Source organism: Phyllobacterium sp. RCAM01083 (assembly GCF_055685835.1).
In genome coordinates this window covers 115343-346028 of the sequence record NZ_JBVFZN010000002.1, presented here as the reverse complement: position 1 = coordinate 346028, position 230686 = coordinate 115343, and the positions used below count along the sequence as shown (strand labels likewise).

The 230686-nt window shown below is 60.8% G+C and carries 212 protein-coding genes and 1 pseudogene (2 of these 213 cut by a window edge); 92 read left to right on the top strand and 121 right to left on the bottom strand.

Going from position 1 to position 230686, the window contains the following annotated elements; translation table 11 throughout:
• Positions 1-622, bottom strand: the 5' portion of a protein-coding gene (locus tag ACZ25R_RS01575; RefSeq protein ID WP_472459790.1) for an ABC transporter substrate-binding protein. 968 nt of this gene lie to the left of the window's left edge; only the first 622 of its 1590 coding nucleotides appear in the window; the start codon lies at positions 620-622; its stop codon lies beyond the left edge, outside the window.
• 51 nt (positions 623-673) lie between these two features.
• Positions 674-1255 (bottom strand): helix-turn-helix domain-containing protein, encoded by a 582-nt coding sequence (locus tag ACZ25R_RS01570; RefSeq protein ID WP_472459789.1) that lies wholly within the window; start codon positions 1253-1255, stop codon positions 674-676.
• Positions 1256-1497: 242 nt separating this feature from the next.
• Here ACZ25R_RS01570 and ACZ25R_RS01565 point away from each other — a divergent pair, with 242 nt between their 5' ends.
• From ACZ25R_RS01565 to ACZ25R_RS01545, 5 genes are read left to right on the top strand one after another with little or no spacing between them, the layout of a single operon-like run.
• A complete protein-coding gene (locus tag ACZ25R_RS01565; protein ID WP_472459802.1) occupies positions 1498-2526 on the top strand; it encodes an ABC transporter permease in 1029 nt (342 codons plus the stop codon).
• Between the two features lie 9 nt (positions 2527-2535).
• Positions 2536-3441 carry an ABC transporter permease gene (locus ACZ25R_RS01560; RefSeq protein ID WP_472459788.1) on the top strand — a complete coding sequence of 302 codons (906 nt, stop codon included), beginning with the start codon at positions 2536-2538 and terminating at the stop codon, positions 3439-3441.
• Positions 3438-4274, top strand: coding sequence for an ABC transporter ATP-binding protein (locus ACZ25R_RS01555; RefSeq protein ID WP_472459787.1), 837 nt, complete (start codon positions 3438-3440; stop codon positions 4272-4274). Before ACZ25R_RS01560 ends, ACZ25R_RS01555 begins: the two co-directional genes overlap by 4 nt.
• Positions 4271-5011, top strand: coding sequence for an ABC transporter ATP-binding protein (locus tag ACZ25R_RS01550; RefSeq protein WP_472459786.1), 741 nt, complete (start codon positions 4271-4273; stop codon positions 5009-5011). The genes ACZ25R_RS01555 and ACZ25R_RS01550 overlap by 4 nt, the downstream gene beginning before the upstream one ends.
• Positions 5012-5034: 23 nt before the next feature.
• Positions 5035-5535: a GAF domain-containing protein gene (locus ACZ25R_RS01545; protein ID WP_472459785.1), complete on the top strand. Its 501-nt coding sequence runs from the start codon at positions 5035-5037 to the stop codon at positions 5533-5535.
• 23 nt (positions 5536-5558) lie between these two features.
• On the opposite strand, the gene ACZ25R_RS01540 is transcribed toward ACZ25R_RS01545, so the two are convergent.
• From ACZ25R_RS01540 to ACZ25R_RS01510, 7 genes are read right to left on the bottom strand one after another with little or no spacing between them, the layout of a single operon-like run.
• A complete protein-coding gene (locus ACZ25R_RS01540) occupies positions 5559-5957 on the bottom strand; it encodes a RidA family protein (RefSeq protein WP_472459784.1) in 399 nt (132 codons plus the stop codon).
• 29 nt (positions 5958-5986) lie between these two features.
• On the bottom strand, positions 5987-7612 hold the full coding sequence (locus ACZ25R_RS01535; RefSeq protein ID WP_472459783.1) for an AMP-binding protein: 1626 nt from the start codon (positions 7610-7612) through the stop codon (positions 5987-5989).
• A gap of 5 nt (positions 7613-7617) precedes the next feature.
• Entirely contained in the window at positions 7618-8772 is a 1155-nt protein-coding gene (locus ACZ25R_RS01530; protein WP_472459782.1) for an acyl-CoA dehydrogenase family protein, read from the bottom strand.
• Position 8773: 1 nt separating this feature from the next.
• Positions 8774-9586, bottom strand: coding sequence for an enoyl-CoA hydratase family protein (locus ACZ25R_RS01525; protein ID WP_472459781.1), 813 nt, complete (start codon positions 9584-9586; stop codon positions 8774-8776).
• The gene (locus ACZ25R_RS01520) at positions 9579-10082 is read right to left on the bottom strand and encodes a MarR family winged helix-turn-helix transcriptional regulator (protein ID WP_463013472.1); all 504 of its coding nucleotides are present in this window, start codon (positions 10080-10082) and stop codon (positions 9579-9581) included. The genes ACZ25R_RS01525 and ACZ25R_RS01520 overlap by 8 nt, the downstream gene beginning before the upstream one ends.
• Positions 10079-10843, bottom strand: a complete 765-nt coding sequence (locus tag ACZ25R_RS01515) for an SDR family NAD(P)-dependent oxidoreductase (RefSeq protein ID WP_472459780.1) — start codon at positions 10841-10843, stop codon at positions 10079-10081. Before ACZ25R_RS01515 ends, ACZ25R_RS01520 begins: the two co-directional genes overlap by 4 nt.
• Positions 10844-13141: a bifunctional salicylyl-CoA 5-hydroxylase/oxidoreductase gene (locus tag ACZ25R_RS01510; protein ID WP_472459779.1), complete on the bottom strand. Its 2298-nt coding sequence runs from the start codon at positions 13139-13141 to the stop codon at positions 10844-10846.
• Positions 13142-13277: 136 nt separating this feature from the next.
• Here ACZ25R_RS01510 and ACZ25R_RS01505 point away from each other — a divergent pair, with 136 nt between their 5' ends.
• The 7 genes from ACZ25R_RS01505 to ACZ25R_RS01475 all read left to right on the top strand — a co-directional run bounded on the left by ACZ25R_RS01505 (position 13278) and on the right by ACZ25R_RS01475 (position 20083).
• On the top strand, positions 13278-14042 hold the full coding sequence (locus ACZ25R_RS01505) for an enoyl-CoA hydratase-related protein (protein WP_472459778.1): 765 nt from the start codon (positions 13278-13280) through the stop codon (positions 14040-14042).
• 1 nt (position 14043) lies between these two features.
• Positions 14044-15462: a 3-hydroxyacyl-CoA dehydrogenase NAD-binding domain-containing protein gene (locus ACZ25R_RS01500; protein ID WP_472459777.1), complete on the top strand. Its 1419-nt coding sequence runs from the start codon at positions 14044-14046 to the stop codon at positions 15460-15462.
• 70 nt (positions 15463-15532) lie between these two features.
• Positions 15533-16669 carry an ABC transporter substrate-binding protein gene (locus ACZ25R_RS01495; RefSeq protein WP_130272211.1) on the top strand — a complete coding sequence of 379 codons (1137 nt, stop codon included), beginning with the start codon at positions 15533-15535 and terminating at the stop codon, positions 16667-16669.
• 76 nt (positions 16670-16745) lie between these two features.
• Positions 16746-17666 carry a branched-chain amino acid ABC transporter permease gene (locus tag ACZ25R_RS01490; RefSeq protein ID WP_346305739.1) on the top strand — a complete coding sequence of 307 codons (921 nt, stop codon included), beginning with the start codon at positions 16746-16748 and terminating at the stop codon, positions 17664-17666.
• 8 nt (positions 17667-17674) lie between these two features.
• Positions 17675-18658: a branched-chain amino acid ABC transporter permease gene (locus ACZ25R_RS01485; RefSeq protein ID WP_472459776.1), complete on the top strand. Its 984-nt coding sequence runs from the start codon at positions 17675-17677 to the stop codon at positions 18656-18658.
• Entirely contained in the window at positions 18651-19400 is a 750-nt protein-coding gene (locus tag ACZ25R_RS01480) for an ABC transporter ATP-binding protein (RefSeq protein WP_472459775.1), read from the top strand. Before ACZ25R_RS01485 ends, ACZ25R_RS01480 begins: the two co-directional genes overlap by 8 nt.
• The gene (locus tag ACZ25R_RS01475) at positions 19400-20083 is read left to right on the top strand and encodes an ABC transporter ATP-binding protein (RefSeq protein WP_472459774.1); all 684 of its coding nucleotides are present in this window, start codon (positions 19400-19402) and stop codon (positions 20081-20083) included. Before ACZ25R_RS01480 ends, ACZ25R_RS01475 begins: the two co-directional genes overlap by 1 nt.
• Before the next feature lie 35 nt (positions 20084-20118).
• On the opposite strand, the gene ACZ25R_RS01470 is transcribed toward ACZ25R_RS01475, so the two are convergent.
• On the bottom strand, positions 20119-22383 hold the full coding sequence (locus ACZ25R_RS01470; RefSeq protein WP_472459773.1) for a heavy metal translocating P-type ATPase: 2265 nt from the start codon (positions 22381-22383) through the stop codon (positions 20119-20121).
• 70 nt (positions 22384-22453) lie between these two features.
• On the opposite strand from ACZ25R_RS01470, the gene ACZ25R_RS01465 reads away from it, so the two are divergent.
• Positions 22454-22876, top strand: coding sequence for a MerR family transcriptional regulator (locus tag ACZ25R_RS01465; protein ID WP_472459801.1), 423 nt, complete (start codon positions 22454-22456; stop codon positions 22874-22876).
• A 41-nt stretch (positions 22877-22917) separates the two neighbouring features.
• Here ACZ25R_RS01465 and ACZ25R_RS01460 read toward each other — a convergent pair whose 3' ends face one another.
• The 7 genes from ACZ25R_RS01460 to ACZ25R_RS01430 all read right to left on the bottom strand — a co-directional run bounded on the left by ACZ25R_RS01460 (position 22918) and on the right by ACZ25R_RS01430 (position 29118).
• Positions 22918-23634, bottom strand: coding sequence for a L,D-transpeptidase (locus ACZ25R_RS01460; protein WP_472459772.1), 717 nt, complete (start codon positions 23632-23634; stop codon positions 22918-22920).
• A gap of 192 nt (positions 23635-23826) precedes the next feature.
• On the bottom strand, positions 23827-24546 hold the full coding sequence (locus ACZ25R_RS01455; protein ID WP_464664382.1) for an MgtC/SapB family protein: 720 nt from the start codon (positions 24544-24546) through the stop codon (positions 23827-23829).
• Positions 24547-24567: 21 nt separating this feature from the next.
• On the bottom strand, positions 24568-25059 hold the full coding sequence (locus tag ACZ25R_RS01450; protein ID WP_464664383.1) for a DUF2493 domain-containing protein: 492 nt from the start codon (positions 25057-25059) through the stop codon (positions 24568-24570).
• A gap of 39 nt (positions 25060-25098) precedes the next feature.
• A complete protein-coding gene (locus tag ACZ25R_RS01445) occupies positions 25099-25401 on the bottom strand; it encodes a hypothetical protein (protein WP_472459771.1) in 303 nt (100 codons plus the stop codon).
• A 72-nt stretch (positions 25402-25473) separates the two neighbouring features.
• Positions 25474-28188 carry a magnesium-translocating P-type ATPase gene (mgtA, locus tag ACZ25R_RS01440; RefSeq protein ID WP_472459770.1) on the bottom strand — a complete coding sequence of 905 codons (2715 nt, stop codon included), beginning with the start codon at positions 28186-28188 and terminating at the stop codon, positions 25474-25476.
• 250 nt (positions 28189-28438) lie between these two features.
• Complete coding sequence (locus tag ACZ25R_RS01435) at positions 28439-28708, bottom strand: hypothetical protein (RefSeq protein WP_464664386.1); 270 nt, start codon at positions 28706-28708, stop codon at positions 28439-28441.
• Between the two features lie 71 nt (positions 28709-28779).
• On the bottom strand, positions 28780-29118 hold the full coding sequence (locus ACZ25R_RS01430; RefSeq protein ID WP_472459769.1) for a hypothetical protein: 339 nt from the start codon (positions 29116-29118) through the stop codon (positions 28780-28782).
• Positions 29119-29156: 38 nt separating this feature from the next.
• On the opposite strand from ACZ25R_RS01430, the gene ACZ25R_RS01425 reads away from it, so the two are divergent.
• Positions 29157-30914, top strand: coding sequence for an ABC transporter ATP-binding protein (locus tag ACZ25R_RS01425; protein ID WP_472459768.1), 1758 nt, complete (start codon positions 29157-29159; stop codon positions 30912-30914).
• Between the two features lie 62 nt (positions 30915-30976).
• Entirely contained in the window at positions 30977-32665 is a 1689-nt protein-coding gene (locus tag ACZ25R_RS01420) for an AMP-binding protein (RefSeq protein WP_472459767.1), read from the top strand.
• Positions 32666-32677: 12 nt separating this feature from the next.
• Here the strand turns inward: ACZ25R_RS01420 and ACZ25R_RS01415 are convergent, their stop codons facing one another.
• Both ACZ25R_RS01415 and ACZ25R_RS01410 read right to left on the bottom strand, forming a co-directional pair.
• Positions 32678-35803 carry an efflux RND transporter permease subunit gene (locus ACZ25R_RS01415; protein WP_472459766.1) on the bottom strand — a complete coding sequence of 1042 codons (3126 nt, stop codon included), beginning with the start codon at positions 35801-35803 and terminating at the stop codon, positions 32678-32680.
• The gene (locus ACZ25R_RS01410; RefSeq protein ID WP_472459765.1) at positions 35800-37044 is read right to left on the bottom strand and encodes an efflux RND transporter periplasmic adaptor subunit; all 1245 of its coding nucleotides are present in this window, start codon (positions 37042-37044) and stop codon (positions 35800-35802) included. Before ACZ25R_RS01410 ends, ACZ25R_RS01415 begins: the two co-directional genes overlap by 4 nt.
• A 207-nt stretch (positions 37045-37251) precedes the next feature.
• Between ACZ25R_RS01410 and ACZ25R_RS01405 the strand changes: the two genes are divergently transcribed.
• Entirely contained in the window at positions 37252-39516 is a 2265-nt protein-coding gene (locus ACZ25R_RS01405; protein WP_472459764.1) for a mechanosensitive ion channel domain-containing protein, read from the top strand.
• Here ACZ25R_RS01405 and ACZ25R_RS01400 read toward each other — a convergent pair.
• Genes ACZ25R_RS01400 through ACZ25R_RS01390 form a run of 3 tightly spaced genes read right to left on the bottom strand, consistent with a single transcriptional unit; the run spans position 39513 to position 42150 of the window.
• The gene (locus tag ACZ25R_RS01400) at positions 39513-40301 is read right to left on the bottom strand and encodes an ABC transporter ATP-binding protein (protein ID WP_472459763.1); all 789 of its coding nucleotides are present in this window, start codon (positions 40299-40301) and stop codon (positions 39513-39515) included. The two genes, ACZ25R_RS01405 and ACZ25R_RS01400, sit on opposite strands and share 4 nt — an antisense overlap.
• Entirely contained in the window at positions 40298-41293 is a 996-nt protein-coding gene (locus ACZ25R_RS01395) for a FecCD family ABC transporter permease (protein WP_472459762.1), read from the bottom strand. Before ACZ25R_RS01395 ends, ACZ25R_RS01400 begins: the two co-directional genes overlap by 4 nt.
• On the bottom strand, positions 41290-42150 hold the full coding sequence (locus tag ACZ25R_RS01390; RefSeq protein WP_472459761.1) for an ABC transporter substrate-binding protein: 861 nt from the start codon (positions 42148-42150) through the stop codon (positions 41290-41292). Before ACZ25R_RS01390 ends, ACZ25R_RS01395 begins: the two co-directional genes overlap by 4 nt.
• A gap of 177 nt (positions 42151-42327) precedes the next feature.
• Between ACZ25R_RS01390 and ACZ25R_RS01385 the strand changes: the two genes are divergently transcribed.
• From ACZ25R_RS01385 to ACZ25R_RS01365, 5 genes are all read left to right on the top strand, one after another.
• Positions 42328-43314, top strand: a complete 987-nt coding sequence (locus tag ACZ25R_RS01385; RefSeq protein WP_472459760.1) for an aldo/keto reductase — start codon at positions 42328-42330, stop codon at positions 43312-43314.
• Positions 43315-43564: 250 nt separating this feature from the next.
• Positions 43565-44419, top strand: coding sequence for a ferredoxin--NADP reductase (locus ACZ25R_RS01380; protein ID WP_223615424.1), 855 nt, complete (start codon positions 43565-43567; stop codon positions 44417-44419).
• 172 nt (positions 44420-44591) lie between these two features.
• Entirely contained in the window at positions 44592-45056 is a 465-nt protein-coding gene (locus ACZ25R_RS01375) for a MarR family winged helix-turn-helix transcriptional regulator (protein ID WP_105735155.1), read from the top strand.
• Entirely contained in the window at positions 45049-46269 is a 1221-nt protein-coding gene (locus ACZ25R_RS01370) for an HlyD family secretion protein (protein ID WP_472459759.1), read from the top strand. Before ACZ25R_RS01375 ends, ACZ25R_RS01370 begins: the two co-directional genes overlap by 8 nt.
• On the top strand, positions 46262-47809 hold the full coding sequence (locus ACZ25R_RS01365; RefSeq protein WP_223615426.1) for a DHA2 family efflux MFS transporter permease subunit: 1548 nt from the start codon (positions 46262-46264) through the stop codon (positions 47807-47809). The genes ACZ25R_RS01370 and ACZ25R_RS01365 overlap by 8 nt, the downstream gene beginning before the upstream one ends.
• A gap of 55 nt (positions 47810-47864) precedes the next feature.
• Here ACZ25R_RS01365 and ACZ25R_RS01360 read toward each other — a convergent pair whose 3' ends face one another.
• Together ACZ25R_RS01360 and ACZ25R_RS01355 are read right to left on the bottom strand one after the other, a co-directional pair.
• Positions 47865-48881, bottom strand: a complete 1017-nt coding sequence (locus ACZ25R_RS01360; RefSeq protein WP_464664398.1) for an amino acid ABC transporter substrate-binding protein — start codon at positions 48879-48881, stop codon at positions 47865-47867.
• An 85-nt stretch (positions 48882-48966) separates the two neighbouring features.
• Positions 48967-52020, bottom strand: a complete 3054-nt coding sequence (locus tag ACZ25R_RS01355) for an aminotransferase class III-fold pyridoxal phosphate-dependent enzyme (RefSeq protein ID WP_472459758.1) — start codon at positions 52018-52020, stop codon at positions 48967-48969.
• 123 nt (positions 52021-52143) lie between these two features.
• On the opposite strand from ACZ25R_RS01355, the gene ACZ25R_RS01350 reads away from it, so the two are divergent.
• The gene (locus ACZ25R_RS01350) at positions 52144-52596 is read left to right on the top strand and encodes an Lrp/AsnC family transcriptional regulator (RefSeq protein ID WP_223615429.1); all 453 of its coding nucleotides are present in this window, start codon (positions 52144-52146) and stop codon (positions 52594-52596) included.
• A 130-nt stretch (positions 52597-52726) separates the two neighbouring features.
• The gene (locus ACZ25R_RS01345; RefSeq protein WP_464664400.1) at positions 52727-52894 is read left to right on the top strand and encodes a DUF1127 domain-containing protein; all 168 of its coding nucleotides are present in this window, start codon (positions 52727-52729) and stop codon (positions 52892-52894) included.
• Here the strand turns inward: ACZ25R_RS01345 and ACZ25R_RS01340 are convergent.
• Genes ACZ25R_RS01340 through gcl form a run of 4 tightly spaced genes read right to left on the bottom strand, consistent with a single transcriptional unit; the run spans position 52891 to position 57716 of the window.
• A complete protein-coding gene (locus ACZ25R_RS01340) occupies positions 52891-54168 on the bottom strand; it encodes a glycerate kinase type-2 family protein (RefSeq protein WP_472459757.1) in 1278 nt (425 codons plus the stop codon). The two genes, ACZ25R_RS01345 and ACZ25R_RS01340, sit on opposite strands and share 4 nt — an antisense overlap.
• Positions 54169-54201: 33 nt before the next feature.
• Entirely contained in the window at positions 54202-55086 is an 885-nt protein-coding gene (locus ACZ25R_RS01335) for a 2-hydroxy-3-oxopropionate reductase (protein ID WP_346305692.1), read from the bottom strand.
• Positions 55087-55090: 4 nt separating this feature from the next.
• Positions 55091-55906, bottom strand: a complete 816-nt coding sequence (gene hyi / locus ACZ25R_RS01330) for a hydroxypyruvate isomerase (RefSeq protein ID WP_472459756.1) — start codon at positions 55904-55906, stop codon at positions 55091-55093.
• 25 nt (positions 55907-55931) lie between these two features.
• Positions 55932-57716, bottom strand: coding sequence for a glyoxylate carboligase (gcl, locus tag ACZ25R_RS01325; RefSeq protein ID WP_346305694.1), 1785 nt, complete (start codon positions 57714-57716; stop codon positions 55932-55934).
• 167 nt (positions 57717-57883) lie between these two features.
• On the opposite strand from gcl, the gene ACZ25R_RS01320 reads away from it, so the two are divergent.
• Positions 57884-58714 (top strand): IclR family transcriptional regulator, encoded by an 831-nt coding sequence (locus ACZ25R_RS01320; RefSeq protein WP_472459755.1) that lies wholly within the window; start codon positions 57884-57886, stop codon positions 58712-58714.
• Positions 58715-58757: 43 nt separating this feature from the next.
• On the opposite strand, the gene guaD is transcribed toward ACZ25R_RS01320, so the two are convergent.
• The gene (gene guaD, locus ACZ25R_RS01315) at positions 58758-60113 is read right to left on the bottom strand and encodes a guanine deaminase (protein WP_472459754.1); all 1356 of its coding nucleotides are present in this window, start codon (positions 60111-60113) and stop codon (positions 58758-58760) included.
• Positions 60110-61351, bottom strand: coding sequence for a urate hydroxylase PuuD (locus tag ACZ25R_RS01310; RefSeq protein WP_472459753.1), 1242 nt, complete (start codon positions 61349-61351; stop codon positions 60110-60112). The genes guaD and ACZ25R_RS01310 overlap by 4 nt, the downstream gene beginning before the upstream one ends.
• Positions 61352-61485: 134 nt before the next feature.
• Between ACZ25R_RS01310 and ACZ25R_RS01305 the strand changes: the two genes are divergently transcribed.
• Positions 61486-62400, top strand: a complete 915-nt coding sequence (locus tag ACZ25R_RS01305; RefSeq protein ID WP_472459752.1) for a LysR family transcriptional regulator — start codon at positions 61486-61488, stop codon at positions 62398-62400.
• Between the two features lie 3 nt (positions 62401-62403).
• Here ACZ25R_RS01305 and xdhC read toward each other — a convergent pair whose 3' ends face one another.
• From xdhC to uraH, 4 genes are read right to left on the bottom strand one after another with little or no spacing between them, the layout of a single operon-like run.
• Positions 62404-63264: a xanthine dehydrogenase accessory protein XdhC gene (xdhC, locus tag ACZ25R_RS01300; protein ID WP_472459751.1), complete on the bottom strand. Its 861-nt coding sequence runs from the start codon at positions 63262-63264 to the stop codon at positions 62404-62406.
• 7 nt (positions 63265-63271) lie between these two features.
• On the bottom strand, positions 63272-65608 hold the full coding sequence (gene xdhB / locus ACZ25R_RS01295; RefSeq protein ID WP_472459750.1) for a xanthine dehydrogenase molybdopterin binding subunit: 2337 nt from the start codon (positions 65606-65608) through the stop codon (positions 63272-63274).
• 9 nt (positions 65609-65617) lie between these two features.
• Positions 65618-67096 carry a xanthine dehydrogenase small subunit gene (gene xdhA, locus ACZ25R_RS01290; protein WP_472459749.1) on the bottom strand — a complete coding sequence of 493 codons (1479 nt, stop codon included), beginning with the start codon at positions 67094-67096 and terminating at the stop codon, positions 65618-65620.
• Positions 67097-67102: 6 nt separating this feature from the next.
• A complete protein-coding gene (gene uraH, locus ACZ25R_RS01285) occupies positions 67103-67471 on the bottom strand; it encodes a hydroxyisourate hydrolase (protein ID WP_472459748.1) in 369 nt (122 codons plus the stop codon).
• A gap of 181 nt (positions 67472-67652) precedes the next feature.
• Here uraH and puuE point away from each other — a divergent pair, with 181 nt between their 5' ends.
• On the top strand, positions 67653-69071 hold the full coding sequence (gene puuE / locus ACZ25R_RS01280) for an allantoinase PuuE (RefSeq protein WP_472459747.1): 1419 nt from the start codon (positions 67653-67655) through the stop codon (positions 69069-69071).
• Between the two features lie 9 nt (positions 69072-69080).
• Positions 69081-69584, top strand: a complete 504-nt coding sequence (locus tag ACZ25R_RS01275; RefSeq protein ID WP_472459746.1) for an ureidoglycolate lyase — start codon at positions 69081-69083, stop codon at positions 69582-69584.
• Here the strand turns inward: ACZ25R_RS01275 and ACZ25R_RS01270 are convergent.
• Positions 69571-70494 (bottom strand): LysR family transcriptional regulator, encoded by a 924-nt coding sequence (locus ACZ25R_RS01270; protein WP_472459745.1) that lies wholly within the window; start codon positions 70492-70494, stop codon positions 69571-69573. The two genes, ACZ25R_RS01275 and ACZ25R_RS01270, sit on opposite strands and share 14 nt — an antisense overlap.
• A 152-nt stretch (positions 70495-70646) precedes the next feature.
• Between ACZ25R_RS01270 and ACZ25R_RS01265 the strand changes: the two genes are divergently transcribed.
• Positions 70647-71525, top strand: a complete 879-nt coding sequence (locus ACZ25R_RS01265) for an arginase family protein (RefSeq protein ID WP_472459744.1) — start codon at positions 70647-70649, stop codon at positions 71523-71525.
• Between the two features lie 60 nt (positions 71526-71585).
• On the opposite strand, the gene ACZ25R_RS01260 is transcribed toward ACZ25R_RS01265, so the two are convergent.
• The 4 genes from ACZ25R_RS01260 to ACZ25R_RS01245 all read right to left on the bottom strand — a co-directional run bounded on the left by ACZ25R_RS01260 (position 71586) and on the right by ACZ25R_RS01245 (position 76399).
• Positions 71586-72191, bottom strand: coding sequence for a deaminase (locus ACZ25R_RS01260; RefSeq protein WP_223615446.1), 606 nt, complete (start codon positions 72189-72191; stop codon positions 71586-71588).
• 67 nt (positions 72192-72258) lie between these two features.
• Positions 72259-73551: an NCS2 family permease gene (locus ACZ25R_RS01255; RefSeq protein WP_223615447.1), complete on the bottom strand. Its 1293-nt coding sequence runs from the start codon at positions 73549-73551 to the stop codon at positions 72259-72261.
• Between the two features lie 345 nt (positions 73552-73896).
• Positions 73897-75153 (bottom strand): ATP-binding protein, encoded by a 1257-nt coding sequence (locus tag ACZ25R_RS01250; RefSeq protein ID WP_472459743.1) that lies wholly within the window; start codon positions 75151-75153, stop codon positions 73897-73899.
• Positions 75154-75211: 58 nt separating this feature from the next.
• Positions 75212-76399, bottom strand: a complete 1188-nt coding sequence (locus tag ACZ25R_RS01245; protein WP_472459742.1) for a serine hydrolase — start codon at positions 76397-76399, stop codon at positions 75212-75214.
• Positions 76400-76720: 321 nt separating this feature from the next.
• On the opposite strand from ACZ25R_RS01245, the gene ACZ25R_RS01240 reads away from it, so the two are divergent.
• The 6 genes from ACZ25R_RS01240 to ACZ25R_RS01215 all read left to right on the top strand — a co-directional run bounded on the left by ACZ25R_RS01240 (position 76721) and on the right by ACZ25R_RS01215 (position 82306).
• Complete coding sequence (locus tag ACZ25R_RS01240; RefSeq protein WP_472459741.1) at positions 76721-77557, top strand: metallophosphoesterase family protein; 837 nt, start codon at positions 76721-76723, stop codon at positions 77555-77557.
• Positions 77554-78708 carry an ABC transporter ATP-binding protein gene (locus ACZ25R_RS01235; RefSeq protein WP_472459740.1) on the top strand — a complete coding sequence of 385 codons (1155 nt, stop codon included), beginning with the start codon at positions 77554-77556 and terminating at the stop codon, positions 78706-78708. Before ACZ25R_RS01240 ends, ACZ25R_RS01235 begins: the two co-directional genes overlap by 4 nt.
• Positions 78701-79645, top strand: coding sequence for a carbohydrate ABC transporter permease (locus ACZ25R_RS01230; protein ID WP_472459739.1), 945 nt, complete (start codon positions 78701-78703; stop codon positions 79643-79645). The genes ACZ25R_RS01235 and ACZ25R_RS01230 overlap by 8 nt, the downstream gene beginning before the upstream one ends.
• Positions 79642-80478: a carbohydrate ABC transporter permease gene (locus ACZ25R_RS01225; RefSeq protein WP_288193878.1), complete on the top strand. Its 837-nt coding sequence runs from the start codon at positions 79642-79644 to the stop codon at positions 80476-80478. The genes ACZ25R_RS01230 and ACZ25R_RS01225 overlap by 4 nt, the downstream gene beginning before the upstream one ends.
• A 25-nt stretch (positions 80479-80503) precedes the next feature.
• On the top strand, positions 80504-81769 hold the full coding sequence (locus ACZ25R_RS01220) for an ABC transporter substrate-binding protein (RefSeq protein ID WP_472459738.1): 1266 nt from the start codon (positions 80504-80506) through the stop codon (positions 81767-81769).
• A gap of 195 nt (positions 81770-81964) precedes the next feature.
• A complete protein-coding gene (locus ACZ25R_RS01215; RefSeq protein WP_346307662.1) occupies positions 81965-82306 on the top strand; it encodes a PilZ domain-containing protein in 342 nt (113 codons plus the stop codon).
• A 6-nt stretch (positions 82307-82312) separates the two neighbouring features.
• Here ACZ25R_RS01215 and ACZ25R_RS01210 read toward each other — a convergent pair whose 3' ends face one another.
• From ACZ25R_RS01210 to ACZ25R_RS01040, 35 genes are all read right to left on the bottom strand, one after another.
• Positions 82313-82798 (bottom strand): hypothetical protein, encoded by a 486-nt coding sequence (locus ACZ25R_RS01210; protein ID WP_472459737.1) that lies wholly within the window; start codon positions 82796-82798, stop codon positions 82313-82315.
• Positions 82795-83232, bottom strand: a complete 438-nt coding sequence (locus ACZ25R_RS01205; protein ID WP_308526412.1) for a flagellar protein FlgN — start codon at positions 83230-83232, stop codon at positions 82795-82797. Before ACZ25R_RS01205 ends, ACZ25R_RS01210 begins: the two co-directional genes overlap by 4 nt.
• 26 nt (positions 83233-83258) lie before the next feature.
• On the bottom strand, positions 83259-83819 hold the full coding sequence (locus ACZ25R_RS01200) for a rod-binding protein (RefSeq protein ID WP_472459736.1): 561 nt from the start codon (positions 83817-83819) through the stop codon (positions 83259-83261).
• A 49-nt stretch (positions 83820-83868) separates the two neighbouring features.
• The gene (locus ACZ25R_RS01195) at positions 83869-84279 is read right to left on the bottom strand and encodes a hypothetical protein (RefSeq protein WP_472459735.1); all 411 of its coding nucleotides are present in this window, start codon (positions 84277-84279) and stop codon (positions 83869-83871) included.
• A 1-nt stretch (position 84280) separates the two neighbouring features.
• On the bottom strand, positions 84281-85039 hold the full coding sequence (gene fliR / locus ACZ25R_RS01190) for a flagellar biosynthetic protein FliR (RefSeq protein ID WP_223615458.1): 759 nt from the start codon (positions 85037-85039) through the stop codon (positions 84281-84283).
• Positions 85040-85050: 11 nt separating this feature from the next.
• Positions 85051-87141 carry a flagellar biosynthesis protein FlhA gene (gene flhA / locus ACZ25R_RS01185; RefSeq protein WP_464664419.1) on the bottom strand — a complete coding sequence of 697 codons (2091 nt, stop codon included), beginning with the start codon at positions 87139-87141 and terminating at the stop codon, positions 85051-85053.
• A 504-nt stretch (positions 87142-87645) separates the two neighbouring features.
• Entirely contained in the window at positions 87646-87912 is a 267-nt protein-coding gene (locus tag ACZ25R_RS01180) for a flagellar biosynthetic protein FliQ (protein ID WP_105735188.1), read from the bottom strand.
• Between the two features lie 16 nt (positions 87913-87928).
• A complete protein-coding gene (flgD, locus tag ACZ25R_RS01175; RefSeq protein WP_472459734.1) occupies positions 87929-88327 on the bottom strand; it encodes a flagellar hook assembly protein FlgD in 399 nt (132 codons plus the stop codon).
• Positions 88324-88764 (bottom strand): flagellar biosynthesis repressor FlbT, encoded by a 441-nt coding sequence (flbT, locus tag ACZ25R_RS01170; RefSeq protein WP_472459733.1) that lies wholly within the window; start codon positions 88762-88764, stop codon positions 88324-88326. Before flbT ends, flgD begins: the two co-directional genes overlap by 4 nt.
• A 5-nt stretch (positions 88765-88769) precedes the next feature.
• The gene (gene flaF, locus ACZ25R_RS01165; RefSeq protein WP_223615462.1) at positions 88770-89114 is read right to left on the bottom strand and encodes a flagellar biosynthesis regulator FlaF; all 345 of its coding nucleotides are present in this window, start codon (positions 89112-89114) and stop codon (positions 88770-88772) included.
• Between the two features lie 51 nt (positions 89115-89165).
• Positions 89166-90215, bottom strand: a complete 1050-nt coding sequence (locus ACZ25R_RS01160) for a flagellar hook-associated family protein (RefSeq protein ID WP_472459732.1) — start codon at positions 90213-90215, stop codon at positions 89166-89168.
• Positions 90216-90217: 2 nt separating this feature from the next.
• Entirely contained in the window at positions 90218-91690 is a 1473-nt protein-coding gene (flgK, locus tag ACZ25R_RS01155; RefSeq protein ID WP_472459731.1) for a flagellar hook-associated protein FlgK, read from the bottom strand.
• 28 nt (positions 91691-91718) lie between these two features.
• The gene (locus ACZ25R_RS01150; protein WP_403184563.1) at positions 91719-93005 is read right to left on the bottom strand and encodes a flagellar hook protein FlgE; all 1287 of its coding nucleotides are present in this window, start codon (positions 93003-93005) and stop codon (positions 91719-91721) included.
• A gap of 122 nt (positions 93006-93127) precedes the next feature.
• Positions 93128-93799 (bottom strand): flagellar transcriptional regulator FtcR, encoded by a 672-nt coding sequence (gene ftcR, locus ACZ25R_RS01145; RefSeq protein WP_105735195.1) that lies wholly within the window; start codon positions 93797-93799, stop codon positions 93128-93130.
• A gap of 238 nt (positions 93800-94037) precedes the next feature.
• Entirely contained in the window at positions 94038-94628 is a 591-nt protein-coding gene (locus ACZ25R_RS01140; protein WP_472459730.1) for a transglycosylase SLT domain-containing protein, read from the bottom strand.
• Positions 94561-95781, bottom strand: a complete 1221-nt coding sequence (gene fliK, locus ACZ25R_RS01135) for a flagellar hook-length control protein FliK (protein ID WP_472459729.1) — start codon at positions 95779-95781, stop codon at positions 94561-94563. The genes ACZ25R_RS01140 and fliK overlap by 68 nt, the downstream gene beginning before the upstream one ends.
• The gene (locus ACZ25R_RS01130) at positions 95778-96947 is read right to left on the bottom strand and encodes a chemotaxis protein (protein WP_464664426.1); all 1170 of its coding nucleotides are present in this window, start codon (positions 96945-96947) and stop codon (positions 95778-95780) included. The genes fliK and ACZ25R_RS01130 overlap by 4 nt, the downstream gene beginning before the upstream one ends.
• 38 nt (positions 96948-96985) lie before the next feature.
• The gene (locus ACZ25R_RS01125; RefSeq protein WP_472459728.1) at positions 96986-98245 is read right to left on the bottom strand and encodes a MotB family protein; all 1260 of its coding nucleotides are present in this window, start codon (positions 98243-98245) and stop codon (positions 96986-96988) included.
• The gene (locus tag ACZ25R_RS01120; RefSeq protein ID WP_472459727.1) at positions 98242-98895 is read right to left on the bottom strand and encodes a hypothetical protein; all 654 of its coding nucleotides are present in this window, start codon (positions 98893-98895) and stop codon (positions 98242-98244) included. Before ACZ25R_RS01120 ends, ACZ25R_RS01125 begins: the two co-directional genes overlap by 4 nt.
• Position 98896: 1 nt before the next feature.
• Positions 98897-100543, bottom strand: coding sequence for a flagellar basal-body MS-ring/collar protein FliF (gene fliF / locus ACZ25R_RS01115; RefSeq protein ID WP_464664429.1), 1647 nt, complete (start codon positions 100541-100543; stop codon positions 98897-98899).
• A gap of 139 nt (positions 100544-100682) precedes the next feature.
• Positions 100683-101633: a flagellin N-terminal helical domain-containing protein gene (locus ACZ25R_RS01110; RefSeq protein WP_223615471.1), complete on the bottom strand. Its 951-nt coding sequence runs from the start codon at positions 101631-101633 to the stop codon at positions 100683-100685.
• Between the two features lie 166 nt (positions 101634-101799).
• Positions 101800-102537: a flagellar type III secretion system pore protein FliP gene (gene fliP / locus ACZ25R_RS01105; protein ID WP_346307959.1), complete on the bottom strand. Its 738-nt coding sequence runs from the start codon at positions 102535-102537 to the stop codon at positions 101800-101802.
• Positions 102534-103022 (bottom strand): flagellar basal body-associated FliL family protein, encoded by a 489-nt coding sequence (locus ACZ25R_RS01100; RefSeq protein WP_288193890.1) that lies wholly within the window; start codon positions 103020-103022, stop codon positions 102534-102536. The genes fliP and ACZ25R_RS01100 overlap by 4 nt, the downstream gene beginning before the upstream one ends.
• 5 nt (positions 103023-103027) lie before the next feature.
• The gene (flgH, locus tag ACZ25R_RS01095) at positions 103028-103741 is read right to left on the bottom strand and encodes a flagellar basal body L-ring protein FlgH (protein WP_403184549.1); all 714 of its coding nucleotides are present in this window, start codon (positions 103739-103741) and stop codon (positions 103028-103030) included.
• Positions 103738-104178, bottom strand: a complete 441-nt coding sequence (locus ACZ25R_RS01090; protein ID WP_346307966.1) for a MotE family protein — start codon at positions 104176-104178, stop codon at positions 103738-103740. Before ACZ25R_RS01090 ends, flgH begins: the two co-directional genes overlap by 4 nt.
• 89 nt (positions 104179-104267) lie before the next feature.
• Complete coding sequence (locus tag ACZ25R_RS01085) at positions 104268-105485, bottom strand: flagellar basal body P-ring protein FlgI (protein ID WP_472459800.1); 1218 nt, start codon at positions 105483-105485, stop codon at positions 104268-104270.
• The gene (flgA, locus tag ACZ25R_RS01080) at positions 105485-105967 is read right to left on the bottom strand and encodes a flagellar basal body P-ring formation chaperone FlgA (RefSeq protein WP_472459726.1); all 483 of its coding nucleotides are present in this window, start codon (positions 105965-105967) and stop codon (positions 105485-105487) included. The genes ACZ25R_RS01085 and flgA overlap by 1 nt, the downstream gene beginning before the upstream one ends.
• 8 nt (positions 105968-105975) lie before the next feature.
• The gene (gene flgG, locus ACZ25R_RS01075; RefSeq protein ID WP_472459725.1) at positions 105976-106764 is read right to left on the bottom strand and encodes a flagellar basal-body rod protein FlgG; all 789 of its coding nucleotides are present in this window, start codon (positions 106762-106764) and stop codon (positions 105976-105978) included.
• A 9-nt stretch (positions 106765-106773) separates the two neighbouring features.
• Positions 106774-107094 carry a flagellar hook-basal body complex protein FliE gene (gene fliE, locus ACZ25R_RS01070; RefSeq protein WP_472459724.1) on the bottom strand — a complete coding sequence of 107 codons (321 nt, stop codon included), beginning with the start codon at positions 107092-107094 and terminating at the stop codon, positions 106774-106776.
• Entirely contained in the window at positions 107094-107513 is a 420-nt protein-coding gene (gene flgC / locus ACZ25R_RS01065) for a flagellar basal body rod protein FlgC (protein WP_105735210.1), read from the bottom strand. Before flgC ends, fliE begins: the two co-directional genes overlap by 1 nt.
• A gap of 5 nt (positions 107514-107518) precedes the next feature.
• Positions 107519-107899 carry a flagellar basal body rod protein FlgB gene (gene flgB, locus ACZ25R_RS01060; protein WP_346307955.1) on the bottom strand — a complete coding sequence of 127 codons (381 nt, stop codon included), beginning with the start codon at positions 107897-107899 and terminating at the stop codon, positions 107519-107521.
• Positions 107900-108014: 115 nt separating this feature from the next.
• The gene (locus ACZ25R_RS01055) at positions 108015-108590 is read right to left on the bottom strand and encodes a hypothetical protein (RefSeq protein WP_464664433.1); all 576 of its coding nucleotides are present in this window, start codon (positions 108588-108590) and stop codon (positions 108015-108017) included.
• Positions 108587-109963 carry a flagellar protein export ATPase FliI gene (gene fliI / locus ACZ25R_RS01050; protein WP_464664434.1) on the bottom strand — a complete coding sequence of 459 codons (1377 nt, stop codon included), beginning with the start codon at positions 109961-109963 and terminating at the stop codon, positions 108587-108589. The genes ACZ25R_RS01055 and fliI overlap by 4 nt, the downstream gene beginning before the upstream one ends.
• Positions 109964-109994: 31 nt before the next feature.
• Entirely contained in the window at positions 109995-110720 is a 726-nt protein-coding gene (flgF, locus tag ACZ25R_RS01045) for a flagellar basal-body rod protein FlgF (protein WP_223615519.1), read from the bottom strand.
• Positions 110717-111496 (bottom strand): DUF1217 domain-containing protein, encoded by a 780-nt coding sequence (locus tag ACZ25R_RS01040; RefSeq protein WP_472459723.1) that lies wholly within the window; start codon positions 111494-111496, stop codon positions 110717-110719. The genes flgF and ACZ25R_RS01040 overlap by 4 nt, the downstream gene beginning before the upstream one ends.
• A gap of 163 nt (positions 111497-111659) precedes the next feature.
• Between ACZ25R_RS01040 and motA the strand changes: the two genes are divergently transcribed.
• Genes motA through ACZ25R_RS01005 form a run of 7 tightly spaced genes read left to right on the top strand, consistent with a single transcriptional unit; the run spans position 111660 to position 116974 of the window.
• Positions 111660-112532 (top strand): flagellar motor stator protein MotA, encoded by an 873-nt coding sequence (gene motA, locus ACZ25R_RS01035; protein ID WP_319025573.1) that lies wholly within the window; start codon positions 111660-111662, stop codon positions 112530-112532.
• 8 nt (positions 112533-112540) lie between these two features.
• The gene (locus ACZ25R_RS01030) at positions 112541-113476 is read left to right on the top strand and encodes a FliM/FliN family flagellar motor switch protein (protein WP_223615480.1); all 936 of its coding nucleotides are present in this window, start codon (positions 112541-112543) and stop codon (positions 113474-113476) included.
• A complete protein-coding gene (locus ACZ25R_RS01025) occupies positions 113457-113957 on the top strand; it encodes a BAB2_0123 family type IV secretion system effector (RefSeq protein ID WP_463013915.1) in 501 nt (166 codons plus the stop codon). The genes ACZ25R_RS01030 and ACZ25R_RS01025 overlap by 20 nt, the downstream gene beginning before the upstream one ends.
• A gap of 25 nt (positions 113958-113982) precedes the next feature.
• A complete protein-coding gene (gene fliN, locus ACZ25R_RS01020) occupies positions 113983-114336 on the top strand; it encodes a flagellar motor switch protein FliN (protein WP_105735218.1) in 354 nt (117 codons plus the stop codon).
• Between the two features lie 53 nt (positions 114337-114389).
• Entirely contained in the window at positions 114390-115418 is a 1029-nt protein-coding gene (locus ACZ25R_RS01015; RefSeq protein WP_223615482.1) for a flagellar motor switch protein FliG, read from the top strand.
• Between the two features lie 20 nt (positions 115419-115438).
• Positions 115439-116503, top strand: a complete 1065-nt coding sequence (locus ACZ25R_RS01010; protein WP_464664438.1) for an EscU/YscU/HrcU family type III secretion system export apparatus switch protein — start codon at positions 115439-115441, stop codon at positions 116501-116503.
• A 30-nt stretch (positions 116504-116533) separates the two neighbouring features.
• Complete coding sequence (locus tag ACZ25R_RS01005; RefSeq protein ID WP_223615484.1) at positions 116534-116974, top strand: hypothetical protein; 441 nt, start codon at positions 116534-116536, stop codon at positions 116972-116974.
• Positions 116975-116982: 8 nt separating this feature from the next.
• Here the strand turns inward: ACZ25R_RS01005 and ACZ25R_RS01000 are convergent, their stop codons facing one another.
• A complete protein-coding gene (locus tag ACZ25R_RS01000) occupies positions 116983-117777 on the bottom strand; it encodes a helix-turn-helix transcriptional regulator (RefSeq protein ID WP_472459722.1) in 795 nt (264 codons plus the stop codon).
• 496 nt (positions 117778-118273) lie between these two features.
• Here ACZ25R_RS01000 and ACZ25R_RS00995 point away from each other — a divergent pair, with 496 nt between their 5' ends.
• Entirely contained in the window at positions 118274-119428 is a 1155-nt protein-coding gene (locus ACZ25R_RS00995) for a DUF3095 domain-containing protein (RefSeq protein ID WP_472459721.1), read from the top strand.
• A 272-nt stretch (positions 119429-119700) separates the two neighbouring features.
• Here ACZ25R_RS00995 and ACZ25R_RS00990 read toward each other — a convergent pair whose 3' ends face one another.
• Positions 119701-121044: a nucleotide sugar dehydrogenase gene (locus tag ACZ25R_RS00990; RefSeq protein WP_472459720.1), complete on the bottom strand. Its 1344-nt coding sequence runs from the start codon at positions 121042-121044 to the stop codon at positions 119701-119703.
• A gap of 494 nt (positions 121045-121538) precedes the next feature.
• Between ACZ25R_RS00990 and ACZ25R_RS00985 the strand changes: the two genes are divergently transcribed.
• The 10 genes from ACZ25R_RS00985 to ACZ25R_RS00940 all read left to right on the top strand — a co-directional run bounded on the left by ACZ25R_RS00985 (position 121539) and on the right by ACZ25R_RS00940 (position 135329).
• A complete protein-coding gene (locus ACZ25R_RS00985; RefSeq protein WP_223615488.1) occupies positions 121539-122876 on the top strand; it encodes an adenylate/guanylate cyclase domain-containing protein in 1338 nt (445 codons plus the stop codon).
• On the top strand, positions 122873-123835 hold the full coding sequence (locus tag ACZ25R_RS00980) for a polysaccharide lyase (protein WP_472459719.1): 963 nt from the start codon (positions 122873-122875) through the stop codon (positions 123833-123835). The genes ACZ25R_RS00985 and ACZ25R_RS00980 overlap by 4 nt, the downstream gene beginning before the upstream one ends.
• A 140-nt stretch (positions 123836-123975) precedes the next feature.
• Positions 123976-125865 (top strand): ABC transporter ATP-binding protein, encoded by a 1890-nt coding sequence (locus ACZ25R_RS00975; RefSeq protein ID WP_472459718.1) that lies wholly within the window; start codon positions 123976-123978, stop codon positions 125863-125865.
• Positions 125859-127766 carry an ABC transporter substrate-binding protein gene (locus tag ACZ25R_RS00970; RefSeq protein ID WP_472459717.1) on the top strand — a complete coding sequence of 636 codons (1908 nt, stop codon included), beginning with the start codon at positions 125859-125861 and terminating at the stop codon, positions 127764-127766. The genes ACZ25R_RS00975 and ACZ25R_RS00970 overlap by 7 nt, the downstream gene beginning before the upstream one ends.
• A gap of 2 nt (positions 127767-127768) precedes the next feature.
• The gene (locus ACZ25R_RS00965; protein ID WP_223615492.1) at positions 127769-128767 is read left to right on the top strand and encodes an ABC transporter permease; all 999 of its coding nucleotides are present in this window, start codon (positions 127769-127771) and stop codon (positions 128765-128767) included.
• Positions 128764-129939 carry an ABC transporter permease gene (locus tag ACZ25R_RS00960; RefSeq protein WP_472459716.1) on the top strand — a complete coding sequence of 392 codons (1176 nt, stop codon included), beginning with the start codon at positions 128764-128766 and terminating at the stop codon, positions 129937-129939. Before ACZ25R_RS00965 ends, ACZ25R_RS00960 begins: the two co-directional genes overlap by 4 nt.
• A 102-nt stretch (positions 129940-130041) precedes the next feature.
• Positions 130042-131256, top strand: a complete 1215-nt coding sequence (locus tag ACZ25R_RS00955; protein ID WP_464664445.1) for a glycosyltransferase family protein — start codon at positions 130042-130044, stop codon at positions 131254-131256.
• A gap of 10 nt (positions 131257-131266) precedes the next feature.
• Positions 131267-132514, top strand: a complete 1248-nt coding sequence (locus tag ACZ25R_RS00950; protein WP_472459715.1) for a glycosyltransferase family 4 protein — start codon at positions 131267-131269, stop codon at positions 132512-132514.
• A complete protein-coding gene (locus tag ACZ25R_RS00945) occupies positions 132511-133641 on the top strand; it encodes a glycosyltransferase family protein (protein WP_472459714.1) in 1131 nt (376 codons plus the stop codon). The genes ACZ25R_RS00950 and ACZ25R_RS00945 overlap by 4 nt, the downstream gene beginning before the upstream one ends.
• Positions 133642-133772: 131 nt before the next feature.
• Positions 133773-135329: an EAL domain-containing protein gene (locus ACZ25R_RS00940; RefSeq protein WP_472459713.1), complete on the top strand. Its 1557-nt coding sequence runs from the start codon at positions 133773-133775 to the stop codon at positions 135327-135329.
• On the opposite strand, the gene ACZ25R_RS00935 is transcribed toward ACZ25R_RS00940, so the two are convergent.
• Entirely contained in the window at positions 135326-136933 is a 1608-nt protein-coding gene (locus ACZ25R_RS00935; protein WP_472459712.1) for a CYTH and CHAD domain-containing protein, read from the bottom strand. The two genes, ACZ25R_RS00940 and ACZ25R_RS00935, sit on opposite strands and share 4 nt — an antisense overlap.
• Positions 136934-137236: 303 nt before the next feature.
• On the opposite strand from ACZ25R_RS00935, the gene ACZ25R_RS00930 reads away from it, so the two are divergent.
• From ACZ25R_RS00930 to ACZ25R_RS00910, 5 genes are all read left to right on the top strand, one after another.
• The gene (locus ACZ25R_RS00930) at positions 137237-138670 is read left to right on the top strand and encodes an esterase-like activity of phytase family protein (RefSeq protein ID WP_472459711.1); all 1434 of its coding nucleotides are present in this window, start codon (positions 137237-137239) and stop codon (positions 138668-138670) included.
• A 111-nt stretch (positions 138671-138781) separates the two neighbouring features.
• Complete coding sequence (locus tag ACZ25R_RS00925; RefSeq protein WP_472459710.1) at positions 138782-139300, top strand: SixA phosphatase family protein; 519 nt, start codon at positions 138782-138784, stop codon at positions 139298-139300.
• A gap of 151 nt (positions 139301-139451) precedes the next feature.
• On the top strand, positions 139452-139646 hold the full coding sequence (locus ACZ25R_RS00920) for a hypothetical protein (protein ID WP_464664039.1): 195 nt from the start codon (positions 139452-139454) through the stop codon (positions 139644-139646).
• A gap of 168 nt (positions 139647-139814) precedes the next feature.
• Entirely contained in the window at positions 139815-141341 is a 1527-nt protein-coding gene (zwf, locus tag ACZ25R_RS00915) for a glucose-6-phosphate dehydrogenase (protein WP_472459709.1), read from the top strand.
• A gap of 37 nt (positions 141342-141378) precedes the next feature.
• A complete protein-coding gene (locus ACZ25R_RS00910) occupies positions 141379-142545 on the top strand; it encodes a diphosphate--fructose-6-phosphate 1-phosphotransferase (protein WP_472459708.1) in 1167 nt (388 codons plus the stop codon).
• Positions 142546-142551: 6 nt separating this feature from the next.
• Here the strand turns inward: ACZ25R_RS00910 and ACZ25R_RS00905 are convergent, their stop codons facing one another.
• From ACZ25R_RS00905 to ACZ25R_RS00890, 4 genes are all read right to left on the bottom strand, one after another.
• Positions 142552-143151 (bottom strand): DUF922 domain-containing Zn-dependent protease, encoded by a 600-nt coding sequence (locus ACZ25R_RS00905; RefSeq protein ID WP_472459707.1) that lies wholly within the window; start codon positions 143149-143151, stop codon positions 142552-142554.
• A gap of 34 nt (positions 143152-143185) precedes the next feature.
• Entirely contained in the window at positions 143186-143707 is a 522-nt protein-coding gene (msrA, locus tag ACZ25R_RS00900; RefSeq protein ID WP_472459706.1) for a peptide-methionine (S)-S-oxide reductase MsrA, read from the bottom strand.
• Positions 143704-144153: a peptide-methionine (R)-S-oxide reductase MsrB gene (gene msrB, locus ACZ25R_RS00895; RefSeq protein ID WP_288194906.1), complete on the bottom strand. Its 450-nt coding sequence runs from the start codon at positions 144151-144153 to the stop codon at positions 143704-143706. The genes msrA and msrB overlap by 4 nt, the downstream gene beginning before the upstream one ends.
• Positions 144154-144287: 134 nt before the next feature.
• Positions 144288-145775, bottom strand: a complete 1488-nt coding sequence (locus ACZ25R_RS00890) for a carboxypeptidase M32 (protein WP_472459705.1) — start codon at positions 145773-145775, stop codon at positions 144288-144290.
• 268 nt (positions 145776-146043) lie between these two features.
• Here ACZ25R_RS00890 and ACZ25R_RS00885 point away from each other — a divergent pair, with 268 nt between their 5' ends.
• A complete protein-coding gene (locus ACZ25R_RS00885) occupies positions 146044-147540 on the top strand; it encodes an MDR family MFS transporter (RefSeq protein WP_472459704.1) in 1497 nt (498 codons plus the stop codon).
• Between the two features lie 22 nt (positions 147541-147562).
• Here ACZ25R_RS00885 and ACZ25R_RS00880 read toward each other — a convergent pair whose 3' ends face one another.
• Together ACZ25R_RS00880 and ACZ25R_RS00875 are read right to left on the bottom strand one after the other, a co-directional pair.
• Positions 147563-149335 carry an adenylate/guanylate cyclase domain-containing protein gene (locus ACZ25R_RS00880; RefSeq protein WP_472459703.1) on the bottom strand — a complete coding sequence of 591 codons (1773 nt, stop codon included), beginning with the start codon at positions 149333-149335 and terminating at the stop codon, positions 147563-147565.
• An 87-nt stretch (positions 149336-149422) separates the two neighbouring features.
• On the bottom strand, positions 149423-149890 hold the full coding sequence (locus tag ACZ25R_RS00875) for an ABZJ_00895 family protein (RefSeq protein ID WP_472459702.1): 468 nt from the start codon (positions 149888-149890) through the stop codon (positions 149423-149425).
• Between the two features lie 489 nt (positions 149891-150379).
• Here ACZ25R_RS00875 and ACZ25R_RS00870 point away from each other — a divergent pair, with 489 nt between their 5' ends.
• From ACZ25R_RS00870 to ACZ25R_RS00860, 3 genes are all read left to right on the top strand, one after another.
• Positions 150380-152647 (top strand): caspase family protein, encoded by a 2268-nt coding sequence (locus ACZ25R_RS00870; RefSeq protein WP_472459701.1) that lies wholly within the window; start codon positions 150380-150382, stop codon positions 152645-152647.
• Positions 152648-152713: 66 nt separating this feature from the next.
• Complete coding sequence (locus tag ACZ25R_RS00865) at positions 152714-154249, top strand: DUF1800 domain-containing protein (protein ID WP_472459700.1); 1536 nt, start codon at positions 152714-152716, stop codon at positions 154247-154249.
• Positions 154250-154279: 30 nt separating this feature from the next.
• A complete protein-coding gene (locus ACZ25R_RS00860) occupies positions 154280-155467 on the top strand; it encodes a DUF1501 domain-containing protein (RefSeq protein WP_472459799.1) in 1188 nt (395 codons plus the stop codon).
• 42 nt (positions 155468-155509) lie between these two features.
• Here ACZ25R_RS00860 and ACZ25R_RS00855 read toward each other — a convergent pair whose 3' ends face one another.
• Both ACZ25R_RS00855 and ACZ25R_RS00850 read right to left on the bottom strand, forming a co-directional pair.
• Positions 155510-156070 carry a DedA family protein gene (locus ACZ25R_RS00855; RefSeq protein WP_464664057.1) on the bottom strand — a complete coding sequence of 187 codons (561 nt, stop codon included), beginning with the start codon at positions 156068-156070 and terminating at the stop codon, positions 155510-155512.
• A 106-nt stretch (positions 156071-156176) separates the two neighbouring features.
• A complete protein-coding gene (locus tag ACZ25R_RS00850; RefSeq protein ID WP_472459699.1) occupies positions 156177-157502 on the bottom strand; it encodes a S41 family peptidase in 1326 nt (441 codons plus the stop codon).
• 308 nt (positions 157503-157810) lie between these two features.
• On the opposite strand from ACZ25R_RS00850, the gene ACZ25R_RS00845 reads away from it, so the two are divergent.
• The 3 genes from ACZ25R_RS00845 to ACZ25R_RS00835 all read left to right on the top strand — a co-directional run bounded on the left by ACZ25R_RS00845 (position 157811) and on the right by ACZ25R_RS00835 (position 161421).
• Positions 157811-158173, top strand: coding sequence for a hypothetical protein (locus ACZ25R_RS00845; protein ID WP_472459698.1), 363 nt, complete (start codon positions 157811-157813; stop codon positions 158171-158173).
• Positions 158174-158346: 173 nt separating this feature from the next.
• Positions 158347-160080 carry an ABC transporter permease gene (locus ACZ25R_RS00840; RefSeq protein ID WP_464664061.1) on the top strand — a complete coding sequence of 578 codons (1734 nt, stop codon included), beginning with the start codon at positions 158347-158349 and terminating at the stop codon, positions 160078-160080.
• A gap of 30 nt (positions 160081-160110) precedes the next feature.
• Positions 160111-161421 carry an ABC transporter ATP-binding protein gene (locus ACZ25R_RS00835; protein ID WP_472459697.1) on the top strand — a complete coding sequence of 437 codons (1311 nt, stop codon included), beginning with the start codon at positions 160111-160113 and terminating at the stop codon, positions 161419-161421.
• A gap of 25 nt (positions 161422-161446) precedes the next feature.
• On the opposite strand, the gene ACZ25R_RS00830 is transcribed toward ACZ25R_RS00835, so the two are convergent.
• Entirely contained in the window at positions 161447-161710 is a 264-nt protein-coding gene (locus ACZ25R_RS00830; RefSeq protein WP_472459696.1) for a hypothetical protein, read from the bottom strand.
• Positions 161711-162005: 295 nt separating this feature from the next.
• Between ACZ25R_RS00830 and ACZ25R_RS00825 the strand changes: the two genes are divergently transcribed.
• Positions 162006-162866 carry an undecaprenyl-diphosphate phosphatase gene (locus tag ACZ25R_RS00825; protein WP_464664067.1) on the top strand — a complete coding sequence of 287 codons (861 nt, stop codon included), beginning with the start codon at positions 162006-162008 and terminating at the stop codon, positions 162864-162866.
• Positions 162867-162935: 69 nt separating this feature from the next.
• On the opposite strand, the gene ACZ25R_RS00820 is transcribed toward ACZ25R_RS00825, so the two are convergent.
• The 3 genes from ACZ25R_RS00820 to ACZ25R_RS00810 all read right to left on the bottom strand — a co-directional run bounded on the left by ACZ25R_RS00820 (position 162936) and on the right by ACZ25R_RS00810 (position 166534).
• Complete coding sequence (locus ACZ25R_RS00820) at positions 162936-163643, bottom strand: DUF2076 domain-containing protein (RefSeq protein WP_472459798.1); 708 nt, start codon at positions 163641-163643, stop codon at positions 162936-162938.
• Positions 163644-163825: 182 nt separating this feature from the next.
• On the bottom strand, positions 163826-165382 hold the full coding sequence (locus ACZ25R_RS00815; RefSeq protein WP_472459695.1) for a B12-binding domain-containing radical SAM protein: 1557 nt from the start codon (positions 165380-165382) through the stop codon (positions 163826-163828).
• Between the two features lie 210 nt (positions 165383-165592).
• Complete coding sequence (locus ACZ25R_RS00810; protein WP_472459694.1) at positions 165593-166534, bottom strand: adenylate/guanylate cyclase domain-containing protein; 942 nt, start codon at positions 166532-166534, stop codon at positions 165593-165595.
• 179 nt (positions 166535-166713) lie between these two features.
• Here ACZ25R_RS00810 and ACZ25R_RS00805 point away from each other — a divergent pair, with 179 nt between their 5' ends.
• Complete coding sequence (locus ACZ25R_RS00805) at positions 166714-167346, top strand: PadR family transcriptional regulator (RefSeq protein WP_472459693.1); 633 nt, start codon at positions 166714-166716, stop codon at positions 167344-167346.
• 15 nt (positions 167347-167361) lie between these two features.
• The gene (locus ACZ25R_RS00800; protein WP_472459692.1) at positions 167362-168720 is read left to right on the top strand and encodes an FAD-dependent oxidoreductase; all 1359 of its coding nucleotides are present in this window, start codon (positions 167362-167364) and stop codon (positions 168718-168720) included.
• On the opposite strand, the gene ACZ25R_RS00795 is transcribed toward ACZ25R_RS00800, so the two are convergent.
• The 7 genes from ACZ25R_RS00795 to ACZ25R_RS00765 form a co-directional block, all read right to left on the bottom strand.
• Complete coding sequence (locus tag ACZ25R_RS00795; protein WP_472459691.1) at positions 168717-169385, bottom strand: DUF2161 domain-containing phosphodiesterase; 669 nt, start codon at positions 169383-169385, stop codon at positions 168717-168719. The two genes, ACZ25R_RS00800 and ACZ25R_RS00795, sit on opposite strands and share 4 nt — an antisense overlap.
• Before the next feature lie 100 nt (positions 169386-169485).
• On the bottom strand, positions 169486-170559 hold the full coding sequence (locus tag ACZ25R_RS00790) for an ABC transporter ATP-binding protein (protein WP_472459690.1): 1074 nt from the start codon (positions 170557-170559) through the stop codon (positions 169486-169488).
• 8 nt (positions 170560-170567) lie between these two features.
• Entirely contained in the window at positions 170568-171344 is a 777-nt protein-coding gene (locus ACZ25R_RS00785; RefSeq protein ID WP_464664462.1) for a carbohydrate ABC transporter permease, read from the bottom strand.
• A 47-nt stretch (positions 171345-171391) separates the two neighbouring features.
• Positions 171392-172294, bottom strand: coding sequence for a carbohydrate ABC transporter permease (locus ACZ25R_RS00780; protein ID WP_472459689.1), 903 nt, complete (start codon positions 172292-172294; stop codon positions 171392-171394).
• Positions 172295-172362: 68 nt separating this feature from the next.
• Positions 172363-173574: an ABC transporter substrate-binding protein gene (locus ACZ25R_RS00775; RefSeq protein WP_288194749.1), complete on the bottom strand. Its 1212-nt coding sequence runs from the start codon at positions 173572-173574 to the stop codon at positions 172363-172365.
• 122 nt (positions 173575-173696) lie between these two features.
• Complete coding sequence (locus ACZ25R_RS00770) at positions 173697-174593, bottom strand: sugar phosphate isomerase/epimerase family protein (RefSeq protein WP_472459688.1); 897 nt, start codon at positions 174591-174593, stop codon at positions 173697-173699.
• 11 nt (positions 174594-174604) lie between these two features.
• Positions 174605-175627, bottom strand: coding sequence for a Gfo/Idh/MocA family protein (locus ACZ25R_RS00765; RefSeq protein ID WP_472459687.1), 1023 nt, complete (start codon positions 175625-175627; stop codon positions 174605-174607).
• A gap of 164 nt (positions 175628-175791) precedes the next feature.
• Here ACZ25R_RS00765 and ACZ25R_RS00760 point away from each other — a divergent pair, with 164 nt between their 5' ends.
• The gene (locus ACZ25R_RS00760) at positions 175792-176826 is read left to right on the top strand and encodes a LacI family DNA-binding transcriptional regulator (protein ID WP_472459686.1); all 1035 of its coding nucleotides are present in this window, start codon (positions 175792-175794) and stop codon (positions 176824-176826) included.
• Here ACZ25R_RS00760 and ACZ25R_RS00755 read toward each other — a convergent pair.
• The 19 genes from ACZ25R_RS00755 to ACZ25R_RS00665 form a co-directional block, all read right to left on the bottom strand.
• Entirely contained in the window at positions 176819-177562 is a 744-nt protein-coding gene (locus ACZ25R_RS00755) for an ATP-binding cassette domain-containing protein (protein ID WP_223615246.1), read from the bottom strand. The genes ACZ25R_RS00760 and ACZ25R_RS00755 overlap by 8 nt on opposite strands.
• Before the next feature lie 10 nt (positions 177563-177572).
• Positions 177573-178772 (bottom strand): alanine racemase, encoded by a 1200-nt coding sequence (locus ACZ25R_RS00750; RefSeq protein WP_472459685.1) that lies wholly within the window; start codon positions 178770-178772, stop codon positions 177573-177575.
• 11 nt (positions 178773-178783) lie between these two features.
• A complete protein-coding gene (locus ACZ25R_RS00745; RefSeq protein ID WP_346306434.1) occupies positions 178784-179767 on the bottom strand; it encodes an ABC transporter permease in 984 nt (327 codons plus the stop codon).
• Positions 179768-179833: 66 nt separating this feature from the next.
• Complete coding sequence (locus tag ACZ25R_RS00740; protein WP_472459684.1) at positions 179834-180898, bottom strand: substrate-binding domain-containing protein; 1065 nt, start codon at positions 180896-180898, stop codon at positions 179834-179836.
• Positions 180899-180947: 49 nt separating this feature from the next.
• Positions 180948-182009 carry a substrate-binding domain-containing protein gene (locus ACZ25R_RS00735; RefSeq protein WP_472459683.1) on the bottom strand — a complete coding sequence of 354 codons (1062 nt, stop codon included), beginning with the start codon at positions 182007-182009 and terminating at the stop codon, positions 180948-180950.
• Between the two features lie 36 nt (positions 182010-182045).
• Positions 182046-183308 carry a M20 family metallopeptidase gene (locus tag ACZ25R_RS00730; protein WP_472459682.1) on the bottom strand — a complete coding sequence of 421 codons (1263 nt, stop codon included), beginning with the start codon at positions 183306-183308 and terminating at the stop codon, positions 182046-182048.
• Positions 183305-184519: an ROK family transcriptional regulator gene (locus ACZ25R_RS00725; RefSeq protein WP_472459681.1), complete on the bottom strand. Its 1215-nt coding sequence runs from the start codon at positions 184517-184519 to the stop codon at positions 183305-183307. Before ACZ25R_RS00725 ends, ACZ25R_RS00730 begins: the two co-directional genes overlap by 4 nt.
• A gap of 270 nt (positions 184520-184789) precedes the next feature.
• On the bottom strand, positions 184790-185140 hold the full coding sequence (locus ACZ25R_RS00720; RefSeq protein WP_472459680.1) for a DUF779 domain-containing protein: 351 nt from the start codon (positions 185138-185140) through the stop codon (positions 184790-184792).
• A 67-nt stretch (positions 185141-185207) separates the two neighbouring features.
• The gene (adh, locus tag ACZ25R_RS00715; RefSeq protein WP_472459679.1) at positions 185208-186725 is read right to left on the bottom strand and encodes an aldehyde dehydrogenase; all 1518 of its coding nucleotides are present in this window, start codon (positions 186723-186725) and stop codon (positions 185208-185210) included.
• Positions 186726-186926: 201 nt separating this feature from the next.
• The gene (locus tag ACZ25R_RS00710) at positions 186927-187901 is read right to left on the bottom strand and encodes a GAF domain-containing protein (protein WP_346306427.1); all 975 of its coding nucleotides are present in this window, start codon (positions 187899-187901) and stop codon (positions 186927-186929) included.
• 125 nt (positions 187902-188026) lie between these two features.
• A complete protein-coding gene (locus ACZ25R_RS00705) occupies positions 188027-189829 on the bottom strand; it encodes an NAD(P)/FAD-dependent oxidoreductase (protein ID WP_472459678.1) in 1803 nt (600 codons plus the stop codon).
• Positions 189830-189904: 75 nt separating this feature from the next.
• Entirely contained in the window at positions 189905-190981 is a 1077-nt protein-coding gene (locus ACZ25R_RS00700) for a 2,3-butanediol dehydrogenase (RefSeq protein ID WP_472459677.1), read from the bottom strand.
• Positions 190982-191236: 255 nt separating this feature from the next.
• The gene (locus ACZ25R_RS00695; protein ID WP_472459676.1) at positions 191237-193144 is read right to left on the bottom strand and encodes a sigma-54-dependent Fis family transcriptional regulator; all 1908 of its coding nucleotides are present in this window, start codon (positions 193142-193144) and stop codon (positions 191237-191239) included.
• Positions 193145-193295: 151 nt separating this feature from the next.
• Complete coding sequence (locus ACZ25R_RS00690; RefSeq protein ID WP_472459675.1) at positions 193296-194138, bottom strand: alpha/beta hydrolase family protein; 843 nt, start codon at positions 194136-194138, stop codon at positions 193296-193298.
• 21 nt (positions 194139-194159) lie between these two features.
• The gene (locus tag ACZ25R_RS00685) at positions 194160-195830 is read right to left on the bottom strand and encodes a dipeptide ABC transporter ATP-binding protein (protein ID WP_472459674.1); all 1671 of its coding nucleotides are present in this window, start codon (positions 195828-195830) and stop codon (positions 194160-194162) included.
• Positions 195831-195832: 2 nt separating this feature from the next.
• On the bottom strand, positions 195833-196645 hold the full coding sequence (locus ACZ25R_RS00680; protein WP_472459673.1) for an ABC transporter permease: 813 nt from the start codon (positions 196643-196645) through the stop codon (positions 195833-195835).
• Positions 196642-197586 (bottom strand): ABC transporter permease, encoded by a 945-nt coding sequence (locus ACZ25R_RS00675; protein WP_472459672.1) that lies wholly within the window; start codon positions 197584-197586, stop codon positions 196642-196644. The genes ACZ25R_RS00680 and ACZ25R_RS00675 overlap by 4 nt, the downstream gene beginning before the upstream one ends.
• Positions 197587-197618: 32 nt before the next feature.
• On the bottom strand, positions 197619-199160 hold the full coding sequence (locus ACZ25R_RS00670) for an ABC transporter substrate-binding protein (protein ID WP_472459671.1): 1542 nt from the start codon (positions 199158-199160) through the stop codon (positions 197619-197621).
• A 67-nt stretch (positions 199161-199227) separates the two neighbouring features.
• The gene (locus tag ACZ25R_RS00665; protein WP_472459670.1) at positions 199228-200373 is read right to left on the bottom strand and encodes a C45 family autoproteolytic acyltransferase/hydolase; all 1146 of its coding nucleotides are present in this window, start codon (positions 200371-200373) and stop codon (positions 199228-199230) included.
• Positions 200374-200484: 111 nt separating this feature from the next.
• On the opposite strand from ACZ25R_RS00665, the gene ACZ25R_RS00660 reads away from it, so the two are divergent.
• The 6 genes from ACZ25R_RS00660 (at position 200485) to ACZ25R_RS00635 (ending at position 207366) form a co-directional block, all read left to right on the top strand.
• The gene (locus ACZ25R_RS00660; RefSeq protein WP_472459669.1) at positions 200485-201363 is read left to right on the top strand and encodes a GntR family transcriptional regulator; all 879 of its coding nucleotides are present in this window, start codon (positions 200485-200487) and stop codon (positions 201361-201363) included.
• A 159-nt stretch (positions 201364-201522) separates the two neighbouring features.
• Entirely contained in the window at positions 201523-201774 is a 252-nt protein-coding gene (locus ACZ25R_RS00655; protein WP_223615266.1) for an acyl carrier protein, read from the top strand.
• On the top strand, positions 201774-202946 hold the full coding sequence (locus ACZ25R_RS00650; protein ID WP_472459668.1) for an acyl-CoA dehydrogenase family protein: 1173 nt from the start codon (positions 201774-201776) through the stop codon (positions 202944-202946). The genes ACZ25R_RS00655 and ACZ25R_RS00650 overlap by 1 nt, the downstream gene beginning before the upstream one ends.
• A 6-nt stretch (positions 202947-202952) precedes the next feature.
• Complete coding sequence (locus ACZ25R_RS00645) at positions 202953-203861, top strand: amino acid--[acyl-carrier-protein] ligase (RefSeq protein WP_472459667.1); 909 nt, start codon at positions 202953-202955, stop codon at positions 203859-203861.
• Positions 203852-204880, top strand: coding sequence for a DUF1839 family protein (locus tag ACZ25R_RS00640; RefSeq protein ID WP_472459666.1), 1029 nt, complete (start codon positions 203852-203854; stop codon positions 204878-204880). The genes ACZ25R_RS00645 and ACZ25R_RS00640 overlap by 10 nt, the downstream gene beginning before the upstream one ends.
• Before the next feature lie 5 nt (positions 204881-204885).
• On the top strand, positions 204886-207366 hold the full coding sequence (locus ACZ25R_RS00635) for a glycoside hydrolase family 2 protein (protein ID WP_472459665.1): 2481 nt from the start codon (positions 204886-204888) through the stop codon (positions 207364-207366).
• 3 nt (positions 207367-207369) lie between these two features.
• On the opposite strand, the gene ACZ25R_RS00630 is transcribed toward ACZ25R_RS00635, so the two are convergent.
• Complete coding sequence (locus ACZ25R_RS00630) at positions 207370-209025, bottom strand: alpha/beta hydrolase (protein ID WP_472459664.1); 1656 nt, start codon at positions 209023-209025, stop codon at positions 207370-207372.
• 332 nt (positions 209026-209357) lie between these two features.
• On the opposite strand from ACZ25R_RS00630, the gene ACZ25R_RS00625 reads away from it, so the two are divergent.
• The 5 genes from ACZ25R_RS00625 to ACZ25R_RS00605 all read left to right on the top strand — a co-directional run bounded on the left by ACZ25R_RS00625 (position 209358) and on the right by ACZ25R_RS00605 (position 213004).
• Positions 209358-209660 (top strand): hypothetical protein, encoded by a 303-nt coding sequence (locus ACZ25R_RS00625; RefSeq protein WP_472459663.1) that lies wholly within the window; start codon positions 209358-209360, stop codon positions 209658-209660.
• A gap of 182 nt (positions 209661-209842) precedes the next feature.
• On the top strand, positions 209843-210745 hold the full coding sequence (locus ACZ25R_RS00620) for an amino acid ABC transporter substrate-binding protein (RefSeq protein ID WP_403184415.1): 903 nt from the start codon (positions 209843-209845) through the stop codon (positions 210743-210745).
• A 75-nt stretch (positions 210746-210820) separates the two neighbouring features.
• Positions 210821-211555 (top strand): amino acid ABC transporter permease, encoded by a 735-nt coding sequence (locus ACZ25R_RS00615; protein ID WP_403184414.1) that lies wholly within the window; start codon positions 210821-210823, stop codon positions 211553-211555.
• Positions 211555-212247 (top strand): amino acid ABC transporter permease, encoded by a 693-nt coding sequence (locus tag ACZ25R_RS00610; RefSeq protein ID WP_288194598.1) that lies wholly within the window; start codon positions 211555-211557, stop codon positions 212245-212247. Before ACZ25R_RS00615 ends, ACZ25R_RS00610 begins: the two co-directional genes overlap by 1 nt.
• Positions 212248-212266: 19 nt before the next feature.
• A complete protein-coding gene (locus tag ACZ25R_RS00605; protein WP_223615276.1) occupies positions 212267-213004 on the top strand; it encodes an amino acid ABC transporter ATP-binding protein in 738 nt (245 codons plus the stop codon).
• 41 nt (positions 213005-213045) lie between these two features.
• Here ACZ25R_RS00605 and ACZ25R_RS00600 read toward each other — a convergent pair whose 3' ends face one another.
• Complete coding sequence (locus tag ACZ25R_RS00600) at positions 213046-213873, bottom strand: hypothetical protein (RefSeq protein ID WP_472459662.1); 828 nt, start codon at positions 213871-213873, stop codon at positions 213046-213048.
• An 89-nt stretch (positions 213874-213962) separates the two neighbouring features.
• On the opposite strand from ACZ25R_RS00600, the gene ACZ25R_RS00595 reads away from it, so the two are divergent.
• Both ACZ25R_RS00595 and ACZ25R_RS00590 read left to right on the top strand, forming a co-directional pair.
• A complete protein-coding gene (locus tag ACZ25R_RS00595; RefSeq protein ID WP_472459661.1) occupies positions 213963-214706 on the top strand; it encodes a TetR/AcrR family transcriptional regulator in 744 nt (247 codons plus the stop codon).
• Complete coding sequence (locus ACZ25R_RS00590; protein ID WP_472459660.1) at positions 214703-216112, top strand: nitrilase-related carbon-nitrogen hydrolase; 1410 nt, start codon at positions 214703-214705, stop codon at positions 216110-216112. The genes ACZ25R_RS00595 and ACZ25R_RS00590 overlap by 4 nt, the downstream gene beginning before the upstream one ends.
• Positions 216113-216317: 205 nt before the next feature.
• On the opposite strand, the gene ACZ25R_RS00585 is transcribed toward ACZ25R_RS00590, so the two are convergent.
• A complete protein-coding gene (locus tag ACZ25R_RS00585) occupies positions 216318-216704 on the bottom strand; it encodes an ester cyclase (RefSeq protein ID WP_472459797.1) in 387 nt (128 codons plus the stop codon).
• 282 nt (positions 216705-216986) lie between these two features.
• Between ACZ25R_RS00585 and ACZ25R_RS00580 the strand changes: the two genes are divergently transcribed.
• Both ACZ25R_RS00580 and ACZ25R_RS00575 read left to right on the top strand, forming a co-directional pair.
• Positions 216987-217379 (top strand): SH3 domain-containing protein, encoded by a 393-nt coding sequence (locus tag ACZ25R_RS00580; protein ID WP_472459659.1) that lies wholly within the window; start codon positions 216987-216989, stop codon positions 217377-217379.
• A 338-nt stretch (positions 217380-217717) separates the two neighbouring features.
• Positions 217718-218902 (top strand): DUF2865 domain-containing protein, encoded by a 1185-nt coding sequence (locus ACZ25R_RS00575; RefSeq protein ID WP_472459658.1) that lies wholly within the window; start codon positions 217718-217720, stop codon positions 218900-218902.
• 38 nt (positions 218903-218940) lie between these two features.
• On the opposite strand, the gene ACZ25R_RS00570 is transcribed toward ACZ25R_RS00575, so the two are convergent.
• The gene (locus ACZ25R_RS00570) at positions 218941-220047 is read right to left on the bottom strand and encodes an NAD(P)/FAD-dependent oxidoreductase (protein ID WP_472459657.1); all 1107 of its coding nucleotides are present in this window, start codon (positions 220045-220047) and stop codon (positions 218941-218943) included.
• A 19-nt stretch (positions 220048-220066) separates the two neighbouring features.
• Positions 220067-220342 carry a hypothetical protein gene (locus tag ACZ25R_RS00565; protein WP_105735295.1) on the bottom strand — a complete coding sequence of 92 codons (276 nt, stop codon included), beginning with the start codon at positions 220340-220342 and terminating at the stop codon, positions 220067-220069.
• A 405-nt stretch (positions 220343-220747) separates the two neighbouring features.
• Between ACZ25R_RS00565 and ACZ25R_RS00560 the strand changes: the two genes are divergently transcribed.
• The 5 genes and pseudogenes from ACZ25R_RS00560 to ACZ25R_RS00540 all read left to right on the top strand — a co-directional run.
• A complete protein-coding gene (locus ACZ25R_RS00560) occupies positions 220748-222193 on the top strand; it encodes an oligosaccharide flippase family protein (protein ID WP_472459656.1) in 1446 nt (481 codons plus the stop codon).
• A gap of 39 nt (positions 222194-222232) precedes the next feature.
• On the top strand, positions 222233-223237 hold the full coding sequence (locus ACZ25R_RS00555; RefSeq protein ID WP_472459655.1) for a glycosyltransferase family 2 protein: 1005 nt from the start codon (positions 222233-222235) through the stop codon (positions 223235-223237).
• Between the two features lie 78 nt (positions 223238-223315).
• Positions 223316-223570 carry a hypothetical protein gene (locus ACZ25R_RS00550; RefSeq protein WP_472459654.1) on the top strand — a complete coding sequence of 85 codons (255 nt, stop codon included), beginning with the start codon at positions 223316-223318 and terminating at the stop codon, positions 223568-223570.
• Between the two features lie 134 nt (positions 223571-223704).
• Positions 223705-224655 carry an L-arabinose ABC transporter permease AraH gene (gene araH, locus ACZ25R_RS00545; RefSeq protein WP_346305398.1) on the top strand — a complete coding sequence of 317 codons (951 nt, stop codon included), beginning with the start codon at positions 223705-223707 and terminating at the stop codon, positions 224653-224655.
• 223 nt (positions 224656-224878) lie between these two features.
• Positions 224879-225709: pseudogene (locus tag ACZ25R_RS00540) on the top strand (dihydroxy-acid dehydratase domain-containing protein); the annotation flags it as partial.
• A 13-nt stretch (positions 225710-225722) separates the two neighbouring features.
• On the opposite strand, the gene ACZ25R_RS00535 reads toward ACZ25R_RS00540, so the two are convergent.
• Positions 225723-226409 (bottom strand): FadR/GntR family transcriptional regulator, encoded by a 687-nt coding sequence (locus tag ACZ25R_RS00535; RefSeq protein ID WP_472459653.1) that lies wholly within the window; start codon positions 226407-226409, stop codon positions 225723-225725.
• A 151-nt stretch (positions 226410-226560) separates the two neighbouring features.
• Here ACZ25R_RS00535 and ACZ25R_RS00530 point away from each other — a divergent pair, with 151 nt between their 5' ends.
• From ACZ25R_RS00530 to ACZ25R_RS00515, 4 genes are all read left to right on the top strand, one after another.
• Complete coding sequence (locus ACZ25R_RS00530; protein WP_472459652.1) at positions 226561-227865, top strand: MFS transporter; 1305 nt, start codon at positions 226561-226563, stop codon at positions 227863-227865.
• A complete protein-coding gene (locus ACZ25R_RS00525) occupies positions 227862-228797 on the top strand; it encodes a dihydrodipicolinate synthase family protein (protein ID WP_472459651.1) in 936 nt (311 codons plus the stop codon). The genes ACZ25R_RS00530 and ACZ25R_RS00525 overlap by 4 nt, the downstream gene beginning before the upstream one ends.
• Before the next feature lie 42 nt (positions 228798-228839).
• A complete protein-coding gene (locus ACZ25R_RS00520) occupies positions 228840-230138 on the top strand; it encodes an MFS transporter (RefSeq protein WP_472459650.1) in 1299 nt (432 codons plus the stop codon).
• A 273-nt stretch (positions 230139-230411) separates the two neighbouring features.
• Positions 230412-230686, top strand: partial view of a pyrroline-5-carboxylate reductase gene (locus ACZ25R_RS00515; RefSeq protein WP_472459649.1) — the 5' portion only. It continues 496 nt past the right edge of the window; 275 of the gene's 771 nt are visible here — the first part of the coding sequence; its start codon is at positions 230412-230414; the stop codon falls past the right edge of the window.

The following is a 230686-nucleotide window of genomic DNA, read 5'->3' as shown; positions in this document are numbered from 1 at the left end:
TCAGGACGAAGGGGCCTGTGCCAGCGGAATTCGCCTTGAGCCAGGCATTGCCCATGTCGCCATTGGCTTCGTGGCCCTGTACCGTCACGGCATCGATGATCGAGGCCGGGCGGGCGGCAAGAACGTTGAGCACAAAGGCGGACGAGAAATCGCCATCATATTTGACGACGATCTTATTGCCCGAAGCCGTGACCATCTTGTCATAGTTTGCAGGGGTCCAGCCCAGCTGTGCCAGGATGAAGGCGGGCGCCTTGTTCAGCGCGATGACGCGCTTCCAGGAATAGACCACGTCTTCCGCACGCAGCGGGTTGCCGGATGTGAATTTCACCCCGTCCCGCAGGGTGAAGGTGATGTTCCTGGCGGCATCATCCGCCGTCCACGCTGTCGCCAGACCTGGCGCCAGCGTCTTCACATCGGGCGCATCATACTGCACCAGACGGTCATAGGTCTGGGTCACATATTCACCCGAGGTGAATTCATAGGCCTCGGCCGGATCGATGCTGACGATGTCGTCGATATTCTGGGCCACGACAAGCGCATTGCCCGGCGTTGCCGCATGGGCAAGCGGTGCTGCCGGTACGATCATGGAAGCGGCCAGCAATGCCGCCTTGAACAGTTTCATTCTTCATTCTCCTCTGGATTGTTCTTGTTGTTGGGTTTTTTGTTGAAGGTTTCAGAGCCGGGGCCGGAACACGGGCAATGTCCCAGTCCACAGAACCCGCGCCGTTCTGTCGGTGTCATTCCACCAGGCATGGGGCCGGTTGCCGCGAAAATGCAGGCTGTCGCCCGCCGAGATCACCACCTCCTCGTCATCGAGCCTGTGGGTGATGGCACCCTCCAGCACGTAGAGGATTTCTTCGCCTTCGTGGCTGACCGTTTCGGAACGATAACCCGCTGGTATGTGCATGATGACGGACGAGAGGACGTTCCCGGCAAAATCCGCAGCGATCTGTTCATAGACAATGGAAGAACCGTCGACCGAAAACTTCTGCCGCTCGCCCTCACGGGTCAGCGCATCTTCCGCCGTGGGCGTGGCAATGAAATAATCCACCCCGACGTCGAGACTGCGTGCAATCTGTGCAAGCGTTCCCAGCGATGGTGTGGCATGATCGCGCTCGACCTGGCTGAGATAGCCGACCGAAATACCTGCAGCGTCGCAGATTTCCTGCAATGTCAGCTGCAGTTGCCGCCGGCGTGCCCGGATCATGGCCCCGACCTTGGGCTGTGGCGCAGCGTTGCGAAGTTCGGACGTCATGGACGATTCCAATCCCAGTAAAATTTCTTTGATCTAAGCAAAAATTTTTGTATGGTCCAAGCAGAATCTTCGGCAAGGTCAGGGAAAGTGTCATTGCACCCCCGACTTTCAGACCGGGATCAACGGGAACAATCGACACACATGGGCCAACCCAATGGCCCAAAATGGGGAAGGCTCTGGGTTTGGCATTCGAATCCGAAACAGTGGCAGATATTGCCGCCAAGCCGGTCAGACGGCCGGGCTTGCACAGGAGCCGTGGCGCCCGCCTGCTGCTTGGGCTCGCCGGGTTCACCGTCTCCGTGCTCATCACCTTTCTCGGGCTTCTGGCAATCACCTTCTTCATCGGCCGCGTGGTTCCCATCGACCCGGTTCTGGCCGTCGTGGGCGACCGGGCGCCGCGCGCTGTCTATGAAGCAGCGCGGATACAGATGGGCCTCGACCAGCCGGCGCCGATCCAGTTTATCCGCTATGTCGGCTCGGTCCTGTCGGGCGATCTCGGCACATCCGTGTCCACAGGCAAACTCGTTCTCGACGACCTGAAGCGCGTGTTTCCCGCAACACTCGAAATGGCAACGCTCGGCATCATCATCGGCGTCCTGCTCGGCGTTCCCATGGGTGTCTATGCGGCGAGCCGCCGGGGCAGCCTCGTTGATCAGGTCATCCGGGTGATCGGGCTTTTGGGCTATGCCGTGCCTGCTTTCTGGCTCGGCCTTGTCGGCCTTGCCGTCTTCTATGCCCGCCTGAAATGGGTCGCGGGACCCGGCCGCCTCGACATCTTCTATGATGGCCTCGTCGACCCCGTCACCGGCATCGTGCTGATCGACAGCCTGCTTGCCGGTGAAACCGAGATTTTTGTCAATGCGCTCTGGCATCTGGCCTTGCCCGCCTCCGTGCTCGGCTTCTTCAGCCTTGCCTATATCGCGCGCATGACGCGCTCCTTCATGCTCGACCAGCTGTCGCAGGAATATGTGACGACAGCGCGCGTCAAAGGCGTGTCGGAACGGCTGGTCATCTGGCGCCATGCCTTCCGTCCCATTCTGGTTCCTCTGATCACCGTGATCGGCCTTTCCTATGCGGGCCTGCTGGAGGGCTCGGTGATGATCGAGACGATCTTCTCCTGGCCGGGCATCGGCAATTATCTCACCGTAGCGCTGCTCAATGCCGACATGTCCGCCGTTCTCGGTGCCACGCTGGTGATCGGCGCGGTGTTCATCGGCATCAACAAGATTTCCGACGTGCTCTACCGCGTCCTCGATCCCCGTGCGCGTTAGGAGCTCTTGATGGCAAACGTCCACAGCTGGCTGATCGATGACAGCCCCGCCTCCCGCCTGCAGGCCCGGCTCGGCCGCCTCTACCGGATATGTGGCGCCCTGTCGCGCAATCCGCTGGCAGCCGTCGGCGCGATCATCATTCTGGTGCTGATCCTCACAGCGATCTTCGCGCCGCTGATCGCAACCCATGATCCGCTGAAGCAGGATCTGGCGCAGCGCCTGCTGCCGCCCGGCAACGGCAACTGGATGGGCACCGACGAGCTGGGCCGGGATATCTGGTCCCGCGTCGTCTACGGCGCGCGCATCACGCTGGTCATCGTCGTGCTGGTCGCGGTGCTGGCCGCGCCCGCCGGACTGATCATCGGCGCCATCGCCGGATATTTCGGCGGATGGATTGACCGCGTCCTCATGGGTGTCACCGATATTTTCCTGTCCATGCCGAAACTCATCCTGGCGCTCGCCCTCGTCGCGGCATTGGGGCCCGGCATCGAGAACGCCATCATCGCCATCGCCATCACCTCATGGCCCGGTTATGCGCGCATCGCCCGGGCGGAAACACTCACCTTCAAGAATGCGGAGTTCATTGCCGCCATCCGCCTGCAGGGCGCATCGTCGCTGCGGGTCATTCTCGGCCATGTGCTGCCGCTGTGCACCTCCTCGATGATCGTGCGCGTCACGCTCGACATGGCCGGCATCATCCTGACCGCCGCCGGTCTCGGCTTCATCGGCCTTGGGGCGCAGCCGCCGCTGCCCGAATGGGGCGCCATGATTGCGCGCGGCCGCTCGTTCATTCTCGACCAATGGTGGGTCGCCACCATGCCGGGCTTTGCCATCATCATCGTCAGCCTCGGCTTCTGCTTCCTCGGCGACGGCCTGCGCGATGTCCTCGATCCCAAAAGCGGAGAACAGCGGTGAGTACGCCCCTGCTTGAGATTGAAAACCTGCGGGTCTCCTTCCCCACGCACAAGGGCGTCGTCGACGTGGTGCGCGGTGTCTCCTTCACGCTTGGCCGCGAACGGCTGGGGATTGTCGGCGAAAGCGGCTCGGGCAAATCGATGACCGGGCGCGCCATCCTCAAACTCATCCGCGCACCGGGAACGATCCGTGCGGACAGGTTCCGTTTCGATGGTATCGACCTGCTGCAACAGTCAGAGAAGGCAATGCGCGGTATTCGCGGTGCCCGCATTTCCATGGTGATGCAGGATCCGAAATTCTCGCTCAATCCCGTCATGACCGTGGGCGAACAGATTGCCGAAGCGCTGCAGACCCACCAGCGCCTGCCCCGCCGGGAAACCCGGCAGCGCGTGCTCACCATGCTCGAATCGGTGCGTATCGATGATCCTGAACGCGTCGCCAGCCTCTACCCGCACGAAATTTCCGGCGGCATGGGCCAGCGGGTGATGATCGCCATGATGCTCATCCCCGAGCCCGATCTGCTGATTGCCGACGAGCCGACCTCAGCGCTCGATGTCTCGGTGCAGGCACAGGTTCTCGATATCATCGACGAGCAGGTCAAACGCAAAGGCATGGGCCTGATCTTCATCAGCCACGATCTCAACCTCGTCTCCAGCTATTGCGACCGCATACTGGTGATGAACACCGGCGAGATCGTCGAGGAATGCCAGGCGGGCGAATTGCGCAACGCCGTGCATCCCTATACGCGCGGGCTGATTGCCGCCATTCCGCGGCTCGATGAAACGCGTGACGAGCTGCCTGTTCTCGACCGCAGCGCATGGGTGGCTAAATGACCGCGCTTTCCCTGAAACATCTCGACATCTCCTATGGCGAGACGCAGATCACCCACGGCATCACCCTCGATATCGCGGAGGGCGAGAGCTTTGCGCTGGTCGGTGAAAGCGGCTCCGGCAAATCGACGGTGCTGAAGGCGGTTGCCGGTCTCGCACCGCAATGGACCGGCTCGATCACCGCTTTCGGCCGGCCGCGCACGCATGGTATCGACCAGCATTTCGCCCGGCATTGCCAGATGGTGTTCCAGGACCCCTACGGCTCGCTGCATCCGCGCAAGACCATCGATGCCATCCTGAGCGAACCGCTGGCCATCCACAGCATCGGCAACCAGAACGGCCGGGTCGAGGATATGCTGGTTGCGGTCGGGCTCGACCGCAAATTCCGCTTCCGCTATCCCCATCAATTGTCCGGCGGCCAGCGCCAGCGCGTCGCCATCGCCCGCGCCCTGATGCTTGAACCCAAGCTGCTGCTTTTGGACGAGCCGACCTCGGCGCTTGATGTCTCGGTGCAGGCTGAGATTCTCAACCTTCTGAAGCGCCTGCGCCGCGAACAGAACCTCACCTTCCTCATGGTTACCCACAACCTGCCCGTCGTGTCCTTCCTCTGCGACCGTCTGGCGGTGATGCGCCACGGGCGGATCGTCGAGATCGCCGCTGTGGCCGACCTCAAGCGCGGTGCGCTTCAGGAAACCTATTCGCGTGAACTGATGGATATCAGCGTCGCGCATGCCGGTTGAACAATGACCCCAAGGAAATGAAAATGACACAGGATGAAGTAGCAACGGCTCTGGCCGAATTTGACGCGGCCATTGCCGCGGGCACCCATGCCGAAGCGCCGTGGCAGGCATTGCAGACGCTGTCGCAGAAGATCATCGGCGCCAAGCTGTTCACCATCATGACCGTCGACATGAAGAACGAGCTCGCCCGCCGTGAATACACATCCGACGCCGAAAGCTATCCGGTGTCCGGCACCAAGCCGATCCACTATGACCGCTGGTTCGACACCGTGCACAAGGACCGGCAGTCCTTCGTTGCCAACACCATCGCCGATATCGCGACGGTGTTTTCCGACCATGAAACGATCTGGGCGCTCGGCTGCGGCTCGGTCATCAACATTCCCGTGGTGATTGCGGGCGAGCTGCTCGGCACGGTCAATTGCCTCGATGTCGAGCACCACTACACGCCGGAGCGGGTCGAGCGTTCCAAACTGCTGGCCATTCCGGCCAAGCTGGCGTTTCTGGCGGCCAGCAAAGCCGCCTAGACGGTGCGCTCCTGCCCGCGCAATCAGCGGGCAGGAATGACGGCTGTCGCCTCGATTTCAACCAAGGCGCGATCTTCCAGGAGGGCCACGACCTGTACCAGGGTCATCGCCGGATAGTGCCGGCCGAAAACGCGGCGATAGGCTTCGCCCAGCCGTTTCTGTTCGGCGACATAGACCTTCTTGTCGGTGATGAACCAGATCAGCCGCACGAGATCGGTTGTCTCGGCACCGGCGCTTGCCAGGATATCGACAATGTTGCGCATCGCCTGCTCGGCCTGCTCGACGAAATCATCGGTCTCGAATGTCTGGTCCTTGGTCCAGCCGATCTGGCCGCCGACAAAGATGACCTTCCCCTCGGCTGCCATGCCGTTGGAGTATCCCTTTGCCGCCGGCCAGCCCTGCGGGTGTATGATCTCTGCCATTCGAGTTTCCTGCCTGATTATTAAATGGGTTATTGCTGATATGCCTTGCGCAATTGAAAGCGCTGTATTTTCCCGGTCGCCGTCTTGGGCAGCGCATCGAGGAATTTGATCGAGCGCGGATATTTGTACGGCGCTATGACCTGTTTGACATGGTCCTGCAAGCGCTTGGCTGTTTCCTCGCTGGCCGCCACACCCGCCTGCAGCACCACATGCGCCTGCACGATCTGGCCGCGCTCCGCGTCGGGAGCGCCGATGACCGCACATTCGCTGACGTCGGGATGGGCGAGCAGTGCCGCCTCCACCTCGGGACCGGCAATGTTGTAACCGGCGGAGATGATCATGTCGTCGGAGCGCGCGGCAAAATGGAAATAGCCATCCGCGTCCTGAAAAAAGGAGTCGCCGGTCAGGTTCCAGCCGTCGCGCACATAGTTCTTCTGGCGCTTGTCGGCGAGATAGCGGCAGCCGATCGGCCCGCGCACCGCCAGCCTGCCGATCTCGCCGCGCGGCACTTCGCGCATCGCCTCGTCGACTATAATGGCCTGGTAGCCGCTGACGGGCTTGCCCGTCTTGCCCGGCCCCGAATCCTCCAGCCGGTTGCTGATGAAGATGTGCAGCATTTCCGTGGCGCCGATACCGTCGAGCAGCGGCTTGCCGGTCTTCTGCATCCAGGCTTCGTAGATCGGCGCCGGCAGCGTCTCGCCTGCCGAAACCGCGATGCGCAGCGAGGAAAGGTCCGCGCCCTCGTTCATCGCCTGCAGCATGACCCGGTAGGCGGTCGGTGCGGTAAAGCTGATCGTTGCCTTGTAGGTCTCGATGATGTCGATCATTTTCGGCGGTGTCGCCTGTTCCAGAAGAGTTGCCGCCGCGCCGAACCGCAGGGGGAAGATCGCCAGTCCGCCAAGACCGAAGGTGAAGGCAAGCGGCGGCGAGCCCACGAATACATCGTCTGGCCGCACATCAAGCACTTCCTTCGCATAGCCGTCGGCGATGATGAGAAGATCGCGATGAAAGTGCATCGTCGCCTTCGGCTCGCCTGTGGTGCCCGACGTGAAGCCGAGCAGCGCGACATCGTCACGGCCGGTCTTCACCGCCTCGAAGCGCACGGATTTGTCGAGCGCGATCCGGTCCAGTTCCGCCTCGTGATTGGCGGTTCCGTCAAAGCCGACAACGCGTTTGAGGAACCTGCTTGTTTTGGCGCAGGTCTCCATGTCTTCCAGCAGCCGCGTATCGCACAGCGCCAGGGAGATCTGCGCCTTGTCGACGATCTGGGTGAGTTCGCCGGCCCGCAGCATCGGCATGGTATTGACGACGACGGCGCCCACCTTGGTTGCCGCCAGCCAGCAGGCAACCATGGCCGGATTGTTGGCGGAGCGGATCAGAATACGGTTGCCTGGCTCGACACCGTAATTTTCGACCAGCGCATGGGCAATGCGGTTGGTCCAGTCGGTCAGTTCCTTGTAGGTACGACGGCGGCCATTGCCGATCAGCGCCGTATTGTCGCCGAAACCCTTGGCGACCATCGCATCGGTCAGTTCCACGGCGGCGTTCAGCCATTCCGGATACTGGAAATTCTCCATCAGCAGTTCCGGCCATTCCTCGAGCGGAGGAAGATTATCCCGGGTAAAGTGATCCGTATGCGCCGATGGTCCCAACATTCTCTTTATCCCCTTGCAAGTTCATGCCTTGCGATGATTATTTTTTGTACGTCCGACGCACCTTCATAGATGCGCAATGCCCTGATTTCCCGGTAGAGGCGCTCGACGACACTGCCTTTGCGCACGCCATCGCCGCCGTGAATCTGAACCGCCTTGTCGATCACGCTCTGCGCGCGGTCGGTGGCGTAGAGCTTGGCCATCGCGGCTTCCCGGCTGACCCGCTCGGCACCGCTGTCCTTCAGCCACGCCGCCCGGTAGACGAGCAGCGCCGCCGCATCGATATCGAGCGCCATGTCGGCGATATGCCCCTGCACCATCTGCAGGTCGGACATGGGTGCACCGAAGAGATGGCGGCCATTGGCGCGGTTGACCGCTTCATCCAGCGCCCGGCGGGCAAAGCCCAGCGCGGCCGCCGCCACGGTCGAGCGGAAAACATCAAGCACCGACATGGCAATGCGGAAGCCCTGCCCCGGTGAACCGATGAGAGCGGATGCCGGAATCCGGCAATCGTCGAAGACCAGCCGCGCCAGCGGATGCGGGGCTATCACCTCGAGGCGTTCGGCAATGATCAGGCCTGGCGTATCCGCGGGTGCGATGAAGGCAGAAATGCCCTTGGCACCCTCCCCCTCGCCGGTGCGGGCAAACACCGTATAGACATCGGCGATGCCGCCATTGGAAATCCAGGTCTTCTCGCCATTGAGGACAAATCCGTCCCCATCGCGCACGGCTGACAGTTCAAGATTGGCAACGTCGGATCCCGACTGCGGTTCGCTGAGGGCGAAGGCCGAGAGCGCCTTGCCCGCCCGCGTCCGCGTCAGCCATTCCCGCTTCTGCGCATCGGTCCCGAACAGGGAGAGCGCGCCGGTACCGAGCCCCTGCATGGCAAAGGCGAAATCCGCCAGACCGTCGTGCCGCGCCAGCGTTTCGCGGATGATGCAAAGGCTACGCACGTCGAGCTTGCCGCCGGCTGCCGGATCAACCGCCGTGTGTTGGAGAAGACCGGCTTCTCCAAGCCTGGCAACCAGCCCTCGGCAGGCGTCATCGACATTTTCGTGGTCGATGTGGCCGGTGTTGTCCATGGCCCACAACTCCACCGCATCGGCGAGCCGCCGATGCACATCGTCGAAGAAGGGCCATGACAGGAAGCTGCGGTCCATCATCTCAGTCGCCCCTGAACACGGGGGTCTGATGCGCAACGAAGGCATCATAGGCACGCTGGAAATCCTGCGTCTGCATGCACAGCGCCTGCGCCTGCGCTTCCGCCTCGATGGCCTGATCGATCGACATGGACCATTCCTGGTTCAGCATCGTCTTGGTCATCATATGGCCGAATGTCGGCCCGTCGGCGAGCCGCCTTGCCAGTTTCAACGCCTCATCTTCCAATACATCCGGCGCGACAATGCGGTTGTAAAAGCCCCAGCGCTCGCCCTCTTCGGCCGACATGCTGCGTCCGGTATAAAGCAGCTCTGCCGCGCGGCCCTGGCCGATGATCCGTGGCAGGATGGCGCAGGCGCCCATATCGCAGCCGGCAAGCCCAACGCGCGTGAACAGGAAGGCGGTTTTGGCGGCCGGTGTCGCCAGACGCAGATCGGACGCCATGGCGATGATGGCGCCTGCACCCACGCACACGCCATCCACGGCGGCGATAACCGGCTTGCCACAATGCATGATGGCCTTGACCAGATCGCCCGTCATGCGGGTGAATTCCAGCAGGCTCTTCATGTCCATCTTCAGAAGCGGTCCGATGATGTCGTGCACATCGCCGCCCGAGCAGAAATTGCCGCCATTGGAACCGAAAAACACGGCCTTGATGTCATCGGCATAGACGAGCGCGCGAAAACAGTCGCGCAGTTCGGCATAGCTGTCGAATGTCAGCGGGTTCTTGCGCTCCGGCCGGTCAAGCGAGATGACCGCGATGCCGTCGGTGACATGCCATTTGAAATGGGTCGCCGTGTAATTTGCCATCTCACGCATCGTGTTCCCCCTCGCTGTGCAGTCCCTGCGCATGTTCAATCGTATCCAGCGTGGCGAGCAGCCCGGCTGTCACATCCACCGGCAGGCTGCCGAAAATCTCGTTGATCCAGAGCTCATGCGCGGCGGCCATCCGCGCGAATTCATCCCGGCCCCGCTGGGTCAGCCGGACCAGCATGGCGCGTTTGTCGCCCGCAACCGGCACCCGCAGCACCGCGCCATCCGACACGAGCCGCTCGATGATGCCGGTGACATTGCCGTTGGAAACCCGCAGCGCCGAGGAGAGCTCGCTCATTTTCAGCCCTTCCTCGAACCGGTAGAGCGCCGCCATGACGTCGAAACGCGGCAGGGTCGTATCGAACTCGACCCGCAGGTTTTCGCGCACCACCGCCTCGACATGCTTGGTCGCCTTGAGCATTTTCAGCCAGACGCGCAGGCTCTGCTTCACCTGCTCGGGCCCGGCTTTGCGGGCGGCGGACGGGCTGGTCTTGCTGCTCATACTTCGCCTCCTGAAATGGATATGGCCTGCCCGGTGACGGAGCCGGAATGCGGCCCGCACAGCCAGAGCACCGTCTGCGCGATCTCCGCAGGCTGGATCAGACGTTTCTGCGGATTGGATGCAACGAGGGCTGCAACGGCATCCGCATGGCTCTTGCCGGTTTTCTGCATGATCGTTTCGATGGCGCGTTCAAGCATCGGCGTTTCGGTGAAGCCGGGACAGACGGCATTGACTGTCACCCCGGACTTCGCCAGTTCCAGCGCCAGCGATTGCACCAGCCCGATCACGCCGTGCTTGGCCGCGGCATAGGCTGAGACATAGGGATAGCCTTTCAGGCCCGCCGTCGAGGCAATGGCAATCAGCCGCCCGTCATTTTTCGCCAGCATATCCGCCAATCCCTGCTGGAAGGTCAGGAACACGCCGGTCAGGTTGAGATCGATCTGGCTTTGCCATGTCGCAAGGTCAAGTTTCTGGAATGGTGTGCTGGCAGCCGACCCGGCATTGGCAATGGCGATGTCGAGCGGTCCGACGTCGCTGCGGATGCGCTCGAACAGATGGCGGGACGAGCCCTCATCCGTGACATCGGCAGCGATGGGAATAATGCGTTCCGACTGTGCCGCGATCTCATTCAAGGCATCCATCCGGCGTCCCGCGATCACCACCTTTACACCCTCGCCCGCCAGGGCAAGCGCGATGGCGGCGCCGACGCCGGAACCACCGCCGGTGACCAATGCGACCTTGCCTTGCAGCGACCGTGTCATCTACGCGCCCTCGATGGGAGCAATGACTTCGGCACGCTCCGCCAGCCGGTACATCTGGTCCCGGCCGGGATAATAGGGTTTCGGCCAGTCCACGCCCTTGTCACCCAGCGCCACGGCCGCATGCAGGGTCCAGTAGGGATCGGCGAGATGCGGGCGTGCAAGGCACACCAGATCGGCACGGCCCGCAAGCAGGATGGAATTGGCATGATCCGGCTCGTAGATATTGCCGACGGCCATGGTTGCCATGCCCGTCTCGTTGCGGATGCGGTCGGAGAACGGCGTCTGGAACATGCGGCCATACACCGGCTTGGCGTCTATCGAGGTCTGCCCGGCCGACACGTCGCAGATATCGACCTCCGCCTCCTGCAGCATCCGCGCGATCTCGACAGCATCCTGCGGGGTTATGCCTTTCTCGCCCACCCAGTCATTGGCGGAAATGCGCATGGAAATCGGTTTTCCCGACGGCCAGACAAGACGCACCGCACGGAAAATCTCCAGGGGATAGCGCATGCGGTTTTCCAGGGAGCCGCCATAGGCGTCGGTGCGGTTGTTCATGACAGGCGTTATGAACGACGACAGCAGATAGCCATGCGCCGCGTGGATTTCCAGCATGTCGAACCCGGCCCGGTCAGCCATTTCGGCCGAGGCAACGAACTGGTCCCGCACCCGGTCCATATCGGCGCGGGTCATGGCGATGGGGGTCTGGTTGTCCGCTGACCACGGCAGGTCGGAGGCGGACAGAACCGGCCAGTTGCCGTCAGGCAGCGGCACATCCGTTCCCTCCCAGCCAAGGCGCGTCGAGCCCTTCGCACCGGAATGGCCAAGCTGGCAGCTGATCTTCGCACCGGTCTCCGCATGGATGAAACCGACAATCCGCTTCCACGCCGCTTCATGCTCCGGCGCATACATGCCAGTGCAGCCAGGCGTGATCCGCCCTTCCGGACTGACGCAGGTCATCTCGATGGTCACCAGACCCGCCCCGCCCTTGGCGCGCTCGCCATAGTGGACGAGATGCCAGTCGGTGGGTGTGCCGTCGACGGCCTTGTACTGCGCCATCGGCGAGACCACGATGCGGTTCTTCAGGGTCAGATCACGCAGTTTGAACGGCGCAAACATCGGTGCGCGCTGCGTCCCCCTCTTCGCCCCGGCCTTTTCCTGAAACCAGGCTTCGGCGCTCCCCAGCCACGCCCTGTCACGCAGCCGCAGGTTTTCATGGCTGATGCGCTGCGAGCGGGTCAGAAGCGAATAGTTGAACTGGACCGGATCGAGATCGAAATAGCGCTCGACCTCCTCGAACCATTCGAGCGAATTGCGCGCCGCCGATTGCAGGCGCAATACCTGCAGCCGCCGTTCGTCCTCGTATTTGGCAAAGGCGTCCGCAACAGACTTTTCCGAATGCAGATAACCAGCCAACGCAATCGCGCTTTCCAGCGCCAGCTTGGTGCCGGAACCGATGGAGAAATGCGCGGTCGCCGCCGCATCCCCCAGCAGGACCACATTGTCGTGGGACCACTTTTCGCACAGCACGCGCGGGAAACTGATCCAGGCGGAACCGCGGATATGGTTGGCATTGGTCATCAGCGCATGGCCGCCAAGATAGTTGGCGAAGATCCGCTCGCAGACCGCAATCGACTCCTGCTGGCTCATTGCGCCAAAGCCGAACTTGTCCCAGGTCTGCTGACTGCATTCGACGATGAATGTCGCGGTATCCGCATCGAACTGGTAGGCATGCGCCCAGACCCAGCCGTGCTCCGTCTCCTCGAAAATGAAGGTGAAGGCGTTGTCGAATTTCTGGTGTGTGCCAAGCCAAACGAACTTGCATTTGCGCGTGTCGATTTCCGGCTTGAAATGCGCGGCAAAGGTCGAGCGGGCGCGGGAATTCAACCCGTCGGCGGCAACGACCAGATCGTAATTCTTGGCGAGAGCGGCGATGTCTTCAACAGGTGTTTCAAACTGCAGTTCTACGCCGAGCGCGCGCGCCCGCTCCTGCAGCAGCATCAGCAGCGTCTTGCGCCCGATGCCGCAAAAGCCGTGGCCGGTCGACACCGTCTCGGTCTGCTTAAAATGAACGGCAATATCGTCCCAATAGGCGAAATGGTCGCGGATCGCATCGGCACTGACGGGATCGTTGGCGGCGAGATTGGACAGGGTCTCGCTTGACAGCACCACGCCCCAGCCGAACGTGTCATCGGCCCTGTTGCGCTCGATCACCGTGATGTCGTGGCCGGGATCGCGCAGCTTCATGCTGATCGCGAAATAGAGACCGGCGGGCCCTCCTCCAAGACAGGCGATCTTCATCAGGCATACTCCCGTTTGACCTTGCTTATCGTGTCACCGCATCAAAATAATTTCAAGCATGAAATTTCAAGCTTGAATAATTTCCGATTTATAGGGATAGTCAGGTCAAGCAGAGCAAACTGCAGGGGGATGCGATATGGAAAACTATATCCAAACCGACGTGAAGGATGGTTACGCCATCCTGACATTGGCACGCCCCGAGGCGCGTAACGCGCTGAATACCAGCATGCTCAAGCAGCTGGCCGACAGCCTCGCGCGCTTTGACCGCGACCCCGAAATCCGCACCATCATCCTCACCGGCGCCGAGGGCAATTTTGCTTCTGGCGCTGACATCGGCGAAATCGCCGACAAGACATCCGTGGATGGCGTGCACGATCTGCGCCTGCATGCATGGGACGCCATCGCCAGGGTGCGCAAGCCGCTGATCGCGGCGGTCGAGGGCTATTGTCTCGGCGGCGGATTTGAACTGGCGCAGCGCTGCGACCTGATCGTTGCGGCCGGCAACGCCACCTTCGGACAGCCGGAAATCCGGCTCGGCCTTATTCCCGGTGCCGGCGGCATCCAGCGGCTGACAGCGCTTCTGGGAAAATCCCGGGCGATGCGCCTGCTGCTCACCGGTGAAACCATCAGCGGCGCCGATGCGTTCGACTGGGGTATCGCGTCGCACGGCACCCCTGCCGGGGAAAGCCTTGTGGCGGCTGAAAATATTGCCGCCAAACTCGCCAAGGGCGCGCCGCTGGCCCAGCAGTTCGTCAAGCAGGCGGTGCTGACAGCACTGGACGATCAGAATGCCCTGGCGCTGGAACGCCGGTCCTTCGAATTGCTCTTGTCCACCGACGACAAGGCCGAGGGCATTGCCGCCTTCCGCGCCAAGCGCCAACCCGAATTCCGGGGGCGCTAGCGTGGGCAAGCCGGTCAACATTGTTGGCGTTGCCGGTGCAGGCACCATGGGCCGGGGCATCGCGCATCTGCTGGCACGATCCGGAATACAGACAATCCTCTATGACACGCAGGACGGCATGGCCGCCAAGGCGAAGGCTGCGATCCTTGCCGATATCGGCCAGCGCATCGCCCGCGGCAAATCGACGGAAGGCGAGCGCGACGCCTGCGCCGGAAATATCGTCATCGCCGACACCTTGCAGGACATGGCGCCGGCGCATCTCGTCATCGAAGCCATCATCGAGACGCTGGACGCCAAGGCAGATCTGTTTCAGGCACTGGAGAAGGTCTGCGCCACGGATTGCCTCTTTGCCACCAACACCTCTTCCCTCTCCGTCGAAGCGATTGCCCGCACGATCCGGCATCCCCAGCGCTTTGCCGGGCTGCATTTCTTCAACCCCGCCCCGCTGATGAAGCTGGTCGAGGTCGTCGCCGGTCCGCAAACGGAAGCGGGTATCGCCGAACGGCTGTCCGGTCTTGTCAAGACCTTGGGCAAGCAGCCCGTCGAGGTGCGCGACAGCCCCGGCTTTCTCGTCAATCGCTGTGCCCGGCCTTTTTACGGCGAAGCGCTGCAACTTCTGGAAGATCGCGTTACCGATGCAGCAACCATCGACATGTGCCTCACATCGTCAGGCGGCTTTCCGCTCGGGCCGTTCGAACTGATCGATCTTGTTGGCGTGGATATCAACCTCGCCGCAACAGCCTCCGTGTGGCAGGGATTCGACCGGTCGCCACGCTTCAAACCGTCACGCCTTCTCGAAGACCTGAAGACCGAGGGCAGGCTCGGCCGCAAAACCGGAAGCGGATTTTTCACCTATCCGCGTCAGGACAATGTGCTGCCCGGTGACAGTTCCATATCCACTGTCGACGAGTTGAAGCGGCAGCTGGAAACACGCACCGGTGTTGCCGTGCATCTGAGCGACGGGCGGACGGCCCGCGAACTGTCCACGGACAGCCGCCAGCCGGTCATCGTGCTTGACCGGCAGATCGGCCAGTGGCGCGGTCCCGTTTCCCTCGCCTTCGCCCAGTATGATCTGCGCGATGCCGATATCCGGTCCATGGCGCTGCAGGCCAAATCGCTGGGTGTTGAACTGCACGAGGTGACGGACACGCCAGGGCTCATATTCCTGCGCGTGGCGGCCATGCTGGTCAACGAGGCGGCTTTCGCCTTCGAACAGGGACTGGCCACGACGGCGGGAATCGATACCGCGCTGAAACACGGCCTGAACTTCCGCCACGGCCCGCACGAGATGCTGGAGGCGCTCGGGATCGCGGCGATCACGAACACGCTGGAGCGCTGCGGCCGGATGCACCCGTCCGGGCGGTATGATGCCTGTCCCGCTCTGGCGGACTTTGCGGAGGACACAACAACCACGCGTTAGTCAGCACGGGCACTTGCATCGCGAATCAATTTAGAATTGAGATGAACCATAAAATAAGGGGAACGACGCAATGAAACGAATAGCAGCAGCGGCATTGATGGCGGGTTTGACTTTTGCCGGTCAGGCCATGGCCGAACCCGTGAAGATCGGCATGATCACGACATTGTCCGGCGGCGGCGCAGGCCTTGGCATCGATATACGCGACGGCTTCCTTCTCGCCATCAAGGAGTCCGGCAACAAGGACATCAAGGTCATCGTCGAGGACGATGCGCAGAAGCCGGAACTTGCCGTGCAGATCGCCGACAAGATGGTCCAGAGCGAAAAAGTCGACATCCTGACCGGTATCGTCTGGTCCAACCTCGCCATGGCCGTCGTGCCGGGCGTTGTCGGCCAGGGCACCTTCTACCTCTCGACCAATGCCGGCCCGTCGGCGCTGGCCGGTGCCAACTGCAACCCCAACTATTTCAACGTCGCCTACCAGAACGACAACCTGCACGAAGCCATGGGCAATTATGCCAATACGGCCAATTACAAGAAGACCTTCATTCTTGCGCCGAACTATCCCGCCGGCACCGATGCTCTCACCGGCTTCAAGCGCTTCTACAAGGGTGCGCTGGCAGGCGAGCTCTACACCAAGGTCGGCCAGACCGATTATGCCACTGAGATCGCGCAGATCCGCGCCTCCGGCGCCGATTCCGTCTACTTCTTTCTGCCCGGCGGCATGGGCATCGCCTTCATGAAGCAGTATTCGCAGTCCGGCATTTCCACGCCGGTCATGGGCCCCGGCTTCTCCTTCGATCAGGACGTGCTCGGCGCCATCGGCGATGCGGCCATCGGCGTGAAGAACTCGTCGCATTGGTCGAAAGACCTCGATAATGCGGCCAACAAGAAGTATGTCGCGGCCTTCAAGGCCGAGTACAAGCGCCTGCCGTCACTCTATGCGACACAGGGCTACGACACGGCGAACCTGATCCTTTCGGCCGTCGCCAAGGCCAGCGTCAAGGACAAGGATGCGTTCCGGGCCGCGCTGAAGGAAGCCAAGTTCGATTCCGTGCGCGGCAAATTCAAGTTCGGCAACAACAACCACCCGATCCAGGACATCTATGTGCGTGAAGTGATCAAGGAGGACGGCGTTCTCACCAACAAGATCGTCGCCACCAGCTTCACCGATCATCAGGATGCCTATGCGGCCAGCTGCAAGATGTGAACGATGGACGGGCGCGCGGACGAAAAAAACGCGCGCCCTTTCTGCCAGTGATCGTCTCATCGGATTGGATTGAACCTTGTCTTCGGCTCTCCTCATCGAACAAGCCCTGAACGGCCTGCAGTTCGGCGTCATGCTGTTTCTGATGGCCGCCGGATTGACGCTGATCTTCGGCGTCATGGGCGTGATCAACCTTGCCCATGGCTCGCTCTACATGGTCGGGGCCTTCGCCTGCGCGGCGGTTGCCGCCTATACCGGCTCGTTCTGGCTCGGTCTGGTGGCAAGCCTCATTGCCGCTGCCGCCGCAGGCGCCATTGTCGAAGTCACGGTGATCCGCCGTCTCTACAACCGCGATCATCTCGATCAGGTTCTTGCCACTTTCGCGCTCATCCTGATCTTTTCCGAGGGCACGCGCTGGGTGTTCGGCTCTTTTCCGCTTTACCTCGACATCCCGAAGGTGCTGCAGGGCGCGATCAGCCTGCCGGGCGGCGGGCAGTACCAGCTTTACCGGCTTGCCATCATCGGCGCCGGTCTCATCGTCGCCATCGGGCTTTATCTGCTGATCGCAAAGACAAGGCTCGGCATGCGCATCCGTGCCGGTGAATCCGACCGGGAAATGATTGGCGCGCTCGGCGTCGACATTGCTTCGCTCAACACCATCGTCTTTGCCCTCGGCGCGGCGCTGGCCGGCCTCGCCGGCGCGCTTGTCGGAGCGCTGCAATCGGTGCAGGTCGGCATGGGCGAACCGGTGCTCATCCTCGCCTTCGTCGTCATCGTCATCGGCGGCATCGGTTCCATCAAGGGCGCGCTGGCCGGCGCCATTCTTGTCGGCGTGGTCGATACCATGGGCCGGTTTCTGCTGCCGCAGCTTTTCGCCCTGTTCATGCAGCCGTCACAGGCGGCCACGGCAGGCGCAGCCATCGCCTCGATGCTCATCTACATCGTCATGGCCTTCATTCTGGCAGTGAGGCCGAAGGGCCTCTTTGCGGTCAATGCGTGAGGGACGGAATGGCTGATCGCGAACGCCTTGTGAATATCGCCCTTGCCCTGATCGTGCCGGCCTGCGCCCTTGCGGCCCATGGCATGGGCGAGCCGTTCTACGTGACCCTTGCCACCCGCATTGCCATTCTTGCGCTTGCCGCGGTGGGGCTGAACCTCGCGCTCGGCCTTGGCGGCCTTGTCTCCTTCGGCCATGCAGCCTTTTTCGGCATCGGCGGCTATGCCGCCGGCATCTTTGCCACCCATGCCTTCAACCAGACCCCGCTGCTCACCGCCCCCGTCGTGATCATGGCGACAAACCAGATGCCGGTGATCTGGCTGGTGAGCGCTGCCGTCGCCGGTCTCGCCGCCCAGCTGATCGGCCTGATCAGCCTGCGCACCTCCGGCGTGTATTTCATCATGATCACCCTCGCCTTTGCCCAGATGATCTACTATTTCGCCATCTCGTGGCCCGCCTATGGCGGCGAGGATGGCCTGTCGATCACCATGCGCAACGGATTTCCCGGGGTGAACACGATCAATCCCCTCAGCTTCTTCCTGATCGCCTATGGCCTGCTCCTGCTGGCGCTGTTCGCCTTCTCCCGGCTCAGGGACTCACGCTTCGGTGCGGCGCTGCAGGCCACGCGGCAGAACGAGGTGCGGGTGGCGTCCATCGGCATCAGGCCGCTGCGCATCCGCCTCGTCGCCTTCATCCTGTCGGGCATGATCACCGCCATTGCCGGTGCGCTGTTTGCCGATCTCAACCGCTTTGTCGGCCCCTCCATGCTGTCGTGGAGCATGTCCGGCGAACTCATCGTGCTGATCATACTGGGCGGTACCGGCCGTCTCTTCGGGCCCGTCGCCGGCGCCATCCTGTTCGTGCTGTTCGAATTTGCCCTCGGCGGGCTGACGGAGCATTGGCAGCTGTTCCTCGGCCTCATTCTGCTTGCCGTCGTCCTGTTCGGGCGCGGCGGTCTCGTCGGGCTTCTGGCCGGGAAGGTGCGTCATGGCTGAACCCGTCCTCAGCATCCGGAACCTGTGCAAATCCTTCGGCGCCCTGAAGGCCACCGACGATGTCAGCCTTGATCTTCATCCTGGCGAAATCCATGCGCTGATCGGCCCGAACGGTGCGGGAAAATCGACACTGATCCACCAGATCGCCGGAACGCTGAAGCACAATAGCGGCTCCATCCATTTCATGGGCCGGGATGTCTCGGCGCTTGGCGTCTCGCACCGCGCGCAACTGGGGCTCGGCCGCACCTTCCAGATCTCGTCGCTGACGCCCGAGTTTTCGGCACTGCGCAATGTCATGCTGGCCGTGCAGGCCAATCAGGGTTCGAGTTTCCGTTTCTGGAAGCCTGTCATGACCGACGCATCGCTCAAGGACACCGCGCGCGACATGCTCGGCCGGGTGGGACTGCTTGAGCGGGCCGATATACCCAGCGCCGAACTTTCCCATGGCGAGCGGCGGCAGCTGGAAATTGCCATTGCACTGGCGCTCGGTCCGAAAGCCTTCCTGCTCGATGAGCCGATGGCGGGCATGGGGCCGGAAGGCTCGAAACGCCTCACCGCCTTTCTCGACACGCTGCGGCACGAGGCGCCGATCCTTTTGATCGAACACGATATGGATGCGGTCTTTGCCCTCGCCGACCGCATTTCGGTGCTGGTCTATGGCCGCATCATCGCCACCGGCACGGTCGACGACATCCGCCGCAATCCGCTGGTGCGCGAAGCCTATCTCGGGGAGAGCGTCTGATGCTGCTGGAACTTGACGGGGTCGAGACTTTCTACGGCGCGTCGCAGGCGCTTTTCGGCGTCGATCTCGCGATGGCGGAAGGCGAAGCCGTTGCGCTGATGGGACGCAACGGCATGGGCAAGACCACCACCATCCGCTCGATCTTCGGGCTCTCGCCGCTGCGCCACGGCACGGTCCGTTTCGCCGGCGCCGATATTTCGGCGGCAAAACCCTATCGCATTGCCCGGCTTGGGCTGGGTCTGGTGCCGGAAGGACGGCGCTGCTTTCCCAATCTGACGGTGGCGGAAAATCTGCTGGCTTCGGCGCGAAAGGGATTCTGGACCATCAAGGAGGTCAATGCCCTCTTCCCGCGCCTGGCGGAGCGGTCCGGGCAATATGCCAACTCGCTGTCGGGCGGCGAGCAACAGATGCTTGCCGTGGCGCGCGCCCTGATGACCAACCCGAAGCTGATCGTCCTCGATGAGGCAACAGAGGGCCTTGCGCCGGTTATCCGGCAGGAAATCTGGAAGGCCATCGCCGCCTTGAAGCGGCAGGGACAGTCCATTCTGGTCGTCGACAAGACCCTGTCCGAACTTCTGCCGGTGGCCGACCGCTGCTTTGTGCTTGAGCGGGGCCGCACCGTCTGGAGCGGTGTGCCGGCCGAATTGACCGGCGCGATTCAGGATCGTTATCTCGGCGTCTGACGGCCTCCTCGACGGGAGGCCGCACATATCATATCTTACGCGCGGCCCTTCCAGCCGAGAAGCCGCATGGCATTGGCCGTCACCAGCACCGTCGCGCCGGTATCGGCAAGGATCGCCGGCCACAGACCGGTCAGACCGATGATCGTCGTCACCAGGAAGACCGCCTTCAGGCCGAGCGCAACGCCGATATTCTGGCGGATATTGCTCATCACCGTTTTCGACAGGTCGATCATGTTGGCGACATCGATCACCCGGCCATGCAGGATGGCCGCATCGGCGGTTTCAAGCGCCACATCCGTGCCGCCGCCCATGGCAATGCCGATGTCGGCCGCGGCAAGCGCCGGAGCGTCGTTGATGCCGTCGCCGACCTTGGCAACGGTCAGGCCCGAGCGCTGCATCTCGCCGACGATCCGCTGCTTGTCCTGTGGCAGCAGTTCCGCCCTCGGCTCGATCCCCAGCTTGGAGGCAATGGCTTTCGCGGTGCGGCTGTTGTCGCCGGTCAGCATGACAGCCTTGATGCCCTGCTCTTTCAGCACGTCAAGACCGCGCTCCGCATCGGCCCTCGGCTCGTCGCGCATGGCCAGCAGGCCCGCAAGCTTGCCATTGACAACCACGAGGGAAACCGTTTTGCCCTGGTCATTCAGCGCGGCGATGGACGCCGTCTGTTCCGCGCTGAGCGGCGCGGTTGCGGCGACGGCCTGCGGCGAACCGAGGAACACGTCCTTGCCACCAACGGTTCCCTCGACCCCCTTGCCCGAAACGGCCTTTGCCGCGGTGGAAGGAAGAATGGCCACGGCATCCGCCTTGGCCCGGTCGAGAATGGCCACCGCCAGAGGGTGGCTGGAACCGGTTTCGAGCGCGGCGGCCAGCGACAGCACTTCCCGCTCCGGCAGGCCGAATGAAACGATATCCGTGACCACAGGCTTGCCTTCGGTCAGGGTACCGGTCTTGTCGAAGGCGACGGCCGTCACCTTGCGGAAAGTTTCAAGCACGGCACCGCCCTTCATCAGCAGGCCGCGCCGCGCACCGGCGGAGAGGCCGGCGGCAATGGCGGCCGGTGTCGAGATGACCAGCGCGCAGGGGCAGCCGATCAGGAGAATGGCAAGGCCCTTATAGACCCATTCGCTCCAGATGCCGCCCATGAACAAGGGCGGGACGACGGCGACAAGCGCCGCGACAACCATGATGCCCGGTGTGTAGTAGCGGGAGAAGCCGTCGATGAACCGTTCCGTCGGCGCCTTGCTTTCCTGTGCTTCCTCGACGAGACGGATCACCCGGGCGATGGTGTTGTCGCTTGCCGTCGCGGTGACCGCGATGCGCAGGACACCGTCGGTGTTGATGGTCCCGGCAAAGACCGCGTCACCGGCATTCTTGCGCTTGGGCGTGCTTTCGCCCGTGACCGGCGCTTCGTCGATCTCGCTTGTTCCCTCGGTGATGTCGCCATCGGCGGGAATACGGTCACCCGGCCGCACCAGAATGATGTCGCCAATGGCAAGCGCATCGGCAGGAACCGAGACCGTGTTGCCGCCACGCTCCACCAGCGCGGTTTTGGGGACAAGATCGGCGAGACCCTGAATGCTGGCGCGGGCACGGCCGGCGGCAACGCCTTCAAGCATTTCCCCGATCAGGAACAGGAAGACCACGGCGGCGGCTTCTTCACCCGCGCCAATGATCACCGCGCCGATAGCTGCGACCGTCATCAGCATTTCGATGGAGAAGGGCGTGCCGGAACGCGCCGCCATCAGCGCGCGGCGGGCAATGGGCACCAGCCCGACCAGCATCGCCACGACAAAGGCTCCGTTGGCGATATCCGGATAAAGCTTGCCGACGGCATAGGCCGCGACAAGGGCGAGGCCGCTGACGATGGTCAGAAAGCCCTTGCGGCTCTGCCACCAGCGGGCCGGCCCGGCGCTTTGCACCGGAGCAGCGGCGACAGCCGCGCTTGCGTCCGCATGGTCATGCCCGGAATGATCGTGGCCCGCATGGTCATGGTCGTGGTGATCATGCTCCGCGTGGTTGTGGTTGGCATGGTCATGCCCGCTGCATGACGGTGCCGCCACGGGCGCCGGGCTCTTGGCTGTCAGCGGCGAAACCTTGTAGCCAAGGCCGTTGACCTTTTTCTCCAGAACACCGAGATCGGCGGTGTCGTCGTGTTTGACCGTCATCGTGCCCGCCGTCACCGACACGGAAATGTCGGCCACGCCAGGCAACCGGCGCACCGCCGTATCGATCTTGGCCGCACAGCTTGCACAGTCCATGCCCTCGACCCGGAAGCGGGTTTGCGTTGGCGCTGCTGTCATGTTTCAACCTCTCTTGACTCTGTTGCCGGCAAGGCTACATGCTCTAGCGACTAGAGGAGCAAGCGAAATGTTGAAAGAAATTTCGATCGGCGAAGCAGCAAGGCGCAGCGGCGTCAAAGTGCCGACCATCCGCTATTACGAACAGATCGGGCTGCTGGCGGCGCCGGCGCGCACCGACGGCAACCGGCGGCACTATGAAGACACGGATATCCGCCGGTTGGCATTCATCCGCCACGCGCGCGAGCTCGGCTTCGAGATCGACTCCATCCGCACCCTGCTGCACCTGCAGGATGATCCCAACCAGTCCTGCGAAACCGCTGACGGCATTGCCAATGCACGGCTCATCGAGGTTGAGCAGCGCATCCGCAGCCTGAATGCGCTGAAGGCCGAGCTGGAACTGATGGTGGAGGGATGCCGGCACGGCCGCGTTGCCGAATGCCGCGTCATCGAAATTCTGGCCGATCACGGCAAATGCGCGCATGCGCAACACTAGGCCGCAGTCGCAACCGGCTGCGGCCTTGATAGCTCAGCCGGTCAAATGACCAGCAATGGGGCCTTGCCGGGGACGCGCTCATAGAGATCCATCACGTCCTGATTGAACATGCGCACGCAGCCCGACGAGGCGGATTTGCCGATGGAGTTCCAGTCTGGCGAACCGTGAATGCGGTACAGCGTGTCGACACCACCCTGAAAGATATAGAGGGCTCGCGAACCCAGAGGATTGTGGACACCCGGCGGCATGCCCTGGCGCCATTTTTCCAGCTTCGGATCGCGTGAAATCATGGTCGATGGCGGTGTCCAGGTCGGCCACTTGCGCTTCCACTGGACAATGGCGCGGCCCTTCCAGGAATAACCCTGCCGGCCGAGCCCGACACCATAGCGCATGGCCTTGCCGTTCTTCAGAACCAGATAGAGAAACTTGTCGACGGTGTTGACGACGATGGTGCCGGGCTTCTCCCCTGTCGGATCGTCGACGACCTGCCGCAGGAATTTTTCATTGACCTTGGCAAAGGGTATCGCCGGCAGCCTGTAGCCCTCCTCTTCGACCGCCTGATACATGCTGATGTAGTCGGGCTTTACCGGTGCCGGTGCGGCTACCTCGACGGGCACCGGCTTGTCCGCCGGCACGGCATCCTGCGAACCGGCAAGATCGAGCGACTGTTTGGGCAACTGGGCACAGGCAGCGACGGCTGAAACGCCAAGGAGCGACAGGCCGGTCAGGAATGACCGGCGCGAAACGAGGGATGACATTCTGTATGCTTTCAAACGATGGAACAGGCGGGGCGGACAGGCGGTCGTGGTCACCGCTTGCCCCTATCCTTTTAAAACGGATCGCGGCAACCGTGTGTCAAAAACAAGGCAGAACGCAATGTCTGTGGCACTGTTGCATTATGATCACAGTATATATCAGGCTGTAAACTTGCGTGATAATGCAACATTACCCTAGTCCTTTGTGCTGCCCTCCCACGTTCCGTGGGAAATGCCGTGCTGCTTTTCCATATGGGCAATCACCGCGTCGATCTCATCGGGATCGATCGCCGTACTGACCAGCGTGGCCACGATTTCCACGGTCTCGTCATCGCCTTGATCGGTGATTTCGACGTCGCTGACGGGATAATCCGCCTCTTCAAGCCGTTCGACCAGGAGGTCGCGCATGGTCGGCATGGCAGAACGGGTCGATATCAGCTTGACCTCATAGGTGGCCTCCGCCGCCTGTTCGCTGATGGGGATGCGGTTGATGACATTGACCAGCGGGCGCAGCAGCGTATTGCCGGCAAGCACAAACACGGTCAGCAGCGCCGCTTCGGCGAGCATGTCCGTGCCGGCACAGGCACCCACCGCCGCCGAACACCAGAGCGTTGCCGCAGTGTTCAGCCCCCGCACGTTCATCCCTTCCTTCATGATCACGCCCGCGCCGAGAAAGCCGATGCCGGAAACCACATAGGAAATCACCCGGACGGCTTCCGTCGTCCCGGCAATCCGCTGCGCCAGATCAACGAAGGCCGCCGAACCAATAGCGACAAGCACATTGGTGCGCAGCCCGGCCGTCCGCTGCCGGTACTGGCGCTCCGCGCCAATCAGCGTGCCGAAGATGAAGGCGGCGACGAAGCTGATGGTCGTATCGAGAAAGGGGTAGAGATCGAATGTCTGTATGAACTTCATGGGGTCACCGCAGCTGGCTCGTCATGCGAGGCTAGCATTTCTCCGGTTAACAATGATGACAGTCCCTGTCATCGCCAGACAGGCGGTTTGGCACGGCATGTCACCCTCCGGACTGTCGGCGCAATGATCCGCCTGCGCCCCGGCCTCGCCGTCGGAAGACCGCTCCAGGCTTCGGGCCGTGATCACCGGAATATGCCTGGCACGGGCCTGCTGCACCAGTTCCTGCAGATGCCTGCCGCCGGGAAACGCCAGCAGCGCATCGGGACGGCTGTCTTCCAGCATGAAGCGGTTGCGCTTCGTGTCGGCCTGCTTGCCCAGCAGCGACCAGTTGGCGGGATAGCGGACGATATGGACATCGTTCTGCCGGGCCCAGTCCTCGGCCACCGATCCCAAGGCGGGAAGACCGCCATGGATGAGCACCGTCACCGGGCAGGCCGCATGGATGCGGTTCAGTTCGTCGAGAATGGCTTCGGCGACATCGAAATGCCGGCCGCCGGAAATCAAAAGGCGCATGATGTGCTCCTTGCAGTCTGTGTTGAAATGGGAGGCGCGCTACCAGCGTGCCCGCCGCATGATGCGGATGGCGCTCTGGTTCAGGGAGGACGACCACTGGATGAGGCGCCAGCTGCGCCTGCGATTGAGAAAGCCCCGGCGGTGCAGCCGCGTGGCAAGCCAGAACAATCCCTGCCCCGTCACGGCCAGAAGCCAGCAGAGCCATCGCAGGAACTGATCCCTTATCCGGGAACGGCGCGGTTCCGGGCGTTTCGAAAGCGAGCCGCGTTTGGGCACACCACCCCATGAATCATGGGGTGGTGTGCCTGCCTGAAAGTGCAGGATGGAATTGGTCATGACCATATCAGATCTCCTCTGGCGGTCTTGCGGAACGGGAGGATGACGGGCGGCCAATGCCGCCCGTTGTTTGACGGTTCAGAACCACTGGCCGAAGCGGCGGATGTAGATCGCCTTCATCGTCTGGGCGACGACGCAGTAGCTGAACAGGGTAGCCACCAGCCAGGGGAAGTAGCTCCAGGGCAGAGGCTGCAACCCGACCAGCGTGCCGAGCGGCGAGAACGGCACATAGATTCCGAGGCCCATCACCAGGATCGACATCAGCATGACCGGCAGGGCCGCCGTGCTCTGGATGAAGGGAATCTTCTGCGTGCGCAGCATGTGCACGACCAGCGTCTGCGACAGAAGCCCCTCGATGAACCAGCCGGACTGGAACAGCGACTGATGCTCGGGCGCATTGGCGGCGAAGACGAACCACATCAGGGCGAAGGTGGTCATGTCGAAAATCGACGAGGTCGGTCCGATCCACAGCATGAAGCGGCCGATGTTCCTCGCATCCCACTTGCGCGGCTTGCTGAGGAATTCCTTGTCCATCCGGTCCCACGGCAATGCCAGCTGCGAGATATCGTACATCAGGTTCTGGATGAGCAGATGGATCGCCAGCATCGGCAGGAACGGGATGAAGGCGCTGGCCACGAGCACCGAGAACACGTTGCCGAAGTTGGAACTCGCCGTCATGTTCAGGTACTTCATGATATTGCCGAAGGTCTCGCGACCTTTGATCACGCCCTCTTCGAGCACCATCAGGCTCTTTTCCAGGAGGATGATATCGGCCGATTCCTTGGCGATATCCGCACCGCTGTCGACGGAAATGCCCACATCCGCATCGCGCAGCGCCGGAGCATCGTTGATCCCGTCGCCGAGGAAGCCGACCGTGTGGCCATTGGCCTGCAGGGCCTTGAGCACCCGCGACTTCTGCAGCGGCGTCAGCTTGGCGAAGACGACGCGCTCTTCCACGAGCAGGCGCAGCGCGCTGTCGTCCAGCTTCTCGATGTCGCGGCCAAGCAGCGGTACCCCGGCTTCAAGCCCGACCTCACGGCAGATCTTGAGGCTGACCACCTCATTGTCGCCGGTCAGCAGCTTGACCGCGACGCCATGTTCGGCAAGTGCAGCAATTGCCGGTCCGGCGGTTTCCTTGGGCGGGTCAAGGAAGGTCAGGAAACCTTCGACGATCAGCTCGCTTTCATCCGCAATGCCGTATTGCGCCTTGGTGTCCCCCGCCGGGATTTCCCGGGTGGCGACCACCAGAACACGGAATCCGTCCTCATTGTAGGCGCGGGCAATGGCAACCAGTGCCTTGCGGCTGGTGTCGTCGAGCGCGCGGACATCGTTCCCGTCGCGCATGCGGGTGGCAATACCCAGCATTTCCTCTACGGCGCCCTTGCAGACCAGCAGGTGCTCGCCGGCCACGCCTTCGACCACCACCGACAGCCGCCGGCGGATGAAATCGAACGGCATCTCGTCGACCTTGCGATAGAAGGCGGCAGTCCGCATGTTGTCGGCCGATGCATCGGTAAAGCGCAGCACGGCCTGATCCATCAGGTTCTTCATGCCGCTCTGGTGATGGCTGTTGAGCCAAGCAAGGCGCAGCACATTCTCGTCGCGCTTGCCATAGACATCGACGTGGTGCTCGAGGATGATCTTGTCCTGGGTCAGCGTGCCTGTTTTATCCGTGCACAGGATGTCCATGGCACCAAAATTCTGGATGGCGTTGAGGCGCTTGACCACGACCTTGCGCCGGGCCATGGCAACGGCGCCCTTGGCCAGGTTGGACGAGACGATCATCGGCAGCATTTCCGGCGTCAGGCCGACGGCAACCGCAAGCGCGAACAGCAGAGCTTCCAGCCAGTCGCCTTTGACGAAACCGTTGATCAGGAAGACGACAGGCACCATGACCAGCATGAAGCGGATGAGCAGCCAGCTGACGCTGTTGATGCCGCGGTCGAAGGCGGTTTGCGCCCGCGAACCGACGATGGATTTGGCAAGCGAACCGAAATAGGTGCGCGATCCCGTCGCCACGACGACAGCCGTCGCGGTGCCGCTGACCACATTGGTGCCCATGAAGCAGATATTGGGAACATCCAGCATGTCGGTCTGATCCGAGGCAATGCCCAGCGCCGACTTCTCGGCAACCGCGCCGAGCGTGTCGTATTTTTCGACGGGAATGGCTTCGCCGGTCAGGACCGCCTGGCTGACATAGAGATCGCGCGATTCGATCAGGCGCACGTCGGCCGGGATCATGTCACCGGCGGACAGGCGCACCACGTCGCCCGCCACGAGTTCCCGCATCGGAATTTCGAGCATTTCTGGCGGGGTCGTCGCACGGTTCCGGCGCAGCACCGTGGCCGTCGTGCGCACCATCGCCTTCAAGGCTTCGGCCGCCTTGCCGGAGCGGTATTCCTGCACGAAGCGCATGATGCCGCTGGCCAGGATCATAACGGTAAGGATGATCACCTTGGTCGGGTCCGGCGCGTCACCGTTCTGCATGGGCAGCCAGCAGTCCGTGAAAGCGCTGATCAGGCCGAGGACGATCAGCACCATGATGAAGGGGTTCTTGAAAGCCGACATGAACTGGAGCAGCGCATGCGGGCGCCGGTCATGGGCGACCTCGTTTGCCCCGTCCTTGGCCAGGCGTTCCGATGCATCGCGGATCGTCAGGCCGTTGCGGTGGCTTTTGACCTTGGCAAGGGTGATGTCGATATCGTTCTGGGCTTCGCGTACAGCCCGCATGGACAGCTTGCGGCTGTCCTTCTTCTCCGCATTCAATGCGGAATTCTTGAGAATGACGTTCATTTTCTGGTCTCCTGCCGCTTTGCGCGACAGCGACACCAGCTCCGGATCACCTGAAATTCAGGCGCAACAAGCCGTGCCGAGCCGTCACGTCCACGGTCGGTTTTGGGGAATTTGCTCTTTGGGGTCGCCCGCCATGCTTGCCGGTCACCGGCAGCACGGCGGGCCTACTAGGATAGTCGTCCATGGGATACTCCTTCATGCCGCACCCGATGGCCCGAAGGCGCCTGCGCGGCGTTTGGCAAAACAGCGGTCAGATCATGCGGCCCGACTGATAGACCGCCAGCACCATCCCGAGTTTTTCAACCGGGTCCAAAGCGGGTGCGGGCGGCTCATTGTCGGCATGCCAGCGCATTTCAAGCCGGCCATTGACCGGATTGACGCGCCAATCCGCCTGCAGATTGGAAAAAAGATGCTGTTTCTGGGGTGCTGCGGAAACGCTGTTCCGTTGCACGGCAAGCCGCCCGCGGGCGCGGTTGGCGAAGGCGCGAACGCCTGGAAGAGTTGCGAACGTGATGTTCATGGCTCACCTCATTGACCGGAAGCGATCCGGCCGGGGGTGAGCGACGGTGGAGCCCTAGGCCCTAACGTTGCTCATCCGGTGTACCGGATCGAGTCCTGCTCGTTAGTTGTTTCAAGCGCCCGGCCTCCCGCATCAACGGCAGTCAGGGCGCAGCTAGATTTGCTGTCCATCGTCTTCTTTGTGATTTGAAAAATGACCTGGGTAACCCAGGCAAAACCGCGATACGCCTGCTTGATGCGGGTTGTCAACCAGAAAGCTTGGCCATTGCGATTTTTGTCGCGTGAAATTGATCGTACCGGCTGCAACGGCTTGAATTCCGGCCCCAAATCGGCCTGCCCGGCATCCAGCGCCCGCAAAACATGTTCGCTTATGGGGGAGCGGCGTGCTAACGCTTCCCCCAACAGTTCCATTCAAGCCAGAGAGCTTCCGGTTCTCGCCATACGTGCCCATGATCAAACGTTTTTTCGCCTATTACGCGCCCTACAAAGGGCTGTTCGCGCTGGACTTCTCCTGCGCTGTCCTCTCCGGCCTGCTGGAACTCGGCTTTCCCATGGCCGTGCGCGCCTTCATCGATGTGCTGTTGCCCGGCGAAAACTGGAGCTACATTCTTCTGGCGGCGGCCGGACTGCTTGCTGTCTATCTCCTCAATTCCGGCCTCACGGCGGTCGTGGTCTATTGGGGGCACAAGCTCGGCATCAACATTGAAACCGAGATGCGCCGCAAGAGCTTCGATCACCTGCAAAAGCTCTCCTTCCGCTTCTACGACAACCACAAGACCGGCCATCTCGTCGCCCGCGTGACCAAGGACCTCGAGGAGATCGGCGAAGTGGCCCATCACGGCCCGGAAGATCTGTTCATCGCCATCATGACCTTCATCGGCGCATTCCTGCTGATGTTCCTCATCAATCCGCATCTTGCCCTGCTGACACTGGCCATCGTTCCCTTCGTTGCATGGGTCGCCAGCCGTTATGGCGGGCGCATGACCCGCAACTGGCAGAGCCTCTACCGGCGTGTCGGCGACTTCAATGTCCGCATCGAGGAGAATGTCGGCGGCATGCGCGTCGTGCAGGCCTTTGCCAACGAGGATCATGAGCGCGATCTCTTTGCCCATGACAATGCCCGCTACCGGGAAACCAAGCTGAGCGCCTACCGCATCATGGCGGCAAGCACCTCGCTGAACTATATGAGCATGCGGCTGATCCAGCTGATCGTGATGATCGCGGGCAGCTACTTCGTCATCACCGGCAGCCTTTCCAACGGCGGCTTCGTCAGCTTCCTGCTTCTGGTGACGGTGTTCGTGCGGCCGATCGAAAAGATCAACTCGGTGATCGAGACCTATCCGAAGGGCATTGCCGGGTTCAAGCGCTACACCGAGCTTCTCGACACCGAGCCCGATATCGCCGACCGGCCCGGTGCCGCCGATGTCAACGGGCTCAAGGGCAATATCCGCTACGACAAGGTGAATTTCGGCTACACCGCCGGCAGGGCAGCGCTGCACGCTATCGATCTGGAGATCAGGGCAGGTGAGACCGTTGCCTTTGTCGGTTCCTCCGGTGCGGGGAAAACCACCCTCTGTTCGCTGCTTCCGCGCTTCTACGAGGTCGACTCCGGCGCGATCACCGTTGACGGCATCGACATCCGCGACATGACGCTCGCCTCGCTGCGCAGCCAGATCGGCGTCGTGCAGCAGGATGTCTTCCTGTTCGGCGGCTCCATCCGCGAGAACATCGCCTATGGCCGCCTCGATGCGTCGGATGAAGACATTGCGCTTGCGGCCCGGCGCGCCCGCCTCGACGAAATGATAGCCGGTCTGCCTGCCGGGCTTGCGACCATTGTCGGCGAGCGCGGCGTCAAGCTGTCGGGCGGCCAGAAGCAGCGGCTTGCCATCGCCCGCATGTTCCTGAAAAACCCGCCCATCCTCATTCTCGATGAAGCGACATCGGCGCTCGACACGCAGACGGAGCGCGAAATCCAGGCATCCCTCGCCGAACTGGCGCAGGGCCGCACGACCCTGGTCATCGCGCACCGGCTGGCGACGATCCGCAACGCCGACCGTATCGTCGTGGTCGATGATGCCCGGATTCTGGAACAGGGCAGCCACAGCGAACTGCTTGCCGCAGGCGGCGCCTACAAGCGGCTCTATCAGGTGCAGTTCGGCGATGCGGGCGCGGAAATCTTGCTCGACCGGGTGAACGGGAAAGCCTGAACTTTACAGCGCCGGTCAGAAACGTATGCTCCATCTGCTGAACGCTTTGGGAGGAGCAATCAATGATCAGGGAAAGCTACGTTCACGGTGCATGCAGCCAGCCGCTGATCGGCGAAACGATCGGGCGGCATTTTGACCATATCGCTGGGCGGTTTCCCGACCGTCCCGCCCTTGTGGTCCGCCACCAGAATGTGCGCCTGAGCTATGCCGAACTGAAGCAGCGCGTCGACGCCGTCGCAGCGGGCCTCATCGCCCTCGGCCTGACACCCGGTGACCGCATCGGCATCTGGTCACCCAACAATCTGGAATGGGTGCTGACCCAGTTCGCCACCGCCAAGGCCGGGCTCATCCTCGTCAACATCAATCCGGCCTACCGCTCGCACGAGCTTGAATATGCCGTCAACAAGGTCGGCTGTGCCGCGCTGATCCTGTCGCCCGCCCTGAAGACCAGCAATTACCTCGACATATTGCGCGAGATCGCCCCGGAACTGGACAGCTGCGCGCCCGGCGAACTCCGCTCAGCGAAGCTGCCGACGCTGCGGACCGTCATTCGACTGGGCGCAGACAAGACGCCGGGGATGCTCAACTTCGCCGATCTCGAACAGGCAGCCACAGCGCAAGCCATCGAACAGCTGCAGGCGCTGGCCGCCGTGCTGCAGTTCGACGACCCGATCAACATCCAGTTCACCAGCGGCACCACCGGCAGCCCAAAGGGCGCAACGCTCAGTCATCACAATATTCTCAACAACGGCTTCTTCATCGGCGAGGCGATGCGCCTCACCGAAATCGACCGCCTGTGTATCCCGGTGCCCTTCTACCATTGCTTCGGCATGGTTCTCGGCAACCTTGCCTGCCTGACCCACGGCGCCTGCATGGTCATACCGGGCGAGGCATTCGATCCGCTGGCGGTGCTGCAGACGGTGGAGGCCGAGAAGTGCACCGGACTGCACGGCGTGCCGACCATGTTCATCGCCATACTCGGGCATCCCGACTTCAAAGCCTTCGACCTCAGCAGCCTGCGCACCGGCATCATGGCAGGCTCGCCCTGCCCCATCGAAGTGATGCGCAAAGTCATCCACGACATGCACCAGGGCGAAATCACCATCGCCTACGGGATGACCGAGACCAGTCCGGTCAGCTTCCAGAGTTCCGCCACCGACCCGCTGGAACGGCGCGTTTCGACGGTTGGGCGCATTCATCCGCATGTCGAGGTCAAGATCATCGATGCGGATGGCGCCATTGTCGCGCCTGGTGTTACCGGTGAGCTTCTGACCCGCGGCTACAGCGTCATGCGCGGCTATTGGGGCGATGATGCCAATACCGCAGCCACCATCGACGCCGCCCGCTGGATGCACACCGGCGATCTCGCAACCATCGATGCGGAGGGCTATTGCAACATTGTCGGGCGCATCAAGGATCTGGTGATCCGGGGCGGCGAGAACATCTATCCGCGCGAGATCGAGGAGTTTCTCTACACTCATCCCGGCATCGCCGACGTGCAGGTGTTCGGCATCCCGGACAGCAAGTACGGCGAATGCCTGTGCGCCTGGATCAAGGTGCGGCCCGGCGCCAGCCTCAGCGAGCATGACGTGCTGCACTTCTGCAAGGGCAGGATCGCCCACTACAAGGTGCCAGCCCATATCCGCTTCGTCGAGGACTATCCGATGACCGTGACGGGCAAGATCCAGAAGTTCATCATGCGGCAGGCCATGATCGACGAGCTGGGCCTCATGGAGGCAAAAACCGCCTGAGTGGCAGTGGGCCTACTCCGCCGCGTGCGGCGCCGCCGCACCTGTGCCGCGTTTGCCGAAGACCCTGCGCCACAGCTGCGTCGATCCGCGCGACATGTCTTCCATGTAGAGGAAGATCACCGGCGTGATGAACAGCGTGAGGATTTGCGAGGCGAACAGGCCGCCGACCACGGCCACGCCAAGCGGCTGGCGCAATTCCGAACTGGCACCCGCACCGATGGCAATCGGCAGGGTTCCCATCAGCGCGGCGAGCGTCGTCATCATGATCGGCCGGAACCGCACCAGACAGGCTTCGCGGATCGCGTCGTGCGGCGTGTCACCCGCCCGCTGCCGGACAAGGGCAAAGTCGACCATCATGATGGCGTTCTTCTTGACGATGCCGATCAGCATCAGCATGCCGATGATGGCGATCACGCTGAGGTCAAAGCCGAACAGTTGCAGCGTCGCCAGCGCCCCGGCGGCCGCCGCCGGCAGGCCGGTCAGGATGGTCAGCGGATGGATGAAGCTCTCATAGAGAATGCCGAGCACGATATAGATCGTCAGGATCGCCGCGCCGATCAGCAGGCCCTGATTGGACAGCGCCTGCTGGAACACTTTGGCGGTGCCGGTGAATGTCGAGGAAATCGAGTCGGGAACATTCAGTTCCGCCTTGATCTTGTTGATTTCTTCCACCGCCCTGCCCAATGCAATGCCCTGCGGCAGGTTGAAGGAGATGGTCACCGCCGGCAGCTGGCTCAACTGGCTGACAGCCAGCAGTCCGGCACGCCGCTCCACATGGGCGAAGGAAGACAGCGGGATGAGCTTGTTGGTCGTCGTCGAGCGGATCTGCATCTGGTCGAGCTTGTCGGTCGTCCAGGGGATGGACGGATCGAGCTCGAGGATCACCTCGTAGCTGTCGCCGGTGGAAAAGATGGTCGAGGCCTGATTGGTCCCAAAGGCGTAATAGAGCGAATTGCGCAGCTGCGTCGATGAAATGCCGAGGAGCCGCGCCTTGTCCGCATCGATCACCAGATTGGCCTGCAGCGCATTGTTCTGCAGGTCGCTGGTCACATCGGCAAAATATTGCCGGTCCTGCTGCAGCGCCAGCAGGAATTTCTGCGACCATGGATAGAGATCGTCGGCATTGATGCCCTGCAGCACGAACTGGTACTGCGCGCGCGACGACGTGCTGCCGATGCGCAGGTTCTGGATGGCGATGGGATAGCTGTTGATGCCGGGCACCTTGGCCAGCGACTGGCGCAGGTCCGTCAGCAGCGGGTCGAGCGCCAGGCGCTGGGATTTGGGTTTGAGCTCAACGAAGAAACTGCCCTGGTTGAGGCTCGATGAATTGAAGCCGCCGCCGATGGTCGACGCCACATGCGCCACATAGGGCTTGCTCCTCAGGACATCGGCCACCTGCTTCTGCAGCGCCACCATGGCATCGAATGAAATGTCCTGCCGCGCTTCGGTCGAGATGGAAAGCTGGCCGATATCCTCGGTCGGCAGAAAGCCCTTGTCGATGGACGAGAAGAGATAAAGCGTTGCAACAACCGTCAGAAGAAAGATTCCGAAGACAACGATACGGAAGCGCAGGCAGACATCGAGCATCCAGCGGTAGCCGCCAAGGACCGCATCGAAAACCCGCTCCGTCAGCGGCTTGCGGCCCTTTCCATCGTCATGCGGAATGGCCGGCATGTGGCTGCACAGCATCGGGGTCAAGGTCAGCGATATCAGCGCCGACGCCACGATCGCCACGGTCACCACGACGGCAAATTCGTTGAAGATGCGCCCGACCACGCCGCCCATCAGCAGGACGGGGATGAAGACTGCCACGAGCGACGCGGTGATGGACACGATGGTGAAACCGATTTCCTCGCTGCCCTTGAGCGCCGCCTCGCGCGGCGGCATGCCCTCCTCGATATGCCGGGATATGTTCTCCAGCATGACGATGGCATCGTCCACCACCAGCCCGACGGAAAGCGTCAGACCCAGCAGCGAGATATTGTCGATGGAAAAGCCGAACACATACATCACGCCCAGCGTGGCGATCAGCGACAGCGGCACGGCAATCGTCGGGATAAGCGTGGCTGCGATCCGCCGCAGGAACACAAAGATCACCATCACGACCAGCGCGATGATCAGGATGAGCGTAAATTGCACATCCGATACGGCCTGCCGGATCGATGTCGAGCGATCGTTGAGCACGTTCAGGCTGGTGGACGCGCCGAGCTCTTCGGCGAATTTCGGCAGCATGGTCCGCACGCGGTCCACCACATCGACCGTATTGGCGCCGGGCTGGCGGAAGACGGCCAGCACCAGCGCCTTCTTGCCGTCATAGCGGCTCTCGGTCTGGGTATTGGCAACGGAATCCACCACCCGCGCCACGTCGCCCAGGCGCACCGGCTTGCCATTGGGCGATGCGATCAGAATCTGGCGGAATGTGTCAGCATTCTTCGACTGCGTGTCGGCCTCGATCGCCATCTGCTGGGTGGGGCTGGTGAGCGTTCCCACCGGCGCGATCGAATTGTTGTCGGCCACGGCACTCGTCAGTTCATCGATGCCGATGCCGCGTGCCTTCATCGCATTGGGATCGACCTCGATGCGCACGGCGAACTGCTTGGCGCCGAACACCTGGACCTCGCCGACGCCATCCACGGTCGACAGGGAGGGCGAGATGACCTGCTCGGCATAATCGTCGAGCTTCGACAATTGCGCCATATCGCTTTGCAGCGCGATCAGCAGAATGGGAGCATCGGCGGGATTGGTCTTGCGGTAGCTCGGCGGCGTCGTCATGTTCGCCGGCAGCTGCCGCAGCGTCCGCGCGATGGCTGCTTGGACATCGGCGGCGGCCTGATCGATGTTCCTGTCGAGCTCGAATTCGATGGTGACGCGGGTCTGCCCCTGCGTGCTGGTGGCGCTGATCGTCGAAACGGAAGGTATCGTGGCGAACTGCTTGATCAGCGGCGTTGCCACGGCATTGGCCATGGTGTCGGGGGCGGCACCCGGCAGCTGGGCGGAAACCGATATGACGGGGAAATCGACCTGCGGCAGGGCGGCCACAGGGAGGAACTGATAGGCAAACAGGCCCGATGCGGCCAGCGCGACGGAGAGGAGGATTGTTGCGATGGGCCGTCGGATGAATATGGCGGAGATGTTCATTGCACCGTGTCCGTCTTGATCGGATCCGGCGCAACCGCATCGGCGGCCGACAGTGCGGGCGCCGCATTGTCCACATCGGCCACCGTTTCAATGACGCTCGACCCGTCCTGCAGATGCAGCTGCCCGTCGATGACCACATGGTCGCCGGATTTCAGGCCCGCGGTGGTAACGGCGGTATCGCCGACCGTTTCAACCACGGTCACCGCCTGCTTGATCACCTTCTTGTCGGGGCCGACGACAAAGGCGAATGTCCCGTCATTGCCCTGCTGAATGGCGATCAGCGGTACGGTCACGGCGTCCTTGTGCGTGCCGATTTCGACCGTTGCGTTGATATACTGGCCGGGCCACAGCGCGCCGTCATCATTGGCCACATCCGCCTTCAGGACAATCGTCCCGGAGGCCGTGTCGACGCTGGAATCGACAAAGTTGAGCGGGCCTGACGCAATCACTTCCTTGCTGCCGGGAACCTTGACCAGAACGTCGAGCTGACGTTCCTTCATCGCATCGCGCAATGTCGGCAGATCGCTTTCCGCCACCGTAAACGACACCCGCAGCGGTGCCATGCGCGTGATGGTCAAAAGACCGCCGCCGGTGTCCGCGGTGCGCACGAAATTGCCGACGGATGTGTTGACCACACCGACACGGCCATCGATGGGTGCCTTGATGGTCATGTAGGAGAGGAGGACCTCGTCGGCCTGGATCTGCGCCGTATCCATGGCGATCGACGCTTTCAACGCATTGACGACGGCAAGCGCCTGATAGGTCTGCTGCTGGGTATTGATTTTCTGGCTTGACAGGGCCTGCGCCGCGATCAGGTCCTGGTTGGCGGAATCGAGATTGGCCTGGTCCTTGGCCAGTGCCGCCTTGTCCTTCTCGATCGTCGCTCGGATCGTCCGGTCATCCAGTTGAAAAAGCACGTCCCCGGCCTTGACCATCTGCCCGTCCTTGACATTGGCCGCCATCACCATGCCGTCGGCTTGCGGCCGGATGATAACCGTGTTGATCGGCTCGATATTGCCGACAACCGTCTTGGTGATGGGCACGTCTTCGGTCTTAGCCGTGGCGGCAACAATCGATGGAACGGCGGCAGACCGCCCCTTGCCGGACCCTGCAGCCTGCGCTGTCGCGGCAACCGTCGTCGGCCCCTTGCCGGCAGGCGGCGCGTTCAGATGGGGAGAGAGAAAGATGTAGCCGAGTCCGGCCAATACAACGAACGCGATCAAAAGACCCAGACGTTTCACTGCACGCTACCTCCAGGGCACCGCCCGTTAGCCAACAATGTATCGGCTATGGACTCTCTCACCTTCCCGGCATCTTGTCGAATGACCATTTTGTCATGTTTGCTGCAATGCACAGGGCGGCAATCGCCCGGATCAGGCAATGCAATCAGCACTTGAAGCCGACCAAGCAATGCGCGTACTCCTATCAGGAGAACGAAGGGGACCGCGATGCTGACACACCTGAACATTCCATCGGCAATGCGAGTGGTCCTTCTGTGTCTGTGCACGGCACTTCCCGGCGTTTTCGCAGCGGCCACAACCGCTTGCGCCCAGACCGCGGCGCCGGAAACCGTCACCATCGTGCTGCAGCGGGGCCAGAGCGAAGCCGACATCAACAACACGCTGCGGGCCGCCTATGCCAGCGGCCGCAACGTTGTCGTGCGTTGGGAGGATCCGGCACCGGCGCCCGCACCGGCAAAAGCCAAGGCCTTGCCCGCCGCGCAGCCGGGCGATAGCCCGCTCGATCAGGCCGAAGCTCTGGCCGAGAATGCGCTGGATTCATTCGGCACCGGTCTCTCCGTCGGGCTCACGGGCATCGGCCACATCGTCGAACTGCCCTTCATGATGGACAAGGGGCTGCAAAGCCAGGGCGGCGACTGGGGTCAGGTTACCCTCGTCACGCTGGGTGCGCTGCTTGCCGCCGCCGCCGCGGGCTGGATCGTCTTCCGGCTTGGCACGGCGCTGATCGTCCGCCCGCTCGGCGAGGATGCCGATCTCGTCCATCGCGCCCGCGGCTCGCTTGCCCGCACGGTGCGCGACATTGCCGGCATTTGCGCCTTCATTGCCGTCGGACACATCGTCATCAACGTCCTGACGGCCGACGCGCCGATGGCTTCTACCCTGACGTTGAGGCTGCTGCACGCCGCGGCGCTGACCCTGGTCTATGCGGCGGTCGGACGGCTGTTCCTCTCGCCCGGCGATCCCCAGGCAAGGCTCCTGCCCATCAACAATCCGCAATGGCACTTCCGCATGCTGGTTGCCTATGGCCTCACCGGCGCCCTGGTCGGCCAACTCGTCCGCCTGTCCCTGGAAAGCGGTGTCAGCCGCGGCGTCACTGAAGGCTGGTTCCTGATTGCAGCGACCGTGGTTACCGTTCTGAAGCTCTGGTGGTTCATTGGCGGGCGCAGGGACATCACTGCGGTCTTTGCCGGACCGGCACCGAGCATGACCCGGCAGGTGATCGCAAGCGCGCTTCCGGCATTCCTGTCCTTTGTTGCCATCCTGATCTGGATTGTCGGCTGCATGGCAGCCAGTGCTCCGCAGCGCGCCCATTGGGGGGAAGCAGCGGGCGCAACCCAGGTCATCGTCCTGCTGATACCCATCATCGCCCTTGGCATGCATGCGCTGATTGCGGCCATGCAGGAGCGGCACAAGGATGACATGCCCCTGCCGCCGCTGGCGCAGGCTTTCATCGCGGCCATCCAGACGCTGGCGACCGGGGGCATCTGGCTTCTCGGTCTCTTCCTCATTATCCGTCTGTGGACCAGCTACATGGACAGCGCCTACGCCATGGCGCTGTCGCTCATCACCGGCCTGCTGCGGATCAGCGTTGCCGTGGTCGTCGGCTGGGCCATCTGGAGTTTCCTGCGGCACTATTTCACCGCCCTCTCTCCCTCCTCGCGGCCGCTGCTGCCGGGACAGGAGGACACGGACGGTCCAACGCGCACCGCCGCCGGACGCCTCTCGACAATCCTGCCACTGGTGCGCGATCTCGCCTTTGGCGCCATCGTTGCGATCACCGCGCTCGTGGTGCTTTCATCCCTCGGCATGGATATCGGACCGCTGCTTGCCGGCTTCGGCGTTCTCGGGCTGGCCATTTCCTTCGGCTCGCAAACGTTGGTGAAGGATGTGGTCTCGGGCATATTCTTCATTGCCGACGATGCATTCCGCACGGGTGAATATATCGACACCGGCAAGCTCAAGGGCACCGTCGAGCGCATCACGCTGCGCTCCCTGCAGCTGCGCCATCAGAACGGCCCGGTGCACACCATCCCCTTCGGACAGATCCAGTCGGTGACGAATTACAGCCGGGACTGGAGCACGATCAAGTTCGAGCTGCGTTTCGACCGCGACACCGATCCGGAAAAGATCCGCAAGACGGTCAAGAAGGTCGGCCAGGACATGCTCGAGGATCCGGAATTCGGCCCGGAATTTCTGGTTCCGCTGAAATTCCAGGGCATTCAGGACATCACCGAGAATTCGATGATCGTCCGGCTCAAATTCACCGCCAAACCGGGCAACCCGTCGCTTATCCAGCGTGAGGCGATGAAGCGGCTGCTCGTGGCCTTCCGCGAAGCCGGGCTCCTGCTGGCATCCAATGCGGTGACCGTGCGCTCGGGGACCAACGATACGGCCGGTGCCGGTGCGGCAACCCAGATCGCCCTGGAGAAGGCCGCCGAACTCGCGTCGACGCAGGCGGCCAAGCCGGGCTAGAGCCACTCCGGCGCGCCGGCAAGCGCGACAGGCTGGACGATCAGCCCCTGCTCCGTCGCCTGCAGATAGGCCTCGACACCATAGATCCGGCGCATGTGATCGGCCGTCAGCACCTCCGCGGGCCTGCCGTCGGCGACGATCCTGCCTGCGTGGATGAGAACCAGCCGGCTGCACCAGTGCGCGGCAAGGCCGAGGTCGTGCAGGGATGCAACCACAGCCGAGCCCTTGCCGGCCAGATCGGCGAGCGACTGCATCAGGCCGATCTGATGTGCCGGATCGAGCCCCGCCGCCGGTTCGTCCGCAAGCAGGAGCGCCGCATCCTGCGCCAGGGCACGGGCGATCAGCACCCGCGCCCGCTCGCCGCCGGAAAGGTCGAGAGCCGAACGATGGCGCAGCTGCTGAACATCCATCCGCTGCATCGCCTGTTCGACCAGTGCCGCGTCATGCGCGCTCGGCCGGGAAAACCCGCGGCGGTAGGGCGTGCGGCCGAGCGAGACGAGATGTTCCACCGACACGGCCCAGGCGATTTCGCGGTCCTGCGGCAGATAGGCGGCGTGCCTTGCCCGCTCCCCGATGTTCATCCGCCTCGCCGGTTTTCCGGCAATGCCGATGTCGCCGCTCGACGGCACCAGGCCGAGGATGCTCCGCAGAAGGGTCGACTTGCCCGCACCGTTCGGGCCGATCAGCCCGACAAATTCACCGGCGCGAACGTCAAGCGATACATCGTGCAGGACAGCCCTGGAACCGAGCGACGCATGGACATGGGACAGGCTGAGGATGGTCATATCAGCGTCCTCCGCGTGCGGAACACCAGCCAGAGGAAGAAGGGCGCGCCGATCATGGCCGTCAGCACGCCGAGCTTCAAATCCCGGCCCGGCGCGATCAGGCGCACGAGGATATCGGCTGCCAGCAGCATCGATGCGCCGCCAAGCGTGCTGGCCGGCAGCAGGCGCGACGGCCGGGCACCCACCAGCGGCCGCAGCACATGCGGCACGATCAGGCCGACGAAGCCGATGGCACCGGCAACGGCGGTGGCCGCCCCGACGGATGCGGCCGTGCCCAGAATGGCGAAGAACTGCACCCTCCGGATGTTGATGCCCATGCTGGCGGCAGCATCGGGGCCCAAAGTCAGGGCGTCGAGCGCGCGGCCGAGGCTGAACAGCAGCGCCCAGCCCGCAAGGATGAACGGAGCGGCAAGCTGCACATGCAGCATGGAGCGGTCCGTGAGGGATCCCAGCATCCAGTAGACGATCTCCATCGCGGCAAACGGGTTGGGCGACAGGTTCAGCGCCAGCGTGGTCATCGCCCCGGCAAAGCTCGAGACCGCGACACCGGCGAGAATGATGGTCAGCGTACCCGCGCCGCGGCCGGCCAGCGCCTGCACCAGGAAGACCGCGAGAACGGCGCCTGCCAGCGCCATCAGCGGCAGGGCAAGCGGGAAAGCCAGGGACAGGCCGGTATAGATGGCGATCACCGCGCCGAGCGATGCCGACGCGCTCACCCCGAGAAGGCCCGGTTCCGCCAGCGGATTGCGCAGATAGCCCTGCAGCACCGCGCCGGAGAGTCCGAGGGTCGCCCCGATCATAAGGCCGAGCAGCGCGCGCGGCAGCCGTATTTCCCGCATGACGATGACGATGGCATCGCCCTGTCCCGTCAGCAGGGCGCGGATACTGTCCGAAATGCCCAGTGCGGCCGGACCGGCGAGCAGCGACAGCACGAACAGGACAAGGGTCAACAGCGCAAGCCCGGACAGGAGAAGGCGGTAATGATCCTTCATCTGGAGCCCTCCCGCCGTGCCGCATCCGACAGCAGCTTGACGGCCTCTGCCGTGAACGGTCCGCCGCATATCCAGTACTTGTCGGGGATATCGACGGGCTGCCGCCCCTGCAGCGCCGCCCGAAACGCCGGATGGAGCTGCGCGTCATAGGCAAGGGCGGGCGCCGGATAGGCGTTGTGGGTGGCAATCAGGTCCGGCTTGGCCATGACCAGTTGTTCGAGTGACAGTTTTTGCGTGCCGTCGAGGCCGAGCTTTTCGCCCATATTGATCAGCCCCGCCCGGTTGACGACCTCACCGGCCAGGGTGTTGCGGCCCGAGGTGATCTGGTTGGCATAATAGAGCGCGACGGTGGGCGCATCGGCGCCGTGTGCCGGAACGCTTGCCAGGGCTGTGTCCATCGCGCCCAGCAGTTCTTCCGCCCTGGCTTCGCGCCCGAGCAAGGCACCCATCCGCCGCACATTGGCGCGGATATCGTCGAAGGAAGATTCCGGCGGGAATTCCTCGACGCGAAATCCCAGTCGCTTGAGAATATCGGTCGTGGCCCGCGTGGTGTAGGTGCTGGTCAGGACGAGATCCGGCTGCATCAGGAATATCTCTTCCGCCTGACCATGATTGAGCGCAAACGCCCCCGCCTCCCCGGCCAGAACCGATACGGTCGCGTCCCCGGCGAGATAGGACACGGAAACGAGCTGCCCGCCCGATGCCAGCAGCATCGCCAGCTGATCGGTGCAAAGGTTCATGGAGACGACACGCCCCGGTGCTTCGGCCGAAGCGGAATCGACCGTGGCAAGCAGCGCAATGGCGGATGCCAACCACGCCGCGCCTGCGCCGGCAGCCCGTCTGTATCCCCTGCTCACGCCCGCAAACTCCCCTTGCCCCTCATACAGCCGAAACCTTGGCGGCATGCGGCGACCTGCCTATAGCTGCCATCAATATCGTCCGGCGTATAGTCATTCCTGCGGCATATCCATCGTCTGACCGGTTGACATCCCGTTTTGCCGCTTCCACCATGGGACAGATTCCGGGAGAGACAATTGGACATTCGCAAGATTGGTAAAACGCCGCTGGCCGTCACTGAAATCGGCTTCGGCGGGGCGGCGATTGGCGGGCTGTATCGTGAATGCACGCGCGACGCCGCTATGGAAACCCTGCAGACCGCATGGGATGCCGGCATACGCTATTTCGACACGGCGCCGTTTTACGGTTTCGGCCTGTCGGAGCGCCGGACCGGCGACTTCCTGCGCGACAAGCCGCGTGACAGCTACGTGCTTTCGACAAAGGTCGGCCGCCTCATGCGCCCGGTGCCGGAGGATCAGGTCCCCGATCATTCCTACGTCAATCCCCTGCCCTTCGCCGTCGACTATGACTACAGCTATGACGGCATCATGCGTTCCTTCGAATTCAGCCTGGCGCGCCTCGGCCTGAACCGGATCGATATCCTCTACATCCACGATATCGGTGCCTACACCCATGGTGCCGGACAAAACGCCGTCTATATGGACCAGCTGCTCGGCAGCGGGCTGAAGGCGCTGGACGAACTCAAGTCGGCCGGGGCGATTGCCGCCTATGGGCTGGGGGTGAACGAAGTCGAGGTCTGCCTCGATGTGCTGGCCCGGCATCCGCTCGACTGCATTCTTCTCGCCGGACGCTATTCCCTGCTCGACCGCGCGGCCGAACGCGGCCTGCTGGATGTCTGCCGGGCGCAGAACACCTCCCTCGTCATTGGCGGCGTGTTCAATTCCGGCATTCTGGCGACGGGTCCCGTCCCCGGCGCGCATTTTGATTATGGTCCGGCATCCCCGGATATTCTCGAGCGCGTCCGCGCCATGCAGGCCATCGCGGAGGCCGAAAATGTGCCCCTGGCAGCCGCCGCCATCCAGTTTCCGTTCCGCGAACCGTTCGTGGCGAATGTTTTGATCGGCACCGCCAAGCCCTCGAGCCTGACCCGCAATCTGGAAATTTTATCCACGAAAGTCCCGGAATCTGTATACACCGACTGCGAACGTTTCGTCCTTCGCTAAATTCTTCTAAAAGATCGCTCCGGATTAGTATCGGCATGGGTTTCATCGGGTGGCAGCAACCGCTAATTTGCTGATCTGCCTTGCAATATCAGCCATTGCATATTCCGCTCATCTGATTACATAAGGGCTCGCTGACTGCGTTCAGCGCGCCCGGCTGGCGTATGCGGCGGCCGGAAATCAGGCAATGAATGGAGCAACGCCCGGCTCTCTTTCATGTGTTGACACGAAGTATTGAGCGAGAGACCCAGGGATGACTGCATCTTCGTCAGCGACCGTCACGGCGGCACCTATTCATGCAACGGATGACCTTTCGGCACCGGTTGCATTTGCGATTCCCGACAATGTGTTCGCGGAAACGGTCACCGAGGTGCGCCACTATACCGATCGCCTGTTCCGTTTCCGTATCACGCGGCCCACGAGCTTCCGCTTCCGTTCCGGCGAATTCGTCATGATCGGCCTGCCCAATGCGGAAAAGCCTGTCTATCGCGCCTATTCCATCGCCAGCCCGTCCTGGGACGAAGAAATCGAATTCTTCTCGATCAAGGTCGACAACGGCCCGCTGACCGAGCATCTGCAGAAGATCAAGCGCGGCGATACGGTCCTCCTGCGCAAGAAGTCGACGGGAACGCTGGTTCTCGATGCGCTTCTTCCCGGCAAGCGGCTCTACATGCTGTCGACGGGAACCGGCGTCGCCCCCTTCGCCAGCCTGATCCGCGACCCCGAGACCTATGAAAAGTTCGAAGAGGTCATCCTGATCCAGACCTGCCGGGATATCGCCGAGCTGAAATACATCACCGAAATGGTCGAGGGCATCAAGGATGACCCGCTGATCGGTGAATTCGCCGCCGACAGCCTGCGGCTCTACACGACGACCACGCGCGAACCGTTCACCCATATGGGCCGCATCACCGACCTGATGCAGAGCGGCAAGCTGTTCAGCGATCTCGGCCTGCCGCCGCTCGATCCCGAAACCGACCGCGGCATGATCTGCGGCTCGATGCACATGATCCACGACACCAAGGCCATTCTGGAATCCTTTGGCCTGGTCGAGGGCGCCAACAACAAACCGGCGACCTATGTGGTCGAGCGGGCTTTCGTCGGCTAAAACCTGCCTGCAGAAACATCTGGAATATCGTGCCCGGTCTCCTTGAGGCCGGGCATTTTGCTATGCGTCTTGCCTCACTGACTTGTGACACCTTGTCTCTTCTAAAACATGAGTCCACATGCTATATGTGTGAATGTTATAAGCACCCTTATGAGTTTCAAAACCCCACATCATGGACGACACACCCACTCTTGGCTTTCTGCTGCACGATGTTGCGCGGTTGCTGCGCAAGCGGTTTGAACAACGGGCGAAATGCCTCGGCCTGACCCGGTCGCAGTGGCAGACGCTGGCCTATCTGTCCAAGAATGAGGGGATTCATCAGGCTGGCCTGGCGGAAATCCTCGAAATCGAGCCGATCACGCTGGTGCGCATCCTCGACAAGCTGCAGGAGCGCAACCTGATCGAGCGGCGCCGGCACCCGACCGACCGCCGCATCTGGCTGCTGTTCCTGCGCGATGAAGCGCGGCCGCATCTGGCGGATATGCGCGTCATCGGCGAAGTCACCCGGTCCGAAGCCCTCGAAAATGTGCCGGCGGAAGACCGCGAACATCTCATCCGCACTCTAACCCTTATGAAGTCCAATTTGATCGATGCCTGTCAGACACCGGTCGATGACAGGAAGACACACCATGGCTGACGGATCTCCCAACTCCCGCATTCCCGCCAATACCGATCACCCCGCCGCACCGGGGCACGCCGCGCCTGTTCTGGAAAAGACCGATGCACCCGGCGAAACACCCGTTGCCGCCCGCGTCAACGAACCGGTGCCGCTGCCCGATATCACGCCGCCGAAAACCCGCCGCAACCGTCTGCGTCCCGTGCTCTTCGCCGCGCTGCCGCTTGCCCTCGTGGTCGGCGGCTATTTCTACGTCACCGGCGGGCAGGTCATGTCCACCGACAACGCCTATGTGCAGGCGGACATGGTCGGCGTTTCCACCGATATATCGGGGCTGGTCAGCGCCATCGACGTGCATGACAACGAGGTCGTCAAGCAGGGACAGATCCTGTTCCGCATCAATCCCGACGTCTACCGCATCGCTCTTGAGGGTGCGCAGGCGCAGCTCGGCACCGTTCGCAACCAGATCCTCAACCTGCAGGCGAGCTACAAGCAGACGCTGGCGGAAATCGCCCAGGCGGAATCCGACATTCCCTTCTACCAGAAAACCCTGCAGCGCCAGGCGGACCTGACCAACACCGCCGCCGTCTCCAAAGCCACCTACGATCAGGCCAAGCATGATCTCGATGCCGCGCAGCAGAAGGTCGATGTCGCCAGGGCACAGGCTGCCACCACGCTCGCCCAGTTGGGCAACAATGCCGACCAGCCCGTCGAGCAGAACCCGTCCTATCTCGCCGCAAAGGCAACCGTCGACAAGGCCCAGCACGATTTTGACGCGACCACCGTGCGCGCGCCCTTCGATGGGATCGTGACCAATGTCAGTTCGCTGCAGGTCGGCGCCTATCTTCAGGCCTCGCAGGCCGGTTTCAGCCTGGTTTCGACAACCCATATGTGGGTCGCCGCCAGCCCCAAGGAAACCGAGCTGACCTATGTGAAGCCCGGCCAACCGGTGACCGTGACCGTCGACACCTATCCGGGCGTCGAATGGAAGGGCACGGTTGCCAGCATCAGCCCGGCCTCCGGCTCGAGCTTCTCGCTGCTGCCCGCACAGAATACAACCGGCAATTGGGTTAAGGTTGTGCAGCGCATCCCCATGCTCGTCAGCATAAACGACATGGCAGGCAAACCGCCCCTGCGCGTCGGCATGAGCGTGACGGCCGAGGTGGATACCGGCCATGCACGCGGCCTGCCGCAGTTCGTGCAATCGCTCCTGGGCAGCAAGGATCATGTCTAGCACCGTCGCACTGCCGGGCACCGCACCGGTTGCCAATCGCGGCGCGATCACGGCCTGTGTCATTCTTGCCGTGATCATGCAGGCGCTCGATACGACCATCGCCAACGTGGCGCTGCCCTACATCCAGGGCAGCGTTGCGGCGAGCGCCGACCAGATCAACTGGGTCCTGACCTCCTACATCGTTGCTGCCGCCATCATGACGCCGCCTTCGGGCTTTCTCGCCGCCCGCTTCGGCCGCAAGCGCGTGCTGCTCACCGCCATCGCCGGGTTCGTCGTGGCGTCGGTGCTGTGCGGCATTGCCCAGTCGCTGCCGCAGATCGTGGCTTTCCGGCTGTTGCAGGGCCTGTTCGGCGCCTCGCTCGTCCCCCTGTCGCAAGGCATCCTTCTCGACATCTATTCCGTCGAGGAGCGCGGCTCGGCCATGGCGCTGTTCGGCGTTTCCGTCATGGTTGGTCCCGTGCTCGGCCCCGTCATCGGCGGCTGGCTGACCGACAATATCAGCTGGCGCTGGGTGTTCTACATCAACGTTCCCATCGGCCTTCTCGCCTTTGCCGGCATCGTTGCCTTCGTCACCGAAACCGGGCGCGAACTCAAGGCCAAGCTGGACTGGTTCGGCTTCGGCACGCTCAGCCTCGCCATCGCCGCCCTTCAGCTTTTTCTCGACCGCGGCGAACAGCTCGACTGGTTTTCTTCCGGCGAAATCCAGCTGGAAGCGCTGGTCTGCGTCAGCGCGTTCTACCTGTTCCTCAGCCACACCTTCACGGCCGAACGGTCCTTCGTCAATCCAAGGCTGTTTCTCGACCGGAACTTTGCCGTCAGCATGTTCTTCATCTTCATCGTCGGCGTGACCTATCTCGCCTCGCTCGCCCTGATGACGCCGTATCTGCAGACCCTCATGGGCTATCCCGTCACCACGGCGGGTATCGTCATGGGCCCGCGCGGTGTCGGCACGATGGTGTGCATGTTCATCGTCGGCCGTCTCATCGGCAAGGTCGATACGCGCTTCCTCCTGGTGCTCGGCCTCGGGCTCACCGCCTGGGCCATGTACGACATGACCGGCTGGACGCCTGACGTATCGCAGTGGACCATCGTTTCGGTGGGCTTCATCCAGGGTGCGGGCCTCGGCTTCCTGTTCGTGCCGCTGACGACGATTGCCTTTGCCACCCTGCCCGCCAGCATGCGCGGCGAAGGCACGGGCCTGTACAATCTCTCGCGCAACATCGGTTCCAGCGTCGGCATTTCCATCGTCACGGCGCTGATCACCGAGAATGTGCAGACCAACCACGCCTCGATCGCCGCCTATGTCACGCCGTTCAACCACGCCTTCAATGCGCCTGCCGTGATGCAGCATCTCGACCCGCTGAAGGCGGCGGGCCGCGCTTCGCTTGACGGCATCATCACCCTGCAGGCCACGATCATCGCCTATATGGACGATTTCAAGCTGCTGATGCTGATGTCGCTGGCGGCTATCCCGCTGGTGTTCCTGCTGCGCAAACCGGCACCCAGCGCAGCGCCGCCGGAACATGCGGTGATGGAATGAAACAAGGGCGGGCAGTCCATCGGACCGCCCGCCCTTTTATCATGGTAACCGCGTCTTACCGCGCTGGCGGCGCATACATCAGGCCGCCGGCATTCCACAGGGCGTTGATGCCCCGGTCGATCTTCAAAGGACTGCCCTTGCCGAGATTGCGGTCGAACATCTCGCCGTAATTGCCGGTTGTCGACACGATGTTGTAGATCCAGCCCTTGTCGAGGCCCAGCGGCGCACCCGTATCCCCCTCGGCGCCCAGAAAGCGCTTGATCGACGGATTGCCGGATTCCATCTGCTTGGCGATGTTCTCCCTGGTAATGCCCAGCTCTTCCGCCTCGATCATCGAGAACAGCGTCCAGCGGACGATGTTGAACCAGCGGTCATCGCCCTGGCGCACGGCCGGTCCCAGCGGCTCCTTGGAAATGATCTCGGGCAGTACCATGAACCCCTCGGGGTCGGACAGGGTCAGCCTTTGCGCGTAGAGTGCGGAGGCATCCGTCGTGTAGACATCGCAGCGGCCGTTGTTCAGCGCGACAATGGTTTCATCCGGGCGCTCGAACGAGACGATCTCGTAGGTGATGTTGTTCGCCTTGAAATAATCGGCGACATTGAGTTCCGTCGTCGTGCCGGTCTCCGTGCACAGCGAGGCGCCGGAGAGCTCCTTTGCGCTCTTCACGCCCAGCGACTTCTTCACCATGAAGCCCTGCCCGTCATAATAGGCGGTGCCGACGAATTTGAGGCCCATGGTGGTGTCGCGTGAAAGGGTCCATGTGGTCTGGCGCGACAACAGATCGGCTTCGCCGGACTGCAGTGCGGTGAACCGGTCCTTGGTGGAAAGCGGAATGAAGTTGACCTTGTCCGGGTCGCCGAAGATTGCCGCGGAAACCGCATGGCAGAAATCGACGTCGAAGCCGGTCCATTTGCCCGTGCTGTCCGCATTGGAAAAGCCGAGGACGCCCTGGCTGACGCCGCAATTGACGCGGCCGCGTTCCTTGATCACCGACAGCGTGTCGGCCTTGGCGGGGGTGGCGGTAAAGGCTGCCGATGCCAGCAGCAGGGCCAGAAGTGCAGTCCGTTTCATGATGTTCTCCCTCATTGTGATTGAATAAATCTTTCCCGTCCGCCGGACAGCTGCCCGGCGGTTCGTTCGTTCTTCGGTGTTTGGATCACTGGTTCGCCAGGACGGCCGTGAACGTGTCCTCCAACACGTCGATCAGATAATCCGCATTCACCCGGCTGAAAATCATCGGCGGGCGCAGCTTCAGGATGTTGTCGTGCGGTCCTTCCGTTCCCATCAGGACACCGCGTTCCCTGGCACCGTTGTTGATGGCGCGGGCGATCTCCGTGGCCGGATGTTTGGTCCTGCGGTCCGTCACCAGCTCGATGCCGAGAAACAGGCCCTGTCCGCGCACATCGCCGATGACGGCATGGCGGGCCTTCATCTCCTCGAAGCGCTGCAGCAGGTAATTGCCTGTGTCCAGCGCGTTCTGCCGCAGATTGTCGCGCTCGATCACGTCGAGCACCGCAAGGCCCACGGCACAGGAAACGGGATTGCCGCCGAACGTGTTGAAATATTCCATGCCATTGTTGAAGGAAGCCGCGATCTCGCGCGTCGTCACCACCGCCGCCATGGGATGGCCGTTGCCGATGGGCTTGCCCATGGTGACGATGTCGGGCACGACGCCTTGCGTCTCGAACGCCCACCAATGGCTGCCGACGCGGCCGAAACCAACCTGCACTTCATCCGCCGCACAGATGCCGCCGGCGGCACGCACCATCGCGTAGACCTCTTTGAGGTAACCATCCGGCAGGAACACCTGACCGGCAACGCTGGGAATGGACTCGGCAAGGAACAGGCCCGGCGCTTTTCCGGCCTTGCGCATCAACTCGATCTGTTCGGCAACGCTTTGCGCATAGCGGCTGGCGATCTCCGCCTGCGGCCAGTCGGACGGCGCGCGGTAAGGATCGGGAATGGCGGCCTCATAGACATGCGGCTCGCGGCCCTTGCCGCCTCGACGCTTGTATTTGTAGGGGCTGAGCTCGATCAGTTCCTGCGTCGTGCCGTGATAGGCCCAATCGAGCACAATCGCCTCCTCGCGTCCCGTATGCGCCCGCATCATCCGCAGCATCAGGCTGTTGGCCTCGCTGCCCGAACAGGCAAAGGTCGCGACCGCGAGGTCACCGGGCAGTGTCGCGGTCAGCCGCTCCGCATAGGTGACGATGTTGTCGTGCAGATAACGCGTGTTGGTGTTGAGCAGGCCCGCCTGCCATGACAGAGCCCTCACCACATCCGGATGAGCATGGCCGAGATGACAGACATTGTTGAAACAGTCGAGATAGGCCCGGCCGCGATCGTCGATCAGCCAGACACCCTCGCCGCGCACGAACTTGATCGGCTCCGCATAGGAGATCGACAGATTGGGCAGGAGCGACGTACGGCGCGCGGCAACAATGGCCTCCCGGCTGCGCCCCGTCTGCTGGAATGTCTCGCGCGGCAGGCCGATGAAATTGGCCGGGTCCGGGAAGAGTTCGCCCCAGACCGGGAGATAGCGCGCTTCGCCGACGCCAAGAATGGCGGTTGCCGACAGGGATGTATCGACCGACAATTGCAGGTGCAGATGCGGTGCCCAGCCGCCATTTTCTGCCGGCGCGCCCATTTGGCCGACGAGATCGCCCGCTTGAAGCACGTCGCCCGGACGCAGCCGCGTCAGGGCCTCATGCGCAAGATGCCCCCACAGCGTTGCAAAGGGCGGGCAGCCGTCCGGCGCATGCTCGAGCTTGACGAGGCAGCCATAGCCGAGCGGATCGGGCTCGATGACGACTTCTGCGACAGTTGCCGCAATGGGGGTGAACAGCTTCGTGCCTGCCGCCATGAAGAGGTCAAGGCCGAGATGCCGGGTGCGCCGCTCGCCGGCAATGAAACGCGATTCGAACATCACACCGGTATAGACGGAACGTTCCTCGCCCCACGGCCCGATGCCAAGCGCAATACCGTTTTCCGCGCAATAGGCATCCCACCATGCGGTTGCCTTGTCCGGCTGCTGCGCCGCGGACCAGACGGTCATGGCATTTTCGGGATCGCCATAGGGAACCAGCGCCTTGGCCGCGGTGGCCGGATGCTGCGCGAGAACGGGAGCAAAGGTCCGGTTGTTGCGCTTGATCCAGCCGGCAACCGCCTTGGCACCCGCAGATGCATCATATCCGCAGGCATGGCGGAAAATCGCCGTGGCAAAGCCCGGATTGATCGCATCGAGGCGCCGCAGCAATGCCCATGCGGGCGCCTCGCTGATGGCGAGATAGGGATTGTCATCCGTCTTGTCCTTGCGCTGCGCCGACAGCGTGACGCTGGTGACGAGCCGCATGGCGATCAGGTCGAACAGCAGGTCCAGCTCCTGTTCCTGCAGGGGATATTCCGCATGGAAACCCGCAACGATGGCGACTGCCGCCCCGATGGGATCGTCGAGATCGAGAATGGAATAGGCGCAGGCCACCGCCACTTCCGCGATCAGCACGCTGTGCAGCGCGTCGCCGAAATCGATCAGGCCGGCAATTTTCCCCGGATTGTCCGCGTCGACCAGCACGTTCCAGTCATTGGCGTCATTGTGGATGACGGCGGCGCGTAAACGAGGCAGGCACGGCGCCACCCGCGCCTCGAACCGGTCGAGGAAGCGGCCGAGCAGCGCACGATCCTCGGCATTGTCGATATATTTCAGGCGCTGGCGCGACAGGCCCGCCGCCCGCATGTCCCAGTCGAATGTCCTGAGCGCGCCGGGGTGCATGAAGCCCTGCATGGCCCTGTCCAGCCGTCCAAGCATCCCACCGAGGCTTTGCAGGACCGCCGGCGTGCGTTCGCGTTCGGCCAGGGGATCGCCGTCCTGCCACGACACCATGCGGATGCAATGCCGTTCGCCGGTCGAGGATTGAACCTGCACCAGTACCTGCCCGTCCAGCGAATGGCGCAGTCTTGGCACCGGCAGATCGGATGCGTTTGCTTCGAGATGATGCAGCAGCGCCGTCTGGAAATCGCTCTGATCCTTCGGCTCGCTGGAATTGACGGCCTTGAGAATCCAGATGGAGCCATCCGATGCATCGATCCGGAAATTCTGGTCGCGTTCACTGGCCAAGGAACTGATCCGGCCCTCGACGCCAAAATGCTCCTTGGCGATGGCGAGCGCTTCCGCATTCGAAAATGCCGGTGCCGGATGGGACAGATTGATCATGCATCAACTCCTTTTCGCCAGAGCTTGGCACGGGCCTCAAAATGGGGCATCCGTTAATCCGCCGGTTTGACCGTCAGAAGGACGGCCTGAACCGGCATTTGGTCGGGGGAAGAGAAGAGGGCAATGAAGGAACTCGATGAAAAGGACCGGAACATTCTGAGCATCCTGTCGCGCGATGCCAAGATTCCGCTGAAGACGCTCGCGGGAAAGATCGGTCTGTCGCGCAGCGCAACCAGCGAGCGCATTCTTTTTCTCGAACGGTCGGGGGTCATCCGCGGCTACCGGGCCGATATCGGACAACTGAACGAGGGGGTGATCTGCGCCTTCCTGCTGATCAGCCTGGTGCGCACCCCGGCGCTCGGCGTGCTGGACCAGCTTGCGGCCCGTCCGGAAGTCCGGCGCGTTTCCTCGGTCAGCGGGCAGCTCGATCTGATTGTCGAGGTCGAGGTGCCGTCGATGAATCATCTCAACACGATCCGCAACACCGTGGCGCTGCTGGAGGAAGTGGATGACGTCACCACATCCATTATCCTGCGCCGCGACATCGACCGGATGGGCGGCGACGCGGGAGAATAACCGCCGGCCGGCCGCACTCTCGGAGGATCAGGCAATCTCTTCGGCCAAACGGGATACCGGGTTTTGACCGGACCGCGCATACTCCGTCGTGTTCACAGGTCTATTTGACGAACAAAGACGAGGTATGAAAATGAACATTTACCGCAACTATATTGCCTGGCGCAATGCGCGCCGCACCATTGCCGAACTCAACACCCTGCCGCTGGATCAGCTGGCCGACCTCGGCATCGATCCGCTGATCCATGTCCTTGGCATTCCCGTCCGCTCCTATTCGGGCAGCCAACGCGAAAGAAACTAGCTACTGCCATCGATATAAATGGCCCGGAAATCATTGACATTGGTGCCCGTCGGGCCCGGCACGAACAGATCACCGAGAGCATCGAACGCCGACCACGCATCATTGGCATTCAACAGGCTGCGCGCGTCCCTCCCAAGACCCGCCAGCCGCGCGGCGGTGCTACCATCGGCAAAGGCCCCGGCATTATCCTCCGAACCATCGATGCCGTCCGTATCGGCGGCCAGCGCCGAGATGCCCCCGGCCCCGGCAATGCCAAGCGCGAAGGACAGAAGAAACTCCGTGTTGCGCCCGCCCTTGCCCTTCCCGCGCACGGTGACCGTGGTTTCTCCCCCGGACAGGAGAACCACCGGCGCCGTGAACGGCCGGTTTCTGGTCAAAACTTCGCGGGCAAGCGCGGCATGCACATGCGCCACCTCCCGCGCCTCGCCCTCGATGGCATCGGACAGGATGACGGCGTCGACGCCCTGACGCCGCGCCTCCGCTGCGGCCGCGTCGAGCGAGACCGCCGCCGAAGCGATGATGCGGACCGTGTTGCGGGCAAAACCGGGATCGCCGGGATTGGGTGCGCGGGCCGCATCCAGCGACAGATGCCGCAAGGCCGCGGACGGCAATGCAAGATTGTACTGGCGCACGATCGCCCGTGCATCGTCGAGCGACGCGTCATCCGGCACGGTCGGACCCGATGCAACCAGAGCCGGGTTGTCGCCGGGAATATCGGATATCACGAGCGTGACGACCCGCGCCGGAAAGGCGGCGGCGGCCAGCCGTCCGCCCTTGACGGTTGAAAGGTGCTTGCGCACCGTGTTCATCGCGGCGATGGGCGCGCCGGATGCCAGCAATGCCTTGTTGACCGCAATCTCGTCATCGAGTGTCATGCCTTCCGGCGGTGCCGGTAACAGCGCGGAACCGCCGCCCGATATCAGCGCCACCACAAGATCGTCCTCCGTCAGATCGGCAACCGCGTCAAACAGTCTTGCCGTTGCCTTCAGACCCGCCGCATCGGGCACCGGATGCGCCGCCTCGATAATCTCGATCCGCTCGCATGGCACGCCGAAACCGTAGCGGGTGACGACAACCCCTTGCAGCGGGCCATTCCAGGCCTGTTCGAAAGCGCGCGCCATCTGGGCCGAGCCCTTGCCGGCACCGATGACGATAGTGCGCCCTTTCGGGCGGTCCGGCAGGTTGGCGGCAACGGTGCGCCCGGCCTGCGCCGCCGCCACGGCGGCGTCAAACAGGGATGTCAGCAATGCCCTGGGGGCGGTTTTCGATGTCATTATTGTCCGCCCCCATGGCCTTGTCTGTCGAACTCAGGCGACCGCGTGGTTGGCGATGCGCTCCAGCGCCTTCACCAGTCCGGAGTGGTCGAGACCGCTGTCGCCGTTCGCCGCGCAGCTGTTGAACAGTTCCTGCGTCGATGCCGTGTTGGGCAGCGAGACGCCCAGCGTCTTGGCGCTCTGCAAGGCAAGGTTGAGATCCTTCTGGTGCAGCGAAATGCGGAAACCCGGTTCGAATGTCCGCTTGATCATCCGCTCGCCATGCAGTTCGAGAATGCGCGAGGAGGCAAAGCCGCCCATCAGGGCCTCGCGCACCCGCGCCGGATCGGCACCCGCCTTCGACGCCAGCACCAGCGCTTCCGAAATGGCTTCGATGGTCAGGGCAACGATGATCTGGTTGGCAACCTTGGTCACCTGGCCGTCGCCGCAATCGCCGACGAGCGTGATGTTCTTGCCCATCAGCTTGAACAGCGGCAGGGCCCGATCGAAGGCGCTTTGCTCGCCGCCCGCCATGATGCTGAGCGTGGCGTTCTTGGCGCCCACCTCGCCGCCGGATACCGGCGCATCGATATATTCGCTGCCCGTCTCGCGAACCCTTTTGGCGAATTCCTTCGTTTCAATCGGCGAGATCGAGCTCATGTCGATGACGAGCTTGCCCGGCTTCAAGCCGAAGACCACGCCGTTTTCGCCAAAGAGCACGTCCTTGACCTCGGGCGTATCCGGCAGCATCAGGATGATGATATCCGTCTTTTCGGCGAGAGCCTTGGGGCTTTCAACGATCTTCAGGCCGTTCTCGACCAGTTCAGGGCGCGGCTCGATGAAGAATTTCGAGGTGTAGACGTCATGCCCCGCATCCTGCAGGTGACGTGCCATGGGCGTGCCCATGATGCCCAGTCCGATGAAACCTATGTCAGCCATGTCCTCAGCTCCTCATTCTCAAGATGTCGGCGGATTTCTGCGCGTCGGAAAAGTCCTTCAGCCAGCCCAGTCCGCGTTGCGTTTCAGTCTTTGGTTTGTATTCGCAGCCGATCCAGCCGGTGTAACCGGCCTCATCCAGTGCCTCGAACACGAAGGGATAGTTGATCTCGCCCGTGCCCGGTTCGTTCCGGCCGGGATTGTCGGCCAGCTGGATATGGGCAATGCGGTCCTTGTGGCGCTGGTAGGTCGCCACCAGTTCGCCGCGCGTGCGCTGCTGATGATAGAGATCGTACTGGATGAAGAGATTGTCGCTGCCGACCTCATCGATGATCGATGCCGCCTGTTCGACGGTATTCAGGTAGAAACCGGGAATATCACAGGCGTTGATCGGCTCGATCAGCAGGCGGATCTGATGCCTGGCAAGCTCCTGCGCCGCTAGGCGCAGATTGTGCACGAATGTCGTGCGCAGCACATCGGCCGCCAGCCCGACCGGCGCGATGCCGGCAAGGCAGTTGATCTGCCTGCATCCCAGCTCGGTGGCATAGTCGATGGCCGTGGCAACGCCGCGCCGGAATTCATCGATGCGGTCCGGCAGCACCGCGATGCCGCGCTCGCCGCCCGCCCAGTTGCCGGCCGGAAGATTGTGCAGCACCTGCACCAGCCGGTGCTGCCCGAGTTTCTGTTTGAGAACGGCGGCGTCGAATTCATAGGGGAAGAGATATTCCACCGCATCGAAACCCGCCTGGCTGGCCAGTGCAAAGCGGTCGAGAAACGGAACCTCGTTGAAGAGCATCGTCAGATTGGCTGCAAATTTGGGCATGGAACCTCCGGAAAGTCAGTGAATGTCAGTCAAGGAATGCCGCGACGGCGGTCGGCGCATCCTGTTTCTGTTCGGCCAGTTCCTCGAACTCGACCACCGCATTGATGTCGGCGCCCATGGAGATATTGGTCACCCGCTCGAGGATGAACTCGATGACCACCGGCACCTGGTGTTCGTCCATCAGCGCCTGCGCCTGCGCAAAGGCGTCGGCAAACTGGTTGGGGCTGCGCACGCGGATGGCCTTGCAGCCGAGACCCTCGGCCACCGCCACGTGGTCGACGCCGTAGCCTTTCTCCGCATCATCAGACGCATTGATGTTGTCGAAAGCAAGCGACACTTCGAAATCCATGTTGAAGCCGCGCTGCGCCTGGCGGATCAGCCCGAGATAGGAATTGTTCACGACCACGTGCAGATAGGGCAGCTTGTGCTGGGCGCCGACGGCCAGTTCCTCGATCATGAACTGGAAATCATAGTCGCCGGAGAGCGCCACGATCGGCCGGTGCGGATCGGCGGCACGCACGCCGAGGGCGGCGGGCAGGGTCCAGCCGAGAGGACCGGCCTGACCGCAATTGATCCAGTTGCGCGGGCGGTAGACATGCAGGAACTGCGCCCCGGCGATCTGGCTGAGGCCGATGGTCGTGACATAGCAGGTATCGCGCCCGAACGCCTTGTTCATCTCCTCGTAGACGCGCTGCGGCTTGAGCGGCGTCTGGTCGAAATGCGTCTTGCGCAGCAGGGTGCGCTTGCGCTCCTGGCATTCCCGCGCCCATGCCGACCAGTCGCGCAGTTTGCCTGCGGCCTTCCATTCGGTGGCCACGTCGAGGAACAGCTTCAGCGCCTTGCCCGCATCGGAGACAATGCCGAAATCCGGCGCAAAGACGCGGCCGATCTGGGTCGGCTCGATGTCGACATGCACGAATGTGCGCCCTTCCGTATAGGTCGCGACATTGCCCGTATGGCGGTTGGCCCAGCGGTTGCCGATCCCCAGCACGAAGTCCGATGCCAGCAGCGTGGCGTTGCCGTAGCGGTGCGAGGTCTGCAGGCCGCACATGCCCGCCATCAGCCGGTGATCGTCCGGGATCGTTCCCCAGCCCATCAATGTCGGGATGACGGGAACGCCGGTGATTTCGGCAAATTCAACCAGGAGATCGGAGGCATCGGCATTGATGATGCCGCCGCCCGCCACGATCAGCGGGCGTTCCGCCGCATTGAGCATAACAAGCGCCTTTTCCACCTGCGCGCGCGTTGCGGCGGGCTTGTACGGCTCAAGCGGTTCATAGGTGTCGGCGTCGAATTCGATTTCCGCCAGCTGCACATCCAGCGGCAGGTCGATCAGCACCGGCCCCGGACGGCCCGAGCGCATGATGTGGAAGGCCTTCTGGAAGACGTAGGGCACCAGGCCGGGTTCCATCACGGTCACCGCCCATTTGGTCACCGGCTTGGCGATGGAAGCGATATCGACGGCCTGAAAATCCTCCTTGTCGAGACGGGCGCGCGGCGCCTGCCCGGTGATGCACAGAATGGGGATGGAATCGGCCGAGGCCGAGTAAAGACCGGTGATCATATCGGTACCGGCCGGGCCGGATGTGCCGATGCACACGCCGATATTGCCGTGATTGGCGCGGGTATAGCCCTCCGCCATGTGCGAAGCACCTTCCACGTGGCGCGCCAGGATATGGCGGACCGAACCACGGGCGCGCAGCGCCGAATAGAACGGGTTGATGGCCGCGCCCGGCACACCGAAAGCGCAATCGATCCCCTCCTTTTCCAGGATAAGAACCGCAGCATCGACAGCACGCATTTTGGTCATGATCATTCCTCCAGATTTAGTGGGATCATAATCCGTTTCATGAATCGCACAATGAATTTCTGGAAATAATTCTCATCATATGGAAATAAAGATTTTCAATAAAACTGGTAAAATCAACCGCGCCGGATTATGCCAATGCATCGTAATGCAAGGGGAAAGACGGCAGCATGGCCTTACAGTCGACGGCACCAAAAGGCAGGCGGGGACGCAAGGCGGGGGAGAATGCCGTGCCTTCCTCGGTTCAAGTGCTTGATCGCAGCCTCCATCTGCTCAGCATCGTCGCCGACAATGACGGATCGACGCTGACGGACCTCGCCGACCACACGGGCATGGCGCCATCGACCGTTCACCGGCTGCTGACTTCGCTTGCCAATCACGGCATGCTCACGCATGACCCGGAATCCGGCGAATGGACGGTGGGCGTGCGCGCCTTTGAAATCGGCAATGCCTTCCTGCGCTACCGCAAGCTCGGCAGCATCAGCCGGCCATTCCTGAAAAAGCTGATGGACGCCTGCGGCGAGACCGCCAATGTCGCCATCGAGGATGAAGGCGATGTGGTGTTCATCTCGCAGATCGAGAGCCATGCGCCGATGCGCGCCTTCTTCCGGCCGGGACGGCGCGGCCCCATCCATGCATCCGGCATCGGCAAGGCGATCCTGTCGACCTGGTCCGACACCGATATCGGCCAGATGCTCAGCGGCAAGACGCTGGCGCATTTCACCGACCGCACGCTCGATACGCTGCCCGCCCTCCTGAAGGACATTCAACAGATCCGCGCACGCGGCTGGTCGATCGACGATGAGGAGCACACGCTCGGCATGCGCTGCATCGCAGCACCCGTTTTCAATGAACACGGCGAGGCCATCGCCGGGATTTCGATTTCAGGCCCGGCCGTGCGCCTGCCCAAGAACAAGCTGGATGTATTTGGACCGGTCATCCGTCGGACCGCCGATGAGCTGACGCAGGCCATGGGTGGCCGCAAACCGCACGAACTCTAGCGGGAAAAGCAAAAAGGGGCCGTCGGCCCCTTTTTCGTCACCCTCAGGCGATCTGCAGATCGGCCGCCGACCGGGCGGGACCCGCCGCCGGATGTTTGTCGAGCCTGCTCTTCATCGGCTTGCCCGCCACGTAGACCTCGGCCACGGAACGGTCGTCCCCCATGGTCTGCAGGATGAACAGTTCTTCGGCGAGCGTGGTTGCCGTGCGCATGCGCAATTCCATCGCCGGCTTGGCACGGCTGTCGAGAACCGTGATATCGGCATCGGCGCCCGCATGCAGCGATCCGATCCGGTCTTCAAGGCCGAGCGCCCGCGCATTGCCGAGCGTCATCATATAGTAGGACGCGAAGGGCGAGAGGCGCTGGCCCTGCACATGCAGCACCTTGTAGGCCTCGGCCATCGTCTCCAGCATGGAGAAGCTGGTGCCGCCGCCGACATCCGTCGCCACCGAAAACCGCGCGCCCAGCTGCTGGAACCGGTCGCGGTCGAACAGGCCGCTGCCGAGGAACAGATTGGAGGTCGGGCAGAAGACCGCCACGGACCCGGTTTCCGCCAGGACCGCAATTTCCCGGTCGGACAGGTAGATGCAGTGCCCGAGCAGCATCTTTTTGCCCAGGAGGTCATAGCCGGCATAGATGTCGGTATAATCCTTGGCGGCGGGGTACAGCGACGTGGCATAGGCAACCTCGTCGCGGTTTTCCGACAGGTGCGTCTGCACGTAGCATTCGGGATGTTCACGCACGAGAACCCGGCTCATCTCCATCTGCTCGGGGGTCGAGGTGATGGCAAAGCGCGGGCTGATGGCATAATGCGCCCGGCCGCGGCCGTGCCATTTCGCGATCAGCGCCTTGGTCTCGTCGTAACCGGACTGCGCCGTGTCGCGCAGCCCTTCCGGCGCATTGCGGTCCATCATGACCTTGCCGCCGATCATCAGCATGTTGCGCTTTTCCGCTGCCGCAAAATAGGCGTCGACGCTTTCCGGATGCACCGAGCAATAGGCAACCGCCGAAGTCGTGCCGTTGCGCAGGAGTTCGTCCATGAAGCGCCCGGCGATGAAATCGGCATGGGCGGAAGACACGAACTTCTGCTCCTCGACAAAGATGTAGGTGTTGAGCCATTCCAGCAGCTGCGCCCCGTAGGAGGCGATGGCCTGTGTCTGCGGGAAGTGCAGATGCGTGTCGATGAAGCCCGGCAGGATCAGATGCGGGCGGTGATCGACGATCTCCGCCTGCGGCCCGGCCAGAGGCGCAAGCGTTGCATGGTCACCCACGCGGGCAACCCTGCCGTTTTCGATGAGAACGGCACCGTCTTCGAAATAGGAATAGGACGCGGTGTCATCGATGGCCTTCGGCGCATCGGTAAAGGTCAGCACCCGGCCGCGCAGCAGCAGTTGGCTCATTGGATTGTTCCTCCCTTGACTGTGTTCTCATACCATTTGGCCAGCAATTGCCGCTCCTCATTGGAGATGGCGGTCACGTTGGCGGGCGGCATGGCGTGCGAGCGCCCGGCCTGCAGATAAATCTCGCGGGCATGCGCGGCGATCTGGCCATCGGTTTCCAGCATGACGCCCTTGGGCGGGGCGATAAGCCCTTCCCAGCCCGGCTCCTTCGCATGGCACATTGAGCAGCGGCCAAGGACCGTATCGCGCACCTTGGGAAATTCCGCCGAGGCGATGAAGGGCTGCTGCACGGCCGATACCTTGTCGGCGGCCGGGCTTCCCGACAGGATTTTCGGCACCGTCGACAGCCACATGATGACGATGAACAGGACGGCGGTGACCAGCCAGGTCCAGGTCGGGTCGCCCTTGCGGGCATGGCGCGTGTTGAACCAGTGGCGGATGGTGACGCCCATCAGGAAGACCAGCGACGCGATGATCCAGTTGTACTGGGTGCCGAATGCGAGGGGATAATGGTTCGACAGCATCAGGAACAGCACCGGCAGCGTCAGGTAGTTGTTGTGGGTGGAGCGCTGCTTGGCCTGCTTGCCCAGCTTCGGGTCCGGCGTCTTGCCGGCAATGAGGTCCGCAACCACCTTCTTCTGGTTGGGAATGATGATCATGAACACGTTTGCCGACATGATCGTCGCCGTGAAGGCACCCAGATGCAGGAAGGCGGCACGGCCGGTGAACAGCTGGGTATAGCCCCAGGCCATTCCGACCAGAATGAAATAGAGCAGCACCATCAGCCGCGTATCGTTGCGGCCCAGCGGCGACTTGCAGATCGTGTCATAGACCACCCAGCCGCCGAAGATCGAGGCCAGCGAGATCGCGATGGCCACCGGGCGCGACACATCAAGCACATGCGGATCGATCAGATAGAGGTCGGCGCCGGCATAATAGACGATGCACAGCATGGCGAAGCCGGACAGCCACGTCGCATAGGATTCCCATTTGAACCAGGTGAGATGTTCGGGCATCTGCGCCGGCGCGACCAGATATTTCTGGATGTGATAGAAACCGCCGCCATGCACCTGCCATTCCTCGCCATGGGCGCCGACCGGAAGGTCCGGTCGCTGCCGCAGGCCAAGGTCAAGCGCCACGAAATAGAACGACGAGCCGATCCACGCAATGCCGGTGATCACGTGCAACCAGCGGACGGCAAAATTCAGCCATTCCCAGGCTATGGCATATTCATACATGCGGCTCTCCCTTTTATGCGAAAGAGTATGTGCCAAAGCCTGAGCCGCAGGAAAACGCCATAAATCACCCATCTCTTTCAAAAAAAACTATAAAATGCTACATCATGGAACGGTGTAAGACAGGGGTGGGAACCATGTCATATTTCGATAATCTTCGTGTTTTCGTTCGCGTCGTCGAACTGGGAAACCTTTCTGCCGCCGGCCGGGACCAGCGGGCGTCCCCGGCTGTCGCCAGCAACCGCATCAAGGAGCTGGAGCGCTATCTCGGCGTGCGCCTTTTCAACCGCACCACGCGCAAGCTGACGCCGACCGAGCATGGCCGTGTCTTCTATGAAGGGGCGGTCAAGATCATCGAGGCGATCAACGAGGCGGAAGCGGCGATTGCCGACCTGTCGCAAAAGCCGAAGGGCGCCATCCGCATCACCGCGCCGCTCGGTATCGGCCGTCGGCTGATTGCCTCCGGCGTGCCGGAATTCCACGACAAATATCCGGATATCGAGGTGCGGCTGCGATTGTCGGACCACAATATCGACATCATGAGCGAGGGCGTCGACGTCGCCTTCAAGCTCGGCATTCTCGAAGATTCCAACCTGCGCATGCGCGGCATCATGAACTGCGAGCGGGTGATCTGCGCCTCGCCGGATTATCTTGCCAAGCGCGGCATCCCGGCCAACCCGGACGAGCTCATAACCGGGCATCACGATTGCCTGCTTCTGCGCTATCCCGGCTCCAAGGAATATTACTGGACGCTGCAGACGCCGGAAGGCCCGCGCAAGCTGGAGGTCAGCGGCCCCTATGATTCCGATGATGGGGACGTTTTGACCCGCTGGGCGCTCGATGGCCGCGGCATCATCAACAAGCCGCTGTTCGAGGTCAAAAACCACATCAATGACGGGACGTTGCAGCCGATCCTTGAAAACACGCCACCGGTCAGCATCCAGCTTGCGGCGATCTATCCGCACAAGCGGTTCCAGGACCCGAAGGTGCGGCTGATGATCGATTTCATGACCGAACGCTGCCAGCGGCTGATCAGCGCCATGCTCGAATAGGCATCAGGCGTGCAGGCGTGCCTTCTGCCTGGGCAGGCGCTCCTCGCCGATCCGGTGGTTGAGGGCTGAGGTCATGATTTCGGCCGCCGCCAGCGCCGCAATGACGCACGGGCGCTTGTCCTTGACCGCGCTTCCCCCCACCGGGCAGACAAGTCCGTCAAAAATGTCCGGGCGGCCGACTTCCCGCTCCAGCCAACTGCGGAAGGTCGCCTTCTTGGTCTTCGAACCGATCATGCCGACATAGGCCGCATCGCCCCGGGCCAGGGCTTCGGCCGTGATGAGAAAATCCAGCGCATGGTCATGGGTGAGGACAACGAAGGCGCTGCCCGCCGGGGCATCGCGCACCACCATTTCCGGCATCGCCGTCAGGCAGGTTTCGATGCCGGGGACCCGCGTGGCGGACAGTTCGATCTCGCGCGTGTCGACGAGGACGATGCGCAGCGGCACCAGCGACAGGGCCATGGCCAGCGCGTCGCCGACATGCCCCGCCCCGAAGATGTAGACATGCGGGCGCTGGGCGATTTCCAGATCGACCTTTTCCACCAGCGCCGAGCGCAGGGGCCTGTCCACCCGCTTGAAGCCGAGGGCAACCCGCCCGCCGCAGCATTGTCCGATCTCCGGTCCGAGCGGAACGGAAATATCGTCTGCATCCGCCCCGCCTTCGCTCAGCAGCCGCCGCGCGTGGTCGATGGCCATGAATTCCAGCTGGCCGCCGCCGATGGTCCCAAAAATGCAATCGACCGCAACCAGCATCCAGGCGCCCGCTTCGCGCGGCGTCGAGCCGCTGGCGGATTTCACCTCGACCAGCACCACATGTTTGCGCCGGTTGAGAAAATCCCTGATATCATCGCGGTTCGACGGCATGGGACGCTCACTTCCCGTTTCGCGCAGCGCGCAGCCGCTCGACCGCCATCAGCACGCGTTCCGGTGTCGCCGGGGCATCGAGGCGCGGCGCGGCCCGGTAGTCGGCAACGCTGGCGACTGCCATAGAGATTGCCTCGAGCACGGAGATGGCCAGCATGAACGGCGGCTCGCCGACCGCCTTGGAACGGCGGATCGTCTCTTCGCGATTGATGGACCAGGTGGCCAGCTCCACATTGAACTGGCGCGGACGGTCCGAGGCGAGCGGGATCTTGTAGGTGGAGGGCGCATGGGTGCGCAGGCGTCCCTTGGCGTCCCACCAGAGTTCCTCGGTGGTCAGCCACCCCATGCCCTGCACGAAGGCGCCCTCAACCTGGCCGAGATCGAGCGCCGGATTGAGCGATTTTCCGACATCATGCAGCACATCCGTCCGGTCGACCTGATATTCGCCGGTCAGCGTATCGATGCTGACTTCCGAGACCGAAGCGCCATAGGCGAAGTAATAGAACGGCCTGCCTCTGCCTTCCGCACGGTTCCAGTGGATTTTCGGGGTCTTGTAGAAACCCGCCGCCGACAGCTGCACGCGCGCGCCGTAGGCCGTCCGGATGAAATCGGGAAACGGGATAAGGCGATTGCCGGCGCGGACCGCGTTGGGTTCAAAGAACACCTCGCTCTTTGCGACCGCATAATGTTCGGCGGCGAAATCCACCAGCCGCGCCTTGATCTGCTGCGCCGCATTGGCCGCGGCCATGCCGTTGAGATCGGACCCGGACGATGCTGCCGTCGCCGATGTGTTCGGCACCTTCGCCGTGGTCGTCGCGGTCACCTTGACGCGGTCGAGATCGACCTGGAACTCGTCGGCCACCACCTGCGCCACCTTGGTGTAGAGCCCCTGCCCCATTTCCGTGCCGCCATGGTTCAGATGGATCGAACCGTCGCTGTAGACATGCACCAGCGCACCGGCCTGGTTGTATTCGGTCTTGGTGAAGGAGATGCCGAACTTGACCGGCGTCAGCGCGATGCCGCGCTTGATGATCCGGCTGTCGCGGTTGAAGGCAAGGACCGCTTCACGCCGGGCCGCGTAGTCCGACGATGCCTCCAGTTCGGCGACGATCTGCGGAATGATATTGTCTTCGACAGTCTGGTGATAGGGCGTGACGTTCCTCTCGGTGTCACCGTAGAAATTAACCTTGCGGATCTCCAGCGGGTCCTTCCCCAGCGCATAGGCGATATCCTCGATCATCCGCTCGCCGCCGACCATGCCCTGCGGGCCGCCGAAGCCGCGAAACGCCGTGTTGGACACCGTATTGGTCTTGAGCGGCCGCGAACGCAGGCGGACATTCGGATAGAAATAGCAGTTGTCGGCGTGAAACAGCGCGCGGTCGGTGACCGGTCCTGAGAGATCAGCGGAGAAACCGCAGCGCGCCGAAAACGTCGCGTCCACCGCTTCGATACGGCCGTCATCGTCAAAACCCAGTTCATAGGCCACGTGGAAATCGTGGCGTTTGCCTGTGGCAACCATGTCGTCATCGCGGTCCGGCCTGATTTTAACCGCCCGCTTGTATTTCTTCGCCGCAACCGCCGCGACCGCAGCAAACAAATTGGCCTGCGTTTCCTTGCCGCCAAAGCCGCCGCCCATGCGCCGCACGTTGACCGTGACCGCATTGGCGGGCACGCCGAGAACGTGGCCGACCATGTGCTGGGTCTCGCTCGGGTGCTGGGTCGAGGAATACACCGTCACCTCGTCGTCCTCACCCGGCATGGCAAAGGCGATGTGGCCTTCGAGATAGAAATGATCCTGCCCGCCGATGCGCATTTCACCGCTCAGCCGGTTCGTTGCCTTGGCAAGCCCCTCGGCGATATCTCCGCGCTCGAGCTTGAGCGGATCGATGACCAGCGGATAGCCGGCTTTTTCGGCGTCGAGCACGTCGATGGCGTGATCGAGATCGCGGTATTCCACCTTGACCTTCGCGGCCGCGTTCCGGGCAATCTGCCGCGTTTCGGCAATGACGGCAAACATGGGCTGGCCATGGAACTCCACCTTGCCCACCGCAAAAACCGGATCGTCATGCTTGCCGGCCGGGCTCACATCATTGTGGCCGGGGATATCGTCCACCGTCAGGACACCGATGACACCCGCACATGCCCTGACCGCTTCGAAATCGATTGACACGATGTCCGCGTGGGCACGCTGCGACAGGCCGAGATAGGCGTGCAGCGTGTCGGCCGGTTCGGGCATGTCATCGATATATTCGGCGGAACCGGAAACGTGCTTGTGGCCGGATTCATGCGGCTGCTGTTCGTGCACCCCACCCTTGATGCGGGCCAGCGGCTGGATCGAATTCATGCTCTCCTCCTAGCCCGCAACCGCGGCATAACGGTTCAGCCGGATATTGTCTTCGCCCGTCGTCTCCAGATGGAAGCGGCGCAGCAGGTTCCTGGCGGTCAAAAGGCGGTAGTCCGCCGAGGCGCGCCAGTCGGTCAGCGGCGTGAAATCCGCTGTAAAGGCCGCCATCGCCCGTTCGATGGTCTCGTCGTTCCAGAAGGAACCGGTCAGCGTCTGTTCCACGCTCGAAGCACGCTTTGGCGTCCCCGCCATACCGCCGAAGGCAATCGTGGCAGCCCGTACCTTGCCAGCAGTGTCGAGCAGCACCTTGAACGCACCGCACACCGACGAAATGTCCTCGTCGAGCCGTTTCGATATCTTGTAGACGGCGAACAGTTCGCCCGGCTTGAGCGCGGGAATGTGGATCGCCTCGACGAATTCTCCCGGCACGCGGTCCTGTTTGCCATAGTCGATGAAGTATTTTTCCATCGGCACGCTCCGGCGGCTCGGCCCCTTGCGCAGGCGCACGCTTGCGCCGAGCGCAATCAGCGCCGGGGGCGTATCGCCGATGGGCGAACCATTGGCGACGTTGCCGCCGATCGTGCCCATATTGCGCACCTGCTCGCCGCCGATGCGGTTCCACAACTCCGACAATTGCGGGAAATGTTCCGAGATGGCCGGATAGGCATCGGTGTAGCTCACACCCGCACCGAGCGTCAGTCCGTCCTCGTCGGCCGTGATCCCGCGCAGCCCGTCCAGATGCGAGGTGAAGATGACGGGTCCGATCTCCCGCATGAATTTCGTCACCCACAGCCCGACATCGGTCGAACCGGCAACGATGGTTGCGCCGGGATTGGCGTCGAGAACAGCGGCGAAATCATCCACATCGGCGGGCAGGATAAAACGCTGCTTGCCTTCGCCGATATCGACGCGCCTGCCGTCCTTCAATGCCTGCAGTTGTTCGATGACCCGTGCGCGCTCGGCGACAAGCGGATCATTGCCGGCATTGCGCGCCGACACGCTTTGCGCCGCGCGGATGATGGCGGCATAGCCGGTGCAGCGGCACAGATTGCCCTGCAGCGCTTTTTCAATGTCGCGCACCGCCGGGCTCGGATTGTGCATCCACAGGCCGTAGAGCGACATGACGAAACCGGGTGTGCAGAAGCCGCACTGGGACGCATGGGTGTCGACCATCGCCTGCTGCACCGGATGCAGCGTGCCGTCGGCTGCGGCAAGCGCCTCCACCGTGACGACATGGCAGGCATCGAGCGAGCCGACAAAACGGATGCAGGCATTGACTGATTCATAGGTCAGCTGGCCATGGGTCAGGCGGCCAACCAGGACGGTGCAGGCGCCGCAATCGCCTTCGGCGCAGCCTTCTTTCGTGCCGCGCAACCGGCGATCGAGGCGCAGGAAATCGAGTAGCGTCTGGGTTGCCGCCACATCGGTCAGTTCGACAAGCCGGTCATTGAGCAGGAAGCGGATGCTGGTGCGCGTCTGGATATCCATGGCCGGTCAGCTCCCGCGATAGGTCGAATAGGCATAGGGCGCGACGAGCAGCGGCACATGGTAGTGCGCGGCCTCGTCACCAATGCCGAAGCGGATCGGCACCACGTCGAGGAACGGCACGGCGCCATCGCTCTGCCCGCCGAGATAGGCGCCAACGTGGAAACGCAGCTCGTAGGTGCCGGCACGCATCTCCGCGCCGGCCAGAAGCGGTGCATCGCAGCGTCCGTCCGCATTGGTGCGCGTGCTGCGCAGTGCCGAGAACTGCTCGCCGTCAAGACGCAGGAGATCGACCCGCAGGTTGGCGGCAGGCTTGCCGCTGGCGGTATCCAGCACATGCGTCGTCAGACGGCCTGTCGTTTCGTTCTGAGAACTCATGAGCGTTCCTCCCTCCCGAGGCGGATTTTCCACTTTTGCATCGCCCAGTTTGCCCGGCGCGGCGGCGGTGCAGTAGGCGGCGCTTCCTTGCAGGACTTTCAAAATTTTCTGGGGGAATGCATCTCCGCTTATTTGATTATTCATGGGATCGGACCAGCAGAGTGGAGGACGGATCGCTGCCATGAGATATCCCAGAGACTTGCATGGATACGGAGAAACCCCGCCGCAGGCCCATTGGCCGGACGGCGCAAAAATCGCCGTCCAGTTCGTTGTGAACTATGAGGAAGGCGGCGAGAACTGCGTCCTGCATGGGGATGCCGCATCGGAAGCCTTTCTCTCGGAAATCGTCGGCGCGCAGGCTTGGCCGGGCCAGCGGCACTGGAACATGGAATCGATCTACGAATATGGCGCGCGGGCCGGTTTCTGGCGCCTGCACCGCCTGTTCACCGACCGGAAGGTGCCTGTAACCGTCTATGGCGTGGCAACCGCCCTGCAGCGTTCGCCGGCACAGGTCCGCGCCATGCTGGATGCGGACTGGGAGATCGCCTCGCACGGGCTGAAGTGGATCGAATACAAGGATTATACCAGGGAGGCGGAGCGCGAGCATATGCGCGAGGCCATCCGCATCCACACGGATATCACCGGCGAACGGCCGAAGGGCTGGTACACCGGCCGCTGCTCGGTCAACACGGTGGACCTCGCAACGGAGGAAGGCGGCTTCGACTATGTGTCGGATTCCTATGCCGACGACCTGCCCTACTGGCACGAGGCTGCCGGCCGGCAGCAGCTGATCATCCCCTATACGCTGGATGCCAATGACATGCGCTTCGCCACGCCGCAGGGCTTCAATTCCGGCGAGCAGTTCTTCTCCTATCTCAAGGACAGTTTCGACACGCTCTACGCCGAAGGCGAAGCGGGTTCTCCCAAGATGATGAGCATCGGCCTGCATTGCCGCCTTGCCGGCAGGCCGGGGCGCGCGGCCGCCGTCGCAAGGTTCATCGACTATGTGCAGAGCCACAGCCATGTCTGGCTGGCGCGGCGCATCGACATTGCCCGGCACTGGGCAGAAACCCATCCGCAGCCATCCGGCGAACCGCGCCCGTCGGGACTGGCGGAAGCGGCATTCGTGGCGCGCTTTGGCGGCGTGTTCGAACATTCCGAATGGATCGCGCTGCGCGCCTTTGCCGGCGAGCTTTCCCATGGGCACGACACGGCAGCGGGGCTGCATGCCCTGCTGACCACCGTCTTCCGCGGCGCGTCGGCGGAGGAACGGCTTGCCGTGCTTACCGCCCACCCGGATCTGGCGGGAAAACTGGCGCAGGCCAAGCGGCTGACGGAAAGTTCCACGCAGGAACAGGCATCCGCCGGTCTCGATGCCCTGACCGACGCGGAGCGCGCGCAGTTCGAAGCGCTCAACGGCCTCTACGTCGAAACCTTCGGCTTCCCCTTCATCATCGCGGTCAAGGACCACAGCAAGGATGGCATCCTTGAAGCCTTCAGGACACGCGTCAAGAATGACCGGGAAACCGAATTCAACACCGCCTGCCGGCAGGTGGAGCGGATCGCGTTTCTCCGCCTGCAGGGCATGCTGCCAAACTGAGGGATGACCATGTCAGGTTCAACAGCCACGCGCGAGATTCGGATACAGCCCCTTACCCTTGAAGCGTTCCAGCCCTTCGGCGACGTGATCGAGGTGGAGGGATCATCCAGCTTTCCCATCAATCACGGCATGTGCACGCGCTATCACGACCTGGCGAAGGTCGAGACAACGGGGGAAAACCCGCGCGTGCTGATCAGCCTCCTGCGCGGCAAGCCCTATGATTTGCCGCTGACGCTGACGATGGTGGAGCGGCATCCGCTCGGCAGCCAGGCCTTCATGCCGCTGTCCGCCCATCCCCTGCTGGTCGTGGTTGCCCATGACCTGCCTGGCGGAGCGGGTGATCCCATCGCTTTCCTGACGGGACCGGGACAGGGTGTGAACATCCATCGCAATATCTGGCATGGCATCCTCACGCCCCTCGGCGGCATCTCGGATTTTATCGTCGTGGATCGCGGCGGCGACGGCAACAATCTCGAGGAACATTTTTACCCCGAACCGTTCATCGTCCGCTGAGCGCGGCCGGCGGCATGCCGGCTTTCCCGAAGCGCTCGACAAGCCACTGGATAAAGGCCTTCAGCCGGGCGCTCTGATGCCTGCCGGGCGGATACACCACATGGAACGGCAGCGGCGGATGGCTCCATTCGCCGAGGATTTCAACGAGTTGCCCGGACTCCAGGTAAGGCTGGACGAACGGCCTGAGATTCTGTCCGATACCCAGCCCTGCCAGCATCATGGCGATCTGGCTATTGTCCTCATTGGCGGAGAATTGCAGCTCGCTGACGGTGTACCTGTCGCCGGGCTTCACGAACAGCATCGGCTTGGCCTTGCCATCCGAATGCGAGAAGAAGCCAACCTTGCAGTGGCGGCCCGCGAGTTCCTGCGGGGCCGCAGGCGTCCCCATGCGTTCGAGATAGGCGGGCGACGCGCATGTCACGAACCCGGCATCGAACAGGTGCCGTGCCACGAGGGACAGGTCGCCGATGTCCCCGGCCCTGATCGCGCAGTCCACGCCCTCGCCGACGATGTTCGCCGTTCGGTTGCTTGTGCCCAATGCGATCGTGATGTGCGGGTATTGCGCATGGAAATCCGGCAGGTGCGGGATCAGGATATTCTGGGCGAACGTGGCGGTGGATTCGATGCGCAGATGCCCTCGCGGCGTCAGCTTGCTGCCGCGCACCGCACCGTCGGCCTCGTCGATCTCCGCCACCAGACGGGCCGCATGGCGGTAATATTCCTCGCCCTCCGGTGTCACCGCGACGTGGCGGGTGGTCCTGTGCATCAGCCGGGTGCCGAGATGCTTTTCCAGATCGGTCACGAGCTTGCTCACCGTCGAGCGCGGCAGCAGCAGCTGGTTGGCAGCGCCCCGGAAGGAACCGGATTCAACGACCCGTACGAAGGCGCGCATCGCAAGCAGCTGATTCACCGCGTTTCTCCACGTGCGAACGATTGTCCATATTTATGGACGGTGATGCCATGAATGCGGCATTTTGTTTCCGATTTCAATCACCTATTTCCTGCTTTCAGCGCGGCCGGGGCCCGTCCGGCTGCACGTCTCCTACAGGAAAGAGTGAATCCATGACCATCGATCCGATGAAAATTCTGCGCCTGAACCTGCCGCAATGGCAGGGCGGCGACCATCCCGACTATGCAATCGGCGCCCGCGTGCTCGCTGCCCTGGCGCCGCAGGCGCCGGGGCCCGAAGAGACGGTGGCCGTGCCGGAAGCTGATGACGCCGTGCGGTCGGTCGAGCGGGGCATCGTCTCCCGCCAGCCGCTGCTCGATCTCATCGCCGCAACCAGCGCGTCCATCGCCCGGCACGATCCCGAGGCCATTGTCACCCTGGGGGGCGACTGCCTCATCGACCTCGCGCCGATTGCCTATCTCAATGCAAGATACGGCGACGATCTCGCGATTCTCTGGGTGGATGCCCACCCCGACGTGATGGGGCCGCAGCAGTTCCGCAACGCCCATGCGCATGTCCTTGCCATGCTGATGGGCATGGGCGATCCGGATTTCGTGGCCGCCGTGCCGAAGCCGGTGAAAGCCAGCCAGATCCTCTATGTCGGACTGACCGAAACCACCCCGTTCGAAACCGATTTCATTCCAAAGCACGGCCTCGCGCGGCTCAGCCCGGAAGACCTGGCCGGGTCGGCCGAGCCCGTCCTCGCCTGGCTGCGCGCGTCCGGCGCCAGGAAGGTGGCGGTGCATTTCGACCTCGATGTGCTCGATCCCGCTTTCTACGATTTCCTTCTTTCGCAGGACCCCGCTGCAGGTCCGGATGCCTTTGACGGCGTCGCGAAAGGCCGGATGCGCTTCGAGGAAGTGGTCGGAATTCTGCGGGCCGTGGATGCCGAAGCCGATATTGTCGGGCTGGCGATCGCCGAATACATGCCGTGGAGCGCGATCCGGCTGGCAAAATCGCTGCGGACACTGCCACTTCTCGGCAGCAGCTAGCCAAAACGGACGAGACGGGGCGCAAACCCCGTCTCGTCCATGTGTCGATGGGTCGGGGCCCTAGTTCAGCGGGATCGAATTCTGATCCTTGCCCGCCTGATACTGGTTCGACAGATCCGCATATTTCTTGGCGATCCGGGCGGCACGGGCATGCAGCCTGCCCCGGTCCGGCTCCGGCAGCGCCGCAATCAGCGCGTGGATGGCATAGCTTTTCCAGAACGCATTTTCAGTGTTGTAACCGCCGGGCTCCAGCGTGAAGACTTCCTTCAGAATCTTCAGGTCATGCGGGATGGCGAAGGCATCGCGGGAATCCTCATGGCTGAAGAAATAGTAGAAATTGTCGAAGCCGGCCCAGGTGATGGCCGAAAGGCACATCGAGCAGGGTTCGTGAGTCGACAGGAAGATGAGATCCCTGGGGTCCGGGCGCTTGTCCGGGTTCACTTCGTAGAAGCGCTTGAGCGTATGCACCTCGCCGTGCCAGAGCGGGTTTTCCGTCTCGTTGTTCGTCTCCGCCAGAACGAGCGACAGATCCGACTTGCGCAGCAAGGCGGCGCCGAAAATCTTGTTGCCTGCCGCCACACCCTTTTCCGTCATCGGAATGATGTGATGCTCCATCGCGTCGAGCAGCGCATCGATCGTCGCGGTCGTTGGTCTTTCCACAGTCATTGACGTGTCCTTCGCTTAAGCCTGCAAACAGTCTGGCCCGGATACGGCATGCATCCGGGCCGTTTTTTCACACCGGGAACAGGGTGTAACGGACGACAAACAGGATCGCCACGAGCCAGGTTGCCAGATGCACGTCCTTGACCCGGCCCGTGAACGTCTTGATCACGACGTAGCTGATGAAGCCGAAGGCAAGACCGTTGGCGATCGAGTAGGTGAACGGGATCATCAGGGCGGTCAGTGCCGCTGGGGTTGCCTCGGTGACATCACCCCATTCGATGTCGGTGAGTTCACGCATCATCAGGCCGGCGACGTAGAGCAAGGCGGGTGCCGTGGCATAACCGGGAACGGAACCGGCCAGCGGCGAGATGAACAGGGCCGCCAGGAACAGGACGGCAATGGTGAGTGCCGTCAATCCGGTCCGACCGCCGGCCTGAACGCCCGATGCGCTTTCGACATAGGCGGTGGTGCTGCTGGTGCCCAGCAGCGAACCGGCCACGATGGCGGTGCTGTCGGCAAACAGGGCGCGTCCGAGACGGTTGGGTTTCCCCTCCTCGATCAGACCGGCACGCTTGCTCACGCCGATCAGCGTCCCCGTGGCGTCGAATACCTCGACCAGCACGAACACCAGGATCACCTGCAGCAGGCCCGTATGCAGGGCGCCCATGATATCGAGCTGCAGGAATGTCGGCGCCAGGCTCGGCGGGGCGGAAAACACGCCCTTGAACTCGCTGGCGCCCACGGCCATCGACAGGACGGTGACCACGAGAATGCCGATGAGGATCGCACCGCGCACCTTCAGGGCATCGAGCGCCGCGATGATGAAGAAGCCCAGCATGGCGAACAGGGCGGGCGTGCTGCCGAGATGGCCCAGACCGATGAAGGTGGCGGGGTTGGCGACGATGATCCCGGAATTCTTCAGCGCGATGAAGGCAAGGAAGAGGCCGATGCCCGCCGCAATGGAACTGCGCAGCGATTTGGGAATGCCGGCAACAAGCCAGCTGCGCACGCCCGTAACGGTAAGCAGGATGAAAATACATCCGGAAATGAAAACGGCACCCAGCGCCTGCTGCCAGCTGAAGCCCATCGCCGCCACGACCGTGAAGGCGAAGAAGGCATTGAGGCCCATGCCCGGCGCCATCCCGATGGGCCAGTTGGCGACAAGCGCCATGACCAGCGATCCAACCGCCGCGGCGATACAGGTGGCGACAAAGATGGCATTGCGGTCCATTCCCGTCGACGACAAAATCTCCGGATTGACGAAGATGATGTACGACATCGTCAGGAATGTCGTCAGTCCCGCGAGCATTTCAATGCGTGCGGATGTGTTGTGTTCTCGTAGCTTGAAAAGCTTTTCGAGCATGATTCCTCCCCCTGGCTCTCGCCGAGTCTCCGGTTGCTGCGTGACCCCCTTGGATCGGCGAGTCGCATGGCTGCCTGTTTTGAGTTTTCGAACGTCTTCAATCAAGAGAAAACTGGCGCAGCTCCTCCACGGCCAGCCTCTCCTCAGTGCTTCCACTGCGGGGCTGATAGTGCGTCTTCCGGCGCGGCGATGCTAGGCCATGATTTCCGCAGACATGAGCGAAACAGCTTCAATATTTTATTGATGCCAGCTAAGTTTCGGATGGGAAAAGAGGCAGATAGCGGCTGCGGCTATCCCTCTCATTCATAGAAACATTTGCCGCATCCCGCAAGCATCCTGCCTGACTTAACTCAACCACAGGCTGGACAGCGGCATTGCATGCAGCTTTTCGCCGAAGGGCGTTATCCGGTCGTGATCGTGCAGCACGATGCCATGGACGAAGCGGTCGCCGACCGCCTCCTGCAACTGGCGCAGCCCGCGCAGATCCTGCTGGCGCACGGTGGCCGCCGCCTTGACCTCGATGCCGATGACCCGGCCACGCCTGTCCTCGATGACCAGATCGACCTCGTCCTGATCCTTGGTGCGGTAATGCGAAAAGGTCAGGCGGCGCTCCGACCAGGCCGCCAGCTTGAAGATTTCCGACACGACAAAGCTTTCCAGGATGGCACCGAACCGCGTGCGGTCGCTCAGCACGTCGTCGGCATCGGTGTCGCGCAGGGCGCCGAGCAGACCGGTATCGAGAAAATGCAGCTTGGGCGTCTTGATCAGCCGGGTCAGCCGGTTGGTGGACCAGGGCGGCAAGGTGCGCACCAGGAACAGCCGTTCGAGAATGGCGACATATTTCTGCGCCGTCACGCTGGAAAGGCCGAGCGCCGCACCGAAACTGGAATGGTTGGTCAGTTGGCCCGCATGTTCGGCCAGCACATCGAGAAGCCGCGGCAGGCGGTCCAGCTGATCGATATTGGCGATGTCCCGCACGTCTCGGTCGAGAATGAGGGCAACGTAGTCTTCCAGCCAGGCCTTGCGGCGCGCTGGCGACGACCGGCGCACGACCTCCGGGTAGCCGCCACGCAGCACGATATCGCTCAGGGCCTGTCCGGTGACCGGGCGGGCTGCCAGCTGCAGATCGTCCCCGGCAAACAGCCGGTCGAGAAAATTGCCCGGCGTTCCCGCCAGTTCGCATTGCGCAAACGGCAGCAGCGGGATGACCGCCATGCGTCCCGCGAGGGAATCGGCGATGGCCGGAACCGTGGCGAGATTGGCCGATCCCGTCAGCAGGAAACGTCCCGGCTCCTGATCCGTATCGACGCTCTCCTTGATCGCCAGCATCAGTTCCGGCGCGCGCTGCACCTCGTCGATGACGGCCCGTTTCAGCCCGCGGATGAAGCCGACCGGATCGGTACGGGCCGCCTGCAGGGTCGCGGCATCGTCCAATGTCAGATAGGGCCTGTCGGCACCCGAGAACTGGCGGGCCAGCGTCGTCTTGCCCGCCTGGCGCGGGCCGGCGATCAGCACGACCCGCGTATCCGACAGGGCGGTTGCGACGTGCGGCCCGACGCGTCTTTCGATCAGGCCATGCTTTTCAGACGAGGAATCACTCATGCGTCCATTCCTAAATCATTTACCGTCTGATTTAAAGCGAATAGACGTCTATTTTTAATCACATGCGCGATGCAATACAGGCGAACGAGCGGCGCTTCAGTTCGGAACAGGCGGCACTTGCAGCCTGTAGATCCGTGAAACCACCAAACCGCACCCGAAAGCGCTTGGCTGCGGGTTCAATATAACCCTTGGCCTCGGGCAAAATCGAACGGACCAGCTGATCCGCCTTGCCCAGCAACCGGTTGGCATCGGCGCGCGTATCCACCGCACCGATCTGGATATTCCACTGGCCGCTTGTTTTCAAAGGCTGAAGACCACCGTCGCCCTGCTCGATGGCGGATTCATCGATAAGTTCGGCAATACCGGGTTTGCGCTGCGGTTCGGCTTTGGCAACAAGATTATTGCCACGTTTGCCCGCATCGCTTGCAAGCGGCATGTACTGGGTCAAAAGCTCCGCCATCCGGTCATCACGCGACCGGCCGGTCTTGCCGCCGAGGACAACGCCGACAATATGCCTGTTGTTGTCAGTGAACGAGGATACGAGATTGAAACCTGAAGCGTCGGTATAGCCGGTCTTGATCCCGTCAACGCCGGCATAGCGATACATCAGATTGTTGTGACCGTTGATCTGCTTGCCGCGGAAGACGAAGGACCGCTGCGAGAAAAGACCATACTCCTTGGGGAAATCGCGCATCACGGCCACGCCCAGCACGGCCATATCCCGCGCCGTTGTCGTCTGTCCCTTTTCCGTCAGGCCGGATGCGTTGCGGAACACCGTGTTTCTGAGACCAAGCTGCCGTGCACGCTGGGTCATCTGCTGTGCAAAACGCGCCTCCGATCCGGCCAGATGCTCACCCATGGCGGAAGCCGCATCATTGGCCGAAAGGATGATCATGGCATCCACGGCTTCGCGCACGCTCAGCGTATCGCCGCCGCGCATCCACAGCTTCGCTGGAATCTTGCGGGCAGCGTTGGCCGACATGACGATACGATCATCCCACTTCAGCTTGCCCTTCCGGATCGCCTCGAAGGTTAGATAAAGCGTCATCATCTTGGCCAGCGAGGCCGGTCCGTGCGGCGCATAGCCGTTGCCCTCGCCTAGGACCTTGCCGGTCGGCACGTCGAGCACCAGCCAAGGCTGGTCCGCTGCCTGCGCCGCGCCCGCCAAACCGGTGGCAAGGGCACAGGCTAGCGCAAGCGTTCTAACGCAGTACAACAGGCTTTGACGAGCGAAACCAAGCAGCATTGCGGGATCTCCATGCGAAAGGGGCGAAGGCATAATTCAACGGGTTGGGCGTCGGTTGAGACTACTGAGGCCGAGGTTGATAAGGTGTAAACAACCATGGTGAACGGCGTGATCTTCACCGCTGATTGAGCAGAAATTGCGGCCGGCCTATCCGCCCTGTCCGCCCCGCATGGGGCAACGAGGTTCATTGAATTGTCATTGGCTTGAAACGCAGCTGTCACAGACCAAGCCTAAGAAGACCCCGCGCCGGGTCGGGTCGAAAACGGCTTTCCCCCAGCACCGTATGCGCCCCCATTGTTCGATTTTGAAGAGAGATATCCTGTGCGGATCATCCAGATCACCGACACTCACCTCAGCCCCTCCAAGGCCCATTTCAACGCCAACTGGTCACCCCTGGCCCAATGGGTCGCGGAGCAGAAACCGGACCTGGTGGTGCACACGGGCGACCTGTCCATCGACGGCGCGGATATCGAGGATGACCTGGCCTTCTCCGCCGGATTGCTGAACGCGCTTCCCGTCAAGGTCCTGAGCCTGCCCGGCAACCACGACATCGGCCACATGCCCGGCAGCCCGCAGCCGGTCAACGCCACGCGCATCGACCGCTGGCGCGAAATGGTCGGGCCGGACCGCTGGATTCACGACATGGACGGCTGGCGGCTGGTCGGCCTCAACAGCCTGATCCTCGGCAATGACAGCCTCGAAGAGGAAGAACAGTTCGACTGGCTTGAGGACGCCCTTGCCGAAGCGGAGACCCGCCGCATCGCCCTCTTCGCGCACAAGCCCTTGTTTGTCGACGCGGCCGACGAAGGCGAAACCGGTTACTGGAGCGTTCGCCCTGCGCCGCGCAAACGGCTGCTCGACCTGATCGGGGAATATGATGTGGCCCTGCATGCCAGCGGGCACCTGCACCGCGCCTGGCAGGGCATGCACAACGACACCAGTCTCGTCTGGGCCCCGGCTTCGTCGTTCGTCGTCGGGGACATGGAGCGGGACATGCCCGGCCAGCGCATTGTCGGCGCGGCGATCCATACGCTGACCGACACGGTTGCAACAGACATCGTCGAGATCGGCAGCCTCTCGCGCTTCATCCTCGATGACGTCGTCGAGGAGGTCTATCCGCGTGCACGCATCGCGCAGGCACCGGAGACAGCCGCATGAGCGCGTTCGCCCTCAGGAACATCTCGAAATCCTACGGCACGAACAGCATCCTGAACGATGTCAGCATCGAAGCGGAAGACGGCGAGTTCATCGCCCTCGTCGGGCCATCCGGCTGCGGCAAGAGCACCTTGCTGCGCATTGCCGCCGGTCTTGACCATGGCGATGCCGGCAGCATCTGGATGGGCGACCGCGAAATCACGGCGGAGCACCCGGCCGACCGCAATGTGGCGATGGTGTTCCAGTCCTATGCGCTCTATCCGCACCTGACCGCCGAGCAGAACATTGCCGTGCCGCTGGCCATGCGCACGCTTTCCACCCTGCAGCGCATGCCGTTGCTTGGCCGTTTCACCGCGGGCAGAAGCGCCGCGCAGGCGGCAATCAAACAGCAGGTGCTGGCCACGGCAACCAGCCTGAAGATCGACCACCTGCTCGACCGCAAGCCGGGGCAGATGTCCGGCGGCCAGCGCCAGCGCGTGGCGCTCGCCCGGGCGCTGGTGCGCCAGCCCGGCGTGTTCCTGATGGACGAGCCGCTTTCCAATCTCGACGCCAATCTGCGCGTGCACACCCGCGCGGAGATCGTCGACCTGCACCGGCGCACCGGCGTGCCGACCATCTACGTCACGCACGACCAGTCGGAAGCCCTCAGCATGGCCGACCGGGTCGCCGTGATGATGGGCGGCAAGGTGCTGCAATTCGCCTCGCCCGCCGAGATCTATGACGATCCGCGCCATGTCGAGGTGGCAAAATTCGTCGGCAGCCCGCGCATCAACATCATCGATGCCGTGACCGCGGACAATGGCACGGTGTTCTTCAGCGGCAAGGCCGTGGTCGACGGCGTCACCGGTCCGGTCGGCACGCCGGTCCAGCTCGCAATCCGGCCGGAGCGCATCAGGCTGAGGCCGCAGGGCGCCAAGGGCATTGCCGCCACCGTCACCCGGCTGGAGTTCCTCGGCTCGGAAGTGCTGGTGACAACGCAGGCCGATGGCGCCGGGGACGGCATTGTCATCAAGGCCGCCCCGGCCGACGTCACCCATCTGGGTATGGGATCGCCGGTCACGCTCGAGATCGACAGGGATGCCTGCCTCGTCTTCGGGCAGGACGGGCTGCGCGTGCCGCTGCGGGCAACGGCAAGGGTTGCCGTCGATGCATGAGACCGCGATACCCAATCATCTTTCCGCCAGCCGGACCACCGCCCGGCAGGCAGCCATCCGCGCCGCCAAACGCGAAGAGCGCGTGGCCTGGCAGCTGGCTGCACCGGCAATCCTGCTGATCATCGTCCTGATATTGCTGCCGACACTCGCCGTCTTTGTCTTCAGCCTGACCAATTATGAGCTCGGCTACGACGACTTCCAGTTCATCGGCCTCGACAATTACATCGAGCTCTTCGCCGACCGGACGTTCCTCATCTCGCTGAAGAACACCGCCGTCTATACCGCCATCGTCACGCCCTTTTCCGTGTTCATCGGACTTGGCGTCGCTCTCCTCATCGAGAGCGAGACACGCGGCCGCGCCTTCTTCCGCACCGTGTACTTCCTGCCCGTCGCCTCGCTGCTGGTGGCCATGGCAACGGTGTTCCAGTACCTGCTGCACCCGACCATCGGCCCCGTCAACGCCATGCTGTCCATGCTCGGCATTGCCGGTCCCAACTGGCTCGGCAGCAGCAGCACCGTGCTGATCAGCCTGGCGATCATCGGCATCTGGCAGTCGGTCGGTTTCAACATGGTGCTGTTTCTCGCGGGCCTCACCGCCATCCCGCGCGAACTTTATGCCGCGGCGGAAGTGGATGGCGCCAAGGGCAGCTGGGAGCGCTTCCGGCTCGTCACCTGGCCGATGCTCGGACCGACCACCCTGTTCGTCGCCACGATCAGCGTGATCAACGCGGTGAAGGTGTTCGAGACGGTCAAGACGCTGACCGAAGGCGGCCCGAACAAGGCTTCGGAAGTGCTTCTGTGGACCATCTATCAGGAGGGCTTCGTCTATCTGCGCGTCGGCTATGCCTCGGCCATGACCGTCATCTTCCTCGCCTTCCTCATCGTGCTGATGCTCGTCCAATACCGGGTTCTCGACAGACGGGTGCACTACACATGAAAAACACCGCCTTCTTCTCCATGCGCAACCTGCGTCTGGCCATGCTTTCGGCCGGAGCGCTCGTCTTCCTGGCGCCCTATATCTGGATGATTTCCACGGCGGCGAAATCCCGCGAGGAAATCTTTTCGTCCTCGCTCACCCTGTTGCCGCAGCACTGGGCGCTATGGGAAAACCTTGCCAAGGCGCTCACCCGGGTGCCGATGGGCCAGCTCCTGTGGAACGGGCTTGTGGTCTGCGGCCTGATCTTCTTCTTCCAGGTGGTCATCGCCATTCCCTGTGCCTATGCCATGGCCAAGCTGAAATTCCGCGCCGCCCGCACGATGATGACGCTTGTCATGCTCGGGCTGCTCATCCCCATTCATGCGACCGCCCTGCCCATCTACGTCGCCCTGAACAAAGCCGGCATGCTCAACAGCTATTTTGCCCTGTCCGCGCCGTTTTTCATCTCGGTCTTCGGCATCTTCCTGTTCCTGCAGTTTTTCCGCGCCATGCCGGACGACCTGATCTCGGCCGCCCGGCTCGATGGCATGTCGGAGCTTGCCATCGTCAACCGGGTGATCGTTCCCAATGCCTGGCCGGCCGTCACCGCCTTCGCCATCTTCTCGGTGGTGGCGCACTGGAACGACCTGTTCTGGCCGCTCATCGTCATCACCGGCAGCGAACGGGCGACACCGCCTTTGGGCCTCCTGTTCTTCCGCGCCGCCGAAGCCGGCGACGACTACGGCGCGCTGATGGCCGCAACCCTCATCATCACCCTGCCGCTCGTTGCCGCCTTCCTGCTGGCGCAGCGGCGTTTCATCGAAGGCATCACCCTCACCGGCCTCAAAGGCTGACCGTTCCCAAGACCAGGAGATAACAATGAGCTTCTTCCGAAAGACGATTGCGGCAGCCGCGATCGCCACCGCGTTCAGTGTTCCCGCTTTCGCGGAAACCACCCTGAACGTGCATTACCCGATGCCCGGTTTCTTCAAGGATGTGATGGATGTCATCTCCAAGAAGTTCATGGAAGAAAATCCCGATATCAAGATCAGCTTCGTCAGCCCCTCGGCCACCTATGAGGAAGGCATCCAGACGATCCTGCGGCAGGCGGGTACCGCCGAAATGCCTGATATCACCTTCATCGGCCTCAACCGCCTGCGCATGATTGCCGAGCGCAGCGTCAATGTCGACATGAAGCCGCTGATCGCCAAGGAGCCTGATATGGCGGCCCAGGGCTTCAGCGACAACATCCTTCGCCTCGCCCAGGTCGGCGACCAGCAGGTTGGCCTTGCCTTCGCCACCTCCAACCCGATCATGTACTACAATGCCGACCTGATCCGGCAGGCGGGCGGCAATCCCGACCAGCCTCCGAAGACATGGGACGAGGTCATTGCTCTCGGCGCCAAGGTCAAGGCGCTCGGCAACGGCAATGAAGGCATCGATTTCCGCTGGCAGGGCGATGACTGGATGTTCTCCGCCCTGCTGTTCGGCGCCGGCGGCACCATGCTTTCGCCGGATGAAAAGAAAGTCGCCTTCAACGGCCCGGAAGGCATCGCCGCCTTCAACCTCGTCAGCCGTCTGGTCAAGGAGGGCGGCATGCCTGTCCTGACCAAGCAGGCGGGTGAACAGGCCTTCGTTGCCGGCAAGGTGGGCTTTGCCTTCCAGACCACGGGTGCGCTGCGCAACACGATCAAGAATGTCGGCACGAAGTTCGACCTGCGCACCGGCCCGCTGCCGCTGCTCAATCCGGAAAAGGGCCATCTGCCCACGGGCGGCAATGCCGTCGTCATCCTGACCAAGGATGCCGCCAAGCAGCAGGCCGCATGGAAATTCGCCAAATTCGCCGCCGGTCCCTACGGCGCTTCGGTGGTGGTTCCCGGCACCGGCTATGTGCCGAACAACGAACTTGCTGCGAAGTCGCCGGACTATCTCGCCGATTTCTACAAGCAGAACCCGCTGTTTCAGGCTGGCCTCAACCAGATGAACCGCATGATCCCCTGGTATGCCTTCCCCGGCACCAATGGCGTCAAGGTGACCCAGACCATCGTCGACAACCTCTCGCGGGTCGTCGAACAGTCGGCCACACCGCAGGAAGCCCTGAACAACGCGGCCGACGAGGTCCAGAAGCTTCTGCCACGCCGCTGACACCGGCTCAATCAAGGACAGGCGCCCTGCCCGCCGGGACAAGGCGACTGTCCGCATCACACGCATTTGCCAACTTGGTATAACGGTTTTGCAATGGTTTGAGACTATGACCATCAGGGACAACCACCGGCTTGAAATATGTATCCCGGATACGTACTCGCGCCGGACCATCAATCCTTGCTGGACCAGCCATCGATGCCACCAACCGAATCCGGCCACAAGACGGAAAAGCGTATTGAAGAACGCAAGCGGACACGCCTGCGCTCAGGAAAGCTTGCAACGCTTGAAGGCCAGTTTCTGACCGAGTGCCACTTTCACAACATTGCCGGCGGCGGTGCCCGCATCCGCACCGTGGGGCCCTGCACCATTCCCAACCGCTTCTGGCTGTTCGACGACCAGTATCGCGGGGCGCTGATGACCGAGATTGTCTGGCACCGGGATGGCGACTTCGGCGTGCGCTTCATCGAGGATGCGAATGTGACACCGCTGAGCGAAGCCGTCCTCAGCGCTCTTGCCGGAAAATACTATTCCCTGTGAGGCGGATCAGGGTGCCGCGGGTGCCTGCCGCTGCAGGCCCTTGGTGTTCTGGTCGCGGATTTCCTTGGCGGTGATGTAGTTGAACTGTTCGACCAGAAGATCGCGCACCAGCGGTTCGGGGAATTTGGCGTTGACCCCGTCGATGACCGCTTGCTTGACGCTGGCAAATTCAACCTTCTGCACGTCTTTCACATCGGAAAAGCGGCCGTAGAACTGGCGGAAGATTTCATCATTGATGAACGGCGCAACGGGCACGGTGACCGAGGCCTTGACGCGGCTGTCGAGCGTATAGCCGAGCTGCACCACGATATAGCCTTCCACTGCCCCGTCCAGAATGATCGGGACACTGAAACTGTCGGTCTTGCCGAAATCGAGCACATCCTTGCTCTGCGACGACACAGCCGCCGTCGCCGAATTCTGCCACACGGCAAAATACAGCGATCCCAGCGCCACGCCGCAGATCCAGAGGCCGATCAGGACAATACGGATCATGCGCCTTGCCCGTTCCTCATCTGCTGGGCGGTATAGGTGCCGTCGGCTTCCTGCGTTTCCAGCGCATCCCGGATGAGGCCGGTCAGCTCGGTCACGGCACGCAGATGCAGCTTGATCGCATCACAATTGCGGTCCAGCTTCTGCTTCAAGGCATCCAGCACCGGCTGCAACGATTTCAGCGCCGGCACGCCGGCGGTTTTCGCAGCCTTGTTCATCGCCTTGTTGAAATCGCGCAGGCCACGGCTCTTGTGCGAGTTGATTTCGGCAAGATCGATCGTCTCGCCATCGAGCAGCAGTTTGGTTTCGCGCTCGACGACCTCTTCGAGACGCTTGATGGCAAAAAGGACAGGCTCAAGCGCCGGTTCGACCTCGGGTACAAGGGGAGCGTGTTCGATCACGGTGCCGTTCTCTTCATTATCGTTGACTATATCCATATTCATTTCCTCCAATCTTGCCGGCATCAGCCCCGTTTGATCACGTCAAGAGGTTTCGTCGTCTTCAATTGCTTGTGAATGAGTTGCCGTTCGATCTGGTACAAAATGACATTCGGGTCCGGGGTCTGATCGCCGGAGACCGCAGGCGCGGCACTCGCCGCCGCGCTTTTCGCCTTGTTGGCGCTTTGCTGTTCCAGCATCCGCGCCACGCCGATGCCGCCGGCATCGGCCATCTTCTTGGCCACCGCCTCCGCCATCATCGATTTCCAGTAATCACCGGCAATGCCCTTGCCGAACACGGCCTGGTTGTCGCCGGTAAACATGGATTCGACAAAGGACTGCAGCATGAACGACTCGAATTTCTTGTAGGCGGGGTTCGGCGCGCCCGGCGCACTGGTGCTGCCGACGGAAACCGTTGGTGTCCCGGCCTGCTGGATGGACGCGAATGTCTCACGCGACAGCCGTGTCTGGGCTTCGACGCGCGCCGCTGCAAGGCTGCGAAGCTTCTCGACCGACGCCTGCAGGGTTGCCGGATCGGCTGCATTGGCAACATCCAGCACCAGATCGGAAGGTGGATTAATGGCCATCGGTCACTGTCCCATCGTGTTTCATGCTTCGTACCTTACCGCGCCAAACTTACGGGAGGCTTGTGCCGCCAACGATTGTATGGATGACATATTCCTCGATTTCCTCGGCAGCAGCGGCCCGTTCCATCGCCTGTTCCAGCTGGCGCAGGCGGTCGCACAGAATATCGATGGTGCGCGACACCGCCAAAAGATCGCGCTTTTCCCGCACCATCCGTTCGGACAGGCCCGCCTGCTTCGCCTTGTTGGTTTCCAGCCGCTTCATGACGAGATCGGGCGGGACGATCCCGGCGCCATTCTCGAAGCGGTCGTTCTGCATCCTGAACAGCGCCGTATTCTCTTCCGCGATGGCCGAGGACTGCGCATTCAGGCGCGCCAGCGCCATCTCGTGCCGGGCCTTGGTAAGCCGCTGCAGTTTGATCATTCCGCGCAGGGATTGGCGCGAGCCGGGCCTGATGCTCATGTTAGAAGTTCCGTAGGTAAGTGCCGGCCTCGCTGGTGAAGAAGCGCAGGAGATCCGGCATGCTGAAATAGAGAAGCATCAAGCCTCCGGCGAGAACGAACGGCATCGAGATGAAGTAGACGGGAATGGTCGGCGTCAGTTTGTTGATCAGCCCGACCGCAATATTCACCACGATGGCGAAGACAATGAACGGCGCGGCGATGCGGATGGTGCTGAAGAAGGCCTTGGACAGCGTATCGGTGAGGTTGACCATGGCGGTTGCGGGCTGGAATACCCCATCCACCGGAATGGCCGAATAGGATGAAAGCAGCGCGCGCAGCACCTCGAGATGCAGATCCATCACGAAGAACATGAGCAGCGCCGACAAGGTGACGATGGTGGCGATGGCCGCCTGCGGCTCCTCCGATTCGATGCCCGCCCCCGGCGCGCCGGAATAGCCCGTCGCCATGGCAATGGTGTTGGCCATGAACTGCAGGGCCCAGAAATACATGCGCGCCAGGATGCCGATCAGCGCGCCCACGACGGCTTCGATAAGGATGATCCGCATCAACACCAGCGGCGCGGCATTGGCCACCGGCGCCATCTGCTTGAACACCAGCGGCACCACCATCAGCGAACAGGTCAGGGCGAGAAACAGCCTTATCTGCATGGGAATGCGCGGGCTGGAAATGCCCGGCATGATCAGAAGGCACGAGCCGACGCGGGCGAACACCAGAAAGGCGGCGATCACCATGTCGCTGAGCGCCAAGTTCTGCAGCATCGATCAAGGCCTCACGAGATCGTGCCGAGCGAACGCACTTCGACGCCACGGGCAATCTCCACATGGGACAGCACGGACAGCGTGGCGAACAGCCGCTCAATGATCATGCGGATGTAGGGGCGCGCTTCCGGCGACGCGACGAGCACGAAGCGCTCGCCCGCGTCCAGATGCTTGCGGATGGCGGTGCTGGCTTCGGTGCCGAACTGTTCGAGCAGGCGCGGATCGATGTCGAACTCGACGATTTCGCCCTTGGCATCGCGCTTGAGGCTCTGGTGGAAAACCATGTCCCAGCGGTTGCCGAGGCGCAGCACGCTGAGCACGCCATTGTCCGCCAGATCGCCGCAGATCTGCTGCGACATGCGCATGCGCACATGCTCGACGATCATTTCCGCACGGCGGATATGCGGCGCGACTTCCGCGATGGCTTCCAGGATCAGGTTGAGATTGCGAATCGACACGCGCTCCGACAGCAGCAGCTTGAGCACGGCCTGCAGGCCGGAATAGGACAGGTGCACGGGGCAGATGTCGTCAAGCAGCTTGCGGTATTCCGGACCGAGCCGGTCGAGCAGCGCGCGCATGTCCTTGTAGGACAGGAGCTGCGCCAGATTGTTGCGGACGATCTCGCTCAGGTGCGTCAGCAGCACCGAGAGATTGTCGACGGTCATGTAGTTGTCGCGCTTCAGATCGGCGGCAAAGGTTTCCGGCACCGAATAGGCCTTCATGCCAAAGGCGGGTTCGCGCACCTCTTCGCCGGGAATTTCGGGAATGGGCCGGTCGCCCGGGATGACCAGGATTTCACCGACGCGCAGCTCCTGCGAGACCACAACGGTGCCGTGGATCTTGATGCGGTACACCTTCGGCGGGATGAGGAAATCATCGGTGACCTTGATCTCGGGAACCACGAAGCCGTATTCGGTGGCGAATTTCTTGCGCATCTTGTTGACGCGGTGCGCCAGCTCCAGCTGCGAGGCCATCAGGCGGGTCGACAGCTGCTTGCCGAGGCACAGCTCGATCTGCGCCGTTTCGAGCGAGGCGCGGACGGAATTGCGATCTTCGTCCTCCGCCTCTTTCTTCCTCTGGTTCTGCTCGGCTACGGCTGCTGCCGCCACCCGGGCGATCTTGCGCGGAACGGCAATACCGATGGCGACGAGACCAAGGGCGAGAACGAAGAAGGGAAAGGAGGGCAGACCCGGCAGCACGCCCAGCACGAACAGCAGCAGGGCGGCAACGAACAGAGCCTTGGGATAGGCGCCGAGCTGGCCGAAGACGGCCTTGTCGGTGGAGCCCCGCGTGCCGCCCTTGGACACCAGCAGGCCCGCCGCCAGCGAGACGATCAGCGCCGGAATCTGCGTGACCAGACCGTCACCGACGGAAAGCTTGGTGAAGACGTCGGCCGCCTGGCTGACTTCCATGCCGTGGCGGGTGACGCCGATGATGATGCCGCCGAAAATATTCACGGCGGTGATGATGAGGCCGGCGATGGCATCGCCGCGCACGAATTTCGACGCACCGTCCATCGAGCCGAAAAAGGCGCTTTCCTCTTCCAGCTCGCGGCGGCGGTGCTGCGCTTCCTTTTCGTCGATCAGGCCGGAGGAAAGATCCGCATCGATTGCCATCTGCTTGCCGGGAATGGCATCGAGCGTGAACCGCGCGCCGACTTCCGCGATGCGCGTGGCGCCCTTGGTGATGACGAGGAAATTGACGATGATCAGGATGGCAAAGACCACGAGGCCGATGACGAAGTCGCCGCCCATAACGAACTGGGAGAAACCGTGGATCACCTGCCCGGCGGCGGCATAGCCTTCATCGCCGTGGGTGAGGATGACGCGGGTTGTCGCGATGTTGAGCGACAGGCGCATCATGGTGGCAATCAGCAGCACCGTCGGAAACGCCGAGAAATCGAGCGGGCGCTGGATCCACAGGGACACCATGAGAATGAGAACCGAGAGCGCAATGGAAAAGGCCAGGCCGATATCGAGCACCATCGGCGAGACGGGCAGAAAGAGCACGGTCAGAATGATGACGATGCCAAGCGCCAGCCCGACGTCGCTGCCGGTCAGATAGCCCTTGTCGCCCAGTTTCTTTACGGCAGCCTGTTGCACAGCATTCTCCTATGATCACAGCAAGCATAGGGAGCGAAGCTTACGCGAAGCCAAAGCGGCCACGTCGACCGGTTGCCACGCCCGCTTTCGCGTCTGGCCATTGAGAAGGTGGGAAAGACGGGCGGTCCCTGGAACGCGGGTCTTGGGTATTCTGTTATGCTATGCTTGCGATCCTGGGGACCACCCGCCCCGGCAACCGGTTTCGCTCAATGCGGCATCATTGAACGCTCCCTCTCCGGCCGCACAGGTTTTCTTCCCTGTGAGGCCGAAGCGCCGGTCCTTTCCCGACTTTCGAAAGTTTCCGGAAGCATTCCCGCCGGAAAGGACAGGGATGAGAATAATGCGGGTCGGGATGTGGTGGATAAGTTGGCGTGATTTTTTGTGATGAGGGATGCGTTGCATAGCTGTCGCGCGCCCTTCGACAAGCTCAGGATGAGGGAGGTTGCATTTTTGCAGAGCGCTGGATTCCCTCATGGTGAGCCTGTCGAACCAAGCACCAAAGACTCAAAAGCCCTTTTCGATCCGCGAATAGGTGAGCAGGGTCAGCGTGTTGATCTGCGAGCCGACGAAGGGGGCGGTCAGCGCAAGCACAGCGAGAATGACGATGATCTTCGGCACGAAGGTCAGCGTGACTTCCTGGATTTGGGTCAGGGCCTGAAACAGGGCAATGATGACGCCCGCCAGCATGGCGGCGCCGACGGCCGGACCGGCGGCGACAATCACCGTCCAGATCGCCTGGTTGACGATGTCGAGCGCATCGGCCTCATTCATGGTCGGCGGCGGGCGGTCAACTGATGACGATGCCGGCGGTGATCGGCAGTGTGGCCCCGCCCTTGAGTGTGGCGATCATGCCGTCGCTGTAGATCTTCACCGATTCCACCACGCCGGTGACCTTGCCGTCGGCGCTGGTGACGGTCTTGCCGATAACGCCATCCGCCTGGGAAAGCGAGGCGCTGGCGAGAATCTGGTCGAGCTTCTTGTTCATCAGCGTCGCCTGCTCGACATTGGAGAACTGCGCGAGCTGCGCGACGTATTGCGTGCCGTCCATCGGCTGTGTCGGGTCCTGGTTCTTCATCTGCGCGACGAGCAGCTTCAGGAAGGACTGGTAGTCGACGCTCGGTCCGCCGGTCTTGGACGTGTCCGGTGTATTGCCGGTTGATGATCCTATGGGAGGTGTGGTGGTCATGCGATTGCCTCCGGCCGGTTTGGCTGATCCGAATGGGTGGGATGAATGGTTTCAAGCTCGCCGGAGAGGATTTGTGCCTCCAGCGGATAGAGCAGCCGTATGGCCTTGAGCGCCTCGAACACCCGGTCGTTGCAAACGATCTCGTCGATCAGCTTCAGCTCCTTGAGCATCAGCGGATTTTCGAAGGTGGCCAAAAGGTTTGCCAGCATGCGCTTGAAGGTGATGCTGGCTTCATTCCGGATTAGCGGATTGATCAGCATGATCTGTGCGGCGTAATAGAGCTGGCGCAGCGGTGTCGTCGTCTCGTCCGCCTGCAGGACGTGGCTCTCGAGCAGGAACGTCACATCGTTGAGAAACTCGAGGGAAACCTTGCGGTCAGCGCAAAGGATTGCACCGTTGATATAGACTTTCTCGCCGGCGCGAAGGGTGATTTTCATGGTGTTCAGATCCCGTCCCGAATGGTTCTGGTGATCTCGATAATGCCGTCATAGTCGGTCGACCGGCCCTGGCGGATCTCTTCAAGCTCCTTGAGGATATAGATGCCGATCGAGATCAGCGACGCCCGCAATTGCGGCGGCAGGCCGTTTTCCGGGCTGCCGAGATCTTCGATCACGATCACCCACAGGCGCGAGGTGAAATGCACGGCTTCGATGCCCTTGAAGGAATAGGCGCCCTCGTCGCGCGCTTCCTCCAGCATCATGATCGACTGGTCGAACAGCGAGCGTTCGCGCTCCTTGGCGCTGGCAGCGCCGTCATCCATGATGTCGTTGTATCGGGCCTGGTACATATGTTTTTCCGGTATCGGCGCAGACGGGCACGGCAACCGCGCCCGCTACAGCTATTTCAGGTAGTTGAGCAGGCTCAGGCTCTGCAGCTTGACGGTCAGGGCGTAGGAAGCCTGGATCTGGTTTGAGAGGGCATTCACGCGGTTCGCCGCTTCATAGGGATCGACAGCCTCCAGATCGAGAACGGAGCTGTTGAGGACCTTGATCTGCACGGTCAGGCGATCGGTCGCATCCTTGGTCCGCGCCTGGGCATCACCCAGAAACGCCTGTGCGCCGGTCAGCGAGGTGACGGCCTGGGTTGTCGTGGAGATCGCCTTGTCCATGACCGCATCGAACGCGCCCTGATTCAAGCCGATATTGCTCAGTTCGGCAACCATAGTGTAGCTCAACGCCATCTGCCGGAACCCGGCATTGTTGGCACTGACCGAGGTCTCGGCCAGCTCCGTCGGCGCGATCCGGCTTTTGACGACGGTGTCTGACGCGGACGACCAGTTGCTGGACCACGAGCCGGCGCTGAACTGGGCGGTCATCGTGGTGTCGAGGAAGGTCTTCATCTGATCGGCGGTGATGTTCTTCACCTGCGGATCGGTCATGGGAAAGCCGAACTGCGTCTGGAAAGCCGTCTGGATGGCTGCGCGCGCCGGACTGCCTGCGGCGTAGTAGTCGTCCAACGGCTGCACGTCCGTGTTCACGCCGGCAAAGACATACTCGCCATTGTAGTTGGTGTTGGCAAGGCCCGTCATGGTCTGCAGACCGCTTTTCGCCTTGTCCAGGGCAACCGAATGACCGTCGGACGAACCGCGCAGCGCGGTCACGGTGCCGAGAAAATCCGTCGCGCCCTTGACCATATTGCCAAGCGCATTCTGTGATGTCGTCATGCGCTGGCCGATCAGATTGTTCGTTTCGGTCAGAACCGTCAACCGGTCGAACTCCTTGCGCAGGGAGATGGACTGGCCCGTCCGGCTGCCGAGCGCGAGACCGGTGTCGGACACGAATCCGGTGGTCGACTCTTCCTTTGCCTTGATCAGGTCGGCCTGCGCCTTGGCCAGGATATTCCGGGTGGAATTGGCCAGCATGTAAGATGAAATCGATTGGGTTTTCATCGTTATTTCACCGCGTTCATGAGTTCGTTCAACATGGCATCCACGGCGGAGAGAATCCGGGCCGACGCCTGATAGGAGTGTTCAAGCTGCAGCATCGACTGCATCTCGACATCGATGTTCACACCCGACGCATTGGAGATCGCGTCTTCGGCCCGCGATGCCAGCACGCCGTTATAGGTATTGGTCTCCGTGGCAGCCTTGCGCTTGGTTTCAAGCGAACTGATCGAGGCGGCGGAATAGTCCAGGAGGTTCTTCTGGCCGGTGATGCCGGCATTCGCATCGTAGCTGCGCGGCGCATTGATGGCGCCGATCAGCCCCTGCAGGCGGGATGAAAAGCCAGCCGACCCCGAAGTGTTCTGCACATAATCCGGATTGGCCGGATTGGTGCCGCCGTCACGCAGGAGCGTCGGGCTGCCGCCCTGCGACTGGATATAGGCCGACGAGACCTTGATGGTCCCGGCAATGCCGGGCGATATCGTTCCGTCCGCAGGCATGGCCGGCGCGCCGGAATAGGTAAAAAGTCCCGGAACGTCCGGCAGGGTCGGCGGCGTCTTCTGGTCTTTTTCGGCAAACATGCTGACAAGACTGCGCGCGATCTCGTCGAGCTGGTTCTGGTAGGCAGGCGCGGTCTGGTCGCGCAGCTGCAGCAGGCCGCTCAGCCGTCCCGTCCCGTAGGGCTGCTGGAACGTATCGTGCGACAGCGGCACGCCGTCCACATAGACCTGGTTGCCGGTGGTTCCCGCAGCAAATGCAGCGGTCGGCGTGAAGCTGACCTTGCGCGGCGATCCTTCGAACAGGGTGACCCCGGACTCGGCGAAAATCACGACATCATTGTCGCCGCGCACCATCGTCGTGATGCCGATCTCACCGGAAATTTCCTTGAGCAGGCCATCGCGCTGATCGAGGAAATCCGACACATCGGCGCCCGAGCGGGTTCCGTTGACCACCCGGTTGTTGATGGTTTCGAACTTTGCCAGCAGCGCGTTCAGATTGCTGACGGAATCCTTGATGTCGTTGTCGGCATCCTGGCGCAGCTTCTGGATGTCGCTTGTTCCCTTGTTCAGAGCATTGGCCAGGTTGACGGCCTTGGACACCGCTGCTTCACCAACGGAGTTATTGCCCGGCTGCGATGCGTAGAGCTGCAGGGAATCGCGCAGGTCGCCCAGAAGAGCGCTCGGCGAACCGGATGCGTTGTTGGCGGAGTAAATGCCGGAAAGCCTGTCAAGGCCGCTCTTCAGCGTCGAGGACGAGCCGTACTGGCTGTTCGTCTCGATGTATTTGGACAGGAGCGCATCGTCGGCCGAGCGGCTGACGGACAGATAGGTCGATCCGTTGGGGCCGCTGACGACGGAGCCGATGCGGCGCGTAAAATTGGGATCGTTGGCACCCGCAAGATTGCGGGATACCAACGCTGTCTGTTTCGACGTCGTCGTCAGAGCACTCTGAGCGGTAAGGAGCGCCGAGCTTAGTGACATGCCTTAGGTCCAATCAACATTTGCGATGCTACCTCTTCAGATTGACCAGCACGTCCATCAAATCCGCACCGGTCTGGAAGACCTTGGAATTGGCCGTGTAGCTTCTCTGCGCCTCAATCATCTCAGTCAGTTCCTGCGCGATATCCGCGTTCGATTCTTCCAACGCGCCGGATGTCAGTGTTCCGAAGCTGCCCTTGCCAGGCCGGCCGAACTGCACATCGCCGGAATTGGCGCTGGTCGCAAACACATTGCCGGACAGGACAAGCAGATTGTCGGGGCTGGGAACGTCAGCCAGAGCGATCTGGTAGATGGCGCGCTGCGCGCCATTCTTGTAGCGGGCAACGACGGTGCCATCTGCCGCGATATCGACGTTCTCGATCGGGCTCGGGGTGCTGCCGTCGATCTTCGCCTCGATCGGCGTGTAATCGCCTGCCAGCTGCTTGGTGGCCGACATGTCGATCTCGAGCATCTGACCGTTGGGAATCTGTACCGAAAGAGATTTGTCGGCCGACGTCATCTTGCCGGTTGCGCCATCGAAATTGAAGGTTTCGCTGGCCAGGGGCGCCTTTGAATAGGGGAAGCCGCCGCTGGCCGCCGCATCGGCCTTGTTGTAAACCGTGGCCTCCCACGTGGCGTTCTTGGTGACCGGATCTTCACCCGTCTTGGTGAAGTAAACATCGAGAACCACCAGATTGCCGAGATTGTCAAAACTCTGCAGCGATGTCTTGGCGGTGTACTTTGCCGTTCCGGCGGCATTGGCGGCCGCATTGGACGGAAGGTCGGCGGCAGCGACAACGGCGGAGCCCGCCGGCAGGTTGGCCGTGAACGTGCCCTTGCGGCTTGGATCGGCGACAAGATCGTTCTGCTTGACGTTGATCTTCTCAAGCCCCTGGTAGCCGTTGATGACCGAATTGGTCTGGCCGTTCACGATCGGATTGCCCATGAGATAGTAGCCGGCCGCATTGACCAGATTGCCCTGCGCATCCGGCACGAACGAACCGGCGCGTGTCAGGTATGGCGTGCCGCTGCTGTCGTTGACCACGAAGAACCCGTTGCCCTTGAGCGCAAGGTCCGTCGACGAGGTGGTGAAGCGCAGCGAACCATCGTCGGAAATATGGTGACGCACAACCGTTTCGACGCCGCCGGAATTGTAGGAGCCGCCCGAGCTTGGCAGAACCAGCGAGGCAAACTGGGTGCTGGCGCGCTTGTAGCCGGTGGTGCTGGAATTGGCGATGTTGTCGGACACGGTCGACAGGCGATTTGCCTGGGCGTTCATGCCCGATACACCCGTCCGCATCATTCCATAGAGGCTCATTTCCGTCTCCTTGCGCGATGATTCCGTTGCGAATCGTAACCTGACGATGCTTGCGTGAACCTGACGCCTTGAATGTTTCGAGAACTTGCTGAACGCCCCGCCGGCGGCGGAGCGGTGAAGGCTCAATCGAGATTGATGCAGTAACCGAGGAACCGCTTGGAATCGATCGGATCGTGGCCGAGCTGCTCGCGCAGTTTCTTGCGCAGCTTGCTGATGTGGCTCTCGACCACGCTTTCCTCGACCTCACTGTCGAAAATGCCGTAGATCGCGCTGAATATCTGCGCCTTGTTCAGGCGCCGCCCGCGGTTGGCGATCAGATATTCCAGGATGCGGCGTTCACGCCGCGGCAGCGAAAACTCGACCCCGTTGACCTGCGGATCACGGCCGTCGGAGAAGACGCGGATCGGACCGACCTGCGTGCCCGTATCGCCGTTGCCGTAGCGCCGGCGGATCGCGTTGATGCGGGCAAGAATTTCCCGCACATGCATCGGCTTGCGCACCACGTCGTCAACACCGGCCTGGAAGAGTTCAAGCGTGTGTTCGAGCGACTGCGTTTCGTTGACCGCAATGACCGGCGCCGAGCAGCGCTCACGAATCTTGTGGGGAAACTGGCTGCGGTTCGCACATTCCCCTATCAGAAACGCCTCAACCGCCATAATGTCGCTCTGCTGGACGGTCGAAACCCAGTCACCGAAATCATCGGGAGCGAACCCTGTTGTTGTAATGCCCTCGCGGGCGAACCACGCCGAATACCCACTCGTCACCAGACTTCGTTCGTCGACGACTACAATCACGGCCCCACCTTCCGAATCAGTAAAAACCCCACACAACACACACCTAGCGGGGTCGATGACTCGCCGACAATCCCCAACTAATTGACCGCAATTAATTGGGAGTCTGAAATGGGGAGTCCGAAGGGAAAACGGGAGGGAAACGCGATGCGACTCGCATGGCTGAATGTCTACCGGTCATACCTTAACGAAAGATGACCGCGTCAACAAATTCACGTTTTATTACCGATCATTAACACCCTCACTTATCGCAGAACATTCGCGCCTTTTGCGTCCAGTTTCCGAAGCCCGAAGCCACCATGTTTTCCATGACCCGGCAGACATACTGCTTCTGTGCCGGATTGTTGTTGGGACCCGCATGGTAGCGTGCCACGGCCATGGTCCAGTTGCCTTCGCGTGCCCGGAGCTGTTTGAGAAAGCGCGCGGCGTAATCGACATTGGTTGCCGGGTCCAGCATTGCCCCCACGGAGGGAAAGGCGCTGGCATGAAAATAGTGATTGATCTGCATGCAACCGAGGTCGATGAGCTTGGCTCCCTGGCCATGCGCTTCGTTGAATTTCATCACGGCGGCTGCGGCTGACGGCATGAAAACCGCTTTGCCTTCGATGTTCATGGCGTAGGGCTGCAGCGAGTCCTTGCGCCCGGTTTCGGTCAGCCCAACCGCATAGAGAATGCCGATCGGGATGTCGTACTTGCTCGACGCCCGGTGCATTTCGCGCTCGCAGAGATTGTCGGCACGCGCAGCGTGCGCGGCCAGCAGACTGCTACACGACCAGACCGCGAGACACAGTGCGGTCAGCCATGGCTTTGGCAGTCTTGTCATCGCTTTCATCGGGTCTGCTGTCTCCAAAATGCTGCTGCCCGGACGAGCGGTCGCCCTGCGTTCCCTGCGAGCCGGTGTTGGCCTGTCCCCGGCCCCCGGCCGGCTGGTCCTGGCCGGTCATGGCCTGCTGGCCGGGTTGCGTGCTTGCCACGGCCCCACTGCGATCGATCACGGAAATGGTGACAGCGGATGCGTCATCGGCAACACCGGCGCGCTGCAGGGCCTTGCCAAGGGCTTCGTGGTCGCGCGCGAGGTGCTCGGCTGCTGCCCTGCTTTCCGCCATGAGCTGGATATGCATGCCTTCGCCGGTCAGACGCAGGCGGGCCGTGACCGTACCGAGTTCGACCGGCTGCAACTGGATCACCAGCGTTCGTGCCGCACTGGTGCTGTGATCCGAGATGATCTGGACATCCGCGATGGCGGGGCGGCTCTGCGGCGCTGCTGGCGCCGCCTCGGCAAGCGTTGTCAGGGTGACGCGCGGATCGGCGGCGGGGGCCGGCTGGGCAACCGGAGACGGGGTGCTGACGGCGGGCGGCGGCGCCTGTTCGGGAGCCTGCTTTGCACTGACGCGGGCCTTGGGCGCATCGGCCGCCGCTGCTTCGGCAGGCTGCGGCTGCGGGCCATCGGCCTTGTCCGGCTGAGCCTTGGTATCAGGATTGGCAGAGGTCTTTACAGCCGGCTTGTCAGCCCCGTCCGCAGCGGATCTCCTGTCGGTCAGAGGCGCAAGCGGTTCGTCCTGACCATTTCCGCCGGTATCGAGCGCCGTTTCCCCGTCGGTCAGGGCATTGGCGTCCAGTGCCCGCAGCGGCTTGTTCTCTCGTCCCGGCTGACCGCCACCGGCCGATGCCTGCCGGTCAAGCAGCTGTTCCAGGGCGAGGATGGACTGGCCGAACATGGCCTGCACGGACGGGCCCGTGCTTGCCTGTTCATCGTCCGCTTCAACCGCCGGTTCGTCATCCATCGCGGCGACGTCATCCGGCGCGATCCCGTCGCCCGCCTCGGACGGCAGGCGCAGCGGCTTTGCCTCCAGCATGGACTTGAAGTCAACCGCGTCGTCCTTGCCCTTGGCCGCTTTCCTGTCTGGCAGGCGGTTTCCCTTGCCTGCCTCCCCGACAATGGCGTCCTTGAGTGATCTGAGCGGCATATCCGGTCCGATGGTCATTTCCTGGCCTTCCCTAGAAGCGCATCGATTGCGTCAAGCTTCTTGCGTGTTTCATCGATCATCGGATCAACCGCGATGGCCGGTTTGGGTGCACCGGTCTTCGCCCTGGCGTCCGTTGGTGCGGCACCGGCTCTCACAACGGATCGCTGCGGTGTTTCCGCAACATCCGCGGATGGCTGCTCAAGGATTTTGCCCCCCATCGCCGCCGCTGCTTCCAGCAGTTTGACATCGCGTTCATGCAGGCGGTCGCGCGGCAATTCCGAGAGCATTTTCATCGCATCGTCGGTCTTCTCCGTGCCGACATTGCTGATCCCGAGATAGAGCCGTGCCTGCGTGTCATCCGCCTTGAGCGACTGGGCCAGCGCTTCGGCTTTTTCCGACATGAAGCGGGCGCGCTGCATGTCGCCGCCGACGATGGCACCACGGGCTATGCGCAGGTAAAAGGGCATGCGGGCCCCGGTCCAGGCCAACGACGCCATTTCCTCGATCTCGTCATTGCTGATCTTGGCCTTGAGGACCATGACCGCATCCACCAGCTGGCGGAAGAAGTCCTCCGAATAGGGTGAAAGGGCAAAGCGCTGCAGATAATTGCGGGCCAGCAGCCTGACCTTGTCCTTGTCGCCCAGATTGGCGGCCATCATCAGGCCGCGCCGAAGGGCGGCCTCTTCCAGCAGGGTTCCCGGCGCCGTCAAGCGGATATAATCCAGGCGCTTCAGCGCTGTCGGTACATCGATGGCGGCGAGCTGTGCTGCCGTCACCAGCGAGATGGAAGCGATCAGTTCGCTCGGCACATCCGGCGGCAGCTCCTCGCTGAAGTTTTCAACAATGCCAAGCGGATTGCCGTCCGCATAGGCCAGCGAACCGGCGACCAGCTTGGGACTGATGCCATCCAGTTTCGTCGTGGTGAGGATGGTGCGCACGACCTGCGGATTGCCGCCATTCAGGAGATAGATGAGAATGGCGTAGGCGTTGGCCGGCTTTTGCCAGACATCCGGATTGGCCGCCTGGAGCTGCGCTGCAATATGGCCCAGCACACGGTTGAGCATGGGCAGGGCTTCCGGCTTGCCGGAGGCCACCTGATCCTGCAGCATGCGCATGGAGCGCACCAACAGATAGGGTTCCGGCGACAGCATGTCGGCCCGGGCCATGCCAAGAGGCAGGCTCATAAAACCGATCAGCAGCCATCGCAGACGGGAGCCCCACATCATCTCTTGGCCGTTTTCAAAAAGATGTCGATACGCCGGTTCTGAGCCGCGTAGGGATCGGCCGGCACCTTGGGATCGCGGTCGGCATAGCCTTCCACGCGCAGGATGCGCTTGGCATCGAGGCCGCCGCGCGTCAGCATGTAATAGGCCATGTGCGCGCGCGCCGACGACAACCGCCAGTTGTCATAGGTATCGCTCTTGAAGGGGCGTGCGTCGGTGTGGCCGCTGATGATGACGTCGCCCTTGCGCGTCGCGATGATCTTGGCGATCTGCTCGAGAACCTGCACCACCCGCTTGTCCGGCTTTGCCGATCCGATGGCGAACATGCCGTAGTCGACCTTGTCGGTCAGCTGGATCAGGACACCTTCGTCGGTGGGCACCACGGTGATGTCAGGCGCCTTTTCATCGGCGGCAGTGCCGGTCTTCTTGGAAATTTCCGAGGCAAGCTCGCGTGCCGAAGCAAGCTGCGCCGAATCCGGCTGCTTGTCGCCCTTCGCCGGATCAACGGTTACGCTGGCGTCGGCGGGCTTGGCTGCCGCCTTTTCCAGCTTCTGCTGGTTCGCCTGCTGGGCGGCACTGGCCGTATCCATCGGCTTTGCATCGGCCGTCTGCGCCTGCGCACCGGCCTTGTCTTCCACGCCCGCGGCCCGCTTTTCCAGCTGTTCCTGCGAGGGCGGCGGCACGGCGGGACTGTCGGTCAGCGGAAAGAGATCATCCTCCACGTGGGTCGACCAATAGTTGGGATTGAACGGATCGCGATAGGCGTCGCCGCCCTGCGCGCCCGTGGATGGGCCGGCATTGTTGGACCCGCCGTCACCCTTGGCAGACCTGTTCTGCAACACGCCGGAATCCGTGGCGATTTCCGCAAGCACCGCATAGGGGTCCTTGAACATCTGCCGCTCTTCCGTCTCCGGCTTGGCTTGCAGTTCCTTTTCGTTGCGCGCGCTCTTGGTTTCCGCATCGGTCGAATTGGGGCGCTCGAAGCGAACCTTGCCTTCCTGATTGTCCGTGGCTTCGATACCCTTCGGCCGCGCCTGCCGGTCCATCAGCTTGACCGGATTGAAATAGCTGGCAACGGCCGCCTTGGTTTCCTCATTGGCAGCATTGATCAGCCACATGACCAGGAAGAAAGCCATCATCGCGGTCATGAAATCCGCATAGGCGATCTTCCACACACCGCCATGGTGGCTGTCTTCGCCGTCATTGCGGCCGCGCCGGACAATGACGATTTCGCGGCGGGTTTCCGGGTCGATATTCATCGGGTCGTATCCTTCACCGCATCAATCAGGTGACCAAGCCGCGTTTCGACAACCGCATCGTCGAGTTTCATCGACAGTTCCGGTTGATCGGACCGGGTGAACGTGAAGCGCATGAGATCAATCCCCGGGCGATTGCGCAAAGCATCGATAAGGTGCGGCGGCCCGGAAATGTCGATCATCACGCCCTCCAGGCCCTGTGTCAGCCGCTCGATTTCCCCGACAAAGCCGGTAACAGCGCGGTCACGCAGATTCTTTTCAACCAAGGGGGAAAGAACGGTTGCAAGACTGCTCGACAGTCCCGCCGATATGACCGCCAGCCCCGCTTCCACCTGATCGTACAGGCGGGTTCCGATCCGATCCATGAAATCCGCTTCCGCCGCCGCCAGCTGTTCCTGAAAATCCCCCTCCAGTCGCAGTTTTTCCGCATCGAACAGCACGGAGGCCTCCGCCTGCCCCTCGGCGCGGCCGAGCTCGAAGGTTTCCTTGATCTTCAGCTCGATATCGATGAGATCGACAACATCTTCGGGAACCGCATCGTCCACCAATGTTTCAACGCGCTCACGCGTCGCGGCGGCAAAAACCGTCACCCGGTCATCGGGCACATGTTTCGGCGTGAAGTCGGTGAGCATACTGGCAATCGATCGGGCCATATCAAGCTGCCTCGTGAACCCATTGCTTCAGGATCGCCGCCACGCGCTCTTCATCCATATCGATCATCTGTTCCAGCCGGTTCTGCGCGGGAACGCGCATGCGCCGCCGCAGCTCGCTCAGGTCGTCATAGGGCAGGCTCTGGTCGGCATTGGCGGCCAGCGCCGGTTGCGGCCGCGATGCGGCGGTGAAATCGGGAACGGCCACGTCCGTACCGGCAGCCAGCTGCAGCGCATCCTGCGGCTTGGTCATTTCACGCATCAGCGGGCGAACGCCGAACCACAGGATCAGACCCACGGCAACGATCAGTGCAGCGGCATTGACGAAGCTGCCCGCCTGCCGCGACATCGTCTCCGACAGCGGCGTGGCGGCCGGCTGCAGCTGATCGTCGGTTGCTTCCATGAAGTTCAGCGCGGTCACGTTGATGACGTCCCCACGTTTCTGGTCGAGGCCGGCCGCGGTTGCCACCAATTGGGTGATCTTGGCGATCTGCTGTTCGACGAATTTGTCCGGAACCGGCGTGACGCCTGCGGTTGCCAGCAACCGCGCCTGGTCGATGACGACGGCGATCGACAGGCGCTTGATCTGATAGCTGTCGCTGACCGTCGAGATCGTCTTGGAATTGACCTCGTAATTGGTCAGCTCTTCGCGCTTGTCGGTCTTTTCGGTCGAGCTGTCGCCGTTCTTGCTCTGGATTTCTTCCTGCGGGATGTTCTGTTCCACACCGGTCGCGTTGTCGCTCTTAGAGTTCTTCGAATCGCCGCTTTCGCGCACGACACGCACGGACCGCTCAACCTTTGATTCCGGGTCGAACACGGTCTCGTTGGTCTGGCGCTTGTCCGTGTCGAGCGCCACCTGGACGCTTGTCTGGAAATGGCCGATGCCGAGATAGGGTGCCAGCGCCTTGCGGATGTTGTCATCGACCGAGGCCGAAACATTCTGCTCCAGCGTCGCCGACATGACGGCACCGGCATTCGAGCCATCATCCTTGGATGCCAGGAGCCGCCCGTTCGTATCGAGCACGGTGACTTCGGAGGCAGTCAGCTGCGGCACGGCGGCTGCGACAAGCTGACGGATCGACTGCGCCGACTCCATCGAGAACCCGCCTTCGGTGCGGATCACCACGGAAGCGGAGGGTGCCTGATCGCCGCGGCGGAAACTGCCCTTTTCCGGCAGAACGATATGCACGCGGGCGGCCTTGATGCCGCGGATCGCCTGGATCGTCCGGGAGATTTCGCCTTCGAGCGCACGCACCCGGGTGATTTCCTGCATGAACGAGGTAAGGCCCAGCGAGCCCATATTGTCGAAGAGCTCGTAACCGGCATTGTTGCTGGTCGGCAGCCCCTTCTCGGCCAGATACATGCGGGCCTGGTCCGCCTTGCCGAACGGGACGAGCACGGAGGTGCCGTCGGCCTTCACGTCGAACGGTATGCCCGCTTCGCCGAGGGCCATGCCCATGCGGTTGACGTCGTCGCGGCTGAGGCCGACATACAGCGTCTCATATTGCGGGCGGTTGAGATAAATGCTGGAGACAAGAATGGTGGCGAACAGGGTGACGCCGACGAGGGCGAGCCCGATGAGCCGCCGCGCGCCAAGCTTTTTCATGGCACCCAGAAACTGCTCCAGAGACTGTCTGATATTCTTTTCCATCAATGCCCACCACGCTTGCGTCGTCCGACCATAGAGGCCGAAGCTTGCGCGAAGTTAGAGCGTGCTGCGAAGTGGAAAAGAAAAAGGCCACGCACGAGGTGTGGCCCAATTCATTACCGATCCCGAGGGATCGTCATCCTTAGCGGAACAGCTGCTGGATGGTCTGGTTGCTTGCATTGGCAATCGACAGCGCCTGAACGCCGAGCTGCTGCTGAACCTGCAGAGCCGACAGACGAGCCGATTCCTTGTTCATGTCAGCATCGACCAGCGTGCCGATACCACGATCAACGGCATCCGAAAGCGCGCTGATGAACGACTTCTGGCTGTCGATACGGGTCTTGGCAGCACCGAGCTGCGAAGCACCGGAAGCCAGGCCCTTGGCAGCAGCTTCGATACCGGTCAGCATGCCGTCAATCGCCGTGTTGTCGACGCCTGCAGCGGAAACGTCGATCGTCAGGATCGAGGTCTGCGTTGTGACAGGTGCGGCTGCTGCGTTGGTAACAGCAAACTGCTTGTCGAGAATGCCGGTCTTCGTTGCAGCGGTGCCGCCTGTGTCGATAAGACGGGTATTGGCAAGCGCAACGTCGATCGAGCCGGTCGTTACGACGCCGGTCGAGCTGCGGCTGTAGGAAGCGATCGTGCTGAAGTTTGCCGTTGCAGGAGCAGCGTCGACAGCCTGGTCGGTGGTGAGCAGGTTGGAACCGGCGTAGGAAGCGCCTGCGTTTTCCTTCAGGGCGCCGATAGCCGAGTTGATCAGCAGCTGGTTCTTGGCGCGGTCTTCAGCGCTGGCATTCTTGGAAGCCAGAACCAGGTTCTTGATGGTGTTTACCGAATCAATGGCCTTGTTCATTGCGGAATAGGCAGTATCGATCTTGGAGCTGCCGAGACCGAGAGCGTCCTGGATAACCGAGTTGGCACCATTGTCCGAACGCATTGTCGTGGCAATCGACCAGTAAGCGGCGTTGTCGGAAGCTTCGGAGATCTTCAGGCCCGTTGCAATGCGGTTCTGAGTGGTGGCAAGGTTTTTGCCGGTTGCAGTAAGTGTCTGAAGCGCGGTCATTGCTGACGCGTTGGTAAGAATGCTGGCCATGGAAAAAGCCCCTATAAAAGATACATGGATGGGGACATGTCGGATCAGAACCGACCTAACAGAGCGGCATGATGCCTGTAACCGAAGCGGTCACCTGTTATGACGAGCAGGAGTACGCCAGAATTGTTACGGTTTCAATAACAGCCAGGATTAATTTTCATCATGGTTACGAAAACGATCGTATCAAACTGCCGACCAGAATATTCCAGCCGTCGATCAGCACGAAGAACAGGATCTTGAACGGCAGCGACAACACGGTTGGCGGCAGCATCATCATACCCATGGACATGGTGAGCGTCGCGACGATCAGGTCGATGACCAGGAACGGCAGGACGATGAGAAAGCCGATCTCGAAACCGCGGCGCAGCTCGGAAATCATGAAGGCGGGCACGAGGATACGCATATCAATGGCCTCGTTGGCCTTGGTGCGGAAGGATTCGTCCGCCAGATCCTCGAACAGCCGCAAATCCTTGTCGCGCACCTGCCGCAGCATGAATTCACGGAACGGCGACATGATCTCGCGGATCGCCACATCCTGGGTGATCTGGTTGTTCACCAGCGGCTGCACGCCATTCTGCCATGCCCGGTCGAAGACCGGCGCCATGACATAGAAGGTCATGAACAGCGCAAGGCTGATCATCACGAGATTGGCCGGCGTTGTCTGCAGGCCGAGGCCCGAGCGCAGCATGGAGAAGGCAATGGCGAAGCGGGTAAAACTCGTCGCCATGATCAGGATGCCCGGCGCGATGGAAAGCACCGTCAGCACCGCCAGCATCTGGATGATCTGGCCGCTGGTCGACGCGCTGCCCTGCGGGATCAGCCCGTCCAGGAGCGAGGGCGTCTGGGCCATTGCGGTTCCGCCGAGTACAAGCAGCAGCAGGGGTGTCAGAAGACGCCGTTTCATTCCATCACCAATGCCCAGATGTACACTTTCTCGATCTTGCCCTCGGAGCGCATCCGCGCCCTCTCCTGCAGATCCATGCGCAGATATTCCAGCCCCGCCGCCCCGCGCAGCTGCATGAGATTGACGGTGCGCAGGAAGGCCATGAAGTCGCCGGCAACGGTTGCTGCCATTTCATCGGATATTTTCTCGCCGGGCTTGGCCACGATGCCCGCTTCCAGCCTGATCCAGACATCCTGCGGGATTTTCACGTTGGTCAGGATCGGTTTGAGCGCCACGACATTGCCGGATGGCAGGTCGGTACCGGCGGGGCGCGTCTTCTCGCCCGCCCCGGCGGCCTGACCGGCCGGCACGCTCAGGCCGAGCTGTGTTCCAAGAAACCAGCCGCCCGCCGCAGCGACGAGCGTGAGGACCGCCACCGCAGCAATGACCGCCACGCTGGATGGTGCTTTCGGGGCGGGTGTCGTGTCTTCGGCGAGCGTGCTCATATCGGTCAGATCGGCGATACTTGATCGAGGATCTGCTGACCCCATGCCGGCTGCTGCGTTTCGCTCTGGCGCCCGCGGCCGCCATAGGAAATGCGCGCCTCGGCGATCTTCTCGTAGGAAATGACATTGTCGCCGGAAATGTCACGCGGCCGTACGACGCCTGCGACATTCAGCACCCGCAATTCATAGTTGACGCGCACCTCCTGCGAGCCGCGGATGACCAGATTGCCGTTGGGCAGAATATTGGTGACGATGGCCGCAACCCTCAGCACGATCTTTTCCGACCGCTCGATCTTGCCCTCGCCCTTGGTGCGGCTATCGGATTTCAAATCGAGATTACCGCCGATATTGCCGGCGGAGAAGCCGCTGCCGCTGATATCCGCCTTGCCGCCGACATCGGATGAGGCGACGCGCGAACGGCTGTTCTTGTTGTCGAACGTCGCCTTTTCGTCGATCAGAATGTTGACGGTCAAAACGTCGCCCGGATTGGTGGCACGCGGATCGCGGAAGAACCCGGCGGCGCGGTCCTGCCAGAGCGAATAACGCTTCGGCTGCGGCTGGGACGGATAATAGGACGGATCCGAGACGCTGAAGCTTTGCCCGACGCCCGCGCCCACCGGCGACATCTGTGGTGTGCGGTTCAGATCACGAAAATTGTCGGCGCATCCCGAAAGGGCAACGGCACTGGCGATGGCAAGCAGGGATGCCGCTTTCTTCATTGTGCGGTTCTTTCTTTGTTTGTGACCACACGGGATCCGACAATCACGCGGGCTAGACGCGAGGATTTTTCCGCGGGCATTTCATTCAGGATAACGCTGGAGACGCGGGGATTGAGCTTCAGCAGCAGCGCGGCCGCCGGCTCGTCGCCCATCAGCGCCATCTGGGCCGCAGCCGCATCCGGCCGCATCTTGGAAATGATGCCCACCAGCGAATCTTCGGCCTTGTCGATGAACTCGTCACGCCGTTTCAGCCAGACTTCATATTCCTTGCGCTTGGCCTCCAGCTCCTGGATGCGGCTGTCGATATCCGCCCGCAGCTGCTCCAGTTCGCGCGTCTGCATGGCATAGCGCGCATCGGCCGCCTTGTCGGTGATGTTGGTGCAATAGCGGCCGATTTCCTGCCCGGTTTCATCCTTGGGGGCCGCATCCTGCGCCATGGTGGCGGATGGCAGCAGGGACATTGCCAGCAAGAGCGCAGCGGCCTTGGAGGATGCCGTGATTTTCCGTCGTGCGTTCATGGCAACACTCATTGGACCACCAGCTCCGCATGCAATGCGCCGGCCGTCTTGATGCCCTGCAGGATGGCGATGATGCCCTGCGGCTTCACGCCGATCTGATTGAGACCCTTCACCAGGCTTTCAAGATCGGTTCCGCCGAGAACACCGATTTTGGAGGTTTGCCGAACCTGGATGTTGGTGTTCGGTTCGACCGCCGTCACGCCGTCACTGAACGGTTCCGGCTGAATGATCGTCGGCGTCTCGGTGACCTTGACGGAAAGCGTGCCATGACTGATGGCGACCCGCGATATCCGCACCTTCTCGCCGATGACCACGGTCCCGGTGCGCTCGTCGACGACGACCCGCGCCACCTCGTCGGTCGGCACCGGCAGACCTTCGATCTCCGCGAGGAAGCGGGCCGCCGTGATATCCTTGGGCTTGCGCAGGCGGATCGACTTGGCGTCGCGCTCCTTGGCAACAGGCTGATTGTACCGCCGTTTGGCAAAGGCATTGATCGTATCGGTGATGCGCACGACCGTGGTGAAATCCGGCTGCCGCAGCTCGACGAGAAGTTCGCCGTCCTGGCCGAAATTTCCGGAAACCTCCCTTTCAACCAGGGCGCCGTTGGGAATACGTCCGCTGGTCGGCGTACCCTGCGTAACGGTGGCGGCGTTACCGGATGCCGTGAAGCCGGACACGATCAGGTTGCCTTGCGCCGCCGCATAGACCTGGCCATCGGCGGCGGCCAGCGGCGTCATGACCAGCGTGCCGCCGGACAGCGACGTGGCGTCACCCAGCGAGGAAACGGTGATGTCGATCCGCGAGCCGCGCCCGGCAAAGGGCGGCAGATTGGCGGTGACGATGACGGCCGCGATATTCTTCGAACGCGACGCACCGGCCGGCGGGCTGATGCCGAGATTATCGAGCATGGCGCGCATGGATTGCTCGGTGAACGGCGCATTGCGCAGGCTGTCGCCGGTTCCGCTCAATCCGACAACGAGACCATAGCCGACGAGCTGGTTTTCGCGCACGCCCTGAATGGCGGCGATATCCTTGAGCCGTGCGATGACTCCGCCGTCGCCGAACTGGGAAGCCGGTCCGCCCCAGCGCCCGTCGTCGACGTCCTTCTGCCAGGCGGCCTGGGCCTGGGCCGGCGTCTTGTAGCCCCTTTCCTTGGGCGACGATTCGCCCGCATGCAGTGCGGTCGATGCAAGGACGGCCAACAGGACAATCGCGAAACGCCGCATCATTGCATGCCTACCTGTATGCGCCCATCGGCGAGGATGGTGCCCGTTACGGTGATGCCGCTGTCGATATTGCGCACCTTGATGAAATCACCAACGCGGCCCGGCTCCAGCGGCGTGCCCCGCGCTGTAATGACGAGCGCACCGGTATCATAGACCAGTACCGCCGGAACCCCGCGCTGCACCATGTCGGGCTCATTGACCGAAGACAGAAGGATGGGCTGCCCCGGCAGCAGTGTCCGGCGCGATATCTTGCCGACGAGTTGATCCGGCGACAGCACATATTGGGCGGCGGCGGAGGCACGGATCGTAAAATACTTTTCCGTCAATCCCGCATTGCCGATGGTCTGGCCGGGATAGATGATCTGGGAAGGCACCAGGAATGCAATGCGCTCGGCGCGGGCGGCGACGGAAAAGACCAGCGCGCACAGGCTGAATGCCAGCACGCGAAGAACCCAGTTCCCGATGATCTTTGCCGCCGTCATGATCGTCCTCAGCGCAGGTTCTTCGACACGACCGATGCCATTTCATCGGCTGCCTGGATGACTTTCGAATTCATTTCATAGGCCCGCTGGGCCGTGATCAGATCGGTGATTTCCTTGACGGGGTCGACGTTGGAATTTTCCAGATAGGCCTGCTTCAGCGTACCGAAACCGGGATCACCGGGAACGCCGACAACCGGAGCACCCGACGCATCGGTCTGCTTGTAGAGGTTGTCGCCAAGCGGCTCGAGACCGGCTTCATTGGCAAAATTGGCAATGGTCAGCTGGCCCAGATTGATCATCGGAATCTGGTCGGATTGCTTGGCAAAAACCTGGCCGGAATCGGTGATTTTCACTTCAATGGTGTTGGGCGGAACAACAATGTTGGGCTCGACCAGATCGCCGTTGAGCGTCACGAGCTGCCCCGTCGCATTGGTGTTGAATGCCCCGGCGCGGGTATAGAGCGTTTCGCCCGCGGTGTTCTGAATCTGGAACCAGCCGCGGCCCTTGAGCGCCACGTCGAAGGGATTGCCCGTCTGATTGAGCCCGCCCTGAATATGCAGGTTGCGGACGGCCGAGGTCTGCACGCCGAGCCCGACCATCGCGCCCTCGGGAATGATGCTCTGGTTTGCCATGTTGGGCACACCGGCGCTGCGCTCCGTCTGATACAGCAAGTCCGAGAACTCAGCCTTTGCGCGCTTGAACCCGGTCGTGTTGATATTGGCGATGTTGTTGGCAATCACTTCCAGATTGAGCTGCTGGGCATTCATGCCGGTCGCAGCAATGGTGAGCGCTTTCATTCTGATTCCTTAAATCGGCATACGGCTGATTTCGAGATAGGCCTGGACGATCTTGTCGCGAATGGCGATGGCCGTCTGGAGCGATTTTTCCGCATCCATGACCGCGTTGACGACGTCACGCGTCGGCACGTCGCCGGTCATGCTCTTGAGCGAAACCGCTTCGGCATTCTGGAGTTTGCCGGTGAGCTGCGACAGAACGTTGTCAAAGGAAGGCTGACCGGTTGCGGCTGCCGCCGGCGAAGCGGCACCGGACATGGATGTCTGATTGACGGTTTCCGATAGTTTGGAAAGAGCGTTGCGGGTGGATACACTGAGAAGCTGGTCTATCATCAGGAGTTCCTTAAGAGATCGACGGTCATGGCAATCAGTTCACGTGCTTGCTTGACCACCTGGAGATTGGCTTCGTAGGAGCGGTTGGCTTCGCGCATGTCCGCCATTTCGACGACCATGTTCACGTTTGGATATTTGACCATGCCCTTGGTGTTGGCGGCCGGGTGGCTTGGATCATATTCTTCGGTAAAGGCGGAAACGTCATGCCCGACTTCCGCGATGCGCACGGTCTCGACGCCGCTGCTGCGGTCGAGCTCGGTGGCAAAGGAAACGGTCTTGCGGCGGTATGGATCGCTGCCCGCCGTCTTGCCGGTCGACTGGGCGTTGGCCAGATTCTCGGAGACGATGCGCAGACGGGTCGATTGGGCATTGAGGCCGGAAGCGGCAACCTTGAGCGCGGCCTGGAGCGGATCTGACATCTGTTTCAGCCCTTTACTGCGGAGAGCATCATGCGGTGAAACGCTTTCACGATGCTGGTGTTGAGCGCGAACTGGCGATTGATCTCGCCGGACTTGACCATTTCCCCTTCGAGGCTGACCGTGTTCTTCGAATGGTTCTGTTCCGTCACTTCGTTCTTGCGCAGCGCGGTGGCGGCGATGCCGGATGCATTGATTTCAAGGTGCTTCGCATTTGTCGCCGCCATGGTCAGCTGCGTCTGCTGCAACACGTCCTTGAACGGCTCCACGTCCCGCGCCTTGAAACCCGGCGTATTGGCATTGGCGACATTGCCGGAAACCGCGGCCTGCCTAACGGACAGCCACTCGGCCTGACGTGATGCCAATTCGAACAGATGAATCCCCTGCATGTGCCTGCCTCGCGTCCCGGACCAATTAATTGAGGTCACTCTATGCGGTCAATCTTGCGTGAGACTTGCGGCGGCGACAGCCACGGAACTTATGCATGGACAAAGAGGCATTTGATCAATTGGTTCGGCTGATCACTTCGCCGTCGGATGTCTTGATCTGCCACGAACCGTTGCCATTGCCGCGTTCGATCGCAACCAGGGTGCTTCCGTCCGGCAAGGGCGATCCCTTCTCGACAAACCAGTAGCCGGTATTGTCTTCGATCATCACCAGACCGCCGACCACTTCGCGCACCAGGAACACCGGCTTGTCGGGAAACGGCTGTTTGCTGGCGGCATTGATCCCGGCCAGACGATCGCCGGTGAGTGCCGACGTGGTTGCCGTGGTCATGAGGTCCACTTCGCCGGTTTTCGTTCTCGACAGCGACACTTCGGTGCCGTTGTTCTTGCGCACCACCTTCTGGTTTGTCCGGTCCAGGGGGTCGCGAACGGTTTTGCCTGTGGCTTCCGGCTTGGGCCGCGCTTCCCAAATGTCGTAATACATCACGAAGGGCAGGATGGCGCAGATGGTTGCAAGGACAAATCCCGCGCCCTTGATATAGCCGTCAAAGCGCTTGTCGCGCTGGCGGGGTGCGGGAATTTCCGTTGCGGGATCGCTTTCAGGCGCCAGGCCCGTGGTCTTCTGTTTTGTCATGCCCCCTCCTTTGGCCGAAGCGCCGCTGCCAGATCGCTGTAGGGATCCAGCGAAAGCGGCGTGGCCGGTGTCTGCTGCATAGCGTCGTAAATGCGTGGAACCAGATGCACGGCCTGATCGAGCAGGGGATCACCCCCCTCCTGATAGGCGCCGATCATCCGCAGGTCGCGGGTCTCTTCGAACCGCGAAATGAGGCCGCGCATGCTGGTGGCGAGTTTCGCCTGTTCCGGCGACCAGTTGTGCTGCGCCAGGCGCGAAATGGAACCGAGAATATCCATGGCCGGGAAACGGCCCTGCGCGGCGATGGCGCGGTCGAGCACGATGTGCCCGTCCAGCGTGCCGCGGATCGCGTCGGACACCGGATCATTGTGATCGTCACCATCGACCAGAACAGCATAAATGCCGGTAATCGTACCGCTGTCCGACAATCCGGGGCCGGCGCGCTCAAGCAGGCGCGGCAACTGGCTGAACACGCTCGGCGGATAGCCGCGCGAAACCGGCGGCTCACCCGCGGCAATGGCGATTTCGCGCGCCGCATGGGCGAAACGCGTCACGGAATCCACGATCAGCAGAACATTGTCGCCCAGATCGCGAAAATATTCGGCGATGGCCGTTGCCGTATTGGGGGCAAGCCGGCGCATCATCGGACTTTCGTCGCCGGTCGAAACAACAGTGACCGTCTTGCCAAGCTTGCCGGCCATGGTGTCTTCGAGCATGTCGCGCACTTCGCGGCCGCGTTCGCCCGTCAGCGCCAGGACAACCGTGTCGAAATCCGTTGCCTTGGTCATCATGGCCAGCAGCGTGGATTTGCCGACGCCGGACCCGGCAAAGACACCCATGCGCTGGCCGAAACACATCGGCGCAAAGACGTCGACGACATTGACGCCGGTGCGCAGGCCGATTTCGACGCGGCTGCGGTTCATGGCGAGCGGAGCCGGACAATCCACGGGCTTGGGATCATTGCCTGCGGTGAGCAAGCCCTTGCCATCGAGCGGAAGACCGAGGGCGTTGATGACCCGCCCCTTCCAGTCGGGCGCCGGGGCAATGCGAAACGGCCCCTCGGGGAAGACGGGCGTTCCGAGCGACGGCACGATCCGGTCATCGAACGGCTTGACCAGGACGCGCGACTGCTCGATCCGCACGACTTCGGCCGGGTGCAGCCGGTTGTCGCTGCGGATGGTCACCATGTCGCCAAGCTGCGCCTGTTCCGAAATGCCGCGCACGCCGATGGCGGAGCGTGACACCTCGTTCACATAGCCGCCGACGGCCACGGGAGCCGGAGCCGTCACGACCTGCGAGACAAGCCGGGCCAGCGCCTCGAGACTGCCCGTCCCGGTGCTCATCGTCGGCAGGGCTGCTTCAAGATCCTGCATGCTTATCCCGCCGGTTCAAGGAGACGGTGCATCAGGTCTTCGATCCAAGCGTCTTGATGGCTTCGGAGAAGGTGCCTTCATTGCCGCGCAGCAAGGCATCGACCCGCTCGAAAGCCCGGGTAACGCTCATGAGTCGGGTCATTTCGCCGATCGCATCGACATTTGATCCTTCGATGGCGCCCTGAACAACCCCCGCATGGGGATTGTCGATGGTCGGCTGCGCGGTAATGCTCGGAATGACAGCCGAATTGTCGAAATATGTCAGCTTGGCATTGGGGCTGATCGTGAACAGGCCAATGGAGCCTAGCTGGCGCTTGTTCTGATAGACCGCCCCATCGGCGGAAATCTGCGGCGGCCCGCCATTGGGGTCAATGACCAGGGGCTGGCCGCCCGCATCCAGGATGGGGTAACCCTTGACCGAGCGCAGCTCGCCGGTCGTTGTCATCTGCATGCGGCCGTCGCGGGTGAAAACCTGCCCGGCCGGTGTCTGCAGCGAAAACCAGACGTCGCCCTTTGCGGCGATATCCAGGGGATTGCCGGTCTGGGTGATCGGGCCCGCATCGGTCTTGATATAGCTCTGACCGGCCGAAACGAAGCTCGAATCCTCGGCGGCCTTCGACACCATGGTTTCGAATTTCATGCCCGTGGCGCGAAAACCCGGCGTCGACATGTTCGCCACATTATGCGCGAGGGCATCCAGGCGGCGCTCCAGCGATATCTGCGAGGACAGGCCGACATAGATCGAGTTTTCCATCAGCGGCCACCCAGCTTGAACGACTGCAAGATCGTCAGGATGTTTTGCGAAATGCCGATGGTGGTATCCCCGCCGAAAAGCAGCGAGGGAATGGTGGAGGCAGTCGAAGGATTGTTCATTTCATACATAGCCGTAAACCGGGTGAGGAATTTCTCAAGCTTCGCCGGATCCTTGAGAGATGCGAGATCGAGCTTGTCGGTGACCATCTTGGCCTGCCGGTCGATATCCATGTTGGACGCCTGCGCCGGGATGGAAAAGGTTGTCTGGAAGACCTTGAGCAGTGCCTTGTCGCCGAGGATTTCATAGGCATTGGTGATCGTGGGCGCCTTGCGGGCAAAATACAGGGCAAGCCGCACGCCTTCATTGTCCTGCCCGGCTTCCAGCTCCAGCGTCTGGCGGGCATATTTGTCCGTCACCGGCTTGAGCACAGCAGGCTGGCTGGTCGCCTTGTCACCCAGTTTGGCGAAATCGAACGTCGTGGCAAACTCCAGGTAGCGCTTGTCCGTCAGTTTGTTGGCAAAGCTGTCCTTGCCGGTACCTTCGGTGAGAACTTTGCGGATAAAGGCCTTGGCGAAAGCCATGTCCTCAAGCCCGATAGCCTTCAGGGCGTATTTATACAGCCGGTCATCCTTCATGAAATCGTCAATGGTTTTGACCTTGCCGATATTCTTCAGGTAGTAGTCCGTATCGCGCTGCACGACCGGTTCGGCCGCCACCCTCGTCAGCGAACGCGTCAGGTTCGACGAGATCAATTTGTAACTGGTCATCGTATTGATCATGGCAACGGCACTCCCACGGCTTTCGCCTATCTGTGCCAAAGCAAGCTTGCCTGAAGCTGTCCGCGCAATTTCACCCCGGCCACAAACCTGCGTCTCCATGCAAGGTTCACGCAAGCCGGACTTGCTACTGCTCGGCCGCTGGCAATATTTGCAGGAGAGCGCTTTGGGAATCCTTGTTGGACTTGTGGTAACGATGGGATGTCTCCTTGGCGGCTTCATTGCCATGGGCGGGCATGTGAGTGTTCTCATGCAGCCGTGGGAATTCGTCATCATCGGCGGCTCCGCGCTTGGCACGTTTCTGGTCGCCAATCCGTTTTCGGCGGTCAAGGATACCGGACGCGCCTGCATGGAGGCCTTCTCCAACAAGGTTCCCAAACAGCGCGACTACCTCGATGTGCTCGGCGTCCTCTACGCATTGATGCGGGAACTGCGCGCCAAGTCGCGCAACGAGGTGGAAGTCCACATCGACAATCCCAATGAATCACTGATTTTCCAGGCATTCCCGAGCGTTCTGAAGAACCATGATCTGACGCAGTTCATCTGCGACTACTGCCGCCTGATCATCATCGGCAATGCGCGCTCGCACGAAATCGAGGCGCTGATGGATGAGGAAATCCACACGATCTCCCGCGACAAGCTCAAGCCCTACCATGCCATGGTGGCCATTTCGGAAGGTTTGCCGGCACTCGGCATCGTTGCTGCGGTGCTGGGCGTGATCAAGGCCATGGGCGCTCTCAATGAATCGCCGGAAGTGCTGGGTCATCTGATCGGCGCGGCGCTGGTCGGCACCTTCGCCGGTATCTTCCTTTCCTATGGTGTGGTCGGCCCGATTGCCACCAAGATCAAGACGACGCGCGAGAAGCAGAACCGCCTTTACATGATCGTCAAGCAGACACTGCTCGCCTACATGAACGGCGCCCTGCCGCAGATCGCGCTCGAATATGGACGCAAGACGATTTCGGCCTATGATCGTCCGTCCATCGATGTGGTCGAGCAGGAAACCATCTCCACCGTTCCGATGCAGCAAGCGGCGTAGGCTGAACAATGGATGTCGAGACAGAACAGAAAAGACCGGACGTGCTTGCGGAAAGCATCCTGCGCGCCGCCGGCATGTCGGTGGACGATCTCAAATCCCTCGAGGCGGTGTTTCGCGACCTTGCAACGACCTTTGCCGGCAAAATAACCAGCCAGTCCGACGTCACCATTGCGGCCGAATTCGTGCGCATGGAATCAATCGAGAAGGATGCCATTGCCAGCACCCTGATGCGCTCGGGACTGATCGGAACCGTGCAGGTCGTCAAATGGGCATCGCGCCTGCTGCTGGCTGCCGACCGAGCCTTTGTCGATTGCGGGGTCGATGCCCTGTTCGGCTCCGGCGCCAGCCAGGACCACCAGCCGCATCGCCCGATGACCTCGGTCGACCTTGGCATCGCCCGCCAGATTTTCACCGACGTCACCGCATCGCTGGATCACATGTTCTCGGGCGGCAGCGACGCGCTGTTCCAGATCGCCGAACTGACGGAAGCCGCGCATTTCTCGGTCGCCTCGGTGACCGATACACGCATGATATGCTGCACGATGCTGCTCAAGGTTGGCGGACACAGCGGCCAGATCATCATCATGATGCCGCGTTCGAGCTTCCGTCCCATGCAGGATGCCATCGCGCGGATGCTGCAACAGCCGGCACACCATTCCGATCCGACCTGGGCAAAGAAGCTGCGCCTCGAGGTGAGCCGGGCCCATATCGACATTGAGGCCTTCATCCAGCAGGGGTCCATGACGCTGGAACAGATCACCCTTTTGAAACCCGGCCAGATCCTGCAGCTGCCCAAGGATGCGATCAATCAGGTACGCCTGCGCAGCGGCAAACAGGCACTTTACAAATGCCGCCTGGGCAAGACCGGCACGGCATTCACCGTGCGCATCACCGATCCGATCAATGAAGAAGAGGACCTGCTCGATGAGCTTGCTGCTGGCTAATCTCATTTCCGCCGCCCTGATCGCAACCGGGCTTGCGGTCTTCCTCGTTGCCCTGCGCAAGGCCAACCGGCTGACGGCCATGAGCCGCGCCATGGCGCAACAGGTGGCCGGTTCGGCCCGGAGCCTCGAGCAGGCGCTGCTCTTCCTGCAGAACGAGCGTGAAACCTGCCGGGACGAAAGCGTGCGTCTGGAGGCCAAGCTCAAGGATTCCGACCGCGCCCGTTCGGAAATGACGCGCACCATCCGCATGGTTGAACGCGCCAAGAACGAGTTCAAGGACAATGTGCGCCCCTTCCCGGCCGTCGATGCCGCCCAGCGCGCTGCCGCACCCGCCTTTGCGCAGCAACCGGTTCCGGCAGCCCAGACCGAGATCCGCCAGGGCACGCCTATCCACAATCAGCCCGCGGCTCCGGCGAAAGTCCTGCCCGTGTTCGTCAATCGCATCGTCCGCAGTGCTGACGTGGCGAATGCCGTCCTTTAACCCAGTGTGAACGGGATTTCCCATCATGGCCATTTCCGACAAGAATTCCATCGAAGACGAGCTCAACGAGGCAATCGAAGATCTCAAACGCGATGAACCGCAACCAAGCCGCAAACCTGCGGGATCGAAGCCGAACATCGATCTCATCATGGGCATTCCCGTCGACGTCCAGGTTGTTCTCGGCAGCACGTCGATGCCGGTGGCCAATCTGATGAAGCTCGGCCGCGGTGCTGTCGTGACCCTCGACAAGCAGATCGGCGATCCCGTCGATATCGTCGTCAACGGGCGGGTGATCGCACGCGGTGAAGTCATCGTCCTCGAGGACGACTCCTCGCGCTTCGGCGTCAGCCTCACCGAAGTCATCGGCAGCGGCAGCTAAGTCATCCGCCGCCGCGCCGCCTTCCCCCCTACAAGCACGAGAAGCCAGACCGCATGAGCGATCAAGACACACCTCAGGGCGAAAGCACCATCCAGGACCTGAGCGGCCCGGAAAAGGTGGCCGCATTGCTTGTGGCGATCGGGCGGCCATCCGCCTCGCGGCTTCTCAAGCATTTCAATGCGGACGATCTGCGCTCGCTTGCCGGCCATGCCCGCAAGCTCGAGCCGATCACCCCCGGCGACTTCGAAGAGCTGGTCAAGGAATTCGAGAACGCCTTTGCTGACGGCGCGCCGGTTTCGGAAGCCGGCATGCGCTTTGAAGGGCTGCTGCGTGAAACGCTGTCGGCGGAAGAGGCCAGCGCGGTCATCGAGAACCGCCGCCCCGAACTGCTGACGCAGGAATCCGTCTGGGATATCCTGCCGCGCGTGCCGCTCGACGTGCTGCAAGCCTATCTGTCAACGCAGCATCCCCAGGTGACGGCCTATGTGATTTCGCGCCTGCCTTCCGATATTGCGGCCCGGCTGCTGATCGGCTTTGCGCCGCAGGAACGTGGTGCCATCATTCAGCGCACGCTGCATATCCGCAAGGTGGGTCCATCGACGATCGCGATGCTGGAAAGCATCCTGCAGCGCGAGGTCACCGGAAAAGACAATTCGGGTTCCGAGAAGAGCCATCACGGCACCGTTGCCAACATCATCAACCAGCTGGAAAAATCGGAGATCGACGAGCTGCTGGCGAGCCTCACCGATCTGGGCGCGGAAGACCTTGCCAAGATCAAGGCCAAGCTCTTCACCTTCGAGGATATCGTGCGCATATCGCAGCGCGCGCGCCTCATCCTCTTCGATGAAATCCAGACCGATGTGGTCACATCAGCATTGCATGGCTGCGAACCGCGCCTGCAGGAACTCATCCTCCAGTCCCTGTCGACACGCGGACGGCGCATGGTTGAAACCGAATTGTCCAGCCAGACCAACATCAATGCCAACACGGTCACGGAAGCGCGCCGCGCCATTGCCCGCACCGCCATTGCCCTGGCCGAACGCGGCGAGCTCAAGCTCGAACCGCAAGAATCTGAAACATGATCGGCAGGGCCTGCTAGAGCATGTCGGACGGGCCCGACAAAGAGAGTAAAACCGAGGAAGCAACTGAGAAGAAAATCAGTGATGCGGTCGAGAAGGGCAATCTGCCCGTCTCGCGCGAAGCGCCGATCCTCGCCTCCATCGCCGCCTTTCTCGTCATCATGGTTTTCGTCGCCGTGCCCAGCGGCTCGAAACTGGTGGCGTTCCTCTCGGCCCTGCTTGACAAGCCCGAGGAATGGCGGCTCAACAGCGCGCAGGATGCCCGGCAATTGTTCGGCATCGTCGGCCTGGCCGTGGGTGCGGCCTTGCTTCCCGTCTTCATCATCATTCCCACCGCCGGCATCCTCGCCTCGGTGCTGCAGAATGCGCCGCGCATGGTCTTTGACCGTATCCAGCCGCAGTTTTCGCGCGTATCCATTGCCAAGGGCTGGACACGCATCTTCGGCGCGTCGGGCCGCATAGAATTCCTCAAGTCGGTCTTCAAGTTCGCGGCGGCCAGCATCATCGTTTTCATGATGTTCTTCCGCAGCAGCCATTTCTTCGTCGACACGATCATCACCGAACCCAGCCAGCTGCCCGAGCTCATCCGCAGCAACATCACCCGGCTTCTGGCATCCGTGACGATTGCGGTGACCGCGCTCGCAGCCTTCGACCTTGCCTGGGCCCGCATTCACTGGCGCAGCGAACTGCGCATGACCAAGCAGGAAATCAAGGACGAGCACAAGCAGGCAGAGGGCGATCCGCTGCTGAAGGCCCGCTTGCGCTCGCTCGGCCGTGACCGGGCACGCCAGCGCATGATTGCCTCGGTTCCGACGGCCACGCTGATCGTCGCAAATCCGACACACTTCTCCGTTGCTCTACGCTACAGCCCGGCGAAAGATCCGGCCCCTATCGTGGTCGCCAAGGGGCAGGATCTGATCGCTCTCAAAATCAGGGAGATCGCCGAGGCCAATGACATACCGGTTTTCGAGAATGTGCAACTGGCGCGCGCGTTGTACAAGCAAGTCCAAGTGAACAATGCCATTGCACCAGAATTCTATAAAGCGGTAGCAGAACTGATCCAATTCGTTAATGTACGACGTAAATAATAAAACCGTTTCCAATCGGGTAAACAGCAGATGAAAAGAACGCAATATTCGGTTGCCCGGGTTGATATCATTTCAAATCACCTGACAGAGGTCATCCATGATCTTCGTCTTGTGGATGTTGCCGACTATATTGCCTTCATACGCTGTGAACTGTTCGGCAACATCGCCGATATCGTCAATTCAGCGACGGAACTGACATTCTATCCCGATACGTTGACGTTCGGTCTTGGCGGCGAATATGCGCTGGACTGGAACACCGCGCCGAAAGTGATGCTCGATCTCGAGTTCAGCAATATGGGGGTCAATGCCTATTTCCGGCTGACGCTGTCATCCGAAAGCACCGAGATCGATCTGCACCATCTGCGGTTTGCCGAAACGGGGCATAGTCCCGCGCAAAACACCGCATTGCTGGCCCAGGCCTTCGAGAATGCACGCCTGCCGCAATTGTCCGCATCGGCAAAGGCGCAATAACCGCCTTCCTACAGATAGGCCTTGGCAACGGTGGGTATGTCGATCACGCCGAGAGCAAGCGCCGTCGCCACGGTCGATGTTCTGTTGGAACAGCCCAGCTTGTTCTTGGCGTTCTGCAGATAGGTGACCACCGTCCAGCGCGCGATATTGAGAATCTCGCCGATCTCGCCATCCGTCTTGCCATTGGCTGCCCAGAACAGGCAGTCGATCTCGCGCCGGGTCAAAAGATTGGAGATGATCGCGGCAAGGGCCGGATTGCGGGTGCCGTGCAGGGCGTTGTGGATACGCGCCGAAGCTGCCGATAACTGTTTGCGCCTGCGCTCGACAAAGGCACCCTGCTCAGCCTTTTCGACGTCGAAGGTGAAGAGCGTGATCCCGCGGAAGCCGAAGGCATTCGTCGCACAAATCGCAAGATACAGGTTGCCGAGCCTGCGCCGTTCCGCGTCCATCAGATAGCGTTTTACGGCTGGCGAAGGGACGGCGTCACCAGTCAGGTTGCAGATCGTGCCGGGCGCGTCGGCACGCGGCTGGAACAGCGTCATCCCCTGCATCACCGGATCGATCTTGAGATAGTCCTTGGCAAAATACCGCAACATCCAGCTGACCGGATAGGTCATCAGAAGCGGGACATTTTCATCGACCACATCGCTGCCAGGCCGCGGTTCCGGGTGCCCGACATGGGCAATGTGACGGCAGCCAGTCTGCTGTTTGACCTCGTGCAGCATTGCAAGCGTGTCAGAAGCCACCACGTCCTTGAACAGGCCCTTTTGAAAATCGGGAAAATGAGCCAGTTCAAGCAGCATTGGATACAAGTCATTCCTCTTGGCCCGCAAAGTGCCGGCTTCCGCAACGGTATTCTTCTGGATTTCAGATGGCTTTTCATCGCATGGGATTAAAAGCCCCTTCATGCTTGCACGAGACAGGCAGGCAGACAAGACGATGAACAATTGTATTTGCAGTTTTTCACATAAATGCTGCAAAAGGCAATTTATGGTTGAACCCGACCTGCCAAGCTTTGATTGTCAGTATCAATCCTGACAAACCAGAAAACGCGCGTTTCCTTTAACCCACATTTTCCGGTGTTTTCGGTCATTTTACCGCAAAATTCGGGCAAAGGCGCCCGACTGTTGCGATCGCGCTAACTGTACCCACAACCGCTGCGCGCAGGGTTGGCGCGCTTGCCCTTGGCCGGGAGGCGGCCCCGCACCGGTTGCCGGCAAGGCCCGTTATTTCCCGCTTCATCGCCGTACATTCATCCAGCCCGTCGCCTGTTCCCGCACAATGTGCTAATTGCCTTGCATGGGCGCCATTGCAAACGACGATTTCTTCGACTCGCTTCCTGTCTTCGTTGACTTCGAAGGCGTGGCGGATGCGGGCAATTATCGGCCGCTCCCCGACGACTGGATACTGGCGGTGGCCGATATTGTCGGCTCGACCGGGGCGATCGAAGCCGGGCGCTACAAGGCCGTAAACATGGCAGGCGCAAGCGTCATCTCCGCCCTGCTCAATGCTCTGGGCAGGCACAACTACCCCTTCGTCTTCGGCGGCGATGGCGCGCTTGTCGCCATTCCGGCCTCCGCCGCCGTGCAGGCGCGTGAAGCGCTAGCCTCGGTCCAGGCCTGGGTGCGTGAGGACCTGCAACTGACCCTGCGTGCCGCCCTCGTGCCGATGAGCGAGATCAAGGCGCAAGGCCTTGACGTGCGCGTTGCCCGGTTCAGCGCCAGTCCCGAAGTCTTCTACGCGATGTTCACGGGCGGCGGCAGCAGCTGGGCCGAAGCGCAGATGAAAGCCGGCAAATATGCCATCGCCGCCGGTCCCTCCGGATCGCGCCCGGATCTGACGGGGCTTTCCTGCCGGTGGAATCCGATAGTGGCACGCAATGGCGAAATCCTGTCCATCATCGCCATTCCCGGCGACGCCGGCGCAACGGCGGCGTTCCAGCAGCTTGTTGCCGACATCGTTGCCATTGCCGCCGAACAGAATCGCGGCGCGCATCCCTTGCCGGCGGATGGCCCGCCCATCGCATTCAATACCAGCGGTGTGGAGACGGAGGCACGCGCCACAGCCCCCAGGGGGCAACGCCTTCTTCGTAAAATCGCGATACTCGCCCAGATCGGCCTGACCGTTGCGATGGACAGGCTTGGCCTGCATTGGGGGAAATTTGATCCGAAACAGTACAAGCGCGACGTCGCGCAGAACTCGGATTTTCGCAAATTCGACGATGGTCTGAAAATGACGATTGATATCGATCCGGCCCGGTTGCAGCGCATTGAGGCGCTGCTGGAAAAGGCATCGAAGGCAGGTATCGCCCGCTTCGGCCTGCACCGGCAGGATTCTGCCCTGATGACCTGTCTTGTTCCGACCCCCCTATCGCGCAATCACATGCACTTCATCGATGGGGCATCGGGCGGCTATGCCATGGCGGCCAGCAATCTCAAGGCCAAGCTGTCCTGACCCTAGAGCCTTTCCTGTTTAAATAGAATCGTTCTGCCGGAGGGAATTTGGTTCAAGGTCGAGGGGTTTGGCGAGACCGATGTTTATCCATCGGACGAAGCTGCCTGACAAAGTGGGTGTCCGCCAGCCGGAAACCCGAAGGGCCGGGTGAATTTGGCTCAATACCATCGGGCTTCGGCTTCGCCCGATGGAAAGGCATCGGCCTAGCCAAACCCCTCGACCTTGAACCAAATTCCCTCCGGCAGAACGATTCTATTTAAGCAGGAAAGGCTCTAGGATTTCACGATATGCCCGGCGGCGAGCCCGCGCCTGGTGAAAATGTTGCGCGTATCGACGATCAGCGGCGACCATTCGGCCAGCGCCGCATAATCCACGTCGTCATGGTCGGTTGAAACCAGAATGGCATCGTAGGATTTCACCGTTTTCTCATCGAGAGGCACAGATGCGCGGCCTTTCAGCGCCATATATTCTCGGGTCGACGGTATCTCGCCGACAAACGGGTCGTGATAGTCCGCGTGGCCACCGCGCTCCTCGATGATTTCGATGAGGCGCAGCGACGGGCTTTCACGGATATCAGGCACGTTCTTCTTGTAGGCAAGCCCGAGAACCAGCACGCGTGAGCGGCTGAGCGCCTTGCCCGCCCGGATATCCAGCGCTTCGGCCAGTTTGCCGACCACATAACGCGGCATGGCGGAGTTGATCTCGCCTGCCAGCTCGATGAAGCGGGTCGGCAGCTCGTACTCGCGCGATTTCCAGGTGAGATAGAACGGATCGATCGGGATGCAGTGGCCCCCGAGGCCGGGGCCGGGATAAAACGGCATGTAGCCGAAGGGCTTTGTCTTGGCCGCCTCGATGACCTCCCAGATGTCGATGCCCATGGCGGCGTAGACGGTTTTCAGTTCGTTGACGAGCGCGATGTTCACCGCCCGGAAGATGTTCTCGGTCAGCTTGACCGCCTCGGCCGTGGCGTTGGACGAGACGGGAACAACGGTCTTGACCGCCGCACCGTAGAATGCCTGCATCAGCCGGCTGGCTTCCTCGCCATCGCCCGCGACGATTTTCGGTATGGTCGAGGTCTGGAAATCGCGATTGCCGGGATCTTCGCGCTCCGGGGAAAAGCCAAGGAAGAAGTCCTTGCCGGATATGAGACCGGTCTTTTCCAGAATGGTTTTGACCACATCATCGGTTGTTCCGGGATAGGTCGTCGACTCAAGCACGACAAGCTGGCCGGGCCGGAGCGCCGCGGCAATCGAGCGGCAGGTTGTTTCGACGAAGGACAGGTCGGGATCCCGATGTTTCGTCAGCGGTGTCGGTACGCAGATGACAATCACGTCGCACTGGGCGAGCCGGGCAAAATCGCTTGTCGACCGGAACCGGTTCTGCGCCGTTTGCGCACCGAGCGCCGCGTCCGTGACCGCCTCGATATAGGAATGGCCGGCGTCGAGGGCGACAATCTTCTTCGGATCGATATCAAAGCCGGTCACCGAAAACCCGCTCTGGGCAAGGGTGATGGCGAGCGGCAGCCCGACATAGCCAAGCCCGATCACCCCCGCCTGGGCGGTGCGCGCGTCGATTTTGGCGGAAAGGTCGGAGAAGGGAGAGGAGGAAACGGCCAAGGCGATCTCTTCTTTGCGAAGCACGCCGCGTGAGCGGATGCGGTTGAGGGCGCAGTGGCGGCCCGGAATTCGTCCGGTTTAGATGGCTGCTCCGGCCACCGCTGTCAAGCAAGGCCGGCTGCGTCCGGCCTGTCACAAACAGTTGATGCGACGGCAAGCCCGCGCCGGCAGGCTGCTGACAGGAGTTTGTCAGGAGTGCGCGCCGATCCGGTGAATTAACCCCGGCGCCTCTATTGTTTCAGATCGGTGACATGCCCATTTCAGTGCCAGCACGCAATCAGGATCGATAGAGAACCGCCAGCCAGCCATCCATTTGAACAGAACCGGGCAGTGCAATTGTTGCCGGCGACCCCGCTGCCAGCGTTGACACCATTGTTCGGTTCGCTCATCTTGTCTCCGTATCTGCTTGTTTTGGGTATGATTTTTCATGTGCCCGGCCGATCACGGAACAGCGCATCGAAGCTGGACGCGGTTCGCAAGGACAAGGACGAGTGATGAGCACGCAAACGGATGTTTCCACCATACTTCTCGACAAAGTCGCAGACTGGCTCACACGTTCTTCTCTCGCCGGCGAGAATCTTGAGACAATCATACGCGGTTTTTGTGAACGTATTGCCGCGGCCGGGCTGCCGATTGCCCGCGTCCACCTGACGTTCTCCATGCTGCACCCGCTCTACGATGCGCTTGGCTTCACCTGGCAGCGCTCCAGCGGGCTCGTGGTGGAAGGCTATCGCCACAATGCGGGCGAGAAACCCGAACGTTTCCTGCTCAGCCCCTATTATTATCTGCTGTGCAACAACCTTGAACATGTGCGGCGGCGCATCGATGCGGACGGGCCGCATGAATTCCCCATCTTTGACGAGTTGAAGAAGCAGGGCGTAACGGACTATCTGGCCTTCGTGCAGCCCTTCAGCGGCGAGTCGACACAGGGCATGATGGGCTCCTGGTCAACGGACAGCAGCGCGGGTTTCAGCGAAAGCATGATCGGCGCACTGCTGAAGCTGCAGAACCATCTGGCCGTTGCTGCCAAAATGGCGGTTCTCGGCAAGCTCGCCGACAACATGCTGACCACCTATCTCGGCGGCAATGCCGGCAAGCGCGTTCTCAACGGCCAGATTCGCCGGGGTGACGGCGAAACGATCCGGGCGGCTCTGGTGATGGGCGACATGCGCCAGTCGACCATGCTGGCCGAACGGGAAGGCCGTCAGGCCTATATCGACACACTCAATCATTTCTTCGATGCGATCGCCGCGCCATTCAACCGCGGCGGCGGCGAAATCCTCAGTTTCATGGGGGACGGTTTTCTTGCGGTCTACCCCTGCGGCCGGCACAAGGACGCTTCAAAGGTTGCCTGTCAGGCGGCTCTTTCGGCTGTTTTCAAGGCACAGGCCCGCGTGGCGGAGCTCAATCGCGACCGGCGCAAGGACGGCCTCAGCGACATCCGCTACGGCATCGGCCTGCATGTCGGCAACGTCATGTTCGGCAATGTCGGCCTGAAGGACCGCCTGACCTTTTCCGCCTTCGGTTCCGCCGTCAATGAGGTGCAGCGGCTGCAGGGCCTGACCAAGAAGTATTCGCGCGAAATCGTCGCCAGCCAGGCGTTCGCCAACTATTGCGGCGGCGACTGGACAACCCTCGGCGAAGAAAAATTGCGCGGCGTCGGGCAAAAGGTCACTGTTCTCCTGCCCAAACAATCGGCTACTGTCGTGGCGGAAGATGCCTTTGATGAAGTGGCCTATGACGGCCTGTCGGAAGCGGAACAGGTCATGCTGCTGCACCGCGATGCGAAAACACAGGATCAGAGGCCCCTTCTGGAGAAGTTCATGCAATGAAGCGAAAGACCGTTCTGATGGCTGCTCTGGCTGCAAGTTTGACTCTCTCATCCCAAGCCGGCGCAGAGCCAAGGAGCGACGTGCTCATCGACCGTTTTGATGGTCAGGACTTTTCGCCGGCCGGCGGCCTCTACTACCGCAAGAATTTCGAGCAGAGCGCCGGAACGGTTGAATTTCAATCCGAGGTCACGCGCAACGGCAGCGGCGCCCTCAAGCTGAGCGTCAAGCCGCTGTGTCCGGGCACGAAGCACAATTGCAGCGAACGGGCGGAAATCTGGGAAAAGACGGACAAGCGCGTGCCCTACAACCAGGGGGTCTGGTACGGGTTTGCCGTCAAATTTGCCGATCCCATTCCCAGCGACGATCACCGCTATCTGATTGCCCAGTGGAAACGCGAGATCGGGCCGAAGGCGGTCGGCGATTTCAGTCCCTTTCTGGCGCTGCGGCTCAACCAGGGAAAGCTGTTCGCCACCATCGAGACCAATTATATCGCGCCGGCAAAGAAGAACGGGATCGCGGCGGATCCGGCGTGCGCCGGCGGACAGACACCGGTGTGGCTGCGCCCTGAAACCAACCAGATGCGCGCCCTCGTGGCGACCGATTCGAACTGGTCGGCCGAGAACGGCAAGCAATTCTCCACCTGCACCAGCGCCATGACGGTGACGGATCGCGGCAATAAGCTGCCGACGCCGGATTCGGGCTGGATCGATTTTGCGATCTACACGAAGCCCGGACCTGACGGCTCGGGTCATGTCGAGATTTTTGCCAACAACAAATGGATCGTGACGGTCAAGGGGCATATCGGCCATGCCGACAAGGGACTGGGCAAGAATCAATATTTCAAATTTGGCCCGTACCGTGCCGCCGACGACAAGGAATGGACGCTTTATTACGACGATTTCCGCCGCTCGCCGCGCTGTGAAGACGTCATGGACGCGCAGTTCTGCCCCTTGCTCTAGAGCCCGGCCACACAAAAATAACCCTGAAATGCCAGAGTGATGTCATCGGCGTGTGACCTAGCTAGACTCACTGTATATCGTGCGATAGTCTTCATCGTAATGGCGATAATAAAAACGCTCTGGGGGAATGAAAAACTGGCATGACGTCGGGGTCTGATCTGTTGCGTATCGAGAATCTCGGCATTTCGTTTTCGATGCTGGGCGGGCGTATGCATGTCGTCAAGGGTGCGAATCTGCGTATCCTTCCGGGAAAAGTAACGGCATTGGTGGGCGAATCCGGATCGGGAAAATCCGTCATCAGCCAGTCCGTCATGGGCATTCTGCCCAACACGGCCGCCGTAACCGGCAAAATCCTGTTTACGGACCCGATCGACGGCAAAACCACCGATATTCTGCAATTGGAGCGGGACGGACCCGAAATAAGAGCCCTGCGCGGCAGCCGCATGGCCAAGATATTTCAGGAACCCATGACGTCGCTCTCGCCGCTGCACACCGTCGGCAACCAGATCAGCGAAGTCCTGGCCATCCACACCAAGGCGACCAAATCCGAACGCCGTTCGCAGACCGAGGAAATGCTGGGACTGGTCGGGTTCTCCAATCCCAAACGCACTTATGACATGTACCCGTTTGAATTGTCGGGCGGCATGCGGCAGCGGGCGATGATTGCCATGGCGCTGATCTGCCGCCCTGCCCTGCTCATTGCGGACGAACCGACAACGGCACTCGACGTCACCATCCAGGCGCAGATCCTGGAACTGCTGCGCAATCTCCAGCACAAGCTCAATATGGCCATGCTGCTGATCACCCATGACCTCGGTGTCGTGGCCAACATGGCCGACGAGGTGGTGGTGATCTACCACGGCGAAATCATGGAGGCCGGGCCGGTCGATGCCATTTTCCGCAACCCGCAGCATCGTTATCTGAAGGGGCTGATGGCTGCCATACCGCATTTCGACATGAAACCCGGGGAACGCCTGAAGGCATTGCGTGAAGTACCGGTCAATTCCGGCGCGTTGTGGGGAAAGAGAAAGCACGAGGAAACGGCTCCTGACGTGCTTGTATCCGTGCGAAACCTCACCAAGAGCTATGGCATCCGCAAATCCGGTCTTTTCGGCAAGCAGGACAAGACCCGCATACGCGCCGTCGACGGTGTCAGCTTTGATATCCGGCGTGGTGAATGTCTTGGTCTCGTCGGCGAGAGCGGCAGCGGCAAGACCACCGTCAGCAAAATCCTGATGCGGGCAGTGACCCCGGATAGCGGCTCGGTCACCTTCGATGACGGCCGGGGCAAAATCGACGTGCTTGCCGCGCAGGGCGCCAAGCTTCTGGAATTGCGCACCAAAATCCAGATGGTGTTCCAGGATCCGGTTTCATCGCTGTCGCCGCGCATGACCGTACAGAACATCCTCAGCGAGCCCCTGGAAATTCACGGGCGCGGGGATCGGACCTATCGTCTGGAAACGGTGCGCGCGCTGATGCAGGCGATCGGTCTTGACCAGCGGTATCTCAACCGTTACCCGCACAGCTTTTCCGGCGGCCAGCGCCAGCGCATCGGCATTGCACGGGCACTGGCGCTCGGACCGCAATTGCTGATCTGCGATGAGCCGGTTTCGGCGCTCGACGTTTCGGTTCAGGCGCAGATCCTCAACCTCCTGAAGGACCTGCAGAAGGAGCTGGGCCTGACCTATCTGTTCATTTCCCATAATCTTGCGGTGGTTGATTACATGGCCGATCGTATCGCCGTGATGTGTGCCGGGCGCATTGTCGAGATTGCGCCCCGCGAAATTATCCTGCGCGATCCCGTCCATCCCTACACGAAAGCGCTTCTGGCCGCCGTCCCGTTTCCGGACCTCGACCGGCCGCTGGATTTCAAGACGCTCAAGGCCAGCGGTGCCTCGGATGAACGAGCCTGGGGACCAAAATTCTCCAGCGGCGACAGCGATGATCCGCTCTCGCCCGCCGATCTCGGCAATGGTCACGTGGTGCTGGCCCGGCGCAATGTCGATACACGGGAACTACGCTCGTGGTGACGCGGCGGACAGTCCTGGGCGCCCTTGCCGCCACCGTGGTTCCGGTCACGGTCAAAGCGGCCGATCGCGAACGCGAACCGGAGTTTCTCGAGGACCGGCTGCGTGCCACCAGCCTGCCGCCGCTCGCCCAGCGTATTCCCAAACGGCCGCGGATTATCAACCTGAAGGAAATGGGCCGCGTCCCCGGACAGTACGGCGGAACGCTGCGCACCATCATCGGCAGCCAGAAAGATATCCGGTTCATGACCATCTACGGCTATGCCCGTCTGGTGGGATATGACGAACATCTCGTTTTGCGGCCTGATGTGCTCGAATCGTTCGAATCGGAAAACGACACCGTTTTCACCTTCAGGCTGCGCGAGGGGCACAAATGGTCCGACGGTTCGCCGCTGACAACCGATGATTTCAGTTACTGGTGGAACGACGTTCTTCTGAATTCGGACCTGACGCCCGCCGGCGGCGCGCTGGAGCTGCGCATCGACGGGAAGTTGCCTAAGTTCGAGGTCCTCGATCCGCTGACCGTGCGCTATTCCTGGGAGTCGCCGAATCCTGATTTCCTGCCCAGCCTGGCGGCCCCGCAAGCCCTGGTTGTGGTTGGCCCGTCACTCTATCTGAAACAATTCCACAAGGATTATCAGGACAAGTTCCGCCTTGCCGCCCTGATGAAAGAAAACCGGGTCAAGAAGTGGGCCGATCTTCACATCAAGATGGCGCGCCAGTACCGTCCGGAAAACCCCGAACTGCCGGTGCTCGATCCCTGGCGCAACATGACAGCCCCTCCGGCCGAACAGTTCGTGTTCGAGCGCAACCCGTTCTTTCATCGCGTCGACGAGAACGGACGGCAGCTGCCCTATATCGACCGCTTCATCCTGAACATCAGCTCATCGCCGATCATTCCGGCAAAGGCGGGTGCGGGCGAAAGCGAACTGCAGGCCACCGGCATCGATTTTGCCGACTACACCTTCCTCAAGGATGCCGAAAAGCGCTATCCGGTGAAGGTCGACCTGTGGAAACTGACCCGGGGTTCACGGGTCGCAATCCTGCCTAATCTCAATTGCGCGGATGAGGGATGGCGATCGCTTTTTCGCGATGTGCGCTTCCGGCGCGCGCTGTCGCTTGCCATCGACAGGCATGAAATCAACATGGCGGTGTTTTACGGCCTGGGAACACCAAGCGCCGACACGGTGCTGCCGGAAAGCCCGCTGTTCAGACCGGACTATGCCAAGGCATGGATTGCATTCGATCCGGACAAAGCCAATGCGCTCCTGGACGAAGTGGGCATGCACAGGCGCAACGATGATGGTATCCGCCTGCTCCCTGATGGCCGCCTTGCGGAAATCACCATCGAAACGCCCGGCGAGAGCACGCTGGATTCCGATGTGCTCGAGCTCATAGTGGATCATTGGCGCAAGATCGGTCTGGCGCTGTTCACCAGAACCTCCCAACGCGATATCTTCCGCAGCCGCGCCAAGTCAGGCCGGATCATGATGTCCATCTGGTTTGGCATCGCCAATGGCGTGGCAACACCGGACATGAATCCGGGACAGCTGGCACCGACCACCGACGATCAATGGCAATGGCCGCTTTGGGGCATGCATTACCTGTCGCTCGGGCAGAGCGGCCAGGCACCCGACCTGCCGGAAGCACAGGAACTCGTCGCCCTGCAGAACCAGTGGCGGAAATCGGCCCATTCGGCCGAGCGTGCGGACATATGGCACAAGATGCTGTCCATCTACACCGATCAGGTGTTTTCGATAGGGTTGGTCAACGGCACGTTGCAACCCATTCTGCGCTCCTCCCACTTGCAGAATGTTCCCGAAAAAGGTCTCTACGGCTTTGATCCGACCTGTTGGCTCGGAGTTTACATGCCCGATACTTTCTGGATGAGCGGGGGGAAGTAGACGTGCTGCGATATATCCTATGGCGCATTGCCGCGATGGTGCCCACGCTGCTGATTATTTCGGCGCTGGTTTTCGTCATCATCGATTTGCCGCCCGGCAACTTTTTTGAAAGCCAGATCGCCGAAATGCAGGCGCAGGGCGAAACCGTCAACCTGCAGGATCTGGAACAGCTTCGCCACCAATATGGCTTCGACCAGCCGCCGGTTCTGCGCTACTTCCACTGGCTGGGCGGCATGCTGCAGGGGGATTTCGGCTACTCCTTCGAGTATCAATTGCCGGTTACCGCTGTCGTGGGCGACCGGTTGTGGCTGACTGTTCTCGTTTCATTCGTCACAATTCTGGTGACCTGGCTGCTCGCCTTCCCCATCGGCATGTATTCGGCAACGCATCAGTACAGCTGGAGCGATTACGGGCTGACGCTTTTCGGCTTGCTCGGCATCGCCATTCCCAACTTCATGCTGGCCCTGATCCTGATGTATTTCGCCAATATCTGGTTTGGCACATCGATCGGCCATCTCATGGATCAGAAATATCTCAGTGAGCCCATGAGCTGGGAAAAGGCGCGATCAATCCTCGCCCACCTGTGGATTCCCGTCATTATCGTTGGAACGGCCGGGACGGCCGGCATGATCAGACGCCTGCGCGCCAATCTGCTCGACGAGCTGCAGAAGCAATATGTGATGACGGCGCGGGCAAAGGGACTGCACCCCTTCCGCACCCTGGTCAAATATCCCTTGCGCATGGCGTTGAATTTCTTCGTGGCCGATATCGGCTCGATCCTGCCGCATATCATTTCCGGTGCGGAAATTACCGCCATTGTCCTGTCGCTCGAAACGACCGGGCCCATGCTGATCAAGGCATTGCAGAGCCAGGACATGTATCTTGCCGGTTCGTTCCTCATGTTCCTGGCGTTTCTCACGGTGATCGGTGTGCTCATCTCCGACATTGCCCTGGCCTTTCTCGATCCACGCATCCGGTTGCAGGGCAGGAGCACGAAGTGACAGCACAACTCCCGCTCCCCGGCGCGCCCCTGCAGCACTACGTCTCAAGCGCACCATTCGATCCGATGTCGATCGAGACGATGACCGAGGCTCAGGCCAAGGTTCATCTCGCGTCGCAATTGCGGCTGATGTGGTGGAAATTCAGACGCCACCGCCTTGCACTGGCATCCGGCATTTTCCTGATCGCACTCTATGGCATGATCATCATTGCCGAGTTTCTGGCGCCCTATAACCTGCACACACGCAATGTTGACTTCATCCATGCCCCGCCGCAGCGGGTCCGCCTGTTCCATGACGGAAAGCTGATCGGACCATACGTCTATGGCCGTGAAATGGTCCTGGATATGGACTCGCTGAAACGCGTATACACCGACAACAAGAGCGATGTGCAACCGCTGCGCTTCTTCTGCCGCGGCGACGATTACCGCTTCTGGGGCCAGATTGCGACCAATGTCCATCTGGTCTGCCCGGCCAAGGGCGGGCAGCTGTTCCTTCTGGGAACCGACCGGCTGGGCCGCGATGTGCTTTCCCGGATTATCTACGGCGCGCGCATTTCCCTGACCATCGGTCTTATCGGCATCACCATCAGCTTCGTCCTCGGCATCATCATCGGCGGGCTCGCGGGATACCATGGCGGCTGGTTCGACCTGCTCGTTCAGCGCGTCATCGAGGTATTGCAATCATTGCCTAGTCTGCCCCTATGGATGGCGCTGGCCGCCATCATGCCGGTGACATGGAGCCCGATCATCATCTACTTCGGTATCACGCTCATTCTTGGTCTGCTGGACTGGACGGGCCTTGCTCGTGCGGTGCGCTCCAAAATTCTGGCGTTGCGCGAAGAGGATTATGTTCTGGCGGCCCAGTTGATGGGAGCAAAAAGCGGACGTATCATCGGGCGTCACCTCGTTCCGGGATTCATGTCACACCTGATTGCAACGGCAACCATATCCATCCCGGGCATGATTCTGGGCGAGACGGCGCTGAGTTTTCTCGGTCTCGGCCTTCGTCCGCCCATTACCAGCTGGGGTATTCTCCTGACAGAAGCCCGCAGCGTCAGTGTAATCGCTTTTTATCCCTGGCTACTTTTCCCAATGATTCCGGTCATTCTTGTTATTTTGGCATTCAATTTTCTGGGAGATGGGTTGCGCGACGCCGCAGACCCCTACAGATAAGTGGAAAGTTGACATACCAATGGATTTGCATTCTCCCAGCCGTCCCGAATGTGCTGCGCAGCTAAACCTGCCAAAGCTATTCGTCTCAAAGAGGTTTTGACCATGATGCGGCGTTTTGAAGATGCTCGGATCCTCATGTACAGCCATGATACGTTTGGCCTCGGCCATCTCAGGCGCTGCAGGACCATCGCCCACTCGCTTGTCGAGGACTATCGCGGGCTCAATATACTCATCATTTCCGGCGCGACCATCGCCGGGGCATTCGATTATCGCGCCCGCGTTGACTTCGTGAAGGTTCCAAGCGTGATCAAGCTGCGCAACGGCGAGTACACCTCGCTTGCCCGGCACATCGATCTGCATGAAACCCTGAAAATGCGCCAGTCGATCATCCGGCACACCGCTGAGACGTTTCAGCCGGATATTTTCATCGTCGACAAGGAGCCCATGGGCCTGAAAGGCGAGGTCGAGGAAACCCTGGCCTATCTCAAGTCGCGCGGCACGACGCTTGTGCTGGGCCTGCGTGAAGTCATGGACGCACCGCATCTGCTCGAAGCCGAATGGAAAAAAGCCAATGTGATGCAGAAGATCGACCAGTATTACGACAATGTGTGGGTCTATGGCCCGCCGGATTTCTACGATCCGCTGGTTGATCTCGACGTGCCGGCCGGTGTGCGCAACAAGATGGAGTTTGTCGGCTTCCTGCAGCGCAGCCTGTCGCACGACAACGCCTCGGTGCATGTGCCGGAGGGCGATTACATCCTGGTGACGACCGGCGGCGGCGGCGATGGCGCCGACCTCGTCCACAACGTCATCCATGCTTACCAGCAGGACCCGACACTGACGCACAAGGCCTTCATCGTGCTCGGGCCCTACATGCCCGCCAAGCAACGGGCCAAGCTGGTGAAAAAAGGCGGCAAGATCCCCTATATCGAGGTCATCGAGTTCGACAACCGCATGGAAGAGCTGATTGCCGGTGCGAAGGCGGTCGTGGCCATGGGCGGCTACAACACCTATTGCGAGATTCTGTCGTTCGACAAGCCGGCATTGATTGTCCCGCGCATCCAACCGCGCGAGGAACAGCTGATCCGGGCCCAGCGCGCCTCGGAACTCGGCCTTGTCGACATGCTTCTGCCGGAAGAGGCCGAAAACCCCCAGTTGCTCGCCGAAGCGCTCAAGCGTCTGCCTGACCGGGCACCGCCGTCGAAAAGCGGCAAGGGCGAAGGCATGCGCTTGGAAGGGCTTGTCCATATCTCGACGATTGTCGGCGATTGGCTGGATGAGCGTCAGCAAGAACAACCTTTGGCCGTTGCCGAGTAAAGAGCCGATTTTGCCCATACGCCGTAAAACACTGGTGGTGCTGAAGGGTTATCCGCGCCTGTCGGAAACCTTTATCGCCCAGGAATTGCTCGGGCTGGAACGCGCCGGTTTCGACCTGACGCTCATTTCGATGCGCAAGCCAACGGACAAGAAGCGCCATCCCATCCATGACGAGATCAGGGCGCGGGTCGTCTATCTGCCGGAATATCTGCACGAGGAGCCGCTGCGGGTGCTGCGGGCACTGTTTGCGGGCTGGTCGAAGCCGGGCTTCAAACCCCTGCTGCGGCGCTTCTGGAACGATCTGCGCCGCGATGTCACCCGCAACCGGTTCCGCCGCCTGGGCCAGGCGCTTGTGCTGGCCCATGAATGGCCCGATGCCGGGGAATGGCTGCATGCGCACTTCATCCACACGCCCGCCTCGGTGACCGCCTATGCCAGCATCATGACCGGCGTGCCGTGGACCTGCTCGGCCCACGCCAAGGATATCTGGACGTCGCCGGACTGGGAATTGTCGGAGAAGCTGGCGGAGGCCCGCTGGAGCGTCACCTGCACCCGCAGCGGCTATGAACACATGCGTGGGCTGACCGATCGCCGGGAACAGGTGCATCTGAGCTATCACGGTCTCGATCTGGCGCGGTTCGGCCATTTCACCGGGGCGCGATCCAGCCGCAACGGTTCGAGCCCGGCAGACCCGGTACAGATTCTGAGCGTCGGACGTGCGGTGGAAAAGAAGGGCTATGACGTCCTCATGCGCGCGCTGGCGGCCTTGCCCGGCGATCTCAACTGGACGTTCGTCCATATCGGGGGCGGCGACCAGTTGGCCAGGCTCAAACCGCTGGCGCAGAAACTTGGCATTGCCGATCGCATCACCTGGAAGGGCGCGCTCGCACAGGAAGAGGTGCTGGAGCATTATCGCCGCGCCGATATTTTCGCTCTGGCTTGCCGGATTGCGGCGGACGGTGACCGCGACGGCCTGCCCAATGTTCTCGTGGAAGCCTCAAGCCAGAATCTTGTCTGCATCTCCACCAATATTTCCGGCGTTCCGGAACTGCTGACTGACCGGGAAAACGGTTTTGTCGTGCCGCCGGAAGATCCGGCATCCCTGGCCCGGGCGCTGGAGGAAGCAATCCGCGCGCCGGACCTGCGCCACCGCCTCGGCCGGGCGGCCGAAGCGCGCGTGCGCGAGCACTTCGACCATAACTCCAGTATCCGGCAATTGACCAACCTGTTTGAAACCGAATGGCAAAGGACGGAATGACCGCTCCCCGTGTGCTCTTCTATGTCCAGCATCTTCTCGGCATCGGCCACCTTGCCCGCGTCAGCCGCATTGCCGCAGCGCTGGCCCGCGATGCATTCGATGTGACGGTCATCACCGGCGGATTGCCTGTTCCGGGATTTCCGGGCCCCGACGTCAAATCCGTGGCCCTGCCCGCCGTTGTCGCCAGCAATGCCGGTTTTTCCGGCTTGGCCGACGAGCACGGCAATCCGGTTGACGAGGACTTTCTCCACCGCCGCCGGGATCTGCTGCTCGAGACATTTCATGCCGTCCGGCCCGATATCGTCATCATCGAGGCCTTTCCCTTTGGCCGCAGGCAAATGCGCTTCGAACTGCTGCCGCTGCTCGACGCCATAGCAGCCACCTCCCCCCGGCCCAAACTCCTGACCTCCGTGCGGGACATATTGCAGGAACGGTCCAAACCCGGACGGGACGAGGAAACCGTTGCGCTGATCAAGGCGCATTTCGATCATGTGCTCGTCCATGGCGACCCAGATTTCGTCACCCTGCCCGAGACATTTCCGCTGGCCGCCGAGATTGCCGGCAAGATCATCTATACCGGCCTCGTGGCTGCGCCTGTTGCCGCGCTCCCGGCGGAAAACTTCAACATCGTCGTTTCCGCCGGCGGCGGCGCCGTTGGCCTTGATCTGATCCGCGCGGCCCTCGAAGCGGCGAGGACCTCGAGCGTTCATTGTCGCTGGTGTCTGATAACCGGGCCCAATCTGCCGGAAGCCGATTTTGCGGCACTCTCACACGCCGTGCCCGACAATGTCAGTGTGGTGCGTTTCCGCAAGGACTTCCCTTCCCTGCTGCGCGGCGCGGCGCTTTCCATTTCGCAAGCCGGGTACAATACGGTCTGCGATGTGCTGCGCGCGCAATGCCGTTCGATCCTCGTGCCATTCACCGCGGGCGGCGAAACAGAACAGACAGTGCGGGCAAACCGCCTCGCGGCGCTTGGGCTGGCCGTGGCCCTGCCTGAAAACGGCTTGACCGGGCGCCAGCTCGGCGAGACCATCGAGGCGTCGCTCGCACAGCCCAAACCGGGCAGCCATCGTCTCGACCTGAACGGAGCGGCACACACTGCAAAGCTGCTGCGGGACATGCTGTAGCGCAGTCGGGCTCCCGGCAACAGTAGCGTTTGATACATCCGAAATCCGAGCGGAGAATTTCTGGTTCATTACCACTTGTTATCCCGCCTGCGATACAGTCGCCCAAATATAGTGTGGATGAGATCACGCGAATGCCAGTAATACGATCCTTTAAATGGCGGATTGTGCCGCAAATTACTCTGGCCATCGCCCTCATTGTGCTGGGAAGCCTCGCCGGATCGTGGATCGGCAGGCTTGTCATCATCCGCAGCGACCGCGGGCACATGCTGTCCCTGTCGAACCAGCTGCTGAAACGTGCCGACTTCGTTTTCGCCGAGGCGGATACGATCCTGTCCATGGCAAATGAAACCGGTTTTCCATTCTGTTCGAACGATGAGATCAACCACCTGCGCGATGCACTTTTCGATACGAAGTATCTGAAGGACATCGGACGCGTGCGGGATGGCGCATTTCATTGTTCCGCCGTCTTCGGTTCAGCCAAGCCCACCCCACTCGCCAAGCCGGATCTGGCAACGGCTGACGGCACGCTTGTCTACGCCAATACGCCCCTGGCCATTTCCAACACCACGGCGCCCATCATCGGCAGGGGGAATGCGAACGTCGTGCTCGACCCCACCGCTTTCGACGCCATGACCGACCCGAACTATAGTTTCGGCATCCTGTTCAAGCCGCCCGGCGCGCAAAACCCCGTCGCGATGTTCGGCGGGCTGAATGCGGGAAAGCGGCGTGAAAAGCTGCCGGAGGGTGCCGGGCGGGATGGCGATATCGTCTTTCGCAATCTCTGCGGCGAACGGGCATGCGTTTCCCTGCAGGCCCATGTCAAGGACCTGGAGGAGGACGCGTTCCCCATCGAGGCCAGCATCACCGGGCTTGGCGGCACTCTGGGCGGCGCGCTCGCCCTGATCATCCTCCTTCTGCAGCGCAAGCGCCTTTCGCTCGGTGCCAGGCTGGCCCAGGCCCTCGACAAGCGGCGTCTTACCGTCGTGTACCAGCCGATTTTCGATATCGGGACGAACACGCCGCGCAGTGCCGAGGCACTGGTGCGCTGGACGGATGGCAAGGACACCATCTCGCCGGACATCTTCATTCCGGTAGCCGAAGACGAAGGGCTGATCAAACGCATCACGCTCTATGTCCTCGACCGCGTTCTGGCCGATATGAATGCCTTCCTGCAAGCGGACCGAACCTTCCGCATCAACGTCAACATATCCGCTGCCGACCTTGTCGATCCGGCATTTGCTTCGGCGCTGGAACAGCGCCTGCGGCAGGCCAATGTCGGAAGCGAACAGCTCGGCCTTGAAATTACCGAGCGATCAACGGCCAATGCCGCTGCTGCGGTTGGCGCCATCCGGACACTTCGCGCGCGCGGCCACCGAATCTACATCGATGATTTCGGCACCGGCTATTCCAGCCTGGCCTATCTCGGCAACCTCAATGTCGATGGCATCAAGATCGATAAATCATTCACCCAGACGATCGGAACCGGCTCGGTGACGGTCTCGATTGTCCCGCAGATCATCGATATGGCCCGTGTCCTCAACCTCGGAATCGTTGTCGAAGGCATCGAGACAGCCACGCAGCGGGACTACTTCGCCGGGCTGCAAACGCCGATCGACGGTCAGGGATGGTTTTACGGCAGGCCGGTCAGTGCCGCCGCGCTGCAGGAACTGGTGCAGGAAAAATTCTAGGGCCGCGGTGCCCAGAACGGCGCGGTGTCCTTGAACGCCCGCCATCTGCCGATCAGCTGTTTGCCACCCGCCGCCTGGCGGTGCCCCTGCCAGCCGATGATGGCCCCCACGGCCCGGTTAGCCTCCGCGCCAAGGGAATCATGGTCGAGCGTATCCATGAGCTCATGCGCGCTCTTGATGTCGTTCGCCTCACCCAGAAGATCCTGCAGCCGCGACAGGCGCTTCAGGTATTTTGCGGTCACCGGCCGGCTGGAATAGAGCGGCAGAAAAAACTCCGCGGCATAGCGCAAGCGCTTCAGGCCAAGGCGCAGCCGATGGCGCGCATCGGCATGCAGGTGGCGAAAGCCGTGCCCCCGCCTGCGGACCTGCCGTTCTATCCGGTCCAGCACCCGCGCCGCAAACTGCCCCAGCGGCTCGGTCAGGATGCGCAAATCCTCGCTGGCAATATCGTTGCGCCAGCTCCTCTGTTCGATCACCAGCCCCAGGGACAACAGGAACCGGTTGGTCCTGGGATCGCCGATGATACGCCGGACGGCCTGGTAGGCCTGATCGTGGGAGGACATGCATGCCGCACGGAAGGCGGATATATTGACGTGCGGCAGAGCGGCTTCCTCAATCTCCGTCAGGGTCGAATGCAGGAAAACGTCCCAGTTTCGGGCGGGACCCAGCGCCTGCCCGAACAGTTTTGCCTCGGTGCTGAGGCTCTCCAGCGACGGTGCCTGCAACTCGCGGCAGAGAAAATGCAGCGCCACGCGCAATCGCCGGAGCGCGACACGCAACTGGTGGACGCCTTCTGGCTCCTGTCCGGTTTGACTGGCGCAAAGATTGGCCACGATCTGCTGCTGGCAATTGGTCAGAAGCTTGGCAATCGCCTCATCGACCGTATCAGACCTGACGAAGCCGGACGGTGCCGCCTTGACGGCCGATGGTTCATCGCCAAGCGCCAGCGCATAGCCCCGCGCCGATTTGCTCTGCGTTTCCAGGCAAAGCGGTGCAACATCCATCAGATTGAGACCGAACTGATAGAGCGCCGCGACTTTCCCCTGCTTCAGCTCAAGTTCGACTTCCGACAGCGGCACACGCGACGCGCCGAATTCAATGACGCCGTCATCGAGCGCAAGTTCGATCCGGGCGTCCTGATGGTCGAGCATCAGCAGATGCCGCCGGACCCTGGTCGCAAAAACCGGTGCCAACTCATCCACCGTCATTCCGTCCAAAGGCGCGCCGATGTCGGCAAGCGGCAGCAGAGCAAGGTCGGGCGCCATGCCGCTCACCACCGTCTCCCACTCATTGCGTTGCAAAGAACCGTGATCCGCTGCCCGCTTGACCGTCTGCACATGTTGACGGCCCTCACGCCGGACACGCAGCGACAATCCCGCCGCAAACAACCGATGATCGGAGGTGTCGTAATAGGTGGCATCAAGCCGCCGGATCAAGCCCTTGTTGCGGGCGGCCTGCTGAACCGTTGCGGAGGCGCGAATTTCGTCGAGCATGCCCACGGGTGCCCGCAGCTTCAGCTCGATCTCGACAGGGGTACGCGGCGGAACGGCAGCAGTCCCGGCGCCCGCACCGTCCTCCGTTCCGTGAACCGAAACTCCAGCCATCCGTCCGCTCCCGTCGATCATCCCGTTGCACGGACTATACTATCGCGTGTGCGCCGTCTTGGTAGCGCAAATATTGTTGAGCCGGGTTGCCCGGCTGATGGCCAGTGGGGCCCAGGGCCGTCGCCGCTGTCATGCGCGTATTACATTCCGGTTCTAGACCCTACCGGAAAGGTCTCCTTGCACGATTCCGGGGGATGGTCTCTTCCCAAGATCGACCCCGAGACCACCCGCCACACTGTCTTGTCAAAGGATTTTTCCATGCGCCATCTGCCGTCAATTCTGTTGCGTTTGCTTGCAACCTCCATGGCCATACTTCCGGCCGCAGCCTTTGCCGATAATTCGGTTGCGATCAGCGGTGCAACGCTCGTCAATAAGGGGCTGGTCGGCGTTGGACGGATTCCGGCCAATCAGCGCGACAAATTCGGCGAAACCTTCGGTTCCGGCTCGGGCATGGCGATGAACCCGGCCGAGTGGAGCCGCGATGGCGACAGCTACAAGGGCACGATGCTGCTCCTGCCCGACCGCGGTTACAATGTGGCGGGCACAACCGACTACCGCCCTCGCCTCAACATGCTGTCGATCCGGTTCACGCCGGTGGCGCCCGGCGCAACACCGTCCGCCGACAAGCAGCAGAGCGGCGTCGAGGCCGCACTCACCGACACGTTGCTGCTGGTGGATGACAAGGGCGCCGACACAACCGGCCTCGACCCGCAGTCCGATGTTCGCGCCGCTGCCGGGGATTTTCCCATGCTGCCGCAGGCCGTCAATGGCAAGATATCCCTGGACAACGAGGCAATCGTCCGCCTCGCCGATGGCACGATGTTCATCAGCGACGAGTATGGACCGAATATTTACCGCTTTTCCGCCGAGGGCCGCATGATGTCGGCAACCCAGCCTCCGGCAGCGCTGGTTCCCATGCGCCATGGCAAGGCGAATTTCTCATCCAACAATCCGGGGCCCGGCGCACAGGCACCCGATCCGAAGGATCCCGATACCGGCCGCCAGAACAATCAGGGCCTGGAAGGCATGGCACTGACGCCCGACGGCAAGTTCCTGATCGCCGTTCTCCAGTCGGCCGCCCGGCAGGATGGCGGCGATTCCAGTTCGACCCGCCAGAACACCCGCGCCCTCGTCTATGACGCGGCCGATCCGGCCCATCTGAAGCTGGTGCATGAATATGTCGTGCCGCTTCCCGTCTTCACCAATGCCAAGGGCAAGAAGGCTGTAGCAGCGCAGAGCGAGATCGTGGCTTTGTCCGACAAGGCATTCCTGATGCTGGCACGCGACAGCGGCAATGGTTATGGCCTTGACGGCGACACGTCGCTCTACCGCAACATCGCCGTCGTCGACACCTCGGCGGCCACCGATATCGCCGGAAGTGCCTTCGATGCCGACAAGGCCGTTGCACCCAAGGGCATTGTCGACCCCTCTGTTACACCGGCAACACTGACCCCCTTCATTGATATCAATGACAATGCGAACCTGTCGCGCTTCGGCCTGCACAACGGTGCGCCCAATGACCGCAACAACCTGTCGGAAAAATGGGAAGCCATGGCACTTGTCAGCGTCCTCGATCCCAAGCTGCCGGACGACTATTTCCTTTTCGTCGGCAACGACAATGACTTCCTGACCCAGGACGGCTTTCAGGTCGGCGCGAGCTACAAGGCCGAGGGCGGTGCCGATGTCGACACCATGTTCCAGGTGTTTCAGGTCACCATTCCCGGACTGCATAAGTAATCCGTTCGACTTGTCATCGGAGAGGATTGCCCTCTCCGATGATACCAGCCTCCATGCATTCCCGTTCATGTTGTATGATCGGGTGAGCTGAGTGCCCATGGAGCAAAACAGATGCTGCGACTTCTCCTGCTTCGCCACGCCAAATCGGACTGGCCTGATGGTGTTGACGACCACGACCGCCCGCTTGCCGAACGCGGCCGCCGGGCCGGCCCCCTGATGGCCCGATACATGACCGGAGAATGGCTCATACCGGATCTCGCCCTTATCTCTACGGCACGGCGGACACTGGAGACATGGGAACTGCTGCGTCCCGTCATCGGAGACGGTATACGCTGGCGGGCGGAGCCGCGGATCTACGAGGCGCCCGCGCGGGTGATTCTGGATGTCGTCAGGGCGGTGGAGCCGGGGATCGGGACATTGCTGGTTGTCGGCCATAATCCGGGGTTGCACGATGCAGCCCTCCGGCTTGCCGGTAGGGGACGGGAGGCCGATCTCACCCGCCTCCGGCAGAAATACCCCACGGCGGGACTAGCCGTCATCGATTTCACCACCAGGCGCTGGTCCGATCTTGCCGATCAATCCGGGGAACTGGAACGGTTTGTGACACCGAGGACAATCGGCCACGGGTGAGGCCATTCGCCCAAACCCCGATTCCACGGGCGTTCATGCGCCAAAATAGCTGCACTGAGGCGGTCATTTCAACTTTCAGCTGTTGATTATGACAATCATTTTTCGAATATGTGACAGGACCATTCACTGCAAACCGCGATTGGACGTCAGGATGCGCCTTAGAGAACTTCAGGAAATCAGGTACGAAGAGGAAACCGCCAACCTCAAGCTTTCGGGCCTCAACCCGTTCAAGGAAGCCAAGAGCGTCAACATTTCCATCGACAATCCCGAAGCATTCCTCAATGCGATCAAGACGGCGCTTTCGGACCCTGACGGCAAGCCCATCAAATTCGGCAAGGTCAAATAGGCCTCTGCGCGCATCACGAAACAGCTTCCCCTGGCGGATGAAATCGTGGCAAGCCAGCAAGATAATGCTTGCCACGCCGCGCGTTATTCCGTTCATTCTCGGAACGAACCGGCCAAGACCCTCACACGCTACCCACCATGTGCCCAGTGTTGAACCAAAGGAGCTCCCGTGACTGAACCGACCATCGCGCCCGCTCCGCCCGTCACTCTGGTCATCTTCGGTGCAACGGGCGATCTGACGCGGCGGCTGCTCGTTCCCACCGTCCTCAACATGACGCAGAGCGGTCTCGTGAGCGACAGCCTGCAGATCCTTGGCATCGGCATTGAACCCGGCGATGACGAAATGCTGCGCGCCAAGCTTGAGGATTTTCTCACGACGTCCAACATCAAGGCCAACTACAGCGCCGAGACATGGCAGGGACTGCGCTCGCGCATCTTCTATCGGCAGGGCGACTTCACGCAGGATGCCATCTATGCCGAGATTGCCGGCCAGCTCGGAGCGCAGGCCGGGCGGAACGCCGCCTATTACCTTGCCGTGCCGCCGCTGTTCTTCGGCGATATCGTCGACAAGCTCGCCGATCACGACCTGCTGAAAGAAACGGGTGGTGCCTTCCGCCGCCTTGTGATCGAAAAGCCGTTCGGAACCGACCTCGCCTCGGCCAAGGCGCTCAATGCCAGGATATTGAACCGCGTGCCGGAAACGCAGGTCTATCGCGTCGACCACTTCCTCGGCAAGGAAACCGTGCAGAACATCATGACGGCGCGGTTTGCCAACATGATGATCGAATCCCTGTGGAGCAACAATTTCATCGATCACGTCCAGATCACCGCGGCCGAACTCGTCGATGTCGGCACCCGCGGCAAATTCTACGACGCAACGGGCGCGCTCAGGGACATGGTGCCTAACCATCTGTTTCAGCTTCTTGCCATGGTTGCCATGGAGCCGCCGAACAGCTTTGACGCCGAGGCAATCCGCGACGAGAAGGGCAAGGTCCTGAAAGCTCTGCGGATCTACTCCGGCGAAGAAGCCGAGCAGAACTCGGCGCGCGGCACCTATACAACAGGGGTTTCCGGCGGCAAAACCATACCGAACTATGCGGATATCCCGGATGTGGCGCGCGACAGCGCAACGGAGACCTACGTTGCCCTGAAGCTTTTTGTCGATACATGGCGCTGGGCGGGTATCCCCTTCTATCTGCGCACCGGCAAGGCCATGACGGCCCGCGATACCGAGATCGTCGTCACCTTCCGCCAGGTTCCCTTCGCCCAGTTCAAGGGGATGGGGCCGCAGCGCCGCCTGACACCGAACCGGCTGATCATCCAGGTGCAGCCGGACGAGGGCCTGCACATCGAAATATCGATCAAGTCGCCCGGTCTTTCCGTCGAGACGGTCCCGGTGTCCCTCGATTTCAACTATGCGGATTTCTTTGATATCGGCAAACTGACCGGCTACGAATCCCTGCTCTACGATCTGTTCGTCGGCGACCAGACCCTGTTTCAGCGCGCCGACAGCATCGAAGCGGGATGGGCGGCCGTGCAACCCTTTCTCGATCTGTGGGCGACATCGGCAGAACGCCCTGATCCCTATCCGGCGGGCAGCATGGGGCCACAATGCGCCGATGTACTGATCGAGCGCGATGGCCGCAAATGGCACCAGCCCGATGTGCAGCACCGGGTGAAAGCGAAGGTTTCCTGACTTGATCTGACAAACAAGAAAAACGAGAGGGACGGATATGACCGAGACATTCGTAATTGCGCAGGGCGGCGGACCGACGGCAGTCATCAACCAGACCCTTGCGGGCGCCACGCTGGAGGTGCGCAAACGTTATCCCGGTGCCCGTGTGCTCGGTGCAAAGCACGGCGTGCGCGGTATTCGCGCCGGCAACTTCGTCGATCTCTCGGCTCTGCCGGAACAACAACTGCGCCTGATCGCGGCAACACCGAGTGCTGCGCTCGGGAGCACGCGCGACAAACCCGATGCGGCCTATTGCGAGGCGATCCTGAAAAGCCTGCGTCATGTCGGGGCAACCGCCTTCATCAATATCGGCGGGAACGATACCGCCGGAACCCAGCAGATCCTGGTGGAAGCGGCGGGCAAGGATATTGCCTTCGTTCACGCACCCAAGACCATCGACAATGATCTGGTCGAGAGCGATCACACGCCCGGTTTCATCTCCGCTGCCGAGTTCATCGCGGGCGCTTTCCTCAGTATCGATCTCGACTTCCGTGCGCTGCCCGGCATCTATGTCGGGATCGTCATGGGCCGCCATGCGGGATTCCTGACCACCGCGGCCGCCGCATGGCAGCATGACGATGCGAGCGCGCCTCATCTTGTCTATGTGCCGGAGCGGGCCTTTTCGGCAAAACGGTTCATCGATGACGTGCGCGAAGCGCAGAGCCGTCACGGCCGCTGCATCATTGCCATGTCGGAGGGCGTGACCGGCGAGGACGGGCGGACCGTGGTTGAAAACCTTGTTCCCGCCGATCGCCTTGAACGCGACGCCCACGGCAATATCCGCCTGTCCGGCGGAGAATTGGGAATGGCCATCGAACAGCTGCTCAGGGACGGCCTGCCCGGCGCCCGTGCACGAGTGGATACGTTCGGCTACCTGCCGCGCGGCAACATCGCCACAACCAATGCGACCGACGCACAAGAGGCTTTCGAGGCGGGAGTCTTCGCCGTCGAAACGGCGGCGCGCGGCGGCGGGTCGGTGGCGCTGCAATATGCCAATGGCAGCACCCGTCCGCAGATCGTTCCGCTTGCCAGCGTTGCCGGCAAAACACGCCACCTGCCGGATGATTTTCTCGAGTCTGAGCGCAACCGGATTTCTGCGCCGTGCCGGGCCTATTTCGAACGGCTGCTGCCAAAGCGCTTCACGCTCGCCGAGCCGTTCGCATAGGCGGCGTCACCCGCCATTGACCAGGCGAAGCACAAGCTGCTGGATGTTGCCGCCCTCGCCCATCTCGACCCGGTCGAAATCCCGCCCCTTCTGCCGCTGGGCAAGGGAAAGCTCGGAAAGGCGCTTCGTCATCTCGACCCGGATTTTCCGGCAGCCGGGATCATCCGGCACCGACAGGCCGATGGTCGCGGCCTCGATCCCCTTGACCATGTCCTTGATCGTCTCGCCGTGCACGGCTTCATGGGTGCGCACACCGGCAATGAACGTATCCCAGTTCGCCTGTACCGCAGCCGGCAGCCGTTCGGCGGGCTTCGGCAGCGTATAGGTGATGATGAGTTTCGGCGTTGCGGCAACCAGAGCGCAGGCATTGCCCTGCCGCTCATACTTCCTTTGCCATGTCAGTTTGAAATTGGTGTGGGCTATTGTCCGGGTGGTACCGGCGATGATGGGCCCCCGCTCGCCGATCGAGGCATAAAGCGCAGCGCCGGACGTTCCGGCAATCGCGTAGGTTTCCACCTGTTCGACAGCTTTCCACGCCGCCTGTGCCGCCGCAGGCATGCCGACAAGGCAGACGGCAACCAGGCAGTACCCTGCAGTTTTTATCATGTGGCCCCTTCCCGTCACATCCGGGCGAACAGCATCAGACTCCCGATGCCGCCGCCTTGTCCCGCACAGGAAGCTTCCAGCCGGGCCGGATGAAATGACAGGTATATCCGTTGGGATACCGTTCCAGATAATCCTGGTGTTCCGGCTCCGCCTCCCAGAAATCGCCGACCGGTGCGAGCTCGGTCACGACCTTTCCCGGCCACAGACCGGACGCATCGACATCGGCAATCGTGTCCTCGGCAATCCGCTTCTGCTCTTCATCCGCGTAGAAAATCGCCGAGCGGTAACTCAATCCCAGATCGTTGCCCTGGCGGTTGAGCGTGGTGGGATCGTGAATCTGGAAAAAGAACTCCAGAATGTTCCGGTAGCTGATCCGTGCGGGATCGAAAATGATTTCGATGGCTTCCGCATGGGTGCCATGGTTGCGGTAGGTCGCGTTAGGGACGTCACCGCCGGAATAGCCGACGCGGGTCGACAGGACGCCGTCATAACGACGGATCAAATCCTGCATGCCCCAGAAACAACCGCCGGCAAGGACTGCGCGTTCGCTTGTCATCCGATTTCCTCCACCTGATTGAGATAGGCTCCATAGCCTTCCGCCTCCATGTCATCCCGATGGACGAACCGGAGCGAGGCCGAGTTTATGCAGTAGCGCAGCCCGCCGCGATCCTGCGGACCATCGGGGAAAACATGCCCGAGATGGCTGTCGCCATGGCTGGAGCGCACTTCAATGCGCACCATGCCGTAACTGTCGTCGCGCAGCTCGTTCACGTGGGCAGGCTCGATGGGCTTGGTGAAACTGGGCCAGCCGCATCCCGATTCAAACTTGTCGGATGACGCAAACAGGGGCTCGCCGGAAACGATATCAACGTAAATGCCCGGTTCCTTGTTGTCCAGATATTCGCCCGTTCCGGGACGTTCGGTCCCGTTCTGCTGCGTGACACGAAACTGCTCGGGAGAGAGTTTCGAGATCACGTCAGAGTTCTTCTCATATTTGCGCATATGTTTCCCTTCCATCAGGGGTCAGCGTGATTGCGGCATGTCCGGCCAACCATGAAGTGTGTTGGTGCATATTTGTGTCCGCCCGCCCCGGTTATCAAGCCCGGCGCGGCGCAAACATCATCCGCTGCAAGCGTTTACACCGCACCATAGCGCGCACGGATATGGCCGATGAAGTGGTCCGCGTTGAGCTTTTCGCCGGTGGCGCGTTCAAGCAGTTCCGGCGTCGACCAGCGCGATGCCTGAGACCAGATCTTGTCGCGCCGCCAGCCGTTGATGGCCGCAAACTCTCCCCTGGCGATATCCCTGTCGGCAGCCGGATATTCCTTTGTCAGCGCCGCCCATTGTTGCGCAGCCATCATCGCCCCGAGGGTATAGGACGGGAAATAGCCAAAGGCGCCGCTTGCCCAGTGCACATCCTGCATGGGCCCGTCGGCGGGGTTGTCTATCGTCGACAATCCGAGGTAGTCGCGCATCTTCGCATCCCATGCCTCGGGCAGGTCAACCGGCTGCAATCTGCCCTGGATCAGGTCCTGTTCGAGTTCGAAACGCAAGATGACATGCAGCGGATAGGTCACCTCATCGGCATCGACCCGGATCAGTCCGCGTTCGACCCGGTGAACATGCGGAATGATGTCATCCATGGACCAGGATTCAGCCAGATATTTGTCGACAACCGGCAGAGCCCATTGCCAGAATGCGGGGTTGCGGCCGAGCTGCTTTTCGACAAACAGGCTCTGGCTTTCGTGCATCGCCATTCCCCGCGCCTTCCCCAGCGGCCAATGCGACCACTTTTTCGGCAGGTTCTGTTCATAAAGCGCGTGACCGGTTTCGTGCAGCACGCCCATCAGCGAGGAGAGAAACTCCGTCGTCCGGTAGCGTGTCGTTATGCGTACATCGCTCGGCACGCCCCCACAGAACGGATGGTGCGATACGGAAAGGCTGCCATGGGAAAGATCGAAGCCAACTGCCGCCATCATGGCAAGACCAAGCTCACGCTGCCTGTCGACCGGATAAACACCGGACAAGGGTTTCAGCGGGCGTTTTGCCAGCCTTTCCGCCTGCACGGCCAGCGCCTCGGGCACGAAGTCCTTGAGGAAGGTTTTCAACGTGTCGAATACCGGCGCGATATCCGCCGTGCGATTGCCGGGGTCATATTGCTCGATCATCGAATCATAAAGACCAAGGCCGAGAACCTGCGAGCGCATGGCTGCTTCTTCGCGCGCCAGTGCAATGACACCTTCGAGCGCCGGCAGGAATCCGGCCCAGTCATTCTTGGCACGCAGGTCGCGCCATATCTGCTCGCAGCGCATACGTGTGTTCGTCTGGCGCTCGACGAATTCAGCGGGCAGGCAGGTCAGATTGACATAGTGCCGCTTGAACTCCCTGAGAGCCGCGACCTGTTCCTCGTCCAGGTCCTCGCGCTCCGCCGCATCGATCCAGTCGGCGATTTCGGGCGCAGATGCCTGGCGATGATACATCCCCGCCAGCGTGCCCATGGCTTCCGCCCGCTTTTCACCGCCGCCAACGGCCATATGGGTGGCCTCGTCGGCGCCGAGAATGGCAAGCGCATGTTCAAGGGCTTCAAGCCTGTGGCCGAGTTCATCGAGTTTCTGGAAGGACATTCTGTTCCCCTTGGGCGAATCCTGATTCAAAACAGGGCCCGAGAGGACTTCAATTTTCCGGCGAGTGCAAGATTGAATCACGCGCCGGGATGTCAGGAGTGTGCATGGGGGAGATTGACAATCAGCGTTTCGAGGCGTTGAAGTATGGCGTGCAAGCCGCGATTTTGAGCCCCTTGCCGCCAACCCGATCCCGCACATATACAGCTCGCCCGAGGTCTTCCGTGACCCGTCAACCACTATCCCGGCGAGTGGAAAGCCAGAACAACACATGTCTCAATCGGTTGAACGTTCAAAACGTCCGTTGATTGTTGCCTCCATCATGCTGGCAACATTCATGGTCGCCATTGAAGCCACCATCGTTGCCACGGCAATGCCGCGCATTGTCGGGCAGCTCGGCGGTTTCACCTATTACAGCTGGGTCTTCTCGGCCTTCCTGCTGGCACAGTCGACGACAACGGTGATCTACGGCAAGCTGTCCGATATTTTCGGCCGCAAACCCATGCTCATCGGCGGCATTGTGATTTTCCTTGCCGGCTCGGCACTGGCCGGTTTTGCCTGGTCGATGACGTCATTGATCGCATTCCGCCTGCTGCAGGGGCTGGGCGCCGGAGCCATCCAGCCCGTGACGATGACCATCGTCGGCGATCTCTACAGGCTTGAGGAACGCGCCAAGGTGCAGGGCGTTCTGGCCAGCGTCTGGGCGATTTCCGCCGTAACCGGCCCCCTCGCCGGCGGCCTGATCGTGGATCATTTTTCCTGGGCGTGGATCTTCTGGATCAACCTGCCGATCGGCCTGTTGACGATCATCGGCTTTACGCTGTTCCTGCACGAAAAAATCGAGCCGCGCAAAGCCCGGATCGACTATCTCGGCACCATCCTGTTTTCGATCGCCATCGTCTCGCTGATGGTCATCCTGACCGAAACGGACGCCGATCTGTCGATCCTCGCCGCGCTGGCTGCCGTGTTCATCGTGACTGCCATCCTGTTCTTCATGCAGGAGCGCCGGGCGCCGGAGCCCATCATTTCGCTTGCCCTGTGGAGCCGCCGGCTTGTCGCCACCAGCAACATAGCGACGCTTCTCGCCGGCATGGCGCTGATCGGGTTGACCACCGTCCTGCCGATCTATGTGCAGGGCGTCCTGGGACGCTCGCCGCTCGTTGCCGGCTTCACGCTGACCATGCTGATCGTCGGCTGGCCGCTCGCCGTCATGCTGTCCATCCGGCTGTTTCGCGCGTTTGGAATCCGCAGGACCCTGCGCGCCGGCAGCCTGATGTTTCCGATCGGCGCGTCGTTTCTGCTCTTCCTCACGCCTGAAAGCAGCCCCGTCCCTGCCGGCGTCGGTTCCTTCCTCATGGGTTTCGGCATGGGACTGATCAGCGTCACCAGCGTCGTTCTGGTACAGGAAAGTGTCGAATGGTCGATGCGCGGCAGTGCCACGGCATCGATCATCTTCTCGCGCAGCCTCGGCAACACCCTCGGCGCGACAACCCTCGGTGCGATACTCAATATCGGGATTGCGCATTTCGGCAGCGGCGATCTCGCCAATAAACTGCACGAGGTGATCAACCAGCCATCGGGCCTGTCCAGCCTGGCGACGAACCCCGCCATCCGCCTGGTGTTTCACTCCGCCTTGCACTGGAGTTTCTGGGGGGTGTTCACTGTTGCCATCCTCACCTTTGCAACGACCTGGCTGATCCCGGTTTCACGTGAGGCGGGCCGCAAGCCGCCGACACAAACCGAAATGCAGGAGGCACTGTCGTCCTGACGGCAATGCCAGGGTTGCCGCATCACTCCGGCAGCCCTGCCTTGCGCAGCGCATCGAGATAACGCTGCAAATGCTCGGGGTTTCGCCAGGGAACACCGGCACGTGTCGTGGCAATGCTGGTCCCCGGGGCGACATGGAGAAGGCGGTCAAGCGCGGCACGCGTCGCGTCTGCATTGTCCATCTCGCCGAGTGCCGCCAGAAGAACCCTGTGACCGGTCGGAAAATTGGGATTGAGATGCAGCGCCTTGCGCGCCCATTCCGCCGCAGCGTCATAAAGCCCGTCGGCAAACTCGGCCATGCCGAAAAATGCGAAGGTCCAGTAATTGGCCGGGTCGCGCGGGCTGAGCCGTATGGCCATCTTCAGGGTTTCGCGTGCATTGCTGCTTTCACCCGCCAGCGCATAATATCCGCCGCCCCACATGCGTGCGAACGCCAGATTGGGATTGATATCGATGGCCGTTTCCAGGCATCGGCGCGCATCGTCGAACCGCCGCATGAACAGGGCGACCGAACCGAGGATCGTATGCGCTTCGGCATCCCGCTCATCCAGTTCAACCGCGACGCGCGCCATCTCGTGGGCTTCGTTCATGGCCTGCGGCGGATTGGGGCTCCAGGCGTACAGCACATCGATGATATCGCACATGGCATGCACCACCCGTGCACGCGCCAGGTTCGGATCAAGGGCTATTGCCTTCAGGGCAAAATCCTTGGCTGCCGCGCTGTCTTCCCTTGTCCAGCGCCATGCATGCCAGTTCGCTCGCATGACATAATCCCACGCGCTGAGGTTGGCGGGGTCTTTCCGGCGAGCCCGCTTCATCTCCGCGCCGATGAGTTCGGGCGTCACCACGCCGACAATGCTCGCCGTGATGTCGTCCTGGACAGCGAAGATGTCATCCATCTGCCGGTCGAACTGCTCGGCCCAGATGTGATTGCCGGTCGCCGCATCGATCAGCTGCGCGGTGATCCGCACCCGGGGACCGCTGCGCCGCACGCTGCCTTCCAGCACATAGCGCACGCCGAGTTCCCCGGCGACCTGCTTTATGTCGACGGCACCGCCTCTGTATGTAAAGGATGAATTGCGGGCGATGACAAAGAATGCCTGGTTGCGCGCCAGCCCCGTAATGATGTCTTCGGCGATACCGTCGGCAAAATACTCCTGGTCCTTGTCGGCACTCATATCCTGGAACGGCAGGACGGCTATGGCCGGCTTGGCGACATCGTCGGCCGATGGCGCATCGGATCGGGGGCGTTTGGCACCCGCCATGATCTCCAGCACAACCCGGTAGACGCGTATGCGCTTCCTGATGTTCTTGACCTGCCGTTCGCCAAGATCTTCAAAGGTAAAGGCCACCTTGCCCGCGACCTGCTCAAACACATTCGCGGTGATCGAGATACCACCCGGTTCAGCCAAGGCTTCCATCCTTGCGGCGATATTGACGCCGTCGCCAAAAATATCATCACCGTCAATGACGATATCGCCTATGTTGATGCCTGCACGATATTGAATGCGGTGTTCCCGCGGCATGTCCGCTTCGGCGTCCGCCACGCCGCGCTGGATCAGAACCGCACTTTCGACCGCGTCGACAACGCTGCCGAATTCGACAAGCAGCCCGTCACCCGTTGTCTTGACGATGCGTCCATTGTGTTCCCGCAGAACCGGATCGATCAGCTGCTGACGATGAACGCGCATGCGCGCTATCGTGGCGGCCTCGTCGGTTTCCATATGGCGCGAATAACTGACCATATCGATTGCCAGAATGGCAACCAGTTTGCGTGCAACGCGGTCGATAGCCAACACTGCTCCCCATCTGAATGGCTCTGCAACCGACTTTATGAGTCTATGCCAGCCAAGTCCATGTGAAACAGCGCGGCATTGCCCGGTCTATTTTGCCTTGGCAAGACGCTTGAGCGCACCCCGGCCCATGAAACCCGCGCTGAAATAGGTGATCATAAACGCAATCACCAGCCCGCCCCCGAGACCGATGGCAAGGAAAGGCAGATCAATCTTGCCAAGCCCTACGCCGGTCGAGATCGTGTCAAGGCTGAGCGAACCGGTTGCGATATAGGCCATCAGGAAGAGAGCCGCGACATTCACCGCAATCGCGATGCTGGCTGCGCCAAGCGAAAACCGCAGCTTTTCACCGGATGACATCACCCGGCCCGTCGACCGCGTGAAAAGATCAAAAGCTGGAGCGAGAGCCGCCACCAGAGTAATGATGCCCATGGAACTGGGCATTTTCATATTCAGCATCGCCACGGCAAGCTGAACGATGACGACGCACAGGACAAAGGCGAGCGTGAACCGAATAAACGTCGGGGTAAGACTGGTCTGATCTGCGGTCGAATTCATTTCCTGCGCCTCGCGTTGCCACCGGGATAACCGGATCAATGGTCAGGATTGGCTCTGTTCCATCGCCGTTTGTCAAGCGCGGTATCTTCTGCCATCGGCAGGGTCATCGATCCTGTCGATGGCTCCGCTCTCTAGGTGGAACTACCAATTTTCAAATCGATTTAAATGGCTAGAGTATCTTTCGAGGGCTTTGGTCTTCAGATGCACTCTTTTCCAATGACCAAGATCTTTTTCAACGATCAAAGGCACCGGTCTGGCAACAGACCGGTGTTTTATTGCGTACTCCGCCGCGGCAATTCCCGGTGCAGGACGCCCCATCAACCATGCGGCGTTGATTATACTCAGCAATTTCGAAAGCATTGGTCAAAGCAGATTTAAAGCGCCGATCCCACGATTTTGCCGGAATCATGGAGCACGATTTTTGCGTGCCGCTTTCAAAGCACACCATAATCCTGCTGCACGTGCGTGCTTTGCAATGAGGTGATCGAGATGCGAATAATCCGGACATGTCTTGCCGTACTTCTGGTGCTCGGCTCCCTAGCCATTCCTGGCCTGGCCCAAGCCCAGGCGCCGTTGGAGAAAAGAATCGCTCTCGTCATCGGCAATTCGGCCTATCAAACCGGTCCGCTGCCGACACCCGCCAACGATGCCGGCCTGATTGCACAAACATTGCAGGCCGCAGGATTTGATGTGGTCGGAGCGAGGGATCTTGATCAGGATTCGTTGCGCCATACCTTCCGGGACTTTCTCGACAAGGCGACGGCCTCCGGGCCCGACACCGTCGTCTTCGTTTATCTCGCCGGGTATGGCCTGCAGTATGAAGGCGAAAACTATTTTGCCGGTGTCGATGCGAAAATGACGCGCGCAACCGATGTTCCCGTCGAAGCCATACGAGTCTCCGATTTCACCAAATCGCTCGCCGCTTTGCAAAACAAGGGCACCATCATGGTGCTCGACGCGGCCCGAACCAACCCATTCGTCCGATCGGATCAGCCGCTGGCAGGGGGATTGGCCATTGTCGATCCCGATCCCAATGTCCTGATCGGCTTCAATGCAGCGCCCGGAACCGTCGCTCCGCCAGAGCCCGGGCCTTACGGGGCCTATGCGCACGCCCTTGCCGAGATGATCCGTGTCGGCGGGCTGGGGCTTGATGACGTCTTCGATCGCACGCGCCTGCGGGTGAGCGATGCGACCAAGGGCGGGGAACTGCCCTGGAATGCCTCGAAATTCCGCACGCCGTTCCTTTTCTTCGACAAAGGCCCCGATGCGCCGGCACAGCAAGTCTCCGCGCTGCAGGGCGGTGCGATGCGGGCCAAGGCCATTCGCGATTTCGATGCTCGCGATGCCTATCTCGCCGCGCTCGATCGCGATACGCTGCGCGGGTACGAGGATTTTCTTGCCGCTTATCCCAGCGACCCGATGGCCAGACGTGTGCGGGCCATTGTCGCTGCCCGGCGTGAGGCGATCACATGGCGCCAAACCTGGGTCGCCGACACGCCGGAAGCCTATTGGTCATATCTGCGCCGCTATCCGCATGGTCCGCACGGCTGGGATGCCCGCCGGAGACTTGACCATTTTGAAGCCGCGCTGGAGCCGCCCGCATCCTTTACGGTGATTGCGTACGACGTGCCGCCGCCACCTGAAACGGAAATCATCTATGTCGACCGCCCGGTCCTGTATTTCGATGATCCCGAATTCGACTTTGCGCCGCCGCCACCGCCGCCGGTGATCTTCCTGCCGCCACCGCCGCCCGATTTCATCGTGCTGGCACCACCGCCCGCACCTGTCGATCTCTATGTTCTGCCGGTGCCTGCGTTCGTGCCCGTGGCCGAGTGGGTCCGCCCGGCACGTGACATTGCACCGCCTGAAAACAATGTCATCTTCAACAACATTCATAACACGGTGATCAACAACACCACGACGATCGTGCAGGAACCTGCGGCTGCCCCCAGCCCTGGCCTGAGCACCGGCGCGAAAGTTGCCGGCGCCGCTGTTGCGGTGGGAGCCGCGGCGGCCGCCCTGCACGTTGCCCTGCCGCCATCGGTGCAGAAGAAGGCGGCAGTCATGCCAAATCAAAATCCCGTCGCACCCGCCAAACCCGCCGCGCCGGGCCCGGTACCCGCGGCCATCAAACCGCAGGACAGCCATTCGCTCCCCGGGACCAACGGCAGCCGCCTGCCCCTCATCAACGGCAAACCCGCGCTGCAAAACCCGGCACCGGTGCAGACACCAGCCCCGCAGGCTGTGACGAAAACACCCGGAAAAGCCAACGCCGCAGTGGTCAAGCCATTGCCGGGGCACGCCCTCCCGGCTGCCCCAAGCAGTGCCGCACCGCTTGCCCCCGGGAAAGCTGCCGTGTCGACCGGCTGGAACAAAGCCGGGAAAAATGCCTTGCCGGCTGCTGTCAGCCGCCAGCCCACTATTGCCGCACAGGCCAGGCACAAGGCTGCGCCCAATCCTCAACCCCGGACCGTTCCACCGGCGGTTGCAAAACTGAATGCCAGCCCGCGTCCGCACAATCAGGCCGCTCCCCGACCGCCGGTTCAAAGGGCTCAGCCGCAGAACCAGGCACGGGTCAATGCGCAAGTGAGCAGGCCGTCCAGTCCCGTGCCGCAAGCCCATACGCCAGTGCAAGTGCAGCCGCGACGGCAGGTCGAGGCAAGGCCGCCAGCCGGAAGGCCCCAGCCACATGTGCCGCAAAAGCCTGGCATGAAGAAAGAGTGCGGCGGCCAGGATCAGCCCGCCTGCCCCAAATGAGAATCGGCATCTGCAACGGGAAACGCCGTAGCGATGCACCCAACCTTTATTCGGCGGAGTGAGAGCATGCACAGGGGTCGAATAGCAAGATTTTCAATCTGCGGGCTGATCCTGCTCAGCCCGCTCCATGCGGCGGCAGCGCCGGCCGCTGACAACCCTGCAGCGCAGATCGTGCGCGATCTTGCGCTGGTCGATGCAATAACGTGGGGTGTCAATCCATCGACGATGGCGGCCTATCACACGCTTGGCCGGGAAAAATGGCTGCAAACGCAACTCCATCCCGCGTCCGATGCACTACCGGCAGCGGTCCGGGCACAGATCGAGGCCTTGCCGGTCAGCCAGAAATCCGCCTTCGATCTTGCCACGGACTTCGACGCGCAGGGGCGCACCGCCAACCAGACGGCCGATCCCGACCAGAAAGCCATTGCGCAAAAGGCTTTTCAGGATGGCATGAGCGACATGGCCCGGCAGGCTGCAACCGCCAGCCTGTTGCGGGCGCTCTATTCACCCGATCAGCTGCGCGAACGGATGACGTGGTTCTGGTTCAATCATTTCAACGTGCATCAATACAAGGCCAATCTGCGCATCCTTGTCGGCGACTACGAGAACAAGGCCATCCGCGCGCACGCGCTCGGCCGGTTTCACGATCTGCTGGAGGCGACGCTGCGTCACCCCGCCATGATCCGCTACCTCGACAATGCCGACAACGCCGTTGGCCACATCAACGAAAATTACGCCCGGGAGATCATGGAGCTGCACACCATGGGCGTCGGCTCCGGCTATACGCAGAAGGATGTCGAGGAACTGGCGCGCATCCTCACCGGTGTCGGGATCGATCTCAAACCGGACAATCCCAAGCTGAAACCGGACCTGCAGCCGCTGCTCGTGCGCGATGGTTTGTTTGAGTTCAATCCGGCACGCCATGATTTCGGCGACAAGGTTTTCCTGGGGCAAACGATCAAAGGGCGCGGCTTTGCCGAAGTTGAAGAAGCGCTCGATATTCTATGCAAACAGCCAGCAACGGCCCAGCATGTGTCCCGGCAGCTCGCCACCTATTTTGTCGCCGATGTCCCGCCGCCAGCCCTGGTTGACCGGATGGCGCAGACCTTCATGCGGACGGATGGCAATATCGCGAGCGTCCTCGACACGCTGTTCCATTCCCCCGAATTTACAGCCTCGCTTGGCGGGCATTTCAAGGATCCTGTCCGGTATGTTCTTTCCGCCATCCGTCTTGCCTATGACACGAAAGTCATCGTCAACAGCGCGCCCGTCCAGAACTGGCTGAACCGCCTGGCGGAAGGCCTCTATAATCACCAGACCCCTGATGGTTATTCCATGATGTCGACGGCGTGGAACGGATCGGGGGCGATGATGACGCGCTTTGAGATTGCCCACCAGATCGGGTCCAATTCCGCCGGGCTTTTCAAGGCGGCAACGCCCGATGCGGTGGATCAGCCGGCATTCCCGCTCATCGAGAACGGGCTGTATTTCTCAAGCCTGCATCTGAAGCTTTCAGCGCCCACGCAGACCGCCCTCGACAAGGCGATTTCACCACAGGACTGGAACACGCTGTTCCTGTCCTCACCTGAATTCATGCAGTAACAGCAACCCGACGAGGAGACGATCATGCATATCAATCGCCGTGATCTCATTGGTGGACTGGCAGCCCTGACCTCCATGACGGTTGCCGGGCGCGTCTGGGCGGCGCCCAAAACCGACGCACGCCTGCTCGTGGTGTTCCTGCGCGGCGCCTATGATGCCGCCAATGTGGTGATCCCGGTCAGCAGTGATTTCTACTATGCATCGCGGCCGAACCTCGCCATCGCCCGTCCGGACGCGGCCAACGCCGCCTCGGCGCTTTCCCTCGACGTCAATTGGGGCCTGCACCCGGCCCTGAAGGACACGATCCTCCCCTTCTATCAGAAAGGGCAGGCCGCCTTCATTCCATTCGCCGGTACGGACGACCTCACCCGCAGCCACTTTGAAACCCAGGACACCATCGAGCTCGGACAGGACGTCAACGGCACGCGGGATTACCGGTCCGGCTTCATGGCGCGCCTCGCCGGCGCCCTGACACGCGTGCGGCCGATCTCCTTCACCGACCAGATGCCGCTCACGTTCCAGGGCGGCGAGCCGGTCCCCAACATCGCGATCAACAGCGTGGGCAAGCCGGGCATCGACAGCCGCCAGGCGAGTCTCATCAGCGCCATGTATGACGGGAAATCATTGGAGGGGTCCGTGCGGGAAGGCTTTCGCGTCCGCGACGATGTCTACCATGCGATCACCGATCACATGATGGAAGCCAGCCGCGGCGCCGTCTCCGCCAAGGGGTTCGAGCTGTCCGCACGCCGGATCGGCCGTCTCATGCGCGAGCAGTTCAACCTGGGTTTCGTCGATGTCGGCGGCTGGGACACCCATGTCAACCAGGGGGCGGCGAACGGGTATCTCGCCGACAGGCTGAGCGAGCTCGGCCGGGGAATTGCCGGGTTCGCCGAAGAGATCGGCCCGCAATGGCAGGACACCGTCGTGGTGGTCCTCTCCGAATTCGGCCGAACGTTTCGCGAGAACGGCAATCGCGGCACGGATCACGGCCATGGCAGCGTCTACTGGGTTCTGGGCGGCGGCATCAAGGGCGGCCGCATCGCCGGTGAGCAAATCGCCGTCGACCAGGCCCATCTTTTCCAGAACCGCGACTATCCCGTTCTGACCGATTACCGCTCCCTGCTCGGCGGACTGTTCCAGCGCATGTATGGCCTGGACCAGACCGGACTGCACCGCGTCTTTGCCGCCGTGCAGCCGCGTGACCTTGCCTTGATATGAAAGCGCGGGAAACGGACCGCCGATGCTGATGTCTGCGTAGACTCAGCTTCCGGCCAGGCTTTTGAATGAGTCCCAGAATGGTTTCATCTGGTCGGACTGGGTGGAGAAATAGCCCGGAGCGATGACGAGAAACGCCCACAGGAAACCCGACGGAATATTGGCCAGCTGGAACCGGAATTCCGTCATGCCGGCCACCCCGGCGACAACCGGAATGACAGCACGAACCGGACCGAAGAAATGGCCGAGAAAAACGCTGAAGACACCATATCGCTCGAAAAACCGCTCGGACCGCTCGACCATGGCCGGATAACGGGAAAATGGCCAGTTTCTCAAGATGGGTTCGTGAAAGTGCCGCCCCACCCAATAGGAAAGCGTATAGCCCACGCATGCGCCGATGCCGCCGGAAACAAGCAGCGGCCAGAAGGGAAGCCCGCTCGCCCCGAACAGGCCGCCGATGCCCAGAAGGATGATCGTGGAGGGAACAAGCAGGGAGAGCAAGGCCAGAGATTCAACCAAGCCGAGCGCAAAGACGATGACCGGCGCCCATTTTTCATGCTCCCGCGTGAAGGAAATCGTGGCTTCGATAATATTGGAAAGATCCATTGTGCCTGATGAGAATGAGAAATCGTGGTGGTTGCAGAATGGCCGGCAACCGAAAGGGACAGACCGAGCGGACCCGTCCCTTTCATGATGGTCTCCGGCTTTCCGGTTACTTGGAAAAGCCTTTCGTCGGATCTGCCGGGAATGCCGCATTGGCCTGTTCGCCGCGCAGCAGCTTCAGGGCTTCGATCAGCTGCAGGTCGTCCTTCGGATCCGGCGGGACATAGGCAATCGAGCCCGATCCTTCCGCATCCTCCTGAACGCCCTTGATATGGCCCTTCAGGCTGGATTCGCTCATCGGCTCGGCCCGGCCCTTCAGATCGTCCGGCAGCGGCTGTTCGACCGCGATATCCGGCACGATACCCTTGCCCTGGATCGATTTGCCGGCCGGCGTGTAATACAGCGCCGTCGTCAGCCGCAGTGCGCCATTCTCGCCCAGCGGGATGATCGTCTGCACCGAGCCCTTGCCGAAGGACCGCGTGCCCAGCACCGTCGCCCGGCGTTGATCCTGCAGCGCACCGGCAACGATTTCAGCCGCACTGGCAGAACCACCATTGATCATGACGATCATCGGCTTGCCGTTGATCAGATCGCCCGGACGGGCATCGAAGCGGGTGATGTCCTGCGGATCGCGGGCGCGGGTCGAGACGATTTCACCCTTGTCGAGGAAGGCATCGGAGACGGCAACCGCCTGGTCGAGCAGGCCGCCCGGATTGAGGCGAAGATCCAGCACGAAGCCCTTGAGCTTGTCGGCGGGAATCTTGCTCTGGATGTCCTTGATTGCCTTCTGCAAATCTTCGTAGGTCTGTTCGGTGAAGGAAATGACCCTGACATAACCGACATCGTTCTCGACGCGGTACTTGACGGCTTTCACCTTGACCACGTCGCGCACGACGGTCAGCTTGATCGGCTTGTCGGCGCCCTGACGGATCAGCGTCAGCTCGATGGGCGTGTTGACATCGCCGCGCATCTTGTCGACCGCATCGTTCAGCGACAGGCCGCGGACATCGGTTCCGTCGATCTGCGAGATATAATCGCCGGCAAGAACACCCGCCTTGAACGCGGGGCCATCTTCCGTTGGCGTGATCACCTTCAACAGCTGGTTTTCCATGGTGACTTCAATGCCAAGGCCGCCAAACTCGCCCTTGGTCTGCACCGACATTTCCTTCGCCTGTTCGGCGTTCATGTAGGACGAATGGGGGTCGAGCGATGTCAGCATGCCGTTGATGGCGCTTTCGATCAGCTTCTGGTCATCCGGCGGCGTCACATACTGGTTGCGCACCCGCTCGAAGACTTCGCCGAAAAGCGACAACTGCTTGTATGTGTCAGTGCCCGCAGCTTCCGCGGCGGTTATATGCAGCCCGCCCTGCACAGCCACCATTGCCGTTGCACCCATCAGGGCTCCGGCCATGAGAAGCGTTAACCTGCGTACCATTTGCATTCCTTCCAGAAAATCTGCCTACCCCAAAACGTGGTAACAGGATAATTATATGCCAACCAAGGCAGGATTAACACGACCAGAATATGACCGACACATACTGTGATCCATAATGCTACACTGCCGCTTCCGGTAAATTACACAAGAGCCGTTCGCATGGCTTTTTGGCTTGAGCGCAACATATTTCGCTTGCTCCTATAGCCACTGGAGGATGCAGATTGACACCCGATTGTCAAACGGCAGCCGCGTATTGACGCCCTCGAACGACGAGTGGCGTGCAAATTCCGGTTGCAGAGCGGTGCGCGATGCAGAACAGCAGTGAACTGGACCATATCCTGGCAAAGCGCCGCCAACTGCGCCTGAACACAGCGCAGGAGCTCGCGCGAATCCAGAAGGTGCATCGCCAAATCCGCAACCCGCATGCGCCGTCCGGTCTTCACCTTCAGCGGTGGCTGCAGGCGCGCCTACGCTCTATGGAGGTCAGGGTCTGCGCGCATCTGGTTGCCATATTGAACTGGTGTTCCCTGCGCCTCATCTGGTTCGCGCTGCCCCGGCTGGCCACCGGCCGCCTGGCAAAACGGCGTGCCCGATCCCTGTGGCGGGTCATCGGGAAACTCAACCGGATTGGCATGGGAATTGTGCGCTGGCAACTGCGCCGCCACGGATGAAACAGCCGCAGCCGATCCGGCGATCCGCGCAATTTTTCCCGCTGCCCATTTTCCGTCATGACACTGTCATGATCGTCCTTCTTAAGTCCCTTGCAAATGCTTCGGCAACGATGGCAGAGTACCGCGAATAGCGTCCTTTATTCATTGCATTCAAGCCATTAGGGGCCCGGTTCATGGCGTTTCATAAATATACACCGCCTGCCATCGGCCGCTCGATGTGGCTGAGCATGTGGGACCTGATGGCTTTGCTTTTGGTGATCGGCGCCATCGTGCTGATTGCCTATGGCGCTCGCGTGACCACGGTTCCACTGTCGACGCTTGAAGCCGCCCCGCTTTCCCTTGATCCATCCAATCTGCCGGTTTACGCGCTCCGCACCATGCTGCGCATGCTCCTGGCCATTGCCCTGTCGCTCGTCTTCACGTTCATCTATGCCGCAGCCGCCGCCAAGAGCCGGCGTGCCGAGATGGTGCTGGTTCCCATTCTCGATATTCTCCAGTCCGTGCCGATCCTCGGCTTCCTGACCTTCACCGTCACCTTCTTCCTCAACCTGTTTCCGGGCAGTGTCCTTGGCGCCGAACTGGCATCCGTGTTTGCCATCTTCACCAGCCAGGCCTGGAACATGACGTTCAGCATGTATCAATCCATGCGCAACGAGCCGAAAGACCTGGAGGAGGCAACGCAGAGCTTCCACCTGACGGGCTGGCAGCGGTTCTGGCGGCTGGACGTTCCGTTTGCGATGCCCGGTCTTGTCTGGAACACCATGATGTCGATGTCGGGAGGCTGGTTCTTCGTCGTGGCGTCGGAGGCGATCACCGTCGGCGACACCACCGTTACCCTGCCGGGTGTTGGTTCCTACGTTGCGCTGGCCATCAAAGAGCAGAACATCATGGCAATCTTCTATGCCACCATGGCGATGCTCGCCGTCATCCTGCTCTACGATCAGTTCCTGTTCCGGCCGCTCGTGGCCTGGGCCGACAAGTTCCGCTTTGAAACGACCTCGTCGGAAACGGTTCCAAGCTCCTGGATGCTGGACCTGTTTCGCCGGGCTCGGATCACACGCCTGCTCGCCGCCCCGGTCGCCTTTCTTTCCCGTCTGGTCTGGAACCTGCGTTTGCCGGCACTGCCGACATTCGGCTCGGGTGAGGCAAAGCCCGCGACGTCGCGCGTCCTGGACCGGCTCTGGCTTGCCTTCATTGTTCTTGCCGCAGGCTATGCGGCCTATATCAGCATCATCTATCTCAAGGCCAACATTGCCTGGTCCGATGTTGCGACCGCCGTAGGCAACGGGTTCATCACCCTGTTGCGGGTGACCGTTCTGATGATACTCGCGACACTTGTCTGGGTGCCAGTCGGGGTGTGGATCGGACTGCGGCCGAAACTGGCGCAGAAAGTCCAGCCGCTTGCCCAGTTTCTCGCCGCTTTTCCAGCGAACATCGCATTCCCCGCCTTTGTCGTGCTGATCGTGCATTTCGGTCTCAACGCCAATATCTGGCTCAGCCCGCTGATGATCCTCGGCACGCAGTGGTACATTCTCTTCAATGTCATTGCCGGGGCCAGCGCCTTTCCCAGCGACCTCAAGGAAGCGGCGAACAGCTTTCATCTCCGTGGCTGGCGCTGGTGGTTCAAGGTCATTCTTCCCGGCATTTTCCCCTACTACATCACCGGCGCGATCACGGCATCCGGCGGTGCATGGAATGCCAGCATCGTTGCCGAAGTGGCCAGCTGGGGTGACACGCAGCTGACCACACCGGGGCTTGGATCGTACATCGCCAATGCTACCACGGCGGGCGATTTCCCGCGTGTCGTGCTTGGCATCGCCGTCATGTGCATCTTTGTAACGCTGTTCAATCGCCTGTTCTGGCGCCCGCTCTACGCCTTTGGCGAGCGGCGCCTTCGTCTCGGTTAGTGCCGGATTATCGGATCAAAGGAATGTTCAATGCTTGATCAAGCTGACAAAAACCTGCTCGTCGACATCCGCAATGTTTCCCGGTCCTTCAAGAAAGGCAGCGGCAACGATGTCATGGTGCTCGACGATGTCGACCTGAACATCAGGGAGGGCGAGATCGTCGGACTGCTCGGCCGCTCCGGCTCGGGAAAGTCGACGCTGCTGCGGATCATCGCCGGCCTGATCGCGCCGTCCTCAGGCGAAGCAAAGTGCCGCGGTTCCGTCATCCAGGGGCCGCCCCTCGGCATTTCCATGGTGTTTCAGTCCTTTGCGCTTTTTCCCTGGCTGACAGTCCTGCAGAACGTGGAACTTGGTCTTGAAGCGCAGGATATCGACCGGTCGGAGCGGCGCAAGCGTGCGCTTGCGGCCATCGATCTCATCGGTCTGGACGGTTTCGAAAACGCCTATCCCAAGGAACTGTCCGGCGGCATGCGCCAGCGTGTCGGCTTTGCCCGGGCGCTGGTGGTGCATCCCGACCTGCTGCTGATGGACGAACCCTTCTCGGCCCTTGATGTCCTCACCGCGGAGACCCTGCGCACCGACATGATCGATCTGTGGATCGAAGGGCGCCTGCCGATCAAATCGGTGCTGATCGTGACCCACAACATCGAAGAAGCGGTGCTGATGTGTGACCGTATCCTGATTTTCTCGTCCAATCCCGGCCGGGTTGCGCAGGAACTCAGGGTCGATCTTCCCCATCCGCGCAATCGCCTCGATCCGGTCTTCCGGCAGCTTGTCGACAATATCTATGCCCGCATGACCCAGCGTACCGAGCCTCGCCTGCCATCCGTGGAAGGTATTCCAGGTACGGGAATGGGCATGATTTTGAACCCGGTTTCGACCAATATCCTGGCTGGCCTGATCGAGTCTCTGGCGGGCGAACCGTATAATGGGCGGGCCGACCTGCCTGTTCTTGCCGGTACGCTGCAGATGGAAGCCGACGAGCTGTTTCATCTCGGCGAAGCCCTGCAGCTCCTGCGCTTTGCCCATCTGAACGAGGGCGACCTCGTCCTGACCGACGCCGGCATGCGGTTCGCCCATCTCGATACCGATGCACGCAAGAAGGTTTTCGCGGAACACCTCGTCACATATGTTCCGCTCGTCGGCCTTATCAGACGCGTGCTTGACGAGCGGCCGACGCATGCGGCTCCGGCAGCCCGTTTCCGCAACGAGCTTGAAGACTTCATGAGCGAAGATTATGCGGACGAGACATTGAAGACCGTGGTGTCCTGGGCGCGCTATGCCGAGCTGTTTGCCTATGACGAGCAGGCCGAGCTTTTCAGCCTGGAAAACCCCCAGTAGCGGTTAATCCGCGGAAGATCGGCATTTATGGGAGTTGGGGCCGATTTGGCGGCGAACCGGCCTTCGCACGCTTCAAGATCAGTATGGCAATGAACCCGCACGCCACGACGCCGAGCAGAATCGCACTCGGTGCTTCGATGCCGAACAGCGAAGCAACACCAAAAAGCAGCAAGAGCCCCAGCAAAGCCAGACCGGCCGTCCGCTCGGCCCGCCATTGATACCGGCAAGCGCCCCAGAGGACACCCATGCCGACGGCAAGCGCCAGCACGCCGATAATCATTGAGCTCAAGACTTCCGAAAACTCTGCCACTGCGATCCTGCCGGTTGCCGATGGTGCGCTTTAAATTTCACGCGCTTCTGATGCTATACACTACATCGCAAGTTGCGGCTTATTAAAGTCGCAGCCGCGTCAATTGCGTGGCGGACAGTACCGGGCAACCGTGACATTTGGCGCTGCTGTTTTCTGTTGTTTCAGCGGCTCCAGACGTGCGTGGCGTCTACACTTGCAGCGCATTTGCATGTAGCCTCCGCAACGGTCGAAGCAATCGATCGACATCCATCACCCAGATCGAGGGAAACACTTTATGAGTGGCGTATGCACGCAAGGGGTAGATACCGGCTTTGTGGCTTTGGGCACCGCCAAGGTCGCCGTGCTGGGCGTGGTTCAGGGCATTACGGAATTGCTGCCGATATCATCAACCGCGCATATGCGGCTGGTTCCGGCACTTCTCGGCTGGCAGGATCCCGGATCGGCTTTTTCGGCGGCGATGCAGCTGGCCGCGTTGACGGCGGTCATCTGCTATTTCCGGCGCGATATCTACGCCATAACCGGCGGATCGCTCAGCGCGATCAGGACGGGCGACTGGATGTCGCCCAAGCTGCGCATGGCTATCGGCATCGTGCTCGGCACCGTGCCGATTGTCATCGCCGGCTTGCTTCTGGCGCCGGTTCTCAATGCCTGCGACAGTCCGTTGCGGACCTTGCCGGTCATCGGCTTTTCCTGCCTCGTCATGGGTGTTCTGCTCGCGGTTGCCGAATGGGTATGCCAGCATAAACGTCCAGCGGACAGCATGCGGCTGCGCGATGCGCTTATCGTCGGCGTCGCGCAGGTTGGTGCGCTGATCCCCGGCGTTTCACGCTCCGGCTCGACCCTGACGGCGGCCCTGTTTCGCGATTTCACGCGGCAGGACGCCGCGCGCTTTTCCTTTCTGCTCGGCATTCCGGCTATCGCGCTGGCAGGCCTGCATGAACTTGTTGTCCTCGCCCGCGCCCATCTTCCCTTTGAAGGCTGGATGATCCTTCTCGTCGGTCTTGTCATCGGATCGCTGTCATCATTCGCAGCCCTGTGGGGCTTGATGCGCATTCTGGAGCGTTTTTCAACGCTGCCCTTCATCTGCTACCGGATTCTGCTTGGCCTGGTGATACTCTGGATCTCATACGCCTGACAGACCTTCGGTGAAAGACCGGGAAGACAGGCGATAAACAGGGCACCATCCTGTTTATCGCCCGGTGCGTCACGCTACATTGTCGTCGTCGGTATCGCTGTCCTGTGCATCGTCATAGGCGTCGTCGAGACGGTCCATTTCGGCGTAATCGTTCTGCGTGCCGGTGCTCTTGTCATCGTTGTAGTAGTTGTTGATGACCGTCTCGCCGGCTTGCGGCACAGTGCCGGTTCCGCCGCCCGAGCCGCCAAACAACGAATTGCCGCCCATCACGTTCTTGATGCCCTCGAACATGAGCGCGCCACCGGCCACACCGGCTGCCGTGGTCAATGCACCTTGCAGAAAGCCGCCGCCTTGGGCCTGCGGCGGGGCTGCCCAGCGCCCGGCCTGAGGCGGCTGTCCCTGTGCTGCATGCGCGTCCTGGGGTGCTGCCCCGCCACCGCCCCACGGTCCGCTGAACCGGCCGGGAGAAGGCTGGGACGGCTGCGCACTTTGGGAACTGCCGAAGATCGAACCCAGCAAGCCGCCCGACTGTTGTTGCGGAGGCGGGGTATTCTGCAAATCCTTCACCTGCGCTTCCAGTGCCTGGATGCGCTCGTTACATGCGTTCAGGCCATGTTCCTGGACGATGACGGCCTGAGCCAGCAGATAGGGGGCCGAAGGCTGGCTCTTGATCTGGTCCAGAATGAAGCGCTCGGCTTCGGGGTCCCGGGGCGTATCGGCCGCTTGCCTTGTACGGTCAAAGAGGCCACTGAGAAGTTTCTGTTCATCGGCATTCATTTTCACTCACCTCCTTTAGGGGAAATGTGATCTCGATCCAGATTCATGGCATTTAGATGGCCTTAACAAAATGTAATTTTGCAGCCGCAGCGGCCTTCCCGCCAATGTTTTTAGCCGCATAAATGGCTGCGGCGCCGGAAAAGCAGAAGCGCTCCCGGTCACGCCACCCGGCGTTTCGGCCCCTAGAACGAGTTCACAATCGGGCCGGTCTGCATCCGCGCGATCATCGTATGGGCGTGATAGTGCATCGCGCATTTTATCGCGTAGATCTGCATTACCACCGGCGAGCGGCGGCGCTTCAACATGGCCCATATCCGCCGGCGGTAGGTGCGGCGCAGTTCCTTGTCGGGGACCTGCCGCATCAGGCGCAGAAAGATGCCGACGGCTTCGAGCATCCATTCGGCATTGAGTTTTGCAAACTGCAAGGGATGGCGGCGCAAATGGCGCAGCCGCGTCTGTTCCGGTTCGATGCGTTCATCCAGATAAAGCGCATCGAGCCGGTCGAAATAGGCTTGGGGATTGTGAAGATCCTGCATAACCGCGAGATAGCCGTCGCGCAGTGCCTCGCGGCTGAGGTTGAGCGGAATGACATTGGTGCCAAAGGGCTGCTGATCTTCGGGATCAAGCCGCCCCTCCTTGAGCAACCGCGTGTAGAGCGGGGTCTTCGGTATGGCCGCCAGCATGCCAACCATGGCGTTGACGATCCGCGCTTCCTTGATAAAGGCGCGCTGTGCGTCGAAAATCGAGGCATCGTCGCTGTCGAAACCGAGGATCATGCCGCACCACACTTCCATGCCTGAGCGCTGGATCGTGTGCACCTTTTCCAGCATGGTGGCGCCCTTGCGCAGATTCTGCAGCTTTTTCGTCTCCCGCAGTGCTGCCTCGTTCGGGGTTTCAATGCCGATGAAGACCACGCGAATGTTGGTATCGACCATCAATTGCATCAGTTCCGGATCATCCGCCAGATCAATGGAGGCTTCGGTCACGAAGGTCATGGGATAATTGTGCGCGACCTGCCAGGCGATGACCTCGCGCAGCACTTCCTTTATCGCCTTCTTGTTGCCGATGAGGTTGTCATCGACAATGAAGGCGGTATCCATGCCTGTCGCCAGCAACGCCTCCACTTCGGCCAGAATCTGTTGACCCGTCTTGATGCGGGGCTTACGGCCAAAGACAACGATGATATCGCAGAACTCGCAGGTAAACGGACAGCCCCGGGAGAACTGGATGCTTCCCACCGCATAATCGTCCATTTTCAGGAGATCAAAGCGCGGCACCGGAACCGTGCTCATATCTGTCTTGTCAGCCTGCTCGTACCGGCGTGAATGCCGGTGTTCCGCCCATTCGGCGAGGAATTGCGGCCAGGTTTCTTCGGCTTCACCAATGAATGCCACATCAGCGAGATCGGCGAAATAGTTCTCCTGGACGGTGATCCATGGGCCTCCGACCACGACAAAACAGCCCCGTCGCTTCAATTCCGTGATGATTTCCTTCATGCGGAAGCGCTGCACGATCATACCGGTAACCCCGACAATGTCGGCGCTGGCACACAGATCATAGTCGATGTCTTCCACGTTCTCATCGATGAGCGTGACCGTGTGTTCGGCAGGGGTCAGGGCCGCCAGCAAAGGCAGGCAGGCCACAGGAAGGTTGGCTTTTGCGTCGAATATGGGCAGGGCATGTTCCAGCCCCCAGTAAGAAGCTTCAAAACGCGGATTAATCAGCACGATATGGGGCATTACAGTCACCCTTTTTGTTTGCTGTTAAAATGCTATATGTCTGTCCCGTTCCCGCTTGCGAATGGTATGCCTGTCCTTGAGGCTGATCCCTGCGACGTCATCGCCTTGAGAAAAAACCTGTTCCCGTCTGTATACTCCCCAATATTGGCCAATGATATCTCCAACTATCGGCCAAAATATGATGCGGCGAATAGTAAATTCATTGGCGGCTCAGCTCCGGACACCGCTCCTCTGGCGCGTGAACCAGCGGATGCTGCCGGCAACCGCAAAGGCAAGCAGCGGCCATGCGGCCCAGAACGTCCCGCTCCAGGTGATAAGGTTGATGCCGAGGAGGACGAACCCGACCATTGCCAGCATGGCGACGAACCGGTCAAGGCGGGTGGTCCGCACCCACAGACCGAAAGCAAGAGCAGCAAAGGCCAGGAGAGGCCACGCAGCCCAGAAATAGCCACTCCATGTGAGAAAATTGATGGCGGCAATCCCGGCGGCGATGGTTGCCAGCACACCGAACCGCCCTCTCCTGAACGGCAAAGGCTCCGGGTGTGCCTGCGTTTGGGTTCGCCGTAAATGGTCATGATGCGGCGGCGGCCCGGATTGCAGGGAAGGCCGCTGCGGACCGGATCCTCTGTCTTCTCCGATACGCACGGCATAGCTGGCTATACCGCCTTCAATGTTCTTGAGCGAAAGCTCGCCGAGATAGTCAAACCCGACGGTCAGCTTGTTGCGGACCTGATCGAAAACCGTGCTTGAAATCACGATGCCGCCGGGAGGGGCAGAGGCCTGCAACCGCGCGGCGACATTCACCCCGTCGCCATAGATATCGTCGCCTTCGGCAATGACATCCCCGAGATTGATGCCGATGCGGAAAAGCATGCGGGTGTCGTTCAAACGTTTGGCGTTATAACCGGCGAGCTCGTTCTGCACATCGATTGCCGCGCGCACCGCCTCGACGACGCTGGAAAACTCGGCAATGAGCCCATCGCCCCAAGTGTTGATGACCCGGCCGGCATGCGCCTCGATCAAACGTCGCATCGCATCGCGGTACTGGTTGAGCGTATCGAGCGTCCGCTCTTCGTCCACCTGCATGAGACGGGTGTAGTCCTGAACATCCGCAGAGAAAATCGTGGTGAGCTTGCGACGCGTTTCAGACATGGTCTTCATTTTCCCGGTTCCTGGCTCTGGCAAGAAATCCATCCGACGTCGGCGGAGAATATAGCGTGTCGCTGAATGTGGGAAGCACCTGCCGGGGCAGGACAACAAATATCGAGACCTGCCGTTCGGGCAGCGCTTCGCAATGGGCTTGACATAGTATTTTTATTACTAGTATATATATGACTATGAAAACAATCAAACGCTCCCCGATCGCCCTCGCAATCCTCGCCATGCTGTATGAGGCACCCATGCATCCCTACCGCATGCAACAGCTCATCAAGGAGCGCGGCAAAGATGAAGTCATCAATGTCGCCCAGCGCGCCAGTCTCTATCAGACGGTCAACCGGCTGGAACGGGAAGGATTGATTGCCTCGCAGGGCATCTCCCGCGACGAGAACCGGCCCGAGCGCACCGTCTATGAGCTCAGCCCGGCCGGGCGCGCAATCATGCTGCAATGGATGCGGGAAATCCTTTCCACGCCATCACAGGAATTCCCGGATTTTCCCGCGGCAATCTCGTTTCTGCCGCTCCTGACGCCCGATGACGCCCGGCTGCAGCTCGAGCAGCGCGCCGTTGCACTGCAGGCGGAAATCGACCGGATCGAACAGAATTTGCGCCACGCAATCGCGATGCCGGTGCCCCGTCTCTTTCTCCTGGAAATGGAATATCTGAGCGCAACCTATGGCACGCAGCTTGCGTGGGTGCGTGCTATCACCGCCGACCTTCAGTCCGGCAAACTGACCTGGAGCGAAGCCTGGCTTCGCCAGATTGCAATGGAACTTTCCCAGCCCAGCGAACATACGTCTTCCTAGCGAAAGGCCAAGACCATGAAAACGAATACCTTGCAGGTGATCATCATCGGCGCGGGGACCGGAGGACTTTGCCTTGCGCATGGTCTCAAGCGGGCCGGCATCGGTGTCCGGGTTTATGAACGCGACCGCACGCGGCGCGATGGCCTGCATGGCTATCGCGTCGGCATCAGCCCTGCGGGAAGCCAGGCGCTCAAGAGCTGCCTGCCGCCAGAGCTTTTTGATCTGTTTGTTGCCACCTGCGCGCGGGCACCGCGCCATTTCAACATGCTGACGGAAAACATGTCCGAGCTGATATCCATGCCGGTACCAGGCAGCGATGATCCGGTCGACAGCGAAAAATCGGTCAGCCGCATGACGCTGCGCCAAGTCCTGCTCACCGGGCTCGAAGACTGTGTCGTGTTCGACAAGACATTCTCAAACTACCGGAATAATGAAGACGGCACGGTTACCGTCGTCTTCGATGACGGTTCAACGGATACGGGCGATGTACTGGTCGGTGCCGACGGCGCCAACTCGCGCGTTCGCCGGCAACGCTTGCCCGAGGCGCGCATGGAGGATACGGGCATCGCATCCATCGGCGGCAAGGTCGCGCTCACACCTGAAACCAGAGCGCTTCTTCCGGACAAGGTTTTTCACGGCATATCGATGATCATGGCACCGAAGGGCTATGGCGCCATTCTTCACGTCATGGAGTTCAAATGGGACAATGACGGCGTGAAGCACGGCGTCGGCGGCAATGATGCCAGCCTGATTGCCGAATGGCCCGGACTGCTATTCGACAATACCCGCGATTACATCATGTGGGGTGTCTGGGGCGCGCGCAAGAATCTGCCGGAGGATCCCGCGTCCCTTCCCGGCCCCGACCTTGCCAGGATCGCCATGAAGATGACCCGGGACTGGCATCCCGACCTGCGCCGCCTGATCGCGCTTTCCGATCCAACCACCATCTTTCGCGTCAATATCCGCACGTCGGTTCCGGTTTCCCCGTGGCAATCGTCGAACGTGACGCTGCTCGGCGATGCCATACACACCATGACACCCGGACGCGGTGTTGGCGCCAATACCGCCATGCGGGATGGTTCCTTGCTGTGCAGGCGGCTCACCGAGGTGCGCGACGGTGTCATGCCGCTGGTGGAAGCCCTGCACGCCTACGAAGCCGAAATGCTGGAATACAGCGCGCGGGCAGTGCTCGAGTCACGCAAGCAGATGGATGCAAACGGCCTCAGCCACAGGCCCGTGCTCGGCCGCATGCAGCTGGCGGTCATGCGCGGCGCATTGCGCATCATCAATGCCGTCCCGGCTCTCAAGCGCCGCATGACTGACTCCGAAACCCGCCTGCGCAAAATCGACAACAAGCATGAATTTACGGCTTAGACGGGGTCGCTTGCCGGGGATGAAGGCCAGCGCTTCAGCGCATCCATTCCTGCCTGCGTCAGGGCATAGACACCCCGGTCGACGCGCTCGAACCATCCGTAAACATTGCCGCGCAATATCTGCGGAGCATTGGGGGCAACGGCGCGCAGATCGCGCGGCCGCAAATGACCGCGCTGCAGCGCCTCGGCACAGGCAAGCGCCTGCTGGCGGTAGGCCGTCATGATCGGCATGCGGGAACCGCCGCCCGATGTCGGATCGCCCTTGCGGCGCCGGTGCTCCGCAACCAGCCGCGAACGCTTGCGCGCATTTTTTCGCGGCATGGGCGCGGCCGGGCTGACAATGATGCTGACCACATCACCATCTGACACACCCAGCATGCCGAAACCCAGTCGGCGGCAAAGATCACGGAACCGGCGGTCGCTTTCACGTCCCTTGCCCCGCGCCGAAATGCGCGCCGCAAGCCAGACTTCATCGCTGAGAGCCGCCCGGTCGACCGCCTGCAGGAGGAGCTCAAGATTGAAACTGAGCTTGAGTTCGCAAATGACAACCAAAGGCGGCTCACCATCGCTCAGCGCGACGATATCACAACCGACGATCTCACCTTTGACGCTATAGCCGGCCTCTTCAAGAAAGCCTTTGATCGGGAGATAGAGCGCAGTCTCCAAAGTGCATCCTTTGCCATACATGCCATCCCCTCACGTTCGCAAAGCGAATATGAGAGGCGGGTGTCGCCCTATAGCATTTGAGCAGACAAAGCGGAAAGGGTCAGAAGACGGCAAGCTCCGTTTCCGGATCGAACAAGTGCACGTTCCCAGGCGCGATAAAGAGCTCTGTCTCGCGGCCCCGGCTCACTTCAGGCCTGCCGCTATGGGCGGCCACCACCTGCTGGGAGGCGATGGATGCCGTCACGAATGTCATGCTCCCCGTCGACTCCACCGCTTCCACGACGACCTTGATCGCCAGATCACCGGCTTCGCCGGTGAAGGCAAGATGCTCCGGACGCAGGCCGGCCAGCAAACGCCGGCTGGGGGCCAGCGCGCGACCGAGCATGAGCGATTGAGCCTGATCCTTCTCCAGCATCAGCCTGTTGCCATCGGACCCGACCGTGACCGGAATGAAATTCATGGCGGGCGACCCGATAAATCCGGCAACGAACCTGTTGGCGGGCCGGTCGTAAAGGTCGAGCGGGCTGCCCTGCTGTTCAACCACTCCGGCGCGCATGACAACGATATGGTCCGCCATGGTCATGGCCTCGACCTGATCATGCGTCACGTAAACCGATGTGGCCTGCAAGCGTTCGTGCAGCTTGCGGATCTCGCTGCGCATGTGCACCCGCAGCGCCGCATCGAGATTGGAGAGAGGCTCGTCAAAGAGAAACACCTTGGGGTTGCGCACGATGGCGCGCCCCATGGCGACGCGCTGGCGCTGGCCGCCGGACAGGGCTTTCGGCAGCCGGTCAAGCAGGGCGCCAAGACCCAGCGTTTGCGCGGCGGCACGGGTGCGCTCGGCAATCTCCTGCTTCGGGCGCCGCTTCAGGCGCATCGAATAGTTCATGTTATGCTCGACATCCATATGCGGATAGAGCGCATAGGACTGGAACACCATCGCCACGTCCCGTTCGCGCGGCGGCTTGTGGACGACACTTTCCCCGGCGATGCGCAGATCGCCGGAACTTGTCTTTTCAAGGCCGGCAAGGGTGCGCAGCAATGTCGACTTGCCGCAGCCCGAAGGCCCCACCAGCGCAACGAAAGCGCCCTGTTCGATGGCAATGTTGATGTCCTTCAGCGCGTGAAACCCGCCATAATGCTTGTTCAGGTGGTCGATTTCGATCTGAAACATGGTTCACCTCATTTCAGCGCGCCGGCGGTAAGACCGCTGACGATACGCCGTTGCAGCAGCATGAATACGAAAAGGATGGGCGTGACGTAGATGGCGGCATAGGTCATGATCCCGTTCCAGTCGCTGGCATCGGGACCCATGAAGGTCTGCAGGCCAACCGTCGCCACCTGCAGCTCGTTCTTGGCAATCAGGGACCGGGCGTAAACATATTCACCGAAGGATTGCAGGAAGATCAGCACAGACGTGACGAGAATGCCGTTGCGCGCCAAAGGCAGCATGATGTTGAAGAACGCGCCGATGCGCGAGGAGCCGTCGACGAGGGCAGCGTCCTCCAGTTCGCGCGGCACCTGCACAAATGTGGCACGGCACAGCACGATATAGAGCGGCAGCATCTTGGCCGTCTGCGCCAGGATGACCGCCACGCGCGGGCTGGCCAGAAGGCCGATCTGATTGAACATGACGAAGATCGGCGTCACCATCAGCGAGGACGGCAGCACCTGCATCATCAGGATGGCGAAGAGGGCCATGTCCATCCAGATATTGCGGACACGCGAGAGAACATAGGCACATCCCGTCCCCATGAACGTGACGAGAATGGTGACCCCAACCGCGATCAGCAGCGAATTCCAGATATACCGCCCCATGCCCCGGCTCTGCCACACCTCGGCAAAACTCCACTGGGGATTTGTCGGCCAGAATGTTGGCGGATATTGAAAGATCTCGGAGCTGCCTTTGAAGGCGGTGAGATACATCCAGTACAACGGGAACAGGTAGATCGCCGTCATCACCAGACCGATGGCGAGGAGAATATAACGTTTCACCGGCGCTCTCCTCAGTAACTGTGTTCGTGGCGGGTGGAGCGGACATAGACGGCGGCAACGACAATGACGAAAAGGATCATCATGACCGAGACCGCGCTGCCCAGCGATATTTCATAGGTCTGGAAGGACAATTGCCACGACCAGTATTGCGCGACGTTGGAACTGTCGGCGGGACCGCCCTGCGTCAGGGCCGCAATGAGATCGAACTGCTGCAGGGTGAAGATCACACCGAGCGAAATGACCGCGCCGAGCTGCGCCCGCATCAGGGGCAGCGTGATCGACCGGAAGCGTTCGAAGGGTCCCGCGCCGTCGAGTTCGGCAGCCTCGTAGACATCGCGCGGAATAGCGGCAAGACCAACGGAGAGCAGGATCATGTTGAAGGGGATGCCAAGCCACACATTGGCAATGATGACCGCGTAAAGCGCGACATCCGGGTCGGACAGCCAGAAGACACGCTCACCGGCGATGCCAAGCGACATCAGCACATAGTTGATGACACCGAAATCCCCGGCGAACAGCCATTTCCAGATAGCCCCGACCACCAGAGCCGGCATGATCCAGCCGGCCAGGAACAACCCGCGCAGATAGGTGGCTCCCGGGAAATCCTGCTGGAAAAACAGCGCAAGGCCGAAACCGATCGACAGCTGGAAGACGATCGACAGGACAACGAACTCGACGGTGTTCCACAGCACTGCCATCGCAATGGGTTGCGATATCACGTCATAGTAGTTCTGCAGGCCGACGAAGGGGCGGTTGAACGAGGTGATCGTGAACATGTCCACCGTCTGCAGCGACATGATGATGTTGTAGAGAATGGGAAATGCCGAAAACGCGATCAGATAAGCCAATGCCAGACCGAGCAGCAGGATATCAAAGCCGCTCCCGTCCCTGATGGTCCTGATAATGCCCTGCATAGTGCCCTCCCGCCCCATGTGGATTGTTGGCCTGTCCCCGCAATACGAATGCGAGGACAGGATTTGATCTACTTTTTCAGAACCACGTCGATCTGCTTCTGCGCCGCTGCCAAGGCCGTTTTCGGGTCGCTCTTGCGGGTGAGCGACGACTGTATGGCCGTGTAGATGGCCTTGGAGATTTTCGGCCATTCCGGATGCGGACCGCGGTTGCGCGCATATTTCATACTTTCCTCGAAGACAGCGTAGATGGCCGGTATTTTAGGGTTGTTGGACTGAATCCTCGCCGCGGGCAGAAAGCCGAAACGGTTCCAGACATCCGGCATCTTGCCGTAGAGAAATTCCAGCAGGATGAAGGCTTCCTTCGGGTGCTTGCTGTTGGCGAGAATCACATTGTCGCCCTCGCCCAAGGCCGAAGCCCGGGTGGCGCCCTCATGCGGAACCGGCAGCAGCGCGGCGCGGAAATCGAACTTCGCTTCCTTGCTCATGCGCGGCAGCTCCCATGGTCCGGAGATCGCCATGGCCGCATTTCCGGCATTGAAGGTGCCGGTCGAGTCGTATTGCCCGCGGATGAGCGTATCGGGCGAGGCCAGCTTCTCATCGAGCAGCTTGCTCCAGAACTGCAGCACTTTCACACCGCCATCCGTATCCACCTTGTTGTAATCGCCGCCCGCCATCTGCAGCCACGGCAGAAACTGGAACGTTCCCTCTTCCGTTGCCACGGCGGAAAAGGCCATTCCATAAATGTTCTTTGCCGGATCATTCAGGGTCTTGGCAGCGGCATAAAGCTCATCCCAAGTCCTGGGCGGCTTGTCGGGATCGAGCCCCTTTGCCTTGAACATGTCGGCATTGTAGTAGAGCGCCAGCGTGTTGGCGCCGCGCGGAACACCATAGATCTTGCCATCCCATGTCACCGACGACAGCGGACCCGGAAAAATATCGTCCTTCCTGATCACCTTCGATTCCGCCAGCATCGGCGAGAGATCAAGAAGCAGTCCGCGCGAGGCGAAGAGCGCCACTTCGGGATTGTCGATATAGGTGACATCGGGCGATTCACCGGTTGCCGTGGCGCGCGCCAGATCATTGACCATGTCGCGGAATTGCACGGTCTTGACATTCAGCTTGATGTCCGGGTGCGCCTGCTCGAACTCGTCTTTCAGGAGATAGATATACTGATCCGGCCGGTCGATGGTCCAGATATCAAGCGTCACCGGCTCGGCATGCGCAGCCGTGCCAGACAGCATCAGTGCGGCAGCGGCAATCCAATGCGAAATGCTCTTCATAGGTTTCCTCCTCGTGTTGCTCGACACCGGCATTGCGCTTCTTGGCGGCGCGTCTTTCCTGGTCGGATTTAATCTCCATCATCACCGGAACTCCCGTCCGGCAGCGGGCCCGCTCGGGGAAATCAGGGATTGGCGACGAAATCACCGCCACGGCTGTGTTTCAGATAATTCAGGGAATGCACCTGCCCGGTCATTTCCAGGTCATTGCGATAGACCGGATCGTGCCAGCCCTCGATATCGATTGATCCCGACCAGCCGGCGAGGCGCAGTTCCGATATGACATCGGTCCAGTTGGTATCGCCAAATCCCGGCGAACGCATGAACACGAACTTCTCCTTGCCGAAAATCCCGTGCTCGCGGATAACCTCCCAGCGGATCGTGGCGTCTTTGCCATGAACATGGAAAATCTTGGGTGCCCATTTGCGGATCTGCGGCAGGGGGTCGATGAGATAGACCATCTGGTGACAGGGCTCCCATTCGAGCCCGAGATTGTCGGCCGGCACTTCGTTGAAGATCATTTCCCAGGCGTCCGGCGTATGGGCAATATTCCAGTCGCCGGTTGCCCAGTTGCCGTCCATGGCACAGTTCTCAAAGGCAAGCCTGACGCCCTTGTCGGCGGCCCGCCGCGAAAGTTCGCCCCAGACCTTCTTGAACTGGGGCAGACTGTCTTCAATCCGCTTGCCGCGCACGCGGCCGGTGAACCCGGCAATGGTGTTGGCGCCGAAGAGATGGGCATTGTCGATCAATGCCTCCCAGCCTTTCAGCGTCTCACGATCGATGTCCGTGTCCTCAAGCGGATTGCCGAACATGCCGAGGGTCGAGATCGTCACATCGGCGTCGCCAATGGCGTCCTTCAACTGCGCCGCGAGGGTCGGCAGGTCCTTGTTCATCACCTGCCAGAAGAATGGCTCGATGCTCTCGAAGCCATGCGGCAGGATGGTTTTGACATAGGCGGCGGGATCGGGTGCATTGCCTCTGATCATGGTGCCGATGCGGATCGATTGTGCCGGGTTGCTCATTCCGAATTCCTTCAGATCGTGATTTCAATACGCCGTCCGGTTTCGGCGCTTTGGATCGCACCGAACACCATGGCGAGGCTTTTGATATTTTCAGTCCCGGCCGTTTCCGGCGCGGAGCCGCCCCGGGTTGCCGCGATGAAATCCCGCATGACTCCGAGGTGACCGCCGATGCGGTGGGACGCATCAAGGGGAGGTATCTCGACGGCGGTCACCCCGGAGAACAGGCCGTCCTTGCCGGAGGCGACGGCTTCGGCCCGTATGTCGTCATGCCCGTCCCAGACAATCGTTCCCTTACTGCCGACGATGCGCCAGCTGCTTTCCCAGCTGGTCCGCAAGCCGTCGGCGCACCAGCTGCCGCGATAGGTGAAGACGGCACCATTGCTGAATTCGAAGATCGCGGCGGCGGAAGAACCCTGACTGTACCAGGAATTGCTTGGCTCCCACTCCCGGGCATAAACCGCGCTGGCAGCGTCCCCGGCGAGAAAGCGCGCCGCATCGAACGTGTGGATCGCCATGTCCAGAATCAGTACATGGCGCATCTCCTCGCGAAATCCGCCGAAATGCGGGCCGAGAAAGAAATCACAATGCAGGCTGGTCACATCACCAATGGCTCCAGAGGCAACAAGCTGGCGGATGCGGCGGATCTGGGCGAGATAACGCCTATTCTGCACAACCGCATGAATGCGTCCGGCCCCGCGTGCACGCCCGACGAGGTCCCGCGCCTCGTCCATGGTTTCGGCCATCGGCTTCTCCGACAGCACATGACAACCCGCGTCAAGCCCGGCGGCCACGGTCACATGGCGGGCGGCCGGAACGACGACGTCGAACAGGAGATCAGGGCTGGTCTTTGCCAGAACAGCGGAAAGACTGTCTGAGGCGATTGCCGCGCCGAGGCCAAATTCTGCGATGCGCGCCTCCGCACGCTCTCTCGCCAGGTCGACAACACCGACGATGTCGATATCGCCAATGGTCCGGGCTGCCTCGAACCATGCTTTGCTCATGGCTCCGCAACCGACTAAAACGGCACGCTGCATTGTCTCTCCTCCCAACGAAATTCACCAGAAACCGGCTAAATCGGTTGCAAATGTCTTCCGTAAACGTTTACGATTTCATATCGGCGAATTATTTTTGTCAATCCCCCTTTCGGTGTTTTAAGAATGAAAGGGCATCAGCGCCGAGTCGCACAGGGAGAAAAAGCGTGAGCATCCGGGACCTTGCCCGCCATCTCGATATTTCGATCGGAACAGTTTCCCGTGCCCTCAACGGGAAGGTTGACGTCAATCAGGAGACGCGCGAGCGCGTGCTTGAGGCGGCCAAGCAACTTGGCTACGTGCCGAACCAGTCCGGCCGCAGTCTCCGACAGGGCACCACCAACACGATCGGCTTCATGATTGAATCAACCATCGAGACGGTCGACACCGGCGGCAGTTTCTTCATGCCTGTCTTCGAAGGCGTTCAGTCGGTGTTCCGGCGCCATCACCTCGACCTCGTTGCACTTCTGTGCGGCACCGACGAAGAGCCTGCCGCCTATCTCAACCGCGTGGTTGCGCGTCGCTTTGTCGACGGGCTGATCATATCGGCAACCACACGTCACGATCCCCGCATTGATTTCCTGCTGGAGCGAAAAATTCCCTTCATCACGCTGGGCCGCAGCGAAACAGCGGGCAATTACCCATGGATCGACCTCGATTTCGAAGGCGTTGCAACGGCAGCGGTCAGGCGGCTTGCCGGGCTGGGTCACAGCCGCATTGCCATTGCCGTACCGGCCAGCGACATCAACCTCGGCTACATCTTTCTCGATGCCTACAAACAGGCCCTCGCCGCCAGCGGCATAGCGTTTGATCCGGACTATGTGTTCCGGTCCCATGCCAACGAGGAAGGCGGCTACCAGATTGCAAGTGCCGTCCTTGCCCAGGGGCGAATGCCGACGGCCATCATCCTCGTCAATGAAAACATGGCCCTCGGACTGTACCGGCGCTTCTACGAGTCCGATATTCACCCGGGCCGCGACATCGCCGTCATCGGTTTCCGCGAGAGCACCCAGAGCCGGTTTCTGTCGCCCACGCTGACCTGTTTCAGGATTTCCCTGCGCGATCTTGGCATCAAGCTGGCGGAATCCCTGCTTTCAACCATGCCCGCTTATGAAGACCATTATCCGCAGGAAAGGGTGCAGCTCGTCTGGCCGCTGCAACTGATCCCCGGCGAGAGCGACAGGCACCAGCCCGTCAATTGACGCCGGTGATCATCGATACGATTTCGTTCTTGTCCGTCTCGGACGTCTTGCGGATACCGATCTGCTTCCCGCGCCGCAAAACACAGATGCGGTCGGAGAGCTTGAAGACCTGGTCCAGACTGTGGCTGATGATCAGCACACCGATGTTGCGGGTTTTCAAGGATTGCACGATGGCTTCGACCTTGGCCGTTTCGGCCACGCCCAGCGCCGCCGTCGGCTCGTCCAGCAGGATCAGCTTGCTCGCCCAATGGGTTGCCCGCGCGATCGCCACCCCCTGACGCTGCCCGCCGGACAAATCCCGGATCGTGGCATGGGCCGAAGGTATCCGCACATCCAGCTCCTGGACCAGCTTTTCAGTATCGCTGATCATCTTGCCGCGATCTAGCAGACCGAAGCGGTTGACCGGCTCGCGGCCGAGGAACATGTTCATGTAAACGGTCTGCTGGTCGGCGAGCGCCAGATCCTGGTACACGACTTCAATGCCATGGGCGCGCGCCATGCTGGCGCTTGCCATCGTCACTGTTTCACCCTCGATGGTGATCGTGCCGGCAGACGGGGCGTATACGCCCGAGATGATCTTGATCAGCGTGGATTTTCCCGCCCCGTTGTCGCCGACAAGAGCGACGATTTCGCCGGGAAAGATATCCAGCGAGAAATTTTCGATGGCCGTCACGGCGTCGAAATTCTTGCGGATGTCGGTCAGTTTGAGAACAGGTGACACGTCGGTGACAGTCATTCGATTTCTCCTATACAGGCCAGGCGGCGGTTTCACCGAAACCGTTTTCGATTGTCTCGACCTTGGGCGCGCCTTTTGAAATACCGGACACGCCGACAACATAGGCGCGCGTCACGAAAGCCTGGCCGCGGAAACCGAAAACGGCCGTATCGCCAGGGCGGGGTGAGCCGGGGGAAGTCGCGTCGATCATGGCGTAGTAATCAATGGCCGCAGGCGGCGGCACTTCAACACTGCGCAGCGCCGCGGCACTCACCGTCGGTTCGCGGGTGACAATCGCCTTCACGTCATAGTCCGGGAAGATCGGGTCGATGTAGAAACCGCCACCGAAGCAATAGGCCTTGCCTCCGGCAAGATGCGATACCTCGGTCACATACAGTACGGCCGGAAGTTCCGGCAAATCCTCCATGACGTGAAGCGCCGTGGTTCCGTGCAGACCATTGCCCGGTTCGCATTGGGTGGCCCCCGCTTCGGCCAATGCGGCCAGCAACACTGACGATGTCGTTCCCGGCGCATTCACCTCGACATTGGTCCGGCCGGCCTTCTGCAGGGCCTCGGCAGCCTTGGTGAGCGTTGCCAGATTGGGCGTAGGTTTCACCTTGCGCGCGGCATGATCGAACAGGAGTGCCGGGAATGTCGTGATACCGGCGAAGCGGCCGCCCTCCACATCGTCGAGACGGTCGGCAACACCGGCAATATCGTCCGCATCAAATCCGCCCTCATGCCCGCGATAGAAGGTGTCGCCTTCAGCCTTGATGCGGGCAAGCAGGTTCTGCGTGTAACCGGCAGCGCTCGCACCTTTGCCGGCCTCCGCCGCCTTTTCCGCGTTGAACACCGTCCAGTAGTCCGGGCGAAAACGGGCAGCTGCAGCGGCGGCTTCATGACGCGCCACCTGCTGCAAATGGCCGAGATGCCCGAGCTTGAGGCCGGCATTGTGCACGGCCCGGGCACAGGCCATATCGACGGCGACGGCAGCATCGATACCGCCGCGCTTGATGGCACGGCAGAATGAACTGGACCGGCCGACCTGCTTGGTCATGCCGAAGATTTTCAGGCCCTGTTTGTCCGCTTCCGACTTGAGCACACGCGCATTGGCTTCGACCCCATCGAGATCAAGCACATAGGCATTGGCCGGAATGCGGCCGGCCTGATGCAGCTGGATTGCACTTTCCACAAAGGCTGGGTTGCGGCGGCGTAGAATATCGAGAAACATGGAAAACTCCCTCAGCGCGACTTTTCGCGTAGCGAAACCGCCACGGCAGCAAGAATGATCAGACCACGGACGATCATCTGGTCAGAGACGGACAGGCCCATCAGGATCAGACCGTTGTTCAGCATGCCCATCATCAGCGAACCGACCAGCGCACCGATGATGGAGCCTTTGCCGCCGTTGAGCAGCGTTCCGCCGACGATGACCGCGGCAATGACTGTCATCAGATCGGTTTCACCCAGTGTGTATTTGGCGGCCTGCAGGCGGCCGGCATAGAGGAGGCCAGCCAGTGATGCCAGCACTCCGCTCATCATCAGGACCGTCAGGCGGATGCGTGGAACGCTGATACCGGATACGCTTGCGGCCCGGTTGTTGTCTCCCGTGGCAAGCACATGCGCCCCAAAGCGGGTATGGCGGTAGACGATGTGGCCGATGCATATGGCCCCCACCGTCCACCACACCAGCGAGGGAATGCCGAGCAGTGTTCCGGAGCCGAAGAAGCCGGTAAAGGCGCTGTTTGTCACCGGGATGGAGCGAAGATCGGTCAGCGACCGGGCGACACCGGCAAACAATCCCATGGTGGCAAGCGTCACGAGAAAGGACGGAAGCCTTACGTAAGCGACGAGAACGCCATTGACCAGACCGATCAGCAGACCCGCGCACAGGCCGGCGGCAATACCGGCCGTCATGCCGTAGCCGTTCATGGCAACTGCGCCCGCAAGCGCGGAGACAGCCACGATGGACCCGATCGAAAGATCGATTTCCCCGGCGGAAAGGACAAACACCAAGCCGATCGCCATGATGGTCACTGGCGCTGTCTGGAGCACAATATTCGACAGGTTGCGGACCGTCAGGAAGCCGCTGTCTCTCAGCACGATCGCAAAGAACAGAAAGATGGCGAGAAACCCAAGATAGACGACATATTGCTGTAGATTCGCCTTGCCCAGAAGGGACAGCGACCGTCCGGATGGTACCAGGCTTGGGTTGGTTTTTGACATGGTATCTTCCTCAAAGGAAAGTGAAACGGGAGCGGCCGATCCCTGCCGGGACGGCCGCCCGCACAGTCATTTCAATGCTTCGACGATGCTCTCGGGGGCGTCCTTGTTGAGCGAGGTCTTCCATCCCGCAAGGACGTTTTCTTTCGTCACAGCCAATGAGTCGACGACCAGAAAGGGTTCGGCTTTCTTCCCGATCAGCGACCCCGCCGCAGCGCGCGCGGCGGTGCGGCCAATATTGTAAGCCTCGTCGGCAATGAGCGCGGTGAAGCTGCCGCCCTTGACCATGTCAAGTGCTGCCGGTTCATTCAGGTCGAGGGCGACAATCCGGGTGCTGGTATTGCCGGCAGCCTTGAGCGCCGCCAGAACATTGAGCGCCGGTTCGGCCCAGGTGACATAGATACCGTCAAGGTCGGGGTGCTTGATCAAAAGCCCCTGGGCGATTTCCTCACTGCGCGCGGGATCGGCCATGCCGGCTTCGGCAACGATCGTCATATCGGGATATTTTGTCTCGATGGTTGTTTTGAATGCCCGATCCCGCTGATTGGTCACATAGAAATCGGCATCGTGATAGATGTAGCCGAGCTTCCCCTTCTTGCCGAGGGAGGCAGCCATGGCGTCGGCCGCCTTGCTGCCCATCTGGAACAGATCGTCGGAGACAATGGTCACATAGTCCTTGCCGTGCTCGTATCCCGCCGGCGAATTGTCGATGAAGGCAAGCTTGACCCCGGCCTTGCGCGCGGGATCATAGACCGCTGCTGCGGTGGTCGGATCGACGGGCAGTGACACGATGATCGTCGGCTTCTTCGCCAGGACCGTTTCCACGTCGGATTGTTGGCGGGCACTGTCAAAGCTGGCATTGGTCTCCGCTACGATCGTGATGCCGAGCGCGGCGAATTCTGCTTCCGCCCCGCGATTGACCGCATTGGTGTATTCGCTCATCTCGTGCCAGACCAGCGCGGCGGTATAGTTGCCGTCCTTGATCTTCTGGACCTCGTCAGCCGTGAGGGTCACGCTGGCGGCGGGCGTCGGCTCTTCGCCATGCGGTCCGACCGTTACCCCTTCAGCCGCGAAGGCCTGCGTTGCGAAGATGCTGACAGCAAGCGCTGCCGATAATGTGAGAAATCTGGACATGACTGCCCCCTTGATTGGTTTGTCGAACGTTGAACCGTACTGCTTCGCGCTATTTCACGGCGTCGAGGATGGATTGCGGTGCATCGCGGTTGAGCGATTCCTTCCAGCCTGAAGCGATGGTCTCTTTGGTTACGGTCAATGCCGGAGCGACGATAAAGGGTGGCGTTGCCTGATTGAGCAGGGATTTCAGGCCTGTCGCCGCCATTGTGCGGCCAAGCTCGTAGGCTTTGTCGGCAACCAGCGCCGTCACATTGCCGCCCTTGGCCATATCGAGACCCACGGGCTCGGCAAGATCGAGCGTGACGATCTTCGTCTTGGTATTTCCTGCAGCGCGCAAGGCAGCAAGCACGCCGTCGGCGGGCTCCGCCCAGGTCACATAGATGCCGTCAAGATCAGGGTTCTGCAGCAGCATCGCACTTGCCAGTTCCTCGGCGCGTGATGGATCCGAAATACCCTTTTGGGCAACGATCTTGATGTCCGGATAGTCTTTCTCGATTGTCGACTTGAACGCATTGTCGCGCTGGTTGGTGACATAATAGGTGGCATCGTGGAAAATCCAGCCAACCCTGCCTTTGCCGCCGATGGATTTCGCCAGGGCATCGGCCGCCTGCTTACCCATCTGGAAGAGGTCATCCGTGACAATGGCCGCATAATCGGAGCCTTGCTTGTAACCCGCCGGTACATTCGACAGGAAGACAAGCTTGGTATGATCGGCAATCGCCTGCTTGAAGGCCTCGGCCGAGGTCACCGGGTCGAGCGGCAGGGCCAGGACAACATCGGGCTTGGCGGCAAGCGCCGTTTCGATATCGCTGCGCTGACGCGCGGCATCAAAACCGGCATCTGTCGTGACAACGACTTTCACACCGGCGCGGGCAAACTCATCCTTTGCGCCAGCCGAAACGGCATTCACGAAATCCGACGATGTATGCCAGAGCAGGGCCGCCTTGTAGCCCTTGTCTTTCAGCGAGGCGAGATCGGCCTCAGACAGGGTAACGGCGGAGCTTGGCGTTGCCGCTTCTCCCGACGGCCCGACTGTCTGCGCAAATGACGCAGAAGCCGACAGCAAGAAACAGGTCAGAGCCGTTGCATTCAGAAATCTTTTCACAAGCATTGGAATGTTCCCTTTTTATTATTGTGGTGTCGTTGGTCATTCAATAACGCCGCAGTATTCGGCGATAAAGCGGGCAAACGCGACGATTCCGGCCAGGTATTCCTCCACGTCGACGCGTTCCTCATAGGTGTGGCAGTTGCGGATATCGCCCGGGGCGCAATACACCGCCGGCGTTCCCAGTTGATTGACGAAGAATGGTGACTCGGACCAGAAGGGCGCGCCCTCGATCACGCCGCGCCCCTGCATTGCATCGGCAACGGCCTTTGACAGCATTGCAACCTCCGGCGCATGCCGGTCGATCTCGGCGGCGGTGCCGCCCAGCGGATGGTCGCGGCCCGCCGGATAGGAGATGTCGATCCTGATATCCGGATCGGACACCGCGCCGCGAATGACGGCTTCCATCTCCGCTGCAGCCGTATCGAGGGATTCACCCGGTAAGAGCTTGCGGATCAGCGAAAGCGTGCACTCCTCTGGAACAGCAATAAAGCCGCCGCCCTTCAGCCCCGTAATCAACAGGAAGCCGCGGCCGATGAGGTCATGCTCCGCGCGCGCCGCTACCGCGTCCGAATGGTTCCACAGAGCCGACATGATGGCATGGCTCGCCTTCAGCGCATCCTTTCCAAGCTCCGGCACGCCGAAATAAGCCGACTTTCCGGTTACCGTGATGTCGGCGATGAAAAAGCCGATCTGTGCCGAATAGACCGACAGCTGGGTCGGCTCGACATAGACGGTAAAGTCCGGCTTCGGGATGGCGCCTGCCTCGATGCGCGCGACATAATCCTTGATGCCGGCCGAGACGCCCGTTCCCGGCTGCCCGCTCTCCTCATCCCCGACAAAGGCGAAGGCGACATCCCCGGCTAGCCGGATACCGGCCTTGTCCAGCAGCGAGAGTGCGGCAAGCGCGGTGCATATGCCCGCTTTCAGGTCTCCGGCACCCCTGCCCCAGATTTGGCCGTCGACGACGGGAGCGGCGAACGGGTCCGCATGGGCGGTCCCCACCCAATGTTCGGCCCAACCATCGACATGAACCGTATCCGTGTGGCCGATGAACAGGAGCCGCTTTCCACCGCCATTGCCCCGGCGCTCGCCCCAGATATTCGGGCGCCCCGGCAGAAAATCAGCGGTTTCAATGGCGGTGAGCGCACGGGCGCGCATCTGTTCGTTCAGATAGGCAACAAAATTTGCTTCATTTCCGGTGATGCTGTTGCGCCCGATTGCACCCCGCAGCAGTGCCACGGCGTCATCGGCATCGAGAACCTCGCGTAACCGCGAGGCGAGATTGCTTGCATCCTTCATCATACGACCTCCCGCAATGTGACCGTGCTGGCGGGCGGAAGCGAGATACGGCTATCGGGCGCATCGGCACCGAAGAGCGTATTGTGCAGGTGCCCCAACCCTATGGCGGCAGCGCCGATAATGGCGGCACGCGACCCAAGCACACTGGCCTCGACATCGATCGGATAGGGAAAACAGCGTGGCAGCAGGCCTTTTACCCGCGACAGCATCTCCGGCCGCAGGCCGATTGAACCGCCGAGGATGACTTTTTCCGGGTTGGCAATGGCGGCAATGGCGCCGATTCCGCGCGCGAGAAGGCGGGCAGTGTCATCGAGAACCCTGTTGGCATTGGCATCGCCAGCCGTTGCGGCCTCAAAAATAGCGGGTACACCCAATGATATCCCCGACAAGGCCCTGTAACGCTCGATGATGCTCATCGAGGCGACCGCGCGCTCGAAGGCGCCTGCGCTCAGGGATTCCGGATCGAACGGATCGGAACCGAAGGGCAGAAAGCCGAGTTCGCCCGCCGCATGAATATTGCCGCGCACCAGTTGCCCGCCCACCATGAGGCCGCCACCGATACCGGTTCCCAGTGCAATATAGGCAAGATTGTCAATGCCCTGGCCCTGGCCCAGCCAGTTCTCACCGATGACGGCAAGATTGACATCGTTCTCCAGCATGACGTCGACGCCGAACGCGCGTTCAAATGCCGTTGCTACATCCATGGTGTCGAAGCCGGCGATATTGGGCGCAAGCAGGATACGGCCGGTATCGCTGTCCGGCGCACCCGGCGCACCGACGACGGCAAGCCTGATCTTCTCGCGCGGGATAGCCTGACGAGCGGCCGCGTGAAAACACATGTTTGCGATCTGGTCGATAACCGCCTGCCCGCCCCTCGGATCCGTCGGTGCCGTATCCTCGGCGAAGACCTGGCAGGCCAGATCGACGATGGCCACACGCACCTTCGTGCCGCCCAGATCAACGGCGGCGATGTAGGCTGCGCTTGGAATGAGCTCATAGGTGACCGCGGTGCGCCCGACGTGACCGCTGGTACGTCCGGTTTCCTGAACCCAGCCTTCCGCTTCCAGCTGGCGGACAATCTCCGAAATGGTCTGTTTCGACAGCCCTGTCTGCTTGGAGATCGAGGCCCGCGAAATCGGACTACCCTGCACGATAGCTTCGATTACGGCCCGCTGGGAGAACTTACGGGACAGGCGCACAGCTTCGTTCAACACAGCCTCACATATTTAGTTCGTTCTATCACCGAACTAATAACGTCTCGTCAAACTTGTCAAGCGTGCAACGCCAAAAATCGAACTATTGCTGTGGGAGGATGAAGAATGTCGACCGGGTGCAATTCAGGGGCATGGAGCCGGCGACAAGGACTGTCTATGGCGCCGAGCCGGTTGCCGGGCGTTGCGGCGATATCCGGGCATAGGCGAGATCGGGTTCGACAGCCAAACCCGACGGGCCGTGCCAGTCAGTTTTAATCAACCGACGGCTCACTATCTCGTCTCAAGCAGAGACACGACGCACACTTTCGAGCGCGTCAGGAACCGCACTTCGCGGCCATTGTCGAGCGAGAACATGCCGCCGCGGCCCGGCACGACATCGATGATCAGTTCGGTATGTTTCCACACGCCATACTGGGAGGCGCTGATATAGACCGGTGCGCCGCCGATTTCACCCAGACAGACGTCCTGATCGCCGACGATGAAGTCCCCTTGGGCGTAGCACATCGGCGACGAGCCGTCGCAACAGCCGCCCGACTGGTGAAACATGATCGGCCCGTATTCCGCCTGCAGCGTCCGAATGAGATCGAGAGCAGCGATCGTGGCACTGACCTGATTTTGCATGATGCCTCCCCAATGGTGACACTGGCAGCGCCGCGCAGGCGCCGCCAGCTTTGCAACGTCAGAGTGCTCAGAAGAATCCGAGCTTCTTCGGGCTGTAGCTGACCAGCATGTTCTTGGTCTGCTGATAATGATCCAGCATCTTCAGGTGGTTTTCCCGGCCGATGCCCGACTGCTTGTATCCGCCGAATGCCGCATGCGCCGGATAAGCATGGTAGCAGTTGGTCCAGACACGCCCGGCCTGAATGGCCCGACCGAAGCGGTAGCAGGTGTTTGCATCCCGGCTCCATATGCCGGCACCAAGACCGTAAAGCGTATCGTTGGCAATCGACAGCGCTTCGTCATTGTCCTTGAAGGTGGTGACCGAAACGACCGGACCAAAGATTTCCTCCTGGAAAATACGCATCCGGTTATGGCCCTTGAACACCGTCGGCTTCACATAGAAACCGCCGGCGAGATCGCCGGCCAACGCGTTGCGCTCGCCGCCGGTCAGCACTTCAGCGCCTTCCTGCTTGCCGATATCGATGTAGGACAGGATTTTTTCCAGCTGCTCGCCGGACGCCTGGGCACCGATCATCGTGGCCGGATCAAGCGGGTCACCCTGGACGATTGCCTCAACACGCTTCAGCGCACGTTCCATGAACTTGTCGTAGATGGATTCATGAATGAGGGCGCGGCTTGGGCAGGTGCAGACCTCGCCCTGATTGAGGGCAAACATGACGAAGCCTTCAATCGCCTTGTCGAAGAAATCATCATCCTCCGACGTCACATCCTTGAAGAAGATGTTGGGTGACTTGCCGCCCAGTTCCAAGGTCACCGGAATGAGGTTCTGGCTGGCATACTGCATGATCAGGCGGCCGGTTGTCGTCTCGCCGGTAAAGGCAATCTTGGCAATGCGCGGACTGGATGCAAGCGGCTTGCCTGCCTCGAGGCCAAAGCCGTTGACGATGTTCAGAACGCCCGGCGGCAGGAGATCACCGATCAGTTCGGCCAGCACCAGAATGGAAGCCGGTGTCTGTTCCGCCGGTTTCAGCACCACGCAATTGCCGGCGGCGAGTGCCGGCGCGAGTTTCCAGATCGCCATCAGGAGCGGGAAATTCCACGGGATGATCTGGCCGACGACGCCCAGCGGCTCATGGAAGTGATAGGCGACGGTATCATGGTCAATCTCGGAAATGCTGCCCTCCTGCGCCCGGATCACGCCAGCGAAGTAACGCAGGTGATCAATCGCGAGTGGCAGGTCTGCGGCGGTCGTCTCGCGGATCGGCTTGCCGTTATCCCAGGTCTCGGCCTGCGCCAGCAGCGTCAGATTGTCCTCCATGACCTGCGCGATCTTGTTGAGGATGACGCTGCGTTCGGCAACGCTCGTGCGGCCCCACGCATCCTTGGCCGCATGGGCGGCATCGAGGGCTGCCTCGACATCGCTGGCGTCGGACCGGGCAATTTCGCACAGGACCTGGCCGTTCACCGGCGAGGTATTATCGAAATACCGTCCCGACTTCGGCTCGACAAACTTGCCGCCGATGAAATTGCCGTAGCGCTTCTTGAAATTGGGTCGAATGGTGCGGTTGAATTCTACCTTGTTCATGGTGTTCCTCCCTGTTGCAGGGCCCTCCGCGCCTTGAAAACTTCGGAAAGGCCATCTGCACGCTGATTGATACCGCCTCCTGCGGCCCAGAGAGGATCGCGCGCGGAGGTGCGGGTGTCATCCCGCATGGTCCATGCAGGCAAGCGCATTGTCTCACTTTTGAGACAATTGCCGGTGGCAATCAGCGAATACGCCGCAGCGTCAGTGAATACCGAGTTTCTTCAACTTGCGATGCAGGGTGGCACGCCCCATACCCATCATCGTGGCGGCAACCGAGATATTGCCGTCGGCTTTGGCAAGCACGCGCTGGATGACGCTGCGCTCGGCGGCAGCAAATTCCTGCTCCACATCCATGCTTTGCCCCAGGAGACTGGCCGCCGGCAGCGGCTTGCTCAAGGATTCATCGGTGAGACCCAGAACATGCCGGACAGTGCGGGAAGCCCCGATGACAAGGTCGTCTTCATCGACGGCAATCAGCGCGCTGGCACTGCGCTCATAGCTCACATCCGGCCCAAGCTTGGCGAGCATGATCCGCGCCTTGGGGAAGGCCAGACGAAAATTTTCCGCTTCCACGCGGCGCGCGGCATCAACGACAGCCATGGCGATCAGTTTGACGAAATCTTCCGTGAGGTCGTGACGCGCGGATGATACGTCAATGGCCGCCATCAGGCGCCCGCAATGATCGAAAATGGGCGCAACGGTGCAGGACAAGGCCGTATTGCGGCTGCGGAAATGCTGATCCCGATGAATTGTCAAAGCCCGCTGTTCGGCCAGGGCGGTTCCAATGCCGTTCGTACCTTCGCGTTCTTCGCTCCACACCGCTCCGGTCCACAGACCGATCTTGCAGAAGGTTGCATCGTCCGAAACGCTGCCGCGGCGGTCAACCGGCACGCCGTCCTTATCCGCCAGGAGCACGCAGCATCCGGCACCGCCAACGGCGGAATAGAGACGGTCCAGCGTCGCCTGCGCGGTGGTGATCAACGATCCCAGCCGTTCACGGGCGTCCGTCAGTTCCCGTTCGCTCAAAAAATCCGGCGGCGTCCCCTCTTCCGGATTGAGCCCGTAGAGACGCATGGAGCGCCCCCAGGAGGCAACGAGCGCAGATTGCGCAGCGGCACTTCCCAGAAGGGCGGACTGGATGTGTTCCGCATGCTGTCCATCGTACCGCGAAGCCATCGGTCTCCTCCCAAAGTCCAGGCGTCCTGCCCCTAGGGTAAGCTAGTTTGCTTTTCGGTCAAGGGTGCGCCATGGCTGGTGAAGCAGCACGCGGCCACACGGCCGCATGCTGCGTTGTTTTCACGCTAGGACAGGTGATGCACCGTCTGAAGACCATAGACCGGTGTCGGAATACCTTCCATGCGGGCCTTCAGCTGCAGCGACAGGTACTGTGAGTAATGGCGTGACTGGTGCAGATTTCCGCCATGGAACCACAGGGCCTGCTGCTGCGTCGGCTTCCACATATTGCGCTGTTCGCCTTCCCACGGTCCCGGATCCTTCGTGGTGTCCGAACCGAGCCCCCAGCACTTTCCGACCTTGTCGGCCACCTCGCGCGAGATCAGGTCCGCCGCCCAGCCGTTCATCGAGCCGTAACCGGTGGCGTAGACAATCAGATCGGCCGGGAGTTCCCGCCCATTGTCCAGCACGATACCGCCTTCATTCAGTTCGCGGATATTCACGCCGCTGATCAGCTTGATCTTGCCGTCGGCGATAAGGTCGCAAGCACCGACATCGATGTAATAGCCGGAACCGCGGCGCAGATATTTCATGAACAGTCCGGACTCATCGTCACCGAAGTCCAGCATGAAGCCAGCCTTTTCCAGCCGCTCGTAGAAGGCCGCATCCTTCTGACGGATCTTGTCGTAAACCGGCTTCTGGAACTCATGCATGATGCGATAGGGCAGCGAGGCAAAGATCAGATCGGCCTTGCGTGTGGTCATGCCGTTGGCGACGGCGCGCTCGGAATAGAGATCGCCCAGGCCAATTTCCATCAGGGAATCGGATTTGACGATGTGGGTCGAGGAGCGCTGCAGCATGGTGACATCAGCGCCCGCTTCCCACAGCGCTGCGCAGATATCGTGGGCGGAATTGTTGGACCCCACAACCACGACTTTCTTGCCCGCATAGGCTTCGGGGCCGGGGTGCTGGGACGAATGCTGCTGCTCGCCCTTGAATACGTCCATTCCCTTGAATTTCGGCCAGTTGGCTTTGCCGGACATGCCGGTTGCCAGGACAAGCTGTTTCGGCCGCAGCGTGATCTCCTTGCCGTCACGCTCGACGATGACGGTCCATTCATTGCGTGCTTCGTCGAACTGTGCCGACTTGCAAACCGTCGAGCTCCAGTAATTCAGCTCCATCACTTTCGTGTACATCTCGAGCCAGTCGCCGATCTTGTCCTTGGGAGCAAAAACCGGCCAGTTATCGGGGAACGGGATGTAGGGCAGATGGTCGTACCAGACCGGATCGTGCAGGCACAAAGACTTGTAGCGCTTGCGCCAGCTGTCCCCCGGCCGCTCGTTCTTTTCGATGATGATGGTTGGTACGCCAAGCTGCCGCAACCGGGCCCCAAGGGCGATCCCGCCCTGTCCGCCGCCAATGATGAGGCAATAGGGCTGGACGGAGTAGCCAAGCTCAGCCGCTTCCGTCTCGCGCTTTTCCTTCCAGCTCTTCCGTCCAGGTTCGCTGCCATGCTGCGCACCCATGGGCCGCAGAAAACCCTTTGGTTCCTCATGTCCCTTCAATTCGGACATGGTCGTCAGCAGCGACCATATGCGGCCGTTCCTGAGGCGGATGTGCCCGTATCCGCGCGCCGCGCCGGTATCAAATTCGATCCAGCCCTGGGTGACACCGTCATCCTCGGTGGCAACTTCGTTCAGATCCTGCCGCAGGTCATGCGGTTTGATGCGCGCCAGCTGTTCGGTCAGCATGGCACGGATCTGATCATGGCCTTCAAGGGTCTTCAGGTTCCATGTGAACGTGACAAGATCACGCCAGTAGCAGTCCTCCTGAAACAGGTTGACTGCCGCTTCAATATCGCCGTTCGCGAAAGCCTTTTCGAGCTTCCCGAGTACCGTTTCAATCTTCTGGTGGGGGCTGTCGTCAAGCATGAAATCTCCTCCATTCTGCCTGCCAATTGTATGAACTCTGTAAGATCGGATGCGGGCTCCTCCAGCCCGCACGACCTATGACGTCAGATCGATCAAGATCTTGAGATGCTTTCCCGCAGGATCAAGCAGGGTATCGAAACCCTCTGTCACCGCTTCATCCAGGGTGATCCGCTTGGTAACGACCTTATGTGCAGGCAAGAGACCAGAACTGATCAGTCTGATGACCCGCGGCCAATAATGCGTCGGGTAGGCCCATGACCCGCGGATATCGATATCCTTGAAGGTGACCTGGAACCAGTCGAGCGGATTTTCGTGCGGATGAAGGCCCGTTTGTACCACCACGCCCTGCTTGCGGACGGCATCGGTACAGGCTTTCAAAGCATGTTCGTTGCCCACGCATTCAATGGCAACGTCGCAACCGACACCGCCTTCGGTTCTCGACCGGACGATGTCGCCGACAAGCTCACGCTTCGGGTTGATGGTGATCAAATCCGGCAGGATGCCGACCGCCAGTTCCAGCCGCGTATCGTTGATATCGGAGAGGAACAATTGGGCGGCACCGGCAGCCCGGGCCGCAAGCAGCGTCAACACGCCAATCGGCCCCGCCCCGGTCACAAGAACACTGCTTCCGGCTGTCACCTCGCCGCGATCACAGGCATAGACCGCCACGGCGGCGGGTTCGACCAGCGCCGCTTCCTCGTCGGTCATTTCATCCGGGATGCGCTGCACGTTGTATTCATTCAGCAGCGCATATTCCGCCATGCCGCCGGACTGCCAGCTCAACCCGGCCAAGGCCAGATCCGTGCTCAGGTGAAAAAGACCGCGATCGGCAAAATAATCGCCGGAGCGCGGCATGATCAAAGGTTGGACGGAAACGCGATCGCCCGGTTTAACCGACGCCACCCCCGCGCCGACCGCTTCAACAACACCGCCGAATTCATGCCCCAAAATCTGCGGCCCACTGGCCCTGGTGAACGGATGCGGTTCTACCGGAATAAAGATGGGCCCGGACACATATTCGTGCAGGTCCGTTCCGCAAATGCCGACAAACCGGTTGCGGATCAATACCTGCCCGGCCTGCGGCGCCGACGAAGGCGCGTCGATATTTTCAAGACGAAGGTCTTTTGCCGCATGGAAACGCAGTGCTTTCATTCATTCCTCCCGGCCCCGTTTCGCGACAAGGCCTGTCTGTTGTTCGCATCAAGCTTCCAGCAGTGCGATCAACGCACGCAGCTGGTGTGCGAAAGCACTGCAAGGAACGTGCCAGCAGCCGGAGTTTCCTCTATCTGACTGACTTTCAAATGTTTTTGTGACGAAGGACGAATTGGCGACAGCGCGGCTGTTGCAATTCGCCACAGCTGTGGCGCGACGCCCTGCAACGGTTGCAACACCTGGGCAGGCCTGACATCAATGCGCTGCCTTTTGGCGGACGCGGCGCAGCTGCCTGTGTACGGTTGAACGGTCGACACCAAGCAGGCGCGCCGCAGCGGAAATGTTTCCGTCCGTTGCCGCCAGAGCTTCCGTCAACCGGGAGTGTTCATCATGCTGTTCTTGGCCTGCGCTGACCGGATGATTTTGGGCCTGTCGCTGGACGTGCTCGGGAAGATCCGTCAGGTCTACACACCCGTTTTCACAGAGCGCCGCCGCAACATCAAGAACATTGAAAAGTTCGCGAATATTGCCGGGCCAATTGTGCCGCCGCAACGCCAACTGCGCTTCGGCGGAAACGACCGGAGCCGAACCCGTATCCGCCGTGCATTTCTTCAGGATTTCCGCGAGCAGCCAATCAAAATCGCTGCGGTTCCGCAGCGCTGGCAGTGACAGGGTGGCAGCGTTCAGGCGATAGAACAGGTCCTGGCGGAACGTGCCGTTGCGCACGAGTTCGGCAAGGTCGCGGTGGGATGCGGAGAGAATGCGTACATTGACCGGTTTGGCCCGCGATGCGCCGAGAGGCAAAACCTCGCCTTCGGCCAGCACCCGCAGAAGCCGGCTTTGCAGCGCCAAAGGCATGTCACCGATTTCATCGAGAAACAAAGTGCCGCCATCGGCTTCCTCGACAAGCCCCTTGCGCCCCTTCGCCAAGGCTCCTGTGAAGGCACCCGGCGCATAACCGAACAGCTCGCTCTCGATAAGCTGCTCCGGCATGGCGGCACAATTGACGGCAATAAAGCGTCCGCTGGCACCACTGCTGTCATGGATCGCGCGCGCCAGATATTCCTTGCCTGTACCGGTTTCGCCCTGGATCAAAATCGGCAATGACTTGCCGGCAAGCTTTGCCGCCTTTGTCTGCAGCCCAGCCAGATGCGGATCGCCGCCGCTCAACCGGCGCAGCGAGGCGGGGATGCGCTCCTGAACAATCGGTGCACCGCGCGATGGGTAGTGCGGTTCTATCGCATGCGCAAACAGAACATTGCCGTCCCGCGCGAACACCAGCCGGTCTTCGGACGGCCTGGTGCGGGTAAGATTGCCGAGATCGTCGACATCCATATCGAAAAACCGCGATATGGACTGCCCGATCAGATTCGCCGGCTGCCGCCAATCCAGCCCGGACGCGCGTGCCATGATCTTTGCGCCGTCGTGGGTCATGCCGATAATTCGCCCCGCACCGTCGATCGAGATCGCCGCTTCCGGATCGACGTCGAGAAATTCAGGAGAGCGCGAAAAACGCAACACCCACTCATTGCGCGTCTGGGCCATGAGATTGGCAAGCTCGATCCGCCGCGCCGTAGCCGTTACCAGGTGCAGCGCCAAGTTCTGGCTCGTCTTGATTTGCGGCGAACGCAGCAGCGAAATATCAAGCACGGCCGAAAGCTGCCCTTGCGCGTCATAGATGGGTGCGGCGGTGCAGGTCAGCGGTGTATGGGTGTTGTCAAAATGATCGGTCTGATGAATCGTCAACGGCTCGCCTGTCTCCAGGCAGGAGCCAACGGCACAGGTGCCTGCCCGTGCCTCCGACCATTCCGAACCGAGATAGAGACCCGCCTTGCGCAGATTGTTGTCGAACAGCGGATCGCCGAGGAATTCAACGGTGATCCCGTCGCGATCGGAAAGAAGCAGCACGTAGTTCTGACCGGCAACATGACGAAACAGGTTTTCGAGTCCCGACCGCGCGATTGAAATCAACTGCTCCGATTGCTGCCGATGCTCGCGCAACTGGGTTTCGGGAACGATGTAGGCCTCGCATGCCTGTGCCGGGTCCAGCCTGTGCTGCTTGATGCAGCGCAACCAGGATTCAACCACGGTTTCATCACGGTTGGTCGAGCCTCCCAGACTCACCGTCTCGATTTCGCGAATATGGTCCGAATGCAGCGACATGAGATTTTGCCATGCGCCTCCCAGCGCACCGCTCTCCCTTCTTCAGCCAGACCAGTCTGCACGAGTTGGACCAATTGTAAATGCGCGGGGACTTCACAACTCCATGCAACTATAAGTCACAGTGCTGCGCCGCGGCCGGTATACCCCCGACCTATCCCGCACGCCGGTCCGCCAAAATGCCCGCAAGGAAATTCTGAACATGGCCGAGCACCTGCATGCGGTCGTGCGAAATACCGGGAACAAGATCGAATTTCACAGAGACACCAGCACCTTCAAAGGAGCGCCGAAGGGCCGACAGCCGTTCCGGCCGCGTGCGCCCCGCATCGTTTGCCCCCGGCATCCAGTTTGTACTGCCCTCCGGAATGGTAATTTCCCATGTTTCCAGATCGGCATCGCCGACGACCATATGCATGGGGATACGGGCCAGTTTCTCCCGATCGAAGGTGATGCCAAATCGTTCCTGCAGATTGCGGATACCCACCCACCAGTCCTTGTCCGGATCAAGCAGGGTCACGGAACCGGGCGCGCCGATTGAGGCGGCCCAAAGTTTTTGCGGATGCAATATGGCAAAGCGGTGGGTGAAGTGCCCGCCGCCGGAGAACCCGAACATGGCGAACATATCCCAATTCTGCTGGTATTTTGCGGCGACCTCCGCAACCATGTCCAGAAGAAGCAGATCGTAGCGGATATCGCCCTCGATCATGAACTTGTAACCGCTGCGCGCGTCATCGCCCCGGACGCCGACGGGGAAAACGGGGCAAAGAATGGCGCAGTCGTTCCACCGGCCGAATTCGGCAAAGCCATCGCGGAAATCGAGAAACGATGTGCGTCCCGTACCGTGCACGGCCACCAGAAGATCGACCTTCCCGCCCTTGCCGACGATGGGAGGCACGTAGAGGCAATAATGAAACCGGGGATCGGATTTGCAGGCAAAAATGGCCGTGCGGCCAAGATCATAGATCGCTTGCGCCCGGCTTTCGGATGATGGTGACATGCTATTCCTCGCTACAATGATTCAAGACCGGCCACCGGCTGATTTCCTGCCAACCTCGTCAAAACGCCATCCCAGTTCGACGCCACCATTGTCGGTGCTGAACAGAGCGGGAATGGCCTGGAGCAGTTTGCGGGTATAGTCCTGTTGCGGATGATCGAAGATCGCATCACGACTGCCCTCTTCGACGATGACGCCATTGTTCATGACGATGACCCGGTCGGCGATCTGCTCGACCACAGCCAGATCATGGCTGATGAACAGGCACGAGAAGCCGTGCTTTCGCTGCAACTCGGCGAACAGCTTGAGCACCTGCGCGCGGACGGTCACATCCAGTGCCGAAACCGGCTCGTCGGCGATGACGAATTGCGGCCGCCTGACAACGGCGCGGGCAATGGCCACGCGTTGCCGCTGGCCGCCGGACAGCTGGTGCGGGAAACGCGCAGCAAACGCCGAAGACAGGCCCACTTCGTCAAGAACTTCCGCGACACGCGCGCTCTTTTCTTTGCTCGTCAGTTCCGTCGAATGGCGAAGTGCCTCCCCGATCAGGCTGCCAATCGTCATGCGCGGATCAAGCGACGAGTAAGGGTCCTGAAACACCATCTGACAATTGAGCCGATACTCCGTGTAATCGGCCGCCGATGTCTGGACCAACTTGCCGTTGAAAAGGATTTTGCCATCCGTCGGTTCGATCAATCCGGCGATGGTGCGCCCCAAAGTGGTCTTGCCCGATCCCGATCCGCCGACCACCGCCACAACCTCTCCGGGCATGACGCTCAGGCTGACACCGTTCAGGGCACGCTTGGGCTGCCCCTTGCGCAACAGGCTGCGGCGCGCGGCAAAGTCGACGATGAGGCGATCGACAGTGATCCGCGCCACCGGCGAGACCTCCACAGCCCTTGCAGGCATGCGGTGCGGCAGGGCGGAAAGCAGTTTGCGCGTATAGGGATGCTTCGGCGCACGCAGCAGATCCCGGGTATCCCCCTGCTCGACGATTTCGCCTTGCGACATGACCACGACACGGTCCGAATATTTTGCCACCATCGCCAGATCGTGGCTGATCATGAGAACCGCCGTGTTGTTCTCGCGCGTGAGATCAACCATCAGTTCGAGCACATCGCGCTGGACGACGGCATCCAATGCCGTGGTCGGCTCGTCGGCAATCAGCAAAGCCGGTTTGAGCAGCATCACGGCGGCCAGCATGATGCGCTGGCGCATGCCGCCGGAAAAATGATGCGGCATGGCTGCAAGTGCCGTCTGCGGATCATTCAAGCCAACGCGGGCCAGCATGTCGACAATCAGCCTATGACGCTGCCGTCCCGTCAGCCGCCGGTGCAGCCGCAGTCCCTCTTCCAGCTGGCGGCCGATCGTCATCGATGGATTGAGCGATGTCATCGGCTCCTGGAAAACCATGCCGATCCGGGCGCCACGCAACGCCTGCAACGCGCGCTTGTGCATGCTGCCGATTTCCCGTCCTTCGAAACATATCGTTCCGGCGGTACGCTGCACCGCTGGCGGATTGAGGGCAATGACGGCGCGGGCTGCCATCGACTTTCCGGAACCGGACTCGCCGACAATTCCGACGATTTCACCCGCTTTGACATTGAAGCTGATGGTCTTGAGTATCTGAATTCCCGTTCGTGCCACCTCAAGGGAAAGGCCGCGCACATCGAGCAGTGGTGTGTTCTCCTGCATCGTCAGCCCCTCATCCTTGGATCGAGTTTGTCACGCAGGGCGTCACCAAGCAGATTGATCCCGAGCAAGGTTAGCGAGATGCAGAGACCTGGAAATATGGCCAGCCACACCGCCTGGGATATGAAGGGGCGCCCGCTCGCAAGCATGTTGCCCCAGGTCGGCGCGGGCGGCGGCACGCCGAGGCCGAGGAAGCTGAGCGCGCTTTCGGCAAGCAGCACCCAGCCGAACATCGACGTGGCGAGGACCGTAAGCGGTGCGACACAGTTGGGCAGGATGTGGCGCCCCATCGTATAGGCGTTCGCGTTGCCCATGACACGCGAGGCTTCGATGAACTCCCGCTCGCGCAGCGACAGGACGTTGCCGCGGGCAATCCGCACGACAGTCGGGGTATAGGCGAGGCCAAGCGCCAGAATGATGCCATACTTGTTCGCCCCGACAATCGCGAGCAGCCCGAGCGCCAAGAGGATGCCCGGGAAGGCGAGCAGCGCGTCATTGAAGGTCATGACGATGCGATCGACCCAGCCGCGGAAATAGCCCGTCAGTATCCCGATCAGGGTGCCGGCGGTTACGGCGAGCGCCACCGTGAGCAGGCTTATCCAGAAACTGGTCGCAGCACCGGCCAGCAACCGGCTGAGCACATCGCGGCCGAACTCGTCCGTCCCCAGCCAGTGGGCGGCGCTTGGCCCGGCAAGTTTGAGCTTGAAGTTGAGGCCGAGCGGATCATAGGGCGTCCATACCGCCCCCATGAATGCCCCGGCCAGCAATGTTCCAATCAGTGCGCTTCCAAGGAGCGCATTGGGAGCGAGATTTCTCATTCGGCAGTCACCCTCGGATCAAATAGGGGATAGAGCAGATCGACAATGAGGTTCACCAGCACGTACACCGTTGCAATGAGCACAAGGCAGCCCTGGATCACCGGATAGTCCCTGGCGAAAATGGCATCGACAAGCAAACGTCCGAGACCGGGTATGGTGAACACCGTTTCAACCACCGCAATACCGCCGAGCAGATTGCCGAGGACGATGCCGATCAGGGTCCAGGTTGGGCCAAAGGCATTCTTGAACGCGTGCCGCCAGAGGACCGCGGATTCCGACAGGCCCTTGGCCCGGGCGTGGGTGATGTAATCCAGCTGCATGACTTCCAGCGTCGAGGCGCGCGCCATGCGCAGGATCACGCCGATCTCGTGCAGGAAGAGCGTCACCACCGGCAGGATGATATAGAGCAATCCCTGCGGAAGGTTCTGGGACATCGAGACATAACCCAGCACCGGAAGCCAGCCCAGCTTCAGCCCGAAGAACAACAGCAGGAGCAGCCCCATCCAGAACGCCGGGATGGAAAGCAGGATGGTTGCGCCGCCGACCAGCGCTACGTCCGTCATGCTGTTTTGCCGCCAGGCCGCAATCATTCCTGCAGGCACGGCAACGATGCTCGCCAGGAAAACTGCGATCAGGACGATTTCCGCACTGATGCGCAAGCGCGCCAGTATCAGTGGCAGAACCTCCTGCTGGTTGGTGATCGACCGGCCAAAGTCGCCGTGCATTATATTGCCGAGCCAGATTGCGAACTGGGCCGGAATGCTTTGGTCGAGCCCGAGCCTGGCGCGCAGGTCCGCAAGGCTCGCCGGATCAGCCAGGTCACCCAGCATCAGCGATGCCGGATCACCGGGAATGAGGCGGATGAGAAAGAACACGGACACCGCCACGATGAACAATGTCGGGATCGCAGTGCCAACGCGGGTAATGGCGAACTTCAGCATGCTGACCTCTCGGGCTTACGGGAACACAGCGTCTACTGCTCGAGACCGAGCTCCCAAAGCCGGAGTTTTGCCTGCCAGACAGGCGTGCCCTTCAAGCGCTTGCTGTTGACGGTTTCACCCGTGCCATTGCAGTAAATGATCAAGGGAACATCATGCAGTAGCTTTTTGTGAAGCTCGTCGAAGATGGCCTGCCGCTGCGCCTGATCGGATACTTCCATGGCTTTGGCAATCAGCCCCAGCGCCTCCGGATTGTCCCAGACCTTCCGCGGCTGTTTGTCCTTGGGGCCGGAAAACTGCTCGAAACTCAGAGCCGGATCGAGACGCGCGGAATAGGAGAAGGACATCATCTGGTATTTGCCGGAATTGTAGCGGTCGAGCTGGGTTGACCAGTCGAGGACCTCAATGCGGGCGTTGATGCCGACGGCCTGAAGCATGGCCTGTGCCACCACCGCCGCATCGAAACTCGGTGCGGTGGGACGCTTGTTGGCGATGATGTTGATTTCCTCGCCCTTGTAGCCGGCCTTGGCAAGCAGGTCCGCCACCTTTGTCGGATCAGGGGCAAAGATTTCTTTCTGGATCTCGCTGTAGTAGCGCGAGCCGGGGAAGATGGCGGAATTGTTGGGACGACCGGTTCCGTTGGTCGCCTGCGCGACAAGGGTGGGAAGGTCGAGCGCCGCGGCGATGGCTTGCCGCATCTCCACCTTGGAAAGCAGCGGATCTTTGGTCTGCATCAGGAATGTATGCTTGGACGCTTCCGCTCCCGTCGTTACGGTGAAATTCGCATTGGCTGAAAACTCCGGAATGTCGGTGCTTAGAACCGATGCGACATCCAGCGCGCCGGACAATAGACCGGCTTTCACCGTCGCCGGATCGGGTACGACAAGGAATTTGATTTCCTTGATCAGCGGGCGCTTGGAGCCGACATAGCCATCGGCCTTGTCTCCGCCCGGCGAAACATAGTTTTCAAAGGCGTCGAGGGTGATGTACTCTCCGCGCTTCCAGTTGCCGAACTTGTATGGCCCGGTGCCGATGGGCTTGTCCCAGCTGCCATCGGCCTTGACCGACGCCTTCTGCAGGACGGCGGTCATCCCGCAATCCGTGCGCGCCAGCGTATCGAGAAAAATCGCGCTCGGGTGATTGATCTTCATGACCACGGTTTGCGGATCGGGTGTCGTGACGGCGTCCACCTTGAGGCCATTGCGGCCGTCGAATTCCGGCAGGCAGCGCCACTCGGTCTTGGGGTCCATGTAACGGGTCCAGCTCCACAGCACGTCGGCAGCGGTCAACGGCTCTCCATTGTGAAAGGTAACGCGGGACCTGAGCTTGAACGTGTAGGTCAGCCCATCCGGCGAAAGCTCGAAGCTCTGTGCAAGCAGCGGCCCAACGGAGCCGTCTTCTTTATAGCCAACAAGACCCTCCACCGTATGCAGGACCACCGCATCCGTATAGTCGTCGCGGTTGACGCCGGGATTGGAGCTGCGAATGTCAGCCGGAATTGCCGCGGTAATCGACTGGGCGGCGGCAGGCGCCGCGATCAGCCCCAATGCCAATGACATCAAAATAGCATTCTTCATATTCTGAACCCCATTATTCATTCGGGCTTAGGTGCCCGTTGGTTGAAGAAGGAAAGATTTCCGCCCTTTAAGCGGCCGCGACTTGAACCGGGTCCGACCGAAGGCTGTAACGGGTGAAGTTGCGGTTGATGGCCGGCAGGCAGGCAACCTCCATGGTGCCATTGGCCGGATGCATGATGACCATGGCAACCGTGGCCGAAAGGTTCCCTTCGGTGTTCAATCTCGGCGGCCTGCAAACGGCATAGGGCGTCAGAAAGTCATCGAAGAACGCGCGCTTCATATCGGCAATGCCGAGTTTTTCCCCGGCTTCCTCCAGTATCTTGCGCACGCGCCAGTCACGGTACGGGCTTTCCGGCACATGCGGCAGCCCTGTGTCCCGGAGTTTTGAAAGTGCCACGGGGCTCACCCAATGGTTGGCGTGAACAACCAACCCATTGGCCGGCAATATATGGAATACCTCGTCCGGTGCGCACTCAAGGTCGATTGCAAAACCCGCACCGGTCGAAAGGATCATGTTGTTGGAGCAGGCCTTCGGCGTTCCCGCCACCGCCCGCATTGCAAGGGCGAAATGCTCCTGCTCCAATGCCTTGCGCCGGATCAGCGCCAGGGGGACGCCCTGCTGCCGGTAGTCGCGATCGGATTCAAGATAGTTTGCGGTGATGCAGACGCCGGCGCTGTTCATGCCGTTGCGTGCAAGACCGCCCGCTTCGACGAATGTCAGGAAATCCGGGCCGTCCTCCTGCAGAACCCGCAAGACAATGGCCGTCTCGGCGCACTCGGTCTTCCAGTCCCAGTTCTGGCCGTGAATAAGAGTGCCGTCCAGGCTTCTCTCGGGAAGAATGACCGCTCCGGTGCATCCATCATCGATCTCATCTTCCTCGTCCAGCGGAGCGTTCTTTTCCAGACGCGCCTTGGCGATGACTTCGGTGCGCGCATTGATCATGACGATATCGTCGAAAGCAACGCCAGCGCCCTCGGCGATGCCGCGCATTTCCTCGATGTAGTGCGCACCGAAATTCGCGATTTCCCCGGCAAACTCCTCGATAAGCCGCGTCTTTTCGGATGCGCTGTAGCCCAGCTTGGCAAGCTGGTCGCCGTACAGCGCAACGCTTTTTTTCACGCGCTCGGGCACCGCCGCACCATATTGGCGCCCACGCTCAAACGGCGTCCCGGAGACGGTTACGAAGGGAAAGGATGTCGGATATGAACTCATCGCTACGCCTTATAGTGTATTTTGTTTAATTTACGTACACTTTAATACGTAATGATTGCGTGTCAATTGGCTTTTATGCAAAAATAAGCCGCATAGGATATGGAGCCAGGATTGACTGTCAGTGACCTGCAAATAGAAATCGCCCGCCAGATCGTTTCCTTGGCCTCGTCGGAACGCTGGCCTGTCGGGGAGCGCGTGTCGGATTTTGCTTTGGCCAGAAGGCTGGGGGTCTCACGATCGCCGATCCGCTCGGCCCTTGCTCTGCTGGCGAGCCGCGGCGTTCTGGCCCATGCACCCGGCCGGGGCTATGTCCTGGCTCTCCTGCCGGATGGCAACGGCGATATCGATGGTATCGCGCCCCCATCGGAGCTGGAAGACATCCACAAACGGCTGATGGCTGACCGGGCGACGGGCGCAATACCGATGGAGGTATCAGAGACGCTGCTGGCGGAGCGTTACAGCTCCACACGGGGAACCATTCGTAAAGTCCTGCTGCGGTTTGCCGCCGAAGGCCTGGTGCAGCGCCAGAGGGGCCATGGCTGGGCTTTTGCCGAAAGCCTCGATACCGACCAGGTGGAGGAGGAAAGCTATCAGTTCCGCATGATTCTGGAATGCGGCGCCCTGCGGCATCCGGGCTTCAAGGTGGACAAGGACCATCTTAGTTCCATCCGCGCCGCGCAGGCGGATATCATGCGCATTCCGCCCGCATCGGTTCAGCGCGATCAGTGGTTCAACGTCAATGCGTCGTTCCACGAAGCCCTGGCGGTCTGGTCGGGCAATCGCTTTCTCGTTCAGGCCGTTCGCCAGCAAAACAGCCTGCGGCGCATTACCGAATATGCCTATTTCGAAAGGCTCCCGCACGAACGCATCCGTCAGGTCTGCATCGAACACATTGCCATTCTCGACGCCCTGTCCGAGAACGACGTGATCTTTGCCGAGGCCCTTTTGCGCCGTCACATCGAAGGCGCAAGCCGCTATGAGGTGGAATGACCGGATGCTGGACTTACTAGTCTCGGGTCATAATCAACCCGTTTCTGCCGTGATTCCCAAAAAAACAACCATAACTAGAAATAAAGACTTCAGACGATAGAAACTGCCGACATATTCGCGTATTGCAGACAGCGATAAATATGTGCGGGGGTGCATCCAATGAATGAAGCCATTCGGGAACTTTTGGCTAAGGTAGGCGGTTTGCCGGTCGCGGTCGATCAGATCAGCGATGAAGAAGACCTATACAATGCGGGGTTGTCCTCGTTCGCCTCCGTCCAGCTGATGCTGGGCATCGAGGACACATTCGATATTGAGTTTTCGGACCAGTTCCTCAACCGCAAATCCTTTGCCAGCATCAAGGCTATCGAACGGACAGTGGAAGCGATCCTCAAGAACAATGAGGACGCCTGATGAACGCCGGCGCCGGTAACAGTCTGCAGCAGCGCGCATCGCGCGTTGCCGCCATCGCCGCCCAGTTCGCCGACCATGTTGATACCGAAGCACGCTTTCCGCGCGAAGCCATCAACGCGATGAAGGCCGAGCATCTGCTTGGTATCCAAGTTCCCGCCGATCTTGGCGGCGAAGCGGCGCAGGTCGAGCAGATCGCGGAAATATGTTCCATTATCGGACAGTCCTGTGCTGCCAGCGCGATGATTTTCGCAATGCACCACATCAAGCTGTCGAGCCTGGTCGAACATGGCCAATCCGCAGAATGGCACCGGGCCTTCATGCACCGGATTGCGGCCGAACAGCTGCTGCTGGCATCCGCTACCACCGAAGGCGGCATTGGCGGTGATTTGCGCAACAGCCTATGCGCCATCGAAATTGACGGCGATACTTGCCGCCTCGAAAAGAATGCGACAGTCATTTCCTACGGCACTGAAGCCGATGCGATCCTGATCACGTCCCGCTCGGGCGCGGAGGCCGCATCTTCCGATCAGGTCATGACCGTTTTTGTCAGGGATCAGTATACGCTGGAGAAGACAAACGGCTGGGATACCCTCGGCATGCGCGGCACCTGCTCGGAAGGCTTTGTTTTCCGGGGAGCCGGTAGCACGGAACAGATCCTGCCCCACCCTTTCGCGGAAATAGCGGCGCAGTCCATGCTGGCCATGGCACACCTCCTCTGGAGCGCGCTCTGGTACGGCATTGCAGTCGATGCCGTAACCCGGGCCCAGTCCTTCGTCAGGGCAGCAGCCAAGCGTGCGCCCGGCGTTCAGCAGCCGGGAGCATTGCGCGTCGCCGAAGCGTCGAACATGCTGCAGATGCTGAAGTCCGAAATCGTCGCCTGCCTCAATACCTACCGGCATGCCAAGGACGACAGCGACAAGCTCGCCTCGATGGGCTTTGCCATTACGATGAACAACCTCAAGGTTGGCGCATCGCAATCCATTCTCCAGATCATCAATCATGCCATGCTCGTCTGCGGCATCATGGGTTACAAGAACGGAACACCCTACAGCCTCGGCCGGCATTTGCGCGATGCCAATTCGGCACAGCTCATGGTCTCCAATGAGCGCATTCTTGGCAACACGGCCACGATGCTGCTCATCCATAAACAGAACACCAGTCTCTTGGGGTAACACGGCATGGACGCTCAAATATCTTTTCTCGACCGCCTGTTTTCGGCTGGTCTCCTGCTCGATACCGGCGTTGACGGTCTTTATGGACGCAGCGGCCGTTTCGAGGACGTCATTGCCGCGTTCGAGCGGCTGATTGACCGCACCGGCGGCAGCGATGGTGCCGAAGCCATCCGCTTCCCGCCGGGGATGAACCGCGCCATCTTTGAAAAAAGCGGCTACATGAAGAGTTTTCCGCAATTGGCCGGAACCATCCACAGTTTCTGCGGATGCGAGCTTGATCATGTCAATCTCATCCAGTGCATGGATGCCGGCAAGGACTGGACGAAGGAACAGCAAGCGACCGATATCGTGCTGACGCCGGCCGCCTGCTATCCACTCTATCCCGTCGTGGCACAGCGCGGCGACCTGCCGGCAGATGGCGGACTGTTCGACCTGCAGTCCTATTGCTTCCGGCACGAACCGTCGAAAGACCCGGCGCGCCAGCAGATGTTCCGCATGCGTGAATATGTCCGCATGGGCAAGGCCGACGACGTGATGGAATTCCGCCAGCTTTGGATCGAGCGCGGCACGGACATCATGCAACGGGTGGGCCTTCCCGTTCACATCGACGTTGCCAACGATCCGTTCTTTGGCCGCGCCGGGCGCATGCTGGTCAACAATCAGCGCGATCAGAACCTGAAATTCGAACTGCTTATCCCGATCACTTCAACCGAAAACCCGACCGCCTGCATGAGCTTCAACTATCATCAGGATCATTTCGGCACGAAATGGGGCATTCAATTCGCCGATGGCACGACCGCCCATACTGCCTGTGTCGGATTTGGCCTGGAGCGGATTGCGCTTGCCCTGTTCCACCATCATGGCCTCGATATCGAAGCCTGGCCGGAACAGGTTCGTCAGGAATTGTGGGGCTGACCGGCGGCATGCAAGCTGTTTTCCCCTATATCGATCCGCAGACCTACAGGCCGCATGCCCTGCATGCGCAGGACCGGATTTGGCCGGAGACCAACTGCTACGTTGATCTGTGGATCGAGGTTCTTGCCGCACAGAACCTGCCGCCGGAAGCAATGCTGGGCTTCACCCTGAACCAGGACTTTGAAGGCGATCAGTTTACCTTTTTCAAGGTACCGCTGGAGGATCTGGAGACGCTCTACGGCATTCGCGTCGGCGAGCTTGCCATCTTTGACACGGTGGAAAGCCACGTGGCCGCACAGATGGCACGGGGCCGCCTCACCCTCGTGGAGATGGACAGCTATTTCATGCCGGACACCCATGGGGTGGGCTACCGCAGCGAGCACGGCAAGACGACGGTCGCCATCAACCGCATGGATACGCAAAACCGCAGCCTCGATTATTTCCACAATGGCGGCTTCTTCCGCCTGGACGGCGACGATTTTGACGGCCTGTTCCAGCGTCATCTGACTGATGAGGACATGCCGTTCCTGCCCTACACGGAATTTGCAAAATTCCCCGACCAGCCAGCCGATGCCGCGTCCATACGCGCGAAATCCGCACGTCTGCTGCCCGGCCATTTCGCCCGCCGGCCCGCAGCAAATCCCATTCGCGCGTTCATGGATGTGTTTCCGCTGCAGGCCGAGGCCGTGGCGGAACGGCCCTTTGCGTTCTTCCATAAGTACGCCTTCAACACGATGCGCCAGCTGGGGGCGAACTTCGAACTTGCCGCCAGCCATCTCACATGGCTGCGCCCGGATGGGGCCTTTGCGGCGGCGGCAAACGATGCGATCCGCATTGCCGAGGTTGCCAAGGCGGCGCAGTTCCAGCTTGCCCGTGCCGTCACGCGCAAGAAATTTGCCCCGCTGGCGGATGCACTCCTTCCCGCCGCCGATGCATGGGACAGCATGATGGATATTCTGGCTTCGGAACTCGGCCATCCCAAAGTGCACGCCGCTGCCGAAAGCCGCGTGGACGCTTGACGCGGATGGAGAGCGTGCCGCTGCCGATCAGTAACGAGGGTGGTCAACTTCTCGGCGATGCGTGGCACCTCATCCTGACGGCATCGGGCGAGGCATCCGGACCGGATCAGTTGCGCCGCGAAGGCGCTTTGCCCAATGTCCCGGTACCCGGCACAGTGGCGGAAGCCCTGGAACAGGCCGGCCGGTTTGAACGTGGCGCTCCCTTTCCGCTCAATCAACAGGACGCCTGGTATATCAGGGCATTCGGCAACGAACCGGCGGGAACGGCCATCCTCCGTTTCGAAGGGCTGGCGACAATCGCTGAAGTCTATTGGAACGGCAGCCGCATTCTGCAGTCCGGCAATATGTTCCTGGCATCGGATGTTGCAGTCGAATTGACCGGCAGTGACGAGCTTGCCATATGTTTTCGCGCATTGGCGCCTCTTCTCAACCGGAAGGGGCCGCGCGCACGCTGGCGCACGCAACTGATGAACGAACAGGGCCTGCGTCTGCTGCGGACCACGCCTCTCGGCTACATGCCCGGCTGGTGTCCCGAAATTCATCCGGCAGGTCCATGGCGCCCGGTACGGCTGTTGCGGCCGGGCTCCGAGCCGATAGCGGATATTGACATCAATAGCGAATTGACCCGCGGAGGCGACGGCGTCCTCCGCGTGAGTTTTGCCTGGTCGGGCCCGTTCAAACACCCCGTGGTGGAATGTGCCGGCTGCAGCATCGAAGCCGTTCTGAACGATGACGGCCGCTGGCATGCGCGTCTTGATTTGCCCGGTGTGACCCAGTGGTGGCCCCACACGCACGGTTCGCCGGTCCTGCATGACGTCGTGCTACGCGCTGGACGTGAAACACATCGGCTGGGGCGCACGGGGTTCAGGAGCCTGGAAATCGACCGTGGCGATGATAGTCAAGGCTTTGCCTTGATCGTCAACGGCAAGCGCATTTTCTGCCGGGGCGCGGTCTGGAGCTCCGCCGATATTGTCCGCCTGCCGGGCAAGCGCGAGGATTATGCAGTCTGGCTACGCCTTGCCGCCGAAGCCGGAATGAACATGATCCGTATCAGCGGCATTACGGTCTACGAAAGCAATGACTTCTTCGATCTATGCGACGAGCTCGGCATCCTGGTCTGGCAGGATTTCATGTTCGCCAATTTCGATTATCCCGTGAAGGATGCGGAGTTTTCAGCGCAAGTCGACGCGGAAGCCCGGCAATTGCTCAAGCGAACACGCGGGGGCCCATCCCTGGCGGTCCTGTGCGGTGGCAGCGAAATCTACCAGCAGGGCTCCATGCTGGGCCTGCCGGAAACCGTTTGGAAAGGGCCGCTGACCGAGGAAATACTGCCGTCCCTGTCACGCAGTCTGCGTCCCGACGTGCCCTACGTCGCCAATTCGCCATGCGACGGTGCACTGCCCTTTATCGCCAATGCCGGCGTCAGCCACTATTACGGCGTCAGTGCCTATTGCCGGCCGCTGGAGGATGCGCGCCGCGCCAATGTCCGCTTCGCCACGGAATGCCTGGCGTTTTCCAACGTTCCGGAAGCCCGCACATTGACGGCGCACCTGAACGTGCCTGCGGTCCACCATCCCCGCTGGAAGGCAAGGGTACCCCGCGACAACGGTGTATCCTGGGACTTCGAGGATGTGCGGGAGGCCTATCTCGCCAAGCTGTACGGCTTCGACCCGACGACACTGCGCCGCGAAGACATGCCGTCCTACCTGCACCTGTCCCGGGCGGTAACGACCGAAGTGATGGAAGCTACCTTTGCCGAATGGCGGCGGCCGGGAAGCAGCTGTTGGGGCGGCCTGGTCTGGATGCTGCAGGATCTCTTGCCGGGGGCAGGCTGGGGCGTCATCGACAGCACCGGCGAGCCGAAGGCCGCATGGTACGGCTTGAAACGCGCCTCGCGCCCGGTCAATCTCACCCTCACGGATGAGGGGGTAAATGGTCTTGCGCTTCACATCGTCAATGAACGGCCGGAGGGATTGGAAGCGTTCGTGGAGATCACGTGCCTGCGCGCCGGGAAACAGCCCGTTGTATCGGGCCGCCGTGATCTGACGCTCGAACCGGGCCAATCATTGACGCTGGCAGCGACGGATCTGTTCGGTGCCTTCTTTGACACGACCTATGCCTATCGCTTTGGCCCGGTTTCCCATGACGTGACCGTGGCCCGCTTGAAAGAACCGCAGTCCGGCAAGGTTCTCGCCGAGGCTTTCCATTTTCCGCAAGGCCGGACGAAAGCCTTCCATGACGCGGCAGTCGAAACCGCCCTTACCCTGGAGGGCAATGTCTGGTTCCTTGAGCTGACCACGCCCGTACTCGCCCAGTCAGTCCATGTGGATATCGAGGGCTACCGCCCCGATGACAACTGGTTTCATCTGGCGCCTGGCGAGACCAAGCGGCTCGAATTGATCCCGCGTGACGGCACTGCGCTTTCAGCCCGCCCAGCCGGCGAAATCCGCATTGCCGGAAGTCCTCGCACCGTCTGGTTTGAGTGATCGTCAGCCCGGAAAACGTAGCGCCATCCGTTCGAGCGCGTCAATATAGATATCGCGGGCGTGCTGCGGTGTGAGATTGTGATCCGCATCGGCGATCTTCTTGACCGACACATTGGGATACCCGGCAATCCTGCCTTCCCGCGCATCAAAATAGTAGCCGAAATATTCAAGTCCAGGATCCCGGTAGCTGTAGAGCAGTTCAACGGGACTCTGCCTCTCCTTCAACACGCCGAATGCCTTGTAGACGGCCCGGCCTTCTGTCGTCCGGCCGCGAAGCAGATGCCGCGCCCGTTTGGCAATGCGCCGGCCCATTCCTCCGGCAACGTTTCGGGCAATGCCGACAAAATCCAGTTCGCCGCGGACGAGACGTTTGAATGTCGAGGCGCGCAACAGCCGGCTGCCATATTCTTCCAGGGTTCGGCTGCCTTCACGCACGGCCTCATCGACCGAACGTCCCGGTTCCCAGTAAAAGGTAATGGGATTGACGAGGACCGCACCGGACAGCCGCGGATCGGCAACGATGTTCTGAAACCCGAGATAGGCGCCGCTGCAACGGCCCGCAGCGATGATCGCCGGCGTGCCGAGGCCATTGAGAAAAGACAGCGCTTCGGCAACATCGGCATTCTGCGCATCATGATAGAGCACTTGGTCGGGAACGCCGGGGACTGGCGGACTATCGGACGCATTGGCCGTATCAAACCGGAGCGAGGCGACGCCGCGCCGTGCCAGCGCGCGCGCTATGGTGACAATCGTGCGCCCCCAACCCGCATGCCGATCATAGGCGGAGGTCAGGAACAGCACCGTCGCCCCGCGCCGTGTGCCTTGCGGCTCGCACAACACGCCATAGAGCCGGTCACCACGACCGAAACGCAGCGGCGTTTCCGCAAAACCGTCGCCCTGCAACGGCCCGGCTTTCACGTCCTGAACGACAGGTGCACGGGCTTCGATGGGCGGGAAGCGTCCTGCAACACCGGCGGCCCAGTCGACGATGCGGTCGGCAACGGCGAGCGGCAGCTGCGAGATGACAGGATTGGAAACCAGTTTGTCATAGCTGGTGTAGTTCTCGGTCACCGTATCCATGCCGAGCTGGCTGAGATGCGCCGCGAACTCCCGGTCGGACGGTCGGTCCACCCGCGCCAGGACCAGACATTCCGCTGCAATCTTGCTGCCAAGTGTCATCAGGTTTGCCCGGCGCAATCCTTCGGCCACTTCGGTGGGCAGTTTCAACGAGGCAATCGACACGCCAGTTTTGTCGCGCTGGGCTTCCGGCAAGCCAAGGTCGGCGTCAACCATGCCGGACCAGATCGATAGTTCACGCGTATAGTGCCGGCCTGAAACAACCGGCGCCATGAACGCAATGGCTTCGAGCCCGTCCATCCGAGCCGCCGCATCGGCGGCGACAACGCAACCCAATCCCTGGCTCAGAACGATGATGCGCTGGCAGCCCGAGAGGTCCTTCAACAGCCCCGCCCCGGCCACAAGCGCGTCACTCCAGACCGCCAGTCCCCTGGAAAAGTCGCCATCATCCAGCGCGTCACCGGTTCCCGGCCAATCGAAGCGGAAGGACGGGATGCCCGTCTCAGCCAGTTTCTCCGCAATGATGCGCCAGAATTTGCGGGTGCACAGTTCTTCCAACCCCCACGGGCTGGCGAAAAGCACCGCCGTACTGCCCGGATGATCCGCATCAGCCCTTTGAAAAAGTCCAATCGTCTGATTGAAAACAACAGGCTGCGCCGCCGCCCGCCCCCCCTATCCTTATTGCGTCCGCAAGTTCCCCGGACTGGATATGGATTTCCTTGTTCATAGTGCGCCTCGCCCCCGATGCTGAAGGAACTGATCTAGCAGAGGAACAGGGGCGATGGCCACCGGCCCTTTCCATCCCGGTTACCAAACGCATAAGAATTCGACCTGCTGCACGCGAGAGCCAACAGCCGTAGTGACAATCGGCCGGAGTCTCCATTAACATCGCGCTGGATTACTTGGGGTGGCCAATGGTTGAATCAGATCGTTTTCCTGCTTCGCACCGGACGCCGCTGACCCGTATATTGACATCGCGGGAGAAAAGCATGGCCTCTTATAAATATGGAAAGTACCTGCTGAGATACGAGAGCGATCAGTTTGACAAAGAATTCGAACCCGGATCGATCCCCTACAATTCCGGTATATATCGCTGCAAAAACTGCGGTGAGGAAATAGCTGCAACAGAAGGCGTACCGCTGCCGGCTCAACACCGGCACTCGAATAACCTGCCAATCGTCTGGCAATTGCTCGTCTATGCGGCTCCGAGAGACTGAATATCCGGATATTACAAGAGCTGGCGGCGTTCCCGTTACATCGCCGCCCGCGGGCAGCAGAGGCCTTTCACAACAATGGGTGTTCCACAGCCAAGCGGCCTGGATTCGCAAATTGGAAGCCTAAGCGCTTTTCAATTTCGCCGAATGCGGCCATAGTTGCGGCGTTCGAATTGGAGGATTAAATGAAAAAAATTCTGATCACGGCAACAATACTCTTTGCTGCTCTTGGGTCAGCGGCACAGGCTGACGGAACTCTGGACAAGATCAAGTCCTCTGGCACCATCACGCAGGGTGTACGAGAGTCATCCGGATTGGCCTATACGCTCGGCAATGGCGTCTACACCGGCTATCACTACGATGTCTGCCAGAATATCATTGCGGACATCAAGAAGAAGCTTGGGCTTGAAAAGCTGGACATCCGGTATCAGCCCGTCACATCGCAGAACCGTGTGCCTCTGGTCCAGAACGGCACCGTCGATCTCGAATGCGGCTCAACAACGAACAACACCGCACGCGCAAAGGACGTTGCATTTGCCGATACCGTGTATGTCGAGGAAGTGAAAATTGCGGTCCGTGCCAACTCCAACATCAGCAAGCTGGAAGATCTGAACGGCAAGAACGTGGCGACCACGACCGGCACCACCTCCGTGCAGACCCTGCGCAAAAACAAGCGCGGCAAAGACATTACCTTCAACGAGGTCTATGGCAAGGATCACGCCGACAGCTTCCTGCTCCTGCAGAGCGGCCGCGCCGATGCCTTCGTGATGGACGCCTCGATCCTCGCAGCCAATATTGCCCGGGCACAAAAGCCGAGTGATTTCAAGGTTCTGCCGGAAGTCCTGTCCGTTGAACCGATCGCCATCATGATCCGCAAGGACGACCCCGAGTTCAAGAAGGCGGTCGATGAAAGCATCGTGGAACAGATCAAGGCAGGCACCATCGCCAAGCTCTACGACAAGTGGTTCATGCAGCCCATTCCGCCGAACAATGTTTCGCTGAACATGCCGGCCTCGGAAGCCACCAAAGAAGCCTGGGCCAATCCAAACGACAAGCCGACCGAGGACTACAAGCAACCCGGTCAATAGGTTTGAGCTTACCAGGGCCGGGAAACGCGCAGTACCGGCCCTGTTGATGCAACACGTGCGGGTGGGCGAGAGATGATGGCGTATTGGCAGAACGTATGGGATCGCTGGCAGTTTCTTTGGGATGACCGGGGTGACGGCGTCACCTACTTTCAATGGATGCTGTCGGCTTGGGGCTACACGGTGGCCGTGGCCGCTACCTCGCTCGTGATCGCTCTGGTGTTCGGCATCGTCATCGGCACGTTGCGCACGCTGTCCGGACACCGGGTCATCTCCGCCTTCGCGGCGGGATGGGTTGAGCTTTTCCGCAATATTCCCATCCTCGTCCAGCTCTTCATCTGGTTCTTCGTGATTTCCGAACTCGTTCCGGGCATGCGGAGCGTGCCGGGTTTCGTTTTGGCCTGCTGTGCGCTCGGCTTCTTCACCTCCGCCCGTATCGCCGAACAGATACGCGCCGGTATCCAGGCTTTGCCGACAGGCCAGCGCAACGCCGCCTATGCTGTCGGCTTCACCCAGTTTCAGACCTACCGCTATGTGATTCTGCCGCAGACCTTCCGCATCATCATCCCGCCGCTGACCAGCGAAGCCATGAATATCGTCAAGAACTCGTCAGTCGCCTTTGCGGTATCGATTCCCGAACTGATCAGCTTCGCCATGCAGACACAGGAAGAGACGTCGCGCGGGGTCGAGGTCTATCTGGCGGCCACGGTGCTCTATGCGGTGACCGCGCTGGTGGTCAACCGGGTCATGGCCTTCATGGAACGGCGGATGCGCATACCCGGCCTGACGGTCCAGACGCAGGGAGCGCACTGATGGCTACGCTCGACTTTTCGTTCTATACATGGGCCAATATCAGCAATTATCTGCTCAGCGGCCTCTATTTCAGCGTCTCGCTTACGATCGCCGCCACCATTGGCGGCATTGCCCTCGGCACCGTCATTGCCCTGATGCGCCTGTCCAACGTCAAGCCGCTGGAATATATCGCGACCTGGTATGTCAATGTGTTTCGCAGCGTGCCGCTGGTGATGGTGATCCTCTGGTTTTTCCTGCTGGTGCCATCCGGCTTTTACGACCTCTTCCCGGGTGGAAGCGGCCAGAAATACCGGGCCGAGATTTGCGCCCTGATAACCTTCATTGTCTTTGAAGCCGCCTTCTTCAGCGAAATCGTGCGCGCCGGCATCCAATCCCTGCCGCGCGGCCAGACGAATGCGGGGCAGGCTCTCGGCATGACCTATGCGCAGAACATGCGCTACATCATCCTGCCCCAGGCGATCCGCAACATGCTGCCGGTCTTCCTGACCCAGACCATCGTGCTGTTCCAGGATACCTCGCTGGTCTATGCCATCGGCGCCTACGACATCCTCAAGGGTTTCGAAATCATGGGCAATACGTTCGGCAGGCGGATCGAAACCTATCTCCTCGCTGCCGTGGTCTATTTTGTCATCTCCTTTTTCTTGTCCATGCTCGTCAAGAAACTGAACCAGAAAATCCGCATCGTGCGCTGAACTGAAGGACGCAATCACAATGATCGAAATGAAAAGCGTTTCCAAATGGTATGGCACGACTCAGGTCCTCAACGACTGCTCGGTCAAGATCAACAAGGGAGAAGTTGTCGTCGTTTGCGGGCCGTCCGGCTCAGGGAAATCCACACTGATCAAGACCATCAACGCGCTTGAACCAATCCAGAAGGGCGAAATCTGGATCGACGGCGTCGCCGTTCACGACAAGGCCACCGACCTGCCGAAATTGAGAAGCCGTGTCGGGATGGTCTTCCAGCACTTCGAACTGTTTCCGCATCTGTCGGTCACCGACAATCTCATCATTGCCCAGATAAAGGTGCTTGGCCGCAGGCGCGACGAGGCCAAGAAACGCGGCCTGCAAATGCTGGAGCGCGTCGGGCTCATCGATCATCAGCACAAATTCCCCGGCCAGCTCTCCGGCGGCCAGCAGCAGCGCGTGGCCATCGCCCGCGCGCTCTCCATGGATCCGATCATCATGCTTTTCGATGAGCCGACATCGGCGCTTGATCCGGAGATGGTGGGCGAGGTGCTGGACGTCATGGTCGGTCTCGCTTCGGAAGGCATGACCATGATGGTCGTGACACACGAAATGGGCTTTGCCCGGAAAGTCTCCAACCGCGTCATTTTCATGGATGTCGGCGGACGCATTCTCGAGGATACGACAAAGGACGAGTTCTTCGGCAAGATCGAGGACCGCCAGCCGCGAACGCGCGAGTTTCTCAACAAGATTCTGCAGTATTGAGGTAGCGGCAGGGGCAACTGTCCCCGCTTTTGTTCAGGCCATCACTGGGCGCCGACCGGGCGTGGCGGATAGATGGCCTGCACCTGTGTGGACCTGGGCGTGCCGGATATCGCACCTGTCGTCATACCCGACGTGCCGGGGTGGGTTTTTCCGGCAATCAGCATATCTTCGTGCACCCAGCCGATCATGTCGGTAGCGGGAATCACGATATGATGCCATTTGCCGGTTTTGCCATAGGAGCGCATTTCGCGTCCCTTTTCCACGGTACCCGCCGGTTCGGATTTATCCCACGCATTGCGCCGCAAGGTCAGCCTTTCCCGCGCATACACCACCGATGGCGTCATGTTGGGCATGTTGATCCCGCGTGGCAGGTGAATGCCCGTCCGCTCCGCAGGACCAACGGCCAAGGCCGGCCGTTGCAATGGTTGCGGTTGCAGCAATGCTGCCCGCTGCAGCGGCGTGGGCAGCACGGGATTCGGCTGTGCGCCGACGGGAATGGAGGGGCGCGGGATCGGAGCATTGAAAGCGGTAGCCGGAATGTTCTCCTGGCGCGGTGCGGCTTTTGCAGTCGGTTTCACATCTGCGTCTGGCTTTGCGGCGGCTGATCGACTGGTCTGAGCCGCTGGACGCTCGAACCATCCGGCGAAAGCTTTAAGCGGGCCTTTGTGCTGCGTTGCCGACCATACGCTCAATGCGCCAACGCCGACAATCACGGCAAGAGCCAGGAATATACCCGTCGAGGACCCGCGCGCTGCGGAGCGCGACGATGACCGCTTCGGCGAACGTGACGGTGAACGGGTGCTGCGCTTTCTCTTGGCCATATGAATCCTGCCCTCTTCGGCCCAGTCGCGGTTGGGCCAGATCAACATCGGGTTTGACAACGTTCCTGAGCGTCGAATCGCGATGTCACCCAGCCTGACAGGGCTTCCTTGGTATTTCGTTACCGGGCGGCAAGGACATGGTACATCAGCAGCTTGAGGGATGCGGTGGCTGGCGCCACGGACGATTTTCATCCCTTTATGCCGAGCCCGATACTTTGCCGAACCCGTTCCCTAAAGCCCAAGATCTTCGGCATGACTTCAGCCCTGTGTACATTGCACACAGATACGTGTACAAAGCACACATGACCATGGACCGGATCTTTGCGGCGGCCAAAGCCGTACTCGAACAAGACGGAATCGCGGGGCTCACCATCCGCAAGGTGGCGCAGAGCGCGCAGATGTCGACGATGGCGATGTACCGCCACTTCGCCGACAAGAACGCTCTGCTGAACGCTTTGATGGCGGACGGACTTCGGGCCTGGGAAGAGCGCGCGCGCGCCATCGGCACATCCGATCCGATGGAATGGCTGGAGGAGCTCGGCGAAGCTTACTTGGACTTCGCCATCACGGAACCCCACCGGTTCGACGCGGCGTTCTTTCTGCCTGCGCCCGAGGCGCGCCGCTTTCCAGACGATTTTGCGGCCGGCCGCTCGCCCGTACTGACCATGGCCATGAAGCGCATCGAAGAGGCGCAGGCAGAGGGACGCATCGGGGACACGCCCGCGCTCGAAATCGCCTTGGCGCTCGCGGCGCTCGGCCAAGGCCTCGTCTCGATGCATCGCGCCAACCGCTTTTCGAGCGAGACGCAGTTCAAAGCGCTCTACCGCACGGCCCTTCACCAATGCCTCGCTTCATTCGAATCTGCTCGGAGAACAAGATGATCGCCGTCCTCGCTGCGCTGCTGAGCGGCGCGATGTTCTACCTGTCACAGGGCTTCGACGACGTATGGGTGCTGGCTTGGTTCGCACCGGTGCCGCTGCTGTGGCTGGCCTACGGAAAGCAGCCGATGTGGCAGGTGATGGCGGCGAGCGCGGCTGCGATCCTGGCAAGCGGCGGCTACATACTGCAACTGCCTTACATACCGCCGCTCTTCATAATCGTGCCGGTGCTGCTGCTTTACGTTGGCATGTTTTGCGCCGCCGTCTGGTTCGCGCGCTTTGTACACCTCTGGGCGCATCCGTTCGCCACACTCTTCGCGTTTCCAGCATGGTGGACGGCGTTCGAACTCGTGAGCCAGCTTCCATCGCCCAACGGCACCTACGGCTCGTTTGCCTACAGCACGATGTCAGCGCCCATCCTGATCCAGAGCGCTTCGCTCTTGGGAATGTATGCCGTCACGTTCCTCATTTGCCTCTTCGCCAACACCGTTGCCTTGGCGCTGCGCGCCAGACGGGAGACCATCGCCGCCATCACTCTGGGCGTTGCGATCTGCGCGGCGAACTTGGCGTTCGGGTTCGGGCGTCTGGCCCAGCCACAGCCGTCCACCGTCCGGGTGGCAGGCATCGTCGATGAATCCATTGTAGCGAACGCCTGGCGCGCGCATGCTTTGCCGGAGGATCTTGCGGTGACGACAGCCTACGCACAGGAAATCCGTGAAGCGGCTCGCCAGGGCGCCCGTTTCATCGTGACGTCGGAAGGCGGCATGGCGTCGATCCCTGAGGCGCAGTCGGCCATCATCGCGCCGCTTGCATCCGCGTCCAGGGAAACGGGAGTACAGATCATTGCCGGCTTCCATTCGGACCACCCGCCAGCCGACTTCGCGCTTGCATTCGACCCCACGGGACCGACGCAACGCTATGACAAGCGGCATCCCGTACCAGGGCTTGAAGAGCGCTACGTGCCCGGTCACGCCTCCGGGTCCCTGGCCGACGGATTCGCGATGGAAATCTGCAAAGACATGGATTTCCCCGGCACCATTCGCTCCGATGCCGTGAACGGAGCCCGGCTAGCAGGTGTGCCGGCCGGCGACTTCGGCATTGACGGCTGGCAGCATGCGCGAATGGCCATCATGCGCGGCGTCGAAAACGGATTTTCCATGATGCGTCCCGCGCACCATGGCCTGGTGATCGCCAGCGATGCGCAAGGCCGTGTCATCGCCATGAAGGAGGATGCGCCGACGGGCCTGACCATGGTGGTCACGGACCTTCCGCTCGGCCCCGGGCCGACGCTTTACACGCGGATCGGCGATCTCTTCGCGTGGCTGTGCCTCGCCTCAACACTTTCGATCGCCATTCTCTCGATGTTGAAACGTCGGCGTGCAGTCACGGCTGCCCCTGCGCAGTCCTGATACCCCACTGGTTGCGCGAGGTTCGGATATCGAACCGACCGTTAAACTTGCCGGTCCGCGACCATCAGGCAGCGGCCACTGTTAAAAAAGGAATCGTCATGCGTGTTTCCGCCAAGTTGCAGTTGCGGGGACAGACCATTGTACCGAGCTTCAATCCTGGATTGCCGGAAATCTCGGGTTTTAAGGAACGGGCTCGGCATAAGCACTAGATCTGCGCTTCGATGGCGGCCTTGTCTATCACTGACCATACCAGACTGATCTTTCCGTCTCGAAACTGGTAGAACACATTTTCGCTGAAGGACACTTTCCTCCCATTGATGGGGAGACCAAAGAAGTTCCCTTTTGGTGTCACGTTAAACAGGAGGCGGGCAGCAACATAGGATTGGTCGGAAATCAGCAGCTCAATATTGAAATACAGATCCGGAATTTCCACAAAGTCATTCTCCAGCAGCCCTCGATATCCGGTCAACCCGATCTGCTTCCCGTTGTAGCGCACATCCTCCTGAACGAACGTTCCGAGGTTCGGCCAATCCTGCGTATTCAAGCAGGAAATATAGGCGTTGTAGATTTCCGCGAGGTTAGTCTCAGTCATGATAACGGCTCCTTGGCTGCCCGTGAGGTTCAGGACGAGGCGAATACGTGCACCGGTCATATCCAGCGTTCACATCCGTTGGCCTTGAGGGATCAGGCACATTGATGGGACAATTGAAACCAGAATGCCAGCGCCTCGGATTAACTTCTTGCGGCGGCAACTTTCTCACCATGCCGATGATCATCGGCTTATTCTGTAAAGCAACTGGACAAATCGCGATAATTTCAATCTATTAGACTGAAGATCCAAATTGAATCAGTGTTATTGCAGGGGGATTGAGCAATGAACATGAGAAGCTTTCTCACACTACTTGTTTTTTGTTCCACGACAATATTTTCGGCAGGTTCTGCTCTTGCTGATGTCGCCTATACAACCGGGAATGTTAATCTTCGCACCGGTCCGGCAACACATTACACCCGCGTTGGTACTCTGGCTGCGGGAATACGCGTGAATGTTCTGGCTTGCCAGTCAAACTGGTGCCGGATCGGACGGCAGGGCATCCGGGGATGGGTGTCAGCCAACTATCTCGATCGCGTGGCCGTTCATAGGCCTGCCATTGTGGTTCGGCCGACGATTGTTGTGCGGCCTCCCTATTATCACGGCCACCGCCCGCCGCCGCGGCCCCACCGCCCTCGCCCAAATTGCAAGATCGCGCCAGGATTCTCTTGCCGGTGAAATCTCGCCATTGTTCCTTCAACCGCACGGTTGGAGGAACGGCGCCACGCATTAATTTGCCCTGATCCGATCAGCGTCGGCATCTGCGATGCTCCGGACGGACCGGTGTCCGTGTGCGGGTTGTGCGGCAATACCTGCCAATCCGTCTATGATCATCCAAATGCCATTAACCGTAAATCGTCTTGATGATCAGTAACATTGAAATAAAGTATTTTCATTCCGCAGATTAGAGTGTAGAAACGCATTTTTATTTCTGAGATTTCGCATCCATCAATACCCATCTCAACTTGAATACAACTGATCCTCTCCCGAGTGTTGTTACGAGTAGGTATGCGTCGATGAAATTCATTAGCCGGAATATTCTCGGACTAGCTCTGCTCTTATCTTCCAGCCTCTTTCTTCATGCAAATGCCGTGGCTGAACCAAGCATTTGCATCCGGCTTCGCCAGCAGCTCAAACTGCCAATCCGGGACGAACCGCAGGTCAATAGAGCTGTCCAAGAGCAGGCGATGAAGCTGCAGCAAGCACGGGCACGCGCCAATCAGGCGGGTTGCGGCAACACGCTCTTTTCCAGGGGAGACCCGAAGCAATGCGCGCGTTTTCAACAGAATATTGAAAGCATTGCGGCAGAGCTTGAGAGGCGCAAGCGTGCGGAAACCCGTTCCAAAAGCGCCCCTTCCTCCAAAGCGCGCATTCTTGCGGCACTGAAAGCAAATGGGTGCGCTGAAGAGCGGCGGCAGGGGCTGCTTGAGGCGCTTTTCGGCAGTTCAGCGTCCGGGGCGGAAGTAACGAAAGTCGCAACACTTCCCAGGCAGGTGATCGAACGGAAACGGCCGCGGCAACCGACGCAAAACCCTGATGCGTCCAGTACGAAACTCTATCGAACACTCTGTGTGCGAACGTGCGATGGGTATTATTTTCCGATCTCTTTCGCCGTCCAGACCAAATATTTCGATCGCGACCAGAACACCTGCAGTGAAATGTGTCCCGCGTCGCCGGTAAAATTATATTCCCATGCCATACCGGAGCAGTCTTCCGAGGATATGATCTCCGTCGAAACCAAGATTCCCTACAAGGACCTGCCCACCGCGTTCAACTATCGTCTTACCGGCGCTCCGCCAGTGGCCAATTGCACGTGTCACAATGCGCAGCAATCGCTAAAAACATCGGTCAGCGCGGTGGCCCCCGCAGGTCAAGGAGCTTCAACAGCCCTTGGTCCTGAATTGCCAATCGCGCAACAACCCTCCGATGGGGAGACAGCAGCGGACACAGACGCCGCATCCAAAGGCAGCGGAAACCCCTTTGGCACCGTCTTGGCAGAACCCACCCAGGAGAATGATCGGCGAAATGTACGCGTCGTCGGTTCGGCTTATCTTCCCGATGAAGAACGGAAAATTGATTTCAAGGCGCCACGGCCAGCCGAGCCGCTTTTTACGCAAGACCCCGATCGAGCAAACAGGTTCACATTCGGCATGGCCATCGAAACAGTTGCGACCGATATACTGAAGCGGCTTGGAGACTAGGAATCAGCACTCGAAGCTCGTGCCAATCGACCTCCGCTTCAAACCATCGCCGCCACATATTGCGCAATGGGCAGGCAGGACGTCAGCCCCGGGCTTTCAACACCGAACAGATTGACCAGTCCTTTTACGCCGTGCGACGACGGGCCCTCGATAAGGAAATCTGTCACTGTTTCGCCTGCAACACTCAGTTTTGGCCTGATGCCGCAATAGGCGGGCTGGAGAACTCCATCGGGCAACGCGGGCCAATATGTCCGTATTGCCTGGTAGAAACGCTCGGCCCGCGCCGGATCGACCGAATAGTCAATGGTATCCACCCACTCGACATCCGGACCAAACCGCATGCTGCCTCCCAGATCGAGCGTCAGGTGGATACCCAGACCACCGGGCTCGGGCACGGGATAAATCAGATGCTGAAACGGCGCGGCACCTGGCACCGAGAAATAGTTTCCCTTTGCATATCGGCGCTCCGGCACATGATGCTTCGGCAATGCCGCAATTTTCGTCGCCAGTTCAGGCGCGTTGAGCCCGCAGGCATTGATGAACACGTCCGTGCGAAATTCATACGGCCGGTCAGTTTCCGTCTCGATGGTGTGCACGACAAATCCATCGCTGTCAGCGTCCACGGACACCACCTTGGTATGGAATGCGATCATTGCATCGTGCGCCTGCGCATCTCCAAGCAGCGCCAGCATCAGATCATGGCAATCAACGATTCCGGTAGACGGAGACATAATCGCGGCCGTGCAATCCAATTCGGGCTCAAGAAGACGGGCTTGCGCTCCGGAAAGGAATTGCAGATCACTCGCACCGCACCTACGGGCGCGCCCGGCAATTTCGGTCAGGGTCTCAACCTGCCGGTTATCAGTCGCAACGATCAGTTTGCCGCAGCGCTTATGCGCCACGCCGTATGCATTCGCAAACCGGTAGAGCGCGGCGTTACCTTCCACACAGAACTGCGCCTTCAAACTGGCTTCGGGGTAATAGAGGCCGGCGTGAATGACACCGGAATTGCGGGAACTTATTCCACTCCCCACCGCACCGTTCTCTTCGGCGATGAGCGTTTCAATGCCTCGTCTTGCAAATTCCCGCGCTATGGCAATCCCGATAACGCCACCGCCCGCAACAACGCAGCCTATGCGATCCACTCTTCACCCCATCGTAGATTCATGATGTCAGTTTTTTCTCCAGACTCTGCAGCGTCTCTATAATCTTGCTGCCGACCCGCTCATAGCTGGGATAGTGCAAAAGGTGTTCTTTGTCCCAGTCAGCCGGCGAGAGATCATTGGCGCCATCCTGCGGCGCAAAATTCTTCAGCTCATTGAGAAACTCCTGAACCGAGCGCGCCGTTGGCGGGGTTCCCGTCGCCGCATACAGAAAAAGGGCACGAAGCCAGAACTGGATCGCCATCATTTCTGTCCGTATCTGCTCGTCCTCGATCATGGAAATCCTGGCTCACACGCAACGCCCTCAGAACCATTTCTTTACCACTTTTGTGAGCCGGATTGGTAATTGGTCTGACGGATATCAGGTACATCCTTAAGCGTTCGGCCGAACTGTGAAGACAATAAAATCGATGATCTGCCGATATCTTTCAATGGACACGGCAGGGCCAATTATCACCATTCGATTCTTGCCCGCGTCGTATTGAGGACGCAGGTACGTCGAACGGCTTAGCCGCCTTTCAACTGAATAGACAGCTTAAACCGGCTTCTGCAAAGCGCTAGAGTTAATGCTGCCTGCGTGCCGCCGAGACGCAAAAAATCCGGCTGGCAAACAAGCGCTCGAAAAACGGTCGACAATCATAAGAAAGGTCAGAGGGTGAGCGCTGTACGCCGGGCATTTTTCATGGCGATACTGGAACAGTATTCGCAAGTGATCGTCAGCGTGGCGATGATCACGATCCTGTCGCGCATGTTGAGCAGCAGCGAGATCGGGATAGCCGTCATCGGTTTGGGAATTGGCACGATTGCGCTCACCGTCAGGGAGTTCGTCACGTCAGAATACCTCATTCAGCGCGACACACTCACACGCGAAGACATAAGAACCAGTTTCACGCTGACCTTTGGGTTCTCGATGGCCTCAGGCTGCGGCCTATTTTTCTCGGCCCCGTTCCTTTCCCGATTTTACGCCGCGCCTGAGCTGCTCGCATTCATCAAAATACTGGCATTCGCGGGCGTGATAGACTCTGCTGTCTGTCCGATCATTGCGCTGTTGCGCCGGGATCTCACCTTTGGTGCGGTAACCCGCATCAACGCCATCGGCGGCATAACCAATGCCGTTGTGACGATCGCATTTGTTGCCTTGCATTTCGGCTTCATGAGCTTTGCCTGGGGAACGCTCGCCTCGGCTATCGTGCGGACGCTTCTCGCTTTTCATACCAGACCAATCTTCTGGATGCTGAACCCTTGCCTGAAGAGCTGGCGGGCCGCTTTCGCCTTCGGCACATACAAAGGCGCCTCAACCCTGCTGGATCGGTCCTATGAAGCACTTCCCCAGCTTGTCCTGGGCCGGATCATGCCGCTCACGGCGGTCGGTCTCTACAATCGTGCAAACCTCGTTTGCGGTTTGCCGGACAAGATCCTGCTCTCGGCGATATTTTCCGTCGCCTTTCCCGCATTTGCATCGGAAGTCAGAGCGGAACGCGATGTCAAAGCGGCTTATCTGCGCATCATAAGCTACATCACGGCCCTGTACTGGCCAGCAACCCTGGCAATGGCCATTCTGGCCTATCCCATTGTTCGCATCGCACTGGGTCCCCAATGGTCGGAGACAGCGCCTCTTGTCCAGATTTTTGCGCTTGCCGCGCTCTTCTGGTTTCCCAATATCCTGACCTTTCCCGTTCTCGTCGCAATGGGCGCAAATAGACAGGCATTTGAAGCCAATTTCATTGGCCGGGGACTGTCGATGCTCGTGATCTGCGCAGCCAGCTTTTTCGGGCTCTACGCCCTGGCACTAAGCCAATTCGTTGTCCTGCCCTTTCAGATGTATCTTTCGCTGGTCTATGTCCGCCGGCAGGTTCCCTTTGCGTGGGACGAACTGTTTCACGTTTTATACCGAAGCGGCCTCGTGACGATATGGGCCATTGCAGGTCCGCTGCTCGTTCTTGCGGCAAACCGCTTTCAGTTTGACCTGTCGATTGCCCAAGCCTGCATTGCGGGTCTGTTCTCGGCGATAGGATGGTTGGCAGCCCTGGCTTACTTAAGGCATCCTTTCCTCGACGAAGTGGAAAACATTGCAAGAATCGCAATGCCGACACTGCGGGCAAGGATAAACGCCGCGGCCGTCAAATGAGCGGCCCCGTGCTTCGGCTCAAGGATTGGATTTTCGACGATGAAATCCATTGACGTGGTCATACCGAACTACAATTACGCTCACTATCTGAAAAACTGCGTCGACAGCGTGCGCAACCAGCCTGCCGAGAGACTGCGCATTCTGATCATCGACAATGCCTCTACCGACGACAGCGCGGCCGTTGCCAGGATGCTGGCCAGTGCCGATCCCAGAATAGAACTGATGCTGCGCCCCAAAAACCTCGGTGCACATGCGTCATTCAATGACGGTATCGATTGGGCACAATCGGATTATTTTCTGATCCTTTGTTCCGACGATTACCTGGCACCGGGAGCTCTTGCCCGGGCAATGGTCTTCATGGAGGACAATCGGGATGTTCACCTGGTGCATGGCAAGACCCATTTTCGCGCAAACAACGCGGAAGGCGATGGACTGCTGGACAATCCATTGCCTTCGGGCTGGTCAAAGCAGGACGGCATGTCCTTTCTGAAATCCCTCTGTCAAAGCGGAAGGAATTTTGTGAGCGGCCCCACGGCGATCGTACGTACGCCAATTCAGAAGAAAGTCGGTTATTACAAGCCCGCCCTGATCCACACGGATGATCTAGAGATGTGGCTGCGTTTTGCCCTTCACGGTGCAGTGGGCCGAACGGAAAACATCCAGGCGGTCGCAAGGGTTCATGATTTCAATCAATCCGCGACTGTTCGCACCCTGGAGCAGTGGAGCATTGAATTCGAAGCGGCGTTCCAGTCATTCTTCGAGAATGACGGGGCAATCCTGACGGATGCTGACGTACTTCTACGGCAAGCGCGCAATGCACTGAGTGAAAGGGCCTACTGGTCGGCAGTCGCGCAATTGTGCCGGGGTGAACCGGAGGCTATGGCGTTGATGCGTCATGCCATCAAGCTCCGGCCGTCCGCAGCCTGGCTACCGCCTCTCCGCTACCTCTTGCGCAGATCAGATGCCTCGGCATTGATTGGCCGCAGCGTCAAGGCTCTTGGGCGACGACTTGGTACATCCACGACACCAGACGGCCGGCTATGATGACATGACAGGCTGCGCAGTGAAAAGCGGGCCAATGACCCTCTCTTCCAGCAGTTTTTCCTGAATGGAAAGCTGCCGTTGAACGCGCGCATTCACTCTGGCCAGTTCCAGATGCACCTCATTGAGGTTCGCAAGCATGCGCCGCGTCTGATCTTTCAGGATCTCGACATCGAAGGTTTCAATATGCTGGCATGCGTGCTGATCATATTGTGCCAGCAGTTCATCATTCTTTTGGGCATATCCGAGCGAGATCGTGGGACGCGCGAGCTTCAAGGCGCAGACAACGTTGTGATAACGCGTCACAACCACAATATCGGTCTTGCCTATCTGTGACCGTATCCTGGTCATGTGCGCCGGGAAAATCGCGGCCGGCTTAAACCGTGACCAGTTTGAAGAAAATGCGATCCTGGCAGCGGCGCTTCCGGACGTGAAGCAGCCAACAGAAATTGCGTATTGAGGACACAGGCATGACCAATCAGTTGAAGAAGATTTTGCTGGGGGACCAGGGCATCGTCCTGATCTTCATCGTGGCCTTCACGATCGTGGCATTGCTGGTTCCCAATTTCCTGACCGAACGCAATATGCTTGGCCTGCTGCAGTCGGTGGTTACGGTAGGGATTGTCGCCTGCACCATGATGTTTTGTCTCGCAGCGCGGGACTTCGATCTGTCGGTTGGCTCGACGGCCGCTTTCACCGGGATGGTCGCTGTCATGGCGTCGAACACCACCGGATCAATACTGGTAGGGATCGGTGCAGCACTTCTGTGCGGTGCGTTCGTCGGTTTCGTCAACGGCTTCGTCATTGCAAAGTTCAGGATCAACGCGCTCATCACCACACTGGCGACCATGCAGATTGTGCGTGGCCTTGCCCTGATATCGTCGGATGGGCGCGCCATAGGCATCAATGATCCGGGTTTCTATCAGTTGGCGCTCTCGAAATTGTTTGGCATCCCGACGCCGGTCTGGATACTTGCTGGCCTCTTCGTGGTCTTTGGCTTTGTCTTGAACCGTACGGTCTTCGGCAAGAATACCCTGGCCATTGGCGGCAATCCGGAGGCGTCGCGCCTTGCCGGCGTCAATGTCGACAAGACCAGAATCTGGATTTTTGCCTTGCAAGGGGTGGTCTGTGCCGTGGCGGGGATACTGCTCGCGTCCCGTATTACATCGGGTCAACCCAATGCCGCCGTCGGCCTTGAACTTTCAGTCATATCCGCCTGTGTTCTCGGCGGCGTATCGCTTGCGGGCGGACGAGCCACGATGGCGGGTGTCATTGTGGGCGTGATGATCATGGGCATTGCGGAGAACGTCATGAACCTCATGAACATTCCCGCCTTCTATCAGTATATCGTGCGCGGCCTCATCCTGCTCTTGGCGGTGATGCTCGACAATCTGCGGTCCAGCGCATTCATCAGGCGATAAAATGCCATCCGGGAAACAGTCAGTTCCAGCGGATTTTCTGGTCCTGCACAATGCGCATATGACTGTCCGCGTCGCCTCAAAGGGCGGTGCCGTGGTGGATGGCAAGACGTCGGATGGCCGTTTCTTTCTGCGCCCCTACACCGGGACGGAACAGGAATTCATGGTGCAACGGGCAGCATGTTTTCCGCTTGTTCCAATCGGCAACCGGGTCGCCGGCAACGGTTTCGGGCGCGACATTCCCACGATCCTTGATCTCATGCCATCGGGGCGTTTCCTGATGGAGGATTTCTGTTACGCAGGCGGGCTTCCGGCCGTCATGAAGGAGATAGCTGCCCTGATCGAGCTTGATGCAATGACCGTCACCGGCAAAACCGTGGGCGAAAACATTGCCCAGGCGGAGAATTTCGATCCGGAAGTTATCCGTCCGACGGAAAAAGCTTTGACGGCGCAAGGCGGTATAGCTGTGTTGCGCGGCAATCTTGCGCCCTCGGGCGCGATCATAAAGCCCTCCGCTGCATCGCCGGAACTCATGCGCCATCGCGGGCGTGCCGTGGTTTTTGAAGACATCGACCACTACAAGGCCGTCATTGACGATCCGGCGCTGGATATTGACGAAACCTGCATCATGGTGCTGAAGAATTGCGGCCCCAAGGGGTATCCCGGGATGGCCGAGGTCGGCAACATGGCTCTGCCGCAGAAGCTGCTGCAGAAGGGCGTGCGCGACATGGTGCGTATCTCCGATGCCCGTATGTCAGGGACGGCATTCGGGACGGTTGTCCTCCACGTTGCACCGGAAGCGGCTGTCGGCGGTCCGCTGGCCCTGGTGCGCAACGGCGACGTCATCGAACTCGACGTCGAAGCACGAAAACTTCATCTGGATGTGTCTGACGCTGAGCTGGAATTGCGCCGTCAGTCCTGGCAGGCTCCTGTCCCGGCAATGGAAGGCGGGTACCAGCATCTTTATACAGAGCGTGTTCTGCAGGCTGACCGCGGGGCTGACCTTGATTTCCTGGTGGGGTGTCGCGGTGCCGGGATACCGCGTGAGAGCCATTAAAGCTTCGCTTGCTTCAACCGACGGACTGCAGAAACCCCGTGGTATGCTGCAGGACCTTCTCCATATTGGCGCGTGCGGCTTCGGGATCGCCGCGTGCTATCGCATCGGCAACCTCGCCATGATTGTCGAGGTTGTGGGTGAATGTGCCAACCGTATGGGGGAAAATAGCATCGAGAATGGACTCGATCGTCTGGCGCAGGCTCTGCAAGACAGGGTTGTGCGTTGCGTCCAGAATAGCAAGATGGAACTGCTTGTCGGCGAGTATGGCCTCTTGCGGTGATGCGTGGCCTGTCTTCATCCGCTCATAGGCTGCGACAATCTCCGCGCGCTGTTTCTGCGTTGCCCGCAGAGCGGCAAGAGCTGCAGCGCCAGGCTCGATGATCTGCCGTGCCTCGGCGAATGCCAGGAGATCGCTCTTGGCGGCTTTGCCGTTTGCCAGCCAGCTGATGAGCTCGCCATCCATCCACATCCACTGCTCACGCGGGTTGACATGGGTTCCATGTCGCTGGCGCACGATCACAAGGCCTTTGGCCGACAGGATCTTGGTGGCTTCGCGAATGACGGTACGGCTGACCTCGTATTCTTGCTCAAGCACCGTTTCCGAGGGCAGGAGTGCCCCGGGCGCAAACTCGCCGCTTGCGATGCGGGCCCCGAGCGCTGCCACTACAATCCGGGTTCGGTTCGGCTTCCGGATTCTCATGGCTTTTACCTCATCGACCAATTGTTGCGTGCTTCATCACCCATACACAATCGGGGTGGAACTCCAAAAAGTTTCTTGCCTATCAAACATCATATGTTAAACGTATGATGTTTGATAGGCCGCTTGGGAGAGCGGCTCTGGGGAGGAATAAATGACTGCTTACAACACGTCCGACGCGATCAGGCGCGTCAACCGACGCATTTTGCCCTTTGTGATGCTGCTTTATCTGGTCGCCTATATCGACCGGTCGAACATCTCCGTAGCGGCATTGGGAATGAACGCGGAGTTGCAACTGACAGAGCGCATGTACGGGATTGCGGCTGGTCTGTTCTTTGCCACCTACATCGTCTTCGAAATTCCCAGCAATATCGCGCTGACGCGATTTGGCGCACGCCGGTGGATCGCCCGCATCATGGTGACATGGGGAATCATCGCCGCAGGCATGGCTCTGGTAACGAGCGCTTACCAGCTTTACGGCATGCGTCTTCTGCTGGGCGCAGCGGAAGCCGGATTTACACCGGGGATCATCTACTACCTTGCCAGATGGTATCCATCGAGGGATCGAGCCCATGCCATGTCGTTCTTCTATATCGGCGCTGCTCTTGCTTCCGTTATCGGCTTGCCTCTTTCAGGATTGCTGTTGAATGCCCACGGTGTACTGGGCGTTTCGGGCTGGCGGTGGGTTTTCCTCATCGAAGGCGTACCGGCCATCCTGTTGGGTTTCCTGGTCCTCAGGTTCCTGCCGGACCGGCCCGCCGATGCACGCTGGCTGACACCGGAGCAACAGAGCGGTCTGGAACAGGCGATCCAGAGCGAACAGGCGGCGCTTGTATCGCACAAGACCTCCTGGGTTGCAGCGTTTGCTGATATGCACATCTGGTTGCTGGCGGTGTTCTGGCTGCTGCAGGCCTTCGGCACGATCGGGTTGACACTTTTCATGCCTTTGATCGTTAAAGATCTGTCGGGCAGCAACAATCTGATCGTCAGTCTGCTTTCAGCAGTGCCATTTGTTGCAGCCTGCATTTTCATGTTTCTCAATGGCCGGCATTCCGATGCGACTGGCGAAAGAGCTCTGCATCTCGGCCTTCCCCTTGTCGCGTCAGGCGTTGCGATCATCGCGGCAGTCTTTTCCGGTGACATCTATGTCCGCTACGCCTTGCTCGTTCTTTCCGTTGGACTGAACTGGGCGGTCATTCCGATATTCTGGGCTGTCACCACGGAATATGTATCCGGCGTTGCCGCTGCTGTCTCCATCGCGTTGATCAACGCTCTTGCGAATGTCGCCGGTCTTGCACTGCCACCGGTTATAGGCAGCATCCGGCAGGCAACAGGCAACTATAATGTGGCCTTGGGCCTTGTTGCTGCTGCGCTTGTCATCGGCGGGACATTGGGCATTGCCCTTGCACGCCGTGCTCGTTCCAATCTGCCATTGCCTATTCTGGGGAAACAATTTTGAACGCTACATCCAATGATTTTTCCGGCATCCACGCCATCTTGTATGCCTTCTTCAACCGGGACGAAAAACTCGATCGCCAAGCCATGCGCAAGCAGACCGAGATTGCCATTTCGACCGGCGTGCAGGGTATCGCTGCGCTTGGGCTCGCGACGGAAGTCGCCAAATTGACCGAACATGAGAGGCGGACGGTCATGGATTGGCTGGCCGAGGACAATGCCGGACGCCTGCCGTTGGCCTTTACGATCTTCGGCACGTCTGTTGCCGAACAGATCGCGCAGGTGCGCCATGCCGAACGGGTGGGCGCGAATTGGGTTATCCTCCAGCCGCCCATTGCCGGAAGCTTCAATGCACAGGAATACATCGCCTTTTTCGGAAGGGTGGCCGATGCCACGTCATTGCCCGTCGCCATACAGAATGCGCCGGCATTTCTGGGCCGCGGCCTCGGGGCAGCGGATATGACGGCTCTTACCACCCGTCACCCCAATATCCGCCTGCTGAAAGCCGAGGCATCGGCTGTGGATGTCGAAACCCTCATTCAGGCGATAGGCAGCAGCGTTCCAGTTTTCAATGGACGCGGCGGACTTGAACTGATCGATGGGCTCAATGGAGGCTGCGCCGGCTATATCCTTGCGCCGGACATCATCGATTATGCTGTACGGGCCTATAAGGATTACAGGTCCGGCAATCTGGCATCGGCGGAAGATACTTACGCGCAGATGTTGCCCGCCGTGGCATTTGTCATGCAGGGAATCGAACATCTGATGTGTTACGGCAAACGCCTCTTCGCCACACGGGCTGGGATCGAGGTTTTCGACCGAGCCCCGGCGATGCGCCCGACCGCCTTCGGTGAGCGGCTGGTGCAGCTTCACGCCCGGCGCCTCGGCCGGTTCGGACAAGCACCAGTAACGGACGCCCAGCAACAGCCGGCCTGATGGATTCGGCTGCTTCACCCACAATGCCTCTTGGAGAATATCATGGTCGTAGAAAAACAGCTGATAAGCAAGATATCGTGGCGCTTGATGCCATTCCTCGGCATCCTCTATCTGATCGCCTATATCGATCGGCAGAATGTCAGCTTTGCCAAACTGCAGATGGTCGATGCTCTCGGCATGAGCGAGTACGCCTATGGGCTTGGAGCGTCGCTGTTTTTTATCGGCTATTTCATCTTTGAAGTCCCAAGCAACCTGTTTCTGGAAAAATTCGGTGCGAGCCGATGGTTCGCCCGAATTCTCGTATCATGGGGACTGGTGACGATAGCGCTGGCATTCACGCAGAGCGCCGGCATGTTTTACGTCCTTCGTTTTCTGCTGGGTGTGTGTGAGGCCGGCTTTTTCCCCGGCGTGCTTTATCTGATGACGCTGTGGTATCCAGCGCGTTATCGCGGCGCAATGGTCGGTCTCTTCATGATATTCAGCGCGGTGGCCAATGCGATCGGAGCGCCGCTTGGCGGATCGTTGTTGGCCATGGATGGCCTTCTTGGCCTCAAAGGCTGGGAATGGGTATTTCTTGTGACCGGCATTCCTGCGGTGATTGCCGGGATCGTGACATGGTTCTATCTGGACGACCGGCCGGAAAAGGCAACATTCCTGACAGCAGCGGAAAAGGCTTGGCTGAAAAAGCGCATCGACGACGAGAATTCAAATCTCGGAACGGAAGGCGGCCATGCATTCAAGGCGCTCCTTGACCCGCGTGTCCTGCTCATGTCGGTATGTTTCATCGGCTTTCCGCTCTCGGCCTATGGTTTGAGCTATTGGTTGCCAACCGTTCTGAAAAGCTTCGGCATCGGCAATGTTGCCAACGGTTTTCTGAACATCATTCCCTGGGTGGTGGTGTCTGTGGCGCTTTATGTGGTGCCGCATATGGCGGCGCGGGCACGCTGGCAGGCGCCTTACATCGTCATACCAGCCTTTTTTGGCGCGATCTGCCTGGTCTTATCCGCAGTGATTTCCAATCAGACGCTGCAGTTTGCGTTTCTTTGCCTTGCCGCCGGCGGAATATTCGCCGGGCAACCCGTGTTCTGGAGCATGCCCTCGCGATTTCTCAGAGGCGCTGGCGCGGCAGCGGGGTTGGCCGCGATCAACTCGGTGGGCAATCTGGGCGGGTTCATTGCCCAAAACGTCGTGCCATGGATAAAGGATGCGACGGGCAGCACGATCGCACCGATGTTCTTTCTCGCGGCATGTTTGACGGTGGCGGGATGCCTTGTATTCATCGTCGAGCGGCTGATTTCTCGGGGTGAAGAGCAGTCTCAAGAAAACGGGAAAATTTCATGAAGCGGGTTCGGGCCATGGTTGGACTCCCCCCGGTTGGTCATCGAAGATTGGAGAAAGGTTCAGTCGACGGCGTCAACACATCAACTTCAGGCAGCCGCAGCACGGACAAACCAACAATTCCTGTTTTGCTTGGGGGCGATATGCTGTTGTCGCGGATGGATGTGGCTGGACCCGCCTCCGGGAGACCATTAGTCTGTCAATGGTCGCCATAGCGGGTTTCATTTGATTGACCACTGTGGACGCGATAACGCAATGCGAATGAGAGGGAAGCTCATGAGACTGGGATTCATCGGATCCGGTGCGATAACTGAGGCGGTCGTGACTGGCCTAATGAAATCAAGATCCGATGTCGAAACCCTTGTTGTCTCGCCTCGCAGTTCAAGCGTCGCTTCCCGACTTGACGGGATGTTTCCGATCGTGCGCGTCGGAAAAGACAACCAGGATGTGGTTGACAGCACCGACATCGTGTTTCTTGCGGTGAGACCGCAAATTGCCGAGGAAGTGATCGGGGAACTCAGATTTCGCGACGATCAACATGTGGTGAGCTT

What these genes read in the sequence shown, in the direction of transcription:
- ACZ25R_RS00780 (WP_472459689.1), bottom strand. Translation starts at nt 172,294, where the DNA reads ATGCAGGGCATTATCAGGACCATCAGGGACGGGAGCGGCTTTGATATC.
- ACZ25R_RS00730 (WP_472459682.1), bottom strand. Translation starts at nt 183,308, where the DNA reads ATGATGAAGGATGCAAGCAATCTCGCCTCGCGGTTACGCGAGGTTCTC.
- msrA (WP_472459706.1), bottom strand. Translation starts at nt 143,707, where the DNA reads ATGACAAGCGAACGCGCAGTCCTTGCCGGCGGTTGTTTCTGGGGCATG.
- ACZ25R_RS00665 (WP_472459670.1), bottom strand. Translation starts at nt 200,373, where the DNA reads ATGAGTTCATATCCGACATCCTTTCCCTTCGTAACCGTCTCCGGGACG.
- ACZ25R_RS01530 (WP_472459782.1), bottom strand. Translation starts at nt 8,772, where the DNA reads ATGATGGACCGCAGCTTCCTGTCATGGCCCTTCTTCGACGATGTGCAT.
- ACZ25R_RS00845 (WP_472459698.1), top strand. Translation starts at nt 157,811, where the DNA reads ATGCAGAACAGCAGTGAACTGGACCATATCCTGGCAAAGCGCCGCCAA.
- ACZ25R_RS01055 (WP_464664433.1), bottom strand. Translation starts at nt 108,590, where the DNA reads ATGACAAAACAGAAGACCACGGGCCTGGCGCCTGAAAGCGATCCCGCA.
- ACZ25R_RS00700 (WP_472459677.1), bottom strand. Translation starts at nt 190,981, where the DNA reads ATGAAAGCACTGCGTTTCCATGCGGCAAAAGACCTTCGTCTTGAAAAT.
- ACZ25R_RS01015 (WP_223615482.1), top strand. Translation starts at nt 114,390, where the DNA reads ATGAGCGATCAAGACACACCTCAGGGCGAAAGCACCATCCAGGACCTG.
- ACZ25R_RS00530 (WP_472459652.1), top strand. Translation starts at nt 226,561, where the DNA reads ATGACTGCTTACAACACGTCCGACGCGATCAGGCGCGTCAACCGACGC.
- ACZ25R_RS01180 (WP_105735188.1), bottom strand. Translation starts at nt 87,912, where the DNA reads ATGAATGAGGCCGATGCGCTCGACATCGTCAACCAGGCGATCTGGACG.
- ACZ25R_RS00675 (WP_472459672.1), bottom strand. Translation starts at nt 197,586, where the DNA reads ATGCTGAAGTTCGCCATTACCCGCGTTGGCACTGCGATCCCGACATTG.
- ACZ25R_RS01380 (WP_223615424.1), top strand. Translation starts at nt 43,565, where the DNA reads ATGACTGCATCTTCGTCAGCGACCGTCACGGCGGCACCTATTCATGCA.
- ACZ25R_RS00835 (WP_472459697.1), top strand. Translation starts at nt 160,111, where the DNA reads ATGCTTGATCAAGCTGACAAAAACCTGCTCGTCGACATCCGCAATGTT.
- ACZ25R_RS01455 (WP_464664382.1), bottom strand. Translation starts at nt 24,546, where the DNA reads ATGAAGTTCATACAGACATTCGATCTCTACCCCTTTCTCGATACGACC.
- ACZ25R_RS00740 (WP_472459684.1), bottom strand. Translation starts at nt 180,898, where the DNA reads ATGTCCAGATTTCTCACATTATCGGCAGCGCTTGCTGTCAGCATCTTC.
- gcl (WP_346305694.1), bottom strand. Translation starts at nt 57,716, where the DNA reads ATGACCAAAATGCGTGCTGTCGATGCTGCGGTTCTTATCCTGGAAAAG.
- ACZ25R_RS01370 (WP_472459759.1), top strand. Translation starts at nt 45,049, where the DNA reads ATGGCTGACGGATCTCCCAACTCCCGCATTCCCGCCAATACCGATCAC.
- ACZ25R_RS00945 (WP_472459714.1), top strand. Translation starts at nt 132,511, where the DNA reads ATGACCGCTCCCCGTGTGCTCTTCTATGTCCAGCATCTTCTCGGCATC.
- ACZ25R_RS00800 (WP_472459692.1), top strand. Translation starts at nt 167,362, where the DNA reads ATGAAAACGAATACCTTGCAGGTGATCATCATCGGCGCGGGGACCGGA.
- ACZ25R_RS01535 (WP_472459783.1), bottom strand. Translation starts at nt 7,612, where the DNA reads ATGTTGGGACCATCGGCGCATACGGATCACTTTACCCGGGATAATCTT.
- ACZ25R_RS00650 (WP_472459668.1), top strand. Translation starts at nt 201,774, where the DNA reads ATGAACGCCGGCGCCGGTAACAGTCTGCAGCAGCGCGCATCGCGCGTT.
- ACZ25R_RS01005 (WP_223615484.1), top strand. Translation starts at nt 116,534, where the DNA reads ATGAAAAGAACGCAATATTCGGTTGCCCGGGTTGATATCATTTCAAAT.
- ACZ25R_RS01435 (WP_464664386.1), bottom strand. Translation starts at nt 28,708, where the DNA reads ATGAACATCACGTTCGCAACTCTTCCAGGCGTTCGCGCCTTCGCCAAC.
- ACZ25R_RS01030 (WP_223615480.1), top strand. Translation starts at nt 112,541, where the DNA reads ATGGATGTCGAGACAGAACAGAAAAGACCGGACGTGCTTGCGGAAAGC.
- ACZ25R_RS00765 (WP_472459687.1), bottom strand. Translation starts at nt 175,627, where the DNA reads ATGCAGCGTGCCGTTTTAGTCGGTTGCGGAGCCATGAGCAAAGCATGG.
- xdhC (WP_472459751.1), bottom strand. Translation starts at nt 63,264, where the DNA reads ATGCCGTCGAACCGCGATGATATCAGGGATTTTCTCAACCGGCGCAAA.
- flgB (WP_346307955.1), bottom strand. Translation starts at nt 107,899, where the DNA reads ATGCAGGGGATTCATCTGTTCGAATTGGCATCACGTCAGGCCGAGTGG.
- ACZ25R_RS01375 (WP_105735155.1), top strand. Translation starts at nt 44,592, where the DNA reads ATGGACGACACACCCACTCTTGGCTTTCTGCTGCACGATGTTGCGCGG.
- ACZ25R_RS01430 (WP_472459769.1), bottom strand. Translation starts at nt 29,118, where the DNA reads ATGGAACTGTTGGGGGAAGCGTTAGCACGCCGCTCCCCCATAAGCGAA.
- ACZ25R_RS01395 (WP_472459762.1), bottom strand. Translation starts at nt 41,293, where the DNA reads ATGAAGGATCATTACCGCCTTCTCCTGTCCGGGCTTGCGCTGTTGACC.
- ACZ25R_RS01525 (WP_472459781.1), bottom strand. Translation starts at nt 9,586, where the DNA reads ATGCGTGAGATGGCAAATTACACGGCGACCCATTTCAAATGGCATGTC.
- ACZ25R_RS01345 (WP_464664400.1), top strand. Translation starts at nt 52,727, where the DNA reads ATGAACATTTACCGCAACTATATTGCCTGGCGCAATGCGCGCCGCACC.
- ACZ25R_RS00925 (WP_472459710.1), top strand. Translation starts at nt 138,782, where the DNA reads ATGCTGCGACTTCTCCTGCTTCGCCACGCCAAATCGGACTGGCCTGAT.
- ACZ25R_RS00645 (WP_472459667.1), top strand. Translation starts at nt 202,953, where the DNA reads ATGGACGCTCAAATATCTTTTCTCGACCGCCTGTTTTCGGCTGGTCTC.
- ACZ25R_RS01450 (WP_464664383.1), bottom strand. Translation starts at nt 25,059, where the DNA reads ATGCGCCTTTTGATTTCCGGCGGCCGGCATTTCGATGTCGCCGAAGCC.
- ACZ25R_RS00705 (WP_472459678.1), bottom strand. Translation starts at nt 189,829, where the DNA reads ATGCTTGACGACAGCCCCCACCAGAAGATTGAAACGGTACTCGGGAAG.
- ACZ25R_RS00870 (WP_472459701.1), top strand. Translation starts at nt 150,380, where the DNA reads ATGCGAATAATCCGGACATGTCTTGCCGTACTTCTGGTGCTCGGCTCC.
- ACZ25R_RS01550 (WP_472459786.1), top strand. Translation starts at nt 4,271, where the DNA reads ATGACCGCGCTTTCCCTGAAACATCTCGACATCTCCTATGGCGAGACG.
- ACZ25R_RS01265 (WP_472459744.1), top strand. Translation starts at nt 70,647, where the DNA reads ATGACCATCGATCCGATGAAAATTCTGCGCCTGAACCTGCCGCAATGG.
- ACZ25R_RS00755 (WP_223615246.1), bottom strand. Translation starts at nt 177,562, where the DNA reads ATGACTGTCACCGACGTGTCACCTGTTCTCAAACTGACCGACATCCGC.
- guaD (WP_472459754.1), bottom strand. Translation starts at nt 60,113, where the DNA reads ATGAGCCAACTGCTGCTGCGCGGCCGGGTGCTGACCTTTACCGATGCG.
- flaF (WP_223615462.1), bottom strand. Translation starts at nt 89,114, where the DNA reads ATGTACCAGGCCCGATACAACGACATCATGGATGACGGCGCTGCCAGC.
- ACZ25R_RS00585 (WP_472459797.1), bottom strand. Translation starts at nt 216,704, where the DNA reads ATGACTGAGACTAACCTCGCGGAAATCTACAACGCCTATATTTCCTGC.
- xdhA (WP_472459749.1), bottom strand. Translation starts at nt 67,096, where the DNA reads ATGGATATCCAGACGCGCACCAGCATCCGCTTCCTGCTCAATGACCGG.
- ACZ25R_RS00935 (WP_472459712.1), bottom strand. Translation starts at nt 136,933, where the DNA reads ATGGCTGGAGTTTCGGTTCACGGAACGGAGGACGGTGCGGGCGCCGGG.
- ACZ25R_RS00775 (WP_288194749.1), bottom strand. Translation starts at nt 173,574, where the DNA reads ATGAAGAGCATTTCGCATTGGATTGCCGCTGCCGCACTGATGCTGTCT.
- ACZ25R_RS01215 (WP_346307662.1), top strand. Translation starts at nt 81,965, where the DNA reads ATGCCACCAACCGAATCCGGCCACAAGACGGAAAAGCGTATTGAAGAA.
- hyi (WP_472459756.1), bottom strand. Translation starts at nt 55,906, where the DNA reads ATGCCCAAATTTGCAGCCAATCTGACGATGCTCTTCAACGAGGTTCCG.
- ACZ25R_RS01540 (WP_472459784.1), bottom strand. Translation starts at nt 5,957, where the DNA reads ATGGCAGAGATCATACACCCGCAGGGCTGGCCGGCGGCAAAGGGATAC.
- ACZ25R_RS01305 (WP_472459752.1), top strand. Translation starts at nt 61,486, where the DNA reads ATGTCATATTTCGATAATCTTCGTGTTTTCGTTCGCGTCGTCGAACTG.
- ACZ25R_RS01090 (WP_346307966.1), bottom strand. Translation starts at nt 104,178, where the DNA reads ATGGCGCAGGATGCGGCCCCCAAGGATGAAACCGGGCAGGAAATCGGC.
- ACZ25R_RS01460 (WP_472459772.1), bottom strand. Translation starts at nt 23,634, where the DNA reads ATGTCATCCCTCGTTTCGCGCCGGTCATTCCTGACCGGCCTGTCGCTC.
- ACZ25R_RS01210 (WP_472459737.1), bottom strand. Translation starts at nt 82,798, where the DNA reads ATGATCCGTATTGTCCTGATCGGCCTCTGGATCTGCGGCGTGGCGCTG.
- ACZ25R_RS00710 (WP_346306427.1), bottom strand. Translation starts at nt 187,901, where the DNA reads ATGGCTTCGCGGTACGATGGACAGCATGCGGAACACATCCAGTCCGCC.
- ACZ25R_RS00975 (WP_472459718.1), top strand. Translation starts at nt 123,976, where the DNA reads ATGACGTCGGGGTCTGATCTGTTGCGTATCGAGAATCTCGGCATTTCG.
- ACZ25R_RS01335 (WP_346305692.1), bottom strand. Translation starts at nt 55,086, where the DNA reads ATGGCTGACATAGGTTTCATCGGACTGGGCATCATGGGCACGCCCATG.
- ACZ25R_RS00825 (WP_464664067.1), top strand. Translation starts at nt 162,006, where the DNA reads ATGAGTGGCGTATGCACGCAAGGGGTAGATACCGGCTTTGTGGCTTTG.
- fliE (WP_472459724.1), bottom strand. Translation starts at nt 107,094, where the DNA reads ATGATAGACCAGCTTCTCAGTGTATCCACCCGCAACGCTCTTTCCAAA.
- ACZ25R_RS01040 (WP_472459723.1), bottom strand. Translation starts at nt 111,496, where the DNA reads ATGATCAATACGATGACCAGTTACAAATTGATCTCGTCGAACCTGACG.
- ACZ25R_RS01320 (WP_472459755.1), top strand. Translation starts at nt 57,884, where the DNA reads ATGGCCTTACAGTCGACGGCACCAAAAGGCAGGCGGGGACGCAAGGCG.
- ACZ25R_RS01195 (WP_472459735.1), bottom strand. Translation starts at nt 84,279, where the DNA reads ATGAGCATCAGGCCCGGCTCGCGCCAATCCCTGCGCGGAATGATCAAA.
- ACZ25R_RS01235 (WP_472459740.1), top strand. Translation starts at nt 77,554, where the DNA reads ATGAGCGCGTTCGCCCTCAGGAACATCTCGAAATCCTACGGCACGAAC.
- ACZ25R_RS01255 (WP_223615447.1), bottom strand. Translation starts at nt 73,551, where the DNA reads ATGCTCGAAAAGCTTTTCAAGCTACGAGAACACAACACATCCGCACGC.
- ACZ25R_RS00980 (WP_472459719.1), top strand. Translation starts at nt 122,873, where the DNA reads ATGAAGCGAAAGACCGTTCTGATGGCTGCTCTGGCTGCAAGTTTGACT.
- ACZ25R_RS00770 (WP_472459688.1), bottom strand. Translation starts at nt 174,593, where the DNA reads ATGAGCAACCCGGCACAATCGATCCGCATCGGCACCATGATCAGAGGC.
- ACZ25R_RS01125 (WP_472459728.1), bottom strand. Translation starts at nt 98,245, where the DNA reads ATGAATATCGACCCGGAAACCCGCCGCGAAATCGTCATTGTCCGGCGC.
- ACZ25R_RS00750 (WP_472459685.1), bottom strand. Translation starts at nt 178,772, where the DNA reads ATGTTTCTCGATATTCTACGCCGCCGCAACCCAGCCTTTGTGGAAAGT.
- ACZ25R_RS01260 (WP_223615446.1), bottom strand. Translation starts at nt 72,191, where the DNA reads ATGACTGTGGAAAGACCAACGACCGCGACGATCGATGCGCTGCTCGAC.
- xdhB (WP_472459750.1), bottom strand. Translation starts at nt 65,608, where the DNA reads ATGAATTCGATCCAGCCGCTGGCCCGCATCAAGGGTGGGGTGCACGAA.
- ACZ25R_RS01200 (WP_472459736.1), bottom strand. Translation starts at nt 83,819, where the DNA reads ATGGCCATTAATCCACCTTCCGATCTGGTGCTGGATGTTGCCAATGCA.
- ACZ25R_RS01250 (WP_472459743.1), bottom strand. Translation starts at nt 75,153, where the DNA reads ATGAGTGATTCCTCGTCTGAAAAGCATGGCCTGATCGAAAGACGCGTC.
- ACZ25R_RS00905 (WP_472459707.1), bottom strand. Translation starts at nt 143,151, where the DNA reads ATGATAAAAACTGCAGGGTACTGCCTGGTTGCCGTCTGCCTTGTCGGC.
- ACZ25R_RS01220 (WP_472459738.1), top strand. Translation starts at nt 80,504, where the DNA reads ATGAGCTTCTTCCGAAAGACGATTGCGGCAGCCGCGATCGCCACCGCG.
- ACZ25R_RS01445 (WP_472459771.1), bottom strand. Translation starts at nt 25,401, where the DNA reads ATGGTCATGACCAATTCCATCCTGCACTTTCAGGCAGGCACACCACCC.
- ACZ25R_RS00635 (WP_472459665.1), top strand. Translation starts at nt 204,886, where the DNA reads ATGGAGAGCGTGCCGCTGCCGATCAGTAACGAGGGTGGTCAACTTCTC.
- ACZ25R_RS00985 (WP_223615488.1), top strand. Translation starts at nt 121,539, where the DNA reads ATGAGCACGCAAACGGATGTTTCCACCATACTTCTCGACAAAGTCGCA.
- ACZ25R_RS01515 (WP_472459780.1), bottom strand. Translation starts at nt 10,843, where the DNA reads ATGACACGGTCGCTGCAAGGCAAGGTCGCATTGGTCACCGGCGGTGGT.
- ACZ25R_RS01475 (WP_472459774.1), top strand. Translation starts at nt 19,400, where the DNA reads ATGCTGCTGGAACTTGACGGGGTCGAGACTTTCTACGGCGCGTCGCAG.
- ACZ25R_RS01025 (WP_463013915.1), top strand. Translation starts at nt 113,457, where the DNA reads ATGAGCTTGCTGCTGGCTAATCTCATTTCCGCCGCCCTGATCGCAACC.
- ACZ25R_RS00850 (WP_472459699.1), bottom strand. Translation starts at nt 157,502, where the DNA reads ATGGTACGCAGGTTAACGCTTCTCATGGCCGGAGCCCTGATGGGTGCA.
- ACZ25R_RS01360 (WP_464664398.1), bottom strand. Translation starts at nt 48,881, where the DNA reads ATGAAACGGACTGCACTTCTGGCCCTGCTGCTGGCATCGGCAGCCTTT.
- ACZ25R_RS01275 (WP_472459746.1), top strand. Translation starts at nt 69,081, where the DNA reads ATGTCAGGTTCAACAGCCACGCGCGAGATTCGGATACAGCCCCTTACC.
- ACZ25R_RS01560 (WP_472459788.1), top strand. Translation starts at nt 2,536, where the DNA reads ATGGCAAACGTCCACAGCTGGCTGATCGATGACAGCCCCGCCTCCCGC.
- ACZ25R_RS00610 (WP_288194598.1), top strand. Translation starts at nt 211,555, where the DNA reads ATGGCTACGCTCGACTTTTCGTTCTATACATGGGCCAATATCAGCAAT.
- fliI (WP_464664434.1), bottom strand. Translation starts at nt 109,963, where the DNA reads ATGCAGGATCTTGAAGCAGCCCTGCCGACGATGAGCACCGGGACGGGC.
- ACZ25R_RS01225 (WP_288193878.1), top strand. Translation starts at nt 79,642, where the DNA reads ATGAAAAACACCGCCTTCTTCTCCATGCGCAACCTGCGTCTGGCCATG.
- ACZ25R_RS01150 (WP_403184563.1), bottom strand. Translation starts at nt 93,005, where the DNA reads ATGAGCCTCTATGGAATGATGCGGACGGGTGTATCGGGCATGAACGCC.
- ACZ25R_RS00930 (WP_472459711.1), top strand. Translation starts at nt 137,237, where the DNA reads ATGGCCATACTTCCGGCCGCAGCCTTTGCCGATAATTCGGTTGCGATC.
- ACZ25R_RS01400 (WP_472459763.1), bottom strand. Translation starts at nt 40,301, where the DNA reads ATGACCATCCTCAGCCTGTCCCATGTCCATGCGTCGCTCGGTTCCAGG.
- ACZ25R_RS00920 (WP_464664039.1), top strand. Translation starts at nt 139,452, where the DNA reads ATGCGCCTTAGAGAACTTCAGGAAATCAGGTACGAAGAGGAAACCGCC.
- ACZ25R_RS00600 (WP_472459662.1), bottom strand. Translation starts at nt 213,873, where the DNA reads ATGTTGATCTGGCCCAACCGCGACTGGGCCGAAGAGGGCAGGATTCAT.
- puuE (WP_472459747.1), top strand. Translation starts at nt 67,653, where the DNA reads ATGAGATATCCCAGAGACTTGCATGGATACGGAGAAACCCCGCCGCAG.
- ACZ25R_RS00940 (WP_472459713.1), top strand. Translation starts at nt 133,773, where the DNA reads ATGCCAGTAATACGATCCTTTAAATGGCGGATTGTGCCGCAAATTACT.
- ACZ25R_RS00655 (WP_223615266.1), top strand. Translation starts at nt 201,523, where the DNA reads ATGAATGAAGCCATTCGGGAACTTTTGGCTAAGGTAGGCGGTTTGCCG.
- ACZ25R_RS01365 (WP_223615426.1), top strand. Translation starts at nt 46,262, where the DNA reads ATGTCTAGCACCGTCGCACTGCCGGGCACCGCACCGGTTGCCAATCGC.
- ACZ25R_RS00815 (WP_472459695.1), bottom strand. Translation starts at nt 165,382, where the DNA reads ATGCCCCATATCGTGCTGATTAATCCGCGTTTTGAAGCTTCTTACTGG.
- ACZ25R_RS00785 (WP_464664462.1), bottom strand. Translation starts at nt 171,344, where the DNA reads ATGACGGCGATCTACCTGTTCCCGTTGTACTGGATGTATCTCACCGCC.
- ACZ25R_RS00910 (WP_472459708.1), top strand. Translation starts at nt 141,379, where the DNA reads ATGACCGAGACATTCGTAATTGCGCAGGGCGGCGGACCGACGGCAGTC.
- ACZ25R_RS01130 (WP_464664426.1), bottom strand. Translation starts at nt 96,947, where the DNA reads ATGAGCCTGCCTCTTGGCATGGCCCGGGCCGACATGCTGTCGCCGGAA.
- ACZ25R_RS00810 (WP_472459694.1), bottom strand. Translation starts at nt 166,534, where the DNA reads ATGTCTGAAACGCGTCGCAAGCTCACCACGATTTTCTCTGCGGATGTT.
- ACZ25R_RS01230 (WP_472459739.1), top strand. Translation starts at nt 78,701, where the DNA reads ATGCATGAGACCGCGATACCCAATCATCTTTCCGCCAGCCGGACCACC.
- ACZ25R_RS01480 (WP_472459775.1), top strand. Translation starts at nt 18,651, where the DNA reads ATGGCTGAACCCGTCCTCAGCATCCGGAACCTGTGCAAATCCTTCGGC.
- ACZ25R_RS01245 (WP_472459742.1), bottom strand. Translation starts at nt 76,399, where the DNA reads ATGCTGCTTGGTTTCGCTCGTCAAAGCCTGTTGTACTGCGTTAGAACG.
- flgK (WP_472459731.1), bottom strand. Translation starts at nt 91,690, where the DNA reads ATGTCACTAAGCTCGGCGCTCCTTACCGCTCAGAGTGCTCTGACGACG.
- ACZ25R_RS00535 (WP_472459653.1), bottom strand. Translation starts at nt 226,409, where the DNA reads ATGAGAATCCGGAAGCCGAACCGAACCCGGATTGTAGTGGCAGCGCTC.
- ACZ25R_RS01485 (WP_472459776.1), top strand. Translation starts at nt 17,675, where the DNA reads ATGGCTGATCGCGAACGCCTTGTGAATATCGCCCTTGCCCTGATCGTG.
- ACZ25R_RS01160 (WP_472459732.1), bottom strand. Translation starts at nt 90,215, where the DNA reads ATGAAAACCCAATCGATTTCATCTTACATGCTGGCCAATTCCACCCGG.
- ACZ25R_RS01085 (WP_472459800.1), bottom strand. Translation starts at nt 105,485, where the DNA reads ATGCGGCGTTTCGCGATTGTCCTGTTGGCCGTCCTTGCATCGACCGCA.
- ACZ25R_RS01545 (WP_472459785.1), top strand. Translation starts at nt 5,035, where the DNA reads ATGACACAGGATGAAGTAGCAACGGCTCTGGCCGAATTTGACGCGGCC.
- ACZ25R_RS00670 (WP_472459671.1), bottom strand. Translation starts at nt 199,160, where the DNA reads ATGAAGAATGCTATTTTGATGTCATTGGCATTGGGGCTGATCGCGGCG.
- fliN (WP_105735218.1), top strand. Translation starts at nt 113,983, where the DNA reads ATGGCCATTTCCGACAAGAATTCCATCGAAGACGAGCTCAACGAGGCA.
- ACZ25R_RS01505 (WP_472459778.1), top strand. Translation starts at nt 13,278, where the DNA reads ATGGAAAACTATATCCAAACCGACGTGAAGGATGGTTACGCCATCCTG.
- ACZ25R_RS00615 (WP_403184414.1), top strand. Translation starts at nt 210,821, where the DNA reads ATGGCGTATTGGCAGAACGTATGGGATCGCTGGCAGTTTCTTTGGGAT.
- ACZ25R_RS01340 (WP_472459757.1), bottom strand. Translation starts at nt 54,168, where the DNA reads ATGACATCGAAAACCGCCCCCAGGGCATTGCTGACATCCCTGTTTGAC.
- ACZ25R_RS01000 (WP_472459722.1), bottom strand. Translation starts at nt 117,777, where the DNA reads ATGCTGCTTGAACTGGCTCATTTTCCCGATTTTCAAAAGGGCCTGTTC.
- fliR (WP_223615458.1), bottom strand. Translation starts at nt 85,039, where the DNA reads ATGCTGCAGAACTTGGCGCTCAGCGACATGGTGATCGCCGCCTTTCTG.
- ACZ25R_RS00690 (WP_472459675.1), bottom strand. Translation starts at nt 194,138, where the DNA reads ATGTCACCATCATCCGAAAGCCGGGCGCAAGCGATCTATGATCTTGGC.
- ACZ25R_RS00625 (WP_472459663.1), top strand. Translation starts at nt 209,358, where the DNA reads ATGGTTGAATCAGATCGTTTTCCTGCTTCGCACCGGACGCCGCTGACC.
- flgA (WP_472459726.1), bottom strand. Translation starts at nt 105,967, where the DNA reads ATGACGGCGGCAAAGATCATCGGGAACTGGGTTCTTCGCGTGCTGGCA.
- ACZ25R_RS00695 (WP_472459676.1), bottom strand. Translation starts at nt 193,144, where the DNA reads ATGTCGCTGCATTCGGACCATATTCGCGAAATCGAGACGGTGAGTCTG.
- araH (WP_346305398.1), top strand. Translation starts at nt 223,705, where the DNA reads ATGACCAATCAGTTGAAGAAGATTTTGCTGGGGGACCAGGGCATCGTC.
- flgD (WP_472459734.1), bottom strand. Translation starts at nt 88,327, where the DNA reads ATGACCACCACACCTCCCATAGGATCATCAACCGGCAATACACCGGAC.
- ACZ25R_RS00885 (WP_472459704.1), top strand. Translation starts at nt 146,044, where the DNA reads ATGTCTCAATCGGTTGAACGTTCAAAACGTCCGTTGATTGTTGCCTCC.
- ACZ25R_RS00575 (WP_472459658.1), top strand. Translation starts at nt 217,718, where the DNA reads ATGAAATTCATTAGCCGGAATATTCTCGGACTAGCTCTGCTCTTATCT.
- flgC (WP_105735210.1), bottom strand. Translation starts at nt 107,513, where the DNA reads ATGTCAGATCCGCTCCAGGCCGCGCTCAAGGTTGCCGCTTCCGGCCTC.
- mgtA (WP_472459770.1), bottom strand. Translation starts at nt 28,188, where the DNA reads ATGAACGTCATTCTCAAGAATTCCGCATTGAATGCGGAGAAGAAGGAC.
- ACZ25R_RS00995 (WP_472459721.1), top strand. Translation starts at nt 118,274, where the DNA reads ATGGGCGCCATTGCAAACGACGATTTCTTCGACTCGCTTCCTGTCTTC.
- ACZ25R_RS01355 (WP_472459758.1), bottom strand. Translation starts at nt 52,020, where the DNA reads ATGATCAATCTGTCCCATCCGGCACCGGCATTTTCGAATGCGGAAGCG.
- ACZ25R_RS00680 (WP_472459673.1), bottom strand. Translation starts at nt 196,645, where the DNA reads ATGAGAAATCTCGCTCCCAATGCGCTCCTTGGAAGCGCACTGATTGGA.
- ACZ25R_RS00620 (WP_403184415.1), top strand. Translation starts at nt 209,843, where the DNA reads ATGAAAAAAATTCTGATCACGGCAACAATACTCTTTGCTGCTCTTGGG.
- fliK (WP_472459729.1), bottom strand. Translation starts at nt 95,781, where the DNA reads ATGACCATCGGACCGGATATGCCGCTCAGATCACTCAAGGACGCCATT.
- adh (WP_472459679.1), bottom strand. Translation starts at nt 186,725, where the DNA reads ATGAACAAGGTAGAATTCAACCGCACCATTCGACCCAATTTCAAGAAG.
- ACZ25R_RS00590 (WP_472459660.1), top strand. Translation starts at nt 214,703, where the DNA reads ATGATCGCCGTCCTCGCTGCGCTGCTGAGCGGCGCGATGTTCTACCTG.
- ACZ25R_RS01120 (WP_472459727.1), bottom strand. Translation starts at nt 98,895, where the DNA reads ATGGCCCGATCGATTGCCAGTATGCTCACCGACTTCACGCCGAAACAT.
- msrB (WP_288194906.1), bottom strand. Translation starts at nt 144,153, where the DNA reads ATGCGCAAATATGAGAAGAACTCTGACGTGATCTCGAAACTCTCTCCC.
- ACZ25R_RS01415 (WP_472459766.1), bottom strand. Translation starts at nt 35,803, where the DNA reads ATGAACATCTCCGCCATATTCATCCGACGGCCCATCGCAACAATCCTC.
- fliF (WP_464664429.1), bottom strand. Translation starts at nt 100,543, where the DNA reads ATGGAAAAGAATATCAGACAGTCTCTGGAGCAGTTTCTGGGTGCCATG.
- ACZ25R_RS00555 (WP_472459655.1), top strand. Translation starts at nt 222,233, where the DNA reads ATGAAATCCATTGACGTGGTCATACCGAACTACAATTACGCTCACTAT.
- flgG (WP_472459725.1), bottom strand. Translation starts at nt 106,764, where the DNA reads ATGAAAGCGCTCACCATTGCTGCGACCGGCATGAATGCCCAGCAGCTC.
- ACZ25R_RS00520 (WP_472459650.1), top strand. Translation starts at nt 228,840, where the DNA reads ATGGTCGTAGAAAAACAGCTGATAAGCAAGATATCGTGGCGCTTGATG.
- flgH (WP_403184549.1), bottom strand. Translation starts at nt 103,741, where the DNA reads ATGAAGAAAGCGGCATCCCTGCTTGCCATCGCCAGTGCCGTTGCCCTT.
- ACZ25R_RS00790 (WP_472459690.1), bottom strand. Translation starts at nt 170,559, where the DNA reads ATGTTTCAGATCGAAATCGACCACCTGAACAAGCATTATGGCGGGTTT.
- ACZ25R_RS01140 (WP_472459730.1), bottom strand. Translation starts at nt 94,628, where the DNA reads ATGAAAGCGATGACAAGACTGCCAAAGCCATGGCTGACCGCACTGTGT.
- ACZ25R_RS00745 (WP_346306434.1), bottom strand. Translation starts at nt 179,767, where the DNA reads ATGTCAAAAACCAACCCAAGCCTGGTACCATCCGGACGGTCGCTGTCC.
- ACZ25R_RS01010 (WP_464664438.1), top strand. Translation starts at nt 115,439, where the DNA reads ATGTCGGACGGGCCCGACAAAGAGAGTAAAACCGAGGAAGCAACTGAG.
- ACZ25R_RS01510 (WP_472459779.1), bottom strand. Translation starts at nt 13,141, where the DNA reads ATGAAGATCGCCTGTCTTGGAGGAGGGCCCGCCGGTCTCTATTTCGCG.
- ACZ25R_RS01470 (WP_472459773.1), bottom strand. Translation starts at nt 22,383, where the DNA reads ATGACAGCAGCGCCAACGCAAACCCGCTTCCGGGTCGAGGGCATGGAC.
- ACZ25R_RS01520 (WP_463013472.1), bottom strand. Translation starts at nt 10,082, where the DNA reads ATGAGCAGCAAGACCAGCCCGTCCGCCGCCCGCAAAGCCGGGCCCGAG.
- ACZ25R_RS00720 (WP_472459680.1), bottom strand. Translation starts at nt 185,140, where the DNA reads ATGCAAAATCAGGTCAGTGCCACGATCGCTGCTCTCGATCTCATTCGG.
- ACZ25R_RS00855 (WP_464664057.1), bottom strand. Translation starts at nt 156,070, where the DNA reads ATGGATCTTTCCAATATTATCGAAGCCACGATTTCCTTCACGCGGGAG.
- ACZ25R_RS00890 (WP_472459705.1), bottom strand. Translation starts at nt 145,775, where the DNA reads ATGTCCTTCCAGAAACTCGATGAACTCGGCCACAGGCTTGAAGCCCTT.
- ACZ25R_RS01350 (WP_223615429.1), top strand. Translation starts at nt 52,144, where the DNA reads ATGAAGGAACTCGATGAAAAGGACCGGAACATTCTGAGCATCCTGTCG.
- ACZ25R_RS00565 (WP_105735295.1), bottom strand. Translation starts at nt 220,342, where the DNA reads ATGATCGAGGACGAGCAGATACGGACAGAAATGATGGCGATCCAGTTC.
- ACZ25R_RS01205 (WP_308526412.1), bottom strand. Translation starts at nt 83,232, where the DNA reads ATGGATATAGTCAACGATAATGAAGAGAACGGCACCGTGATCGAACAC.
- ACZ25R_RS01110 (WP_223615471.1), bottom strand. Translation starts at nt 101,633, where the DNA reads ATGGCCAGCATTCTTACCAACGCGTCAGCAATGACCGCGCTTCAGACA.
- ACZ25R_RS01405 (WP_472459764.1), top strand. Translation starts at nt 37,252, where the DNA reads ATGCTGACACACCTGAACATTCCATCGGCAATGCGAGTGGTCCTTCTG.
- uraH (WP_472459748.1), bottom strand. Translation starts at nt 67,471, where the DNA reads ATGAGTTCTCAGAACGAAACGACAGGCCGTCTGACGACGCATGTGCTG.
- ACZ25R_RS00840 (WP_464664061.1), top strand. Translation starts at nt 158,347, where the DNA reads ATGGCGTTTCATAAATATACACCGCCTGCCATCGGCCGCTCGATGTGG.
- ACZ25R_RS00595 (WP_472459661.1), top strand. Translation starts at nt 213,963, where the DNA reads ATGGTACATCAGCAGCTTGAGGGATGCGGTGGCTGGCGCCACGGACGA.
- ACZ25R_RS00560 (WP_472459656.1), top strand. Translation starts at nt 220,748, where the DNA reads ATGGCGATACTGGAACAGTATTCGCAAGTGATCGTCAGCGTGGCGATG.
- ACZ25R_RS00605 (WP_223615276.1), top strand. Translation starts at nt 212,267, where the DNA reads ATGATCGAAATGAAAAGCGTTTCCAAATGGTATGGCACGACTCAGGTC.
- ACZ25R_RS00685 (WP_472459674.1), bottom strand. Translation starts at nt 195,830, where the DNA reads ATGCAGGAGAACACACCACTGCTCGATGTGCGCGGCCTTTCCCTTGAG.
- ACZ25R_RS01420 (WP_472459767.1), top strand. Translation starts at nt 30,977, where the DNA reads ATGATCAGGGAAAGCTACGTTCACGGTGCATGCAGCCAGCCGCTGATC.
- ACZ25R_RS00955 (WP_464664445.1), top strand. Translation starts at nt 130,042, where the DNA reads ATGATGCGGCGTTTTGAAGATGCTCGGATCCTCATGTACAGCCATGAT.
- ACZ25R_RS00820 (WP_472459798.1), bottom strand. Translation starts at nt 163,643, where the DNA reads ATGAATGCCGATGAACAGAAACTTCTCAGTGGCCTCTTTGACCGTACA.
- ACZ25R_RS00805 (WP_472459693.1), top strand. Translation starts at nt 166,714, where the DNA reads ATGACTATGAAAACAATCAAACGCTCCCCGATCGCCCTCGCAATCCTC.
- ACZ25R_RS01570 (WP_472459789.1), bottom strand. Translation starts at nt 1,255, where the DNA reads ATGACGTCCGAACTTCGCAACGCTGCGCCACAGCCCAAGGTCGGGGCC.
- fliP (WP_346307959.1), bottom strand. Translation starts at nt 102,537, where the DNA reads ATGAAACGGCGTCTTCTGACACCCCTGCTGCTGCTTGTACTCGGCGGA.
- ACZ25R_RS00875 (WP_472459702.1), bottom strand. Translation starts at nt 149,890, where the DNA reads ATGAATTCGACCGCAGATCAGACCAGTCTTACCCCGACGTTTATTCGG.
- flbT (WP_472459733.1), bottom strand. Translation starts at nt 88,764, where the DNA reads ATGAAAATCACCCTTCGCGCCGGCGAGAAAGTCTATATCAACGGTGCA.
- ACZ25R_RS00735 (WP_472459683.1), bottom strand. Translation starts at nt 182,009, where the DNA reads ATGCTTGTGAAAAGATTTCTGAATGCAACGGCTCTGACCTGTTTCTTG.
- ACZ25R_RS00865 (WP_472459700.1), top strand. Translation starts at nt 152,714, where the DNA reads ATGCACAGGGGTCGAATAGCAAGATTTTCAATCTGCGGGCTGATCCTG.
- ACZ25R_RS01100 (WP_288193890.1), bottom strand. Translation starts at nt 103,022, where the DNA reads ATGAGCACGCTCGCCGAAGACACGACACCCGCCCCGAAAGCACCATCC.
- ACZ25R_RS01495 (WP_130272211.1), top strand. Translation starts at nt 15,533, where the DNA reads ATGAAACGAATAGCAGCAGCGGCATTGATGGCGGGTTTGACTTTTGCC.
- ACZ25R_RS01425 (WP_472459768.1), top strand. Translation starts at nt 29,157, where the DNA reads ATGATCAAACGTTTTTTCGCCTATTACGCGCCCTACAAAGGGCTGTTC.
- ACZ25R_RS01310 (WP_472459753.1), bottom strand. Translation starts at nt 61,351, where the DNA reads ATGTATGAATATGCCATAGCCTGGGAATGGCTGAATTTTGCCGTCCGC.
- ACZ25R_RS00580 (WP_472459659.1), top strand. Translation starts at nt 216,987, where the DNA reads ATGAACATGAGAAGCTTTCTCACACTACTTGTTTTTTGTTCCACGACA.